The following is a 230686-nucleotide window of genomic DNA, read 5'->3' as shown; positions in this document are numbered from 1 at the left end:
GCAAACGTTACATGTTTTGATGCAATTTTTTGTCCCGTTGTTGCAGGAACTTCGAGTACAATGGCTAAGACCTCAGGAAGCTGGGGTCTTTTGCTCTCAAAAGGATATAGAATGACAACGACAGCGCTTATAAAAACGAAAACGTTCGCTAAACCAGTTCAACTTCTCAGTCTGATGACCCTCTGCATTGCTATCTCTACGTCACCAATGGCATCAGGTGGTGTTGACCTTAAAAAGAACATGCAAGCGATGAAACTCGCGTTTAAACAGGCTGCAGAAGCACAGTCTGTGGAAGCGATGCAAACCCCGATTGCTGAACTTGATCAATTGATTGCAGATTCTAAACAAGGCGATTACCCACCAGAAAAAGCAGATCTTTACTTAGAGGGGTTCAAAAAGCTTTCGCTAGCAATTGATAATGTTGATGCGGAGCTTAAAAAGGGCAATCTAGAAGCCGCAAAGCAATCTTTGCGCGAAGTCGATAGTCTCCGTCTTGAATATCATGACAAGCGCAATCCGAGTATTTGGAAGAAGCTGTTTGGTTAATTGAGTGAGACTGACACAAACTTAAAAGGAGCACCGAGGTGCTCCTTTTTTACGTCTAGTTAAGTAATGTTGGACCGACGATTAAGCTTGCGCAAACTTGTAGGTGCGGTAGCCACCAATCAAGTTTCGAGCTTTGAAACCATTGTTGACAAGCTGACGATACGCAACGTTGCCACGAAGTCCTACTTGACAGTAGATCACGATCTCTTTGTCTTTTGGTAGCTCATTCATGCGTCCACGTAGTTGGTCAACAGGGATGTTAATAGCACCTTCAATAAACCCAACGTTTTCCAGTTCGCCTGGGTTGCGAACGTCCAACAGGATCTGATCTTCCGTTAGGTTATCAATCTCATTGAAATGGATTGGCGTTGCATCACCTTTAAGGATGTTATTCGCCACAAACGCAGCCTGGTTAATGACATCTTTAGCACTTCCGTATGGAGGCGCATAGGTAAGTTCCAGGTGTTGAAGCTGCTCAACCGTCATGCCTGCGCGCTGCGCGACTGCCAGTACGTCAATACGCTTATCTACACCGTCTTTACCCGCGGCTTGCGCCCCTAAGATTTTGCCGGTTTCAGGGCTAAACAACATTTTTAGAGATACAATCTCTGCGCCAGGATAGTAGCCGGCGTGACTAGCTGTGTGCACGTAGACCTTTTCGTAAGCGATACCTTCACGTTTCAGTACCTTCTCGTTCTTACCTACTGAAGCTACTGCGAGATCGAAGATCTTAACTATCGACGTACCTTGAGTGCCTTGATAGGTTTCAGAACGGCCAAGCATGTTGTCCGCAGCCATGCGGCCTTGACGGTTGGCAGGTCCCGCTAGTGGAACAAACCCTGATTTGCCCGTGACAAAATCTGTATCTTCAATAGCATCGCCTACAGCAAAGATAGCAGGGTCACTGGTTTGCATGCTGCTATCAGTGTAGATGCCGCCAAGTTCACCTAACTGTAAGCCCGCCTCTTGTGCTAGCTTCGTTTCTGGGCGAACGCCGATCGACATGATGAGCAGCTCAGTACTCAATGTGTCGCCATTATTGAGGGTAAGCGCAAGCTTGCCAGTATTGTCTTCTTCCGGAATAAACTCAACTGACTCCAGAGCAACGCCCAAACGGAGGTCAATACCGCGCTGTTTGATCTCTGCATGTGCAAAACCCGCCATTTCTTTGTCTACTGGCGTCATAACTTGATCGGCCATTTCGATAAGAGTGGTTTCAATACCAAGCTGGTGGAACGCCTCCATCATTTCTAAACCGATAAATCCTCCGCCCACAACCGTTGCGTGCTTTGGTTTGTTGGTTTGGATGGTTTGAATGATGCGATCCATATCTGGGATATTGCGCAGCGAGTAGGTTAGAGGGTTATCAATACCGGCGATCGCTGGAATGAATGGCGCAGCACCTGGGCTTAGTAGCAAAAAGTCATAAGACTCATTGTATTCGCTGGCATCAATTAGGTTTTTAATGGTGACAGTCTTGTCGGCACGGTTGATTGATACGACTTCATTCATCACGCGCACATCAACATTAAAACGCGCTAGAAAGCTCTCTGGAGTTTGCAAAAGTAGCTTAGAGCGGTCTTTAATATCACCACCAATGTGGTAAGGAAGACCACAGTTCGCGAACGACACAAAAGGACCGCGCTCTAACATGATAATTTCAGCGTCTTCGCTTAAACGTCGCGCACGAGCAGCAGCAGAAGCACCACCAGCAACACCACCTACAATTACGATCTTAGTCATACCTTACCTCATTACTTGTCTTGGATGCTTATCCAAAATGCATGTTAATCGTGAATGAGAGCCACTATAACGACTAAAATTAGCTTTGTCTAATGTATTTTAATCTAAATATAGAAATACTAATTAAGCATTGACTAAATAAATGAGTGTGTAGATAATGACGACATCATATCAACACACAGAGGTAACAAAGTGGACTTACTGCAAATGAAAGAACGCGCAGTGGACGTAGCGGAAGTACTCAAGACGCTCGCTCATCCAGATCGCTTGTTTGTGTTGTGCCAATTAGTTGAAGGTGAACAGGGAGCTGGGCAACTACAAGCCAATTCGAATTTAAGCCAATCTGCATTCTCACAGCATTTATCGGTGTTAAAGAAGGCCGATTTGGTGACATCTCGCAAAGAATCGCAACACGTTTATTATGCGCTTAAAGATGAACGTGTGGTGGGACTGATTCAGCAGCTTCATAATCTTTACTGCCACTAAGCCTCGTACTTAATTTTCTATCTGTAGCTGGTTTAACTTGCAAAATTTTTCGGATGAATTTTGCAACTTAAATCAATTTTAAGTTTGAAATTCAAGAGGTAAGTATGGAGTTTACATTTCCTTGGGCATCTTTGCTCGGCGGCATGCTTTTAGGCGTATCGGCCACGTTATTGCTGTTGTTCAATGGCAAAATTGCGGGTATCAGCGGTATTGTTGGTCGTATCTATAAAGGCCGTAAGGGTGATACAAGCTGGCGTATATTGTTCGTACTTGGAATGATTTTAGGTGGCGTTGTTTCAGCTAAAGCGCTAAACATAGCACCAGTGGCTATGGTGGTTTCTACCCCGCTAGTACTGGTGGCAGGCTTACTTGTCGGTATTGGCACTAAGCTTGGTAACGGTTGTACCAGTGGTCATGGTATTTGTGGTATGGGGCGTCTCTCTAAACGTTCAATCGCTGCGACTATGACTTTCATGGCGGTCGCGATGGCAACCACTACCATTATGCTGCACGTATTATAGGAGATGACCATGTTTCGATTGATTGCATTGATTAGTGGTTTTTTGTTTGGCGCGGGTATGATTGTTTCTGGCATGAGCGATCCTGCCAATGTGATGGCATTTCTAGATATTTTCGGACAATGGTCGCCAGACCTAGCTTTTGTTATGGGTGGAGCGCTATTGGTGTTTGCGCCTAGCTATTGGCTTGTTATTCGTCGTAAAGCTGAGCCAGTTTGTACTGATCAGTTTTGCCTGTCTGAGAACAAAAAACTTGATGTTCAACTACTAAGCGGGTCAGCGCTATTTGGGTTGGGTTGGGGCATAGCAGGTATTTGTCCTGGCCCCGCCATTTCCTCTATCGCTAATGGCAATCTGGGGATTGTTGGTTTTGTTTTTGCCATGTTGGTAGGAATGTTCATTGGTGATGTATTGTTAGGTAAGAACAAGCAAGTCAATATGGCCAAACAGTCATAGCCTTTCATTAGGCGTCTAGTTAACTTTCTGATATTAAGATTAGAATTTGAAAGCTCGGTTGAAAAACCGGGCTTTTTTATTGCCTATAATTCAACCAGTCACATAAGAAGTCATCATCAGTACTTTAATTTAGCAAAATCTAAACAAAAGAATTAGACATTGCTAATGAATGTGTTTATATTAGATTTAACTAATTAATGATAATGAGGTAAATATGAAAGTCAGCTTTCTAAAGTGGGCAGTGATTGCTAGCGCAGTATTCAGCGCAACAGCAAGCGCTTATGACACCACCATTATTGAAGTAAACAACATTGATTCCGTTGTTGAGTTAGACGCAACAGTAGAAGCCGTGAATCGCGGTACGCTCTCGGCACAAACATCCGGAAGAATAGTGGCGGTGAATGCTGATGTGAATGACATCGTCAATCAAGGCGATGTGTTACTGGAAATCAGCGCAGAGCAACAATCTGCGTCACTGGATGCGGCGTTGGCTCAGCTTAACAGCGCCAATGCGCAAAACATCAAAGCAACGGCTCAAGTGAAGCGCTACCGCGACCTGTTTCCCAAGGGCGCAATTTCGCGCGAGCGTTTAGATGCAGCAGAAGCTGAAGCGCGCTCTTCCGTTGCCGAAGTCAAGCAAGCGAAAGCGGCTGTCGCGCAGGCCAAAGAATCATTGGGCTACACCAGCATACGCGCTCCGTATACCGGTGTTGTCACTCAACGTCATGTCGAACTTGGTGAAACCGTCGCACCAGGTAGCCAATTGATGACTGGCTTTTCATTGTCTCCGCTTCGAGTGGTAACAGAAATCCCTCAGCGCTATCGCGAAAAGGTAGAGGATGCCAGTCAGTTTTCTATAACCACTCTAAATGGAGAGATCCTTGAGCCTTATGAGGCGAAACTGTTCAATTACGCTCATGAAAAATCTCGTGCTTTCCGCCTTCGTCTTGAGCTTCTTGAGCAGCCACAAAATTTACTGCCAGGCGAGTGGGTGAAGGTCGCCTTTACTTATGATGATAGACCGTCGATTGAAATTCCAGAATCAGCCGTCATTCGCCGTGGCGAGTTGAGTGTTGTTTATCGTTTGGAAGGTGAAAAAGTCACAATGAATCCTGTGCGTGTTGGTCAATCGCGTAACGGTCAACTTGAAGTACTTAGTGGTCTAGAAGTGGGTGATGAGATCGTCACCGATGTAGTCAGCTTCTTGGCTGAGAAGTAGGGGGCAGTATGAGTCACGATACAGAAAACGATAAGATGGGGATTTCGGGGCGCATCGCGGCCGCATTCCAGTCATCGGCAATGACGCCTTTATTGGCTTTAGTTGCATTGTTGCTCGGTTTGATGGCGATTGCTGTTACGCCCAAAGAAGAAGAGCCGCAAATTGATGTCACTTTTGCTGATGTTTATATTCCGTTTCCAGGTGCCTCACCTAGAGAAGTCGAGAGTTTAGTCACCAATCCGGCTGAGCAAATTATCTCGGAGATCAACGGCATCGACAAAATATACTCGTTCTCTCAACCTGGCGGCGCAATGATTGTTGCGATATTCGAAGTCGGGATTCCAAGAAACGAAGCCGTCGTTAAGATATACAATAAGCTCTATTCCAACAATGATTGGATGCCAGCGAACATGGGCGTCGGACAGCCTATTATCAAGCCTCGTGGTATCGAAGATGTGCCTATTGTAAACGTGACCTTATCACCTAAATCGGACTCGGCAACGCTACAAGAGATCACCAGTGTTGCGCACGGGCTTGAAACCGAGCTAAAGCGCATTCCAGGTACGCGAGATATCTACACGGTTGGTCGTCAGCCAACGATTGTTGATGTTAGGCTCGACCCAGCGAAAATGTCAGGTTACGGCGTCACTATTGATTCGCTTAATCAGATGTTGCCAGATGCTAATTCTGCATCACCTATGCTGAGCTTGACGCAAGACAACCAATCCATACCTCTACAAATCGGCGAGTTCCTTACTAACGTCGATGAAGTGAAACAGTTAGTGGTTGGTTTGCATGATGGTCAGCCTGTTTATTTGGCAGACATTGCCGAGATAAATTTAGGGACAGATACGCCAACGCAAGTTGTTTGGACAAGTGACAAGAGCGACATTAAACCAGCCGTGACTATTGCAATTGCGAAGAAAAGCGGTGAGAACGCAGTAGATGTCGCCAAAGCGGTTGATGAACGCATAGGTCAGTTAGAAAGCACTTTAATTCCGGATACCATCCAAGTAGATGTCACCCGCGACTACGGCCAGACCGCGGCAGATAAAGCCAATACGCTGATTGGTAAACTTGCTTTTGCTACGGGCGCGGTAGTTCTGTTGGTTCTCGTGACCATGGGCGTACGCGAAGCGGTCGTTGTTGGTGTCGCAGTTATTATCACTTTGTTGCTGACGCTGTTTGCGTCATGGGCTTGGGGCTTCACTCTCAATCGTGTCTCTCTGTTCGCGCTTATTTTCTCTATCGGTATTTTGGTCGATGACGCCATTGTGGTGGTGGAAAATATTCACCGTCATATGGTGAAAGGTAAACAGAAACTGGCAGAGCTGATTCCGGGCGCCGTTGATGAGGTAGGTGGTCCTACTATATTGGCGACATTAACCGTTATCGCAGCTTTGTTACCGATGGCCTTTGTATCGGGGTTAATGGGGCCGTATATGAGCCCAATCCCGATCAATGCCTCGATGGGGATGTTGATCTCGCTGATTATCGCGTTTGTGTTAACACCTTGGTTAGCGCGCATTCTGCTTAAAGAGGGCAATGCCCACGAAGAAGCAGTCAGCAGTAAACAATCGGTTTTCTTTAAAAAGGTGATGTCACCGTTTGTCGTGAGTCGAGTACAAAAACGCAATCGCATGTTGTTAGGTGTGGGCGTATTGGTGGCGATTGCCGTGTCAATGTGGCTGCCGGTTCAGCAACTCGTGGTCATGAAAATGCTGCCGTTTGACAATAAATCTGAGTTCCAAGTGATATTGGATATGCCTGAAGGCAACTCACTAGAGCGCACGCAGCGCGTGTTGTTTGAGCTTAGTAATGCTTTGAATGACGTCGAAGAAGTCAGTGACTACCAGATCTATGCAGGTACTGCGGCGCCGATTAACTTTAATGGCTTAGTGCGTCACTACTTCATGCGCCAAGCACCAGAAAAAGGGGATATCCAAGTTAACTTGGTGGATAAGTCAGAGCGTGATCGTTCGAGCCATGAGATCGCTGTCGCAGTGAGACCAAAGCTTGTAGAGATCGCACAGAAATTTGGCGGCAAAGTTAAGGTAGTTGAAGTGCCACCTGGCTCACCAGTTTGGTCGCCAATTCTGGCAGAGGTGTACGGGCCGACTCAGGAAGTTCGTGAACAAGCCGCGTTGAAACTTAGAGAGATTTTCCGTGAGACGGATGACATTGTGGATGTCGATCTCTACTTACCAGAAGCACATCAAAAATGGCAGGTAGTGATTGATCGCAGTAAAGCCTCTCGCTTGGGCGTGGCTTACTCATCGATAGTCGATTCACTCGCGACGGCGGTAGGTGGTAAGCCGGTGAGCTATTTGCATAGTGAGCAGAGCAAATATCCGATCCCAATCCAAATCCAGGCCAAAGAGAGTGCCAAGGTGCGTTTGGATCAGGTGATGAATATGAAGATAAACTCTGCTTCGGGTACGCAGTATATTCTTGCGGATTTGATTAAGGTAAGAGAGCAAGCGATGGATAATTACATCGTTCATAAAAACCTTGTTCCAATGATCATGGTTGTCGGTGATATGACTGGCGATTTAGATAGTCCTCTTTATGGCATGGCCGATATTTCATCGAGCCTAGCGGACAATGGACTGAATGCCGAGCAGTACTTTGTTGACCAACCATCGGGGCTTAAAGGAATCGAGATCTTCTGGGATGGTGAATGGACGATTACTTACGAGACATTTCGCGACATGGGTATTGCCTATGCAGTTGGCATGATACTGATATATCTGTTAGTGGTCGCGCAGTTCAAATCGTACTTAGTGCCACTCATTATCATGGCACCGATTCCATTGACCATCATTGGGGTTATGCCGGGTCATGCGCTATTGGGAGCTCAGTTCACAGCGACATCGATGATAGGCATGATAGCGCTCGCCGGTATTATCGTTCGAAACTCGATACTGTTGGTTGATTTTATTAATCATCAGTTAAGAGATGGAATGGAATTGGGCGAGGCAGTGATTGAATCGGCTATCGTCCGTGCCAAACCAATTATGCTTACCGCACTGGCTGCGATGATTGGCGCTGTCTTTATCCTAGATGACCCTATCTTCAATGGACTCGCGATCAGTTTGATATTCGGTATCTTCGTATCGACAGTATTGACGCTATTGGTTATCCCAATTTTATATTACGTAGCGCTAAAGCGTGGGATTGTGACAGCAACGGTCTAAAACACTCCCTTCACTAGAAGGCCCCGCTTTGGGTGCGGGGCTTTATTTTTAAATGTTACATTAGATATGGCTTATTAAGGAGTTGATTATGAAAGTGGAAAATGGTATCCGAATTCTCGCAGGAACAATGATTTTGATTTCGCTATTTCTTACCATCTACGTCAGTCACTATTTTGTCTGGTTTACGGTGTTCATCGGTTTCAACCTGATTCAAAGTGGTTTCACAGGTTTTTGCCCACCACGAAGATGGTTGTTAAAGCTTGGTCTAAAGGAATAATCCTATTTAAGCGATGAGGCATCGACAACAATGATTACAAAGTCAGATAATTCTTGTGCTTCTAAGCTTAGCCATCTTTACTGATGTCTATTTATTTATACAGTATCAATGAAATAGGGCAATGATCGCTCATCTGGTAGTTGAGAACACTTTTGGTCGGCATGACGTCTTGTCTGGCCGGACTGCTGCGTAAGTTGGGACTGACGACAATATGGTCGATTAACGACCGAAACTGATGGGTCTTGTTGGGGGTGCGATTAGAACGTACTTTACATTCGGCTTTGGTTGACTTCGTTGTAAGCCTAGGCACAGTATTGAGGTCTTTGGTGAGTATTGTCCAGAGCCAGTCGCCCGAATAAGCGAGGTTGTGGTTGAAGTCACCAAGTAATACATACGATTCGTCACTAGATTCTAGCTGCTTAAGCCAACTGTTAAGAACTCTGCCTTGTTGCTTGAGTGTCTTGCACGAGTGATGAGATGTGTATTTACCACTGCATCCGGCTTTAAGGTGAACAGAAAGAAGCTTAACCGTAGCCCCATCTTCTAACGTTAATTCAATAGCAGAGGCAAATCGAAGTCGTCCTCCTTTACTTAGGGGAAAGTCAGCGACGTCTTTTACGGTATGTCCATGACGAACGGCAAAGCCTGTATATTGATTTATTCCAGAGAACTGATGCCGCTTATTGTTAGGTAATGACCGGTCTGAGAGGTAGATTTCGTAATCGGATCCCACAACCCGAGAAATGGCCTCTACGCTGTCCACTTCTTGAAAGGCGAGAATATCAGGGCTGAACCCCATGAACTGTGTCTTCAGCGCGGAAAAGTCGTCTTCGGAACGATAACTCGTTGGAAATTTTTTAGATGGAGTTGAAGTTAACCACTCAAGATTCCAAGTCATCAAAGTTAGAGATTCGTCTTTCGCAATACTTAATGTAGGAAAAAGAGATATTCCAACAAATAAGGTTGTAACTAAGTATTCATAACTGTTTGTTCTTATCATTGTCCTTGCCATTTATAAAACTTCTTTCAGGCAATGTGCCGTAAGCCTTGGCAGAAATGCAACTGTTTTTGACCAAAAATTCGTGTCTTATTTTGAAATTACACGGTATGAGATCCAGTTCATTTAGATCGAATTCTTCTTGTTCACTACCCAGTTTTTATTGATCTAAATCAATACTTTCAGTTGGTGCTTCTCGTTAAATACACCACAATATATTGTGTCAGAAGAAAAAGTAACAACCCTATATAGTGTGTTTGTGGATAAGTCTGTGAGTATGCTAGGGGTAAGGAGAAAGGGTGAAAACAATCGTAATCAAGAGAGATGGCTCTCGTGCTCCGTTTACAAAGGATCGTATTGAAGCTGCTGTGGTAAGTGCGGCGGAACATGCAGATAAGGAACTCGAAATCTATGCTAAAAATGTAGCGTTAGCGGTCGAGCTCAAGCTGCAGGATTGCGAACATGTGGATATTCAGGAAATCCAAACTCTCGTAGAGAACGAGTTGATGCAAGGTCCATACAAAGGGCTAGCACGTTCTTACATCGAGTATCGTCATGACCGTGATATTTCACGCGAAAAGAAAAGCGCTCTGACTAAAGAGATCGAAGGCCTTATTGAAGAGAGCAATGCCGATCTTCTTAATGAGAACGCTAACAAAGACGGTAAAGTGATTCCAACCCAACGTGACCTGCTGGCTGGCATCGTTGCTAAGCACTATGCGAAAACTCGCATCTTGCCACGCGATGTGGTTCAGGCACACGATGAGGGTGATATTCACTATCACGATCTAGATTACGCACCTTTCTTCCCTATGTTTAACTGTATGCTTATCGATTTAAAAGGCATGCTGACGCATGGCTTTAAGATGGGTAATGCAGAAATTGATACACCGAAATCAATTTCAACTGCGACAGCGGTAACGGCACAAATCATTGCGCAGGTAGCCAGCCATATTTATGGTGGTACTACGATCAACCGCATTGATGAAGTACTCGCGCCTTATGTAAAAGCAAGCTACGACAAACATTTTGAAATCGCGAAAGACTGGGATATTCATCAACCAGAAGCGTTCGCTCAATCACGTACTGAGAAAGAGTGTTATGACGCATTCCAATCTCTTGAGTACGAAGTAAACACACTTCATACCGCGAATGGTCAAACTCCTTTTGTTACCTTTGGCTTTGGTCTAGGTACGAGCTGGGAATCGAAGTTGATCCAAACTTCGATCCTTAAGAACCGTATCGCTGGCCTTGGTAAAAACGCAAAAACAGCGGTGTTCCCGAAACTGGTATTCGCAATTAAAGATGGATTGAACCACAAGTCAGAGGATCCAAACTACGATGTTAAGCAGTTGGCTTTGGAGTGTGCATCTAAGCGAATGTATCCAGACATCTTAAACTACGACAAAGTGGTTGAAGTAACAGGCTCGTTCAAAACTCCGATGGGTTGCCGCAGCTTCCTGAATACTTACGAAGAGAATGGCGAACTGCAACATGAAGGTCGTAACAACCTAGGTGTTGTGAGCTTGAACTTGCCACGTATCGCAATCAAAGCGAAGGGCAGCGTTGATAAGTTCTATGAGCTATTGAATGACCGTTTGTTACTGGCTCGTAAGGCACTAGAAACACGCATTAGTCGTCTAGAAAAAGTTAAAGCGCGCGTTGCACCTATTCTATATATGGAAGGTGCTTGTGGCGTTCGATTGAAAGCGGATGATTCCATTGCACCAATCTTCAAAAATGGTCGTGCGTCTATCTCTCTAGGTTACATTGGTATCCACGAGACGATGACTGCACTTTTTGGTACAGAAACTCACATGTACGATGATAATCAAATGCGCGATATGGCGCTGGATATCATCAAACATATGAAAGAAGTTGTGAACAAGTGGGCTGAAGAAACAGGTTACGCATTTAGCCTATACGGCACACCTAGTGAAAACCTATGTAGCCGCTTCTGCCAAATTGATACTAAAGAATTTGGTGTGATTGAAGGCGTAACAGACAAAGGTTACTACACCAACAGCTTCCACCTAGATGTGCAGAAAAAGGTAAACCCGTACGACAAGATCGATTTCGAGATGCCGTATCCAGAAATTTCGTCAGGTGGCTTTATCTGCTATGGCGAGTTCCCGAATATGCAGCGTAACATCGAAGCGCTAGAGAACGTGTGGGATTACAGTTACAGCCGAGTGCCATATTACGGTACAAACACACCAATTGATGAGTGTTATGAATGTGGCTACATGGGTGAGTTTGACTGTACAAGTAAGGGCTTTACGTGTCCTAAATGTGGTAACCATGACTCTACCCGCGTGTCAGTAACACGCCGTGTGTGTGGCTATCTAGGTAGCCCGGATGCTCGTCCTTTTAACTTCGGTAAACAAGAAGAAGTTAAACGCCGCGTTAAGCACCTGTAATCGTTAAACAAAGAAGTCAGTAAAGAGAGTCACAACCCATGAATTATCACCAGTATCATCCAATCGACGTGGTCAATGGACCTGGTACGCGTTGTACTCTCTTTGTTTCTGGTTGTGTGCATCAATGCCGTGGTTGTTATAATCAGTCGACTCTGTCATTGCATTCTGGTCATTTGTTTACCCAAGAGCTTGAAGACCAAATCATAGCGGACTTAAACGACAGTCGAATTAGAAAGCGCGGTCTGTCGTTATCTGGGGGAGATCCACTTCATCCTGCGAATGTGAGCGCTGTACTTAAACTGGTGGAGCGTGTACGAGCAGAGTGTGAAGGAAAGGATATTTGGCTTTGGACTGGGTATGTGCTTACAGACCTGAGTACAGAACAAAAGCAAGTGGTTGATCTTATTGATGTGCTGGTGGACGGCAAATTCGAGAAAGATCTCGCCGATCCAGAGTTAGAATGGCGCGGAAGTGCAAACCAGGTTATACACCGATTTACAAATGTGTAACATTGATTATGCAAAAAAAAGGAGCTTCGGCTCCTTTTTTAATGCCGCAGAGCACTTAATTTCATTGGAACTGATGATCTTTTATGCAACATATGGAGAGGAGTTAATCTGGTTTACAGTTAGGTTTACAGAATGAATCGCCCTCACCAATAACAAAACTATTTCAATATTTTTAATCTAATGATAACGTGAAGGCCATTGCTTGAATTTCAAAGGGTTGTGACTTTCATGTTCTCTCAGTTACCCGAGCCAGTGCTCGATCCTATTCTTTCTCTTTCCGTAGCTTACCGAAATGATCCTCGTACCGACAAAGTCGATCTTGGCATTGGTGTATATAGAAATAGCGACGGTCAAACTCCAATCATGAAGGCTATTGCCGAAGCTCAGCGCATTGTGACTTCAGAGCAACAGACTAAAGCCTACGTTGGGCTTGCCGGATGTGAAGAATTTAACCAAAGCATCGCGAAAGTGGTTTTTGGTGAAACACCTATTTACGACCGTATGTCGGTCATTCAAACCCCTGGTGCAAGTGGTGGCTTGCGTATGCTGGGTGACCTAATGAATGTAGCTGCCCCAGGTACAACAGTATGGTTATCAAACCCAAGCTATGTAAACCATAAGCCTGTTATGGAAGCTGCTGGCTTGCAGGTTAAGTTTTATCGCTACTTCGATGTAGTAACAAAGCAAGTGGATCGAGATGCGATGCTGACCGATCTTAGTCAAGCAGGTCAGGGCGATGTAGTATTGCTGCATGGTTGTTGCCATAATCCAACAGGCGCGGACATTGCGCTAGACGACTGGAAAGCGATCACCGAGCTTAGCGTTAAAAACGGTTTTGTTCCTTTTGTCGATGTTGCTTACCAAGGTTTTGGTGATGGGCTAGAGCAAGATGCATTGGGTCTTCGTCACATGGCAGAAAATGTGGAAGAGATGCTGTTGACTACGTCTTGTTCCAAAAACTTTGGCTTGTACCGTGAGCGTACAGGTGCAGCGATTGTCATTGGAAAAACGCAGCTGAAGCGAATAATGCTAAAGGTAAGCTGCTAACGCTTGCGCGTTCAACATACACCATGCCACCTGACCACGGTGCGGCGCTGGTTAAAACGATTCTAAAAGATGACCATTTAACTACTATGTGGACAACAGAGCTTTCTGAGATGCAACAACGACTTGTATCTTTGCGTGATGGCTTATGTAAAGCAGTGAAGCAAACTGGCTCATCGACTGATTTTGACTTCATCATGTCTCACAAAGGCATGTTTACTGTGCTAGGATTTACAGCAGAGCAAATGCAACGATTGCGCACGGACTATGCTATTTATGGTGTTGACGATGGACGTATTAACATCGCTGGACTTTCTGAGTCTCAATTGCCATATGTTGCCGATGCATTAGCCGCTGTTAGTCAAAAATAAAGACGATAATAGAAACTACTAAAAATAATAAAGGTGAATGAATGAAACCTTGGAAAGCGATATTGCCATTAATGTTATCTGGTGGCTTGGTTGCGTGTTCGACAACACCGACACAAACTCCGCCACCGGTTGAGCCACCGGCAGCAGAAGCGACGCCAGAAGCACCAAAAGCTGAACCGGTTGAGCCAGAAGTAAAACCGGAAGAGAAGGTGACTGAAGCGAAACCGGAAAAGCCGGAGGAGCCAGTAAAAGAAACCAAACCAGCGGAGAAGCCAAAGCCAGCTCCAGTTAAGAGTGACGACGGCAAGTTAATCCTAGGTGAGCAAGAATATGTTCGCCTTATGGATATGAAAGTGACGACAAAGGCACGTGTCGATACTGGTGCGACAACCTCTTCGCTTAGCGCCATTGATATTGTCCCATTTGAGCGTGATGGTAAAGATTGGGTTAAATTTAAAGTGAAGCACGATGGTGTGGAATCTAAAGAAGTATCGATGCCAGTTGACCGTTGGGTAAAAGTAAAGCAGTCAAGCTCAGAAGAGAGTGATAAGCGCCCAGTCATCGTTTCGGTGATTAAAATTGGTGACATGACTAGCAAGACGGAATTTACTCTTGCTGATAGAACCCACCTAAAATACCCAGTATTATTAGGTAGAAGTTTCTTTAGAGATGTGGCAATTGTAGACGTAAGCCGTAAATACGTTCAGCCAAAACCAACCAAATAAAACAAAAGGGCTTTCCATATTTGGAAAGCCCTTTTTAATTCTTCGCAGCGTGGTGAATAGATAATACAGTAGAGTTTAGAAGCCAAACTCTACGGACATCTGTACTTGAGGACCGTAAATACCGCTATCTTTGATGTCTGCACCTAGTGATAGTGCGTCAGTAGAGTGGAAACGCGCGCCCACACTCCAAATAAACACGGTATCATCACGGCGATTTAGCATACCGACTTGACCTACACCTTCAACATTCTGAAGAAGCCAAACGCGTGAACCGATATTGAACTCAGACATAAATTCGCTATCAAATTTTTCGTCGTCCTTGGTTTTCACATTGTGCACCAAAAGTTGACCGAAAACATCGGCGAATTGACCAATGGGGCCGTTAAAGCCTAAACCACCGGCAACATCCCAGTCACCTTCAAAGCGACTGTCTGCACGAGCAATAATATGCGTATTTTCCGTAAAGAAGGTCGTAAACTCAGCTCCTACTGTACCTGGGTTAGCACCTAAGCGGACTTCGAAAGAGTTATAGTTAAAATTGTTCGCTTGAACCAGCGTAGGGGCGGCAACTGCCAATGTTAACAGCGCAGCTCGACTTGCTTTACCTAGCATGAGGACTCCATGATAAAAAGATATCGATATAATCTCGAATTTTGAATTGACTAAGTATATAAAAAAACTAATTGCAAAATACAGACCATTTTAACGATATCGAGAGCTTGTAGGCATAATTGACGAAGCTTTAGTCAATTGGGTGTCGAATAATTCGTTAAGTTTCAATGTGAAGCGTTGGTCGTGATGAGTAAAAAAGGTAAACTAATCGGACTATTGATTAAGGAAATTTGCACGATATGCGCCGCACTTCACAAGCACTTATGGTTCAAGGCACGACATCCGATGCGGGTAAAAGTGTATTAGTGGCAGGGTTATGCCGCGTTCTAGCACGCCAAGGGATAATGGTTGCCCCATTTAAACCACAAAATATGGCATTAAACAGTGCAGTTACTGAAGATGGCGGTGAAATTGGACGCGCTCAGGCGGTTCAAGCCCAAGCTGCGAATGTAGTGGCTACCGTTGATATGAATCCGGTGTTGATTAAGCCAAATTCTGATACCGGCGCGCAAATAATTATCCAAGGCAAAGCCCATGCGAATATGGACGCAGTGGGTTTTCATGATTACAAACGCTTTGCTATGCCTTATGTGCTTGACTCGTTTGAGAAGCTTAGTAGCCGTTTTGATTCCGTGGTTATTGAAGGCGCAGGTAGCCCAGCAGAGATTAACCTCAGAGCGAATGACATCGCCAATATGGGGTTCGCAGAAGAAGCAGATATCCCTGTTATTATCGTCGCAGACATAGACCGAGGTGGTGTTTTCGCCCATCTTTACGGCACCCTGGCCTTATTATCGGAATCTGAGCAGCAGCGCGTGAAGGGTTTTGTCATCAATCGTTTTCGTGGTGATATATCATTACTAGAACCCGGTTTAGATTGGCTAGAGGAAAAAACGGGTAAGCCCGTTATCGGTGTATTACCTTTTTTGCATGGCCTAAATATCGAAGCAGAAGACGCCATAGATGCCTCACATGATATTAAGTCCAGTACAAAGCTCAGTGTCGCAGTCCCTGTATTAACACGTATCAGCAATCACACCGACTTTGATGCACTTCGTCTGCATCCTGATATCGATTTTAGATATGTAGGTAAAGGTGAACGTTTAGATAACGCTGATTTGATTGTATTGCCTGGGACTAAATCTGTGCGCGATGATCTTGCTTATCTTCGAGAGCAGGGGTGGGATAAAGATATCTACAAGCATCTGCGTTTTGGCGGCAAAGTGATGGGGATATGCGGAGGTTATCAAATGCTTGGCAATACTATTGCAGATCCTAAAGGAATAGAAGGCTCCGCTGGAAGTAGTGATGGCTTGAACCTGCTTCAACTCGACACTGTATTGGAAAGTGAGAAGCAGCTTACCAACGTTAATGGAACCCTTACTCTTGAAAATCGCTCTGCACCATTCTCTGGCTATGAAATTCATGCAGGCCGATCAACTGTTGGCGACAAGCAGCCGGTTAGCTTTGATGATAAGCAGTTTGATGGAGCGGTCAGCAGTGACAATCAAGTGTTTGGCACCTACGTACATGGTTTCTTTGATTCTCCGGAAGTGACTCAGTTGGTCTGCCGCTGGGTGAACGGAGCGGATATTGAGTCGTTTGCGATCAACGATGAGAAAGAGTCGGCCATCGATAGAATCGCGGATGCGATTGAACAGCATCTAGACCTTGTAAAACTGTGGCCTGATCTTGAATTATCAGGGAAAAAAGATAAAGAGTTCTGAAGAGGAAACGCCGTTAATGCGAACTGTAATTACTCTCCTTTTAGTTACGCTGTCACATATTGCAATGGTTCAACCTGCAATGGCTAAACCACTCACCGTATTTGCTGCAAGCTCTATGACCAATGCAGTCAATGAACTCGCTCAAACGTTTGAACATAAGTATGGCATTGAAGTAAGGGCAGTGTACGCGGGCTCATCTTCATTGGCGAGACAGATTCAAAGAGAGGCGCCCGCGGATGTGTTCATTTCTGCCAACGCGCGCTGGGTTGATTATCTCGTCTCCCAAAAGGTGATCAGCTCAGATGATATTCAACATATCGCCAGAAATAAGTTGGTTCTAATCACTAGCAAATCAAAGGGTGAAGTAAGGTCATTTGATATTTCAAACCAAAGTGATTGGCAGCGGTACCTTAATGATGACCGAATAGCAATCGGACAAGTTAACGCAGTACCAGCGGGTATTTACGCGAAACAGGCATTGGAATCGTTAAAGCTGTGGTCAACTGTGCGTAGTCAATTAGCGCCGGTGAACAATGTAAGGCAGGTTCTGGCACTCGTGGATAGGAAAGAGGCACCTTTAGGTATCGTATACAGTTCGGATTTAATGGCTAGTGACGGTGTCACTAAACTGGCTGAATTTCCGGCTTCGAGTCACGATGCTATCGACTATCCTTTAGTGACACTCAACCATGACATGCAGACCAAGCAGTTTGCTGAGTTTGTCGCTTCAGAACAAGGGCAAACCATATTAAGACAACATGGATTTATCACAGATAAGGAAGCAAAACTTTAATATGCTGACTGACTATGAAGTTGAAGCGATACAGCTCAGTGTGAAGGTGGCCGGTGTCGCCATTCTCTGGTTGATTCCAATTGGCGTATTTTTCGCGTGGCTACTAAGCAAAAAGCAGTTCATTGGTAAAAGTGTTTTAGACAGCGTGATTCATTTGCCCTTAGTTCTGCCGCCGGTTGTCGTGGGTTATTTGCTTTTGGTTTCCATGGGAAAGCAAGGGGTCATAGGCCAGTTTATTTATCAGCTAACTGGCGTTAGTTTTAGTTTTAGCTGGCGAGGTGCAGTATTAGCCTGCATTATCGTTGCGCTGCCCTTGATGGTTCGTTCCATTCGCTTGTCGATGGATAGTGTCGATCACAAGCTAGAACAGGCCGCTAGAACGCTAGGCGCATCGCCGAGAAAGGTGTTTTTCACCATCACGCTACCGCTTGTTATTCCGGGTATTATTAGCGGTACCATGCTGTCGTTCGCTCGAAGCCTTGGTGAGTTTGGCGCAACGATCAGTTTTGTATCGAATATTCCCGGTGAAACCCAAACGATCCCTTTAGCCATGTACAGTTTTTTAGAAACCCCGGGCGCTGAAGACGCAGCGATGAGACTGTGTATCATCTCTATTGTGATATCGCTAGCGTCACTCTATTTCTCTGAATCGCTTAACCGGTGGGTGGCACGCCGCTTAGGAGTGACACAATGACAAGGTTAGATATCGATGTAACCAAAAAATTTGGTGAGCAAGCATTCCATCTAAAAGCTTCATTGCCTTCGAGTGGTATCAGTGCCATCTTTGGGCGCTCTGGCGCGGGTAAGACCACGTTAATAAACCTTATTAGTGGGTTAGTCCAACCAGATTCAGGGCATATTCACTTTAATGGTCGAACGATATTTGATTCCAGCCAGGGGATTGATCTCGCGATAGAAAAGCGAGAAATAGGCTATGTATTCCAAGACGCACGTTTATTTCCTCATTTGTCTGTAGAGCGCAATTTGCGTTACGGGGTCACTAAAAATGATGCAGGGCATTTTAATGAAATTGTAGAGCTGCTTGCTATTGAGCCGCTTTTGAATCGCTATCCAAGTTCGTTGTCTGGAGGGGAGAAACAGCGAGTTGCTATCGGACGCGCACTACTGAGCAAGCCTAAGGTATTGCTCATGGATGAACCATTAGCGTCACTTGATAATCCGAGAAAACGCGAGTTAATGCCTTTTCTAGAAGCATTGTCGAGTCGTGTTGATATCCCGATTCTATACGTGACACATAGCCTTAATGAGATTTTGCGACTGGCACAGCACCTGGTTATTATTGATGAGGGTTGCATTGTCGAATCCGGTTTGATTGAGCATGTGTGGGGTACGAAAATCATGCAATCGTGGCAATCGTTTTCTGACAAAAGCGCACTATTTAAAGGTGAGGTGGTCGCTCAAAATGATACGTATGGCCTGACGAAAGTGGCGTTAACGAACGATCACTACTTATGGGTGCAGCGAACGGAAGCGGCCGTCGGTGAAACAGTGCGATTGCGAGTTAGAGCTAACGACGTTTCAATTGCACTAAGCCGAGCGATAAATACGTCCATTCGAAATATTTTACCTTGTACCATTAAAACAATTGCTCAGGGCGGAAAAGGAACCCCAAGACAAAGTGTTGAAGTGGTATTGTCTTTAGGAGGTCGCTGTGAACTTGTTGCGACGGTTACCCAGTGGGCAGTGGATGACCTGCAATTGAACGTAGGCCAATCGGTGTACGCTCAAATTAAAGGTGTGAGTGTCGCGCAAAAAGACGTCGCGCTTGAACCCCACCTATAAAAAAAGCCACGTGACAATGTGGCTTTTTGATCTTCTATAGCGATTACTTCACGAATACTTCTTTGAAGTCACGCTTTAGAATCGCGTCACGACGCGCTTTCTTGATTTGCTTAACCATGTCTTTGATGCAGTTTTGCAGTACTTTATCAAGAAGCTCAGCTTTGTAAGATTCTTTATCTTCGTCGCTCATATCTGCTGGAAGTTCCATTGTTGTAAACTCTTCAAGAGCGCTTACACCAGCGAAAGCTTGGCTAACCGAGATCAACGCGTGGAACTGTTCAAAGTTGTCTAGGATGTTTTGAGCACTGGCTGGCAGTGAATCCCATGCTTCACGAACTGCTTCTTCAGTCACTTCGTGAATCGATACTACCATGTTGTAAAGCTCTTCTGGCACCTCGTCAAATAGGATAACCTGCTTTAGCTCAGCGGATATCGTTTCTAGGTCTACGATTGGGGTTTCAGTATTTTGTGTGTCAGACATGCAGCTTTCTCTGTATAACGTTTATCGATAATCCTGCGATTACCTTCCTAAAAGACAATAATAATCCAACTCATTAGATAATGCCCAGCCAAAACTTCGTTTTCGGCCTAAACAAGCTGTTATTATTGCGATTTTTGTGGGACTGTTTGAATATTGTCCTAATATGTGGTTTATATTAACAATACATCGGCGTAATACAAAGACAAGGATGCTTATGATGTCCATAGAATCTTCGATGAAAATACTCCTCGTTGATGACGCTCAGTTGGAAAGAATGCAGTTGCAGATACGCCTCAAACAACTGGGGCATGAGGTTGAGGTTGCAGCGAGTGGGCGAGAGGCTCTCGCGCTTTATCCGACGTTTGACCCTGAGTTGGTGCTCCTAGATATCTCAATGCCTGAAATGGACGGGTTTGAAGTCGCCTCAGAGATACGTCTACGCTACAAAGCCGATTGGATCCCTATCATTTTCCTAAGTAGTCACGATGAGCCGGAAATGATCGCTAAAGCGATCGATGCGGGTGGTGACGATTATCTTGTAAAACCCGTCAACAAGATTGTGTTGCAATCAAAATTGATTGCTATGCAGCGTATTGCTCACATGAGACGTGAGTTAAAACAAGCCAGTTCTCAGTTGGAAGAAGCGAACCGAGCGCTTCAGCATCAAGCAAATGAAGATGGCCTAACCAAACTGTTTAATCGCCGTTATATGGATCAAAAATTGACCGAGCTGATCCAGTGGCACGGCCGACATCAAATGCCGCTTTCTGTGATTCTAATGGATGTCGATCATTTCAAAGCGTTCAACGATAACTACGGACATACCGAAGGCGACCAGTGTTTAATTAACATTGCTCAGTTTTTAGACGTCATGTTCATCCGTTCTGGTGAGTATGTAGGGCGTTATGGTGGGGAGGAGTTCGTTATATTGCTCAGTCGAAGTGATATAGCCGAAGCAGAAGAAAATGCAGCACGAGTAAAAGACGGGATAGTATCGTTGAACATTCCACACGAGTACTCTCAAACTGCAGATAGAGTGACGCTGTCACTTGGTGTTTATAGTGCTATCCCAACAGGGACTGAATCCATTAATGAGCTGTATGAAAGAGCCGACAAGCTGCTCTATCAAGCGAAACGAAGTGGTCGTAATCGCTACGTATTGCAGCTAGAGAGCGATATCATTAGTACGACTTCATAATATCTCTTATCCTATCAATGGTTGTTAAAACAACGACTAAGCACTTATTCAAAGTGATTGGTTAAGACGAATTTTAGCTACCGTCATGACAAAGCGTTACTTTATCGGGTGATGCTTTTGCTATTCTTAGCCTTAGGCTCGATTCAAGTAAGTAAATTAATAAGCCAGTTAGTCAGGTTTTTAGTGGTTCATTTATGAGGTTGTTTTGTTAAAAGTCTCTCAAAGCTTTGTGGCTGCAGCGATAATTTGTCACTTTTCAGCTCAGGCTGACCCGGAGTTTAGGGACATCTTCGAAGAGGACTTTGCTGCCGCAATTATTCTTACGGACAGTGAAGCTTTGACGCTCGGGTTTAAAGACTTTGATCCCAATACCGTATTTAATATCGACAACGAAAATATTGGTTCCCAAGACGCACTCGACAAGCGCAAGAATATTGCTGTATCAGCATTGCCTCTTACTTTCGATCTTTCCGATGATAAGATGTTCCAACAACGTGCTGTCATACGCTTTTCTGCGCTTAGGATTGAAGATCAAATTATAGATGGGCCAGATAGCCACAGAAAATATGTCCTCGGTGTCTTTAGTGGTTATGAGCAAGAAATCAACTTTACACCAAACTGGACATTTGAAACTGGCGTCGGTATCCATCTTCAATACCTCAATAGTAATTACGATTTTCAATCCCCATTTTCCAAGTTGTTTCAGCCTTTTATTGATGGAAAGCTTGTGAATACAACGGCTTGGTCGACATCGATTCAACCAAAAGTCGGATTCAATTACACCAAAGATAAAGACTGGGGTGAGGTGAAATTTAGATCTAACTTTAACTACTTTTCTGGTTATGGTTGGGGACAAGCAAATGATGGAGATGTTGGCACGCCGGAAGGATGGTATTGGTCAAATGAAGCGAAGCTCTTTTATGATGTGACTGACTGGGGTCGCTCGATTCAAACGGTTTATACCAGTATACGAAGAGTCGATATCGGCGGTGACACAATAGGGATATTAGGCTCGAGTCATTACTATGAAGGGACGGTGGGTTGGTTGCTAACGCCGCCATTTCACATTCCGATGGTCGACAATGTTGGAATTGGACTCAGCGTCAATTACGGTAGTGACTTGAAAGGGGGCAGTATAGTACTGTTCTTTAACCAGGAGTAACGTCTTTGATTGAGAACAATGTGGTTATCGCGCGCACTGTACTTGGTTTCGGCCTTTCTCTTTAGCGCTGTAAAGCGCTTTATCCGCCTTTTTAAGCACGTCTTCAGGTTTGCGAGTCGTCTTGCTGTCGGCTGCACCAATACTAACAGTGACACTCACCGTTGACTGATCATTTTTAGTTCCGCGCTTTTTCACGCCTTGTTTTGTATTGGCAGGGCGCTTGGTCTCGTCTCGAATAACCATCTGATAGTCTTGAATTTGCTCACGCAGTTCATCCAAGTAGGGTTTACTATCTTTTGCAGTTTTACCTTTGAACAAGATAGTGAACTCCTCACCACCATAACGGTATACTTTTGCATTACCACCAACACCAGTCATGCGTGATGCGACCAGTTTAAGTACGTCATCACCAGTATCGTGGCCGTAAGTATCATTGAATGATTTAAAGTGATCAACATCGAGCATAGCGATGGTGAACTTTCTTCCCAAATGCTTCATGTCCATTTCGAGTGCGCGTCGGCCTGGTATGTTTGTCAATCGATCGTTGAACGCCATTTGATGACTAGCGGAAATGACGTAAATAATGATCAATACACCTGATAACGAAAATAGCGTGCTCGAAATGTAAGGGATATGAAAGAAGATGAACGTGCCGCCTGCCATAAATATTGAGGCAAAGACTGCAGCGTCAATAGGGCGGTTGTAGTTAAGCAGAAATATACCAGTCGCCCCGACTATCGCTACAGTAAAAAGCACTAAAACCAATGGTAGCCGTGAGATTTGAGGAAACGCCATCAGCAAGTCACTTTCAAACCCTAGAAATCCACCGCCAGCAAAATGAGACAGTATTAGTGCGGTCCAGCCAACGAAGCTCATAATCGTAACACCAAAGATCGCCATGCCGCGGCTAATTACACCAGTGTCAGAAAACAGATAAACGAGACAGCAAGAAACTGGGAGCAACAAACTCAACAATGACAACTCGAGTAATGTAGTGCCAGAACTTAGTGGACTTTGCAGACGAACTTGCACGACTAAGTAAGCAAGTAGCATTGATAGAGCCACCATTGCCATTCGAGACTGCTTAAAAGTGTGGCTAAGCGCGATTGCCGTAGCAAACAAGATATAAGGGAGGTTGGTGACGAAGCCGGAGTTAGCTTGAGTAGCGTCAATGATGTGATTTACACCAGCCAATACACCAATCATCATCAACACGGGCATGAAGAGACGAAATAGGTTTGAACTGGTAAAAGAGGTCGCCATTAAATAAGAACTCAGGTACTTCAATAGAGATTATTATACAGTGCTTTAGCATACGGTAATTTAATGTTTTGCCAAGTATTTTGTCATTTAGAAGTCCAAAACCTGATCCTTTCCCGCAATGTTTATAAAAATACGGTTTGCAATTAAATGTTTAGAAATTTCATGTCATTAGAAACCATAGAATCGCTGCGGGAATAATCAATTCAATTCGGCATTAGCTCGACAACTTTGCGAGATTCAAGTTGACCCTAAAATGGAAAATAGCGAACATGAGCTTTTATAAGATAACTTGCCGTTAAGGAAAGCCTGTGGGACTGTTTTCAAAATTGTTTGGTGGCGGTAAATCGCCAGAGCCAAAGCAAGTCGAACCTGTTGAGTACAAAGGGTTCCTCATTTACCAAGAAGCCATTGCAGAAAATGGCCAATATCGTATTGCTGGTCGAATCACTAAGACATTTGACGACGAAGTCAAAGAACACAGATTCATTCGCTCTGATGTACTCGGAACCGAGGGTGACGCCAATGAACTCATGCTTAAGAAAGCGCAAATGTTCATAGACCAAATGGGTGAGAAGATTTTCTAACCCTATTTTTGATGCATTTTTGTTCTGGAAAGACCAGTTTCAGTTGATTGATTTAATTGACGTTGGTCATCTGTTTGCAGCAAATATTGTCATAATATGACCTACTTACACGAAAATTTCCCAAGTATAGGTAATATTGCACTGGTATGACCTCTAATATGGGGTTTTCGTGTGGTTTTTTTACTAGATTGGTTTGTTTAAAAGTCATTACTTTCCGTTATATGTAATGAAATTATGTCTTTTAGTTACAAATAGCTTGATGTTACGAACCCAGTTGGTTAAAAAAGAACAATACTTCTGCCAATAGTTAAGGAATGGCTATGCAAATTGGCGTGCCAAAATGCTCCAAGCACCCCTTTGACTTCTGTTTGGTAAGAAAAGTATTCACAAGTTGATACACAAGGAGTCAGTTTTGTTGATAGGTGTGCCAAGAGAAACCCTCGCGGGAGAAACGCGAGTCGCTGCAACGCCGAAATCGGTCGAGCAGCTGTTAAAGCTGGGATTTGATGTCTCAGTGGAATCGCAAGCGGGTGTGCTTGCAAGCTTCGACGACGCAGCTTATGAAGCTGCTGGAGCAACGATTATCTCATCACAAGAAGTTTGGCAGTCAGACTTAGTTCTGAAAGTAAATGCGCCAAATGATGAAGAGATTGAATCACTTAAAGAAGGCGCGAGCCTGATTAGTTTTGTTTGGCCAGCACAAAATCCAGAGTTAATGGAAAAGCTCTCTAGCAAAAACATTAACGTTATGGCTATGGATGCGGTACCGCGTATTTCTCGTGCTCAAGCTCTTGATGCACTAAGTTCTATGGCGAACATTGCAGGTTATCGTGCCGTTGTTGAAGCAGCACACGAGTTTGGCCGATTCTTCACAGGTCAAATTACTGCGGCAGGCAAAGTACCACCTGCTAAAGTCTTCGTAGCCGGTGCCGGTGTGGCGGGTCTTGCAGCAATCGGTGCTGCAGGTAGCTTAGGTGCGATTGTTCGCTCGTTTGACGTTCGACCAGAAGTAAAAGAGCAAGTTGAGTCAATGGGCGCTGAGTTCCTAGAAGTTGACTACCAAGAAAATACGGGCTCTGGCGATGGTTACGCCAAAGAGATGTCTGATGACTTCAATAAAAAAGCTGCCGAGCTTTATATGGAGCAAGCTAAAGACGTCGATATCATCATCACAACGGCACTTATTCCTGGCCGTCCAGCTCCAAAACTTGTCACTAAAGAAATGGTTGACGCCATGAAGCCGGGTAGCGTTATCGTTGACCTCGCTGCAGCCAACGGCGGTAACTGTGAATACACGGTCGCAGATCAAGTGATTACTACTGACAACGGTGTAAAAGTGATCGGTTACACCGACATGGTTGGTCGTCTACCTACTCAGTCTTCTCAGCTTTACGCGACAAACCTTGTTAACCTTCTAAAACTGCTCTGCAAAGAAAAAGATGGCAACATCGACATCAACTTTGAAGATGTCGTTCTTCGTGGTGTTACTGTCGTGAAAGAAGGCGAGGTCACATGGCCTGCGCCACCTATTCAAGTTTCAGCACAACCTGAAGCGCCAAAAGCGCAAGCACCAAAACCAGCTGAAAAAGTAGAAGAGCCGACTTCTCCAGTTAAAAAACTGGCTGGACTTGTGGCGGCACTAGGTGTATTTGGTTGGATTGCATCCGTTGCACCTGCAGCATTCCTATCTCACTTTACGGTATTTGTACTGGCTTGTGTTGTCGGTTACTACGTTGTATGGAACGTAACTCACGCTCTACATACACCGCTGATGTCAGTTACAAATGCGATCTCGGGCATTATCGTAGTTGGTGCACTGCTACAGATAGGTCAAGGCAATGGCGTTGTCTCTTTCTTGGCGTTCATCGCTGTATTGATTGCCAGTATCAACATTTTCGGTGGTTTCACCGTCACCAAGCGCATGCTTGAAATGTTCCGTAAAGATAAATAAGGAGTCACAATGTCTGCAGGATTAGTACAAGCAGCCTACATTGTAGCTGCACTATTTTTTATCATGAGTTTGGCGGGACTGTCTAAGCAAGAGTCAGCTCGCAACGGTAACTACTACGGTATCGCGGGTATGACGATCGCACTGATTGCGACGATCTTTAGCCCAGATGCGCAAGGCTTCGCATGGATCATTGTTGCAATGGTTATCGGTGCTGCGATTGGTATTTTCTACGCTAAGAAAGTAGAAATGACTGAAATGCCAGAACTGGTTGCGATTCTTCACAGCTTTGTGGGTTTGGCAGCAGTGCTTGTTGGTTACAACAGCTATATCGATCCACCTGCAATTCCAAATGTAGAAACATTGGCAGCAGCTGAAGTTCACGCTCACCACGTTATTCACCTAGTAGAAGTGTTCTTAGGTGTGTTCATCGGTGCAGTGACCTTTACTGGTTCTATTGTTGCTTTCGGAAAACTACGCGGTGTAATTTCATCGTCGCCACTGAATATCCCTCATAAGCACAAGTGGAATCTCGCAGCTGTCGTTGTTTCAACACTGCTAATGATCTACTTCGTGAAAGCTGATGGCAGCATGTTCGCGTTATTAGTGATGACGGCGATTGCTCTTGTGTTTGGTTACCACTTGGTTGCGTCTATCGGTGGTGCTGATATGCCAGTTGTGGTTTCAATGCTGAACTCATACTCTGGTTGGGCGGCGGCGGCGGCAGGTTTCATGTTGTCGAACGACCTTCTAATTGTAACAGGTGCATTGGTAGGCTCATCAGGTGCCATTCTTTCTTACATCATGTGTAAAGCGATGAACCGCTCATTCGTCAGTGTTATTGCTGGCGGCTTTGGTCAAGAAATCGTCATTTCTAGTGATGAAGAGCAAGGCGAACACCGCGAGACAACAGCTGAAGAAGTGGCAGAGATGCTGAAAAACAGTAAGTCTGTCATCATTACCCCTGGATACGGCATGGCGGTTGCGCAAGCTCAGTACCCAGTCCATGAGATTACTGAAAAGCTTCGTGCACAAGGTATTGAAGTTCGCTTCGGTATTCACCCAGTAGCGGGTCGTCTACCAGGTCACATGAACGTACTACTAGCAGAAGCAAAAGTACCTTATGACATCGTGCTTGAAATGGACGAGCTCAATGATGACTTTGGCGAAACTGATACTGTTCTTGTTATCGGTGCGAACGATACGGTCAACCCGGCGGCACTTGAGGATCCAAACAGCCCAATTGCTGGTATGCCAGTACTTGAAGTTTGGAACGCGCAAAACGTTATTGTATTTAAACGTTCGATGAACACCGGTTATGCAGGCGTTCAAAACCCACTGTTCTTCAAAGAAAACACGTCGATGCTATTTGGCGATGCGAAAGACAGTGTCGATGCGATTTCAAAAGCGCTTTAAGACGATATAAGTCAATTCAAGCTCTTAACTCTCAAAAGCCAGCGATTGCTGGCTTTTTTTGTACACATTTACATCAACAAACAGTGAATTAACAAAATAATTGCGTGCACTTAGCTTTCTTCTTGCCGATAATGTGTAAAAATCCATGCCAACAAACGATCTACAAGACGCGTCTTTTGAAGAACTTACTTTACACCTTATTGCTGTCACTGCCTCTGAGTTATTCCCATACGGTAATGGCTGAGTCTTTGCCTGAACGAATCGATAAGTTCGTAGAGTTTTTCGATTATGAACAAGCGACCGCTTCATACGATGTTCGAGTCATTCAAGCTGATTACCCGACGCAGCTACTTACGCCGGTGTCTATGTTACCGCAAACGACGAAGTATCCTCTGAAAGAAATACAGCAGTTATATCGTTTAGCAGAAAACTGTAGCGGCACTTTGCCACTAAGCCCATTGATTACGGAGCCTTTAGTATACACTCGGGCTATGTGTGGCGGACGTCAGCTTTCGACTAAATGGTTTGCTCGAAGTGGTTTGATTCACCCCGGGGGAGGTACTTATGCGGCGCGGTATATCATCAAGTATCCGGATAAAAAAGACGTGCTGCAAAAGTACATGCATATTAAGGAGCGTGAACTTGCACCGCCAGGCTCTCTGTTAGGGCGCTTACAAATTATGGATGAAGCAACGGTGATCTCTCTAATTCGTGGCTCATCTATGTTTGTCGAGAACTCAGAACTTTGGCTAAGGCGAGGGGATAGTTACTATTTGTTTGACTCGGCAATGTGGCGCGAGAATGCCAAGCAAGCTGGATTGAACTTTAAATTAGCTTCACAGACAAATACTTGTTTTGTACAACGAGGCAACTTGTGTTGGGAAGTAGAAGATCATTCTGATGTACTAAGAATCAGTATGATCGTACTGATCATTGCCAATATCTTGCTGGTCATCGGTTGGTCGATATATCGTTGGAACTCTAAACGACAAGAGATGAAAAGTCGTATGTTGGTTCTGCAAATATTGACTCATGAGTTACGTACTCCAATCGCGAGTCTATCTTTAACTGTTGAAGGTTTTCGTCGAGAATTTGAGCACTTACCAGAAACTGTATATGATGAGTTTCGACGTCTTTGTGAAGATACTCGCCGACTGCGACAATTGGCGGAGGCCAGTAAAGACTATTTGCAGTCCGATAATAAGCCGTTAGCGACTGAATGGCTGCCTTCTGTACAGGATTGGCTAAGCTATAAAGCAGAAGAAGAGTTTGAAGCTGACGTAAAATTGACTATTAATCAAGATGTAGCCGCTAAGATTAACATCTATTGGCTTGGAACCTGCATCGATAACTTGATTCGCAACGCAATTAAATATGGTGTTGCACCTGTGAGCGTCAATGTCGTGACGTCATCGAACTCACTCAAAATTGAAGTGATAGACAACGGACAGTTAACAGCTAAGGACTGGCGAGAGCTTCGTAAGCCATTTGTAAGTAAGGCCGGATTAGGGCTAGGACTTACAATAGTAGAATCCATGGTTGGCCGAATGGGCGGTAAAATGTCCCTAGTTGGCCCACCAACAACTTTTATATTGGAGATACCTTGTGAAACAGACACTGCTACTTGTTGAAGACGACAAGAATCTAGCTGATGGCCTATTGGTAAGTTTGGAACTAGCGGGTTACAACGTCCTGCACGCCGAGCTTATTTCTCAGGTCGAACAGTATTGGGAACAAGCAGACTTGGTAATTCTCGACAGACAGCTTCCTGATGGTGATTCGGTACAGCACCTAGCTGGTTGGAAGCAAACCAAAGATGTTCCAGTTATTTTGCTCACTGCATTAGTGACCGTGAAAGATAAAGTAACCGGTCTTGATGCGGGTGCAAACGACTACCTCACAAAACCATTCGCTGAAGCAGAGCTTTTTGCACGTATTCGTGCTCAGCTTCGTGCTCCAGAAGCGGATGCTGAAGATGCCTCTAAAGTAGTGACAGATAGCCTTGTTATCGACAAAGCTACTCGTGAAGTAAATTACAAAGGTGATCTTATTACGCTGACCCGTACTGAGTTCGATTTGCTGTTGTTCTTAGCTAGCAACTTAGGTCGTGTGTTTACTCGTGATGAACTGCTTGATCACGTATGGGGTTACAATCACTTCCCAACGACTCGTACTGTTGATACACACGTACTTCAGCTTCGTCAAAAACTTCCAGGATTGGAAATTGAAACACTTCGCGGTGTTGGCTACAAAATGAAGGGCTAATGGTTAACGCACGTAAACTTGCAATCATAGCGTTACTGTCGGCATCAACATCTGTTGGTGCCGATTGGTTTGAGGGAACCTCAACCATTTCTCAAGCGCATAAGCATTTGCTCAATAATGATCTGGAATCTATGTTTCAATCGTTAGTTGAAGAGTGGCAACAGCAGCCAAGTAAAAGCATAAGATCGCATATCAATAAGCTGTTTCTGCAATCACTCAGTGTAGATTGCGGTAAAGGCTATTCATCGCAGCCATTACCTGATTGGGTTGAAAATGTTGTAGTGAAGCAGCAAACAATTCAAAGTCCAGGTCGGGATACTTATTTATCAACGATTGAACTGGACTCAAATAAAGTAGTTTCGGAAATCAGCCTTAAGCGTTGGGTTGATAAACGAGTATCTAACGACAGTGAGTTCTATGTTACTGGAAGTAGTGACGGCGTCACCGATGAGACCACTTACGGTATTCGCTATAACTTAGCATCGCCACTAGAAGTCGGTTTATATCGTCTAGATGTTTCACTAGTTAACGGTGAGAGTTGGAGCCAATGGCTAATATTGACTAATCAAGCGTTAAAACAAACGGTTAGATGGGCATCAAAAGACAAGTGGCAGGTAGAAAAGAACGCGCTTCTCAACCCATATTGCCCGTTGCCAAAACTTGAAGTCGGACTATTTGATTACATCGATGGCAAATATACTCAGGTCTGGGGACAGGAATACGAATCAGATTATCCAACCACACTTGATACGAAAGGTATTGCACCAGATCGATATGTGTTAGCAGTTTCTATGAAGCAAAGTCGCTGGCAAGGCCCAATTCGATTTGAACGCGCGCAGATCATAAACAAGACATTTGATGTATCTGCTGACGAGTAACACATTTTCACTAATTTCCTAGCATACACGCTAAAGAATTTATAATTGACGCCGTTAATACCTACACAAAGGATTAACGGCGTTATTTTTTATATGAAGACCAAACTAAAAACCCTCGCTTTTCTCGTTACTACAGCAACGGCATCAAACCAACTCGTAGCGTCGACACTTTCGATCGATGCCAGAGGAGATGCAATGGGGGGCACTGGCGTTGTGTCGGCTTCATATTTAACCGCTCCTTTCTACAATCCAGCTCTAACGGCCATTTACCGCCGTAATGACGACGCAGGTATGTTGGTACCAAGTTTAGGGATCAGCTACGATGATCAAGACCAATTACTCGACAAAGTCGATGATGCATTCAGTGCTGCGGATCGAAATGACGCGGCAGCAACGCAAGCAGCGTTACAAGCGTTAGATGGTACGCAAGCTAAAGTTGATTTTGGAGGGGCTGTTGCATTTGGTCTTCCAAATCGATTTATTGCAGCGAATATATTTGGAAAAGCTTACATCGAAAATGTGGCAACGCCGGATATTGCACCAGATTTGGGTGACCCTGTAACACAGGCGCAGAATACTGCGATTAAAACTGCATCTGTTGCGGTAACAGAAGTTGGGTTATCGTTAGCTAAATACCAAACCTTGTTTGGCCAACACTTCTCATTTGGTATCTCACCAAAACTGCAACGGATCTACACCTACACTAGTGTGAATTCACTACAAGATTTTAAGTTTGACAATATTCGTGAGGATTCTACGGGTGAAACTGCGTTTAACTTAGATGCAGGTGCTCTGTGGTTTCATGGCCCTTTTAGAGCGGGCATATCAGGGAGAAACCTGTTTTCAAGAAATATAGACACTAAAAGTGGTTTCGTTACTGTAGGTGGACGCGATGTTGCCTATGGCTATCAATATCAATTACAGCCGCTCTACACAGTAGGCGCTGGCTTTATTGCAGACTATTTCCAGCTATCTATCGACTACGATCTGAACAAAGAAAAAAAATTCACCCAATTTGATGACGACGTGCAAATGTTCCGTGCTGGTATTGAGGTCGATTTAGTTCGTCAAATACAGTTAAGGGGAGGGTATCACAAAAACCTCGCCCGAGATTCTGAAGGAACATTAACCGCGGGTATCGGACTAAGTCCACTTAACCTATTTGAACTTTCCGTTGCGGCAAGCTATACATCTCCAAAAGCGATGGGTGCATCGGTCAACTTCCTAGCAACCTACTAATCTAAATGACTTGCGCTTAACCTGAATTCGTCTATAGTCCTCCAATCACAAATGTCCGTTGTAACTGGAGGACTATATGTTTGATGACTTACCAACCTTAAGCCATGAACAACAACAAGCGGCTGTCGAAAAAATTCAAGAGCTCATGAAGCAGGGCATTAGTACTGCCCAAGCTATCAAGATAGTAGCGGAAGAAATTCGTGAAGATATGAGCAATAAAGAAGACAAATAGTCGCGATTAGCATAATCAGCCCACCAAAAGGTGGGTTTTTTTGTGCCCGGAATCCACCTATATAAAAATCCAATAAGTCATCTTTCGCGGCGACGCAACATTGTTTCTAACATATAAATTCCATACACACCCCGTTAAAACAATAACTTACTATAGCATAAAACACTATCGTGACAATCTTGGGATTGCAGTTGTGTAATTTAATTACAGGCCGATTTTCTTTAGTGTAAACCACTAGAGTTTTATGCTGCTTTTAACGCGGGACTTTCAGAGACAGTAGGTGTTTACAAACTTACTAGCTTTGAATGCGCACTTTCTTTTAGATCCGTTGGGCAACTATTGATTTTCTTGCCAGCACAAGGGCATATTGAATTAAAGCTCTTTGGTTACGCTGTAACTAATCTAATTGATGTCGCGTTGTTCGGTTTTTATTTCAGAGTCGATCAAGTGTTTTAGTTACGAAGGGTACGAAAATTCTAATCTGGAGTAGATTGAGTGATTACGTCATGCGCACTGATAGGTTCCACCATAACGCACTATAACTAATTATTTCTTGATGCTAACTATTGCTACGGCCACATATTGCTTTACTTGAGTTTTCTAAATTACATAACATCTAAGGTAAAGAACTAAACCCAATGAACTACTAGTAGCAGTTACGTTGTAACTATATTTTCTTTCGCGGACTTGCTACAAAAGCTGTATGTACGAATATCAAAATAAACGACAGATTTTCAGCTCACTGTTGAACCATGAGTGATAGGAACTAAAGGAATGATTGTTAATGACCAACAACAGTAGGTTTTGAACGGATAATTTGATAGCGGCAAAGATTTCGCCCATTAGTCACCGAATATGGCAAAGGAGGAATGTCGTGATACCAGTTGTAGGATGATTCATTAGTGGCATTATGATACGAAAGCGATCATCATTACGGCGGTTTCATGGATGGCCTGAGTTGCATGAACCTAGCTTTGAAGACCTTAAGTTGCCAGGTGATTTATTAGGGTTCTGACATGTTGAGTAGAGATATGCAAAATATCAGCAGCGTCGATTTGTCTTAAATGTTTTTCTCGCAAATCCGTCAGGACTTTGAATCGACTTATCTCGTGATCACTCATAGCAATTAGCATCAGTTAAGGGCCTCATAAGCCAACTATGATTAAAGCTTAGGAGGACATTTTAACTTTGGTAAATAGTGACATTACGACTTTGCGCCCACAACCTTAGTGCGTATTATGTATATTATGTTAAATAAAGTGTGAGGGAGCTTGATTTGTTTACCTTTCTCGCTCCTCTATCCCTCAAACATGTTCAATTTAACCATAACAGCGATTTACCATAAAATACCTAATAACCACATTATCTTAATCTGCGATTTAGATAATGTGGTTCTAGATACAGAAAAGCCAGCACCTGAATTATGCTGGCTTTTGCTTTATTCTGGTTTGATTAACCGCCAGCTAACTTTACTGTGTAGCCTTTCTTTTCAAGAGCGGCTTTAATCTTATCTCGGGCATCGCCTTGGATTTCGATAGCGCCATCTTTTACTGAGCCGCCACAGCCACAAACTTTTTTAAGTTCTGCTGCAAGTAATTTGAGCGGCGCATCATCTAGGTCTAAACCAGTGATGATCGAAACTCCTTTTCCTTTGCGGCCTTTAGTCTGTTTTTGGATTCGAACAATGCCATCGCCTTTGGGACGCTCTGGCTTTTGTTTTTCTTCTTTGATACGGCCTGTTTCCGTTGAGTATACGAGAGTCATATTATTTCTTTGCTAGTTCGGCTTTTTTCTTTGCAATTAGGTACGCTTCGATATGTCTTTGTATAGCAAGCTTACCACCTTTGATAAGTTTACCATTAAACATACAGTACCAGGCGTTGTTTTCACCCGTATCATTACGAATAGTAAACCCGTTGAAGTTTTCTTGAGCACCTTTCGCTGGGGCTTTTTCGGAACTTGCGGCTAATGTCGCTGGGTCAATGATCGACGCGGTGTCGCACCACCAGTCAATGCTCTTTTTTACAGCAGCAAGGTTACCCTGTAATTCGCGGTTTTTAATAGTGACTTTCCATGTTTGATTGGAAGAGCCGATAGATTTAAGGGTAAACCCTCGATAACTCGCTAGAGCCATAAAGACTTTTCTCTTGTATCGTTGTAGTAACACTGTCCACCTGACATGTTATCAGGTATTGTAAGTCAATCAATTAAGTTATAGTGCATTAGTATGAAAAAAGACATCCCACAAATAACAGAACCTGACGAAGCTAACAGATTTAAAGGATTGTTACGTTCTTCGATCAGCTATCAAGAGTTCGCTGACATGACTGCTAATTGTTACTCACGTAGTACAAATCTGGCTATGTCTAAAGATTGGCGCACTTTCAATGAGTTTTGTAACTTACATAGTCATCCTTCATTGCCAGCCTCCGAAGCAACCTTACTTGAATTTATCGAGTATACGAGACAAGAAAAAAAGTACAGTAGCGTCAGGCGTTACATTGTCACCATATCCGTCGTTCACTATCTGTTTGATTATAAAGACCCTACTCGTTCACGGCAGGTAGGATTGGTGATGAATCAATTGAAAATTGCTAGCTACACTAAAGTCAAACAAACCACCCCTTTTACTGCTGACCATTTGGCAAAGCTACATAGCCTCTTATCTTACAGTGATGAAAAGAAAGACATTCGTGATTTGGCTATCTACTTTCTATTGTACGAATGTGCACTAAAGCGCCGGGATCTAAAGTCCTTAGCAGCCGAGGATATCGCACAAGACGAAGATGGTTACACTGTAACATTTGATGACAGACAATATAGATTAAGTGAGTATGGGGGTGAGAGTATTCAGCGTTGGTTAGACTATGTTCCCTACTCTGTTCTGTTCAGAGCTATCGATAGACACGGTAATATCAGCGATTCGCCGCTCGATGACTCTTCAATACATCGGGTACTGAAGCGTGCAAGTCAGTTACTTGGTTTGGATGAAGCACTCAGTTTTTCTTCTCAATCAGGACGCGTTGGCGCGGTTCAGGCGTTGTCTCGCGAAGGTCTGAAAATCAGAGAAATACAAGAGTTTGGTCGATGGGCAAGTCCAGCGATGCCACTGCAATACAGTGGCAAAACGTCGCTGTCAGAAGAGCAAAAATCACTCTTCAAGACTAAGAAAGATCACGATTAATTAAAAGCAGATTCGATACAATCAGTTAAAAACTCAGAAAAAGGCACACCTGAATGCTCTACCATTTTTGGGAACATGGAAATCGGTGTCATTCCTGGAAATGTATTGACTTCATTTAGATAGATTTTGTTGTCTTCTGTAAGGAAAAAATCTATGCGTGACAAGTGCTTAAGCTTCATTCGAGTGAACACTTTGTGAGCCGACTCATGAATAATGACGCGTTGCTCGTCTGTTAAGTTGGTCGCTTCTACGGTAGTCGTCGAGTGGCTATCTGCACTGTACTTTTCATCATAGCTATAAAACGCACCATCTGGAGCTGTCACTTCGCCAGGCTGAGTAATAACCAGTTTGCCTTGATATTCATAGGCCGCTACTTCAAGTTCACGTGGTTTCACCGCTTGCTCTACGACAACTTGGTCTGAGTAACCGAATGCTGCGTCAATGGCATCGTTTAGCGCAGACTTCTCAGTTACACTGTAACAACCCACTGAAGACCCTTGCTTGGCCGCTTTAACGAACACTTTACCCCATTTATCAAACGCTTGGTTTGCTGCCTGGTGAGACTTTTCGTCATTTTCAGTGAGGAAAAGGTATGGTGTGTTAGGAATATCTAGGGTGTCGTACCATAACTTAGAAGTGATTTTATTGAAGCTGTTACTGCTTGCCTCTGGTCCACAACCTAGATACGGGATACCCGCCATTTCAAACAGTGATTGAATGTCACCTGTTTCTCCTGGGAATCCATGAATACAAGGAACGACATAGTCGATATTAAGTTTAAGATGTTCTCCCACCAATGCCTTTTGGTTGAGATCCAAAACAACGAGGTGACCATCGCTACACTTCCAACCTTCTTTGGTGATTTCAACTCTGGTGACATTGAACTTCGTGTTCAATTTGAGTTGGCTTTCTAGATAGTTCGCAGAGACGAGAGAGACTTCATGTTCAGCAGAGCCGCCGCCACATAGAAGCAGGATATTCAGTTTTGACATCTTAAGCTTGTCCTTAGATTGCTTTCAAAGAATCATAAACGATTGAACAGCAAGATTCAGTTCTAAATCTGTTAAATTTGCCATTTATTCACTCGGATGAGCAGTTTGCATACAAAAATGCCCAGTGCATCTAAGCGCTGGGCATCTTGGTAATTCATTTTACTAATTAAGCTTGCTCAATGTAGGGTAATCGGACTTTTTGATCTTGTCGATGCTGCGAACGAAAGGTTTTAAGTCTTGGAATTCCTGGGGTAAAGTTTTGATAGCTTGCTGCGCTTTCGCTTTAGACGCAAAATCTCCGTATAATAACGCATACCACTTGGTGCCATTTACCACTTTGTAGTTTTGCCATACCGGTTGGCTACTGTTCGGTAGCTTATTTGCAAAGCGAGTTACTTTATCTTGGCTACCTACGGCAACAACTTGAATCGTATACCCAAAGCGAACGTTTTGCTCTGCTTGCTTTTTAGACGGCGGGACAATCTTAACAACTTTGTTGTCCTGAACAGGCTGTGCTTTTGTTGGAGCTGCTTTTTGTTTAGTCGCAGTAGATGCTGTTTGAGCCGACGCTGCTTGAGCTTTTGCAGGCTGACGTTCTACTGTTTCACTCTTCGCTACTTTTTCTGACTCAGCATTTGCAACTGCTGTTGTCGCGACAGCAACAGGCGCAGCGGTTGTTGCTACCGGTTGATAGTCCTCACGATAACTTTCAGATTTCACTTCTGCTGTGAACTCACCAGACGAACAAGCTGCCAACATGGTAGCTAAGCTCACTATTACCACTTTCTTCATCGTATCACTGCCTGAATTAACTATTGTCTATCCTTTATCAGACAGGAATATCATCTAACGATGATTCCAAAACCCTGTCTTAACTACCTGTGACATGTTACACAATAATTGAGGCACAGCAATACGTTATATCTAAATTTAAGAGCAAACCAACTTTAATCGATTCAAAGCTAGTCTAGTATTGTTGAATAATGCATCTTATACCCATCACTCCATCGCTCAGGGAGACGCTATGTCGTTGGATACGCTTTTCAAACCCAGCTCTATCGCCGTAATCGGAGCTTCTCGTAAACCGAATCGTGCAGGTAGCGTCGTCATCAAGAATCTTCTCATGGGCGGATATCAAGGCACCATCTTACCGGTTCACCCTAAATACAAATCTGTTAATGGGATTCTATGTTATCGCTCTGTGAGTGAATTACCACTGGTTCCGGACATTGCAATCCTTTGTACCCGAGGTGATAGAAATGTTGATTTGATAAACGATTTAGCGGTCGCTGGGGTTAAAGTTGCGATCATAATGGCCTCGGACATGTCCGTGCCTTATGACAATGACAATACGATAGAACAAACATGTTTGCGCATCGCTCAGCAAGCAGGAATGAAAATCGTCGGTCCAAACAGTCTTGGGGTATTGCTGCCTTGGCAAAATTTCAACGCCTCTTTTTCACCAGTTGACTGTTTACCCGGGAAGTTGGCATTCATTTCCCAGTCTTCAGCCGTCTGCACAACGATTTTGGATTGGGCTAACGACAAGAATATCGGTTTTTCGGCATTCATCTCCATCGGCAATGGTAGCGATGTCGATTTCGATGACATTCTTGATTATTTGTCTCGTGACAGTAAAACGGAAGCTATCTTGCTCTACGTGGACTCCATTCGAGATGCAAGACGCTTTCTCTCTGCAGCACGTGCTGCTTCTCGTAATCGTCGTATTTTGGTACTAAAAGCCGGTCGACACACAACAGGTAGTTTGACTCAACCTCATCAGAGTTCACGCTCTTTCGATATTGTGTATGACTCCGCGATTCAAAGAGCAGGTATGTTGCGAGTAAATAACACTCATGAACTGTTTGCTGCGGTAGAAACACTTACCCACTCTGTTCCACTCAGAGGGGAGCGTTTAGCCATTATTACCAATGGTATGGGGCCTGCGTTAATGGCGCTCGATACGCTCGCGGATAAAGGGGGGAGTTTAGCCCAACTATCAGCGAACACTATTGACGAGTTTGATAAAGTACTGCCTACAAACTGGCCTAAATCGAATCCTGTCGATTTGGGCGGTGATGCGACATCCGCGCGATACTGCCAAGCGATACGGTGTATACTCGACAGTGAAGACATTGACGCACTGCTTATCATGCACAGCCCATCAGCAACAGCCGAGCCTTCACAAACTGCGCATGAAGTTATAGAAACCATCCAAGCACACCCTAAAGCAAAACGCTTTAATATCCTTACGAACTGGTCCGGTGAAGCGACAGCGAAAGAAGCACGTCTTCTGTTCACCCGTCAAGGTATACCGACCTATCGAACGCCTGAGAGTGCGGTGACTGCTTTCATGCACCTTGTCGAGTACCGACGAAATCAATGGCAGCTCATGGAAACGCCGACCACGACGGATTCCTATTCAACGGAGCAACTCGACAAAGCACACGAATGGCTGGCAGGACAAATCTCCACATTGCCAGAAGCGAACGGATCTTCATCGCTCGAATCTCATGTCTGTGAACAGCTATTTGGTCTTCTCAATTTACCGACACTCCCCACATGGTTGGCCCACGATCCAAGCGAAGCTATACACTTAGCCGATAATATTGGCTATCCCGTTGCTGTAAAACTTCGCTCTCCGGATATCGCCCACAAATCTGATATTCACGGGGTAATGCTTAATCTTAAAGATGCGCAAGAAGTGTCGAATGCTGCCCAGTCCATTCTTGATCGCACCCGACTCTCTTACCCTGATGCGCGTATCGAGGGTCTTACGGTACAACAGATGGCGAAAGTAGCCGGCGGTCAAGAAATTCGTGTCAAAGTGCTTAGCGACCCAACATTTGGCCCGGCTATTTTTATAGGACAAGGTGGCTCAGAATGGAATATTGAGCGTGAGGCCGTCACCGCGTTGCCACCTTTAAACATGGCACTCGCCCGCTATTTGATTATTAACGCGATTAATAAAGGGACACTTAAGTTCCAACAATCGCCCAATGCGGTCAATCTCGCCAAGCTTGCTGGCTTCTTAGTAAAGATCTCTCAGATTGTGGTGGCCTGCCCTGAAATCCACGAACTGGATATTCATCCACTACTTCTTAATGGCGATGACATTACCATTCTCGATGCTTCCGTCGTGATTAAACGCTATGAAGGAGAGCCGCAATCCAGGCTGGCGATTAGACCTTATCCAACTGAAATGGAACAAACATTAACGCTGCGTGATGAGACTCAAGTACTCCTGCGCCCCATTCGACCTGAAGATGAGCCCTACCATGCGGACTTCATCAATAACGTCACCAAAGAAGATCTCTACAAGCGATTCTTTTCCGATGTGGGAGAGTTCAATCATGAAGCTTTAGCGAACTTCACTCAAATTGACTATGACCGAGAGATGGCGTTTGTTGCTGTTGATATGGGCCAGCAAACGCCACATATCATTGGGGTATCTCGAGTGCTCGTCACGCCGGATAACAGCGATGCTGAGTTTGCTATCTTGATCCGCTCAGATCTTAAAGGTAATGGACTTGGTCGTATCTTGATGAACAAGGTCATCGATTACTGCAAGAGCAAGCAAACCAAGCAAATCTCAGGCATGACGATGCCCACTAATCGCGGCATGCTTACCCTCGCTCAAAAGCTTGGCTTTGAACTCGATGTGCAGTTTGAGGATGGCGTTGCCGATATGGTGTTGAGACTTGATTAAATGAAATGATAAAGGGGCGAAAGCCCCTTATTTTAAATCCCACGTTTTAGTGAGATGTCGAATACACCAAGATTTTGCTTCACCAATGTGATTACGTTTCCATGCCAAAACTACATCGATACTGCTCACTTCAGTATCTTTAATAACTTTGAGCTTTCCTTCTGCTATCAGTCTATCCGCGACTTGTGTTGGCAATGTTCCAACTCCTAACCCAGAGACCAAAGCCTCAACTTTCGCGTCTAAATTAGACACCGTTAATCGTGGCTGTTTCTCTAAAATATTGACGCTTAATGCAGGCTGTTCACGAGCAGTATCAGCAATGGCAATCACTCGGTATTTACTGCGTGCTTCGCTATCAAACTCACCATTACGTTTATGTACATAGTGATCCGTTGCGGCAACCCATGTCATCGACATTTCACCAAGACGCTGTGCTTTAACTCCCTGTGGCAAAACATCTGGCTGTGGACAAACAAGCAAGTCACAACGCCCTTCACTCAACGCCTCCCAGCATCCAGCAAGGACTTCTTCTTCTAATTTGACTCGTGTTTTGCTGACATTGCCTAGCTTATCAACAAGGTCAAAAAAGTTAGCAACTGGAATAATGCTGTCGTAAGCAATGGTTAGATCGAGTTCCCAACCATTAGCGAGCAATCTTGCTTCATTAATCATGCTCTCCGTTGCCTGAAGAATGACTCTACCCCTTTCTAGAATCAGTTTCCCTGCTTCGGTCAGTGTCGCTTTATGGCCAGAGCGATCGAAAATCATGATATCCAAATCTTGCTCAAGCTTTTGCATTTGATAACTGAGCGATGAAGTCGCACGGTCGAACTCAGCCGCAGCGGCGGCAAAGGAGCCTCTTCTTTCAATGGCATCCAATATGGTTAACGCTTCCAATGTAATCGACACCGACATTTCTATTCCTTATCACCGACAATTTGGTGGGTATTGTCTAACTGTCTGTCAGTGATAGCAAAACTTATCGAGTTATACAAGATGAACAATTTTTGCTCGCTCGATCAATTCATTTAACGATAATAATAGTAATTATCATTTTGATCTGTATTATCACCCAAGCATCCTCTAAAGGCATTACTCACATTTTTATTTATGGATTAAATTGATGTACCAGTTTCCCTTCAAAAGACAGCTCATCGCTACTTCAGTATTGCTGGCCTTCGCGCCACAACTACACGCAGAAATAGACGCCAAGTCCTATGACGACGTGGTAGTCGTTTCTGGCACAAAAACACCTCAAGCCTACTCTGATGTTTCAACTTCCATTAGCAAGATCTCAAGTGATGAATTTGAGAAAAATATGGCGAGCGATATTAAACAAGCAGTGAAGTATCTACCCGGCGTTGAAGCAGAAGGCAGTGGCCGGTTTGGGCTTTCTGGTTTCAACATTCGCGGTATGAACGGGTCGCGAGTCAAAATCATGGTTGATGGAGTTCAACAGCCTGTAGGCTATAACCCAGGTGCGGGAGAGCAGCGTAAATATCCCAACGCCATTGAAGTCGACACGCTGGCAACGATCGAAGTCAATAAGGGTGCGTCTTCGTCCCTGTTTGGCTCAGATGCGGTCGCGGGTGCTGTTGTGATGAGAACCAAAAATCCAGATGACGTACTAATCACAGATGGTAATGAGCACCGTTTTGGTATCAAAACGGGTTACAGCTCAGCAGACGAAAACTTCAAGACCACAGCAACCTGGGCAATGCGCCAAGACAAATTAGAAACATTGCTGATGCTAACGTATGCAGATGGCTCTGAAACAAAAACACATGGCAGTGGTGCCAATGTGATTGGCGATCAACGAGGCGCCGCCAACCCTGCGAGTAAGAATCTAGGAAATGTTTTAGCGAAAGCGTACTACCAAGTCAATGACCAACATCGTATTGGGCTTACGGGTGAGTACTACAATTATTCACATAAAGAGGATGAACTCTCCTACTACGGTATTAGCATTCCGATGGGCCCGATGGACTTCATCTACAACTCTAGAAATACATCAGATGAGAACAAACGATTCCGACTAGGATTCGAGCACCAATGGCAAATCAATAGCGGAATCGCTGATGATTTGGAGTGGTCGGTCAATTATCAAGATAGTCGCAGCCTAAATAAAAACTTTGACAATACTAATCTATACGGCGATCGACTAAGACAACGCGATGCCCAAGACAGCTCTTGGCAATTTGATGCGAAACTTAACAAGCAATTGGATTTCGACAGCCATTATCACCTTCTTACCTATGGTACTAGCTACAAAGACAACCGTTTTCAACTGAATAACGATGACTACAAGCAAACTGGTAGTACTGTAGGGTCTACCGGTGTGCCCGATGCGACCACCACAAACTTTGGTTTGTTTATTGACGATCAGATCTTCTTGCTGAATGAACAATTGGTCTTGAATGCGGGTTTACGTTACGACAGCTTTAAAACTGATCCAAAACAAAGCGACGGATATAGCAATGAAGTCAGCGCCTACCAAGATGATGACTTTTCTGCAAAACTGGGCGCAGTTTATCACCTGAACCAACAGTACAGTGTATTTGGTCAGGTAAGCCAAGGCTTTAAGGCGCCAACTGTTCACGATCTGTACTACACCTATAATCAGGGCGCGATTATCGAGGCTAACCCGAATCTAACATCGGAACGCAGCACATCTTATGAGCTAGGTTTTAGAAGCCAATCTCAAAATGCCACTTATGAATTGGTTGGTTTCTACAATCAATATACCGATTTTATCTCTCAAAAATATCTCGGAACGGATCCTGACAGCGGTAAAGAAGTGTACACAATGGTTAACTTAGACAACGTAGATATTCGAGGCGTTGAGTTTTCAACCAATGTGGCTCTTGATGAATGGCTAGGCGCACCTCAAGGTATGTACTCTCGTTTTTCATTGACCTACACCGACGGTGAAGATAGGAAAACTGGCGAGCAACTAGATACTGTTACACCTGTGCGCTCGGTGTTTGCGCTCGGATATGACAACGTAGCTAACAATTGGGGATTATTGAGCTCGTTAACCATGGCAAGCCGAAAAACTGATTGGCAGGATAATGACGCGGAAGCGGACAAAAAGAACGTCGATGCACCTGGTTATGCCGTCGTCGATCTTACCGCCTACTACCGTCCAATGCAGGACCTTACCTTACGTGCAGGTCTGTTTAACGCATTTGACACTAAGTATTGGCTACATGATGACTTGAGGTCGAAGACAGTAGTACCAGGTTCAATGTCCCCAAAGAACTACGACCTTCATACCCAACCGGGTCGAAACTGGTCAGTTACTTTAGAATACTTGTTCTAGTGAGTTAAAGGTGGCGGCGTATCAGTGCCGCCACATCTCTCAATTTTAATGTCAGCCTATATTCGTTAATGATTCGTTGCTCAATTTATTGTATCCCCCTGCATAGAGCTCGATTAAGTCATAGCCAACTGCTTCATGAAAACGGATAGCCTAAAGTTAACAAGTAACACTCGAAAAGGAAAAAGCGCCGATTCATCCATGTGAATCGGCGCTTTTCTATGTTTAGGTAACATACCTTATGAGGCAGCTATGCTACGTGCGCTTTTAGTCCTTTAGGCGCTGGCGTAATGCTATCGCGGTAGCTGAACCACAAATAGCTCACTGCAATGATGTAGAACAAATAAGACAGCGCAAATACGATTGGTGAGGTGATCAAATCATTCGAAATACTTAACCCTACCCCCACCACGGTGACTGTCAGCTTCGCGATCGTTCCTAGGAGTAAAAGACCCATAGCGAATTGCGGGAAACGTGTACTCGCAAATGCGATCATGTAGCAAGCTCCAACCGCTAAAGAAGCAATAGACAAACCAAGTAGATAAGAGTGAATGTGGTCAGCAGCTGCGTAGCCTGCTCCAAGAGAGACACCGAGCAACATTAGAATTTTGGTCATGAACATACGTCACCTCAACAAATAATCAAAAACGTGTTTGAAATGTCCATTTTCAATTTTGAAATCTCATTTTGCCTGTATTGTGATTCCTAATTGATGATATTTCAAGCTTACTTTTTGAACGTTTTTAGTGCAAATTTCACCCATTCATTTCCCGTTACATTTAGACAACAATCGAAAATATAGATCGCCTTGGGTAACAGTATGTTACGTATTTTACCAATCAACAAAGTTCCATTGTAACAATGTATTTACAACTCAGTTTTTTTTAATACTTGCTAAATTTGTGATCCGACGAACCACGCCAATAATTCACACGTCAAATTAATATCAAATTTACACCTTTGTTACATCAATAAGTTAATTGAATTAATTCGGAAAAATCGATTCCAATTGTAGGAATATTGGTTATAATCCGCGCTCCTTTGCGTCATCTGTTGATAAACGCAAACTAATTTTGAGTGTTTAACCCCCCGAACGTTGTTCGACATATCAGAGAACAAAAATGAGCAAGATTGATAAAGCTATGCGAATCCTAATTGCAGGATTCTGTATCAACCTTTGTCTTGGCATCCTGTATGCTTGGAGTGTATTTAACAAAGCCCTAGTAAGTGAATGGGGTTGGAGTGCAGCTGACGCGTCATCTCCTTACGCTATCGCGACCATCACTTTTTCTATCTGTCTTCTTGTGGCTGGCGTACTTCAAGACCGTATGGGTCCACGTAACATCCTTATCTTGGGTGCAACGCTAACTGGCCTTGGCATGATTGCTTCAAGCTTTGTTCAATCAGTTATGATGCTTAATATCACTTTCGGCATGATCACTGGTGCGGGTATTGGTTTCGGTTACGCATGTCTATCTCCTTCAGCAATGAAATGGTTCCACCCTTCAAAGAAAGGCATGGTTAATGGCCTTATCGCAGCTGGTTTTGGTCTAGCAGCAGTATACCTAGCTCCCCTAACCTCTTCTCTGATTGGTTCTATGGGTATTAGCTCTACATTTATGGTGCTAGGTGTTGGCGTCCTTATCGTTGCTGTACCACTTGCGGCAACAATCAATAACCCACCAGCGGGTTATCAGCCACAAGAGCCAAAAGTAAAAGCAGGTCAAGCACCGGTACAAGTTAAGAAAGCGGCTGACATGAGCTGGAAAGCAATGCTAAAAACGCCTCAGTTCTACTCTCTATGGGTTATGTATGCGTTTGCAGCTGCTGCTGGTCTAATGATCATTGGTAACATCACAAACATTGCTAGCGTGCAAGCTAACCTACCGAACGCGGTTTACTTAGCTTCTCTACTTGCTATCTTTAACTCTGGCGGTCGTATTGCAGCAGGCATCCTGTCTGATAAGATCGGCGGCGTACGTACACTGATGCTAGCGTTCATCCTACAGGGTGTGAATATGGTACTGTTTTCAACGTTTACTTCTGAGTTCATGTTGATCATCGGTACAGCCGTTGCTGCAGTTGGCTACGGTACACTGCTAGCGGTATTCCCATCACTAACCGCTGAGTACTACGGCCTTAAGAACTACGGTACTAACTACGGCGTACTTTACACATCTTGGGGTATTGGCGGCGCAATCGGTGCGGCTATTGTAGGTTACTCAATGACTCATGGTGGTGGTTACAACCTAGCGTACACAATTTCTGCGGTTATGATGGGCGTATGTATCGTACTTTCGCTTGTGACTAAACCGATTTCTGAAGAGAAAGCAGCTGAGCTAAAAACAGCGTAATTCTCTTACTTTAAAAGTACCATCGCATCGAAGCCTGACGATAAATCGTCAGGCTTTTTTTGTTTCTTCAGAACATTATAAATCCGCTGATTTGGATATATAGTTGGAAAATTATCGAGTTATCAATGAAAATTACCTTTATGCAAAAGGAATCACTCGCACTATGCGATGCATTGAGAACACAATATGACAATAAAACGATTTTCACTCACCCTGCTTATCCTGATTTTTTCCGGATGTGCCACTTACGCAGGGCTCAACTATGACCAGCTATTTGGCAAACCTGAAGTAAGAGAACGTACCGTTCCCGTCTCTTCCCCCGAATCAGACTTCTTCCTCTCTGAGGTTAAACCTATCATCGACAATCGCTGTGTCGTTTGTCACGCATGCTACGATGCCCCTTGTCAGCTCAAACTCTCTTCTGTTGATGGTATTGACCGTGGCTCAAGCAAAGAACTTGTCTATCAAGGCACCCGTTTGACTGCTTCGCAGCCAACTCGTCTATTTGAAGACGCTCAGTCCACCGCCGAGTGGAGAAAGTTAGGTTTTTTTCCAGTGCTAAATGAGCGCGAACAATCTCTGTCAGGTAACTTAGATGCTGGCTTAGTTGCGAGAATGCTAACACAGAAAGCACGTCACCCTTTGCCAGAAACGGATCAGCTTGAAGGATTTGATTTCTCCATCGATCGTACGCAAGTTTGCCCAACGATCGAAGAATACGATGCGTACGAAGCCGATTACCCTCTTTGGGGTATGCCTTATGGTATGCCAGGCATTACCAACACAGAGTACCAAACGCTCATCTCATGGCTTGGTAATGGCGCAAAAATGAATTCACCACTGCCACTTACTGATGAAGAGCAAAGCCTAGTCAATGAATATGAAAAGCTACTCAATCATGACGACTTAAAAAACCAGCTGACGGCAAGGTATATCTATGAGCACCTCTATCTTGCTCACCTCTATTTCTCAGAAGTGGAAACCGAGCAGCGCTTTTTCACTATAGTTCGTTCCGCCACTCCGCCTGGTAAACCTATAGACAGGATCGTAGCTCGGAGACCTTATGATGCCCCAGGTGTTGACCGCGTCTATTACCGCCTAGTACCGGTAAGAAGCACGATTGTTGATAAAACTCATATGCCTTTTGCGCTTAACATGCCGAGGCTCGAGTCCTGGTACCAATGGTTCATTAAGCCAGACTATGAGGTTAATAGCCTTCCTAGCTATGATATCGCAGTCTCTGCGAACCCAATGACAGCATTTAGAGATCTTCCCGTGAATGCACGTTTCAAGTTTATGCTTGATAACGCTCAGAATACTATCATGGCCTATATCAAAGGGCCAGTGTGTCGCGGTCAGCTCGCTCTCAACGTCATTAATGATCGCTTTTGGGTCTTCTTCCTCGACCCAGACAAAGCAGATTTACCAGAAGTGAATGCATTTTATCAGCAGCAAGCAGACAACCTGAAGCTGCCAAGTGAGCTTGAAAGCAATACAGTCCCAATTACTAACTGGGTTAAATATGCAAATCAACAAACTCGCTACCTTGAAGCAAAATCGGAGTTCATGAACAAATGGTTTGAAGGCGGCAAACACCTGACTACCGACGTACTTTGGACCGGTAATGGCGAGAACCCAAACGCAGCTCTGACCGTTTTCCGCCATTTCGATAGTGCATCTGTAGTTCAGGGGATGGTGGGCACGCCACCTAAAACGGCGTGGATCCTTGATTACGCCCTTCTAGAACGTATCCATTATTTGCTGGTGGCCGGTTTTGACGTCTATGGTAACTTTGGCCATCAATTGATCACTCGTATGTTCATGGACTTCTTGCGAATGGAAGGTGAAAGTAACTTCTTAGCCCTATTGCCAAATACGGTACGTCACCAAGAGTTCAGTAGCTGGTATCAAGAGCAAAGCCCACAATTTAGTGAGTTTTTACAACGCAACATCAAGCCCTTTAGCCAACCAACTCAAGAGCTCTATTTAACCGAGAACTATAAGCAAGAGTTGTATGGCAAGTTACAGAGCAAACTCGAGCCAGTAATTCACGATCGATTCAAAATCGTGAACACGGGTTTGTCTGAGAAAAACGAAGCATTGCTTCGCAGTATCGATGACATTAGAGGAGAAGGACTTCAAACCGTACCTCAAATTGTCATGGTGATGATTGAAGCGGACAATGGGAATCAACAACTGTTTACTCTGCTTCACAATAATGCACACATCAACATCTCAAGCTTGTTCTCTGAACAGAAGAATCGCGATTATAAGAACGATGACCTTACCTTTGTTCGAGGTGTGATCGGGAGTTATCCCAGCGCGTATCTAAGTTTCAAAGAGTCAGAGATCGAAAATTTTGTCGTTGCACTTCGTAATATCAACGGCGAAGAGGACTATGTAAAACTGCTCGACAATTATGCAGTTAGACGTAGCTCTCCTGATTTTTGGCAATTTAGCGACCAAGTTCATGAGTTTTACCAGCGCACTCAACCTATCGAATTCGGGCTGTTGGACTATAATCGGTTTGAGAATAGATAGAATCGACTTAAGAACAGATAGGTGCTCGCGGGAACTCTTAGGAGGTGTAAGATGAGCATTAGAGATAGCATTGAAGCCATCGAGCAACAGATTTATGTTGCCTGTTCAGACGGTGACTACGAGACCGTTAACATGTTGGAACACCAACTCGAACACTTGAGAGGACTCTCTAACAAAGGGATTGATGAAGATCCCTATGCAGTTGAACACCGAACCTATCTTGATGATGATTGGTAAGGTCATACCCAACTGTATAACGAAAAAGGGCTCAATGTGAGCCCTTTTTCTGGTTTGGATTTTTAGTGACTAAAAAGCTTTTCTAATGGTCAAAAAAGTAGCGAAAAGCCACTAACTGTATATTTATACAGTATCAGTTGTTTAGCAGACCTTGTAAACGATTAACGGACTGTTGCCTTGACAGAATTAAAAGCTCTAGGACTGACAGCAATCGACCAATATGATCATCGGCCGTTTCGATAGCAAGGCAGATTTCAAATAGTTGCGTTAAGCCTAGTGCAGCCGCGCTACCTTTGAGTTTGTGAGCTAATGCTTTAACTTCATGCCCATCATCCGTTTGTGCCGCACTTTCTAGCTCTTCAATGATCTGCTGACTCGACTCAACAAACACATCAACAATTTTTTTTACTCTGTCATGACCTAATATCGACAAGTCATCACGCAGTACTTTTTCATCAATAATCATCGATTCTTCCAACGTGTCCAACTCAGTTTGAGAGGGTTGCGCTTCCGAAGCCAAGTAGGTCGTCACCTTATTGGCAAGATGCTGCTGTATTGTGTCTCGCAGTTCTTCTCTGTCGACGGGTTTTGGAAGATAGCCGTCAAAGCCTGCTTCTAAGTATGACTCGACTTCTTCGTTAAATACGTGAGCTGATACCGCAATCATTGGTGTCTTTTCGTTCGCAGCTTTGTTTTTTTCTATTTGTCTGAATGCTTTCAATAAATCAACACCACTACAGTCTGGTAGGTTAATGTCAACGAGTGCAATATCAAAATCATGCTCGGAAAACATAATTTTGGCATCCTCTCCTGTTTCCGCTGCAATCACATGATGCCCCATATTGACCAGAAAACCTTCTGCAACCATGAGATTCACCGCGTTATCTTCTATCAACAGCACGCGACCGTTTACTGTTTCAGTGCCACCAATAGGCGTTTGTATTTCTTGCCCTTCAAGTGCACATTGCTCCAAAGGAATGACAAACCAGAAACGACTTCCTTCCCCAAGATAGGAATCAACGTAGATCTCGCCATTCATCGCATGTACAAGCCTTTGGCTTATTGCTAGACCGAGCCCAGTACCACCAATGGTACTGTGACCATTTTCCGCCTGAGTAAAGGCTTCAAACAAGCGCAATTGGTCATCAGGGCTAATCCCAACACCAGTATCAGAGACCTCGATCATCACACAAGTTTCATCATCAGGGTCTAGAGATACGTAGATATCAACCTGACCGGACGAGGTAAACTTAATCGCATTACCAACCAAGTTGTTAAGCACTTGGCTTAGGCGGGTAACGTCACCGCAATAAACATCAGATACATCACTCTCGATATGAAAACGAAAATCTAGGTTCTTCTCCAGAGCCTTGCCGAGCATTAGCTGATAACAATCTTGCACCATTCGATAAAGATCAAACGGTTTGTTTCGGATCTCAAGGTGGCCAGCCTCTATTTTCGAGTAGTCCAAAATATCATTGAGAATCGCAAGCAAATTCTGCCCACTACGATTAATCACTTGCAAGTAATTACGTTGCTGAGAGTTCAGCGAGGTATCTTCCATTAAGGCTGCGGTGCCAAGTACCCCGTTCATCGGAGTCCGGATCTCATGACTCATGGTCGCTAGAAATGCAGACTTAGCGCGGCTCGCTTGTTCAGCCGCATTGCGTGCTTTGGCGTGATTTAATACTTCCTGGTTGAGTTTTTCATTACTGGTTTGCAACTGGAGTGTCCGCTCGGTAACGATTTGTTCTAACTGATTTCTATGATTCTCGAGCTCTTTCTTGGCTTTGATTTCAGCTTCAGCGACAACTTTAAGAGCCTGTGCCGTATTACGAGCAGTGATAATGGCTTGACCCATATGGGCGAGTTCATCATTACCCTTTACACTGACATCAACATTGAGCTGCCCTTTCGCTATAGATAGCAGCGCGCCAGAGTATTCTGCCAGTCGTTTTACTACCGACACATAAACCACGCGCCAGACAATCAATACAACCACAACAAAGCCGATAATAGACAGTATACCCAACGTCCACTGCGCGTATTTTAATGTCGCAGATAAGTCGGCCACAGCGGCCGTTGTCGCTGCATTAGATTGGTCGACAAGCTTTGAAATGGTTTCATTGAGCTTGGTAAACAATTCGAGCGTTTCGTGCATTAAGCTTTTAGACCGCTGCCTCTCGTTGTATTTTTGCTTGAGTAAGGTAAAAATCGTTTTCCCAGACGACAGTTCATCTAAAAGCGAAGCCATCTGCTCTGAGCGAGTAGGATCCTCAACGCCGGGTACCCGTCTTTGCATGATATTAATGTTGGTCTGATACTGACGCTGTAGTTCATCGATACGCCCAGGATCAGAAACCGTTCTCGCCTCCTCAATCTGATTGAGTGTTTTAAAGGCAAGAAGGTGCAACTCGTGCAATCGTTCGGACAGATCAAGGTCGACTTCAACTAGACTGTCCAAGGCACTGAGTGCTTCTGCTTTCTTTTCCTTTTCAAGCAAACCGTAAATATGAGTCACATTGGCAACAGCAATCGTACTGGTATTGAGAACTTGGGTGCGCGTTAGTTGCTCTAGCTCTTCCGCTTGCACTCGTAGCTGAGTCGTCAGTTGTAAAATTGATTGATCGAGCGTGATGGTTTGTTCCACAGAGCTGCCCAGCTCTGCAAGACTATCAATGATAGATTGAACGGTTTGTTCAAGGCTATCGAGCAATTTGGAATCGAACGAATCTGAGCCAAGACTTTTTATGTGCAGGAGCAAAGATTCGAGACGCGAAAACAACACACGCCCAGCCTCTTGATGCTGTGGTTTGGTTTTTGCGTTCGAGAGCACTTGTACTGATGCAATGATGCGCGAACTTAACTCAGAGACTTCACGAGCTTCAAGCATTGAAGGAATGGCTGTATCAACCACATTGCGCTCTGTCTTAGCAACAAATGAGAATCCAGACACGCCAATCGCCGTCGACAGCAATACGAGTAATGCCATCACTAAAAAGGAAAATAATAACTTACGGCCAATACTGGCTTTAGAGAGCAACATACCCACTCCATTGACTTTACTTCGATTCCATCCAGGATTGCCATTCCAATATCGATCGGAACCTGAAAGAAGCACGCAAACTACTAAAATTACGCCCACTCATCGACACTTAGCGCTTGCCGACGCTCATTGGACTGTATTACGCTATATTTTGCAGTGTAGCAGAGCTAGATACCACTAAACGTTGACGATATGCCTAATAAAACTCACTTTTTTTCGACAATTTGTGCGCTAATGATTGCCACCAGTGTTCCACTGAGCAGTAATGCAGCAAATGCCACTACTGTTAAGAACGCACCGGAGTCAGAAAAAGTGTGCGCCATTTACCCACACCTTAAAGACTCATACTGGCTATCCGTAAACTATGGGATGGTGACAGAGGCAGAGAAGCAGAATATTACCCTCAAGGTCTTGGAGTCTGGGGGTTATCCGAATATAGACAAACAGCGTGCGCAACTTATCGCCTGCCGCGACTGGGGCGCCGATGCGATCATTCTTGGTACCGTCTCTCCCACCGCATTTAGCCAGGATTTAAGTCGCTACACACAAGACACGCCTGTATTTGCGACAGTAAATCATCTCATTGTCGATAAAGCGCAACGTCAACACGTAAAAGGTGTTGTCGGCGTTGATTGGTACTGGATGGGTCATCGAGTCGGTAAACACTTGGCAGAGCAGCACCCTAAAGGCAGTGGTGTCGTCGATGTGGCTTTTCTTCCTGGCCCAGAATCAAGTGGTGGGACAAAGCCTGTCATTCTTGGATTTCTAGAAGCAGTCAAACACAGTGATGTAAACATTGTTGAAACCCTATGGGCAGACAATGACAAGGAGTTACAACGTAACCTAGTTCAAGAGGTCATTGAAAACTACCCGAACCTCGATTATGTCGTTGGCAGCGCAGTTGCTATTGAAGCTGCTATTAGTGAGCTACGTGCACAGCCGCACCACTCTGATATCAAGCTTCTATCGATTTACCTGAGTCACGGGGTATATCGCGGCTTACTTCGCAACAAAGTAGAGTTTGCACCGACAGACAAAATGGTAGAGCAAGGTCAATTGTCTATCCGTCAAGCCGTACATTATTTACGAGATGAGCCCTACGAAACAGATCTTGCACCTAAAATTGAAGTGCTAACACCTGATTCACTTGATGAACAAATCATCGGGGAATCCTTGTCTCCCAGTGCATTCAGGCCTATTTTTAGTGTCGAAGAGCATTAATTGTCACAGATACCAAGGAAGCTCATTGCGAGCTTTGGTTGTGATGCGTAGTATGAAGCTTGATTTTAATATCAATAACTTAAATCAAACTAATTCGAATGCACTCACGTCAGCCTATTGTGTGCATTCGAATTAGAACGAGCAGAATTCAAAAATAGATAATTAGGAACAAAAGTACATGCAGAAAACGATTCGCACAATGCCGGCACACAAGCACATCGCACTGGTGGCTCATGATCATTACAAACCTGAGCTTCTGCGCTGGGTTCAAGAGAACAAGGAAAAGTTACAAGGTCACTTTCTGTATGCAACAGGGACAACGGGTAATATGCTTAGTAAGGAAACTGGCCTTGCCATCAAAAGCATGATCAGTGGCTCAATGGGTGGCGACCAACAAATCGGTGCGCTCATTTCTGAAGGGAAACTGGATATGTTGATCTTCTTCTGGGATCCTCTTAACGCAGTACCACACGACCCTGATGTAAAAGCCCTGCTACGTATTGCCAGCGTATGGAACATCCCTGTCGCAACCAACCGCGCTACCGCGAACTTTTTGTTTGAATCTAATCTACTCTCGCAAGAAGTGGATATTGAAATTCCAGACTATGATGCTTACTTGGCTGAACGCATCTAGTGTCACACATTATTTGGTGTACCAAAGGGGGCATCGTCCCCTTTCACTATTCAAGGGAGGACTTGAGGCCCACTAAATTGCTCCGCCAAGTAATCAATGATCGCTTCAGGCTCAGTGATGGTCTGTTTATCCTCCAGAATCAGTACGGGTAGCCATTGATGCTCTGATCCTAATGCAGCTACTAATACGTCACGAGGTTTCGCAAAAGGGATACGACACACCTCAACATTCGGCTCGCAGAGCACCATACCCCGAAGGTTCAGATCGGTTCACGACCAGAACCGCCAGCCCCTCCGCTCAAGCGGGAATTTTTCTTTTTAAGCGAATACCAATTCCCTATCTGGCTCGCCGTCTAGTGTCTTACTGCCACTGCTCTGCCTAACTTCACCTTAATTCATCACGACGTGATGAATTCATTTTGCTATAATGAATTACAATGAAAAGTACACCGAGTCATACAACTATGAGTAAGCCCAGTTACATTCCTTATTCTGACCCATGGTTTTATCATCGCCCAGTATTAGCACAGCACATAACAAATATGTGTAAAGACACGCTATTTTCTCGAATGGTGTACTTAGGTACGCGCAGGATTGGCAAGACATCGTTCTTCTTAAGTGATTTAAGCCCCGAGCTTATCAACAACGGTCTGTTGCCTATCTATATCAACATGTGGGGCAACAAGAGTGCACCTCATACCGAATTCGCTGAACAGTTAGCAAGAGCGCTTGATGAAATAAAGCAAGAAGGCGCGCTGAAGCGGCTCCTCAATACAGAAATAAAAAAACTCGCGATTGGCAATCAAATTGCCAAAGTTGAACTCGAGTTTAAACCAAGGTCTGCCAGCGACGCAGATATACTCAACATTAAGAGTCATCTTAAATCCGTGATAGAGGCTGCTGGCGGTTCTAAGGTAGTCTTCATATTGGATGAATTCCAACACCTTTCTACATCTAGTGCTTTTGACAACTTTCTCTACACCCTGAGAACTCTGTTCGACTCTTACGGCTCTAGAATTACCGTGATCTTTACTGGCTCAAGCAGGACAGGCATGAAAGCGGCTTTTGAAGACGACAAAGTGCCCTTCTATCAGTCTGCACAAGTGAACGAATTTCCTGTGATTGATGACGGTTTCATTGAGCATTGCACCAACCGGCTCAAGGATTCTTATAACATTCATATTAACCGCTTGGAGCTGCTCGACTTCTGGAACGAAATTGATCACTCACCACACTGGATAATTAACCTGATGCGTGAATTGGTCGCCAATCAACGAACGCTTAACCAAGGTGTTAATTTTATCAGAGAGGCGATTCGTGCCGAGGAAGGACATAAGGACATCATTAAGAACTTAACGCAAACAGACAAAGCGGTCTTGCTATTGCTCCATGCGCAGCGTGGGATTTACAGTGAAGCTTCTCAGGCGTTTGTAAAGAAAATCGGCGGTAAAGCAACCCGAAGCGCGGTACAAGCCGCAGAGCGAAAACTAGAGTCAAAAATGATAATTAGCTCACTCCCCAATAAGAAAGTTATTGTCGAACTGTATGGGCTCATTGATGCAGTTTGGCAAGACATTGACATCCCTGAAAAGCGATTTGATTAACTCTAACGCTGAAGGAAAAAGCCTCTAACAAGAGGCTTTTATAAAGTCTTTATTCCACACTTTCACCCGCCTGCTGTACGACGAACGAGGTAGTTGGCTTAACAGTGTTGATGAGTGATTCAACTTGTAAAATCGCCTCTAATGAGGTGCTGTTTTTACGGTAACTTATGTACAAAGGCCGAGCCCATTCATCGGCTCCCTCGACTCTAAATAGCTGCTCAGACTCTATGAAAGGCTCCACAAGCGACGCAGGAAGATAGGCACAGCCTCCCTTCTCCAAAACAAAATCCAACGCAATACGCCCCGTTGACGTACGCAGGTAAGGAGCTGGAATATTAGGGTGTCGATCGGCATGTTCAAACGCGAACTGCGTTCCCCAATCTACATAAACATATTTACTGTTGAACGCAGATTCAATGTTATTTGGTTCTGTTGATACTAACACCAAAGACAGTTCGGCAATTTGGTGACTCTTGAACTCTTCCACCTTAAATGGATCGAAAGAAAATGCGACATCCAACGTGCGCTCAAGCAACTTGCGGTTTAGCTGCTCGCGACCTAACGACTCTGCGACAAAGCCATAACCAGTCAAAGAGTCTGTCACCACACTCAAACCATTTTGCAAATATGCGTCCCAGATATTGGGTGTGCCGCCTAGAGTTAATTGCAGCGCCTTATTACTCTCAAGAGATAAATCAAAGGTTGCCTGCTTAAGCGTCGAAACCATCACCTCTGCGTACCCCACCAACCTTTGACCCGCTGAGGTCAATTGAATATTGTTGCGATGTCGGGTAAACAACCGCGTATCAAAGTATTCTTCGAGCTGTTTGATACGTGCACTCACCGCGGCCTGCGTGATGTAGAGGTTTTCGGATGCGCGACCAAAGTGTTTCTCCTTAGCGACTTCAAGGAAGGTTTGGAATACTTTTACGTCCATAATGTGACTCTTAAGATATTTCTAATAGATTGAGCTAACGTTCTGGTTAGCCACGTATTCTTACACAATTAAGCTTAGTTAAGCATAAAGAAATTTTGTGCATTCGACAAAAACAATTCGTTTTCTTTCTTGTTCATTTCCAACTATTTTCAGCATCGAACCAGCACGGGATTCTAAGGCTTCTCGGCGTCTTTGGATGGCAAAAAGTCCCTTGAATTACCTTGCTTTACTACCTATTTGCTTTGAGGTCTCTATGACTGAAACTCAATTTCGCCACGGCAAGAAACGTTTTTATGATGCAGTAAAGTTCCCACGCGGATTCGCGAAATCGGGTGACTTTACACTGATTGAAGAAGACATCTTGGTAACTTACGGAGAAACCATGTTAGCGCTTGAACGCGGTGACATTACCCCAGAAAACGCCGAAGAAAAACACTTCACAAAAGTGATTGTTAACCCTAGCAAAGCGAAATCCAAACTGGAACACACCTGGCTTAAATACGTTCGCTTGGCGCGCGGAAGACGAGCTTTCCATACGTTGAATAGTAAATCTAAGTTTCATGAAGCCGCGAAAGACTATGATTACGACATGGAAAACGACGACGTTTTAGAGCCAGCATAAGTTGTGATCTTTCCTCCTAAACGCAAAAGTAGAGCCTAGCGCTCTGCTTTTTTTTGTCGCCACTTTCTCACTCCCCCCTCTTTCTCCATTTCTCAATACCACATTCTAACGGCAGAAACTGTCGGTTGTTCTCGTTCCCAATATACGAGCAAAACAAAGCCGCCCAAAGGCGGCTAGGAAAGCTGGTTAGTCAGACTGATTAATCAATCAGAAACGCTCTGCTTGGATCCACGTATACTTTGTCGATCATAGCTTCACGCCCCAACAGCATCATATAAGACATGTCTTGGCGATTGCTTAGCGTGATCTCAATGGGCCACTCTCTGTCACCAAGTTTGAACAAGGTTTGGATAACGCAGCGCTGTTCTGAATCACCGTTGGATGATTTGATACGTCTTGAGTCGTAAATTAACGATTCACAATGTACGATCTCATCTAAATGATAGATGTCTGGATGCAAGTCATATTGGACGTATAAACGACCATCTCGTTTCACACGCTGTAAGTTGTCAACGTGAAGCGAAGAGGTTTTTGCACCTGTATCAATGCGTACTTCTAAATCAAAAATACCCAACTCAGGAAGGCTACAAACTTCCAAGTTGCCAATGATCATTCTGTCGTTATATGTGTTTGGCATAGTGTTACATGCTCGGTTCTACTGGAACAATCGACTCTTGCATGATTTCGATGTGTTCAAATACCTCTTCTGCGTTATCTCCAAAATACGCAATGTGATACATAGCTTCCCCTTCTTGAACCAGAGGAATGTTTTGCTTGCCGATAATGATACCAGTGCGGTTTGACGTAACCTGACCAATATTGTTACCCAGCGGGCCGTTAATGTCGGCTAGGATCTCGCCTTTCTCGACCATAGAGCCCAAATGAACGTATTCTTTAACAAATCCACTCGCATCTGCACGCGTCCAGTCACTACGGTTGGCAATAAAGGGATCCGTTTTTGCCTTTGATACACGTTTGCGAGTCATACCTAGCGCTTTAAGTACGCGAAGTACGCCTTTGACACCGGTCTGAATAGATAGCTCATCAAATCGTAGCGCCTCGCCTGCTTCATACAGAAGTACGCGAGCGCCGTGGTTAACAGCGGCTTCACGTAATGAGCCATCTCGAATGTTGGCATTAAGCAAAACCGGCACAGCAAAGGCCTCTGCAAGACGCTTTGTTTCTTCGTCTTCTAAGTTTGCTCGAATTTGCGGCAAGTTAGAACGATGAATAGCGCCTGTGTGTAGGTCGATACCATAGTCACAATGCGAAACAATACTCTCTAGGAAAGTATGCGCTAGACGTCCAGCCAGCGATCCTTTCTTTGAGCCAGGAAAACAACGGTTTAGATCTCGGCGGTCTGGCATATAGCGGCTCTGGTTTAGAACACCATATACGTTGACCATAGGTACATAAATTAACGTGCCGCACTGCAGTTTTAAGTTTTCTGCAATTAGGCGACTAATAATCTCTATGCCATTTAACTCATCCCCGTGGACAGCGGCGCTCACAAACACCACTGGTCCTTCTTTCTTTGCTCGTATTACTTGGACTGGGATACTTACTTCTGCGTCCGTGTATAATTTCGCAACTGGGATATCGATTTCTTTACGCTCACCAGGGCGTATTTCTACGCCCGCTATGACAAGCTCTTTAGCCATTTTTAACCACGTCCTTTCGTTTTATTGTTGTTTGGCTTGGCATTTTTCTCGATAAATTCGTAAATAAGGCCCGCCACGTCTTTACTTGTCGCGCTCTCAATTCCCTCTAGGCCTGGTGATGAGTTTACTTCCATAACCACTGGACCATTTTTCGACTGAAGGATATCAACCCCGCACAAGTTCAACCCCATCGCCTTGGCAGCCGCTATCGCTGTCGCACGCTCTTCTTTAGTGAGCTTGATTAGCTGTGCAGTACCACCACGATGTAGATTTGAACGGAATTCACCTTCGGCAGCTTGTCGCTTCATTGCAGCAATCACTTTTCCACCGACAACAAAACAACGAATATCAGCACCGTTAGCTTCTTCGATAAACTCTTGAACCAAAATGTTGGCTTTTAGACCCATGAAAGCTTCGATAACACTTTCTGCAGCTTTTTGTGTCTCTGCGAGCACCACACCAATGCCCTGAGTACCTTCAAGAAGCTTGATAACAAGTGGCGCGCCACCAACATTTTTAATCAAATCTGGAATGTCGTCTGGCTTGCTTGCAAAACCAGTGCGAGGTAGACCAATGCCTTTACGTGATAGCAACTGCAGGGAACGCAGTTTGTCACGTGAACGGCTAATCGCTACCGACTCGTTAACACAGAAAGTACCCATCATTTCAAACTGACGAACCACAGCGGTTCCGTAGAAAGTAATAGATGAACCAATTCGTGGAATCACCGCATCGTATTGAGGCAACTCCTCACCCATATAACGGACTTTAGAGTTACTACTAGTAATATCCATATAGCAATGCAGGGTATCTATGATATCCACTTGATGTCCCCTCGCTTCCCCTGCTTCTTTTAGGCGACGAGTTGAGTACAAGTTTTCGTTGCGAGATAGAATCGCAATGCGCATGGCAGTATCCTCTTTTAGGTATATTGTTTTATGAGTGTGAAACGCCGGTTACGAACGACCGGAAAGAGCGTGCACCTTAAGAGTTTAGCAATTAAAAATAAAACGATTGTTTTTAGTCGTGACGACAAAGAAAAGTTGTTGTTGAATACGCAGATTTCACGCATAAAAAAACCGACTTTCGTCGGTTTTTGTTAATACTTTCATTCAGTTAAAAGATTTGTAAATAAAATGTATGAATGAAGACTATTTTGCAGCCATTTCTTTTTTAACCATTACAACCGCAGCTACAACGAAAGCAATGATGAGTGCTAACTCCATGGAGTCTCCTTGTGGTTCAAGACTAATTTTACTGGTTAAATTAAGTACTGAAACCATTTTAGCAAATATTCAACAATATGATATTTTTTATTCAATAAATAAGGCGACTTGGATCAAAAAAAGGCGCTTTTAGCGCCTTTTGTTAAGTTTATGCGACAAACCACCAGATTACTCTGGATAACCAGTCGGATTCTGCGACTGCCAGCGCCATCCATCTGCTGTCATATCGGATAAGGTACGTGTCGCCTTCCAGCCAAGCTCTTTGTTAGCTTTGCTAGGATCTGCCCAGCATTCAGCGATATCACCTGGGCGACGTTCCACAACTTTGTAAGGAACTGGCTTACCAGAGGCTTCTTCAAACGCTTTAACCATTTGCAGTACGCTGCTTCCGTTACCTGTTCCTAGGTTGTATATAGAGAGCGCTTCTTTGCCATTTAACGTTTTCAGAGCGGCGATGTGACCATCTGCCAGATCCATTACGTGAATATAATCACGAACGCCCGTACCATCGGGTGTTGGATAGTCGTCACCAAAGACCGATAGACATTCACGTCGACCCACAGCAACTTGAGATACAAATGGCATTAGGTTGTTTGGGATCCCCTGAGGATCTTCACCCATTTCACCGGAAGGATGAGAACCTACTGGGTTGAAGTAACGAAGCAAGGTAATGGTCCAATCTGGATTGGCTTTGTGGAAATCAGTCAGACATTCTTCAACCATGAGTTTACTGCGACCATAAGGGTTAGTGGCACTGGTTGGGAATGATTCAGTAATTGGCACTGATGCAGGATCGCCGTAAACCGTTGCTGATGAACTGAACACAATGTGCTTCACGCCCGCTTCACGCATCGCATCCGCGAGAACCAAAGTACCATTGACGTTGTTATCATAATATTCAAGCGGCTTTTCAACAGACTCTCCCACCGCCTTTAAGCCGGCAAAGTGAATCACTGCATCAATGTTATGATTCGTCATCACGTCTACCAGGGCTTGCTTATCGCGCACGTCACCTTTTACAAACACCGGACGATTTTTTGTGATTTTCTCAATACGACCAATCACAGCCGATTTTGCATTGTAAAGATTATCAAAGATAATTGGTGTCATACCCGCTTCAATAAGCTGCACACATGTGTGACTTCCGATGTAGCCTGCGCCACCTGTTACTAGTACGTTCATCATAAATTCCTTGTATTTCTCTACAGCGATTATATGCAATCGGAGCAGATTTGCGACCCTTTATTTTGCCTTGTCTTTATAAACCAATGGATTAGCGTATATTTAGTAGGCTACAGCTAAAGATTCTGGGTAACCTCGATCGCGTGCTATTTGCTTTGCTACTAATTCAACATCTAAAGGCTTTAACGCAAGAGTCGTGCTCACGTTGAACGGCTGATTAACAAACCAACGACTCATTATCTTTTTTGCAGCAATTAAAGCGGATGAAGCTTTAACAATCTCTAGGCGAGCATAACGTTCACCATCAAAACTAACATCAGCAGAACGAAGACTTGGCTCCAACCCTGGTATTTGCTGTGCGCCATACAAAGGCTTTCCTGCTGGTTCAGCTGATACAAATTCAGGAACATACTGAGCAAGATGTTGGATAGCGCTTTGCGAACGCGAGGTTTGTACCTGCTCTGGCCAACCATTATCAATTTTATCGACTAAGTGCTGTGGAAGCTGTGGCTGTGACGTGTTACCACCTGACTGCACCAAGCCATTCTCAAACAAGGTGATCGATTTGGTCATGCCGTGAAGTTGAAAATAGCCACCAGGATAAGGCGTTAATTGCGCCATACCCTGCGGAGTACCGCGCTGACCGTGAAAAATCACTTCTGGCCATTTTTCATGCTGGTGTTTTACCCATTTGGTGACGTAAGCGGCTTTAAACTCTACTAACCTTTGACGAGGTTTCTCTAACTTATCGTCAATAGTGCCGGTACGAAATCCACAAGCATTGATAACAAAATCGAATGACTCTGTTTGCCCTGCCGCTAGCTCTAACTCATATCTATCTTCTAACTCACGAATCTGTTCTATATTGGCACCAGTGCGGATATGCAGGTTAGCTATTTGCTGAGACCATAGTTCAACAGACGAGGCGACACGGAACAAGCTGAGTCCATATTCTTGAACAACATAGACTGGGAATTTAAGCTTATCTAGATCGGTATGTTTAGCAAAGGGGATAAGCCACTCTTCGAGTGTTTGCGGCGCTTCTGGCGGCTGTCTCTTTGACAGCTCATTCAAAGTTTGACGGTCGAATTCGTGGAAGTAGTCATCCGGTTTACCCAGTACTTGGTTGTCAGCGTCCAACTCAACTAACTTTTTGTATGCATCGCGAAGTACATTTAAACGAGGAAGCAAGGCCTCTGGCTTACCCTCATCCCCTCGTGGTACCGCAATGACGGTTGGGCGAACATTAACGACCGACGGAAAGAAGCGTACAAATTCTATCGATTGCCTAAGTAGCTCAAGACAATGTTGCTCAGAGATTTCACGATACAAATTACCACCAGCATGGAGGTGACAAATCGGTGGTCCACTAACAAGGCGCTGATTTTTTTCATAAACGGTCACATCAATACCTTGTTTTGCAAGGTACAAAGCAACCGTAGATCCTGCGACGCCCCCACCTATGATGGCCACTCGTTGACGACTCTGCATCTCTGGGAATTCTTGACTCATTTCTTATTGATTGAAGTGATGAAGATGCGACATTTTAGCCGCATCTAGAGGGAAAAAAAATCCTATTTTTTGTGATGTTTTTTCTTGACAGTTAATCGGTGAATAAGTTTTTTGACAGCAACATGACAATCAGATTACCCGCCATCACCGACCAATCAAAGGCTAACGATTTTTATCACTAAGGATACGATTGAGTTATCCAAAACCTTATCCACCGTTTTTGTGGATAACTTAACAAAAACGGTGGTTAAGCATTATGCAAACTGCTTTTGCGAGGTTGTAAGCATCTGTCTTATCAATGAAAAAAGAACCAAGGCTAACGTCGCGAAAGCGATTGCGGGAACCATAATCCACGTGGATAAATGCCAACTCCACGGCAAATCAAACCCAATAGTCATGATCGAACCAACGACTAACTCAGCACCAAATGTCGCAACAATACCCGCCGTAATCGCCATGATCCCGTATTCAGCCCAAATCGTTCGAACGATCCGTTTACGGCTCGCTCCTAAGGTTCGATAAAGACGAATTTCAGCTTGACGCTGAGAGAGACTCAACCTGAGTAAAGTAAAGATAAGCAATACACCTGAAAGTACTCCCAATGCTGCTAATACCGTTATCGACCACACTATCTGACTGAGCAGCCCTTGTATCTTCTCTCCCATCAAGCGTATGTCCATCAAACTAACCGTTGGGTGGTTGCGTGACAAGGTGGCTATCAAATCATTGTCTTTATCGTGAAGCCTAAAGCTCACTAACCATGCACTCGGTATATTCGCCAACACATCTGGAGTAAAGATAAAGTAAAAGTTAGGCTTCATGTCTCTCCATTCAACAAATCGAATTGAGTTGATGACAGCCCTAACCTCTTGGCCGTTAATGGTAAAGCCAAGCTCATCTCCTATCTTAAGACCAAGATTTTCGGCCACCTCTTTTTCCACTGAGACACCACCTGTCTGCGTCCATTCACCAGAAAGAACATCATTGTAGCCAGGAAGAGTGTCTGCATAGGTAAAATTGAGCTCTCGACTTAACGCATCTTCCTCATCAACACCCGTTTTTTGTCTGGTTTGTGCATCTTCGCCATTGATGAGCGTCAATCGTCCACGAGAGATCGGAAACGCTTGAGAGCGATCAATGTTGTTACCATCTAGAGCACTCAGATAAGCATCTTTCTCATAATCAGCGATATTAAGAGCAAACGCGTTGGGCGCATCAGCTGGAAGTGTTCTCTGCCAGTCACTGAGTAGGTCATTTCTAACCAGCCAAATTGTTGTAAGCAGCATCAGCGAAAGCCCTAATGCCCCGTATTGCAATCCTGTATGACGTTTACTGCGATTAATACGGCTAACCGCAAGTTTCATCGAAATCGGCAAAGACAGGCGGCTCAAGAGCAGCGTGAAAAGAACACTAATGGCAGCCAGAACGACAAACAGACCAATAATACCAGCCAGTACAATCCACACGAGATTATTGTCGCGATACGCAACGAGTAGTGGAATAACCGGGACTAAGACCAACAAATAGATCCAGCCCCCACGCTTCTCGTCAGCACTTTGCAAAACTTCTACAGATGATACAGAAATCAACTTATAGAGCGGGATACCCAAAGCCGGAACGCCTATGAGTAAGCTCGATACAATCGCAATAACGGCTGGTTTAAATCCATAGGTAGGAAGAGGATCTGGCAGTAGATCGGTAAGAGGCACGCGAAGAAGCGTTTCTAAGCCCATCCCTAGTAATAATCCCGCGACAACCGATATACTCACAAGCAGCAAGGTTTGAATTGAAAGCCAACGTACTAACCAATGTTTACTTGCGCCGAGGCTTTTAAGCATGGCGACCGTTTGTCTGCGACTTTGCACGTAATTCTGACAGGTCAAAACAAGTGTCGTCGCTGCCATAATAATGATGATTGCAACAGTGAGAGATAGATATTGCGTTGTCCTGTCGAAAATATCATTGGTTCGGCTACCGGATGATTGGTCACGCCATCGGTCACTTGGCGTGAGTTCTATTTGCTGCTTGAGTGCGTCAATATTTCCCTCATCACCGACTAAATATGCGCGAAACTGAACTCGACTACCAAGCTGCACTGCACCGGTTTCATCCACAGAGCTTTGGTGTATATAAGCGGTTGGCATCTGCTGAAACGGATTAAAGCTGATACCAGGCTCTTCTAATATCACCCCACTCACAGCAAGCTCAGCATCGCCAATAGTGACAACGTCACCAGGGGAAGCGTTCAATTGCTCCGCTATCCTGCTATCAAGCCATAGTTCACCTTCTTTGACCTGGTTTTGTGTACCTTGTTCGGATCCTAAGGTTAGCGTACCGCGAAGTGGAAACTTTGAGTCCACGGCTTTCACCGTTATCAACTGCATACCGCTGTCACTGAACGACATAGTCGCGAAGCGCGTATACCACGACGTTTCAAGTCCTGAGCCTTTGATAAACTCAGTGTTTTTCTCGGTGATCGGATTTGCTGAAATGTATATAGAGTCAGCAGTTAGCGCATCTTTTCCTTGTTTGACAATCACCTGCTCCATTCGCTCAGCGAGTGCCGCTAGACCGAAAATACAGGCGATAATTAGCGTCAAGGAAATAGCAATAGGCCAAAGCTGCCCCTGCCTAATCTCGTCAAAGCTCCACGTCACGAGGCGACTGTTTAGATTCGCACTCGTGTTTTTGTGTTTGGAACTGATTTTAGTAGAACTGGTTTGCTGTTGTGACATCCGCTACTCCTGCTCAAGCCGACCCGCATTCATATGGAAAATGCGATCGCAACGTTTAGCTAGCGACAAATCATGAGTAACGAGCACGAGCGTCGTACCATGCTGCTGGTTAAGATCAAACAATAGCTCGACAATTTTGTGCGCTGTATTCTGATCTAAGTTGCCCGTTGGTTCGTCTGCAAAGAGTATCTTAGGGCTGGTCATAAATGCACGAGCAATGGCGACGCGCTGCTGCTCGCCGCCAGAAAGCTGTGATGGCAAATGATCAATACGGTGTCCAAGCCCTACTGACTCAAGGAGTTGACGAGCTTTCGCTTCGTCCTCTTGCTCACCTTTTAAAAGGCAGGGCAACGTCACATTTCCAAGTGCGGACAAACTTGGGATTAATAGAAAACTCTGAAACACAAAACCGAGGTGCTCACTACGAATGCTGGCTCTAGCTTCATCACTCATCTGAGAAATGGGATTAGAAAGTAATTGGATATTGCCCGTGCTAGGGACATCTAAACCAGCTAGTAACGTCATTAGCGTAGATTTTCCTGCCCCTGACGTTCCAACGATAGCAATGGACTCTCCTTCTTGAATCGACAGATTCACATCCTCGAGGATTGTTAAATGTTCCGTTTTCGTAGACACTACTTTGGACACTGATTCAGCTTTGATTATGGAAGAACTCATGATTCGGCAACTTTCCTCTTTGATTATTATTTTTGTTTCCTTGGCCTCTTTTCACGCAAAGGCGGCGTCTATTCTAATTCTCGGCGACAGTCTGAGTGCTGGCTACAACATGTCGGCAGACCTCAGTTGGCCGACAATGCTCTCTAAACACCTATCTGACGATGATACCGAGTACAACATCATCAATGGCAGCGTATCAGGCGATACCACAGGCAACGGTCTTGCAAAACTGCCAGGCTTGTTGAGTGAACACAAACCCGACTATGTACTTATTGAGCTCGGCGCAAATGACGGACTACGTGGCTTTCAGCCGCCTATCATTGAGCGCAACCTATCGACATTAATCACCCAAAGCCAAGAGGCTGGTGCTATCGTATTTTTGATGCAAATTCGTGTACCGCCCAACTACGGTAAACGCTACAGCACCATGTTCGAGAACATCTACCCGACGTTGGCTTCAGAGCACGACATTCCACTCATACCTTTCTTCCTTGAAGAAGTTATCATCAAGCCAGAATGGATGATGCAAGACGGTTTGCACCCAAAACCTGATGCTCAACCCTTCATCGCACAATTTGTAGCTGAAGCACTAAAGCCGCACCTTTAAATTGATAATTGGCGATTTTAGCAACATTGTTGCAGAGTAAATACGCTCAGAATCGCCAAATTGATGCCCTAGCTCAATATAATTTACAACACTTTACGCTATCTTGAGTTTTTATCATCGTCTTAGATAGGTTGTATACAGTGATAGTTGAACCAGTTATCAGCGGTGTTGTCGCAAAGACCTCTCATCCACAAGGGTGCAAAAAGGCCGTCGATGACCAAATCGCGTACGTGAAATCGGCCAGTCCGATCAAAAATGGCCCCAAACGCGTGCTTATTTTGGGCGCGTCATCAGGGTTTGGCTTAGCGGCCCGCATTGCCCTAACCTTTGGTGGTGCAGACGCCGATACCATTGGTGTTTCTTTTGAACGTAGCCCTTCTGAGAAAGGATTGGGAACTGCTGGTTGGTACAACAACATCTACTTCAAACAACGTGCCCAGCAAGCCGGCCGACGAGCTATCAATATCGTTGGCGATGCGTTCTCTCATGATGTCCGAGAGCAAGTTATTGAAGCCATAGAAACTTACTTTGAAGGCGAAGTTGACCTCGTTATCTACAGTCTCGCTACGGGCGTTAGACCGAAAGCAAACGGTGAATTCTGGCGTTCAGCTATCAAACCGATTGGTGAAGCCGTTTCAGGTTCACTCATTAACCTTGAAACACAAGAGTGGGAAGATACGCTACTCGAACCCGCTTCAGACGAAGAAATTGAAGGCACTCTAAAAGTCATGGGCGGTGAAGATTGGGAAAGCTGGATTGACACCCTGGTCAACTCTGATTCCGTCGCCAACGGATTTAAAACCGTCGCATTCTCTTATGTTGGGACAGAGATCACTCACCCAATTTATTTGGATGGTACGTTAGGTCGTGCCAAAGTCGACTTACATCAAACGAGTCATGCGCTCAATCTTGAACTGTCTAACTTTGATGGCAACGCCTATGCTGCGGTCTGTAAAGCACTCGTCACTAAAGCCAGTGTGTTTATCCCGGGCTTATCTCCATACCTACTTGCGCTGTACAAAACCATGAAAGAGCAAGGTACTCACGAAGAGTGTATTGAGCAAATGCAACGTTTGTTTGCAACCAAGGTCTACGGACAAGGCAAGGTTCCTCTTGATGGTGAACGTTTAATTCGCATGGACGACTGGGAGCTGAATCCCGAAGTTCAAGATAAGGTTAAGCATTGTCTATCTGAAATGAATCAAGACAACTTCAAGCAAATTGGCGATTTTGAAGGCTTCCAACGCTCATTCTTAAATCTGAATGGTTTTGGATTTGATGACATTGATTACAGCCAACCGCAAGATGTCCAAGCATTAAAACGGTTAAAGCCATAGCAATCATTGCGGCAGAAGCTCCTTCGGACTTCTGCCGTTTTCCTTTAATACGACTGCCTTTCCCTCTCAACTTTGAGACTGTTGCCATTCTTAGTGCTATTCACCTGTCTCAATTCATAATTTCCCAACCGTCTAGTATTCAACACTTATACTGTAGAGACTGAATCTTTTGCTTTGTTAGTGTTAACGAAGCGTTTCCACAGGATGTGGTCAACATTGATGAAAAGAGATAATCGCTCAGTATTACGCAGGCTGAGCCCAAGTGAGCGACAAAGGATCTTTGAACTCGTTGAGTCATCAAAGTCCCCATCTAATGTAAAGTCCGTTTGGGGCTGGTGTGCGATTGAAGGCAATCAATTAGAACTGCTTTATATCAACAACTATGCAGTTCCTAAAACAAACACAGTGTCGTTCAACGATATGTCTGAGCGTTCACTAAAGGAAGCACTAGCAAAGCTCCTTTCTCCCGTTAAGGCCTCTTACTTGCGCTGTTTGTATCTATCTTCAATATCGAAACAACCTACAGGCTTAGCCTTTGTCCTTTCGGTAAGATCAAGCGATGGCGAGCAGCAGTTAAACAGTTTAAGTTATGAGATTTCGTCTTGGATGACTCGTCAAGGAATGGCTGATTCCATAAAACGCGTGCGACAGCAGTACCAACAAAAACTACGAAAAAGCCGAATCGACATTGACTCATTAACTTACAATAACCACCAACTCGAAAAGCGCATGCTTTACCACTTAAGTCATGATTCAGCGACAGGCATGCTAAACCGGAACGGTCTAGAAAGTGCGCTTATCACCTCATTAAACAGTGTTCCAATTGTTAACGGGGACGCTTTTATTAGTGTCATATTCGTTCAGTTCACCAACGGTGAGCGAGTTCAGGCTAGAATCGGTTGTGACGGCCTCGACGACCTTCTTAAGGGTTTTGAGAAAAAAGTAAATGAAGTGACAGAGCAGATACAGCACATAGCAAGAATATCGACGACTGAACTTGCGCTTACTACTGTTGTTCCTGCTATGAATGAACAGTATCTCCCTACTTTGTGTAAAAAGATCGCTACCATTGCCAAGCAAGGTTTTGTATTTAAAGACAGCGAAGTTCATCTTCATTCCTATATGGGTGTTGCGAACTCTTTCCACACTCAGAATGAAAATCAGCTAATCAACAATGCCTTCCACGCCGCCCTCGCATGTAAGGAGTCCGGTGAGTTAATCACCTTTTTCACCCAAGCCGATCAACAAGACCAAAAAGCATTCAATCAACTTGAACACTATTTACTACAAGCAGTCCGAAACGACGACCTAATTTTGTACTTTCAACCCAAGGTTGATATTAAAACGCAGAAATGGATTGGCGCAGAAGTCCTTTTGCGGTGGAAACACCCTGTCCTTGGAGAAATGTCTAATGAAGCACTAATACACATGGCGGAACAAAATGGTCTAATTATTGAAGTGGGTTATTTTGTGCTGAGCAACGCTATGGATCGCGCCTCGGAGTGGATAGAATTTGCGCCAGACTTTTGCCTCTCGATTAATGTTTCTGCAAAGCAGATATGCCTTCCTGCGTTTGCCAACAAAGTCATGGCACTATTAGATCAATATGAACTGCCAGCACACAACCTTGAGTTAGAGCTGACTGAAAGCTGTTTAGTTTCTAATTTTGATATCGCCAAAGCGAACATTAACACCCTAGAAACAATAGGCGTTAAGTTTGCGCTGGATGATTTTGGAACTGGCTATGCTTCTTTCAACTATCTGAAGAAACTTCCATTTAGCGCACTGAAGATTGACAAAGAATTTCTATCTAACATTGTTGACAACTCGCAAGACAAATCTATATTTCGTTCTATCACGAGCATCGCGAAAAAACTAAACAAGCAAGTCGTAGTAGAAGGCGTTGAGACGCAGGCGCAACACCTGTTTATCACCAAAGAGCACTGTGATGTAGGACAAGGCTTCTACTACGCGAAACCAATGTCTCGCGATATTTTTGAAAGCGAGCTTCAAAAGCAATACCCGCTCCCGGACAAGTTCATCATTCGGTGACACTAGTTGCTGTAATATCGATAAACCATCATGGAAGTACGATTATTCAAGCAAACCCTTTACCCGCGATGGATCGCCTCCTATAATCGCGCACCAACCTTTTGAAATTCGAGACATTCGACATGGATCTACTCATAGCCAAACTTAAAAAGATCGAAAAGCAAAATTATCGTGCTTACCAGCAAATTAAAGGTAGCTTCGATTTCACTGATTTTGAGTTTCACATCGATCACGTACAGTCTGATCCATACGCAGCGGCCTCACGAGTGCGTGCTTTTCGTCGCTGGGCACCAACAGGCCTAGAATGGCTAAAAGAGCAATCTCCAGCCTACCAGATTGCTGCTCGTGATTATCTTGCTAGGCAGTTTGCTTTATTTGCTAAACAAGAAAATAGTGTCTCGATTTCAACAACAGGCCAAACCGTACTTGACTCGACCGCTGTCGTGTTTACTGACGAAGGTATTGAACTTCGCTTCCGCATTAATCTACCGGCCGAAGGTCGCAGTATTTTGGCGAAAAAAGCGATCAACATCATGACTTTCCATTTGCCTAAATACATTCGTAAAGCCACGATTGATCGCGAACTGGATATCACGGCTCTGAAACATCACTGCGAAGTGATTGAAGACCAAGTCATGCTGCGCGAACAGCTTAAAGCCAAAGGTCTAGTGGCTTTTGTTGCTAATGGCAGTGTTCTCCCTCGTCTAGCCGGCAACTGTGACCTACCTATGAAAGATGCTGTGCCATTCCGCTCGCCTGCATCTCTAGAGGTGACATTGTCACGCCCTAACCAAGGTGAAATACAAGGTATGGGCGTTCCAGCAGGTGTTACCCTGATTGTTGGTGGTGGCTTCCATGGCAAATCCACACTTCTTAACGCACTAGAGAAAGCGATTTACGATCATATCCCGGGTGATGGTCGCGAAGGTGTGGTGACTCTCAATGATGCTTGTAAAATCAAGGCAGAAGATGGTCGCTCAATCCACAACCTCAACTTAAGTAACTACATCAACCACCTACCATTTGGTAAACAGACTAGTGACTTTAGCACTCAAGATGCTTCAGGCTCTACTTCACAAGCGGCTTGGCTTCAAGAGTCTATTGAGTCTGGCGCGACAGCTATCATGATTGATGAGGACACCTCAGCAACAAACTTCATGATTCGTGATGAACGTATGCAGGCATTGGTATCAAAAGGCGATGAGCCTATCACCCCATTTGTCGATCGAGTCGGTCAACTTCGTGAGGAACTTGATATCTCAACCATCATAGTTATGGGCGGTTCAGGCGATTATTTGGATGTGGCTGACACTGTGATTCAAATGCACGACTACCAAGCGATTGATGTAACTGATAAAGCACGTGAAGTCATCAAGCTTCACCCAACCGAGCGCCAAAACGAATGTGAGAAGCCGATTGAACTGATCCCGCCACGTCATGTGGATTGTGCTCACCTCCAGAAACTACTTATCGACGGTAAGTATCGCGTTTCTGGCAAAGGTGGCAACAATCTAAGATTTGGCAAAGAGCACATTGATGTTCAGGCACTTGAGCAATTGGAATCGAACTCTGAACTCAATGCAATTGGCTGGACGTTGTTTCAGTTTGCGCAAAATCCAGACTGGTCAATGCATCCGCCAAAAGATATTGCGACACTGCTAGAGGGGAATTGGAGTGCGACAATGCCAAACTCGGGCGATCTTGCTAAGCCACGCGTTGTTGATGTGCTCGCAACCTTAAACCGTCTGCGAGCTGGAAAAATGAGACAGCCTCGCTAAACAGCACTCTCTCATTAAACAGCACTCTTTAATTAAACAAAATAGTTAAGCACCGCGTGGTCACTACTCTTTAAGCAATGACCACGCTTCACAATAAATCCGAAACTTTTCTGTATCCCCACCCGATCGATCTGGATGCCATTTCAAGGCTAACCTACGCCAAGCATGGCGTATCTCCTTTTGTGTTGCTGATTCATCTAGCTCAAAACAAGCCAAAGCCTGTTTTTGTGACATTGTCACCTCTCCAACGCCAACATACTGCTTGTATCGAGTCCAAAACTCTTCGAGTAGCCGTTTTACTTCTCGGTTATCAGCTTCGTAATGTGACCAATCAAGATAGTAATCACGCAATGGGTCTTCATTGGTAACGTTATGTTTGGAAGGATTGTATGGCATTAAACGAATGTCCATCGCTTCGACTTGTAGCCATTTTTCAGGCAACAATATCGCCTGAAGTTGATAGAGCGCGTTCATTAGCAAGAAGTTTCGTTTGAATAGATCTTTCTCTGCGCTGTCATCGAGAATTGGGATAAGTTCTTTTTCAGCGAGTACAGCAAACAGTTTGTGGATTTGAAGGCTGTCGGTCTGCCGCTCTACAACGTTCAGTACAGACCATAGCAATGGGTTCTCGGCCTGACGCTGAACGTGTATTTGATGAGATGTAAATTCCGTCAAGCCGCACTCCCTGTCTAAACGGCGATACTTCTATCTCTCTATGGTAGCACTACATCGTAAAGAACAGGAAATGGCAAAACACGCAAAGTGCTATGCCGATTCCGAAAATCCGTGTTAACTGAACAGCCAGTTAGCTTTTCAGTTGCATCGCGTTGTAAGTCTCGCTTTTCACACCGGATTGGTGCTTCTTCATTAGTACTTCAATCGATCTCGCACTATTAGTGACCTTGTAACGAATAGTTTGATTTAAGTAGGTGTCATTTTTACGACCTTCTCTCGCCTCAAGCTTCATTGTTTTACTGCTGCGACTAACCTCACAACGGTATTCCCAATCACCATCAAAGTCTTTTAATGACAGCAATACACGCTTTCCCGAACCCGCTTGTGTCTTGATCCCACGTGGTTTTTTGTCCAGGGCTAATGACAGTCCTGCAGTACAGATCTGTTCGTTACTCATATTCGCCGCCATAGTCGGAGTCGATGCTACCAACGCCAAGCCAAGTAACATCCAATTATTAACTTTCATTTGCTTCTCCCCTATACAGTATGCTGCACATTAAAGCATGACGTACGGTAAATAACAAATAAAAAAGCCTTCACCAAGGTAAAGGCTTCAAATAAAAGGGGTTTACTTACGCTTTACGACGCGCTTCAACAGCATCCGCTAGTTCACGTAGAACTTGCTCAGTATCTTCCCAACCGATACAAGCATCTGTGATTGATTGGCCGTAAGTTGGTGCAACACCATCAACCAAGTCTTGACGACCTTCAACTAGGTGCGACTCGATCATGACACCAAAAATAGCGTCTTCACCGTTCGCCATTTGCTCAGCAACATCTGTCGACACGACTTTTTGACGTTGGAACTGTTTAGAGCTGTTAGCGTGACTGAAGTCGATCATAACTTTCGCCGGCAGACCGTTAGCAGTTAGCTCATCTTTAATCGTTTTAACATGTGCTGCACTGTAGTTTGGCTCTTTACCACCACGCAAAATGAGGTGGCAATCTGGATTACCTGCGGTTTCAATAATCGCAGAGTGACCATATTTAGTTACTGACAAGAAGTGGTGAGAAGCGCTTGCAGAGCGAATTGCGTCTGATGCAATTTTGATGTTGCCATCTGTACCATTCTTGAAGCCAACTGGGCATGAAATACCAGACGCTAGCTCACGGTGAACCTGAGATTCCGTAGTACGTGCACCAATTGCGCCCCAACTAATAAGATCTGCAACGTATTGTGGCGTGATCATATCTAGGAACTCACTGGCTGTCGGCATGCCCATATCGGTGAGATCAAGCAGAAGTTTACGACCCATGCGAAGACCATCGTTGATCTTGAACGTATCGTTTAGGTACGGGTCGTTAATGAGACCTTTCCAACCAACCGTAGTACGCGGCTTTTCAAAGTAAACTCGCATCACGATTTCTAGACGATCACCAAGCTCATCACGAAGTACTTTCAAACGCTTGCCATATTCAACCGCAGCTTCAGCATCATGGATTGAACAAGGGCCAACGATAACCAGTAGTCGGTCATCTTCGCCTTCTAGAATGTTATGAATCGCTTTGCGCGCGTTAAACGTGGTAGAAGAAGCAACTTCAGTCGCTGGAAACTTCTCTAACACAGCAACCGGTGGTAAAAGTTCTTTTACTTTATTAATTCTTACGTCATCAGTTTGGAACATCGCTTACTTCTTCCTATTCTTTTGAATCTACATCTTATGAGCGCGACCACCACAATCCATTCTGTGATTTGTATCGCGCTCTTTCCTGTAACTTATCCGCTTAGAACAAGAAGTGCAATCACTAATTTTAAAAAAACGCAAATTACTTAGCCGTTTTTGTAAATTAACACCATGTAAACTTTTAAATACAGTTAATTTTTTACCCTTAAGGATTGATTAGCAAAGAAAACTTGCTGGAATTTCGACCAAACTCCTGTTTGACCATACGATCAAGATCACTCAAAGTTACGCTCTCTGCCACCGATTCGTAGTTATAAAGTGCCTCAATGCCATAACCCAATAGCCAATAACGGAACAGCATAAAGCTCATATTTTCTGGATTATCTGCCCAAGGGGAGAGATCGCTTTTTAGCTGGGCAACCACTTTGTCACGCTCTTGCGCTTCGAAGCCTTTGATCACGCCTTTGGTGACATCGTTAAACAAAGTCATGGCCTTCGCTTCGTCTTCCGGCTCTACATGTGCATAGAACGACCAACCAACTAAGCCATTTCCTTCCTGTACAAAACCATAAGCTTCTGGGCTGTAGTCTAGAGAATTATCCACTCGAACCAATTGCATTACTCGCTCATTGAGTAGCCTTTGTAATAAATCTTCTGCAAACACATCTTTTGCTGTTCTAGGTTCATTTCGTTCGGCAACAGTCACCATATACACTTTAGATTTACCGTCGTCAGAAGGATAGTTGTCGACGGTCGTCATATTTCCTTCCCCTAACAATTTCAGCGAGGCGGTAGGCCACGGGTATGCTGCTTCACCAGTAAATTCTATGTTCGCAATGTACTGCTCTATTATCGGTTGAACCTCAGTTACCGGTTTAGTTCCTACTAGAACCATTTTATATCCACGGTTTATTCGGAATAGTTTATTGTAAGCCTCAAGTACGTCCTCTTTATTCACCATCGCAATCTCTGCTTCTGTCCTAGGTTGCAAGTGACTATTGGCATCCAAACCGAGTTTAAACGCATCATTAAACGTTTTGAATTCAGGACTTTGATTTAAGCGATTGATTTCATTGGTAAGCATTGTCTTGGCTTTATCCACTGCCGAACTATCTACATCGGTCAAAGACATAGCATGATGCATTACTGACATGACATCTGCGATACCCTTTTCATTGGTACCAAACACCACCCCGTGTTTAACGTCGTGAATGAACGGTTCCATGTAACTATTGGTTCGACGGAATGCTCGCTCTATTTGCTCTGGAGTCAAGGGGCCAATATTACTGTTCAGTGCAACTAGCGGGAAAAGTTGCCCGGAGGCCATTAACTCGTTGTCGAGTGCCGCAGAACCACCAAGGGAGCCGAACCAACCGTAGAACTTATCGGCTGCTTTATCATGTTGCGCATATAAAACTTCAATCCCATTAGTTAACGTCAACAGAACCAAATCATGGCCTTGCTTCTCCAATGAGACAACGCTTCCTTTGGTGTTTGGAACAATAAGTGCCTTAGAGACGACCATCTCAAGTGGCTTGTCTGTTTTTTGCTTAAGTCCAGCAGTAATGTCTCCAACATCAACAGACTCAAGTTTAGTATTCACCGCAATAATCGGGGATTGTGAAAGCAGCTTCTTGATGGCTCTATTGGCGTCTTTTAAAGTCATCTTATCGACCAAACGACGATGAACAGCAACATATTGATTTGGATCTTGAGCAATACTCTGAGCTTGCAGCATACCGAACTTATAGTCGACTAGCTCGTTAGGCGTCCAAGTCTGAATATCATTGAGCAATTGGTCATTAAACGATAACCAACTTTGTTTTACCGTATCTAGCTCCTCTTCACTGACTCCATGCTGAGTTAAAGATGCAATAGCAGCGGTCACCGCTTGCTGGACTTGATCCCGCTCTGACTCTTCAAATCCCGCACCAATCACAAACAAACGGTTGCCATTCAAATCCAATGTATGAGAATTGTTCCACTGTAGGGTAAACTCTGGAGACCGGCTTAGTTCAGACAGTCTGTTTGAAATCAAATCACCAATAAAATAGGTACCTAGTTGAACGAGTTGATCAGCTTCGGTATTCACTATCGGGTTTGGCATTTGATAAGCGAGATCCAAAGCCGCATGCTCCTGTGACAAAGCCGTCGCGACTAAAGGTTCATCATTAAATTCGATAGGCTTAATGAGGGTTCGCCTTGGCTGTTCGCCCTTTTCTATTGAACCAAAATAGCGACTTATACTAGCCACCACGTCGCTTTGTCCCCAGTCACCTACGATCATGAGATCCATGTTCTGCGGTTGATACCATTGCTGATAAAATCGCTTAAGTTCCTCCAAGTCCAAATTTTCAATTGAAGATTTGCTACCGAGGATGTCATGAAATTCTAGTTCCGTTCCCTTCAGCAAATGCAGATACGCTTTGTCGACGTAGGGTTGAGGTTCTGGTCTTCTTTGTCTCATCTCGCCAATGACCACTCCTTTTTCTTGCTCGATCATCTTCTCGGTAATGGTCATCCCACCTGCGACATAAGCTAGCCAAGATAGAGCCGCGTTTAGTGACTCTACATCATCTATAGAGAGTTCATAAGCCGTGTATTGGTTGAATGTAAACGCATTAAGATCAGCACCAAAACTTACCCCTGATTTAAACAGTACTTCTTTCGCAGCGTTCTGTTCAGGCACATCCTCCACTCGGAAAAATAAGTGCTCTAGAAAATGTGCATAACCCGATTGTTTTGGTGTTTCTTGAAGGCTTCCTCCATGAACAACGAGCCTGAGCGCAATCGGCGCACCCGTCTTTTGGTATTGGCTTACTATAAGACCATTTTCCAACTCAGTCGAAACCCAACCCGTGTCTGGTTTAATGGGCACATCGCTTTCTGGCGAACAGCCAAACACAAACAGTAATACCCAAGATACACACCATAATTGCAGTTTTTTCATACCAATACCTAGCTTGCGACTCATACCGGTAAACGCTACGATGTTTCATAAACCATTGAAATACTGTTCAATGGTTTGCATCTAGTTTTACGACTCAATGCGAGTCAATTCATAAAACCAACCTGTAGGTTATGTCGTGAGTAATCCTTCCCCTATCATCCTCGAGCCTAAATACTATCTGAGTAACTTCATAACGTTGCTTCGCAGCGTAGGGGGCTGTATGGTGATCTATTGGCTGCATCGGAGCGAAACTGGTTAGATCGCTTTTACTCTCTGGAGGAAGATGAACAATGTCTATTGATCCGTATGATGACTCGCAAAGGAGAATGGTTTCGAAGCGATAAACTGGTATACCCAGAACTTGCGACTACAGAACTGTTACTCAGTAAACTCGAACTCGCAGGCTTCATCGATCTCACTCTACCAAGCTCGCCGAATGTATTGGCCGACAAACTCCTTACCAAACCTGAGCTTTTATCCCTATACCCTGAGCTACCAAAGACACTTCGCAAGCCAAAACTCATTGAACTGTTGCCTGAACAGTTTGAAAGCTCGACTGTATCATTGCCATTTACGCCAATTAAACTTGTCGACAACGATAAACTGCCACTGTTTTGTTTGCTGTTTTTTGGGAATCGGCATCAAGAGTTCGCTCAGTTTGTACTCGAGAACTTAGGGATCCATACTTTCGAACAGTACGAAGTTTCTACTAAGACACGTATATTTCATTCTCGAGAAGAAGTAGTCTCATCACTGGCGATAGGCGAACTCGCTGCCTCCTATGAAGAGATAGATCGTAAGTCACAACCGGAATTGCGAGATTTTTCTAAATACATACCAGAGCCACATGGAAAACACGCTTCTCGCACATACAATAAACTGGTTAATTTGGTTGCACGAGATCTTGAGCGAGTCGGTGCATTTGATGACGCATTGGCTCTATTTAGCCAAACAGTCACTCCCCCCTCTAGGGAGCGTCAAGCACGCATACTGAAAGCTCAGGGCAAGCCGGAAAGTGCAAAAAACATCGTAGATACAATGCTCGAAACTCCACTTAGCATTGATGAATTCGAGGTAGCGCAACGTTTGTCAGCGCCTCTTTGCAAAGCGCTGGGTCATCCAAAAGCAAAAATAGAAAAACTGTCTCCCCCAGAAGTACATCGTAAACTCGATCTTAGCGCGAACCGTGTCGAACTTGCCGTTGTAGAAGCGCTAAACAAAGAAGGTTGGCAGGCTTTTTACCTAGAGAATCAGTTTCTAAATACCTTGTTTGGGCTCGCTTTCTGGGACATTTTATTTGCTCCTGTTGAGGGTGCTTTTGTAAACCCCTATCAACGCCAGCCTCTGGATTTATATCGCAAGGAGTTCGTTGAAAGCCGCAAACAGTTAGTCGAGCGCAGACTTAATGACATCCGCCAGCAAGGCATAGCCTATTTGGTTGACCGCCACAAAAACAAAAACGGCCTTCAAAATCCGTTTATTGTTTGGGAATTATTAGATGACTCATGGCTGACTCTTGCTATGGAAAGCATTCTCAACGACCAGCTTGTCGGTCTATTTGAAGTGATACTCTCAGACATTCGCGCATATCGAGCCGGTCAGCCGGACGTTGTCGCTTTTAAAGATGGTGATTGGATGTGGTATGAAGTAAAAGGTCCTGGAGACAAATTGCAGCACAACCAAATACGATGGATGAAACAGTTCGAGAGACTCAATATCCGCTACCAAGTGTACTACGTGAATCATAGATAACTAATCACGCATTAAACAATTATTGGTAAAAACCAAGATACCAACCACAAAAAAGCCCAGCGTTAAAACCGGGCTTTAGCAATTCAGTATCTAGATTTAGAAATGCAGGTGAATAACCGATGTTGCAATGCATGCTGGGCGGCGTACACCTTCGATCTCAACTCGAATTTCACGTTCAATTTCTAAACCTTTACGAATAGGTGTTACCTTAACCAAGGTACTCTTAGCGCGCAGGTTACTGCCTACTTTCACAGGATAGGGGAATCGAACCTGATTAAGGCCGATATTCACCATCATTTTCGCTGTAGGGAACAGTGGTTTGTCTGGATCAACACTGTCCGTCAGGGCTGGCAACAATGACAGAGTAAGAAAGCCGTGCGCAATCGTCGTTTTAAACGGTGACTCTTGTTCAGCACGTTCAGGGTCTGTGTGTATCCACTGATTATCTTCTGTAATCGAACCGAATTGATTGATACGCTCCTGACCCACATGAATCCAGCTACCTTCGTGAATAACTGTACCTATTTGGTCTTGCAATTCATCAAATAACACTTGAGCTGCGGGCTTGAGCACAATTTCTGGTTCGACCTGTGTAACTTCTGGTTCATTCACCGCTGGCTTGTGATAGTCTCGAACCCACGCTAGGAAATTACTGTGGTTCGTTTTATCAACAAACTCAGTCCAATACTCTCTAATCGCCGGCGACATCCATTGCATAAGCTCAGACTGATGCTTAATAGAATCAGCTCTTTGTTTAAACAATTTAACAACTTTCATCTTGACCTCAAATCACAGTTCGTGAGAACTAACCGTAATATTTTGAAGCAACATACGCGAACACGCAAACATTTTTGAGCGAACATGCGTATTCTGAATGGTGTTTTATTCCAATAAAACAATATCTTAGCAATAAAAAACAAAGTTTTATTTTGTGCACTCCATCAGCTTCGATCCGCTACGGAATCGTTTGCTGCTAAGGCACTCGTTTCTAAAACACATACATTGCGTAACGTTTCACCAGATTGGCCAGATTTAAAGCAAACAGTCAAAAAGCATGAATTTTTCGCTTTACAGTTACCTCCCCCCCCTCTATTATTAGCGCCAACACGGAGAGATGGCTGAGTGGTCGAAAGCACCGGTCTTGAAAACCGGCAACCGTTAATAGCGGTTCTAGGGTTCAAATCCCTATCTCTCCGCCACATTCTAAAAAGCCGCTGATAATTCAGCGGCTTTTTTTCGTTCTAGCTCATAAAACTTATCAATTGCTAGCACGCTACTAGACTCACAAAATCTACCTACCCCCTGCCTATCTCCACCGTTAAAGATTCGGTTCTAAGTTGTGAAACCATACACGAATCCAGTTAACGCGACTCTGCCCTTCTATGTCGTAAAGAAGCTAACTTCTTAGTAGTTACTCGTATGTGTAGTGATTTGACTCATGTGAGCATGACTTGCCCTACGTAAACACAGACAATATTAGCCATGGCTACTATTTCCACTCTCTACAAGTTTGGGGCACAACGATTTCTAGCTCTACGTCTATGCTCAGTGATGACATTGAATTAAAGCAAGCTGATCACCTCAGCGATTTACTACGCGATCAGCCAGGCGTTGATGTGGGTGGCACTCACTCTATGAACCAAAGCATCAATATCCGTGGTTTAAGTGAACTTGACCTAAACATCACTATCGATGGTGCCAGCCAAACAAACAACGTTTTTCACCACGTCGGTAACCTTCTGATTAACCCAGATATTTTAAAAGCTGTTGATCTTAGAGTTGGTAATAATTCTGTGCTCAATAGCGGTCTTGGTGGCGGCGTTGCATTCGAAACAAAAGACGCGAAAGATTTGTTGCGTCCAGGTGAGAAAGCAGGCGCTCGTTTGTTTGGCGGGATAGCGACAAACGACTATCATCACTACTCTGGGACATTGTTTTCTCAGCTTTCGGACAATGTCGATGGCCTTTTCTATTACAACGCTATTGACCGTAAAAACCCTAACGATGGTGAAGGCAACACCATGACTGGTGAAGAGGGTAAAACCGAAAACTACATCGCCAAGCTAGGTTGGGATATCAATGATTCTAACCGTATCAAACTTTCTTATGACTACTACAAAGATGCAGGTGACTACAGCGTTAAGTCGAACATGGGAGATAGCTATCCAGACCATAAAAAGCTAATCCGACCAACCAAATACGTTCGCGATACTGTAACACTCAACCATGAGCTCTCTTTGGGCATGACAGAGGTAAGATCGAGTTTGTACTGGAACCAGATGAACTACTCGAACCTGAACCCACAAACAAGCATTGTCTCTGAAGGTAATACACAAGTGTTTGGCTTAAACAGCCTTGCTGAGTCATCTCTATTCATTGGCGACACGAGTAACCTGGTTCGCTATGGATTGGACGCAAAGAAAGAAGAAGCTAAGAGAATAGATGCAGGAACCTCATCGGGTGAAGAGTCAGCAGATACCTTCGCAATTTATGCCGAAGATGAGATTGCTATTTCCGACAGTTGGACCGTGATACCAGGCGTTCGCTACAACTACTACAAGTTGGATATGAAGGCTTCGGACAACTCATTTTCCACACCGACTTTCGGTTTAGCAACAACGTATGATATTACCAATGAATGGCGGGTAAGAGCTAGCGCTACCGAACTCTTTAAGGGGCCAGGTCTGACAGGTTCTTACTTAGAATCAGGGTCGAGCTACAACCCAAACTTAAAAGCTGAAACTGGCGTCAACTATGAAGCTGGCCTAGCCTACCAGACTATTGGCATGCTTGGGCTCGATCAGTTCGGTTTCTCGTTCACTGCTTTCCAAACAGACATCAATGACTATATTGATGACGTTTGGACTGGTAAATCTCAGTTCATAGACAACGAAGGTGACGTAGAAATCCAAGGCTTCGAGTCTGTGGTTAATATGACTTATTCAGATTTTTCAGGTCGTGTAACCTACGCGAAATCAGACTCTGAGTTCACTTCTGTTAAGCCTGGCGGCCGTTATGTAGTGGGGCAATCTCTTGATGATGAAGTCGGTGATAGCATTTCTGTTAACCTAGGTTACGCTTTTCCTGAGCTAGGGTTAGACATGAATTGGAACAGCCAAATTGTGTTCGACCTCGATAAAAAAGTCGAAGAAGACACGGCAAAAGAAGGTTATAACACGCATAAATTTGATGTGCGTTGGGTACCGACGACGCTACGAGATCTAACAGTAACCGCATCTATTGAGAACATATTTAACGAGCAGTATGTGTCACATGCGTCTCATGACCTTGGGTATGCGGACTATGAACCAGGTCGTAACTTTAAACTCTCAGCTGCATACGTATTTTAAACGTTTTCCAGCCTAGAGAGGTATACATAAGAACGCCCTTCCCCTTCCCATCAAAAAAGCTCGCATAGCGAGCTATTTTTAATCACGTTAGTTTTTCACTGACTCGATATATTGATTTCGAACCCATATGAAAGCAGGATCTTGGTGATATCGCTTGTGCCAATACAAGTAAACATCTCTAGAAGGATGCTGCAGTTCTTTTGGAACTTCTCGACAAACGATGTCATGGCAACTCTCAGCTCTCTCTGCATATGACGTTGGTAGATGAAAAATGATGTCTGTAGACGCTGCAATGGGGATTGCAGACGAAAAATTATTCAGCCGAACTGGCGTAGAAATCTGACCATTATGACCCAGTAAACCTAAAGCTTGAAAACGTGGTTCTATGGATAACCTCTTATCTCCTTGGAGTGCGATTTGTCCAAAATGACAGTGCTGTAATAATTCCGGCGTCAACTTAGCTTGCGCAAGTGGGTGAGCTGCGGACATCACTAGTCGAAAATCTCTTTGTATCAAACGATGCCTGTACAACTCTTGATCACTAAAAGGTGGTTCGTGATGAGAAATAGTAAAGTGATGCTCTCCGGACAATAAACCTTCAAAATGTGGTTTCGAGACGGTATCGAGTTCAAACGTCATTTGTGGCGCAATACAGCGCATTCGCGCCAAAAAGTCTGGAAACATTAAGTCCATATGTGGGGATAAGCCAAAAAACTTTATTGTTTTTTCACTCACTTCCGGGTCGAACTCTTCCCCATCTATTAGCTCTTCTAAGTTAGCAAGGACAGAGTTTAGTTGGAGCTTAATTCGTTCTGCTTTGGGTGTGAGGTCATATCCGTTAGAACTACGAACCAAAAGAGGATCGTCGAACAGCTTTCGCAATTTGTTAAGTGCTCGGCTAACCGTCGGTTGACTCAAATTCATAAAGAGTGCGGTATTACTAACGTGTTTCTCTTGGAGTAAGTGTTTCAATACCACTAACTGATTAAGATCTATTTGACTAAAGTTCATCGAGTACTGCTGATGTAAATTGGAATCGTTATCAATAAAGTGTAACAAAAGTTGCATCCAGAAAGAACCATAGAAACACGATGACATCTACTAACCGCAAAGAGTCCACTATGAGGAGTCAACTATACTGATAGACATAACTTCTAACGGAGTGAGAAACGAATATGAAGATAATCCGTTATCTTGCCTTACTACTGTATTTCCCTATGATCAGTCTTGCCGCCGACACTCACAGCATGAGAGTAAAAGCGAGTGCCTATACCTCAGCAATCGGCGAAACCGACTCTACGCCTAACATTGGCGCCTGGGGAGATAAACTGACACCAGGAATGAAAGCTATCGCCGTCTCTCGTGATCTCATTGAGCTTGGTTTGACACACAACCAGCGCGTTACAATTAAAGGGTTCGAAGGTACCTATTTCGTTTTAGACAAGATGAATAAGCGTTGGACTAAAAAAATCGATATCTATATGGGAAACGATGTTGAGAAGGCAAAGCAATGGGGAGTAAGAAACGTCACTATTTACTGGACTAACGAAGAAAAATAGGTGAAACACTCAATAAAAACGAACGGCCGCCTCTCAGCCAGCCGTCCTTTTTTTATTGAATAGAACTAGGCATACCCCATTAGGCTCGGCAGCCAAAGTACTATTCCAGGCATGACCAGTAGCACCGCTATAGTGATGACATCCGCAACAAAAAATGGCAAACAGCCACGGAAGACATCTTGTACCGAACATTCAGGACGGACACCCGCGACCACGAAACAGTTTAGACCAATAGGCGGCGTAATTAGACACAACTCGGCCATTTTCACCACGATGATACCAAACCAAATCGCGCATCCTACTCCTGACACCCCAAAAGCAGAATCTACAGCAGCCACATCCGCGCCACCATTTAGTGCAATCACGGCGGGATACACTACAGGCAGTGTGAGCAGTAACATCCCAATCGCATCCATAAACATTCCAAGCACAGCATAGGCGCAAAGGATGAGTAGAAGCGTCAACATTGGGCTTTGTTCAAGACTCACTATCCAATCGGAGAAAGCCGTTGGTAAATCGGCAAAACCCAGAAAGCGGACGTATATCAGCACGCCCCAGATAATCGCAAATATCATCGCAGACAGCTTTGCTGTTTCCATCAAAGAGCTTTTGATTTCTTTCCAGCGACTACCATGAAAAATAGCCAGCGCCAGAATAAGCGAAGCACCAAGCGCACCAGCCTCGGTTGGTGTGCCAACACCACCATAGATACAAACAACAATAATGCCCACTACAGCAAAGATTGGCATTGCGCCCGGCAGCGCTTCAAATCTTTCTTTCCAAGTAAAGCCTCTCACCGGTGGGCCAAAGTTCTTTTTGGTTAGCGCTAAAAATACGACTAGTCCACCGTAGATCAACGCCGATACCGCTCCAGGTAAGAACCCCGCCATGAGCAATGCACCAACATCTTGTTCAACAATAATGGCGTAGATCACCAATATGGCAGACGGGGGAATAAGCGATGCCAGCGTGCCACCAGCCGCCACGACGCCCGCTGCAAATCGCTTGTCGTAACCGAGCTTTAGCATTTCTGGTACAGCTATACGCGCAAAAACAGCAGAGGTGGCGACAGAGGCACCCGACACAGCAGCAAAGCCGGCTGTTGAAAATACCGTTGCCACACCCATACCACCCGGTAGCCAGCCCACCCAACGTTTGGCAGCTTCGAACAGAGAGCGAGTTAAACCTGCATGGTAGGCGAGAAAACCAATAAGGATAAAGGTTGGAATGAGCGATAGTGCCAGTGATGACACTTTAGAATGCGGGATCGTCCCTGCCATTTTGATGGCAACCAGTAGACCACGCTCAAAACCTAGCTTGGCGGAGAAGATCCAGACCAGTCCAAAGAAGCCCGCGATTGCCGCAGCAAACGCAACGCGAACCCCGATGACCACCAAGAGCAACATAAAACCAGAGACCCAGAGCCCTATTTCAATCGAATCCATAGAGCCCATTGCGTCAAACAGAGACATCATTTCTGCCCCTCCTTGCCATCATCAGCACTTACCGTTTCGGCTTCTTTGGCAGCAACTTCCGCGGCAGATTCAATCATTGGTACCGCTACGGGCTTGTCATCTCCTCGTTTAAACGCTCTAAGGTACGCCCACAGTTGTAAGACGAGCCTAAGCGCTAATATTGACAAAGCAAAGGGTACGACAAGTTTAGCTGGCCAAGTTGGTAGATTAATATCTACCGAAGAGTCGCCAATGGAGTATGCGCGCCAAAAATGCAGATAAGAGCCGTATATCAACAATGATGTAACCACCAGCATCAGCAGTGTCGAGATAAACTCGGTCAGCCACAGCCAACGCCCCTTGAAACGACCAACAAGAATATCCATACGAATATGACCGCCCATCCGCTGAGTGTAAGCAATACCCAGAAAGGCAATGAACGCCATGGCTTGCTCGACCCAATCGATGTAGCCACTAATCGGCATCGAAAACAACCAGCGGCCCAATATATTGGTGGTCGCTAATGCCACCAGTGCAACGATCACGCACCCCGCGGCGAGATTGAGTAATGACTCAAGTTTAAAGAATACCCTATCGACCCGACTTACCGCCGAGCTGTCCTCTAATACAGACGCAGACATACTCGAAATCCTTTTGGTATTTACAAATAAAAACGAGCGCTAGTGTTACCTAGCGCTAAAACAACTAAATAGAAATAGTGAAGTTAGTTTTTCTGTTTGAACAGAGCGTCGGTATAATCGAATAGCGCCTTAGCGTCGAACTGCCCTTGGTATTTTTTCACCCAATCTTCACGCACTGAGGCTGCGAGTTCATTCAGCTGCGCTGTTTGTTCTGGGGTAAATGTCACTTGTTTCACCGACTCATCCGCAATGGCTTTGTCAAACTTAGCGGTGGTATTTTGCTCATAGTTTGAAACATAGTAATCAAGTGCTTCTGGTACCGAGCTTAATAAGGCTTCGCGGTGTTCCGGTTTTAGCATTTCCAGTGCTTCTGTATTAACAACAACTGGGCAGTTTGCAGAACCGAGGTTGAGGTTAGTCGTCACCCAATTAGCCACTTTATAGGTATTGGTCGCTAGGTGAGCATGAGGCGCAAACGAAGCCGCATCGATGACCCCAGAGTCCATAGATTGACGTACTTCAGAGAAAGGTACCGTTGTTTTGACTGCACCAATCTTACCCAACACACTCATGATTCCGCCGGGATCACGTACTCTAAGCCCTTTAAAGTCTTCCAAAGACTCAAGGTCATCACTCTTACTGGCAATATTGTACTGAGGAAGTGGCGTTGGCATTAACAAGGTTGCGTTCCATCTCGCCAAATCTTTTTTTACCTCTGGGTGATTAAACACCTCGGTATAAATCTCCCCGACTCGCGCTAAAGACACATCCTGTGAGAATGGAAGTTCAGTCACCGTGATTGTAGGGTTTTTGTCGGTATGATAGAAAGAACAAAACTGCGCCATTTCAAACGCACCAAATGAGATACCATCTAGGTTTTCACGCGCCTTCGACAAGCCGCCATAGGAAAGCACTAATTTGAAATCGCCGTTGGTTTTTTGCTCTACCAACTCAGCTAGCTTTTCAACATTCTCGGTAAACGCTCGACGTTTACCCCATAAAGATACATTCCACTCAGTAGCAGCATGAACTTCTGCCGCCACGAATCCTGTCAAAATAAGTGATACTGTTAATGCCGTTTTTGTTGCTTTCATCGACAACTTCTCCTAATCCTTTTTCATTTCTTTAGCGCGCGTTGACCACGACACTACTAGCCCAGAATCCACTGTTTACCTGGGTCTTAAGCTAACTCAATGATAAGAATAGAGTATTGTTAACATTTCGCTCAAAATGTTAACGTTTTTGCAGTGCAGGGCACGTTATCGTTGTTCAAACGCACTTGAACTGGTCATTCATCACGACAGTCAATTCAAAACCCATTCATTTCCAAGGGTTATGATGATTGACCCTCTCCTGCAGATACACTAGCATCGCCCTGATTTTACTCGACGCCTGTTTTATTGAGTCTTTTATGAAGCACATTCTTTCTTTGGCTATTCCTCTTATTGTCTCTCAACTTATCTCAATGGCGCTGGTATTGACCGATGTCTGGATGATGGCCAGACTCAGCGTAGAAGATCTTGCTGGCGGCGGATTGGGAGCGTCTGTGTATACATTCGTTTTCCTGGTTTCAGGAAGCATCGTCGGCTGTGTAGCTAACCTCATTGCAATAGCGTACGGGCAAAGCGTTGCGAGGCCGTCCTTTGGCAGACAACAAATACGCTTTGCCGTTAAGGGCGCTCTTATTCTCTCTGTCGTAATAACCGCAATTGCTAGCCTTGCTCTTAACCTTACAGATGAGTTACTGGCAGTGGCGAAACAACCCGTTGACGCCATTCCAATCGCTACCAACTATCTTGATGCGCTTAAATGGGCCATGTTACCTACCCTGTTGTTACTGATCCTACGCGGTCTAACTAGCACGTTTGGCGATGCAAAGTCGGTAATGTGGATGTCACTTGCCACCGTCGTTCTCAACGTACCGCTAAGTTATTGGTTTGCTTTTACCCTTAAAGGTGGAATTGCTGGGCTTGGTTGGGGAACAACTCTCGCAGCAACATTAATTCTGTTTGCATACGGTGCGTGGGTGTTTCGCCAAGAAAAATATTATCGATTCGCGCCATGGAAAAGGGGTTCAGAGTATTCATGGCGCTTAACACTCCCACTGTTATCACTCGGTTTACCTATTGCTGTTGCTAGCGCGCTAGAACTGAGCCTAATTTATGGTAGTACCATACTCGCAGGTATGCTTGGTGTGACAGCACTGGCACTACACCAAGTACTTCTTCAGTGTTTAAATTTTAGTTTCAACATAAACTTTGGCTTCTCCCAAGCCGCTGCAATTTTGACAGGCAAAGACTTTGGTCAAGAGCGCTTTCAAAACATTAAAGTGATTGCACTGCGAAGTTTCATTCTAGTCACATTGATTAGCGCCTTGCTTGCGATAACATTTAGCACCTGGCCGCACGTCATTGCTGGTATGTTTGATTTTGATAGCTCGAACCAAAACCTTAGTAATGAGCTAGCGTCAATTATTTGGGTTGTTGCGCTTTGCTTCGTGGTGGATGGTTGGCAACTTCTGACAATGAACCTTTTACGCGGTATGAAAATCGTCAATATGCCAATGCTACTTACCGCAATTGGTTACTGGGTCTTTGGCCTTAGTAGTGCGTGGGGGCTAATGGCACACTTCCAGTTAGTTGGCGTGTGGGGAGGGGTGGCTATTGGACTTGCGGCGACGGGCATACTGTTAATAGGATTGCTAACCATCAGCTTTAAGCGTTCAATCAAGCCTCCAACCGTAACTCAAAAGTCCCAGAAACACTGTTACTAATCGTACATATTTTCTTAGCGTCTTTTAGTAACTTTTCTGCGAGCTCTCGCTCTGAATATATGCCTTTACTTAACTGGATGTCATAGTGGGTAAAATGGGCCGGCAGAAACTCGCCTTTGTGCCCAGTAATTTGGATATGAAATGACTGTATTTCGATTTTTCTTCGAAGCGCTAGCTTTTGCAAAGAGATGGCCATACAAGAACCAATTGAATACAGAAAAGTCTCTGCTGGATTATCTAAAACGGGAGCAACTGAAAGCTCACTAAGCACACGGCCATACCTTAAACCTCCATGCTCATCGAACGAAACCAATATAGGGCCTTCACTCGATGGCTTCACTCTGAACGTCATTTCCTTCTCCGCTTGCATCTGCCTAATCAAACACTACTGGAACTTTTTGTTGTTGTACATTTCCGTCAGCGGTGCCTAAAAGCACTATAAACGACAGTGTTCCTAATACAAGTCTCTATAAAACCAAACAAGCACTCCATCAGGAAACCAAAAAAGCACTCCATCAGGAGTGCTTCATTTATTGTGCGTTCTATTCAACGGAGTGTGAACAACCTAAAGCTCAATTGTTACCGCTTCACCATCCACAGTTAACTCAAGAATATCGCCGACTAGTTTATAAGACACTTCCACTTGCTGACCTTCGTTCTTATTAGGAACAAGCAACGTCAGAATGTTATGCTCTTTCGCTGCACCGAACTCAACTTCCACGTGACGGTGGATTTCAAGATCTTGGTACTCGTATGGGTCAACCTCACCAAACCCTTCAACGTTCTTCACAGACAGGATGTTGTCTTGAGATTCATTGATAAAGTTTACGTCTAGGTGGGCTACTTCGCCTTGAATTGTGAATGACTTTTCAGCCACTTCGTTAGCGAATGTGGTGTGCATCAACCAAGTCATGTCTTTCTCTTCAGATAGAGAAGCCTTGTCTTGCATAACAAACACTTTACCCTTCACAAACCAGATCTTGCGTTTGTAAGATTCAATTTCAGGGACAAAGTATTGGTATGATGCCGTAGCGTCACCTTCTACCATCTTCACATCAGACTCTGTGTCGTAATCAGTGATCTGACCGCCAGCTTCAATACAGAAGCGATCTTGGTGACCTTCGTAGCCCGTGTTTTTGTTCTCACCGTACTGACCTTTGCCACCAAATAGAGGTAGGTTTTTAGAGAACGTTTGACGGCGCCACTTAGTATGCATGTCCACACCGAAACCACCGTAGTAGCCAGTGATCGCTGCTAGCGTCTCACCGAATGCATGTAGAGTGAACGCATTCTGGTCACCGTGAGAGTGAGAGATAGAACCAAATGGAGAACACTTAAATACCATATGGATATGGTTATCACGCTCAGTCATCTTGTTATGGAAAGCTGCCCAGCCAGTGATTGGGAACACCTTCAATAGTGGATCATTTGATGGTGCTTGCTCTTCTGGTGCATCCCAAAGAATGTTGAAGCGGAGATCGTCGTAGCCGAAGTCCCACCAACCGAAGTTGTAGAATTTCGTGTGTGCTTCAGTATCACGCCCCTTAAGCTGGTTATAGTACCAAACGTACTCAGGCTTTTGGTTAACACCTGCGTAGTGCTTGATGTTGTAAGCCAGTTTAAGACCAGGGAAATCACCGATTGAAGACTGGTCACAGAAGCTCGCGCGCTTAGAGTGAACAGGCATACAATACAGCGGGAAATCACCTGTGCTTTCGTAGAATGTCTTATTGAACATATCTACACCACAGTAAGCTTTCAATAGATCGAATGCTTCGCCTAGGAATGCAGTTTGCGTATTCCAGTAGTCAGGGCCTTCAGCCCAACCGCCATCTTCACCGCCCCATGGTGGGTAGTGTACTGCGTAGTATTCCAATGCATATGCAATGTACTCACCTGCTTTCGGGTGATCATGGTATAGCGCGATACATGTCGGGATGATAGCAGAAGAGATAGAACGAACACCGTGGCTGTTCAGTGGGTTGTTCAGTAGATCAACCGTTACTTTTAGGTGGTGCATGATTTCGTCTAGACGCTCAATCAGCGCATCTTGAACTTGCTGACGCTCTTCGTCGGTGAAGTGAGCGTGTAGCCAGTCATAACCCCAAGCCATTGCCGCGACAACACGGAACGCCGCTTCGTCATTGTAACCGCGAGACGTCACACCTTCAGGATCATAAGTAGACAGTTTTAACGTCCAAGCTTTTGCTTTGGCAATTAACTCTTCATCTTCTTTGACGATACCAGCGATAGCTAGATTACGAGTGGCATTAAGAGCCATTTGGCAATCAACATACATTTGACGCCAGTATGGACGCCATAGAGACGCCTTGCCAACTGTCTCCTCAGGATATGGCTTCGGCTCTTCATAAGGCGCTGTATCCAAAAACTTAACAGTTGAGTTGTTGTAGAAATCATCGAACATGCAGTGAGATTCGTCTGCACGCACAGCCGCTTTGAATGCTTCCAAATCAGCAGATTGGACAAGAAGACGCGGACGCGCTTCGCTCAAGTTATCTAGGAAAGACAAATCAAAGTCGCGTTTTTGGACTTCGATTGGGAGTAGGTCTACAAGGTTACCTGCTGAAGTGTCATTTTCCAGCTTCATCTTCCTGATGGCATCAAGAGATTTTTGGTTGCTCATGCTAACTCTCTTATTTCAAATTGAGTGAAATGGTATGAGACCCAATATACATCTTATTGTAATACAATTACATCAATTTCGATGAGTATTCGCTATTTTTAAGGAAAATCGTGACCTAGATTAAGTATTTTCCTCGTCCACATTTTAAGCAGTCTAGTCGCCACGTGGACATAAAAAAATAGCCGCTAATTTTAGCGGCTATTTGCTCAGTTAACGTGTTGAATACGTTATTACTTTGCATCTACACTTAGTTTGCAATTGCTTTCTGTGGTGCTCGCGCTGCGTTCACCAATAGAACACCAACTGAAAGCACGATTGAGCCACACAAGATGAATAATAAGCGACCTGTTGGTTCATTTGGAATCAGTGCCATCGCTAGGATACCGAAGCCAGCTACGCTGATTAGTTTACCCAACATACCACGCTGTTTCGTGTCTAGGTTTTGCTGTTCTTCCGAGTCGGCTACGACAGGTGTGTTCCAGTTCTCAAACAGTTTTTCAACTTCAGCTTCACGCTCTGGCGTACGGCCTTTGTACACTAGCGTTGTTGCTAGGAAGAAGCCACCGGTAAGCACTACGTGAGCTGCCAAGCTAAGTGCAACTTTCAAATCACCCCACTCGCGGCCAGTAAGAGCTTGCTCTAGACCAAACCAGTTTTGGATGTCTTCTGCCGTCAATGCGATACCAAAGATGTAAGAAACAAAGCCACCTACAACGAGTGTTGTCCAACCTGCCCAATCTGGCGTCTTGCGTACCCACATACCTAGAAGTACAGGGATTAGCATTGGGAAGCCGATCAACGCACCAACGTTTAGTACGATGTCGAACAAGCTCAAGTGACGTAGTGAGTTAATGAACAGACCAATACCAATGATAATGAAGCCCATGATAATCGTTGTAACCTTACTTACAACCACTAGCTCTTTTTGGGTCGCATTCGGACGAACAATCGGGCTGTAGAAGTTCATAACAAAGATACCAGCGTTACGGTTCAAACCAGAGTCCATTGAAGACATGGTTGCCGCGAACATTGCAGACATCAGTAGACCAACCATACCTGCTGGCATGACGTTTTGTACGAAAGCAAGGTAAGCTGCATCACCACCTACTGAACCGTACTGGTCAGCGAAGTCAGGCATAAATGCACTTACGTACCATGGTGGTAGGAACCAGATGATTGGACCAACAATCATAAGAACACATGCTAGACCTGCCGCTTTACGCGCATTTTCACTATCTTTAGCACATAGGTAACGGTATGCGTTGATGCTGTTGTTCATAACACCAAACTGCTTGATGAAGATGAACACTACCCAAAGGATAAAGATACTCACGTAGTTTAGGTTGTTACCAACGAAGAACTCACCGTCGAAGTTGCTAACAATATTGCCGATGCCACCACCGTGGAAGTATGCTGCAATCGCACAGGTAATCGTCACGGCCATGATAACAAGCATTTGCATGAAATCTGATGCGACAACCGCCCAAGAACCACCAGTTACTGCCATTAGCATCAACACCAAACCAGTCACAACGATTGTTGCTTCCATTGGGATGTTGAATACCGCTGCGACAAAGATAGCCAAACCATTAAGCCAAATACCAGCAGAAATCAAGCTGTCAGGCATACCAGCCCAAGTGAAGAACTGCTCTGAAGTTTTACCAAATCTTTGGCGAATCGCTTCAATCGCTGTTACTACGCGCAACTGTCGAAACTTTGGAGCGAAGTACAAATAGTTCATTAGGTAGCCAAAAGCATTGGCCAAGAATAGGATTACAACAACGAAACCGTCGCTGAACGCGCGTCCTGCGGCACCTGTAAACGTCCATGCTGAAAATTGCGTCATGAAGGCGGTTGCACCAACCATCCACCACAACATCTTACCGCCCCCACGAAAGTAGTCACTGGTTGATGTTGTGAACTTGCGGAACATCCAACCAATCGCTACTAAAAAGAAGAAGTAGGCAAGAACAACGAGAGTATCAATAGTCATTTTTTCAGCCTTAATTAAGGTTATCAATTTACTGCAGTTAGATTACTCTTTTGCCAACCTTATTTGTACTACAATATACCCAAGATGTGATCTAAAACAAAGGTTTCCGTCTTTCTAAAACGACCTTAAAGCCTCACCACAACTTATTACAACTGATGTAAGCACACAAATACAGAGCCACTACAAAAAAAATCTTAAATCATACAATACCAAATAAAAATTGTAAGTAAGTGCTGCTTAATCCTAGTTGCTAAAGAGGCCAAAACCAAAAAAGCGAGCTATCAAAGCTCGCTTTCCCTTATAGAACTTAATTCGCTTAGTTCACGTGCTCTACTGCCGCTTTCACCAAGGCACCTAGTTCGTCCCACTTACCTTCATCCATCAGCTTGGTTGGAACCATCCAAGTACCACCACACGCTAGAACTGATGAAATAGATAGGTAGTCGTCAACATTGTTCAAGCTAACGCCACCCGTTGGCATGAAGTTTACTGGGTAAACAGCTGACAACGCTTTAAGCATGCCAACACCGCCCGAAGGCTCCGCAGGGAAGAATTTCAATGTACGAAGACCCATTTCCATCGCCTGCTCAACCAGACTAGGGTTGTTCACACCAGGGACGATCGCCACACCTTTATCAATACAGTATTGAACAGTGCGAGGGTTGAAGCCTGGGCTTACGATAAAATCTACACCAGCTTCAATTGACGCATCAACCTGCTCATTAGTGAGTACCGTGCCAGAACCGATCAGCATTTCTGGAAACGCTTCGCGCATCGCTTTGATTGCATCAATTGCACATTCAGTACGTAGCGTGATCTCCGCACATGGCATGCCATTTTCTACTAATGCACGGCCAAGTGGAATGGCGTGCTCAACGTTATTGATAGCGATTACTGGAATAACTTTTAGCTTTGCTAGCTGTTCGTTTAAGGTTGTCATAATTTTCAAACTCATGTTCTAGAAAAGCCCGCAGTAACGCGAGCCTTTGGGATTTATAGGGATAGTTCTGGCATTTCAGTCAGAGGAATGATCGCGCCTTTGTGCTGAATTACTTGTCCTGCCATGCAGTGCCCGCTAAAAGCAGACTCTTGCGCAGTACCGCCTGTTAGGCGTTTCGCGAGGAAACCAGCACTGAATGAATCGCCAGCAGCAGTGGTATCGATAACATTCGACACTGGGTTAGGTGCTACAAACTCACGATTGTCACCTTCAACAACCAAACACGCTTCCGCACCACGTTTGATGATAATCTCTTTCACGCCAAGCCCTGAAGTACGATTAATACAGTCATCTAACTCTTTATCACCGTATAATGCTTGTTCGTCATCAAACGTCAGCATCGCGATGTCGGTCATTGATAGAACTTGCTCATACCAGTTAATCGCTTCTTGCTCATCACTCCAGAGCTTCGGACGGTAGTTGTTATCAAAGAAGACTTTACCACCGCGTTCTTTGAATTGCTTTAGAGTCTCAATCAGCTTTTCACGACCAGCTGGTGTAAGAATTGCCAACGTGATGCCGCTTAGATACAGCGAATCGTAGCCAAGTAGTTTCTCAACAAGAGCCGATGACTCTGGTTGTTCAAAGATGAATTTTGCCGCAGCCTCGTTTCTCCAATAGTGGAAGTAACGCTCACCTGTTTCATCTGTCTCAATGTAGTAGATGCCTGGGTTTTTGTCTTTGATTTGAAGGACATTAGAGGTATCGATACCCTCTTTTTGCCAAGTGCTGAGCATTTCACCACTGAACTCGTCGTGACCTAATGCCGTTACATAACTGACGTTGACATCATGCGCTCTCGTTAGCCTAGATAGGTATAGAGCGGTATTTAGAGTATCACCGCCGAATGTTTGCTGTAGCTGGCCATTTTTCTTCTGGAGCTCAACCATACACTCGCCAAGAACTGCAATATTAGTATTTTTCATGGGTGTTACCTTTGCAACAGTGATTGCTTAATTGATTATTTCAAAAAGTCTTCGCGAGCAGGGTTAAAGATGTCTAGAAGAATACTATCCTGCTCTAACGCTACGGCACCGTGCATCGCTAGCTTGCGAGCAAAGTAAGCATCGCCTTCTTTAAGCACTTGCTTTTCGCCATCAATTTCCGCTTCGAAACTACCACGTACAACGTAGCCAATTTGATCATGAATTTCGTGAGTGTGAGGATAACCAATCGCTCCTTTATCAAAGCACAGGTGAACAGCCATCAAGTCATCAGTGTACGCTACGATCTTGCGCTTTATACCATCGCCTAGATCGTCCCATGCGTGCTCGTCATTTATAAAGAAAGGATTCATGTTGATTCTCCACTTAAGGTTCACTCTAAGTTCTAACTAGTATGTACTATAAATCAAAAACGCTTTTGTAATACAATATACCCATAAAACTGTGATCTAGCTCAATATTAGCTTAACAAGAAAAAGTTAATCGTTTGCAATACACATCAACAAATACAGCTAAACATTCAAATATAATCATTAATAAACAGTGTTTTACAAATTACATAGTGACTTCAATCATCATTCTATCGACTCTAACTAGGCTTTAAGATGCTATTGTATTACCATTGTATGCAGAGACCAATTTAGTGAGCAAGACTCAACAGCGCAAGCGATAGAGTTTCGCTCCAAGCAATCAACCGGGTTAGTTCCAACGGGTAAGTTGTATACTAATCCACCGAGGAGAAACAATAATGAGCTATCAACCTCTTTTAATGAACTTTGAAGAAGCCGCTGAGCTTCGTAAAGCTTTAGGCACGGATAGCCTTATGGGAAAAGCACTGGCGCGCGACATTAAGCAGACAGATGCGTACATGACACAAGTAGGTATTGAGGTTCCTGGTCATGGTGAAGGTGGTGGTTACGAACACAACCGCCACAAACAAAACTACATCCATATCGACTTAGCGGGACGCTTGTTCTTGATTACGGAAGAGCAGAAATACCGCGATTACATCGTTGAAATGCTGACGGCTTATGCCAAGGTGTATCCAACTCTAGAAAGCAACACCAGTAAAGATACCAACCCTCCAGGCAAAATCTTCCATCAGACTCTTAATGAAAACATGTGGATGCTGTACGCCTCATGTGCGTATTCTTGTATTTATCACACGCTAGATGAAGAGCAAAAAGCCCTTATCGAAAATGACCTGTTTAAGCAAATGATCGATCTTTTCGTTGTAACCTATGGTCACGACTTCGATATCGTTCACAACCATGGTCTTTGGGCAGTTGCAGCTGTAGGTATCTGTGGTTACGCGATCAACGATCAAGAGTCTGTTAATAAAGCGCTCTATGGATTGAAACTCGACAAAGTGAGTGGTGGCTTTCTTGCTCAATTAGATCAGCTATTCTCGCCAGATGGTTACTACATGGAAGGGCCGTACTATCATCGTTTCTCATTGCGACCAATCTACCTGTTTGCAGAAGCCATTGAACGTCGCCAACCTGAGTTAGCTATCTACCAGTTTAACGACTCGGTTATCAAGACTACCTCTTACGCGGTATTCAAAACGGCATTTCCTGATGGCTCCCTACCCGCTTGTAACGACTCATCGAAGACCATCTCGATCAACGATGAAGGCGTCGTTATGGCAACGAGTGTCTGCTTCCATCGCTATGAAAAAGCAGAAACTTTGCTTGCTATGGCAAACCACCAGCAAAATGTTTGGGTACATTCGTCTGGCCTAACTCTATCGAATGCTGTGGAAGCAGCGGACGAGATCAAGCCATTCAACTGGGGTAGCTTATACCTAACAGATGGGTCTCAAGGTGAAAAAGGTGGTTTAGGTATTCTTCGTCACCGTGATAACCAAGACGACGATACCATGGCACTGATTTGGTTCGGCCAGCACGGTTCAGATCACCAGTATCATTCAGCACTCGATCATGGTCACTATGATGGTCTTCACTTGAGTATATTCAACCGTGGCCACGAAGTACTTCACGATTATGGCTATGGACGCTGGGTCAACGTAGAGCCTAAATTTGGTGGACGCTACATCCCAGAAAACAAGTCATACTGTAAGCAAACTGTCGCTCACAACACGGTCACTGTAAATCAGAAGACGCAGAATAACTTCAACACCGCACTTGCTGAATCTAAATTTGGTGAGAAGCATTTCTTTGACATCTCAAACGACAAGCTTCAAGGCATGAGCGGCCGAATTTCTGGCTACTACGACGGCGTACATATGCAGCGCAGCATCCTGCTTGCTGAATTGCCAGAGTTTGAAAAACCACTGGTTGTCGACGTATACCGAATCCAGTCAGAGGCAGAACATCAGTATGATCTTCCTGTTCATTATTCAGGCCAAATCATTCGTACCGATTTCGAGTATCAAACCGAAGCAACATTAAAGCCACTTGGCGAATCTGACGGTTATCAGCACCTTTGGAACCTAGGTTCTGGCAGCGTTGAAGACAGCTCGCTTGTGAGCTGGTTGGTTAATAACAGCTACTATTCACTTGTGACAAGTGCCAATAAAGACAGCGAAGTAATCTTTGCTCGACTAGGTGCAAATGACCCTGACTTCAACCTACGTAGTGAGCCTGCAATGATCATGCGCCAAACGGGTAAAGATCATGTATTCGCATCAGTACTAGAGACTCACGGTTACTTCAATGAAGAGTTTGAGCAATCTGTCAATGCTCGTGGCTTAGTAGAATCAGTGGGTGTTGTAGGTAACAATGACATCGCTACAGTCATTCAAATCAACATGACGACAGGTAAAACCTATTGCTTTGCTATCAGCAATCTCTCGGAAGATGAACAACAAGGTCAACACAGCGTTGAATTTGCCGGTCAAACGTTCTCATGGGAAGGCTCATTCGGCTTGGTTTAATGGGCATGGTTTAGTTGGATACCGATAAAACATAGGCGTCCAGTTTGCTGCACTAAATAACGCAATAGGCCTCAACAACGTTGAGGCCTATTTTTTTAATCGAATTATTCAAACCACTGAGTGAAATTAGGTTAAATCAATCGCGTGGGACATTGGTTAGCCATTGGCAACCTTCGACAACCTCTGGTTCTCGTCATTCAACAAGTACATCGATGCGTTTCGAGCATCGTCTGCCCTGCCCGACATAATCGCTTCGTATATTGCTCTATGTTCGTTTAGACAGAAGCGTCCACCCTCTGCGGATTCACCCAGAAACTGCTTAAAGATAGTTTCCAGTATATTGCCAAATGGTACGTAGAATTGATTTCCGGTAGCAAAAAAGATGGTTTGATGGAATAGATGGTCGTTGATGGTCCACTCTTGTTGATCGTTCGCTTCCGCGGCAAGTGTCATCTTTTGAAAAATTAGAGAAAGAGATTTGCGCTGCTCCGCTGTTGCGTATTTCGCGCATAATGCACAGGCTTCGGGCTCTATCGCTTTTCGTAAGCCAAGAAATTGAGACAGAAACAGTTTGGTATCTTCAAGGTCTTGAATCCAATGAAGCAATTGAGGATCGAGAAAATGCCACTCTGTCCTGGGTAGAACGGCCGTGCCTATCTTAGGACGTGATGCTATCAACCCCTTTGCCGAAAGTAACTTTGTAGACTCCCTCAAAGCGGTACGACTGACACCGAATGATTCACACAGTGACACCTCGTTCGGTAGTTTTTCACCTTCACTCAACTTTCCAGACAATATTTGTCTAGCAATCTGCCTGGCAACGTGAACATGAATCTTACGACTTGCATCTTCTACAAGTGAAAAAGTAGCCATATACTGCTCCGGATAAAAATTAAGATTTAGAAACCATTTTAAATAATACAATATTATCAAATCTATTGCTTTAAGACTTGATAAACTCTTCGCAGTTTCTGCCATTTCATTTGTATTGTGAGCTATACCATTCGACATTACGCGAAGAAACAACCACAAAGTTGACAACGGGAACCGTCACAAACGGCGCCTATATGGCTCCAGAAACAATAAAGGCTCTCATTGATGAGAGCCTTCGATAAAGACCAAGGTTAGCCTTTATGTTTCGCTTAGAAGCTGTACGTCAAACCGATACGGCTACGTAACTCACGCTTATCGCTAGTAGAACTCACGTTTACATCACCAAATTCAACAGATGGTGTCCACTGACCCAACTTCTTAGCGACTGTTGCATTTAGCTCATAGTTGGTGTTTTTGTTGTTGTATAGGTTGTAACCTTCTGCTTTGTAATAGTTACCTTCAAAGCCAAAACGCCAGTCATCTAGAGCGTAGTTGATGTTTGCTGTAATACGGTGACGACGCTCATCTTTGCTTGCGTTTACAACTTGATCATAGCCACCCTGGTCGTTCTCTTCGTACGACGTAGACTCATTAGTGTGTTTAATATCGTAGCGGTAACGAGCACTCAGGCTTAAGCCATCAATACTGTCAACTTGATAAGTCGCACGAAGCTGAGGCTTGTACGTCATGCCCGCACTACGACCTTCAATAGGCATACCGTATGTTAGAGTCCAATTGTCGTTCAAAACATGACGATAGTTCAAGCCAAGTTCCCAACCGTTGTTTTGCAGGTCTTCCATAAACTTGCCGTTTTGACCTTTGAACTTAGCTTCAATATCGACAAGGAAGTTGCCGATGTTATCCGCAAGCTTTACACGTGAAGCGTGCTGCTTAGTTTCGTTCTTATACTCATGACGTACGTTAAAAGAAGCTGCAGAAACGGCGGTTGTCGCAAGTAGAGTCGTAACTGCGATGGTTACTTTAGACAGGTTGTTCATATTCAAACCCTAATAGTGCTTGTGTTAATGTATGACAAATATATTAAGGGGTTTGAGAGAATTTATCTGTGATCTACATCACCAGGACTATGTGAACTAGCAGCTTGGTTCGTGCTTGAAACCACTAAATCAATCCGTTAATCACTGATAAATAGCGATATTTTAGTAGTTCCACCTACAAACCAACAATAATCAAGCTGATTTCAATTCTGTGATGCAATACATATTATGCCCTCTGCTTTACTTTTATTTGTAATATTTTATATCTAAGATAGCACTATTGTCATTTACAAAATCATTAAAAAACACACAATCAACCAACAAGCAACAGCTTTTGTAAGAAAGCCCGGTGGATACTGTTCACCGGGCTTTTTTCCTCACGAGTACAACAATATTCAACTAGGCTTAAGCTTTGAATGTGTCGACGAAAGGACAGGGGTTAACTGATGAGTCAGAAACTGAACAATGCGACCAATTTATACATGGAAGGAATCCGTGATGGGCATGCTCGGCAAGCCGTGACCAAATATACGGGTGCCCGTTATACCCAACACAGTACAGGCGTTAGAAGCGGCATAGAGGGCTTTGTTGAGTTTTTTGAGCCATTTATTGAACGGTGCCACGACCGCGACATACGCGTTGTTCGCTCGCTTGTCGATGGTCAATATGTGTTTGTGCAAGCGTATCAAAACATCAACAACGGCGAAGCATACTGGATAACCACCGATTTATTTGATACCGACAATAATGACAAGATAATAGAGCATTGGGATGTCATTTCCGCCTATGTAGAAAATGCAGACACCCAACGAGATCAAATAAGCGGCCCTACTGAACCCGGTGATATCGATAAGACCGAAGACAACAAAGAGTTAGTTAGAGACTTTTTGTGCGATGTGATGGTATTAGGTCGAAAAGAGAGCGCTAGCAGCTACGTCGATTTCACGAACCTTCCTATGCACGCTGCTTTAGATGTTGATCCGGCCGAGAAATATGTTGGGAGCTACGATCAGGTATTTAAAATTGTCGGCCAAGGTAACATGATTGTCGCCTATAGCCGTTTGCTTTATGAAAACACAGAAATAGCTCGCTTCGATATATTTCGCATAGAGAGCAAACAAATCGTCGAATGGTGGGTTAATCAGGAGCCCGTCCCTCCCAAAAGCGAATGGGTTAACGGTGGGAAGTTTTAACGCCCAATAACACCTTCAATAGCTGAGTGTCTGAATACAGTTACTTAAATGAAACTAGGCACACTACCCTTTCAAAAACTCAAGTTATATTGCAAACAAAACAAAACCCCCACTGATAGCATCAGCGGGGGTTTTATTTATTCGTTTCTTAGTGCGACATATAGCTCACACTAAGCAGCAACGATTACTTCTTTAGGTTAGTGAAGTAGTCGAAGATCACTGGAACATCATTTTGACCTAGGCCTGCATCAACAGCTGCTTGTAGGCTTGTAGAAGTACCTTGAGCGATTAGAGACTCAGTACCTAGCTCTTCACATAGAGCAAGGAAGTAGCCAAGGTCTTTGTTTGCGTTAGCAACAGAGAAACCTAGTTTTTCTTCACCGTCTACTGCGTAGAACTTACAGAACTGCATGAATGGAGAGTTAGATGGACCAGCTGACATAATGTCAAACAGTTGCTGGCCGTCAACGCCAGCTAGCTTAGCTACAGCGAAAGCTTGAGACATAGTTGCAACTGTCGTCATACCCATGAAGTTGTTAACTAGCTTAGTCACGTGACCTGAACCTAGTGCACCTAGGTGGAATACGTTTTCACCTTGCTCGTCAAGAACTGGCTTAACTTTGTTGAACGTTTCGATGTCGCCAGCAGCCATGATGTTTAGAAGACCATCTTTAGCGTGAGCTGGAGTTCGGCCTAGAGGCGCATCGATCATGCCAGCGCCTTTTTCTGCAAGAGCAGCACCGATTTTCTTAGTTGAAGCTGGGATAGAAGTACCGAAGTCGATTAGCGTTTTGCCTTCAGTCATACCCGCTAGGATACCAGCTTCGCCGTATACTACTTTTTCTACAACTTCAGACGTTGTTAGACATAGCATTACGATGTCACTTTTCTCTGCCAACTCTTTACCAGAAGTTGCTTCAGATGCATTACCACGAGCTAGAACAGCTGCAACGGCATCTTTGTTCAGATCCATAACGTTAACTTCGTAACCACGGTTTTGAAGGTTCTCAACCATGTTGCCGCCCATAAGACCCAGACCGATGAAGCCGATGACAGGTTTAGTCATGTTTAATTCCTCTTTACGTACTATTGTATTATTAATTAATGTAAAGCATATAGATAAGTGCGATTTAAATCAATCAAAAAACAACTTGAGAAAGAGTTTAAATAAGTAATGTGATATTGATTAGCTTAGCGAGTGGACAAACACTAATCAAAACTGTTGTGGCTACTGTTAATAGACAACTGAGAGGTAGATAGTTTGAGGGTAGATCGAAGTCAAATGTCGTCTTCACAAAGGATAGACAAGGTAATAACTGATTAGCGTACAGTCGTGGTGTTCTCAGTGAAAGTGTCGTCCATATGAACGACACTTTACCTAAATCACACTATTCCCAATCGAGAATAACTTTACCAGACTGACCGCTACGCATAACATCGAAGCCTTCTTGGAAGTCATCAACCTTGTAGTGGTGAGTGATGATTGGTGTTAGATCTAGACCTGATTGAATCAAGCTCGCCATCTTATACCAAGTTTCGAACATTTCAAGCTCAATCACCTGTTTTCCATTATTATTCAAAAGCCTATGAATTTGATCTTTTTCTTTGGGGCTAAATTGGGGCCATTTTCTGGTGCTATTTCAGTTGTAAGATCCTTTATCGTTTGTCTGATAAACGAATTTTGTCCCCTATCCCATCCCATTTAAGCTAGTCAACTACAATCTCACTGTTATCCTTATCCAAGGCTATGTCAATCGACGCAGAGCCCGCTCTAATGTTGAATGTGTGATTTAAATTTGGACTCCCAGGATTACAGGCGATTGCTAAACCGATGTAATGGGAGCCACTTCCATATGCAGCATCGATATCAATTGACCACTTAAGCTCCTGCTCATTGATCAACGCTTGTCGATTCGTCGGGTTCCAAGCTAGCTGATCCAGATAGTGTTTCGACAGCGACGTTAACCTCGTGGATGACTTATTACTGTTAATGAGTGACCCTCTACTTGTATATATAAAACTTGTAGCGCTCAAACGAAGGCTATCCCAATTCTTTACAGACTGCACCATTCGATAGTTAGGGTTAGTAGTAGAATCTATACTCATATCATGCAATCTCACCGTAATTACACCTTTGCGCTTAAAATCTGCATAAGGGATTCGGAGGTTGAACACTTTATAGTATTTAAAACGGTTATGCTCACCTCTTCGAAACGAGAAAATTATACCGTTAATGAAAGTGGTTCTTCTTGAGGTCAGGCCTACTGCACCTATCAGCTTTCCGACTTTTACCGTTCCTTCAAATGTACCAGTAACGCCGTAAATTTCTCCACCTATTATCCTTGGTGAGCGAATTTCGGTTCCTGCAACAATGTGATCCCCTCGAATAGTGCCGATTGCTATCAAGTCACCGTCAACTATGAGTTTTGGCTCAACCCATCTTCTACCATCAAACATCCTAGAAGAGGCTCTTGTTACAATAGATTCCTCCATCGCATAGACCGTTAATACATCGTCTCTGACTGGATCACGAAGAACATGAGAACGAAAAAGAGAACTCGCTAAACCATATGAAGGAAAGACACCTGTAGAAGTTTCAATACGATATATACCAGCACCGTCTATACCAAGACCATCATCTCCCTTGAATTTCGACCACAGATAATTGCTAGGAATTCTTGAAGGGTTATTGCTCGTTTTATTGTACGCAAAGCCTATATAGGATTTACCGAGTGGAAGAGCGGACATTCCATTTCCTTTGGCATCATCAGCATACCTTATCCAAGTATATCTCTCACGGGCATCTCTTCCTCTGATACCTTTCAAATCAGACACGCCACCCCAAGCTGAAGCCATCCCATTCGTGACCGTTCTGCTTTTCATAAAACGATCTCCTGGACGTGTTGGAAAATGCCAATTCCTACGGTCGGGACTAAACTGGAATTCGGTGTGAATAGTGTCTCCATCTTGTCCACGTTGTCCTTTAATGTCACTTAGACTAGAGACGCTATGGCCGTCAAGCAATTGGATCTGTCCCTTCACGACCAACGTTCGTAAATTGTTGTCCCAATATAAGTTTCGCTGCAGCGTGTGTGGGTCAGAGAAAGACACGTGGTCAGCCAAAAAGTCGACCGCACTGGCTGCACTTTCTGCAGTCACGGTCATTCCACTCACACGTCCTTCGTTGTTCACCACCAGTGCTGCTCTGTCTTCTAATAAAACAACACTAGCCTCATTGTACTCAACCAGTTCTTTTAACTCTTTTGCCCAATCAAGCTTCGGAATTTCCGACCCTATCAAATCTAAGATATCACTGGGCTGTAACTTAGTTTTGACTGACTTGGCAAATAGGCGACTCCTGCCCACAGCATTAACAGCCTCTACCCCATACCAATACGTAGTATCAGGTTTTCTTCCTTGGTGGTTTAAGATGTAGTTACGTCCGAGGTAATGGGTTCGCATGAGAACTTCCGTTCTATTTCTCCCAAAGTACCAGTCGTAGTTAGTACCTAACGTTTGAAAACCATTGAGTAGAGGTCTCGCCGTCACTGTATAATTCGTGGTCTCAAATTCGATCTGACTTGGAGTGAGTGGCGCAGCGATGGAAAAACTCGCCATACTCTCAGCTCCAAGTTGGTCGCCTCGATTTCTAGCGCGAACAAACAGATTGTAATTTCCCATAGGAAGAGCCCGAAAATGATGCTCGGTGTCGTTCGTCTCTGTGTTTAGATAGATCTTGTTATCTCGCACCAGTTTTAGAAGAAATGTTAACTTCTCCGGCGCCTGAGGCGTGTCCCACGTTACTCTCACCTGGAACAAATCATCATATTGCTCAGCCTCCACTTGCAAACGTTCCACTGGCGGGAGTGTAGTGCCATACTTCGTTGGCCTACTCGCTTCGAACTTTATTCCTTGTTCAATAATCGCTTGTTTCTCAGGGACGTGTTGCAACGCAGTGATGTTATACCCAGATTCGGTTTCAGTAATATCGATACATCGCCAAAGGGTAGGTTTCAACGACTGCGTAGACAGTGTCCAGGCTAACCAATCCTCAAGTCCTTCAGGTACATCGACTAAGACTAAAGTGTCCGGCTTTGGTTGAGAGGCGACTGCCACACGTTTCGCTTGCCCTTCACCATCGATATAACCAAGCCACGCCGATAGACCTTCCGTTTCAACTGGCCTATCTAAAGTTATCGTATTCCCTTCAATACTAAGCACACGTCCACCAATATTAGCGCCAGCACGTTCGTTATCCGCCACCTCTATGACATCCCCTGGTAAATGTCTAAGTCCCTCTCTACCAGTTGAAAATGTGACCGTGTAACGCTCAAGCTTCTCTGTGATTAATAACCATTTCCCCGCTCTAACCGCTTGTCCACGTGAGGTGCAACCAAAAGGCTTGATCGTTTTAGTATTCAGACCATATCGTATTATGGACTCATCATCACTGACATACTCCGTTTGTTCACTCCATCCATTATTAGGATCTTGCCACTTCACATGTACAGCGGTATGACGGGCCTTCTTAGCACTTGCTTGATAAACGAACTTTCCATCGACTACATTCGCATTGTTGTATCGATATACTGGATCGTTTGGTAAATCTGCCGAGGCGGACAAAACCATCCCATTCCAGATTGGCATAGCCCTAAAGATCGCAAACAAGTTGCTAAGCACCGAATGAGCAGAGTTAGGCTTGTCCAAATAAACATTGCAGGTCATTCGAGGTTCTCTACCACCAAACCCATCGTCGACCAACTCATCGCAATATTGAGCAATCTTGTAAAGTGCCCACTTATCCATCCCGTCTCTTCCTAGACGTTTGCCAAGACCAAAGCGTTCATTCGTCGCTAGTTCCAACGCAACCCAAGCTGGATTATTGGTCCAAGCTGTCTTAAATGACCCATCCCAGAAACCATTGTAAGCTCGAGTGCTTGGCGTGTAGTTACGTGGTACTCGAATCCTTATTCCACGACCAAGCACATTGATACGAGGTACACCAGAAAACTGCTGACTGTCCAACGTTAGTCCCAACACTGACGTGTTGGGATAGCACAGTTTCGAGTCTATAATCTCTGTATAGCTCGACCATAGAGTGTCATTATTGAGCTTTTGAGAGTTTGAATCCGGTGTCAACCGCGTCACTGTAATTTGAAACGGCACTTGCGGTAGGGAATCGAATACTACTGACTTCACATACTGAGAGGTTGTCTTGCCTTTAATGACAACTGTTTTTTGTTCGCCGCCACTTAAAGCGACTTCTAGCTGTACAGTCGTACCAAAAGTATCACCTCGATCATTGACGCTTCTAAGTGCTGTCACACCCAACGTGACTCTAATCCGATCTACTAATGGGTTGGTGACCGTTCTGACAATTGGATTCGCCTTTTTTACCTTTGTACCAACGACGAGTTCCGATTCAAGCTCTGAAAACTCTGAGAGAGGTGCTTGTGATTGGGTTCCGGCTGTCCATTGCGCATTGACCCCTCTAAAGTTCAAGGAACCGTCATCGTTCATGATCGGCGTATCGTTTAAGTAGAGAGATCGAAGACCTCGTACTGGCCCTTCGACCTCGCCCTCACTCAGCAAATGAATAACTGACAGGATTTGCTTTGACTTCAGATTATCCGGCTTCTCAGAGGGTACGTGTTGACGGCCACCGCCACCTTTACCCATGCTACTCCGTCCTCAAACCTTGACTAAGTATCTTTCCGCCAATCATACACTCCCCTATTAGAACCGGTACGCAGCCACCCTGAGCAACCTGATTTTGTAGTGATGTAAAGTACTGGTTCGTTTGCCCATTGTTCACGGTGTCTCGGTCTGAGAGATCTGGTACATCAGTCAGCATCGTGGCAACACCTGACAACACCATTGACGCACCTGCCGCTGCCATACCGGTTGAGAGAGCTCCCCATGCAGCCAATGACGCCCCACCAGTATAGAACGCAGCTACAATCAACACAGCTCCAGCAACCACTTGCCAAACCCCTCCTTTTTGTGCCGCCGTCACAACTGGCAACACGTGAATCACATCTTTCTGGCCTATCGGTTTGAGTACCTCGTCAAACATTGAGTCAGCCATTACATCATGCCGTTTAATTCTCACTCTATATTGGCCTTTAGCCATGTGCCCTTGTAAATCAGGAATTTGCACCAGCAGTGCCCTTAAAGCTTCGCTCGTCGTACTAACTTCTAACTTGAACCTGCGACCAAATCGTTGTAAATCCCCATAAAATCTGACGATTGCCATCGTTCATATCTCCAAATCGAATGTAAATGGTAGTACCAATAACCACCAAAAGACTGGCGGTTTGAAAGCCGGTTTGGGCAGTGATGAAGGAGTTCGTTATCGCCCAAATAGACGGCACAGTGATTTGCCTTATCGCTAGCTAACTGGATCATCAGAACATCACCAGGCTCTGGATTTTTAACTTGGTAGAAGCCATGCTTGGGCAAGTTGTCGATATATAGGTTCTGTCCTTTCTGCCACCAATCTTCCTCATAGCGAAAATCAGGCAACGTATGCCCAGCTAACGCGTAGGCGTCTTTCATTAAGGTGTAGCAATCAAGTTGTCCAAAATCGAACTGGCGCCCGAGAAGATGAGGAACACAAGGAAACTCAACGAGGCCACGACTTGAGACTAACCACCAGGGTAGACTAGTCTGTTGCTGTGCTTGTCTATCAAGAGGACTTAATACCGCTGCCCCATCAGGGTGAGAATGAACTAAGGCAACGACATCTCCAAGGTCCTCAGCATCTATCCAAGCCTTTGGATCGAACACCGCATGTTCTTTAGGATTTTTGCCATGTTCTTAACGGGAAAGAACATTTGTTTGCCATTCACAAGCAGTACAAAGCCACACATTTCGGCCGGTGCCAACTGTGCTGCGTAGTTGAGTATTTGTTGTTTCATCGGATAGTAGTGGGAAATCCGCCAAAAGGTAGCGGACTATTAGCACCAAATCGAAGCTTGCAACTACCAAGCCTTTTGCCGCATTTGTCTTTGTTTAGATCTGTTGTAGGTCTATCGTCTTCATCTGCTACCGCTCCACCAGAATAGCCACAGTCATTATCTCGATATTGCCAAGAGCAAACATCCGTGGTGATCATCCGTGCTGGTATGATTGCTTTGTCTGTTTCACATGGCAGTGCCATTTCAAAAGAAGCTGACATCGCATCGATATTAACGAGGCGCTCTACGACAAAGCGAGAGACGACCTCCTGAGTCTCGTCGGCGTCAGAGTTCCCTTCCGGAAAGTTGACCGAATCAAGATGATGCAAATACATCTGGCGTCTTGTTACGATGGCGCCGACAAGCTCTTCAAATTCTAGAGTTAAGCCGGTAAGCAATCCATTGATATTAGCTAACGTTAACTTGGGGCGTGAAGACGTTCCCCTGCCTTTCAAGTCAAAACCAGAGCCTTTAACTGGATAAGGGCGATAGCTCTTTCCCCGCCAGACTAGAGTCTCCCGTTTGGCGTTTGTTCCATTGTGAAAACGAAAGACCTCTCCGCCTAACTGCGTGATATCAACGTCGTATAGCTCCAACAAAGGCGCTTGTTGTAGTTTAACGGACTCAGATAACATTTTTTGTGGTAGCACGTGAATACCTCTATTGAGAATTGAGAGCACGAGGCCTATTTAGCGACTGTAAATGGAGTTGACTTTGACAATTTTGAAAAGCGTAGATTAGTATCCGGATTGAGGCGTCGAAACCTCTTACAAAAGACGGACTATACCAACCCCGTAAGTGTTGGCTTTAGCCTGTTAAATGGTCATGCTCCCTAGCCTAATCCTATCAATTGAATTATGTCGGGAGGGCGACGAATAAAACACCCTCCGGGGAAATAAGTCCGCGGTATCTTTTGGCCGTTTCGAACCTCCTGACACTTATCATTCGCGATGAGTGCTTTTTCGAAAAAGCAAAAGGAGTTAACAATGCCAAAATTAACCATCCTCTCAAACCGAATTATTCGATCTAAAGAGGACTATTACTCCCTAGATGATATCCATCTTGCCAGTGGTGGCAGTAAACGGTACAAGCCAGAACTCTTCCTTGAAACCAAACAAACACTGCAACTGATAAAGGAAATCGAGCAATGTGAGAGTTCTAACTTGGTTGCCAAAACGCAGGGTGGCGGTAAACACACCGGAACTTGGGTTAGAAAAGAACTAGTCTATGCCTATGCTATATGGATAAGCCCTAAATTTCATCTTCTTGTAATTCGCGCTTTTGACGACCAACTCATTACAAGTCGTAAGCCTTACTCCCAAACCAAAACGATTGAGCTTCCGGACGTCTTCCACCAACGTATTCTACTTACCGTAACGGAAGGTAAAATTACTGAACGAAGACTGCTAAGCGGAGAAGAGCAAGTGATGAACAGAAAAGCGTTTATCAACTATTTCAAGGAACCGGATGTTGCATTTAATGATATTGACCAGTTGACTGAGTTGTCACGAATAGTCAATGAGAGGATTTGTATTGCGATAACGAGATAAATTAGCATGCGGGACAAGCAGTCCCGCTAATCTTACAATTCTCGAATTTCTGTGTTTTCAAAACTAGTTAAATCAAAGTTAATATAACCCATTGCTGAGTGAACCACCAAACGTAGTGATAGCCACCATGCATAAATAGAAGAACTAGAGGAGGAAGAGTTATCACATAGTAACCCGTGTGCTGCTTCATTCCTCAAGTTAGGACCAAGGGCACTTGTAAACAGTAATTTGATTTCAAGCCAAAGATCCTGACCTAAAATACTACGAGACTGGTCTAAATCAATTAACGTACTTAGCCCATTCTCATTTTCAATTCCGTCTCGATCTAGGTTGGTTGTTTTAACACCAGCATTCTTCAGCAAAGTTCTAACTATATGTTCTATTTGTGGGGATAAAATATGTATAGCACTTCCAAACTCGAGCTCAAACCCCAACCATAAACCTAATCCCATTAGTCGAGACCGCTCATCTGATATCAACGGTGATGCTTGACAAAGTTGAATCAGGAACTCTTTTGAAACTGTATGCTCTAAAAGAATTATGTTGAGCGCCGGCTTTATAGTCGCATAAACAACAAACTCAGTTTCGAAATCGAATATCTTTTGCATTTCTCTATACAAAACAGCTTTATTGACTGGGTTGTCCTCTCCTAAGTCAAATGTCAAAGGTGGTGTTTTTGCAATAACTCGACCGTCTTGACTCATATGAGTCGAGCCCATCATTGCACCCAGTGGATTGTCACGCATGCTCTGCTTTGTCAGTTCTAATGTTTTATCATAATTACTTACTCTGGCTAAACCAGAGAAATACACAATCGCTTCAGATAATTCAGCCTTTTTACTAACATGTTCAGTTGCTCTTTTGACATCGTCAGATATATCTAGACCAGGGCTCGTTATTACAGCCATCTCTTCAAGTGAATCTTTCCCAGAGATGGTCATTTTCTTACGAATCGCTTCTATTCTTTCTTCTACATTGTGTCCACTTCGAAGTTTTTTGGGAATTCGACGATATGCTTGAACTGCACTCTCATAAAACGAATTAGCTACCATATTACTATCTGTAATACGAGAATCCGCTTCTTTTTCATAACAATCCGCTATATAAACAAGCGAATTAAGATAGTCTTCTTCCCGTTCACAATGCTCATATTTAGTACTTGATAGCTTAAAATAAGACTCTGACGACAAAAAATCGTTCTTCTCGAACAATGCTAGCCCTTCATCAAATAATAGATCTGCCACCTCATCGATAAAATCCGAATCTAAATGAAGCCTACTCATTAGGTCAGCAACCCAGAGCTTCATGAATTTATGACTAGGGTATTCTCTATTCAAACAGGCGAATAGTTTACTCTTTACGTGCTTCACAAGAGCTTCGTCTCTAAGTTGAAGACTTAAACGAGCCGCGCGCTCCCAGCATAGTTTAGCATCTCGGTGCCAAAAATCTGGCTCTGCTGGGATCAATATATAGCTCGATATTGCCGCATGAGCGAACTGGCGTTTCCTTGGTTTTTTCGCAAACCATAATATTTCCGCCAGTCTGGATTGAAGCCAAGGCTCGGTACCATGTTCAACTACCTTTTCGAAAAACTCTAACTCGTATTCTGTAAAGTCCTCAATCGAAGTAGTGCGCCCTGATCCATCGACTGCTACGTAATAAGGTTTTAGTGGAGCATTCTTGCTCTCAGCCTCCAACTTCATACCCATTGCAGCGGCCATTAATTTTAAAATGCGACTTTGAACAATCAATTTGTTATCTAGTTTTTGTTTGGATAGTTTTTCCAAAGAGCTTGCAACGGACGAAAACCCGTGATGAGAATTGGCGCAAAAATCATACGACCAACGACAGTTCAAAAAATCCTTCAGTTCATACTGAACGGATGGATTATGTATAACAGCAAAAGCGTTCAGCTTGAGTTTTGACCAAGCTAACATTTTTTTCGCACGTCGCCTTTTAGTATCTCTGCGAGCTTTTACATTACTGTTAATTTTTCCAAGTCTCATACTCGTAGACACTCCATGCACTTACTATCGCCATTTATCACATATAGAGCATTGTTCCGACTGTTTATTTACAACTCAAAACTCTCTAATAATGAGCTGTAGTCATCTGAAATATAAAACTCAACTCAAATAAGCATTTTTGCACATAGTAGCATATCTAAACTTGATGTAGTATTTGCAGCTCATTAACCAATCACCTCTTCAAATATACCTGTAAGTTCTCCCTTAACTCCTGTTTCAATAACTCTCCAACGCTTACAAACGACCGTCCGTTCCACAAACTCACCAAACGGTACAAACAAGAACGCCTCTACCGCTCCTCTGTCGAACAGAAAATCATCAACACCCTTAATAATCTCAGAATTGTCTCTAAACGTTGCGGAGTAAGTTCTTAACTTGTAGTTTATTCCATTCGGCGAACGCTGCTGATAGCCATCACCAAACTGCACCAATTTGATTTTTGGTTCGCATATACGGCTAAAGCCAGCAACTGGTACCCAGTTAAATCGTTGCATTAAGTAGGCCTCCCGGTCTCAAATTGTCCACTAATTCCTCTTTCACTACGGTTCGAAATTGGCGTGCAAGATGGTGGATCGATTCTGTATCGAGATTCTGTTCTGCTGACATTGTCACATTAAGGTTGATGTCCCTCACTGAACTGGCACCAGGCCTCACCGATTGGAGGATGTCATACATTTTGTCCAACTTTTCAGCGGCTTGATTGGTGTAAACGCGCTCGCCCTTTTCAAGCAACCATGTTCCTTCTTTGGGGACCGCACTGATCCCTTCATGAGCCATCCCTGCCAACCCACTCGCCGCTGCAGCGGTGGCTGCAGCGGCTAAAGGTTCTGTGAAAGCCATCGACGCACTCGCGGCTGCTGGAGCCATAGCTGGCCCTGAATAAGGAATCGCTGCCGTGGATTTGTAGGCATTGATAGCAGCCACTTTGGAGGCTGATTCAGCCTCTGCCGCAACCTTCACCACTTGGTTCGACACGCCTTTAGTAAACATGGCCTTTTCTATTGCCCACAACACCATTCGTTGGGCAATGATTTTGCCAATAGCGGCTATCATCGACTGAGCCATTCCTCTGGCCATACTGGCGAACGCATCGCCTACTGATTCACTTTGCATGACAGCCGACGCAAAGGCGCTACCAAAGTTTGTGGTGAAGTTGTCGAAGGTCTTGCTCCAGAGCTCATCGGTATTGTATGCCGACTCTTGCATAGTCGTAGCATAACGATCCCAAAAATGTTGGTTCTCTTCTTCCAATGCTTGCTGTTGGCGTTTGGCAAGCTCAAGACGCTCATTGCCGTAGTGTTGTTGAATATCTTTAAGTGCAGTCTGATAGTTTTCTTCTGAAACCAGCCCATCACGTTTCACTTTGGCCAAACGCATGGCTTCATCCATATATTTGGCATTAAGTAACTCACTTTCTGCCATTGTTCTACGAGAGAGATCTTGCAGCCAGTCCTCCGTCGTTTGTTGGTTACGCGATCGTTCTCGCTGTGCCGTTGCTTTGTCTCTTTCCTCCTGAGCTTTCACTCTCGCTGCAACTCGTGCGGCCTTCTCCTCAGCAGCTTTTTCCTCCGTTGCTCTCTTTTCTCGCTCGCGTTCTTTTTCACGTTCGGCGGCGGATTTTTGCATCGCGCCCTGCGCCGCCTGCTCCTCTTTGAGACGTTTATCACGCTTGGCTTTAAGTTCATCCAAACGTGTGCTGATTTCCGTTAACCTGCGTTGGTCATTAAACCAATCACTTTTGGTGTAACCGAACAAGCTGCTTAATTTGTTCTTACCACCCGCCTTTGCCACCTCTGCGTTCATTTCAGACAAAACTTTGGCTCGTTCAGACATTAAATCCAGTGCTTCATCTGTCGTTGTCGGTGCAAAGAAATCTCGCACGACAAGAAGCCCTTCATTAAGCTCATCAACTACATCCTGAACGACTGGTTTTATTCCAGACCATTTGGTAAACGCTTCAAATACTTCATCTACATATTGGCTAAATAAGTCCATAGAGCCGATTAGCCCTTGCGACTCAGCGCCACCAGCCCCAGCACCTTTGCCTAGTTGCTTTTCCAGCTCTGCGAGGATAAATTGTTGCGCTGAGGCGACGTCTCCCGCGTCTTCCATTGACTTCACCATGTCTTTTTGAGCCAGAGTAAAAGAGAGACCAGCCCGCCTTAAAGCAGTCATGCCTTCTGAGGGCATCTCCAACGCTTTACCCAGTTGTTTCGACGCACTGACTATGTCTGTATTGAGCACGCTGGCCATACTTTGGGCCAAATAAATACTTCGTTCAAACGTCTTATTTTGATCGTTCATTACGGAACGAAAGGTCAGCATAACTCCAATGGCTTTACTTGCCTGCTCAGTATTAGTGAGTGTCGCTTCTGCTACTTTTCGAGCCAACATATCAAGCTGCTCTACCGTATAGCCACTAGCATTCCCGGTAGCCCTCAATAACTGCTCTTGTTGCAACATTCTTCGCTCAGATTCTGCTAAAACAGGCAGACCCGCTGCGATGGAACCTATAAACGCCGTTGCCGCTAATCCAACCGCACCGTAAACCACGCCTAGTTGTGAAACGGAACCGACGAGAGTGTCAACCTGACCAACTGCATTACCCAGAGGTCCTGGTAACGAAGAAGCCGAATTGGCTGCCTTGCTGAAACTACTACTAAGTTTCTTATTGCTCCTTTCAGCCCCCTTCGCTTTGCTTCCATAGTCTTTGACCGCTTTGCCACTGCGATTAACCTTACGATCAAGATTGGCAGTGTCGGCATCTAAGGTTGCGATTAGGTCGATGAAACTCTGTGCCATAACCATTCCCAATAAAAAAGCCACGCTCTCAATGCGTGGCCTGTCGACTATAAATTGTCCTACTTAGTCTTTGTAGTAGACTCCACGGCTGGTTTCTATCCAGAAAATCCTTAAGTTGGGCCTCTTTTTAGGATAAATATACCCTTCTAGCTTACCGCTTGAGGTCACTTTACAATTACTCTTCCGCATCGCACTTTTTGTGCTGAAACCCTCTTTCTCATGAAGCGTTTTGAAGCGATAGCCCAACTCACCACATCTACTATCGGAATATGGTATTGTGTAATAACCATCAAAGTTATTATTTGAAATTACAAAGTCTTTTTTTGAGTCAGGAGCAAGAGCACCAATGATATACAGGGTGACCATCGCAAGCGTCACTAGCAATAACATGTACTTGATTATGTTCCAGAGTATTCTCATCGCTTAGTTCCCGTCATTACAGTTAACTAATCTTAAACTTTATTCATTTTCAAACCCAATTGATATGGACGCCCTCTCCTTCAAGACCTGATTGACCACACTTTGTTGCATAATGTGACGGTTATTTGATTTGGTTTCCCGCCATTCGAAGTCGTTGGCGGTTACTGGGGTTGGTAACCTCCCGCTGGCATTGAGGACACCCGCATTCAATTGCTGCAGCAACCTTTCTTGGTTTCGATGCGTTAGGCCATTTTTACTCAGGTACGAGAGCCACCGGCGATATTGGGAGAGGGATATCTCACTCAGTAATCGCTCTACGTCGATTCGTTTTAGCTCCAGGGCCAGATCGTGCGCAAACGTCCAAGCCGCCTCCAACGCTTTCCCAGCTTCACATCCCCTGTATCCTCGTCAGGTACCTCTTCCCCTTTATTCAGCTCTGTGAGCATGTCATAAGCGACTGTCAATGCGCGATGTGGCCACTCCGTTTTCACCAAGGTTTCTAACGACACTACGCTTTCCTTACAGGTATGATGTAATGACAACGCCAAGCTATGAGCCATATTGTCTAATGTCATTCGTTCAAGCTTGACGAGATACTGCTGCTTCTCTTCTGTCGTCGCCTCCCCCTCCATGGGCTCGGTTTGATGACGTACGGCGTGTTCGAGATCGTGAATTCTATCGAGGGCCGTAAACTCGCTCAGGGTGTAGGAGCGCTCCCCAACTTTCAAGCAAGCGGTCTTTAAGAAGGTCATGAAGAGGAGCTCGATTGAGAGGTGGAGCGAGTGGGTTGAGTCAGAGCGGAACGAAGAAAGTCTTCAGCCAGTTTAGGACGACCTTCAACTGCCACCGTAATATCACGCTTCATATCCGCAGAATTTTCGATGGAACTTGGCGCACCTAAACTGCTCATTGGTCCAAAGTACATATTTACCACGTATTGGTTTGGGTCTTCGGTTGGAGACTTCACGCGATACCAGTTTTTTTCCACTTCACCATTCGAGACATCGTAGATATCGACCAATCGCTGCTGAACGGCTAACCCTGGTGCGTAACCAATCTGAAAGGACAAGTCGCCCGCGTCTTTACCTCCAGTCGATTTGGTCGTATACCCGTCAGGATTATCCAAATAGATTTCCGCGTTCACCTCTTTGGTCATAGTGACTGGTGTAATACCCGCCAAGTAACCAATGTGGTCCCAGTTCGCATCGTTAGCCTCTCCTGCAGAAAGCGCGGTTTCTATCGACACATTTTTCTTTAACACACTCACGATATTGCCTTTCCCCGCGACGGGGATCATGCCGTAATTACTCATTGTTCACTCCAATCGGTAAATATGGTTAAGGTGCAAGGCTCGATAAACCCCATCCTCGCTCCGTTCGTATCGGAAACCACGTCGATAAAGCGTGGCCAGCCCCTCGATGCGATGAGCAACAGGCATAGCCAACTTGATTTGCTCACCCATTTCATCCAACAACGCATCCGTGGTACCCGTCCCTAAATAAATGGAAACCTGTAAGACACCTGAGTATTTCTCACCGCTTTCCATATACTGGCTGTCCAACTCGCCGTCCTCCAGATAGACCATCAATAATGGGGTTTCCTCAACCGAGACTATTCGCCAGTCGTCCAATGACGTTTTGAATAGATTGCCTGGCAAGTTCTCAGTGAGATGCGCCAATACGCCACTTCGCAATGCCTTGTTTTGTTCCATGGTTATCGCCTTTTCATTTTCTCGACTTCTCGAATCAGGTGCGTCGCCAATTCTCGTGGAAAGATCTGGTTATAGGCTCTGCGCACATTGCTTCGATAGGTGTTGAGAGTTGAATGTTGTATGTTGAGTTTGACCGCCTCCAGTGGATAGCGACCTTTCCCTTTGCGCTGAAGAACCAAGGTTCGATCCAAGGTCGTCGTTTGATACGGCTTTTTACCTAATTGCCGCGCTCCCTTTTTGATATATCGTCCATACCCTTTACTGCCATCGGCAACGAAAGCACCGCGAAAACGATGTCGGCCAACACTCACCCCCTTCCTCGTCTGACGCACTTTGCCTAATCGGCTCGCCATCAGCGGCGCCAATCTCACTTTGGTCTTACGCGACGGCGAACGAGCCTTCGCTTTCTTGATGGGCTGGATACGTGGTCGAATCGCTTTTTGGGGCACCTTCTCTGCTTTTGCGATGCCTTTGATGGTATGACGCTCTGACACCCTCCCGACCGCATTGATGCTCCGATAAACCGCGTTCGGTACCGCTGTTTTTGAGAGTTGTGCGAGTGTTTTGGTCGCCGCATCGATTTGAGCTGAGAGGGGCGCTCGTTGATGAAATTTCGCCATCGGCATGCCTATCAATTAGGGATGGGCTCGTATTGCACGACCACTTTGTAGTTCGCTCGAAATGACGGCACCACACATGCCGCAATGTTCCCGCTTTCCAAAAAAGTAATCACCTCGTTGGGGCTGGCTTGTACACCAGAGTTCGCTTTGAAAATCAGGTAATAGCTCGATGCCTGCATCGCCTCTAGTGAGATGGCGTTTTCTTCTCGGAGGGCCAAGTAAGGGCCTCTTTGTCCTATCATCACGCGCTCTCCATGCGTTTCCCAAATCACGTCTTGAGTCCTAGCGACAATATCATCAACATTCATGGTGGCCCCTAAGCCAACAGCGTCCTTTCAGTAATAAGAGACGCCAAGGTTAGTTAGAAGAGTGAACTTCACAGATAAGCTGTGGGTTTCGTACAATAGGGAGGTAGATAGCGCGAGAGCGGATTTCTAATCCCTCATCGTGCTTTTTCGGTTCGGTGGTGATGTAACATTCACGATTTTTGGTACCGCCGCTCAACACATCGGCGGGTGCTCGTAGCATTGAGAACAACCCCGACTGGACATTCGGATAGCTGGCGCCCTTCTCCACCACTTCTTCCACTTCATCTGCAATGAAATCAACCCCACAAATCTTGATTCGATTTGGGTCATCCGCCCATTTCACCAGTAGCCTTGGGTGAAGCTCCGCGCCATAAAACTCGACCACGGACTGATGCGTGAGCACTTTGTAGATCATGTCTGAGCCAATGCGAACGGTGGTTCCGCTTTGAAGCATGTGACCGTAGTCTTTGCAAAGCTCTCGATTTTTCTTAGCAAGATCTTGCAACAGCTTAGGGATATCTGTCGTTGCCGTCCCTAACTTCAGATCCAGTCGACGCTGGGTCGTGCCCATCACACGATGAAGATTAACAAGCACGTCGCCTTTCTTGTTTTTAATGATGCCTTTCAGCGCAGAATACGCCGTAAAGGCGGCGGTATAACGGTGGTTAGCCCGATGTTTTCCCATGTGCGACTTAGTCAGAGTGGCCAAATCTTGGGCCTGAACCTTTTTGTTTTTCAGGGATTTGATGCGACTGAGATCATCAGGAACGATGGCACTATCAAACGGGTAACGGATCAGTACGACAGGCACCGCTTCTTCCGGGTTATGCGTATCGATATTTGGGTGTTGTCCAATTTCACCAGGCATCAATACTTGGAGGTAGTGACCCGATTTCACCAACATGACCGTGCGGTGTTCTACGGGATCAGTAATGAACATATCGAGTACATCTGACTCAATCGGTGTTGAGTAGTTGTACGCGGTGGTTAAGTTATGAAGCTGGAACGCTTCATGGTCAAAAATCTGGTCCATAACGCAGGTTACCTTTTCGAAATGAGTGTAGGAACGCGACGCGTTCCAAGTGAGTTATCGTTACGCTTGCTTAATGAAGAGGAACTGGCTTTCAAGATGATCAATCACATCCTGTTTGTCTCCGTCACTCATGCCCGTCGGCCAATGCAGGTACAGATCGTTAAAGACCGAGTTCGCCCAGTACACCTGACCTTTTTGCATGTGGATACCATACGCTTGACTGGCATCCCATGACGCCGTGGTCGGGTCTATCTTTGCTCCGTGTTTGTCCACCAGAGTCCCCATCGGCCACTGGGCAGCCGCAGAGATAGTTTTGTTGCACATCTCCCCTCGTTCATGCGTCCAGAGCAAGATGAGCGAGTGTGAGACGGGTTTAACGATGGAATTAATCATGAGTTAGGCTTCCTTTATCAGTTGGGTCATGTCGAAGGTGTTGTCTTGATCTTCTAGGTTTGAACTCAGCGATAACGTTTCATCTCGCTTAGCGGCTTCGGTTTTAATTTTCTCCTTAGCGGTGACTAAATCGGCCCCTTGAACCACCAGCTCAGCGGCGATATCGCGCACACCGGCTGACTCGGCAAGCTGATCGACTTGTTTAAGAAGGCGGAGTTGGTTGTCTCCTAACGCTTTCGCATCGGCCTGGATTTGTTCTATCTGTTGGGAGAGCTGTTGGTTGGTATGGTGAAGCGCCTGCATGTCTTGCTCATGCTCGGCGTGAAGCTCAGCGACGATCCGCTGATGCTTGGCGGTGGACATCATCATTTTGATTTCCTCTTCGGTTTTGATGCCATCAATCAGCCCTAGCTCGAGCATTTTGTCGGCGCTGAAGATATTGGCTTGAAGGGCTTCGACGTCCTCAGGTTTGAGGTGTCGCGCGTCTGCCACACGCTCAAAGAACGTATGAGCGGTCTCGGTAATCAACGTTTGCCAGCGCTTAAGCTCTGACTCGGTCATGGACAGGTAAGGCTGACCGTCCGCTTTGGCCTCACCCGAGGTGATATAGTGAACTTTGGTCTCGCTCTCACAGCGCTCTTCCCGGCAATAAATGGCCCCGATGGAGCCACCTACACTGTGGGGTGTCATATAGAGCTCGGTGCACTGACTCGCGATGGCGTAATTGGCAGAAAAAGAAGCGCCGTTGATAAAGCCAATGATGGGTTTGGACTGTTTTACTTCGCTCATGTAATCGAGTAGATCAAACAAGCCGCTTCCTTCCCCTCCCGGTCCGTCAAACTCAATCAGGATGTGTGTGATCGCCTCATCGGCCACCGCCTCGGCAAGATCAGCCCGAATGTCCCGGTAGCAGCGAATCACGTCACAATTGGCATCCACACCTCGAAACCGATGGGTCGTGGGACCAAAAACGGCCAAATGACAGAGGGAATCGTCTCTTGAACGCGCCCCCACAGCGCCTTCCGCTAGGAACTGTGTGGGGTGTTTGTAGTAGTCGAGAAGGGCGTGGTAGTAAGACTGATGGGCATCAGTCGTCATCATCATCACTTGGCTCGTCAGTAACTGCAATAGGTGTCTCATTGGGAATAATTCCTCTCTCTTCGACAGCCTGTTTGCTGCGCTGGACGCTGTCTAGGTGTTGCTCCAACGTGCTGCCACGTTGGTTGGCGATTTTCTCCATCGAAATAATGTCCAACTGCAATTCTTGGGCAAGCGCCTTCGCCGCCTTAAGTGGGTCGATTTCTTCCCACTCCGGCCACACCCATTGCGGGGTAATATAGGGATAAGGGTTATCAAAAAAGGCCGTGAGTTCAGGCTCTGGCGTAAGGTGATACCCTTCACAGAACCACCGAATCACTTTATTGAAGGCAGGCTCAAGGTAGATGGTTCGAAACTGAGCGATAAACCGGCGGTGGTTGATCATCCCTGCTCTTATCGACGAGTAATTGACCTGCGTTAAGTCACCCGTGAGCATTTCAAAAGGGATCCCAAATAACCCCGAAATCATTCTCAGCACTTGGTTGTTGTGCTCTTGGTAATTTCCGGTGATTTCAGGTGGCGATGCGGTTTTTATGTCTTTAACGCCATTCAAGACCGTCAGATCCCCTGCTCTGACGATGAGTTTTTCCTTCTCCGTCTGTTGGCCAGGTGCATGTCCATGCGGTTGTGGCTCCGCCTCTTTCAAGGCATAGACTTGTTGCCCTTGGCGCTTCATACGGGATTTAATTTCGACGGTTTGGTTATCCTTGTATTGCTTCGCAAAATCGGCGCCTGCCGTGATCCATGGCTGTGCACCCGACTGCCCTGGATGAAAGACATCGCGTATATCAATCACATCCTCGACAGGCAGCCAGTTCACGTCCGTGTCTGAAAAATCGGGGTGGTCTTTAGGGAGTTTGAAGAAAGCGTAGCGCTTCGCTTTCCCATTCTTCGCGTAGTGGATACCCCCTCGTATGTAACCATTGCGCCCAGGTTCTTCGAGTTCGCTCGCCATACCGGTTGGACTCACCACTTCGAGCTGCAAGGGAATGAAATTGGTGGTTCGGCGCCGCACGATAAAAGCGCGACCTTCCACGATGGCCGTCATAATTGCGAGGGCTTGAACCCCGGCAAAGTTTGCGTACCCAGAGAAATCACAATAATGCGTCCAGTGTTTAAACGCCGTAACGAAGGCGTCGGGGTACACACTAGGGTCAAACACTGGCGTCGCCCCATTGCCAATACAGCTGGCCCGAAAACGCGTCGCCCCAATACGTACGACGGGGTTGTTTCTCAACAAGTGATGGCTAGCCTTGATCTCTTTGACAAGCGCGGTTTCACTGCGAGTGTTGTCGTGCGATTGCGCATCAGAAAACAACGGAGACTCTGCGGTCGTGGAATAACTCAAAACTTGATCTCCACTTCAATGCTGTCCATCAGTGGCAACGGGTTCAGCGACTCTTGCATCGCTCGCTCGATGTGTCGTAGTTCGGTTAGATTGACTTGCGCATACTCGAACGCATTTTTAAATCCATCACTGGTGACGTATTCAACTTTGACTTGACGCTTCCCTTCAATCAGTTCGGTAATGGCCTGTTGAACCTTGTCGAGGTTGGCTTGGCTGGCGTAGATGGTCATCAGTAATTCTCATAGTCAGAGAGCTCATAGCCATCGTGATACGACTCGAGCTCGTCAGATTGGGCTTGCTCTGCATGAAGGTGACGCAACCCGAGCGGCCTATCAGGACTGGCAAGACGAATGGTGGGTCGCAAGTATTCATACAGCCAGAGAAAGTACACCAGTAGATCCCAGGGCTCGTTGCGCTTGTGCCCGGGTTTGATGTCCCATTTCACATTGCTCCCACTGCCAATCAGGTGCTCCGCCGTTAGCATTTGGAAGTAATCAAGGTTGAACGACTCAGTATTGGGATAGTGGACGTAATTCTTGCCAAACTTAGTAAGGTTTAATCGTTCAGCGGCTTTGTTTTTCAGTTGGTGAACATTGATGGTTCGATACTCACACCCCACCTCTTTGTGCACGCTATAAGACAACGTGAGGTCGGTTTTAAATTTGTTTTTGCCATAGGCATCGCCTCGAATGGCGTAGAGCCACCCTTGATAAGGCGCCACAAACTCAAGCATGGCCTTCCAGGCATGGCCATTACAGTCCATCACGACCGCATAGGCGACCAGCTGCCGACCATCCACCTGCGAAAAGGGTTGGGTCAGCTTTTCTATCAGGTGGGTTTGTGTCTCCTCCTCTTCAGGATCGCCATGGACGGCACCGTAATCCAAGGCCCACGTTTCCCCATTTTCCCCTACGGCCCAAAGGTGATATTCAAATCGGTACTTTTGCGTATCAACCGACCCAAGAATGCATCGAGTCGCCTTGGGTAACTGACTCTCGGGATTAAAGAGCTCCCTTCGGATGTAGAGTTGTTCAAAACCTTTCAGCTTGTAGTGTTCACCCGCATCCGAATACGGAACGCCGCACCTGGTATTCATGAACGTCTGCATTTTCGCGCTGTCTTTCTTGGCCTTCTCGTATTCAGCGGCGATCGAAGCGAGGGATGTGTTTGGGTTGTCATTGTAAGCCGACCAAATGTGCCAGCTGGCGTTAACCTTATCTCGTTCGTTTTTGTCTCCGGGCTTGCCACAAATAGCACAGAGGGCCGTGCCTGTATGGTCCCATGTTTCGGGTACCTGATGCGTGTCGCAACAGGTGAATTCACGTGTTGCTCTCCACTCGCCTTGATTCAGGATGCCGTGCTTATGGTGTTCATAAATCCCTTCTCCACACGCCTCACAGACGAAATGAGCAGACTTAAAGTCATTGGCATCGTAGCGAAAATTGTCGAGTTTCAGTCTCTGCTTATGTTGGCAGTGAGGACAAGGCACATAGAAATATCTCTGATCACCGAGTTTGAATTCCCGGCTGATCTTGCAGGTGCCTTTCTCTTTGGGGGTAGAGCCCATGACGATTTTTCGTTGTGCTTCGGTTTCAGTTCGTACCATCGCCAAGTCAATAGGGTCACCTTCCCCATCGACGTTATCCGGATACCCAGACACCTCATCAAGAAACAGATAGCGAATGGTTGCCATTCGAAATGAGTTAGCCGAGGTGGCCCAAACAATACCGAGTTCTCCACCAAGGAAACTCTTCTCTTTCGCGGTGTTTTTGCCGAAAAGTTGCTGACGAACGGCTGAACAATGGTTAAGCACCTTCCCGACTTCATTGGCCGAGAACTTATCAGCATCGTTCTCTGTGTTCTGAGCAATCATGATATTGCCGGGATCGTTACAAATGATCCAACCCACGGAGGAGTTCATAAAGATAGCGTAACCAACACGCGCACTTTTCTGAAGAACACTGGTTTCGATGTAGGGATGTTCGAGGGCTTCTAACCACGCCCGTTGAAAGACTTTAGGTCGATAGATCTGCGCATGAGGATTCTCGTTCTCAATCGTCCAATCCACTATCCTCTTCTTCTTCAACGGCACAATAATAGTGCGAATAGCGCTCGAGTATTGTCTCGATAACTTCTTGAAGTTCATCAGCGCCCTTTTCCCCTAAGCGTTCAAGCGCTTCCCGCACGACTTCCTCTATCTCCTTGAGCAGCTCTGGCTCCACTTCCGTTCGACGCTGAATTTCAGAGGGTAGTCCCATCAACTTGTTTCTGCAGAATGACAACGGGCCGTTGTAAAGCTCAATCATGGCTTCAGCGGGTACAAGTTCACCAACCGCTTGCTGGTTTGCGAGTTTGAGTTTAATGGCGTGCTGTTTGTCCTTTTCGGCTTTCCAATCGACACCTTCCGTTGACGAGTGAATATCACTGTGACTGTTTCCGGTCTTTCCGGATCTTTTTTGCGCGCTAAGATCCCTTATTTGGTTCGATTGAAAACGTACATACACGCGAATTGACGCTTTTACATCTACTTTGCCATCGCCCGTCATTTCAGGCTTGAAGCCTTTTTGCTTCGCGTTGTAGACCGTTTTATTGGAAACGCCCAACGCCATCGCCAATGCTGCTTCAGTCATAGTGAACAACCCCGAAAAACCGGAACCGGTAAGAGCAAAAAAAATTAAAAAAAGTTGTCTGAGCCCGGGCGTTTCCCCCCCGTAGAAATTGCCCCCTAGGCGAGAAGTACCTTAAGCCTCAAGCCGCTCTATAAGCCTCTGTTATTGAAGCATTTAAATGAAGACCTCACCTTCAATGCTGCTAGTGGCGTCAACCTAGGAGACGCATGGCGCTAACAATGAAGGTGAAGATAATATCGACGTGTTTATTATCGCCTTACCTCACTACTCTTCCGCTTGCTTCTTCTCGACCCACTTTCGTGTCTCATCAATTTGGTTAATACATTTGTACATAGACGCTCGCCAGATGAGATCTCGGTTTCGGATCTCTCCTAGATTTCGGTTGTTAATCACCTTGGGTAAGGGCTCTTTGATTGGCATCACTGGGACGAGGAGCAAGGCCGGAGGTGGAAACATCAGCACTTCGTTGCTCCGGTAGATCAGACGTTCTTGAGGTGTCGCGGTAAAACTGCTGCATCCGGTCATACTCAGCGTCGCTAAAGCTAAGCTGACACGCATTGGTAACGGGTTTGTCACGGGTAAGGTTCTCCAATTCAGAAATCGTTTGTTGAAGTTCTCTATCAATGCTGGCGTTGTACTGGCGTAATTGTTGCGCCAACTGTTGATGTTCGATGAGCTGATGTTTTAGGGTCGTGATGGTTTGGTCTAGAGAGCGATTGGTGGCGGTGATTGTGTCGAGTTCTGTTTGCTTGAGTGCGATTAGGCTGGTTTGCGTTTCGAGTTTGAGGGTCATGTCTTCAACCTCCCCCCTTGCCAACCACAAGAACAATCCGAGAAGTATTGAGACGAGTAATGGACCCGTCGTCATCAGTTTGGTTAGAAAGAGCACGTGAGGTCACCTACTGCATCTAGCTTTTCTTGGTTGTGCTTCGCGACGAACATTTTAGATTCAAGCTCGGGAAGGTTGTAATAGTCCACTCGACTTTGACTATCTCGAGCTGGGGAAAACTTTTCCCTAGCTTTGTCATCACCGAACATTAAACGAATTTTCTCGCTTATCTCCTTTTTTTCATAGTTCAATAATATTGAAACGAGTAATGGACCCGTCGTCATCAGTTTGGTAGAAAGAGCACGTGAGTTCACCTACTGCATCCAGCTTTTGTAGCTACTTGATACGATGCCTTCTGAATATAGGCGTTCCGCCACCCACATTTCAGCAGCAGGAGTGAACAGAGCCTGAGAATACCCCAGCTCAGTCTGTTTCAGCTCTCCAAGTTTTTGTTGGATAAACGATTGAGTGAAAACGCGGCCACGTTTGACCCTACCGTCGTATACCCCACCAATCTCTTCTAGAAACCGGTTCAGTTTGACGGCCGATATGTTGTGCTTTTGTGCGACTTGAGTAGCGGTCATTAAGGCATGGCGTTCTACCAAATTGTCGTAGAACTCGACTTTTGGTTTTTGTTCTATTAGCTGTTGCTCGGCGACTTGTTTTTGTTCCACTTCATCAGCCCAGGCTCGCGCGGCTTCTGCTGGATTAGTAAAGTTTGGCAACGTAACGCTTTGTTTATTTTCTAGCTCAAGCCAACGCTTCGTTATGGCGTGCCTCATTTTTACGTCATAGCCGGAGATCAACGTAATGGTTAGTTCTTTGTTCAAAAGAGCAACCTTGCGAGTGTTATTGTTACCATATATCTGCGTTCCCCAAATTTGGGGAGCGTCGATGTCCAACGTTACCAGCATATTTGAGATATCACGAATAACGTGATCATGTCTCTTTCCCGTTATTTCAGAAATTTCCAGACTACTCATTGTCAGTTCATTTTCATGTACGATAGGTTTCATCACGTCCATTCCTCTTAAAGTACAATGTATACAACAAAGCCCTTAGGCCGAACTCAGAGCTTTACTCTTTCTGTTGCTTTATCTACTCAGGCAAAGTTCCGTTTCTTTCTGCCTACGAATAACTAGACCTTTCAATTTGACACCGCCCCCATAGATCCAACGATTAAGCTGGTGGCAGGCCGCGATATACTTTCCTTTCAACACGTACTGATAAATCTGAGTCTTTGTCCCATTGCGATTGTGTTTGAATCGAGTGCAACCTGTATTGAAGATAAAAGAAGTAAAAGCATCGTACTGTCCCTGAGTCACGCGCGTATTAGGAAGCGCCTGCTGTAAACAACGTTGAGCATCTTCTATATTCTTTGCCCAGTCCTTGGTTGCTTTTTTAAGCGTGATCGTTTCGTTTGAGACCTCATGCGTATTCCCTATCCCATTCGTTATATGGCCTGCTGGACATGTATAAGGCGTTAAGCGGCACTGCTCAGCATTTCCAATCAATTCAAGCCCCTTTTTCGACACGATGACCTCATTCGGCACAATACCAGTCAACAATAACGCGATAGCGGCACCCACAGAGCACACGATTGTCTTAGTATGTTTCATTCGCTTTCTCCTTAAGATGTTTCTCTTGGAGTGCTAACAGCTTCTTTCTGTAAACCAGGTTCGTTACCACGGTAGCGACCGAGGTAGTGACCGTACAAAATATACCAATCACCACGGACCAATTACTTAAGCCAAACGCGCCTAAGGTGGCGGTCACGCTTCCAAACACAGCCGTTATCCTGTCACCTTTGGTGGCGATAATGACCATCATAGTGGTCAGGAATACTGCACAGACGACTTTCACCTTGTGGCGCTTCACTGCAGCGCTAAGATGCTCAAACATAAACGCCTCATCAAAAGAAAACCCACCTGCAAAAGCGAGGTGGGTTGTGAAATAGCCCGACGACTACGAATAAGACTCTGGGCATAAAAAAAGCCGCTCAATGTGACCTGAGCGACTTTCATGTGTATTTATCCATACTAGGAATTCATACAGTAATCTGCCATCATTTTTTATTCAAGTGCTTTTCGAAGCTTTTTTGAGCAGCGTTGTCATAGCGAACGACAATACCTCGAATCATCTCAATATGTGCTTGCCATCTTTTCCAATTATTTTGGTAATAGCGCTTACGCTTTTTCTTGTAGCCTTCACTGAAAACACTCTTCACCTTACATTCGAACTCCACGAGGAGAGCAATGAACGTTGAACGAGAGAGATTCGAGACATACCTCACTTCACCACTCTTAACTTCGGTCTTGGCACCGCTCGACAGTTCAATAGCTAACCCACCAGCAATATAGGGAATGAGAGAGGCCATTTTATCGTAAGTTCTTTTCTGGATGAGAACGCCTTTCGCTAAATTATCGAACACCCAGTCAGCAGCGATACTGTCAACTAAGCGCACTCGGTTTCCATGATTACTCCAACCAGGAGAGGCGTAAGCGAAATAACTCCAATCCGTTAAATGTTCATGCATTGCATCAACGGCTCTCAGTACTTTGGCGCCATCAAGCCTTATACCAATTTCGAGATCCACCGCATCGAAACCACCTCCTCGCATTTCAAGGGCATTTCTGGTGTTTAATCCTTTCGTAGCTAAGCTGATTGCGGCTGACATTGGCCAGCGTTCGAGAGCGATGACGAAACCCATTGATCCATTCCTTGATTACTCAAACACTGTATAAATATACACAACTTTAAAAAAGCGGCCAAGGCCGCTTAGAGGTGACTGGATTTCAATCAAAGAAAACCAAGTTACACGACTTCTCTTCTAAGATTGACAAGGTGCACTTCTGAGACCTAGTCATTAAGCTTAAGTTGGTCTGGATGGGATGCTCAATCTCATCTTTACTGGGCAGTTCGACATAGAGAAATCCTTTTAACCTAGCTTGTTAGGTATTTTTTTACCGCAGTGATTACACTTTTTGGGTTTAGACCATAAAGTCTTAGAATAAGCGAGTTTTCGGCAACTCGGACAAAAAGACGAGTTAAAACACGTTATCACGACACCAATTAACAGCCCCATAATGATAAATGCCTGCAGCTCAGTGGTAAAATCTCCACTTCCGAAGTGTTGATTGAAATAATAAAATGTAAAGTAAGCTAGGATCCCAGTAGTAACGTTCAAGAAGTGATAGATATTTCTTTGCTTTTTTGGAGCCGATATCTTTATCAAATTGTACGATATCAATATCGTCAAAGTGAGACTTATTAGATTTAAACTAACCACCAGGTATAACATTGTTAGCGCCCTCCTCAAGGTGTATTAACCTCACCATCAACAACCTTACCTACATCAAACGACACTGTGTATGATGATCCATTTACTATTTTACCCAGGACATTCGTATCATAAAAAAGCAAGCAATCAAACTTAGCTCCCTGAGTTTCATCTGGACAAAGCGTTGAATCAAAGCAATACTGTATGTATGTACAGATATTTTATTCCTATATGTTTTACTCTATACAGGTCAATGATGCGTATCGAATCGATCGAATCAACGTGCATGGACCCATTGGAAACAACAAAAGAAACGACGGCACTGTGGCAGCTTTACTGAGAAATGGAGATACATTTAAAGCGCCGTTCGGAGGCTTCATTGAAGGTAATACTATGGTCGGTCTCAGAAAAGTGAAGCTTTTGCACGTCAGATTCTTGTGTGAAGACGAAAACGCAATGAAGCCGATATACCAAATACCTAAAGATCATTACTTAGTGGGGGTTTATCTGGAAAGGAAGCTTTTCGTTCTCCTAATGAACGGTGAACCTCAACATCATTTTTACAAAGATAGTGACGAAGAGTCTAAGAACAATGTTTGTCGGTTATTCTGAGGGCATAGACCCTAGTTCAGATACATTCATCTTCTAGGCACGAAAAAGGTGTTGATTATCAATCACCTTTAAGATGTTAACAAGAAAATGTTCTGCTAAACGAATCTCCTATTGTTTACTTAATCTAGCTTTTTACTAGAACAATACGGACATCGTGTCTGTCGTTTCAACACGCTCGTACTATAAGAAAACATCATACAGTCTCGGCATAAACTGGTTCTTCTAACAACATCAATCGTTGCAAACGCGGAAAGAACTAGCCAAAGCGCCGAGACATTGAGCAAGTGAAGGACAACAAATACGCTCACACCTGCAAAAACTAGCAAGCCTTTTACTGCCGCAAGTCTCGTTTTGTGAGCAAGCTTTCTCCCAACCTTTGAAGTCAAGCAAAAGAACACAATGAGTTCGAATGGCAGTAAGAAAAATAGGAAAATAGGAAAATAGGAAAATAGGAAAATTATAGGGTCCATTAAGCCTCCCAGAACACTCTACTATCTCCCACCCCAACTCATTCCTACTTCCCGCTTCAGCCCTAGGTGTCCCAATTTAAAATTGGAAACCCGTTCCTTTTATAGAAGGATCATCGATACCCACTACTCTGATTACACCTACGTTCAGCGATGAAGTAGTATTGAACTCATTAATTGATCATCATTCAATAACTCAAAAGCCTGAGCTGGGTTATTGTAGTCTGCGACCAGTGGATTTCTGATTCCCAATTTCTCAGCGACCCAGTCGTTGTACTTTAACTCCCAAATGTTGGGTGGATCTAACTTCGCCCAGTTTCGATACACATTCAGGTGCTCCCCATACAATTCAGAGATCCCATAGACCAAACACATATATAGGATGGACCGAGCTAAATCCCCTTGTGTTCTTATCGGGATAACCCATTCCTTTTCATTGTCTAAGCCAAAGTCAGAGTAGATCCCCTTCATGTCGATCTGGTAGCTTCTTACTATGCGATCATCTTCCACATCGAAAGGCCAGTTCCAACGCGCGGAATTAATATTTCTGTGTGCCGCAGCAAAGTTAAGCGGGTTGGTTGTAGAGCCCTTAATCACGGTCTCTTCAGCCCCTATTTTACCCAAATAGGTTTTGAGGAATGATTTGGGGATAATGTGCTCGATACTGTACATGCGTTTTCGCTTGAGCAAATCCACCGGTACGCCCGCATACACCGAATGAATGTAGTCATCTGTCGTATCATCAAAGAAACTCCAAAAGTTCTCAGACTTCTGAGTACCACTCCATTGTGTGTAGTATTTAGTGTTTTCATACACACCACCAGCGAGATCGATAAAATTATTTCTATTCATTTTGCCTCCGACGTTATTTTGTTGTCAGCCTAAGCTTAGGTTGCAGTGAAGCTTTTGAAGTGATTTCTCATGCTTGAAATCACAACCTTGAAAGAAAATGTACAACAACATCTCATTTCTAATCCTGGCTACACAGGTAAGCGACTCCGATGCTTTTTTATCCCTATGACCAAACGATTCCCAATGCGTGTTACTTAGGGAAGTATCTCAGTAATAACTTAAACATATCGGCAGAATGGAGAAGTGGTTGATACCGCGGTATGTACTTAACGCGTCGACTTTGGGCGCATTTTTGTAACGCCCAAGGATAACTCACTTGAAGTGTTGTCTGATTCTCAAAAAAACGTTTCGCTTTGGTGTAGTCGTAGGTGATGAGCTTACTGAGGTTATGGGAAAAGGGGGTTGGCATCAGGATATCCCGCCCTATCAATGAAACATCCACTTTACGAATAAACTCATCCGCCACTTTTTGATAAGGAAACTCAAAGTCTGTCGAAGCACTGCTAGGTGAGCGGTCCCCTCGACGACTCATATAGTTCAACATTCCTATGTCATATCCGTTTAATGCCTGCTCAAACGCCAGCGTTAGTCGCTCACTGGGAGTCATACAATGAGGAAAACCAAGGATTTGTTTTACATCGTCCAAAATGAGCTTCGATGTATTACTTTGAGTACTGCCTCCAATATCACCGTGCACACCATTGACGATATAGCCTTCAAACCTTGTCATTGAGTTCAGATAAATGTCTGCAGCACCAAAGCCCGCCCTGCCCTCATCTCGCGACTTATACAAATGCAAATGTTTTACAAATTTCGGCGTTTGATAGGATTTATTCAGAAAGGGACCAGGAACAGGGTCAAGAAGGACAACGGTGAAATCAATATTTAGCCCGGGATGCTCTAGCTCAAGTTCTTGCAACGCTTGAGCGATAGCCACCGCTCCTCTGCTAAATCCACAGATTTTTATGCCTAGAAGCTCCGCTACTGGTCGAGGGACCTCCTTAAGAACATACTCCTTTATTTCATCAACCATGTAGCGCAAACCATAACCAGTGATCGCGTCTTTTGACATCCTTAGCGCATATTCCACAAGACCCATTCCTCCACTGCCCCCGTCGAAATAATAGGGTTCAGATAGAAGGTTGTCGTAGTAGGTGCCCATTTTTATCGTTCGGCCGGTACTCCCAATACCATCTATGTATTTGTAGTATTTACAATGCTCTCTAGCGAGCTTATCAAGCTCAGTCACATTACAGATAGAAGCTCTATCTTCACACGTTCCTTGGACAAGAATCACCGGTTCATACATAGTCAACTATTTCCTTATATACCATATAAATCAGAATGCATAATAGAAGAGAAGGCCGTGACTTCCAGAATTATGGGCAAGTTTGTTCCTGTTTTGTGCTTCTACGCTTTACTTGAGGTGTTTTTTTGAGAGATTTGATACGACTACGTTTTTATGGAAAGTCAAATTAATGCAGTGTGTATGTCTTAGGCTCGAGTTGATAACTGTTGCCGAGTTCGACTATCAACCTTACCATTTCTTCAATATGACTGGGGCGGTACTGAACCGAAATATCTGTGTCGTGAAGCAGTAATAATAGAAGAATATCTTCATCGCTCAGTCCGTTCATCAGGTGCCAGTCGATCTCTTCTGAACTTACGCGTTGGACCGCATTTTTCATTAACTTGAACGTCCCTTCAAGGTGATGGTCAGTGACCTCGTTGGTATGGTGAAGGATGACTAATAGTATTGATTTTGTGTCCATGCCGCCAATTTACACGATTTCAGCTTGGCGTATGCCTTAGAAAAGTACGAGAGAGTTCATCATACCTCTTAAAAATGGCGCTTAACCTGTGTCGTCAACCAATATAGTCACTTAAGCATCGTCCCAGTCCGCGCTTTAAGCTGTCATTTTGAACAGACCAAAATAAGCCATAGGAATGACTAACCAGCCCCATCGTACTGAGATGGTTCTTAAACCAAAAATACACTGACTTACTCCTCCCTTCTTGAGATTTCGATGTTTTTTGGAAACCCAAAAGATTTTGAAGCCAATCGTTCTCAGCAATATGCGAACAATCAACATAATCATTGGTTTTTAGGTAGTAGTTCAAGACCAGCGATTGCCAAACATAATTGGGACAATTCCAATGATAATTGTGTCTTTCTTGAGCAGAACGTATTTGACCTGGTTCCATATTCAATTTGCGCGCTATATTGGAGAATTTGGAATAGTCCGGTGACGCCTGAAAGGAGGTCACAAAGTTTTGTAGACTTTCACGCTTGGAATCTGCAGTGCGCTCTGCATTCTTCTTAAGTCTTTCTTGCCATAAGTGCAGATTTCTCCATCCTAAATGCGCTAACTCAACGTCATGGAGTGTACTCTCGTAGGTGTAAACCAGATGTACTTTGTCACTTAAACCATAAGTAGACTGACCGCTGGGTAGGAAGAATACTTCCGTCTTTGTTTTATTGTTAATAGTAACGAGCCGCTTCCAAACCGCTTCTCGATCAGTGTTCTCTATCGCAGAATTCACATTAGTCACCCTCAATGGAGGGGTGTAAATTTCTCGTCGTCCATCTATCGTTACTTCATGAGCAATCTCAGGTAGAAAGCCTCTGTGGTGCCTTCTCAACACCCACTCATCAGCCAAAGTCATGAGTTTACGAACTCTGTCGTCCATCGTCTCATCAGATTTTCGCTTCAAATTAGCATTGCTCATAGAGATCAAGTTTTCTTTCTCTGAGCTATAGAGCCAAATACGCGGCGCACTGTCGAGTACCGCATCTTTGAGTTTCTCGGGTGCCGTGTTTGGTTCCAGTTCACTAATGTCTATCTCGATAGCGTTAAGCTTTTGCGCCGAAAACTTAGTTTTATCTGTTTCCGATTTTTGGTGGGTGTAGAATATTTCGACCGCCCATTGCTCGGAGCCGTGATTAACTAATACGTCGACCACTAGGTTATTTTTTCTGACCTCAGTCTCTGCCGTATATCCGTTAATATGCTTCTGCTTAGTTGCAATATTGTGCTCCAACGAGGCTCCCAGGGAGTCTACAAACCTAGAAGTTCCTTCTAGACTAGGTAAGGTAAGACCTTCGTCAGCATAATCGACCACAATTTGTTTGGCTGCTGCGTGAAGCGCGGACTCACCAACACATTCTGTGTATGCCTTATGTGCAAAATGCTTTAGCCTATCTAACTTACCTCCATTTTTCGCAACTAATGGCTCCTCACAGTCGACACAACTGCAGTGACACGCGAGTCCATTCTCAACGTGAGAAATATGGACCATACGCCCCGAAATATGCTTTGCCCAGCTTATCGATGCTTTGCCATGCTTCCCTGTATTTTTAATGTTCACTGTTTGAAACCTTAATCAAGCTTTGGTGAATTTTTTCCGTGTTTCTATTCTTCCATTGCTCAACTTACATTTATAGCGCGAGATCAATAAATTAAGACAAAAGCAGAGGTCAGCCCCTTTAAAGTTCAACTTCTCAACATCAAGCATCACTCTGACGGCTCAAAAAACAGAAGTCTCAATATTGTTTATCCTCCAAAACATCGAATGGTGATTTTAGTTTAGCAACCACCCGCGCCGACTGGCCATCACCTATCAGACTTATCTGCTCAACCATGTATTCTTGACCGTTATGTCGGTACAAACGTTCTCGTTCATGACAAATACACAAAGCATTCACTGCTGGGCTGTTTGGTAAGAGTCGAATAATCATGGCGCCATCCACAATTTTGTTTTGAAACCTGTCGCTTCACTTCTGTCACAGTGAATGAGGACACCCTCGCTCCGAGCTTTCTGGATGAGCTTTGCCAAATCGCAAGGGGTGATCCCAAGTTTTTGGCTTAGACTCTCTGGTGTCCAAAGGCGATTAGAGCCTTCAAGCACATAAACAAGATCTTTTATGTCCATTTATCACCTCCCTTAAAACCTGACGCTTCGCCCCTGTGAATGCAAATACCGCCGAAATTCTTCAGAGGGACTTAGAGCGTTTGAGGTAGTTTGAAAACTGAGCACTTTTCTTTGCTCTTTGCTAAGCCAGCTCTCTATGAACCGAGACACGCCTGCTTTGGTCTTTCGACTTTTAGGATTGTTGAGACACCAGAGAGCCATCATTCTGAGTTGATGGTGGATATCGACACCTGGGTAGAGGCTCTCTAGCTGCGGGATATGTGACTTCATAACGGGGTGCATCTTGCCTCCCTTGAGCATCAACGAATACGCCAGTCTGTCGTTAGCGATTTGATTTAGCTTGTTCGGCGCAAGATCTTTTATTGGTGGATCTATTGATGGATCTAATGATGGTTTATAGCCAGATTTCGGCCTACCTCGAGCCAGATTCTGGCTGTTGAAAACGCCCCGTTCTGACTGTTCGAAATTCGAATGTTCAGATTTTGAATGTTCAGATTTCGGCTGTTCTAAATCAGAACCTTCCAAACTCGGCGGTTCAAAATTCAAACCTTCACTTTCGATACCCAGGTCGTCCGACGACGTTTTTAACGCACTAAGGGAGAGTTGATACTGATTGCTGTCGCGCACTACTCTTCCAGAATTCGACGTCTTAAATCGGTTTCGTTTTGTTAGCCACCCTGCTCCTTCGAGTTTTTTCAATGTCGACTTCACCGTCGATACCGATATACCCGACTTTCGTGCCATGGTTTCTATCGATGGCCAGCACATTCCATTGTCATCTGCATGGTCAGCTAAACAGAGCATCAATAATTTGTCTGAGCCTTTTAGTGTCGATACATCCCAAACCCAGCTCATCACTTTGATGGACATCACACACCTCCCTAGTTCCCCTTTCCACTCGCAATCCACTCACTATTTGGCCATACCCAACAACCATTAGCTGGTGGTAACGACATGCACCAAAAGGTCCTTCTCAGTAAGACTCTTTTCATCGCGATTTTTCCTCGCGAGAGATTTCACAACCAGGCTTTGGATAGTTATCACTATCTGAAGCCTTTTCTAATTCCGTTAATGCCGATGTACATTTGTTACTGATGGCTCTTAAGGCAGCCCGTTGAAGCAAACCTTTCTGCGCTTTATTCGGCTCTGCATCAATTGAGCAACGGTACATTGCAGTCAACTGCTCGACAGTAATCAGTGCGTGTTCAAAGATCATAGCGATATCCCCAAAGCGAGTTGCCAGAGAGGATGCAGATCAGGCTTACCGGACCAACCTTTCTGAACGCTTCTCATCGGATTGTTCAAGGCTTTTGGCCCCAACGCTTGTTCTATTGTCATCCCTTTACTCATTCGGTAGTAAATAGTTCCTTCGTTTACATCAAACGCTCGGGCTATATTGGGAATCCCCTTGATTCCTTTGTACTCATACGCAACTTTCTGTAGCGTTTTTTTAGCCAGAATTTTCTCAATCGCATGCTCCAGCTCATCGCCCCTGGCGATACGAGATTTCAGCGTATTAGGTGATACCCCTAAAGCTTTAGCAATATTGGGGAGCCCCTTGTGTCCCTTGTATTCGAACTGTCTTCGTTTCATAACATCACTCCACTGTTGTTATGTCCGAAAACATCAATGCAGTACTGATGCCTCCGAACCTTGCTTCTGCCACGTGGTATTGGCCATCGCAGCTGTTATCAAGGACTGAACCGTCTCTACAATCTTGGTGACTCTGTTAAGCGACACCATCGACATAATTAAATATTCTGTCACCTCCCCTAGTGCGTTAGTCGCCCCCAAAGCTCAGTGTTCATCTTGGCGCTCTCGGATGGGTAGAGCCGACCTACTTGAAAAGTCCACCAGCTCTCAACTTAATGGTGAATTTTAGCAATGAGTTTCTATACTTAAACAACTTAATCCGTTGGTATAAATGGCAATATTGTCCCTTGTCTCGTTGCGGGTCATATCGATAACTTTCTACTCTTCCTACAGTTACGTTATGCTTTGTTTCCACGCTGGAGTCTTCATTAGAAAATGAAACTCATAAACACGACTTTCAGGGACGAATTCTCCCCACTGGCTTACAGCGGAGTGCGTAGTAAATACAGCATCAGCTACTTTCTGTTTTGATCCGAAGAACGCAACAACGTCAGTCGTTCTTAACGGCGGTAAATGTCGTTCCATAGCTCACACTGAATGTTAGTTTTCTAATATTTATGCACATAAGAAAACTAAGATCAAGTAGATGTAAGATAACTAACATGAATATTGAAACGATTGGCGGCAGAATTCGCCGTAAAAGAAAAGAGCTCGGGCTTACTCAAGTACAAGTGGCCAAATCTGTTGGTGTTTCACCAACCTCAATTGTCTTCTGGGAAAGAGATGAAACTGTCCCTACAGGGAAGAACCTTTTAGGTCTTTGCAAAAAGCTCCATGTAGAGCCCGACTGGTTACTAACGGGCAAACAGCCTAAATCAAGCTCCGCTGTCGGTAGTGGTAATGCTGAGTTACTGGGAAACATGCAAGCTTGGGATAACAAAACACCATTAGGTGAAGATGAAGTAGCGATACCCTTATTATCCACAGAAGAGCTATCAGCGAGTAACTACCGCATCTGTGAACCTGAGCAAGCTCAAGAGGTTCGTTTAAGGTTTGCAAAATCTATTCTACGTAGCTACAACGTATCTCCTAGCGAAGTCGCTTGCGTCACAGTTCGGGGCGATAGTATGGAACCAGTTCTTCCAGGTGGCAGTACTGTAGGTATTAATTTTGGAGATAAAGAATTATCTGACGGTAAGATCTACGCTATAGACCATAATGGTGAACTTTATATCAAAAAACTATATCGACTGCCCGGTGGGGGTATGAGGATTTACAGTTTTAACGAGAGTGAGTACCCCGCCAGAGAATATTCCGAATCTCAGATAAACGAGCAGCGTATCACAATTGTAGGTCGCATATTTTGGTACTCTGTACTTCTTTAAACGATTGATATAAAGGTTTTTTGTGTTTAAACATTCACTCGCAATCTTATCCATTGCTTTACTTAGCGCGTGCGGGGAAAGTAGCTCAAACACGAAGCCTTCAGCAACTGTGAATGCCACCGAAGAATTTATTGCAAGTGCTGAATCACTTGGAATTAGTATATCGACGATAGATAAGATGTGTACCGATAAGGGTGATTTTACTGTTGAATGTAAGATGTTTGATGGTTTTTCCCTTTCCGGAAACGTTGGGGCTACATATACCACTATTAGTTATCAACGAAACAGCCACGATATCAATGCCAATACGCACACATCGATTCTTGTGAATTTAGACTTGGGCATGCTTGAAGTTTATCACTCAGATCTAGAAGTTCCAGATTCAAATCTGCAGAACTCTGTTAATTTAAACAGTTCATCCAACAAACAAATGCTCAATAATTCAATGAACTATCAAAATGTTAGTAATTGGTGTTCCGTAGAATTTGAGTACACAGACAGTAACTCTAACCCATTTACTTCCTTTCTCCCATGTACAGATGAAATCAATATCTATCCACTACTTCATGATGGATGGGTTATAACTTGGTAGGTCGATAACAGCATAAAACCGCCCTTCAGAGGTCCACTCACATGTTTGCACGTTAGGATCCCGTGTTGTGGTCCAATCTTAGTAATCTTAGATAAAATACTTGCACTATCTATATTAGTTTTCTAATATTTTAGTTAGTTTAGTTATTAAACTTAATTTAAGACCTGTTCTTTAATGGCTAGGCCCGGATTAAATGCCAACTACGGTAAGGAGAACTACCATGTCTTTATCCGTCGATACCCGCTACGGAAAAGTTATCGTCAGTACCCCCTACTACAGCTTCATACTTTGGGGGGAGGTCGTTTCTGTCACACTCTTCAAACCCGAAAACTGTCCCAACGGTTACGGTGTTTGCAAAGAGTTTGTAGCCTCTCGAAAAAAGAAAATCCATACACGCCGCTTCCTAGAAGAATTCGCAAAGCAAGCAGCTGCGATATTTTAAGGGTCACTATGTTTATCTTTCCAGTCAACATTAAACCTGATAAATACGGACATTGCACACGTAAGACCTTGCCTACCCTCGACGCTTATCAATTTTGCACCAATCGATTACTGCCCGTTGAGTTTCTAAGATGAGTAGGACTTAATATGATGTCATTACAGTCGAAAATTTCTATTATCACACTAAAGAAAGCTGCTGACGAAATCGGCCTCTGTACGAAGACATTACGGGAGAAAGCGAACGACGGCGTCTACCCGTCAACTGTAATGAGAAAGGTAAACGGAACATGGATGCTTGATATAGAGGAATGGAATCGATGGCACAGGACGAACAGCTAGGGAAACTTCCACAAGGTGTTGAAGTTCATGGAAACTACATCAGATTGGTATTCTATTATCGAGGACGTCGCTACAGGGAATCGTTGAGGCTCCCCATTACCAAACAGAATATTCAATTCGCGAGACTCAAACGCGAAACTATTCTGTATGAAATTAAAATAGGCATCTTTAACTACGCTTCACACTTCCCAGATTCTAAACATGCAATGGGCCGCCCTAAAGACCGAACGATTGGTGAACTAACTAAGTTATTCCTTAATTCGAAACAGCATGACGTTAGACGGTCAACGTATGAGCGATATGGTTGGGTCCTTAGGGATTTCTGCGAGCTCTATGGCTCTAACAGAAGCTGTAGTACCTTGTCAGCCCGATCTCTGGAAACCTTCAAACATGACCTCGTCAAGGGCAAAAGTGCTCGCACTATCAATAGAAACTTAGTGACAATTAACGGCTTTCTAAGCTGGATCCACACAATGGAGTATGTCGAAAAAGACTTATCCAAACAACTCAAACGAGTAAAGGAATTGCCAACCGATATTGAGCCTTTCTCAATGGAGGAAATAGAGACAGCTTTATCACATTGTAAGCAAGAGCAACATAGAAACATGATCACCGTGCTGGTATATACCGGAATTCGTAGTGGCGAACTTTGTGCTCTAGCATGGGAAGACGTGGATTTCGAAAATAAAACTATACATGTCCGTCGCTCCACTTATGATAAACGTGGTTTAAAGACCACCAAAACAGATACTGAGAGACATGTTGATCTCCTTCCACCAGCGTTTGAGGCACTTAGAGCCCAGCGCCACTTAACCTACTTATACCCTTGTAAACTTCATGATGTTGAGCTGCCGGGTAATACTTTTCGTAAAGAAAATCTGCGATTTGTTTTCAACCCAAAGGTGGTTAGACAGCAAAAGAACAGCGACTATGATTACTATGGTAAACGAGCGCTAGGAAGGCTTTGGCTGGAACTTTGTAAGAAAGCTAATATCTGTTACCGAAATCAATACCAATTACGACACACGTATGCCAGTTGGATGATTACGCATGCCAACGTAAACGTTAGCTATTTGGCCAAGCAAATGGGACATGCTGATATACGGATGGTCGCCAAAGTTTATGGAAAGTGGTTAGCCGAATCGAATAAAAAGGAATCTGATAGGGTTTGGTTAGAATTGAGTAAAGTCCTTCGTAACATGAGCTAAATTGTGCAGGTTTTATTCAGACCTATTGGCTATAAGATTTTCGAGGAGACTATTAGGATTCGAATAATGGACATCTCTGCCGCGTCGACAAGGCGATTGAAATTCGGCATCTTTATTTTCAGCCGCCTCATTACTATTAGCTCATCGGATTCAGTTTTCAATACCTAGTCTCCTGTCGCTTGATTAAAAACGGTTTGAACCCTATCAATCTTCGAGCCGGCGAGCGCCATCTAATCTCCGACTCTTTATTCCCAAGCCTTAGAAAAATCGCGATCCTTAAAGGCCTCTGCTAACCCAGTAATCTGTTGCATTCTGAGTACTTCGTCTTTATCCATCCCTAGTTCCCTACCGATTTTTTCGTCTGTCCAGTCCATTTCCTTCAGTTTAATCACTAAGCTGGCGGTCAACTCTACCTGATGTTCCCCCCTCGCCATGTTATGGCGAATCGATGAAGACATACGCTCCTCAAAGGTTTTTTTCAAAACGACAACTGGAACGTAGTTGGCCAAGGACGCATTAATGTCCGGTTCCGTTTTAATGAGTCGGGTCCGATGAGCCCCATCAATAACGACATACCGTCCATCATCGGAGTGCTTACCCACCACTACCGGCATGGTTACTCCATCACTTCTGATCGAATGTTTGAGTAAGCGGTATTCTGGAGGAGCCACGGTATTAGGGTTGTAGTCATTGTCCTGAACCAAGTGACTCTCCACCAGTCTTACGTTAAGCGCCGGATGCGTAAACTCCAATATTTTGCTCGACAGATCTGACAGTAAATTGAAAATCACCACCCGCTCCTTTATCGTTAATTCATCTAACTCATCGAAAGAGGTGGCAATTTCATACACTAAATTTGAGACTGCTCGTAAGGTTTTCGTATTCATAATTTATTTTTCTTCCTGAAATACTCATCATACAAATCGACATAATGTTCTGTCAGACGCTTATTTTGACCAAAAGAAAGCTCCCGACACCAATAATCATTTTTAATCAGAACTTTACAGATACGTCGCCAACTCGGGACTTTCTTTTTAGCTTCCAATTTCTTCTCGGCAAAATCCGGTATCGAACTAATTCCATATCGCTTTCCGTTTTTTCTCCACCAATTGAGAAACTTAAACAGTCGCTCACGATAATGGCTGGCAAGATGTGGCGGCATGCTATTGAGTAAATATTTACTGTAAGAGCGATAGGTATAGCCTTTTGGTAATTCAAATTTATAATACCCGAGTATTCGACCTTGCCGTTTGCAATATCTTGCTCCAAAATTGCACCCCTCCACCCGCTGCACCAATTTTTGCCAAGTCCGGGGTTCTAAAATGTGGTACAACCAAAGTCCTTTTCGTTGATCATCTCCGAATGGCTGACAAAGCCGCTGCTGGGCAAGGGTTAGACCCGCTTGATACATCAGATCATAGACACGGTTGTATGGCCAACCATAGCGACCATTAGCGACCCAAACATCAATCACATGCCAATCGTAAATGGGATAAGCCTTGTAGAAGCGCTCACTCGCTCTTGTTGTCCACCCGTAAGGCTCCAGCTTGCTTTTCTTTCGGTTTTTGATTGTGTTGTAGCGATGAAGAGATTCATCCGCACGAATCGCCACAAGACAAACGCCACGGCTCTTCTTCCATTCACAATACCACTCGCCAAACCCAGCAACGAACTCTTCGAACTCCATGGCATAACGATAAAAAGGAAAGTAATCCATCTCATCAATCACCGACGTATGGGTTGGCTTTCGCCTTACCCATATGTCCTCTTTATCCGGCTCCCAACACACCCATTTCGGTCGAAACTGCGAGACTGAATTTCTCAAACTTAACGGTAAACACACCCAAAACGCATTCACCTCCTCTTTGTCTACCATCGTCTCTATAAACCGAATGGTTTGCTGGTACTGGGCTTCTAAGTCAACAATCAAGACATCAACAGGCAGTCTTTTCCGTTTTTTCGCTTCTTCGATGACGAGGTTCAGCAGAACTCCTGAGTCTTTCCCCCCAGAAAAGGACACATAGAGGTGGTCAAACTCATCAAATAATATTCGAATCCTATCCCGAGCCGCTTCATCTACATCCTTGTTTAATCTACGCTTCATGGTATTTCACCTAAAGTAAAAAGGACCTACTCCACTCCTGGACGGGGAGGCACGGATAATCTAAATGGAGTAGGTCAAAATAACGTTATTTGTCCCTAAGTTATGACGAGCACACGTCGCATTCAAACTGCTTAGGTTCGTCTGAGCACCGCTTCAAGCTGCCACCCCCTGAGGTCTTGCATTCATTGCTCCCCTTCAAGAGACAAATCCCTGATCTCCTCCTCATAAAATGCCACAGTATTGGCGCTATTATTTCCACACCCGATCAGGAACAAGACAAAGATGACCACCAATACCAAATTAACTACACCAAAACACCCAGCAACTTTGCAGAACAACGACCACCATGAGAGCATTTGTGACCATCTCGTTTTATGCTGTTCCATTCTCATTCAGTCTTAGAACTTTGGTAATAAGTCAAACAAACCCAATAGCATCGTTAAAATGAGCAACATGCTGTACGCCAATATCAACCAAGGCGTGAACTCACCACCTAATGTGACGTAACCATTACTTGCCTCTTCCTTCTGACGAGTGTTTTTTCGACTCACCAACGCCATCAATGCCGGATAGACCCCAGCCCAAATAGCCCCAGCTAAACCAGCAAACCCTATCGCCATTAAGAAACCATATGGGAAAGTCAGAGACAGTGTTAGTGGCAGCAGTAAAACCACCACCTTCGCGTAACGCGTAGACAACTTATAGTGATTTGAAAGCACATCCATTAGGTAATCTAAGAGTCCCTTTGCAACCCCAATAAACGATGTCAACACGGCCATTTGTACAAAAAAGAACATGAGCGATTTAATGTCGTCACTTTGACTGATGGTCTCTACCACATTTTCGATATTGTCCTTCCCTTCACTCACCGACAAAATCATAGTCTCACGAGGTTGATTCCCCATAATTACCAATAACCACACCAAGTAGATAAGGGACACAAACCCAACCCCAAAAGCCACACTCCTAATCACTCGACGAGGTTTATCGTTATAGAGTCGCCTAAGCATAGGAATGACTTGCTGATACCCCATTGCTGCCATAAAAAATGGAAGGGTCATAAGCACGAATGGCAACAGGCTCAAGGAGTAATGATGTTCAACCGCCGGTTCAACGATATTGTTGAGAGCGACGCTAAAGCTAAGCTCATAAACGATGTAAACGAATGACAAGCTCATCAAGAGCATAAAGGCACTCAAAAAACGGCTAATGGTTATAGGGATCGTATAGAATATGGCACCAAAAACTCCCGCAAAAAGCACTCCAGCCAAATACCAATTTAATTCGTAGCCACCATATTCACGAAGGTAAAACTGCACCGCTTCAGTGCCCACAGTAATGTAGGCGTATAACAATATAAACCCGTTAAATATCATCATGAAATCACAGATAAGAGCGTGCTTACACCCCAATAAATCACGAACCATACTGTGTATTCCTGTTCCAATCGGGTACTTCATGTTCACTTCCAACAACAGTGAACCTGTTGCAATAACGTAAAACGCGGTGACAGTCAGAACAACAAGACTGAGAAAAAACCACATTCCCAAGCTAACGAGAGGCAGGCTCATCATGCCAACACCGATAGCGGTACTTGCGACCACTGCCGCGCCGTAAGCAAGCGGGACACGTTGCTTTAAGATGGAAAGAGAGCTGTCCATAGTAAATAGTCCTTTTCAGTTGAATAAGTAATGGCTGCCTCATCGTTCAGATAAGGCAGCGAATCAGCAAAATTGGTCGCTTAAACCGCAGGCACGAACTGCGCTAGAAAATGTCGAAGCACTAGAGGTTCATAGGTAAAACGATATCCAGATATCTTGCGTCGATTTTTCTTCAACCTAATCAGGCTTTCAGCAACATAATCTAGGTGTTCATTGGTGTAGGTTCGCCTTGGAATTGCAAGCCTTAAGAGTTCCGTAGGAGACGGTTTTTGGATACCCGTCTGAAGATCGCGTCCAAGCAGTAAGGAGCCGATTTCAGCAGAGCGTATTCCTCCTTCTAAATACAATGCGTTCGCCAACGCGTGTCCCGGAAATTCATCGGCGCCGATATGAGGTAAAAAAGCCTTAGCATCAATAAATACTGCATGACCTCCGGTGGGATTTTGCACGGGGATCCCCGCTTCAGTCAGTTTCTGAGCCAGTCTATTTACTTGATGAATACGGGCTGAAAGATAGCCATAGTCCATCGCCTCATATAACCCCACAGCCAACGCCTCCAAGTCACGACCAGCCATACCACCATAGGTTGCGAAACCTTCCATTGGAATGCAGAGCGCTTGAGACGAGCGGTACAGTTCTTCATTATCTTTAAAGCAACACAACCCACCAATATTGACCATAGCGTCTTTCTTAGCCGACATCGTAAACATGTTCGCATACTGGAACATTTCTTTTACGATCTCAGCGATACGCCAATCTGCGTATTTCTCTTCTCTATGTTTAATGAAATAGGCATTTTCTGCGAAACGTGCAGCATCCATGACCACCGGAATGTTATATTCTTGTGCAATATTGTGTACTGCTTTTATGTTCTCTATAGAGACAGGCTGCCCCCCCATGCTGTTACAGGTCACAGTAATAATAATCGCCGCTACATTTTCTGGACCGTTCAGTTCAATGTGTCCAATCAACTGATCCAAATCAATATTTCCCTTCCAATCGAATGGATCCGAGATTGAATAGGCCTCTTCAACGACGACATTTACCGCCTTCGCACCATTTAACTCGACGTGCGCTGCCGTGGTATCAAAATGATAGTTGGAAATAAAGACAGGTTTCGTCCCGCCGCGCTCCATTTTCATTTTCTCTATCAACACGGGAAATAAGATTTGTTCGGCTCCTCTTCCCTGATGCACAGGGATCGTATATTGATACTGGAATATGTCACTCACGGCTTCTTCCAATTTACAAAAACTGGTACTGCCAGCGTAGGATTCATCCCCCAGCATCATCGCCGCCCACTGATTCTGGCTCATCGCACCTGTTCCCGAATCAGTCAACAAGTCAATGTACACTTCTTCACTTTTTAACAAAAACGGATTAAACCCTACTCGCTCAAGCGCGGAGAGACGTTCTTTTTTGGGGAGTAAGTTAATCGGCTCGACGGCCTTAATTTTGTATGGTTGAGGTAAGTTACTCATTGTAAATTCCCTTTAATCTTAAAAGTTAAGGTTTCTTTATTATTTTCATTCGACAATAATTGACTGACACTAGGATCAATGTACCTTATCAAAAGCAACACTAAACTAATGATGTCAATATATAATTAAGACATTAACCAACAGTATTAAAGGGGAATTAGCCTTGAAGGTGTTTTAATGGTTGGATCAGCAGTATACCAGCGAAACCAAGATGTCGGAGAGGCAATATAGACACATGGAACAGAGCCAAAAATATTCATCACCATCTCCTTTTGTATTAATCTCATTAATCACTGTAGACAACAATAGTCTTAACATGAAAAAACATCAACCGGTAAAATGGTCTAGATTAATAATATTAAGTTATTGTTTAGTCTACAAAAACTCACATATTGATAATTTTCAGCGAGTTATATATAACAAGCATTTACTCTTTCCCAAATAATAAAGCACCTAATTTAAAAAAATGAGTAAGGAATCACATATTAAACTGCCCTGCTAGTAGATCAAAATTTTCCTGAGCAAAATATTAAGACAGTGATTTTTGAATGTGGAGCACAGCCGGTAAATACCGATATTTTGTGTTCAACACGATGGAGTCCACGGAGCAGGCAAGTATTTGCTCAACTTTGCCTATAAAGTAAATATTTGTCGATGTCGATATTGCTCCAATCCTAGACGAGGGGTGAAGCACTACTTAAAAGCGTCTGTAAATTTATTCTGTTGTTCACTTGGTAAAATTCTTTCATTTCAACCATCTTTATAAGAATATTACACTATAGTAAATAAACAAAAATAAGTATCGATCAAAATTATAAGCTAGCATTTATTATTAGAGCTATAGCTTTGTTGCATTCATAAAAAATGTCCTTTTTATTCACTAACTTCCATTGATAAAATCGTCAAAATAAATTATCGCTTGTGGACAGAGTTCTGATAATTGTGAAGGTCATCTCAAATCTAGCTCGAAAGTGCCCAAAATCATTTTGAGTTGCACCTTCACATGCATCGACGCCTCAAAGTTTCCCTTAGTCTGTTTAATGTTATGAAATAGTGGTTTGTAGGTCATCATGAGGGAGAATCCAGTCATTCGTTATGTGGCATTGCGCTTCAAAGTGCAAATGCAGTAAGCTAATCTCTCTGCTTGTCTGGACTACAGGTAAAAATATGATCGACCACGTTACAATCTCTGTCAGTGATTTAGAGCAAAGCCGAAAGTTCTATGAACAGGCTTTTCGCCCATTAGGCTATAAACTCGCGTTTGGAGAACAGGGTGAATTTTGTGCTTTTGACTTAGGAAAAGGTTTTTTATTTGAGATATGTAGCTCTAAAACAAAAGGTGCTTTAACTAGCTTTCATATTGCTTTTCGAGCTCCTAGCCAACAGAAGGTACACGAATTTTACGACGCAGCCCTACTTGCTGGTGCTAAAGACAATGGATCTCCTGGACCTCGGCCACAATACACAGAGAATTATTACGCTTGCTTTGTACACGACCCAGATGGTCATAATATTGAGGTGATGTTTGATAAGTGGGGCTCCTAATAAAATTTTCCATTTGGCGCGCTAGAAGCGTCTCTAGCACGAAACTGTCCAAGGGCGTGTTGACACAGAAGCGACAAACACGTCTTTGCCCCAAGATGTGTTTAGAGCGCAAGAAACCATCATGAGATTTGTTTGTGAAACAAGCTGTTTCCCAATTGTCCAACAGGTTGTTGGACAAACTCTAGTAACCAATTATGTAAGAGGGTCTTGCACAATTGCGAAACAGGTTGTTTCGTAAATCACCTCTGCTCCAACCCGGCTCTGATCTCGTCGCTTCGGCAATAGAACTAACTAATGTGCAAAATATGCACATTGCTTATCAAGCAACTATCGAGGATTCCTCGGTAGTTGAACTGTCGCAATTTTTGCAACAGTTGCCCGAGTAACGAAACAGCTCAGTGATTGCAGATTCTGCAACAACTCATATCTGTCCCATTATCAGTTTTACCTTTGTAGGGAGCGTCATTCCATAAATGAAATTTCCCCGAAAAAAAACTTATGGTAAAGGTAAATGGTATCACCAGACCAATGCGGACATAAATGGAGCAACGTTGTGTGTTGTAAGCCGACATGTAGTGTACGATAGGCAAAAAAAAGCACCATAAGTATAGATTTGGTGCTTGATACACGACAACAAGGAACTTAAAGTTACGTCCAACAGACTAGTATGGGAACTTTGATTTTCAAGTTATTTACACTGACTATTTCTGAATGTCATAGTAGGGTGAAATCAATTCAACTAAATACATAACCAGACTTGCCATGGCTAACACATAAATGGCAACTTCATTCTGAAGGAGTATCAAAGTAAAAGACTCTACCCAGCAAAATTGCTTCAATGATATCTTTGTGCTGTTCAACTATTGAGGCTGATATCTCAGCATTTACCGCAAATTCTAACATCGATTGATTGCCACAAAGATAGTTAGCTTTTTCGGCGACATTTAATGACTGAACGTAGCTGCAAGCCTTGGCGAAAGTTTGTTGCTTCGACACGATTAATGAATGCGACATTATAGTAGAATCAATCCGTATTACTCTGATTATATGAGCAGTATTCTTAAATTTTATATCAAACAAATATGTCGATGTTTGAGTCGGGTCTCCCGTATGGGTTGTCAACTATGTCATAAGGTGTTTTATTGCATTGTGGCAACACGTCCCCCTTATAACATTCGAACTCCACCTCTGTTGAAACATAAAAACACCCATCAATTTCAATTGTCTCTTGTATATAAGGCACCTTCATTTTTTCCATAGTCGCTCCAATGATTTCCTCTAGCGGCATAAAAAACCACACGCTTGTTTTTGGTTATGGCTTTCTCGACTATGCCATCTGACCAAAAAGCGTAAACGAGTGCGCATGACGACAAATGAACCGTTTGTATTGCGATAATGTGTCGCATGCTGCTCCTCACACATTGACTGCCATTCTTAGTTTAAGTAAAGGTCATTCTGAATATCAATCAAGACTAATTTTTAGGAAAAATCATATTGTAAAAAGCGATTGATTATCTAACCTACAAAATACTCAATATTATTCATGAGGTTATTATACGGGGATGACTATTTTTTCTAATGAAGAATGGTTTAGCATCGTAGAGGACGGTGAGTTTTGGGATATACATGGAGACGAATGTTGAGTGTCAGATGGAAAGAGATGATGGTTCTGAATACCAATCGGCCATTAAAGTGTATGTTCTGTAGGAGTCGTTGATGTATGGACAAACCAGAGTGTGTGGAGTTACATCTATGTATTAAAACAAGCAAAGGTGGATTTATCTTAGCCTCCAGCAACACCTCAAGAGCAGAGAGCATCACCTATTGGCTCATGACTCCCAGAGAGAAGCGTGAAGTTGAGTACTATGTGGTTCTAGTTCGGGATGAACAAGCAGTAGACTTTAAGTTCATTTCGAAAGAGTGGGCTGACTTTTTGCTAGAAAAAGTGGAGATAGTACTTCTTTGTAAATGTTCTGCGTGATAAGGAGGCAGAAGCTGATTAGGATCGACCTCGGTAGCGCAATATGGTGATCACTTCAAGGGATGGGGAGTTTCTTTTGTTATGAAGACAGTAAAGACATTACATTAATTTATACTAATATAATATTAGTTCTATGTTGCTAAGTCCAGCGTTACATGTGTTGCTAACTAGAGTTTGGTAGGAGACCATTATGAAAAAGATGATCGTGTTATGCTTGCTCTTTCTCTCTATGGATGGAGAAACGTCTGAAAAGCAACTGGTTTATCTTGTTTCAGATTTGAGAATACCCTTTTGGGAAATTATGAGTAGAGGAGTTACTTCGAAAGCAAACGTCTATGATTACGACGTGCTTGTCCTCTCTGCCAACAATGATGCTAAACAAGAATTAGAAAATCTTGTAGTGGCCATCGATATGAAGGCTGATGCCATTATCATGTCTCCTACGAATTCTTCTGCCGCGGTGACCTTGCTTAATTTGGCAAAACAAGCCCAGATCCCTGTTGTCATTGCCGATATTGGAGCAGAGAGTGGCGACTACTTGTCCTACATAAAATCAAACAATCTCCAAGGAGCCTATGATTTAGGAAAAATGCTTGCAGCTAAGATGGAGCGTAGCTCAAGTGTTGACGGCACCGTAGGTATTATCGCTATTCCCCAGATGAGAGTGAATGGTCAACAGAGAACACAAGGTTTCATTGCTGCTCTTGATGAAAGTGGTATAGACGTTAATGGCCTTTATCAGCAAGTGGATTTTAGTTATCAGGAAACATTTGATTATACAATCGAAATCTTAACAAAAAATCCTAGAACGCGTGCTATTTGGCTACAAGGTTCGAACAGGTATCAAGCTGCTCTTGATGGTATCGCGAAAATGGGTAAAGGGAAGGAGGTTTTGTTGATTTGTTTTGATGCAGAGCCAGAGTTTCTGGAGTTGCTCAGAACGGATGTTATTGTTGGAGCTGCGATGCAACAACCTTTTAAAATAGGAGAGCGTTCAGTCGAGACTGTTTATGAGTTTTGGCAAGGGGCGAAGATTGAATCAACACAAGAGCTTAAGGTGCTTGCTGTGGACAAAAATACCCTTGATAGCCAAGAAGAAGAAATTAAAAGAAATGTCCTCGGTTTGGATTAGAAAGGAACCTGATGGGGAAAATGAACGCTTCTTCCAAGTCCGTCGCTCTCATAAGAGTGACCATGCTAGTTATCATGCTCAGCATCAGTCTCGTGATAGCTATCTATACAACGATTACTCTTTCAATTGAAAAACAAGTACTCTCAAAACACATCAATAAACAAGTTGAAATGAGCTTAATTACACTGAGTAATAATATTGCTCCTTTGATGCAAGCGTATGCTATTAATGAATATAAAAAAATCATCTTAAATGAAGCAAGAGAAAGAAATTACCAAGCTATTGTGGTTTATGACAATCAGTTCGCCAAAATTCTTAATCGAGATAACTATGTTTCGGGTGTAACAAAAGTCAATGGTGAAATTTCAGAGTATGACGAGGAAAAGGGCTATTTGTTTGGTGATGAGTTTGTCATAACAAGCATGCCAATTGAATCACCAAACGGTGAGGAGATTGGCAAAGTAAAGATCAGTGTTTCTGATAGCATTATTACGGATAAGATGTATGAGTCGCTTTTTCATGCCGTACTCTCGGGTTTAATACTTAACGCTGTTATCTTATCGATATTATATTTTCTTTTACAACGGTTTGTATCGAAACCCTTAGCGAGTTTAAAGCTTCAGTTAGAAGTTGATGAAGTCAATGCCATTCCCAATCAGGAGTTGAAGCTCAGTGGGTATAATGAAATTGATGGTTTTATTCGGGTTGTAAACCAGATGTTTTCAACAATCAAAGCAACGCGAATGAAGCTGCTGGAAGAACAGAGAGATTTGAATAGTGTTATTGCAGCAACCAAAATTGGCACTTGGTACTGGAATATAAAGTCGGGTGAAGTTAAATTTAATGAAAGATGGGCAGAGATGCTCGGCTATCGCTTAGCAGAGCTCGAACCACTCACTTTCAAGACTTGGGAAAAGCTCTGTCATCCAGAAGATTTTGTTCAATCAGAAGAACAATTAAAGCGCCACTTTGAAGGTTCTCTTGAAGTTTATGAATGTCAATGTCGTGTTCAACATAAATCTGGACAATGGCTTTGGATACTCGCTCGAGGACAGGTGGTGAAATGGGAAAAGACTGGTGAACCGATAGAGATGTTTGGGACACATCTTGACGTAACGGAAAAGAGCCATGCAGAAGAAGAATTGAGAATGTCAGCGAGTGTTTTTGACAACACGAGAGAAGGTATTTTAATTCTTGATAATTTGGGGTTAGTTCGAAGAGTTAATGAAGCGTTTATTTCAGCTAATGACTACAGTAGAGAAGAACTATTGGGTCACTCTTTAGAGTCAATTTTAGATGAAAGTGAATCTCAGGTTCGCTATGCCGAACTGAAACAAAAAGTGTTAAGTAATGGGTTTTGGCGTGGTGAATTATGGCTCGTAAGAAAAGATGGTCAAGTTTATCCTGAACTTGTCAGCATAACGGCAGTTAGGGACTCTCAAAATAGGCTATCTAATGTTGTTGCTCTGTTTACAGATATATCACGCCTTAAAGAGCAAGAGAAGCAACTAGAGTTACTTGCACTCTATGACCCTCTCACGAAACTGCCTAATCGTAACTTATTGGTGACCAAAGTCAGTGAGTTACTAAAATTCAATGAATTCGGTCGATATATGGCAGTTCTTTTTATTGACCTCGATGAGTTTAAAAAGATTAATGATTCTTTTGGACATGAAGTTGGCGATGAGGCACTAAAGTTACTCGCTTCTACCTTGAGTAAAAACATTCCTTCAAACGATATTCTAGTAAGGTGGGGGGGAGATGAATTTATTATTGTCCTTAATAATGTTCGTAGTGAAGCTAAAGTAAAATCGTACGCTTCAAAGCTACTCAATATAATTTCTACGATGAGATTTAAAACAGATCTGATTCACCCACAGTCCTTCTCTGCGAGTATTGGTGTGACTATGACGGAGGCGGATAGTGTCACAGATATAGAGCAACTTATTCGACAAGCTGACCTAGCTATGTATGAATCGAAACTGCAGGGGGGGAATAGTATGGCATTCTTTAACCCTGAGCATGATAGAAGTAAGCGAAAACGACATGCTAAAAAGCGACAGTTGGAACAAGCCGTTTCTGAAAATGAACTGGAACTATACTTTCAGCCAAAAATGAACCTGAGAAGCAATGAGGTGATAGGAGCAGAAGCCCTTCTTCGTTGGAATCATCCCGATAAGGGAGTGCTAACTCCCGAGCAATTTTTGTTTGATATAGAGACACCCGCGCAACAATGTGAGATTGGTGACTGGGTAATGACTCAAGCCGTTCATCAAGTGTCCGAGTGGATGAAATGTGGCATGGATATACAATTGTCTATTAACGTATCTAGCTATCAATTGGATGATATCAATTTTACCAGTCGCCTAAGAGCGCTATTGTATCAATATAAGGTTCCTCCAAGCTATGTGCAGATAGAAATTCTTGAATCGAGTGCTCTAGAACTGGTAGAAAGAGCTCAGGCGGTGATTGAGCGTTGTCAGTCGTTTGGGGTGAGTGTGGCAATTGATGATTTCGGAACTGGCTATTCAACCCTCTCTTATTTAAGAGATCTTCCCGCTGACGTGTTGAAAGTCGATAAGAGCTTTATTATTGGTTTGCAAAAAGATAGTAAGAATTGGGGGCTTTTGAAGGCTGTGATGAGTTTGGCCTCAACCTTCGACAAAACGGTTGTGGCAGAAGGTTTAGAAGATTGGGACGCAAAGGAGTTGTTATTGGAAGTAGGATGTGAAATTGCCCAAGGTTATGCGATAGCGCGGCCAATGAAGATAGAGCAATTTAACCGTTGGTATCGACAAGAACAGGTAGCGGTATGAGAAAGAAGAGCCATTGTTACGTATGACTAAATGGAGAAATGATTTCGAGTTGCCTTTCTGCACCCTATTTCGCAATTTTCCTTACTTTAGATATTTTGAAAATATCCATTTTGATTTGGTGCTCTAACTGGCTTCTGTCCAAAAGTGAGTTGAGAGATGCTTGTAGATTGTTGACGGCTATCCTTGGGGCTATATTGGGGCTTTTTTTCCAGTAAAATACCGTCAAATCTTCCACTCTACTGTTTGTACATACAGCAGAGTAGAAACAAAAAAGCACCCCATCAAGGAGTGCTCTCTTCTTATTCCCAGTCGAGAATAACTTTCCCAGACTGCCCGCTACGCATGACGTCGAAGCCTTCTTGGAAATCATCAATCTTGTAATGGTGAGTGATAATTGGCGTCAGATCTAAGCCAGATTGAATCAAGCTTGCCATCTTGTACCATGTTTCGAACATCTCTCGACCGTAGATACCTTTGATCACAAGGCCTTTGAAGATAACTTGGTTCCAGTCGATACCCATATCTGATGGTGGAATACCTAAAAGTGCAATACGACCGCCGTGGTTCATGGTTTCTAGCATTGAGCTGAATGCGGCTTGTACGCCAGACATTTCTAGACCTACATCGAAGCCTTCCGTCATGCCTAGTTCAGCCATCACGTCTTTTAGGTTTTCATTCGCTACGTTAACTGCGCGCGTTACGCCCATCTTCTTAGCAAGGTCTAGACGGTATTCGTTCACATCAGTGATAACCACGTGACGAGCACCAACGTGTTTTGCAACCGCTGCTGCCATAATACCGATTGGACCCGCACCAGTGATAAGTACGTCTTCGCCTACTAGGTCGAAAGAAAGCGCTGTGTGTACCGCGTTACCAAACGGGTCAAAGATAGACGCTAGGTCATCAGAGATACCTTCTGGGATCTTAAACGCGTTAAACGCAGGGATAACAAGGTACTCAGAGAATGCACCCGTGCGGTTAACACCTACACCCACTGTGTTGCGACATAGGTGAGTACGACCGCCACGACAGTTACGGCAGTGACCACAAGTGATGTGGCCTTCACCAGATACACGATCGCCAATTTCAAAGCCGCGAACTTCTTGACCGATACCAACGACTTCACCCACATATTCGTGTCCTACGACCATAGGTACAGGAATCGTGTTTTGTGACCATTCATCCCAGTTGTAGATATGGACATCAGTACCACAAATAGCGGTCTTTTTGATGCGGATTAGGATGTCGTTGTGACCAAGCTCAGGCTTGTCTACTTCGGTCACCCAGATGCCTTGTTCTGGCTTAAGCTTTGAAAGTGCTTTGATTTTCATAATATTTACCAAACTGCGCCCCGAGCCAAAGCTCAGGGCAAAAAATCAATGAGAGAGCGATTACTTGATAAGACCCATGTCTTTACCCACTTCGATGAACGCATCGATAGCACGGTCTAGTTGCTCACGTGAGTGTGCTGCTGACATTTGAGTACGGATACGTGCTTGACCCTTAGGTACCACTGGGAAAGAGAAGCCAATGACATAGATGCCTTTCTCTAGCGCACGCTCAGCAAACTCAGCTGCAACTTTCGCATCGCCTAGCATGATTGGAATGATCGCGTGGTCTGCACCACCCATAGTAAAGCCCGCGCCTTCCATACGAGTACGGAAGTGTGCCGCGTTTTCCCAAAGGTGGTCACGAAGGTCGCCACTCTCTTGTAGCAGGTCTAGAACGCGGATAGATGCGTTAACAATTGCCGGTGCTACTGAGTTAGAGAATAGGTATGGGCGAGAACGCTGACGCAACCAATCAATCACTTCTTTCTTACCAGAAGTATAGCCGCCTGACGCGCCGCCCATTGCTTTACCTAGCGTACCAGTGATGATGTCGATACGGTCAACCACGTCGTGGAACTCGTGAGTACCTGCGCCGTTTTTGCCCATAAAACCTACAGCGTGCGAATCATCAACCATAACCAGTGCGCCGTACTTGTCAGCAAGATCACAGATAGCTGGAAGGTTTGCGACTACGCCGTCCATTGAAAAAACGCCGTCAGTCACGATAAGCTTGTGGCGAGCACCTGCTTCAGTTGCAGCGATAAGTTGCTCTTCAAGCTCAGCCATGTTGTTATTCGCGTAGCGGTAACGCATCGCTTTACATAGACGAACACCATCGATGATAGATGCATGGTTTAGTGCGTCAGAAATGATTGCATCTTCTTTTCCTAGAATAGTTTCGAACAGACCAGTGTTTGCATCGAAACAAGACGTGTAAAGAATCGTGTCTTCTTTACCTAGGAATGTAGACAGCTTCTGCTCAAGCTCTTTGTGAATGTCTTGAGTGCCACAGATAAAGCGTACCGACGCCATACCGAAACCATTTTTATCCATGCCCGCCTTACCCGCTTCGATAAGTGCTGGGTGGTTCGCAAGGCCAAGATAGTTGTTCGCACAGAAGTTAAGAACTTCTTCACCAGTTGAGATTTCAACAGCGGCTTGTTGTTGAGACGTGATGATACGCTCAGACTTGTACAAACCTTCCGCTTTTACTTCTTCAATCTGATCTTGGATTTGCTTATAAAACGAAGCAGACATAGTAGATTCCTTTTTCAATCCTATTTATCAATAGGTTATGTAGGGGATGAGACAGCCAAATTCTATTGATTGGGTGTATTTCACGAATGCCATCATTTTAGTTCATTGTGCTGCAAACGATTATCCCTTAACATGGAAAACCATTAGTGAATCTGAGGCACGAATAATGTTTAGCCAGAAGCTTATTGCTCTGCTGCCCGACTTAGCATCGTATATTTTGGTGGTCAACGAAGGCAGTTTTACCGCTGCAGCCAAGAAGTTAGGTGTCACACCCTCAGCACTCTCCAAGACAATCACTCGACTTGAAAACGCCCTATCAGTAAAGCTGTTTGAGCGAACCACTCGAAAGCTGGTCATTACTCAAGCTGGAAGAAAGGTTTATGATCAAAGCGTACTCATGGTTAACGCCGCTCAGCAAGCCATTGAAGTCTCTCAATCGGATCATGCTGAACCAAGTGGCTCTCTCACCATCGCGGCACCAGAAGCCTTTCTAAACTCTGTACTGCAGCCATTTATCGCCCCATTTTTGCAGCAATATCCAGAGATCCAGCTCAAGGTGCGTGCTATTGATGGCAACTATGACTTGCTCAATTTAGGTATCGATGTTGCGTTCAAACTCACAGACAAGCCCGACGAGAACCTAGTGATGAAAGAGTTGGGTCCAACAAACTTGGTGCTATGTGCCAGTCCAGATTACATCACTGCCAATGGCCTGCCTACTTCACCTAGCGAACTCGAACATCACGACTGCCTCTATTTGGCTGAAGTAGATAGAGACAATGTATGGGATTTTCTCAAAGATGATGACTTTCACACGGTCACTGTGTCCGGTCGCTACGCCATTAACCACTCTCAAATGCGTCTTAGTGGTGTGAAACAGGGTCTGGGTATCGGTATTTTTCATGACTTCGTGATAAAAGAATCACTTGATGATGGAAGCGTAGTCCCCGTACTTCCTGATTGGACTATAAAAAGTAACTACCATGGGGCGATTGCAATGCAGTATGCCCAGACCAAGTACATGCCGGCAAGACTGCGCGTCTTCATAGACTATGTAGCCCGCGAGCTGCCCTCTAAACTTATCAAACACAACTAGGATCCGACTATGCTCAAAGGAACACATCACATCGCCATCATTTGTTCTGATTACCCAAGGTCGAAGCATTTCTATACCGAAGTTTTGGGGTTAAGCGTATTGGCAGAGAACTTCCGCGAGGCACGTGATTCTTATAAACTCGATCTCGAATTACCAGATGGAACACAGATAGAATTGTTCTCTTTTCCTAGCTCGCCGCCACGCCCAAGCTTTCCTGAAGCACAAGGGTTAAGGCACCTTGCCTTTGTAGTTGATGATATTGACCAAGCTGTGAGCAAGCTGGTCAGTCACGGGGTTGCTGTTGAGCCTATTCGAATCGATGAATATACAGGTAAGCGCTACACCTTCTTCCAAGATCCAGACGGACTGCCTTTAGAGCTCTGCGAAGAAGTGACATTGTAACCGCCCTTCTGTCATCAAACGATAAAGAGGCCAACTACATTGGCCTTTTTTGCCCAAACCTAGATCACTTTATTCGTTTTTCTCCAAGTTCTCATTCAGTATCATATTTCAGTTCGAAAGATTTCATCCTTTAAAAACCAGAATATTAAACTAACAATAAGTCACATGTTGGCATTTAACACCTAAAGATCAGTCCTGTAAGGTTTTATTTACTAAAAATCCATTTCTCTTTTGAAGCAAAATTTAACAATTTGTTTACACTTATAGTATCCAAGCGTTTGAAACATTGCGTATAAACACGTACTGGTTTCAGCCTTATCGACATCACTCTTATCCAGAGTATGTGAAAAGGAGTTCGAGATGAACGTACAAGCATTACCCATGCATCGTTTTATCGACTACCAAGGACACTTAGTTAGCTCTCTACCCGATTGGGCTGACGAAGCAACCCTAAAGAAGCTGTACCGCGACATGGTAGTCGCAAGAACGTACGATGCTAAAGCCGTTGCCCTTCAACGCACCGGCAAACTCGGTACCTACCCTTCGCACCTTGGTGCCGAGGCAATAGGTATCGCCATTGGCCACGCCCTTTCTCACCGAGATGTTTTCATCCCCTACTATCGCGACATGCCTGCCATGTGGCTTCGCGGCATTCCCATGGAAAAAAACCTTCAATATTGGGGCGGTGACGAACGCGGTAGCGATTTTGAGTTCACCAATAGTGATAACCCATGTACCGACCTCCCTTTTTGTATCCCAATAGCCACGCAATGTACTCACGCCGTCGGTGTTGCTGCTGCGTTAAAGATTAAAGGCAATCACGATGTTGCGTTGGTGACGTGCGGCGATGGCGCCACTTCAAAAGGTGACTTTTTAGAATCCATTAATTGCGCAGGGGCTTGGAACATCCCTTTGGTGTTTGTAGTGAACAACAACCAATGGGCAATCTCAGTCCCGAGGGCACTGCAATGCGGAGCGGAATTTCTCGCAGACAAGGCACAAGGTGCGGGTATTCCCGGGCTTAAAGTCGATGGTAACGATGTCATCGCCATGTTAGATGCTATCAGCATCGCCATTTCCAATGCACGTAAAGGCAAAGGTGCAACACTTATTGAAGCTATAAGCTATCGACTCAGCGATCACACCACCGCCGATGACGCCACTCGTTACAGAACAGATAACGAACTTGATACCGCTTGGGAATATGAGCCCATCCAACGACTGAAAACCTTCTTAGAATCCCAAGGATGGTGGCAAGATTCAGACGAAGCTCTGCTTATCACGGAAAGCAAAAAACAGGTTGAGGAAGCCGTCGCTCGCTATCTCAATACCCCACCCCAAGCACCAGAAACCGCCTTTGATTATCTCTACGAGCAACCAACCAAAGAACTTCGCCCGCAACGCGATGAGCTCATCAACAAATCGATGCGCATGCAAGGAGGACAACATGGCTGATCAACTGCATATTGTGCCCCTAGCAAGCCCTATCGCCTCAGTGGAGTCCACACTGGTCGATGCGGTGAACTTAGCTCTCCATCATGAAATGGGCAGAGACAAACGCGTAGTACTGCTTGGAGAGGATGTTGGCGATAACGGCGGCGTATTCAGAGCTACAGTTGGCCTTAAAGAACGCTTTGGGCTGAAACGCGTTATCGATACACCGCTCGCCGAAGCGCTCATCGGCGGCGTTGCTGTGGGCATGGCGACTCAAGGCCTTCGACCTATTGCTGAATTCCAGTTTCAAGGGTTCGTGTTTCCTGCGATGGAACACATCATTTGTCATGCTGCCCGAATGCGTAATCGCACCCGCGGGCGTCTGTCTTGCCCAATTGTGTTTCGCGCGCCATTTGGTGGTGGCATACATGCGCCAGAGCATCACTCCGAAAGTGTCGAAGCTCTGTTTGCCCATATTCCTGGGCTGAGGGTCGTTATCCCGTCATCACCACAACGCGCCTATGGCTTGCTATTGTCGGCGATACGCTGCAACGATCCCGTTATGTTCTTTGAGCCCAAACGTATCTATCGCACCGTTAAATCGAATGTGGTTGATAATGGCGAAGCCCTGCCTCTTGATACTTGCTACACCCTTCGAAAAGGACGGGATTTAACGCTCGTGACTTGGGGAGCCTGTGTTGTTGAGTCACTTCAGGCAGCAGATACACTGTCTAAAGCAGGTATCGAGGTGGAAGTTATTGATCTAGCTAGCATCAAACCCATTGATATGGAGACGATACTAAAGTCACTTGAGAAAACAGGTCGATTGCTTGTAGTTCATGAAGCAAGCAGAAGCTGCGGCGTAGGCGCTGAAATCATTACTCGCACTTCAGAGCAAGCCATGTGTATGCTCAAAGCGCCGCCTAAACGAGTAACAGGCCTTGATACCGTGATGCCTTACTACAAAAACGAAGACTACTTTTTGATCCAAGAGGCCGACATCGTACAAGCAGCAAGAGAGCTAGTGGAGGGTTGGAAATGAAGTCATTTTTATTGCCAGACTTAGGGGAAGGACTTGCCGAATCTGAGATTGTCGAATGGCATGTGAACGTCGGCGACGATGTCGATTTAGACCAAGTCATCCTTACCGTTGAGACCGCTAAAGCCGTTGTCGAAGTCCCCGCGCCGTACAGCGGAAAAATCGTCAAACGTTATGGCGAAGAAGGTGATGTCATCAGTATTGGCAGCCTATTGATTGAAATCGAAGAGGCGGTCACGGAAGGCGCTAGCCTCAATGAATCATCAAACACCAACGATGCTGCAACTGTGGTTGGCAATGTCTCCAGCCATACTCATCACGTCGAAGTCGATGACTTTTGGGTCGGCGCAGCGCACCATAACGCCGAAGAGAACTCGATCACAGCCATGCCCTCTGCTCGGCTTCTAGCCAAAAAGCTCGGAATTGATCTACTGCGCGTCAAAGGCAGTGGCCAAGATGGCGTGATCACAGACAATGACATTTACGATCAAATAGACAAACAAGCCCCCGGCACGGAAGTTCTCAAAGGCGCACGTCGAACCATGGTTGGTACCATGGCGCAGTCGCACCACTCCGTTGCTTCTGTCACTATCACCGAAGAAGCCATGCTAGACAACTGGCAAAATGACGAAGACATCTCAGGAAGACTCATCAAAGCCGTGGTGCATGCATGCCAAACAGAGCCAGCACTGAATGCGTGGTTCGATGCAGAAACCATGACCCGATGCGTCCATTCCAACGTGAACATTGGTATTGCCGTAGACAGTAGCCATGGGCTCTATGTCCCAGTGCTCAGAAACGCCAACGAATACGATCAAGCAGGCATCCGCCAATGGTTAAACGAAACCGTGCAAGGCATCAGAGCCAGACGAATTGGACGAGAGCAGTTGCAACACGCCACCATCACCCTGTCTAACTTTGGTGCTATCGCAGGGATATTCGCGACACCCGTGGTGACACCACCTCAGGTCGCGATCGTGGGTGCGGGTCGAATTATTGAGAAAGTAATAATGCGGGATGGACAAGCGGTTGGAGTTAAAGCCTTACCGCTTTCGATAACTTTTGACCATAGAGCGTGCACAGGTGGTGAAGCTGCTCGCTTTGTTAAGGTGTTGGTGGAGCACTTACAGCAAGGTTAGTAATGACAAAGGACACTGTGGAAAGTGTCCGTCATTCCCTTGCAAAAGGGAATCTGGTACAGCGTGATTAGGAGGTTGTTTACGTGAACTAGTCTGCATACTTTGGTAAGTCAAGCGCTTTGGGAGATCTTCACTTACGTGAAGATGACAAGTCTAAATTATAAGTGGCTTCCTAGAGTAACTCCATCACTCCACAACAATCCCTAACTCCACTCTCTTTCGCTTACTAAGCCCCATAGACACAATTTTGTATGACTCGCTGATGTAATAACGAAGCTCCTCATCTAAATGACCGCTGGTATCTGTCTGCTGAATCCACTTCATTCCACGATTAGCAAAGTAAGGAGCCGGTCTGTATCCTTCGTGATCGGAAAGAAAATCGAAGTTGAGAACCGAAGTTTTGAAGATATAAGCCTCACTCCCCTCCTTACTCCAGCCACCAATCGCAAACACCTTTCCACCCACTTTCCAAACGTGCGCACCCCCCCACTGAATCACATGGGAGGTTGCGGTAAAGGAACTACAATACTCATTAAACTCATCGTATTTCATTGAATGCCCTTTTCATTGACTCGTCTCTTGTAGCATAGACAGAATACCGTCTGGGTAAACGGGAATAGACCCACTGATAACGTCCTCTTCCGGAACCCATCTTACGGTAAACTCGACTCCATTCGTTTCAATACCCTTAAAATGTTCTCTCTGATAAAGATCGGAACTTTCAAGGATACCTTCGAAGACAAAGACCACTTCATGTCCGGGAACGCCATCGAACGTGAACCTGTTCTCACTCACGCCAAGCAAATTTAGGTCTGAGACATCCGCACCTATCTCTTCGCGAACTTCACGAACCGCGGCTTGTTTAGCAAGCTCCCCAAACTCAACCCCGCCACCAATCGGCATCAAATAGTGCTCATTTTTCGTCGGATCATAACCTTCCGCCAGCAGTATTTTTCTATCATATCGGCAAAGACAGACTGCTTTTACTCGAATAGGCTTACTCACTTAGGAACTCCTCAAGCGCAGCAAGCGCCTCATCTGCTTTGGAAGACTGGACAAAGATATGGTCATGATAATAGGCTGCTACCACGTTAGCGCTAATATCCCGCTCCGCAAGTTTTTTGGATACCGCTGCCGTTAAACCGACCGCCTCGAGGCTGGAGTGAACGTTCAAGGTGATCATTCTAAACAACCCTTCAAAGTCGAGTTCAGCTTGCTCTGCCTGAAGCTTTGGAAGTATTAGAGTCAAGCCTTCCTGTTCTTTAAACGAACCTAAGATATCGAGCATAAGGTATTCAGCCAGTGATCCTTTAACGGTACAAAACACAAATTCCCCATCGACTAAACTTGGCTCCATTGATGCGAGTAGCTGTTCTAAATCGGTAATTCCTGACATCGTTTGCCCTTAGCGTTTCCATACATTTTCAACATGTTGCGCTTCACTAACGACTACGGCAAGCAACAACACCTCAAAGTATTTGCACCATCACGAAACCGCCGTCGTCCGTATGATATAGTCGCAACCTTCGAATAAATTGGAACACTGGCTCCAATTCAATACTAGTAATCTAGGTAGGAACCCATTCGTTTGAATAGAGAATCAAAGCTACTCGTTGTCGCAATCGCTATTGCTGTGCTCAACATAGTGTCACATCTTTTGTTGTCAAAGTTCTTTGCTGAGTATTCGTGGGTCGAAATGTCTTTGGCTTCGATACCCTTTATTATGATGTTGATGTGTGTTTTTGCGGTTCGCTACGCGGCCAAAACATTAAAGGAAAGCGACAAAGAAGAAGGCTAAGGTCGCTTGCAACAAACCTTAGCCCTTTCAGCTAGTATGTTTGAACAACGAAAGATAGGCTAAGGCACCTTATCAATCAGCTCCGGCATGATTTCGAATAAGTCTCCAACTAACCCATAGTCTGCCACCTCAAAGATCGCTGCATCCGGGTCACTATTAATTGCCACGATAACCTTAGAGTCCTTCATTCCCGCCATGTGCTGAATAGCTCCGGAGATACCAATAGCAATATATAGCTCAGGAGCGACAATTTTGCCCGTCTGACCTACTTGCAGGTCGTTAGAAACAAAACCGGCGTCGACCGCAGCTCTTGATGCGCCAATGGCACCACCCAGTTTGTCGGCCAAGCGCTCAACGAGAGCAAAGTTTTCTTTACTGCCTAGACCTCGACCTCCTGATATAACGACTTTTGCTGACGACAAGTCGGGGCGCTCTGATACCGTCTGTTGAGAATCAATAAAGCTAGCCAGGGTTTGTTGAGAAGTCTTTGACACAAGCGCTTCAACTGATGCATTTTCTTGGCTATCCGTACTCGCTGAATCAAACGCTGAGCCACGAATCGTCATCACCAACTTGGAATCGTTGGACTTTACTCTCGCTAGCGCGTTGCCGGCATAAATCGGGCGAATAACAGTATCGGGTGATTCGATTTGAATAACGTCTGACAACTGCCCAACATCCAGCAGCGCTGCCACTGTCGGCATAAGGTTTTTGCCAAATGTTGTTGCTGGTGCAAGAAAATGAGTAAACACCTCGCTCAACTCAACAATAATAGGAGCGACATCTTCAGCGGTGGGATGTTTGAATTGCTCGGCATCGACACGGATTACCTGCGTTACTCCCTTCACTTTTGATAAGCTTTCCGCTATTGCTGTAACCTTGTTGCCTACCACAAGAACAGCAATATCACCGCCTATCTGGCTTGCAGCATGTAGCGTTTTCAGCGTATCTGCGGCGATATTGCTATTATCATGCTCAGCAATGACCAATGTTTTACTATCCATGATTTACCCTCCCCCTTAGTCAAAGCACTTTGGCTTCATTACGGAGCTTATCCACCAGCTCGTCGACACTCGCTACCGATTGACCCGGTGCGCGTGATTTCGGAGCCATCACTTCTAACACCTCTTGACGCGACTCAATATCAACCGCTAATGATTCAATGGGAACGACATCTAGCGGCTTCTTTTTCGCTTTCATTATGTTGGGCAAAGAGGCATACCTTGGTTCATTGAGGCGTAAATCAGTGCTGATAATCGCTGGTAACTGCAAACTCAATGTTTCCAATCCGCCATCCACTTCTCTTGTCACTAATGCAGCATCTCCTTCGATAACAAGTTTCGATGCGAATGTACCTTGTGGACGATCAGTCAGAGCGGCGAGCATCTGAGCAACTTGGTTGTTGTCAGTATCAATAGATTGTTTGCCCACTAACACCAATTGAGGCGATTCTTGTGACATAACTTGCTTAAGCACTTTTGCCACGGCTAAAGGCTCTAACATTGACTCGGTTTCAACATGAATGGCGCGATCAGCCCCTAAGGCAAGTGCATTACGAAGTGTCTCTTGAACCGCACTATCACCGATGCTGACCACTACAATTTCTGTCGCTACTCCTGCCTCTCGCAGCCGAATTGCCTCTTCAACTGCAATCTCGCAAAAGGGGTTCATCGACATTTTCATATTGTTGGTTTCAACCCCAGACCCATCGTCATTTACTCGGATTTTTGCATAGGGATCGATGACACGTTTAACCGCCACTAATACCTTCATACACCCTCCTGTTTTGAACACAAACGCCATAAAGTGGTTATAAAATGAGCTTAGCTAAGTTTACGTTTACGTCAACTGCACTATAGTTATACGTAACATCTTTAAGATCCGATGGATGGCAACCAAGGTGTACAACATGCAAAGAGAATCAATGGAATTTGACGTGGTGATTGTAGGCGCGGGCCCCGCTGGGCTCTCGGCTGCCATTCGACTAGCTCAATTGCAGCAGCAAGAAAAGCCACTTTCAATCTGCGTGATAGAAAAAGGGGCTGAAGTCGGTGCGCATATACTCTCCGGTGCCGTTTTTGAAACTCGTGCATTAGATGAGCTTTGCCCCGATTGGACAAGCCTCGGCGCTCCAGTTAAAAACCCCGTCACCAATGATGAATGTTTGTATCTCACCACTCACCTCAATCATGTCGTAGTACCTGAATTTCTGACCCCGAACAGTTTAAAAAACAGCTCAGACAACCATGTCATAAGCCTTGGTAATTTATGTCGATGGTTAGCTGATCAAGCAGAGCAGTTAGGAGTCGAAGTCTTTCCTGGTTTCGCAGCGAGTAAGGTCTTATATGATTCAGCGAACACCGTGGTTGGTGTGCAAACCGCTGACATGGGTCTCGACAAAAACGGAGAGAAAAAATCTAACTTCGAGCCCGGTATTGATCTCCTATCTCAATACACCATTTTTGCGGAAGGAGCTCGCGGTCATCTAGGTAAATCACTCATCGACAAGTATTCTCTCGACCATGACATGCAGCCCCAACACTATGCGCTTGGCTTTAAAGAGCTGTGGCAACTGCCAAAAGACCATCCGCATTATAAACAAGGACACGTTGTCCACGGTGTAGGTTGGCCACTCAGTGAAACGAGTACCACTGGTGGTAGCTTTTTATACCACTTACCCAATAACCAGGTTGCGGTTGGTCTGATTACCGACCTCAATTACCGCAACCCTCATCTCAATCCTTTTGAAGAATTCCAACGCTTTAAACATCATCGAGCTATTGCCAAATATTTGTCCGATGGCGAGCGTTTATGTTTTGGAGCAAGAGCCATTGCCAAGGGGGGATTGCGTTCACTACCGAAACAACAGTTTCCCGGTGGCCTGCTCATTGGCTGTGACGCTGGTACGCTCAATATGGGGAAAATTAAAGGCAGCCACACGGCTATGAAATCAGGTATGTTGGCGGGAGAAGCAGTATTTAAGTCTCTAGTGGCACCGCAACCAGAGCGTGAGCCTGACTATCAAAGTGAATTTGAATCTTCATGGCTTTATGATGAGCTGGCAAGCACCCAAAATTTTGGTGCTAACCTTCATCGGTTTGGTGAGCCCATTGGCGGGCTAGTCAATGTAGTCGAACAAAACTGGTGGCCAAAGCTATTCAAAAGATCTGCACCATGGAAAGTGCAGGATCTTACGGAAGACCATGCCTGCCTAGATCGAGTCAAACAGTCCAAGCCCATCGACTACCCTAAGCCAGACGGCAAACTAAGCTTTGATAAACCTTCCTCTCTGTTTCTCTCTGGTACGCAGCATGAAGAAAACCAGCCGTGTCATCTTCTTCTGCATGATCCAGATCTGGTTATCGAGACCCACCTACCCCAATACAACGAACCGAGTCAGCGCTACTGCCCAGCAGGTGTCTATGAAATTATCAATTCCGACGGACAACCACAGTTGCATATCAACGCGACCAACTGCCTTCACTGTAAGACCTGCGACATAAAAGACCCATCGGCAAACATTAACTGGACATCACCTGAAGGCGGTGGAGGACCAAGCTATCGTGGAATGTGATCAGCAAGAAAATGGCTTTATCATCACGACTGTTTTTTTAGCCAGATTTGAATATCCTCAATCACCAGACTAAGAGCATCATCTCCCGTAGAGCGCTTCAATCCGTGGTTAAGATCACCGTATAACTTGAACTCTATATTGGGATTGCTACTCGCGATATCTTCGGCCATCTCGATAGCCGAATCGACCGAGACGCTCTCATCCTGACCAGCTTGAATGAGTAAAACAGGTGTATTGATTTGCTTTATGACCTCAACTTGGTCGACTGAGAATACACCTCGCCACCATTTATAACCGTGATTACTCATATCCAGCTCAAAGGGTTCACTGTCTAATAGGTGATTGTAAAAACCCATAAAGCCTTGACTTTCTTGTTCAAATACCTCTTCAGAAGAAGCGTCAACACGAATACTGTGGATTACATCATCAATAAACTTTCTACCACCGCTATTAATGGAAACAGTATAAGAAATACGATCAGAGTTCGCTGTTAGCATATTGGCAATCAGCCCGCCTTCACTCCCTCCAACAATCATGACTCTATCGTAATGCTGGCCTGCCTCCACATGAGCCAACACTTGCAAATAATCACTGACACGTTGCTCAGGTGAATCATTGTCAATATACGCCTTAGGACAGTCCGCTCTCTCAATCTCCTCACTCAAACGCAAGCTTGCATCGATACCATACTTTTCGACAGTCAATACATCGGCGTTGGGGAGTATCTTTGGTAACTCTTGATTAATTCGGGCGTTTTGAGTAACGCTATTACAGTCTGAGCCTTGAACTAGAATGAGTAAGTCATCATGGTTTGGGGTATTCTTTTTTAAATAATATTGAAGCTTTGAACCATCTTCCCTTATTAGCCCAAGGGCTTCTAGAGCGAAGGTATGGTTTGAATACGACAGCAGCACCAAAAACAAAACAGAACTTACTTTGTAAACAATACTCATTGCGCTTTACCCTATATCCGTCTAAGAATTAAACATCAAAACATTATGCTGACCATGAGGCAATCCTTCGTTAAAAACGTGCGAACAGTTTCACGTTGATAGTCTGTAGTGTGACAGTTGCATAAGAAACTCATTCTCAAGCTGGCTACAATCATACTCCCCCGTAGTAAAAAGAAATGGATACACCATGAAAGAGTTAATTTATCAAACGCTTGTTAGCCTCTCCAACAAAATGCCAGAAGAGCACGCTGAAATCAGACAAAACCTTTATGAACAGTTAGATCTACCTTTCAATAAACAGGCAGATCTGTTTGCTAGCGTTCTTAGCCCTGCTGGTTCAGGTAAGTTTGAAGATGATCAGGCAATGAGTGCGGCTGTAGAAAGTGCCATTCGTTTGTTAGAGACGCCTGAGCACTAATCAGATTTCGGAAGGGATACAACCCTAGAATTGGGTTGTATCAATAATATAATCACCTTAAGAGTGCGTGTCGAATACAAGTTCCTACATTCTCAATAATACGCGGAGTTAAGCCTGTTAAACTAATTCTTCCGTTATCAAGTAAATATATAGCATCCCTAGTTCGCAATGCGCGTATATCCGATAGTGCGAGTGGCAACTGAAAAAACACCCCGTAAACTGTGTGTGTAGGTATTGCTTTATCATTATTAATGGATGTTAATAGAGCGTGTTTACGCTGTTTTAGTAAGCTCCGAACGTCCATCAATTCCTTCTCCCATGTCATACGCAACGAATCGTCGCCTAGTATTTCAGTCACAATAGATGCACCAAACTGTGAAGGAGAAGAATAGTTACTGCGAATAATGCCATTCATTGCCTCCTGAACCGCACGTGTATACCTTTCACATTCGACTTTTATTGTTAGTGCGCCCACTTGTTCGTGATACAAAGTGAAATTTTTAGAAAACGAAGTGGCAACAATGAGGTTTGGGCATATCGACGAAATAACACGAATGGCTTCACTATCCTCTTCCACTCCACGTCCAAGCCCTTGGCTGGCATTGTCGATGATAGGGATAAGTTGTTTACGACGACATACCTGTGCGATTTGCTGCCACTCTTCACTCGAATACACACTACCAGAAGGGTTGTGCGCGCCCGATTGTAAAATGAGCGCATCATTGGGCTTGGTATCAACAAGCTGCTGTTCAAATACTTCAACTTGGCTAGTGTGCTCAAAAAATTGTGTGGCAAGTCCGGCAGCTTTGGCGACATTTTGATAATTAGACCAGCATGGTGTACCAATCCAAATTCGCTCGCCTTTAAGTTGCTGAGCGAAAAAATCAAACGCTAGCCTCAACGCCCCCGTTCCTCCAGGCGCTTGTACTGAGGCTAGTTGTTGCGCGTTTTTCTGACAGAAATCAGCTCCAAATACCAAATGCTCTACGCCGGAAATAAACCGCCTGGTTGAAAATGGTACTCTGCCCCAGTTTTGAACAACACGTTTCTGGCTTTCTAACACAGTGGGCAACACCATAGCGTCACCATTATCATCACACAAAATACCGCTGACTAAATCGTACTTTGCCGTTCGGGTATCCTGTTGAATGAGTTTGGCAACGCGCCTCACATCATCCAGCTCAGCTGGTTTTACATTTTCAACAATTCGCATCGGGATCATTTGGAGCCTAACTTAATCAGATTTCGCTTTTACTGCCGTTTTATTGTACCAATGAACAACGATCAGTTCGGCAGCAGTTTACGGAGAATATTCTCGCATTGAGCTGGCGTCATATAACGCGGCACCGGATAAGTACCGTGTGCTTCTTTCAACGCTCGCTTAGAAATTTCAGCAAAATCTTCCGCTTTTAACTGATTAATAGTTTTAGGGATGTTCAGCGTATCGTTCATCTGTTCAACCGCCTCAATAAACTCAAGACCAGTGTTAAGGCCTACCATCTTCGCCATACTTTCAAACTTTTGCTCACAAGCAGACAAATTAAAGCGCAAGATGTGTGGTAGTAGCACTGCATTAGCAAGACCATGAGGAACATGATACAGAGCTCCTAATTGGTGAGCGATAGCATGTACGTAGCCGACAAATGCCCGAGTGAACGAACAACCCGCTTGATATGATGCAACGGCCATCCACTCACGAGCCACCATATTCTCACCATCGGTATAGGCAAGTGGCAAGTTCTTAAAGATAGACTTAATCGCATCTTCGGCATATTTGTCCGTCAATGTCGTGCTGTAGCCACCTAAGTACGCCTCAATAGCATGCGTCAATGCATCCATACCTGTTGCTGCGGTAATAGAAGCAGGAAGTGCAGCCATCAGAGCAGGATCCAAAATAGCGTCCTTTGGAACCAAGGACGGATCAATAACAGCAAATTTTGCGTTGTTTTCTTTGTCCGAAATAACAGCAGCTAAGGTTGCTTCTGAACCAGTACCCGCAGTTGTAGGAATGGCGATAAGATGCGGCAGTTTCTTACGGATTTTAAGCTGACCAGCCATTTGACGTACATCGATGTTGCGCACAGCTTTAGCACCGATGATCTTGGCACAATCCATTGGCGAGCCACCCCCCAATGCGATAATACAATCACAATGGTTGTCTTGATAAATCTTGAAGCCCCACTCGACAGAGGCCACACAAGGATCTGGCTCTACACCATCAAAAACCGCACATTCCAAGCCACTTTCGTTCAACGAGGCAATAACTTTGTCGGCGATCCCCAACGAAACCAGCGTTTTATCAGTCACAATGAGAGGCTTTTTCATACCTTTCTTCGCCAGAATTTGACCTACTGAATCGACAGCTCCAAAGCCCTGATGAACATCTGGAAACGGTATATTAATTAATTTATTGATCTGCTTGCTGATAGCGATAACAGCTTTGTATTGAAACATTGCAATCTTTCCTAAACTAAAAGCGGGCCGGGCCCATTAGGGCCCGTAATCTAAATAAGTAGCCGTTATTTAGGCCTTTTCGATTTGAAACATGTTGACTACTGCTTCTTCGAAGTACTTAGCAAAGATTTCGCAATCGCCCTTCGTAGTTTGTGGTGATACAAGCCACATGTTTAGACCGAAAGGAATGATCATCACGCCACGGTTAAATAGGTATAGGAAGATGTAATCAATAAAGTGTCCTACGATACCGATGCCTTTCACGCAATCTTCAATTTCTACTGGTGTTTCTTTACAGAAGTGTAGCCAAGTACGCGCACCAACTTGCTCAGTACTTAGTGGTACATCATATTTAGCAATCACTTCGTTCAGCTTCTCAGTAAGATAGCTGTTAGTCTCGATCATTCCACGGAAGTTTTCTTCAGTAACGTTATGCTCAAGGTTCAAGCGCAGCGCTCGTAGAGAAAGCGCATTACCAGTCATGGTCGTTTGTTGCCCCAAAAGACCAGCCATATGCCAAGGTCCCTTGCCAACTGTTTCTTGGAATAGGTTTGCAACATCCTCAGAGAAACCATACACACCACATGGAACGCCACCAGCAATACACTTACCCGCTACCCAAATGTCCGGTTTTAGACCCCACTCACCTGTTGCACCATGGTGAGCTGTTGTTTGCATATGAGTTTCATCAATCAGTAGCAGCGTGCCGTATTTAGTACATAGCTCGCGTAGACCATCATGGAAACCTGGCTTAGGTAGCGTCAGACCAGAGTTCGACAATGCAGGTTCAGTTAGTACAACCGCTACATCACCGTGCTTAAGCTGCTCTTCAACCGATGCCAAGTCGTTAAACGTCGCTACGCGAGTAAACTGTGATGGATCTTGACCTGGGTAGATCTCAGGAACGCGGTACTCAACCATGCCTTCTTCTGGCATCCAAGCGTTAGTTTCATCAACAGTGCCGTGATAAGCCATGTTGAATTGAAGTACCTTACCGCGGCCCGTTGCAAGCTTAGCCAGTTTAATAGCAAAACGGTTTGCATCAGATGCAGATAGAGCGGTAAACCAGTAAGGCATACCAAAGCGCTCACGCAGCAATTCAGAAGCGATAACAGCATCTTCACTGGTTGCTAGTGTGTTGATACCGCTGTTTTGAAGAAGCTCAATGATACCTTCCGTCACTTTATTCTTTGGAGAGTGACCGTAGAAGTCCGGTGTATCTCCAAGGTTAAAGTCGACATACTCGTTGCCATCTACATCGAATGCGCGGTTATCTTTGCTACGTTCAATGTAAAATGGATGCGGTACGTGCCATACACTTTGCCATGAGTTAGTCACGCCGTTTGGCATCGACTTTGCCGCACGCTCGTGCATTTCTTTACTTTTCTTCATACGAGAAACGTAAAGCGCTTCTTCTTGTTGATACAGATTCTCTAGGTTTTCTACGTCTACATGTGTACCCGCAATTTCTGGCATCCAAAGTTCAGGGTTACGATAAAATTGATCAGACATGATAATTTCCTTACTACTAGATTTAAGTTTGTATTTAGAGATAACTAGCTATCTCTTTAAATTTCTTGAGATTGAGGCACATTGGTGCCTCAATAGCTAGATAATTCGGTTGCCACCTTGAGCCATCGCGAAACGACGAACTCGAGTGAAGTCTTTTGACGTCGTAATACCTTCGCCAGTTGGACCGGCAATAGTGAAGGATGTGGTCCCTGCTCCGCCGTATCCTAAACCAGCCAAGGTTGGGCCATTTTGAGTGAATACTGTGGTACCAATACGCTTGGCAAACTTGGTTACATTGTTAATGTTGTTTGAGTAAATACAGGCCGAGTGTCGATTGCCATGTTCTGCTTCGACAGCCATCCCTAAGGCTGAATCAAAGTCTTTACATCGCACGATTGGCAGTACTGGCATCATTTGCTCAAGTTGAACGAATGGGTTGTTAAACTCTGTTTCGAAGATCAGTAGCTCAACTTGTGACTCTGTCTCGACGCCGATAGCCGCCAAGATTTTGCTGGCATCTTGTCCTACCCACTCTTTGCGTAGGTGATATTCGCGATCCATGCCGTAACTACAAGGTTTAGCTGTCTCTTGCGTCTCATCTGCAGTCAGTACGAGCTCTGTTACTTTTGCTGCTTGTTCTGAATTGAGTAAGTAAGCGCCATTCGCTTGCATAGACTCAATCAAAGCATCTGCTTTAGATTCGGTGACAAACACCTCTTTTTCACCAATGCACAGCAAGTTGTTATCAAAAGAAGCGCCAGCCACGATGAATGGACCTGCTACTTCTACATCTGCGCTGTCATCAACAATCACAGGAGGGTTACCAGCACCAGCACCAATTGCCTTTTTGCCAGAGCGCAATAGAGCGTTAACCAGTCCAGGACCGCCAGTACCAACAAGCATTTTCACTTCTGGTGCTTTTGCAATTTCTTGCAATGTTTCTAACGTCGGTTCTTGAACCATAGTGATAAGGTCTGCAGGACCATTTGCCGCAATAATCGCTTTGTTCAGCTCATCGATGATGAATGCCGAGGTATTTTTTGCAGATGGGTGTACATTGAATACCACTGCATTTCCGCCAGAAAGCATCGAAATTGCGTTATTCACGATTGTTGGTACTTCATTGGTCACTGGCGTTACCGCACCAATAAGTCCCACAGGCGCACGTTCTTCAATAGTCAGCCCGGCATCGCTAGATACGGCTTCTGTTCGTAGTGAGTCTGGACCTGGTGTTGCCATCGCTGCGAGTTGGTTTTTGGCCACTTTATGAGGAATACGCCCCAGTTTTGTTTCCTCTACTGCCATCTGACCTAATACTTCAGATAGCTCCATCACCTTGTCTCGGATTGCTGTTATTAGGCGTGTTCGGTCCTCTATACCAAACGCTTGCTGATAGCGAGTTTGCGCAGCTGCACCACACTTCACCGCTTCCTCTACTGTGCTATACACACCTAATTGATTGCTCACTTGACCTTTTGAATTATCAGTTGTCATTGTTCAGTTCCCGTATTGTTTCGATTGGACTAAGCTGTCGTTTTTACATTTTCGCTGTAATGCTTCGGAGTAAGGTTTTGTCTGCAAACGCGGTAAACACCCGCAGCCAATGCTTCCAATTCCATCTCACCTGGATACACCGCAATGTCTGCTAAATAGCCAACACGCTTTGATAGCTCGGAGACCACATACTTGCTATAAGCAATGCCGCCAGTCAGAATCACGCCATCAATTCTTCCGTTGACCACTGGTGCCATTGCGCCAATTTCTTTTGCTACTTGATAAACCAATACATCAACGATCTTGCGGGCTTTTTCATCTCCGCGCTCTGCAGCTTGCTCTACTTCAAGCATGTCCGCGGTGCCAAGGTAGCTATACACGCCACCCTCACCCTGAAGCTTCTTCTTCATTTCACCGTGGCTATACTTTCCGGAGTAACAAAGATCGACTAGGTCGCGAGAAGGAAGGCGTCCGCTACGTTCTGGGGTCATAGGGCCCTCTGCAATGGCATCCGTGACGTCAACCGCGCGGCCTTGCTGGTGCATACTGATTGTGATACCGCCACCCATGTGACAAACAATCACATTCAACTCTTTGTAATCACGCTGATTTTCTTGAGCAAAAACCTGTGCCACCGCCTTTGCGTTTAGTGCATGGAATCGACCATGACGTTTGATGTCGCTCAGGCCACTGTATGAAGCAAGATCACTGAGTTCGTAGGTAACAGGAGAGTCTGTGAAATATGCTTCGATGCCATACTCTTTAGCTAATTCATGTCCAATAAGTGATGCCAAACTTGAAGGGTGTTGGATCTTGCTCTCAGCTTGGTCTTTACATACCGCTTCATCGACAAGATACGTACCACCAGGAATAGGTTTCGAAGCCCCGCCTCGGCAGCCAATCGCCTCGATTTGAGACATATCGACACCATTTTCGACTAGTGCATCAACAATCAATTGCTTACGAAAGTCGTACTGAGCAGTGACGTTTTCGAATTGCGCCAACTCCTCACTAGAATGGCGAATAACGTGCTCAAACTGCTTATCTAAATCTTGGAATAAGCCAATTTTTGTCGATGTTGAACCTGGGTTAATAACAAGAATTTTCATTACGCATTCTCCAACTCTGCTTTGTCAGAACTTACTTTTTCTTGTGCGTCAACATTGCACATGCACGCCATAGCGATAGAGAGGAGCTTTTCTTGCTCACTGTCGGCTCGGGAAACCACTACAACCGGAACTTTTGCGCCAAGGACGACACCCGCGTAGATGTAGTCGCCCATGTACTTCAAGGCTTTCCCAAATACGTTGCCGACTTCGATGGATGGGGCGATAAAAATATCTGCATTGCCAGCAACAGGATCGGTACAACCTTTCATTTCCGCTGCTTGCTTTGATAACGCTAAATCAAGTTGTATTGGACCGCTTACGGTGCAACCTTTGATTTGACCAATTTGATTTAAGCGTTGTAGTTCAGTGGCATCGAGAGTGGCTGGCATTTTGTCATACGACTTTTCTTTTGCGCACAGCATCGCTACATTCGGATGGCTATTTCCCAATGCGTGAGCCATAGTGACGGCGTTATTAATTATTTTTTCTTTCTGCTCCAAAGAAGGCGAAATATTCATTCCAGCATCTGTCAGTAGATAATATTTTTCACTACCTTCAGACATAAGTAATGCTGTATGGCTAAGTAAACTATCGGTACGTAGTCCAAATTCTCTTTTTAGTAGTTGTATTAACAGCGTCGATGTTTCAATCAGGCCTTTCATTAAAATATGGCCTTTGCCATCAGCAATAAGTCTTACTGACATTTCTGCAATCGCATCATCACCCTCGGCAATTACTACTTCGAAGCTTGCCAACGAAGTACCAGCCAATTCGACAGCTTGAGTGATTTTGTCAAACTCTCCAACCAAGGTGATCTCAACGTCGAGCTCTACTCGTGCTAGATCGACAGCTAGAATAGTCGCCTTATCATGGGCTGCTGCGACAACAATACGTTTAGCTCGATGTTGCTGCTCTCGAACCTGATTCAGAAAACGGTTAACATTGTTCATTTATTTCTTCCTATCAATCCTACAGATACCAGCGCATATTCATGCTTAGGTAGCTTTGTTGAACGCAGGAAAGTGTAAAGCTAAGAACGAATAAGGTATGAATTGAACATGTTCGATAAAACTTACAACAGAACTCGGTCTAGTAGCAATTAAAAGTCAACATTGAGACAAGCAAAACTTAAGCGTTCATAATCTCGAATCAGTGTGGAGTTATTAAACCATTGTTAACATTGGGATTTCCATAAAGAGCTAAAAACAAAAACACAATTAAACGGTGTAGGTTCGACACAACCTTTCGTATGACAACATGCATTAAATTACTAATATAAAGATAAAATCCGATTAAATTAGTAGAGATTGATCGAAGCAATAGAACAAAAAAAGCCCTGCTCAAAAGCAGGGCTATCGTCAAAATTTATTGCGCTCTAATTAAATGTATACTTTGCACCGACGCGGATATTTATCTCACGGGAATTCCTGTCAGCCCAAGAAAGACCTACTGTAGGATGAAGATCACCGAAAATAGGAATATCGAACAAATAGAAGCCAGCATCAAATGTATTTTCAATCGCTATGGATGTCTTCGAGGAGTCTAGCGCTTCATATTGAACCGTTAAGTCCATCATCCACCTTGGCGCAACGATGGCTGAAATACCTGTTTTTATGTAGGCTGCAGACTCTGATTTACCATAAATTGAGTCTTCTTTGTCAGTTGATGAGTCATAGTTTATGACACCTGCAGTAATAGGGATTGAAACGCTTCCACTACTAAAAGGGATAAATCCAGCACCCAATTTCCACATACCAACGCCCTTGGACACTTTAGTGACAAAATCCCCTTCTGCCTCAATCAAGAATCGCTCTTGAACATTGATATTAAAACCGGCATACATACCCATCATGTGCTCGGATTCATCGTGAGTGTAATTATTATTAAAATAAGGATTTAACGAATTCTGTGTGAAATGACGTTGCTGTATACCAACAGCAATATGGGTCGGATTTAGTGCTAGTTGGGCATGCGCTACAGAATGATATCCTAGAGCAGTCGCGAAACATAGCGTAACCTTGATTGATTGTTTCTTCACCACTTACTTCCCTAATAATGGCTAATGGACACTTTTTAGTACATGCTGAGTAATGAAATCAAACACGTACTATTCTTCTCTAAATGCACTCTAGATAAAAGTGCGGTGGAAATAGAGTCTAAAAGCGTACGGAGTGAAACCACAAATTGAACTTATAAGACGAAACTTATTAGTATTCTTGAGCTTATATCCATTCCTCCACAGCATTGAGAGTCAGATCCAAAAAGTGAGCCCAAAAAACTGTTATTTACACCCACAGAAAGGTTGTAAATAGTTATACGTAATATGAATAATTAAACAATATATCAGGGAAGCGCTATTCCAGAGATGGCTAACCCTGGTTTAGGGCTTGAAAACTTATTAATCAACCATGCAGCATTCTTATCAATAGGACGGTGTTTTTGCCATACCATTTGAAGTGGCCACCAAAGCGGGCTTTCTCCCCTTGCTTTCAATTGCACCAGTTGACCCGACTTTAAATAAGGTTCAACGCAATAGTAAGGAAGCTCCGCCCAACCAATGCCTTTTTGAAGCAGAGCTAACGTCATTTCTATACTGTTCATTAGCCAATAGTTTTCAGAAAACTTCGATATTTGATCAATACCAAAACCCAAATAGCTTTGCGGTAATAATTGTAAGTGAGAGCCTATATCGTCTGTATTGAAAGTAGATTGGATATCCGCTAACGGATGGTTCGGTGATACAACCGTCACAATCTCCGCATAGCCAATTAAACGTGAAGATACCCTCGTGTAAACACTTCCATGGAAAAACACAACACCAAAATCCACAATACCATTTTCAATACCCTGCAACGTTTTTGTTGTAGACAAGTATTGAATATCCAAACTCAAATCCGAATTTAGCCTATTTAACTGCCACAACGCTTCGTTAAATGGCGTTATTGGCAAAACATCAAGCATTGCTATGTTGAGCTTTTTGTTCTCAGCAACACCACTTTCCGTTATTTTTTTATCAATTTCTGATAAATGCGTTAGTGTATCGTTGGCATGACGGGCGATGATCTCCCCATCAATCGTAAGCTGTGCTTTGTATCCTTCACGATTAATAAGTTCCAGGCCTAGGTCTGCCTCTAACATGCTTAACCAAACACCGACTTGTGAGGGACTTTTTCCCATTGATTTAGCGACACTATTAATGGACCCCTCCTTTTGGATCGCTACCAGTGCTCTTAAAGCATCAACTTGCATTCTTAACCTCCGTATTGAGTTCTCTGTTCATCTTTGCCACCAACCAAGCTGTTGCGGTACCAACATCTACAGGTGAACCCAATAGAAACTGTTGATAAAATTGCTGTTTATTTTCGAGAAGCTGATAATCGCTGCCCTGCTTGTAAAGGGCTAATAGATGTTCTGGCACCCAACTCCAGCCCATATCATTCAATATGAGCTGTAATACAACCTGCGGATTACTAGCGGTCAAGCTTGCGTGATCATACGGGGTAATAGGTGCCCAAGGCGTACCAATAAAGCTCTCCTGTCTATGCGCATAACTACTAGTTATTGGGACAAATTTACACGTCGATAAACGATGCCATTCCCAATCCGCAAAGTTTGGATTCACCTTAACCTCATCCGAGGAAACGATAATGATGTCCGCATTAAGTGCTCGCCGCTGGGCCAAGATTTGTGTATGGGGAAAGCGCAAATGAAATTGCTCTAGCACCTCACAAAGTGAATCTCTAGGAAAACACTCATCAATATAGATTTTGATCTCTGTTTCGATTTTGGCGTGTAGACTTTTCGCTATATTAGTTAGGTGCCTCAAAGCATCAGATCGACGCTGACAAAGGGTATAAAGCGTACGTCCAGCCGTATTCAGTGTCACCTTCTTACCGCTACGCTCAAAGACTTGAAAACCCAATTCCGTTTCTAGCCGCGACATTAACAACGAAACTGAAGCTTGAGTTCGCCTTAATGACCTAGCGGCAGCGCTAAATGAGCCATGTTCAACAACAGTTTCAAATACCCGTAGCTGCTCTACGCTGTACATCCTGCACCTCTTTTAGATCGAATTTTCATACCATTGATTAATTTGTTTAATTGAGAAGGCTTAGTCACTCACCGTATGTAGGTAAACATCTTGCTGCGGAAATGGAATAGAGATCCCTTCTTGATCAAACCTTAGTTTGACTTGCTTGGTTATATCCCAATACACATCCCAATAGTCTTCTGTATCAACCCATGGCCTTACGATAAAATCGACAGAAGAAGTATTAAGAGTGTGGACTTTAACCATTGGCTCCGGGGTTAGATGTACCGATGGGTGAGAACGAACAATGTCATTGAGCACTTTTTCTGCATGATGCAAGTCATCCCCGTAGCCAATGCCGAAAACCATATCGACGCGACGGGTCTTTTCATGGGTCACGTTTTTAATCACATCCCCCCAGATTTTACCGTTTGGCACAATAATCACCTGATTATCAAATGTACGAATGGTGGTACTGACTAAGCTCATGTGGCTGACCTTGCCATCAACGCCACCGGCAAAAACAAAGTCTCCAACATCAAAAGGTCGATAGATAAGCAGCATCATGCCAGCTGCAAAATTAGACAATGTATCTTGCAAAGCAAAACCGACAATAACACCTGCTACACCAAAGCCTGTCAGGATAGGTGCTAAATTGAGCCCTACTTGGGACAGTCCAACCAGAATACCGACAACCCAGACCGCATTTCCCGAAACGGAAATAAAGAAATGCTGCATTAAGTGAGACAAATTAAGGTTTTGGCTTTTCACCGCCTTTGCTACTACCCTACGAACAACCTTAACTGCTGAGCGAGTAATCAGTAAGACAATGAAAAATACAACGAGCTTGAACAATTGTTGTGGGGCTTGTTCTACCAACCACTCCAATGCTTGTTCTGACCAATGTACCAGTATTTCTAGTAACACTTGGCCTTCGAATATCTCGTGTGTGATGTTCCCTGACACCTCAAATAGCTGTTTCTTATAGACTGCAGTTTCAATATCCAAACGATCTGCAATGGTCACAAGGTAACGCAATCCTTCTGACTCAATCGATAGCCTTTTATCAATGATAATATCGTGTAATTGCTGTTTCGCTTGTTTGGAATCCTGCTCATTAATCAATTGGAAAGAAGCGTTAGAAATTTGATTGCTGTAATAATCGGTTGCAGACGATGTAAGTCTTAACTGCTTTTCAATAGTGTCACGTAAGCGCAACTCACCCACTTCGTCTTTCACATTTAACTGTTCAAGCCAATTGAAGTTGGTCAATCTTGCTTCATATATCCAGCCAAGATGATCTTGCGCCTCTTTGTAATCTTTTAACACCAGCAATTTTGATTCATCCTCGGCAGAATCAAAATATTTATTAAGCTCAGAAAGGCGCTCTATCAAGTACTGTTCCGCATCTAAGGTGTACAGTTGCTGCTGCCTTACCAGAGCAATTAATTCTTGTTCTGATAATGACCGTTTCTTCATTGTACGCGCCAGAACAGCCCGTAATTCTTTATTTTTATTGAAGATACTAAACTGAGTAACGTCTAGTTGCTCACCTTCAAGACCTTGCAAAGATTGTGATAGCTCTGAGATTTCCGAGCTAATCGCTTCTATTTGGTTACTATTACTACTAGTTTCTTTTGCAACAATTACACTCGACCACAAAACCGCAAGCAAATAGCTAATAATCAACATTAATTTTAAGTTGATAACCTTTTTTTTTTCAAACAACATTACATACACCTGATACTAATCTATTTTTTTCGCTCTCAGCTTTGAGGCGAATTCGATTTCCGCACCACATCCATATAAATATTGTTTTCCCTAACGAACGGATAACCTGCAGTGTTCCACCTCGACCACTTGGTTGGCTCTTGAAAAAGTCACCGAATGGCGTGGTAACTGCCTTACCTCTTGCGCACAGCCACTGACTGCACAAACCATCGAAAGAAAACTAATCCACTTCATGTCTTAACGAATGCTCTACACTCCACAGTAAACGTCTAGCCTCGATTTCTTGGATCATTGCACGTCTGGCGTCTCCGCATTCTCTATCAGTAACGGACTGCCCTCTTCTTTCTAATTCTTGAATCACTGCTTCATTGTAGCCATAGGCGAGAGACTGACAGAGCTCATATGTATCTTGATGTTCAATTGAAATGCTAGCGCATCCAACCATCAACGTGGTACAAGACCACAAAACTAGCCTTGGTTTCATCATCGTTTCCTAAAAACGCGCAAGCCTAGGAGGATTGCGCGTTACTACCCTATTCAGATTTACTCGTCGAATTTGGAATTACTTCTCAATACATACTCGTTGGAAATCATTCCAATCACCCACACCTGGAGCCACGTCCATACAGCCCTCTTTGGCATCCATTACCGCTGTCAGTGTGGAGATGAAATCAGAACCATAGGCTGCATGCTGTGCGATTGGCTTAGTATTCAAAACATATTTAGCAGCATCGACATTGCCCTCGGGTGTGTTGTCGATGAACTGCTGTGCAAACTCTGCGCGCCACTCGGTGTATGCTGTCGCAACCGTGCGTTGTACGCTTTTCTCACCTAGACCAACAGACTCTGCGAAGGCTTGCATCACACCTGGACGCTCTGAGTGGTTGGCGTGGCCAACACCAGCAGGACGTTTGATCACATAGTTCTCACCATCAAGCATTTCAACGCCAACGGTATTACCGTTACTATCCGCAAAGTTAAAGTGAGAAGCGACCACTGTGCGGTATTGGTCTAGGATCTTTTCGGCATCATCAACATTCTTAGCATTTCGCACGAGATAGTTTTGAAGTGCACCTAGCTCAATCGCACTGTCTGCTTCAAGCCCAACACCTTTAGAGTCAGTGCCTTGGAAGTTAATCACAACACCAATATCTTTGCCGAGCGTCTGACCTGAGCCATAGAAGCCAGATGCCATCACTTGTACATAATCATCCGCTTGCAATACCCAATAGTTACCCCCAGAAAGTGATGGCGTGTCGTTTACCTGACCAACCACACCCGTACCAGCGAAACTTACTGTTGTACATCCACTTAGCGAAGACTGAGCTGCCGACGCCAACGCTGCATCTAATTGCGATAGAGTGAACATGGTTTCCAGTGAAATGCCACCCACTTTGGCCAGCGCTTCAACGATTTCAAAGTACTCAGGATTTAACTTTCGTGAATTTTCTAGTACCTTCATTGAGCTTTTCTCAAACTCGACAACATCAATCCCTGCTAGTTTATAGACGTACTGCGCTTCCTTAATACCACGTCGAACTTCTTCTCCTACCTGCTTTTCAAACAGCTCAGCGTACTCCGCTGGTTTTACGCCACGAATGTCCACAATTGGTAGGCTTTCTTGCTGCACATACGCCTGAGGCGCATAGTACGGCTGATTCACGTCCAGTCCTGGTGCTGGTTCAAGAGAAATCGCCTGAGCTGCGCCAGAGAGTGCAAGTGCGGTAGCAAGGATTGCGCGTTTAGTCGTTAGCATGGTGTTTACCCTTATGTATTTAGTTAATCAGTTGAGACGGCTCATGTCTCTGTGTCTGACTATTAAATTATCATTTCAAATTTCCGAAATTCAGATACCATTAAAAGACTGATTCCAGAAAAACGGACAAAGGCGATGGCAGAAATAGAAACCGAAGGATTCGAGTTTTTTGGTGTTGAAGAGACGGTATTTCGAAAAATGGTCATAGAACGAATCGAAGCGCTCATGGTTCAAGAAGGCCTATCTAAAAACTCGCTGGCAAAAAAGGCGGACATTGGCCGTTCAGCCCTGTATGAGAAGATGGATAGAGAAGCGAAGAGTCATTTCACCATTTTGGACTTTTTCCGAATTGCCAAAGCACTTGATGTTAGCTTACTGCAATTGTTCCCCATGACTCAGTTAGAGCGCGTACATGGTGGTCAACTGCCGCTTTCGGCAAGTACGCTAAAGTTTCTCGATCTCATGCTAGCGGCACCTAAAGAGGACATCGAGTTTCTCTCTAACTTCTACGCTTCTTTACAAAAGCGCGATGGTAACAACGAAGACTAATACCCAAAAGTCACATCCATAATTCATACAATTTACTCCGTTACTTTCCGAATAATGGAAAGGCACTCTAGTAATCTAAGCCCCAGTCGCACACAACGTGCTTACTTTGAGCCCGAGATTACTGGAGGCAACCATGAAAGCCATTCATAAAGTTTTTCTAACCCCTTTACTAACACTTGCCATGTGCTCGACTACATTGGCTGCTAAGTCACCAGAACCGACGTCTAGATCAAACCAAACCGAGCAATATGCGATGGTTATCGCGTCGGGGAAAATGCTCAGCCTTACCCAATGGAAAGTAGAAGTAGATTTCGGTCAAGCGCTCAAAATCGGCATCAAAAATAAAGACCTACTTAGAGATGAGGAAGGTAAAACCCTTTCCTTTAACTCTCCAATGGATGCGCTCAATTATATGAACAGCCAAGGCTGGGTATTAGTGTCCGCCAATTCCACTGACAATCGATTTACTGCAGTCATCAAACGCAAGGTGATTGAAAGTGATGCTGAATAACACCGGGTTAGTTGCCACTCAAATTTGTTATTACTGAATTAAGCAATATAAGGCGGTCTTCACGTGGAAAATAGACGAATTATACCGAGCATTTTTATTTCGATAGCACATAGCAGTTTGTTGCAAGAACCTTTAGAAAACAAAGTGAGCATTCCTGATCTATGTGCTCTATCGGCATCAAGTTATTCATCGCAAATTAGGCCAGTTCATTTACTAGATCATAATCAAGTAGCTGGCTTGTCATCAGAGAGACGCACGCTACTCGAGTCAGATACAAACCGACTAAGAATCAGAGCATTAAGCTGCTTGATTTTGAAACATCAACAGGAGTTTGAAGCCTTAAAGCTGCCTCTGCTATCCGCACTCAAAGGCGACAAACTCGAAGTTGAACCGTCATGGGAGCTTGATCAAAGCCGACGACTATCTCTAATCCAGATATTGCACCTACTCAGCAATATGGTTAGCCGAAGAGAGTATCTAAGTAGCTCTTTAATTAGCACCGGTTTTACCGCTGCACTTAGTATTTTTGAATCATTAGATTTAGAAAAAACATCATTACACAACAATCGTTAGGAAATTGTATATGAAACTTAAGAATAAACTTGTATTACTATCAACATCACTATTTGCATTGCCAACGCTCGCACAAGGTTTGTATGCCGGAGCAAGTATTGGTTATGGAAACCAACAAAGTATCGTTAATGATGCAAGCACCGGTACTGGATATTTAATGGCTGGTTATCGATTTAACGACAATATTGGCGCGGAATATCGTTTTGGCGGTGTTGATAGCCATGATAGCTATATCAATGACCTTAGATCTTACAGCAGCCTATATGTGCGCGGCAGCTACGAAATCGATCCAGGATTTGAAGTTTATGGCCTTGCTGGCTTTACCAATGCTAAAGGTGGAGACGTTTTTTCAAACGGTAGTAGAAACATCAGCAGCCCTAGCTTTGGTCTCGGCGCACGTTACGAAATAGCAGATGATTTAGGATTAAACGCCGAATACGTGTCCGTCATTTCAAAGCACGAATATTCATTGTCTGCGGTTTACTTTGGTATCGATTACCGCTTCTAATACCTCAATGACTAAGTGCACGGATGCACTTGCTCAATCCAACCGAACAATCAACCGGTTCTTTAAAAGAAAAGCAGCCCCCCATAAATCATCCAAGGGACTGTACTCATCTTACAGTTAACATCTCGCTTTAAATAACCAACCCACCATCAACTTCAATCACTCGGCCATTAACGTACTCATTTTCCAAAATGAAACGTACGGTATGAGCAATCTCTGTTGGATCCGCCATTCGACGTACTGGTACCATATTTTCCAGACGTTCACGCGCTTCTGGTTTCATCGAGGCTGTCATCGAAGTCTCCACAACGCCAGGTGCAATAGCAACAGAACGGATGCCGTAGCGAGCAAGTTCTTTACCCCATACGGATGACATCGTCGCGACTGCTGCTTTGGAAGCCGCGTAGTTGGTTTGCCCCATGTTGCCTGCTCTCGACACGCTGGAAATATTAATAATGACACCACGTGAATCGGACTCAATCATCTGCACCGCTGCTTCACGACCGCACAAAAACGTGCCGGTCAGATTCACGTTGATCACTGCATTGAAATCACCTAGAGACATTTTACTGATTTCGCCATCTCTCGATTTAACCAACATACCATCTCGCAGGATACCAGCATTATTGACTAAACCATTCAAAGAGCCAAATTCCGTGACAATGTCACGAAATACAGTTTCAACTTGCTCTTCATTGGTGACATCGACCTGATAAGTTTGCGCTTTTACCCCAAATGCCTCACAAAGTTCTTTTGTCTCTGTTAAGGCGTCTTGATTGACATCGAGCAGTGCTAAGCTCGCTCCTTGCTGAGCTAAGCTAGTCGCCATAGTTTGACCTAATCCTTGTCCTGCACCAGTAATAGCGATAACGCTCTGTTCAAGCTCCATTTACTTCTCCCTTCTACTGCTTATTGCGAAAAAACTCAAAAAGACTCGAGAAATCCAATTCCGCATTTCCGTTTCGGTTATGGAGTGCGTAGAGACTATGAGCTAACGCTCCCATAGGCACCGAAGACTGGCTCATTTTTGCCGCTTCTAGCCCAAGCCCCAAATCTTTTGACATCAACTTACACATAAAACCGGGAGTATATTGGGCACTCGCTGGCGCGTGCTCAATCACCCCCGGACAAGGGTTATATAGTTCTAAAACCCAGTTTCTGCCAGAGCTTTGCAAAATAATATTCGATAACACCTCAGGATTGAGACCGTTATCCACACCAAGACTAAGGGATTCACAAGTCGCTGTCATGACAGAGCCGAGGATCAGATTGTTGCAAATTTTGGCCATTTGCCCATCACCCGCTTTGCCCGCATGAAACACATTTTTACCCATGAAAGACAACAGGTTATTCGCTTTGGCAAACCCTTCATCGCTGCCACCAACGATAAACGTAAGCGTTCCTGCAGCAGCACCAGCAACGCCACCGGACACAGGGGCATCGACAAACTCCAACCCTTTGTTTTGAGCTTCTCTTGAAACTAGGCGCGCAGAGTCAGGATCAATGGTTGAACAGTCAATAAGAAAAACATCGCTCGAGGCTAGTTCAATCATGCCTTTCTCATCATCGCAGCCCAGATAAACCGCTTTGACATGCTCACTAGCCGGGAGCATGGTGACAACGACGTTCGCCGAATCGAGCACCTGCTCCAAGCTATGACAAACGTGAGCACCCTTCTCCCCAAGAGGTTGCGATAATGCGGACACTCGGTCGTAAACTTGCACGCTAAAGCCCGCTTTGAGCAAGTTATTTGCCATTGGACTGCCCATGTTTCCTAGTCCAATAAATGCAACCTTCGTGTCTGTTGGCTGACTCATCACAACCTCCTTGGCTGTTTCAATTCATCGTTGGTTTAAACGAGATGCACTATTTGTCTGCGCGAGTTAATGATGCCCTAGCATCGCAAGAGGATGCTCTTGCTCACGCCACAGTGAAGTGAACAAATTGTCGATCACTGACTTTGGCACTTGACTGATGTGCGCATATGTCCAGTTGGGCAAACCGTCCTTGTCCACTAAGCGTGCGCGCACCCCTTCCTGAAATTCACCAAACTCGACGCTGCGGAGCCCCAAAATCAGCTCAAGCCTAAAACAATCGGCAAGGGACAACTGGTGATACTGTTTTAACTGGCGAAAACAAATATGCGCGGTAATTGGACTGCCATCCATCAAATTTCGCTGAGCCGCTTGCATCCATTTTTCGTTACAAGGTAGTGCCTGAATGTTATCAAACACCTCCTCAAGGGTATCAGACGCACAAGCGCGTTGAATGTCGGGAATAAGAGGCAGAAGATGAGTAGCAGGTTTAGCTATGTTGGCATTGTCTGCAAGCTCTGAGAGTACTTCTGTTAAGTAGTCATAGCTGTCTTCGATGCTGTTCCAATCCGTTTGCTGCAATTGATGCAATAGCTTTTGTTTATCCGCAGGCGCGTTCATATGATCGGCAAGTCTAACGTCGAGAGCGTCGGTGCCGTTCATCATTACGCCCGTGAGTCCAAGGAACAAACCAATGTCATCGTCGAGACGGTTCAAAAAATAGGTCGCGCCGACATCGGGAAACAAACCGATATGAATCTCTGGCATGGCAAGTCGCGAATCTGGCGTCACCACTTTGTGAGACGCGCCCATAAAGAGCCCCATTCCACCCCCCATTACGATGCCTTCGCCCCATGCAATAATAGGTTTGGTGTAAGTGTGGATGAGATAATCGCATTGATATTCAGTGCCAAAAAACGCTTCTGCATAGGCTTTGGCATCTTCTATTGGCGCGTGCTTCATCTTGTCATGCAAAGTACGCACATCACCACCGGCACAGAAGGCTTTCTCTCCTTCACCGTTCAGTATTACGCATAGTACCGCGTCATCGTCGTGCCACTTATCAAGTTGGTCATTAAGCAATACCAACATGTTCTGAGTTAGGGCGTTGAGAGCTTTGGGATTACATAAGGTCGCAACGGCAATTTTGCTCTGTTGGTCACTACAAACGATTTCTTGAAATCGAACTGTGTCCTGAGTCGCTAGCGACGAATTTGACGTTGAACTGGTTGTAGACATGACGCCTCCTAACGATTTTTCCATTGTGGTGCGCGTTTTTCTAAAAAGGCGTTAACGCCTTCTCGTTGATCTTCGGTATCAAACAGCTGAATGAACAACTCGCGCTCTTTGACCAGCCCATGACCGATAAAATGCTGGCGATTATTTTGAATTAGAGTTTTACAAGCAGTGACTGAAGACGGTGATTGATGGGCAACTTGATTAGCAAGATTAGTGGCGGCGGTTAACACCTCTCCCGAATTCACCACCTCCTCTACCAGTTTGATTTGGAGGGCTTTTGACGCATCAATCTTCTCGCCGCACAAGATGATCCGCTTCGCCCAGCCTTCTCCCACTAAAGCGGTTAAGTTCTGGGTGCCGCCTGCACACGGCAGTAGGCCAACCTTGGCTTCAGGCAGCGCCATCACTGCGTGCTCCTCAGCAATTCGAATATCACAAGCTAAAGCAACTTCAAGTCCGCCTCCCATGGCATACCCATTAATCGCTGCAATTGAGACACCACGAAAGTTAGACAGTGCTTCAAACGCTTCCCCAAAAACGCGAGACATGCGGCACGCACTCTCCTTGTCGCCAGCAGCAAACACATTCAAATCCGCACCTGCGGAGAAGAACTTGTTGCCTTGTCCGGTAATCAGCAATGCATAGACTTCTCGGTTTCGATTAAGCTCACCGACAAGCTGCTTAAGTGCCACTAAACTCTCCACCGTCCAAGTATTGGCTGGCGGGTTGTCGATAGTAATCGTTGCAACATGCCCTTCAATGGTATGTGGAATGAGTGTCGCTTCTGACATAACCATTCTCCTTTGGTTTACTTAGCCGCTATAGTATCGAGTCATCATCTCTTAAAACGCGTCTAGCGATGATCAGCCGCATGATTTCGTTAGTACCTTCTAAGATTTGGTGGACACGAACGTCGCGAAAATGCCGCTCTAACGAATACTCTTTGATATAACCGTAGCCACCAAATAGCTGCAATACACCATCACACACCTTAAAGCCCACATCGGTAGCAAAACGTTTTGCCATCGCACAATACGTGGTGGCATCCTCATGTCCGTGGTCAAGCTTAAACGCAGCCAATCGAACCATTTGCCGCGCTGCCACCAGCTCTGTAACTAAGTCTGCAACATTGAATTGCAACGCTTGAAAGCTTGCAAGCGGTTTACCGAACTGCTTACGCTCTCGCAAATATTGAATAGCGAGGTTTAGGGCGTGCTGCGCAGTACCTACCGAGCACGTGGCGATATTAATTCGCCCGCCATCCAGTCCCTTCATCGCAAAGGTAAAACCCTCACCCTCTTGGCCTAGAATTTGTCTGGCTGGAACGACAACATTGTCAAACGTGATCGCTCTTGTGGGCTGACTGTTCCAGCCCATTTTGGGCTCTTTGCGCCCATAGCTAATGCCTTCGCCTGTTGCATCTAGCACAAAAGCGGAAATACCTTTAGCACCTGAGTCACCGGTTCGCGCCATGACCACCAGCGCCTCAGTATCACCAGCGCCAGAAATAAAGGCTTTAGAACCATTTAAAATATAGTTGTCACCTTGTTTCACTGCTGTAGTTTTTAGCGACGCAGCATCAGAACCCGCTTCAGGCTCAGTTAAGCAATAGGATCCAAGCCACTCACCAGTCAGCAGTTTGGGTACGAACTGCTCGCGAGTTTCATCATTGGCAAAACTGGCCACCATCCAAGTCACCATGTTGTGAATCGTCATAAAGGCGGTCGTCGACGTGCAGCCCATGGCTAACTGTTCAAAAATGATCGATGAGTCAAGACGGCTCAAACCCAACCCGCCTTGCTCCTCACGGGTATAGAGACTCAGAAATCCCAGCTCGCCCGCCTGTTTAAGGATCTCTTTAGGAAAGTGGCAGTCGGCATCCCAACGACTGGCATTTGGAAGGAGATTATCCATCGCAAACTGCTGAGCCGTATCTGCAAAAGCCCTTTGATCTTCGTTGAGTTCAAAATCCATACCTTGCTCCTTATTCCTAGTTACTTGAAAAAGCTCGAGCTTAGCGAAGCTGAATGGTTAAGTTTGGTCCATCCGGAATATCGTCATCGAACCAACGCGCGGTGACAGTTTTAGTCTCGGTATAAAATCGCACGGCTTGCTTTCCGTAAGCGTGCAAATCTCCATAAAAACTGCCGCGCCAACCTGTGAACGAGAAGAAGGGTAAAGGCACGGGTATCGGTACATTTATACCCACTTGCCCGACTAAGATCTGATGCTGATACTTTCTGGCCGCCGCGCCGCTCGCAGTGAAAATTGACGTCCCGTTGCCGTAAGGGTTGGCATTCACTAGTGCAATAGCATCATCCAAAGAGCCCACTTCAATACACACCAATACTGGCCCGAAAATCTCTTGCTGGTAGATCTCCATATCGGTGTTAACCCCGCTAAACAAGGTGGGGCCTAGCCAGTTTCCTTGCGGAGCACCTTCAACCATGCAGTCTGAACCGTCAAGTAAGCAGTAAGCACCTTGTTTCTTGCCTGATTCGATCAAATTGACCACTCGCAGTTTTGCTTGCTGGCTTATTAACGGTCCATAGGCGACCTCGGGATCATCCCATAGTCCCGGCTTTATTTTCGCCATTTCCGCAGCAAGCTCTACAATCCACTCCTTGGCGCTGCCGACAAACACGGCTACAGATATCGCCATACAGCGTTGCCCGGCAGCACCAACAGAAGAACCAACCAAGTTGTTTATGACCTGCGCTTTATTGGCATCTGGCATCACAACCATATGATTTTTCGCCCCGGCAAACGCTTGTACTCGCTTGTGATTGGCCGTTGCCGTTTGATATATGTATTGAGCAGTTGGGACTGAACCAACAAATGAGACCGCTTGAATCGCCTGGTGGGAGAGTAAGAAGTCGACTTGTACTTTGCCGCCATGCACCACCTGAAGAAGGCTTGGCGGCGCGCCCGCTTCATGGAATAACTCAGCTAAACGGACGGCAGTCAGCGGAACTTGTTCAGAAGGTTTGAGAATAAATGCATTACCCGCTGCAATAGCGATGGGAAACATCCATAAGGGGATCATCGCGGGAAAATTGAATGGAGTGATGCCGCAGCATACGCCAAGAGGTTGAATGAGCGAGTAGCTATCAATGTCAGTAGCGACGTTTTCTACCGTTTCTCCCATCATATTGCTGGCGACATTGGCGGCTTGCTCTACGACCTCGATTCCACGCCATACATCACCTTTAGCATCGGCTAAGGTTTTTCCCGTTTCTTTCGACAGTAAGGTGGCTATTTCGTCGTGCCGCTCTTTAAGCAGATGCTGGTACCGGAGCATCAATCGCGCCCGCTCTGATATCGCGACTTCTTTCCAGTGCATTTGAGCACTTAGCGCCTGTTCGATCGCACCTTGTATTTCATCTGTTGGCGTCATCGGTACCATGCCAAGCAAGTCGTTGGTAGCGGGATTGGTTACATCTATCCATTCACTCGCTCGTGATACAACAGCATTACCATCGATAAAGTTGGCTATTTTATTCATCATTCACCCCCTTTTTTGAGTGCCCACTCCGACTGGCGAAACTTCTATCGCGATAGCGGTCGCCTCACCTCCGCCAATGCATAACGTAGCGATTCCTTTAAAAGGATCACCACTAGCTCTCTTCGCTGCACGTGATTGCAATGCATGTATCAAGGTCACTACTATTCGTGCGCCGCTGGCTCCTATCGGGTGACCTAATGCACAAGCACCACCGTTCACGTTGACCTTTGCTTCATCTAAGCCTAGCGTATCAATCGCAATCTGAGTCACCACCGCGAAAGCCTCATTGATTTCCCATAAATCGACATCGCCGCTTTGCCATTGAAGCTTATCGAGCAGCTTTCGAACTGCATCGACAGGTGCCAAGGTGAACTCCGAAGGCTGGCGAGCCGTGGTTGTGAACCCTTTGATCACAGCCACCGGTGCCATACCCAACTCTAGTGCCTTATTTTCACTCATCAACACAAGTGCTGCTGCGCCATCTGAGATCGCACTGGAATTCGCCGCCGTGATGGAACCATTGACTTTAAAAGCAGGTTTAAGCGCAGGAATTTTCTCTAGTTTGATGGTATTGGGCAGTTCATCTTCATCAATGAAATGGCCATCTCTCGAGGTAAGGTTACAAATTTCAGATTGGAAAAGATGATTCCCGACGGCATCCTTAGCTCGACTCGCAGAGCGTGTTGCCCAACTGTCCATCTGCTGGCGACTGTAACCGAGCTTGTCCGCGGTTCTCTGTCCAAACACGCCCATAAGTTCACCCTCATAGGCGTCTTGCAAACCATCGGTAAACATATGGTCATGGGTTTGATGGTGACCGATGCGCAGCCCTGAGCGAGCTCCATTTAGCAGGTACGGCGCATTACTCATGCTTTCCATTCCGCCTGCTACCACACAATCAGCTTCACCCGCCTGTATTTGAGTACTCGCAAGCATCACAGCTTTCATCCCAGAACCGCATACTTTGTTTACTGTTGTACAAGGCGTATGGGTTTCGAAGCCGGCTCCTATCGCTGCTTGCCGCGCGGGCGCCTGCCCCAAACCTGCGCTGAGCACACAGCCCATTAATACCTCATCCACTAAACTGGGTGTCATACCAACGGCGTCAATCGCATCCGCAATCGCAACACTGCCTAGCTCAGTAGCACTTATATGTGAAAGCGCCCCCTGAAACTTGCCCATCGGTGTGCGCTTAGCTGCGACAATGCATACGTTGTTTTGACCTTTTGTCTGTTGCTGCGCTCGTTCCATCTTTGCCCTCCTCTTTGGAACTCGATGTACTGGAGTTCTCAACGATTAGCTTGACGTTTTAGTAAGCATAGCACTAACATTTACGTAAACGTAAAGAAACAAATTTAGAACCTGACTCAATAATCACAGCGATTGTGAACAACAGTGGTTGAGCATGTGTGGATTAAGACCCCAGACCCTAGAACCTAGCCCCCGGAGAGTTGTAACGTGGACACCTATAAGATCAGTGAACTGGCAAAAGAATTTGATATCACCACAAGAAGTATCCGTTTTTACGAAGATGAGGGGCTGATCCAACCGGACCGAAAAGGCACCATGCGCGTCTATCAACGTCGCGACAAAATACGTTTAAAGCTAATTCTGCGCGGGAAACGCCTCGGCTTTTCTCTTGCGGAGATCAGGGAACTGTTCGAGCTGTACGACACCCATCAAGAAGATGACCAGCTAACCAAAATGCTGAAAATCATTGATGAGAAGGAAGCGGTACTCAAACGCCAGCTCGACGACATCAATACATTACTGGAAGACTTAACAACGGCGCGCGAACGCTGTGAGGCAGCACTCGCTAAAGCGAAGTAACTCCGTAAGTACCCAAAGTTAAGTCCATGTCCAGTATGAGGAGGAACCATGTTCACTCATTATCGCGCCATGGACTTTGGCTTGGACGAATCCATCAATTTACTTCGTGATCATGTAAGCGGGTTTGCTCGCGAATGCATCGCTCCAATTGCGAGCGACATTGACCACGACAACGCCTTTCCCAACCCACTGTGGCCGAAACTCGGCGATATGGGTCTCCTTGGCGTAACAGTGAGCGAACAATATGGTGGCGCAGATATGGGCTATTTGGCTCATGTAGTGGCTCTGGAGGAAATTAGCCGCGCATCCGCTTCCATCGCTCTCTCCTATGGCGCTCATTCCAACCTCTGTGTGAATCAAATTTTCCGAAACGGAAGTCAGGCTCAAAAGGATAAATATCTGCCTAAGCTGGTTGAAGGTTCCCACGTCGGTGCACTTGCCATGAGTGAAGCCAACGCTGGTTCAGATGTCATCAGCATGCAGCTTAGAGCCGAACGCTACGACGACCACTTCATTCTGAATGGCAGTAAAATGTGGATCACCAATGGTCCCGATGCTGATGTGTTGGTTGTCTACGCGAAAACCGACCCTAACGCGGCTCAACATGGTATTACCGCCTTCATTATCGAGAAACAGTTTGATGGATTTAGCCACGCTCAAAAAATGGATAAGCTCGGCATGCGCGGCTCAAACACCTGTGAATTGGTATTCCAGGACTGCAAAGTCCCTATTGAGAACGTGTTAGGGGACGTCAATCGTGGCGTTGAAGTATTGATGAGTGGCCTCGATTACGAGCGTGTTGTACTCGCGGCTGGCCCACTCGGGATCATGCAGGCTTGCTTAGATTTAGTGGTTCCTTATGTTCATGAACGTAAGCAGTTTGGCAAGGCCATTGGCGAGTTTCAATTAGTACAAGCCAAACTCGCTGATATGTATACACGCTGTAATGCGGCGCGTGCTTACCTTTATGCTGTTGCTAGTGCCTGCGATAGAGGCGATGTTACTCGCAAGGACTCGGCTGGCGTTATTCTCTACACCGCAGAACTCGCTACCCAAATGGCGCTCGATGCGATTCAACTGCTTGGCGGAAACGGCTACATCAATGACTACCCTGCAGGTCGTCTACTTAGAGATGCTAAGCTCTACGAGATTGGTGCGGGCACTTCAGAAATACGTCGCATGCTCATTGGCCGTGAACTGTTTGACGAATCGATATAAGGAGCACTTATGCCACAGATAGTCACTAAGATTAAACGCGACTCTGAACTCTATCATGACAATATGGGGGCAATGAACACGCTTGTCGAAGAGATGGAAACGAGAGTTGCACAAATCAAACAGGGCGGCGGAGAAAAGGCCATCGAACACCAAAGAAAAAAAGGTAAGCTTCCCGTGCGTGAACGTATTACCTCCCTACTCGACCATGATTCAGAGTTTCTCGAAGTCGGCCAATTTGCCGCTTGGGAAGTGTACGATGAGGCGATTCATTGCGCTGGCGTTGTCGCTGGGATTGGCAAAGTCAGCGGTATACTCTGCATGGTGATCGCTAACGATCCTTCCGTAAAAGGCGGTACCTATTATCCGCTGACGGTTAAAAAGCACCTCAGAGCCCAAGAGATAGCCGCTAAATGCCAACTGCCCTGCGTCTATTTGGTAGACTCTGGCGGAGCTAATCTCCCGCATCAAGCTGAAGTCTTTCCTGATAAGGAGCACTTTGGGCGTATCTTCTTTAATCAAGCACGTATGTCCGCCAAAGGTATTCCCCAAATCGCCGTTGTGCTCGGACTTTGCACTGCTGGCGGCGCTTATGTTCCTGCTATGGCTGATGTCGCCATTATGGTCAAACAGCAAAGTACTATCTTCCTAGCTGGCCCCCCATTGGTAAAGGCTGCGACAGGCGAACAAGTGTCAGAAGAAGCCCTTGGTGGTGCCGATGTACACTGTAAGAAATCCGGTGTTGCCGATTACTATGCTGATAATGAGCACCAAGCTTTAGAGATCGCGAGACAAGCCATCTCGAATACCGGTCAGCTGTTTCCATCACAAGAGTCACACCAAGCGACTTTACCGAAATACGATACTGAAGAACTGTATGGCATCGTCAACCGTGATTTGCGTCTTTCGTTTGATGTTCGCGAGGTAATCGCACGACTTGTTGATGACTCAGATTTTGATGAATTTAAGGCACTGTTTGGTACCACGCTTGTTTGCGGGTTTGCGCGAATTGACGGGAGGCTTATTGGTATTGTTGCCAACAACGGTATTTTGTTTTCTGAGTCAGCACAAAAAGGCGCGCACTTTGTTGAGCTGTGTGCGAAACGAAAGATCCCGCTGGTGTTTCTACAAAACATCACTGGATTTATGGTGGGCAAACAAGCTGAAGAAGGTGGCATTGCCAAGCATGGAGCGAAGCTTGTTATGGCAGTATCCTGCGCAGATGTTCCCAAGTTCACCGTGATTATTGGTGGCTCCTATGGTGCTGGCAACTATGGCATGTGCGGCCGAGCTTACGATCCCACTATGATGTGGATCTGGCCGAATGCTCGCATCTCGGTAATGGGTGGTATGCAAGCGGCTAACGTGTTGGCTCAAGTGAAGCACGATGTTAAGCAGCGCCAAGGGATCGAATGGGATCTCGCTCAAGAGCAGGCATTCAAACGGAACATCGTTGACAATTATGAGCGCGAAGGTAGTCCCTACTATGCCAGCGCAAGACTTTGGGATGATGGCATTATTGACCCAAAACAGACGCGACATGTTCTCAGCCAAGCGCTAAACGCCGCGTTGAACGCACCAATACCTGACAGCGAGTTTGGTATCTTCAGAATGTGAGGCAACACGATGAGCGAACAGCTAATAGTGAACGTTACTGACTTGGGCGTAGCCTCAATAACGCTCAATCGCCCAGAAAAGGGCAACGCGTTTTCTTCGGAGACCATCCAAGCGCTGATCGGAGCATTGCATTCGATTCAAGAAAACCCGTCTGTACGCTGCCTAGTACTAAGAGGCAAAGGCAAACACTTCTCTGCAGGTGCGGATCTCAATTGGATGAAATCAATGGCCAAGTGCAGCTATAAGGACAACCTTGCCGATGCCGAGCAGCTTGCCTTATTGATGTCTACGCTCGATGAACTGCCGATTCCAACCATTGCAGCGGTACAAGGGTGCGCTTTTGGCGGTGCATTAGGTCTTATCTGCTGTTGCGATATTGTTATTGCCGAGCCTTTAAGTATCGCCTGTTTTAGTGAAGTAAAACTTGGCTTAGTGCCAGCGACCATCGCGCCTTACGCTATCCGCGCGATTGGCGCGCGAGCTGCTCGTCGCTATATGTTAAGCGCAGAAAAGATATCGGCTCAAACCTCACTAGAGTTAGGGCTTTACCACCAAATCTGTGACATCAATGAGCAAAAGCAAGTACTAGTTCAGCTCATCAACAGTGTACTTGCTAACAGCCCGAATGCCATTCGTGACACTAAGGCGCTAATCCGGCAATGTACTACTGCGATTGATCCGTCGCTTATTCACCAAACAGCGGCGGTGATAGCCAATGCGCGAGTCTCAGTCCAGGGTCAACATGGTCTCAATGCCTTTTTTGACAAAGTACCGCCTGATTGGAGTGCTACGGTAGATGAGCCATGAAAAAGGTAGATGAACCATGAAAATGACGCTGCCAGAGTCCGTTAACATTGTCGAAGTTGGCGCAAGAGACGGCCTTCAAAATGAACCCAAAGTCTCGCTAGAGGCTAAGGTCTCCCTTATTGATTCGCTATCACAATCAGGCCTTCGCTATATCGAGGCTGGTGCCTTTGTTTCGCCCAAACGTGTTCCGCAAATGGCCGATTCAGATAGAGTGTTCTCAAACATTCAACGTCGGCCCGGTATCATCTATTCTGCTCTCACTCCCAATGTTAGAGGGCTAGAAGCAGCATTAGAAGCAAGGGCGGACGAAATTGCAGTATTTGCCTCTGCCTCAGAGTCCTTTAGCCAAAACAACATTCATTGCTCTATCGCCGAAAGCTTGGCACGTTTTGAACCTGTTATCGCGTTAGCTCAACAGCACAATATCAAAGTGCGTGGCTACCTATCTTGTGTAGCCGATTGTCCTTATGAAGGCGCAACCTCCCCAAACATGGTTGCAGATATAGCCAAAGCCATGTACGACTTGGGCTGCTACCAAATATCGCTGGGTGACACCATCGGTTCAGGTACACCGCTGCGTATCGCGAACATGATAGAAGCCGTTTCTGCTCGTGTCTCTCTATCTGATCTCGCCGTTCATTTTCACGATACTTATGGCCAAGCCCTTGCTAATATCTATCAGGCGCTGACTATGGGGATTGACACCATTGATAGTAGCATTGCTGGTTTGGGAGGTTGCCCCTATGCACCGGGTGCTAGTGGTAATATCGCGACAGAAGATGTGATATACCTCTGCCATGGATTAGGCATTGATACTAGTGTTGATTTAAATACACTTGTTCAGGCATCAAGCGCTATATGTAAAGCACTCAACAGAGTGCCTCAATCAAAAATCACACTGGCTCAAATTCTTCATCAGTGATTACTTCATAGAAACGCTTTACGTTCCCCGTCACTCGTCCCCAATCAGAGTCAGCAACGCGGGCTTGGTGATGCTCAAATGCGGCTTTGTCTACGAACTCTTCGTAAACACTGAATCGAGTTGGTTGTTTAACATCCTGCTCTACCGTAAACACTAAACAGCCAGGTTCAGCATAGGTCAGCGCTCTGTGTTTGTGCAGCACTTCTATCACGACCGAAAGCTCATCTTCCGGCACCTCGATATGACCTTTAAGGATCGTTTTTGACATGGTACTCCCTTACATCGTCATTTTGTTACGCTGCTATTTTGTACCACCACCTCTCTCAACACGCCAATATTTGTTTAATATTGAACTCCTTACCGGATAGTAGTCCCCACTCTTTACTCCGACATTCCGGGCAAATGGAATGATTTTTCAATACAGCAAAAACCTGCCCACAATCCCTGCAGCGCGCATTCGCTTCAATGATCTCAATGTCTAATTTGGTCTGTTCCAGCTCGGTGCCGTCCACGGCGACGGGATAACACGCCTCCACGTACTTGGGAATCATCGATGATAGCTCACCAATTTGCAGCACTATGGTATCTACGGTAGTAACCTGATGCTGCTTAGCAAAGCGCTGCACCGTTTTCACTACTTCAATGACGACACCTAGTTCATGCATAACAACTCCTTATTAGCTGGCAACCTCTCGACTGCCAGCAAAATTAACTTAGCTAGACTACCCAATCGGCATCAATGATTTGATTCTTTTGATTGGCTTATACATAGTCACTTTCACTTTGCGCTTGATGGCGTACTTGATAATTTGCTTACGTGCATCTCGCAGTTCGCTTCCCTCAGCATCATAAGCTCTCACCAAAGAGATAGCGCCAAACTTACACTTGGTTGTACAAGAGCCGCAGCCTACACACATGAAATCATCCGCAGTCACTACACCACAGCCTAAACAACGCTCTGCCTCTTTTTGCACCTGTTCAGGCGTCAGGTTGCCACGCAAATCACGGAACGTATTTCGAGACTGAGCACCGTCGACATGGTGCAAAGTTTGACGAGGCGCCATGTCATAGCCAGCCAATTGAACATTCGACTTATCAAATGGGGTGTAAGCTCGCTCTAACCTGCCAAGACGAAGACTTTGACCAGGTTGAACATAACGATGAATGGAGATCGCTCCCTCTTTCCCTTGTGCAATCGCATCAATGGCAAACCTTGGGCCCGTTAACGCATCACCACCGACAAAAATATCTGGCTGTGCCGTTTGGTAGGTCACCTCATCAGCCAGCACTTGTTGATTTGGCGCAACTGAAACATCACTACCGTTCAATAACTCGCCCCAGTCAATGGCCTGTCCGACGGAAATCAAAACACGATCCGCTTTCACATAGCGAACTTCGCTATCGTCAAACACAGGGGTAAATCGCCCTTCAGCATCCATCACCGACAAACAGCGTTTGAATACCACGCCAGTGACCTTACCTTCTTCGCTCACAATACGTGACGGCCCCCAACCGTTGTTGATTGTGATGCCTTCGTCCAGTGCGTCAGTGATTTCCTCTCCATGAGCGGGCATTGTTACTCGACTTTCCAAGCAGTACATCGCAACGTCTTCGACTTCTGTTCTCACTGCCGTTCGCGCAACATCAATTGCGACATTCCCGCCGCCAATAACCACAACTTTGCCTGCAATTGTCGAAGGATGACCAAGATTGATATCTCGCAGAAACTCGACGCCCGTCATCACGCCTTTCGCATTGGCTCCATCAATTGGCAACGCTTTGCCTTTTTGGGCACCAATCGCTAAATAGAACGCGCGATAGCCTTGCTGACGCAACTGTTCCAGCGTGACCGAGTGCCCAATGTCGACACCAGTGCGAAACTCTACGCCTAGCTCCCTGAGTACATCGATTTCCGCCTCAATCACATTCTTCTCTAAGCGATAAGAAGGGATCCCAAGCGTTAGCATGCCACCCAAGACAGGCTGCTTCTCAAATACGGTCACACTATAGCCTTCAACCGCTAGGAAATACGCACATGACAAACCAGCAGGGCCGCTGCCTACTACGGCGATTTTCTTATCGGTGTAGTTATGGCGCTTAGTTGGGATATAACGAGTGTCTGAGTCTAAGTCTTGCTGCGCGATAAATTTTTTAATATCGTCGATGGCAACGGGATCATCAATATCTCCGCGAGTACATTCAGACTCACAATTGCGTGGGCAAATACGGCCACACACCGCTGGCAGGGGGTTTTCTTGCTTGATCAGCTCGAGAGCTTCAATATATCTGCCTTGCGACGCTAATTTAATGTAGCCCTGTATACCGATATGAGCTGGACAACCCGCTTTACACGGCGCAGAGCCATCGTCATTGGCGACCTGACGATTCACACGATAGTCGGGATTAAACTTATCGTCTCCCCACTCATTGGTGTATGGAAGTTCTCGGTCTTTCCTAATTTTTGGCTGCGTGGCACAAAGCTTCTGCCCCAGTCTAAGCGCGTTAGTTGGGCAGGTCTCGACACACTCTCCGCACGCCACACATTTGGTCTCATCAATCTTCACCACATAGTTAGAGCGGATCATGTCGGGGTTTTGCCACTGCTCTGCCAACCGCAAAGCAAAACAGCCACATCCACAACAGTTGCAGATGGCGTGGGTTTCTCCGGAGCCGTCAAAGTTTGGGATTTGGTGCATCAAGCCATTGTCTTCGGCTTTACGCAGTACCGCCTTGGCTTCATCTCGGGAGATTTCTTTGCCTCTGCCAGTGCGAATGTAGTACTCGGCGGCATGCCCCATCTGGATACAAATGTCGTCTTTGATATGCCCGCAACCCTCACCTTGAGCTTCACGTGATGCTCGACATGCACAATCTGACAGCGAGAACACGTGGTTGTCATCTAGGTATTTCGACACCTCTTCATAAGAAGCGCTCCTAGTATCTCCGTCAATCGCGGTTTCGATGGGAATAACCCGCATCGGCCCTTTACCAATCGGAACATTACCTGCGGCCATAGGACCGCGCTTCTTACCAAAGTCATCAAACGCTTTGCCAAGCTGTGGATGTTGCTCAATAAGAGCTTTGTTATTGACCACCATCTCCATATGGCCCGGTACCCACACATCATGCCAGTACTTATCTACGCCATCGATGTTATTGACAAATGCAGCGCCTATAACCGCCAGATCCCAAAGTAGAATCTCCGTTTCTTCGACAGACTTTCCACATTTGTTGGCAACTTCTTCCGCGCTCAATGGCTGTTTTAACTCCAGTGCCAGTCCCACCTCAGCCATCGCCTCACTCATTATGGGTTCAAAAATTCGGTACTCAGGATCCGATGCTGTCACAGCGCGTTTCGAGCCATCTTTGACCATACTGATCTTATTCGCGTATGAGATTACCTTCTGCTTTACTACCTGTTCCATCGCCTCGCCCCTTAGTTAGCATTCCAATCACTCACTTGCTGACGTAACCACCCTGTCCAATCCGCTATCCCTGCGCCAGTTTTAGCAGAAATAGCAAAGATTTCAATCTCAGGATTAAGTGCTTTAGCGCGCTCTATGACAGCGTCTAAATCGAAGTCAAAGTACTCTAAAGTATCGATTTTATTGATCAGAAACACATCACAGATAGAGAACATCAGCGGGTATTTAAGAGGCTTATCGTCTCCTTCTGGTACGCTCAAAATCATCGCGTTTTTTACTGCCCCAGTGTCAAACTCAGCGGGACAAACTAGGTTGCCTACATTCTCTAGTATGACCAAGTCGAGTTCATTGGCTTGTAGTCCCTCCAACCCCTGTGCGGTCATATCAGCGTCTAAGTGACACATGCCGCCAGTATGAAGCTGGATTACTTTGACGCCTTGCTTAGCAATAGTTTGAGCATCAACATCCGAGTCGATATCCGCTTCCATTACGCCAACACGAATGTTGTGTTTGATATGCTCTAACGTACGAACTAAGGTCGTGGTTTTACCGGAGCCTGGGGACGACATTAGGTTGAGAAGAAACAGCTTGCGTTCTTTTAGAGAGTCTCTTAACAAATCGGCTTGACGATCATTGTTGTCAAACACACTCTCTTTAATTTCCATGACTTTGAAATCTGACATCACCCTTCCCCTCTAGCCAATAACGCCGAACAATACACCACAACTCACTATGACCGCTGCCAATTTTTGTGACGACACCAACTTCACCAATTGACTACCTAGTCCCATGATGACAGCCGATCCCATCAACATCCCAATGGCAAATGTAGCTAGAGACGCATGACCCACTTCAACGCCGTGTGCCCAACCATGAATCGATACCGCGAACAATGACGCAGTCACTAGTGCTTTCGCCAGCCAAGAGCCCGAGTTAAGCATCCAGACAGCAAACCCTGCGACGAAAACGGAGCTTAATATCAAGGTTTCCATCAGACTGCTGGCCTCCCACCATAGTCCAAATACGAAGCCAGCACCCATCATGCAAAGAGCTGCAATAATAAAAGACCCGCCTTTTAACTTATCAAAACAAGACATTTGGCTAGCAACGCCCATAGCAAGCAAGATCAATAGATGATCCAGCCCAAGGAAAGGGTGGAAAAAACCACTCAATAGCGAGACTGATAGCCCGTCATGAATGCCGTGAGCGTGTGCTATTGGCGACACCAGGATCACTGCCCCGCTAAGTAACTTCATTGCCTTTTTCATTGCTGTTTCCTTCCATAATAAAATTTAATTAGAGCAATTGCTCTATTTTGTAAAAACAATAATATGGACAGCCGAGGCTTGCTGTGATTGCTCTCTCAATTACAAGTTGAGGAAATGATTACAGAAAAAACTTGTTCAAATTTGCTACAGAGATCGACTTTGTTCACTAAATCAATGTGAAGCTAATAGTCAGGAATATAAAAAACCCGAATCAAACTGCTTCGGGTAGATTCTTGACTAATGCGAATAACAAGTGAGTCAAGAAAATGGATAGTGTATTTAACGCGCCCTATGAAGTTAAAAGTAGCTTTTCCATAATCTCAAGCTTTTCCATAATCTCAAGATAGGTGGCTCACAGTGTTTTTCAACCAAAACTCAAGTTTGTCGTTGCTTCTAATGATTCTTAATTATCAGTAGAGTTTATTTATGAACGGCTTCGCCAATTAGAGCAGTATGAGACGCATCTTGAGCTTATCAGAGTGCTACGTGCACTGTACTTAACAGGCAAAGTAACCGCTTAACCGGCATGAAATGCCGGTTATGAGTTGCGACACGTTTCTAAGCGTTAAACGTTAACCACCATGCTACCATCTTCCATTTGGTAGCGAGACCATATATCAGCCAGAGTCTCTTTGTTGAGTTCGATTTCCTTAGCCTGCAAAAACTCTTCATTGTATAACTTGGAGTATGAGCGCTCAGCAAGATCGCAACTGAAAGTAACGATCGTCTTTCCTTTACCCATTCTTGCTGCTGCATAGAGAGCCCCGGCTACATTCAGTGCTGAGCTGCTTCCCAAGAGAATACCGTCATGATCCGAGACTAAGCGCGATATTGTCACTAAGTCCTGGTCCGGCAGTGTGATAGCGTGATTGATTTTAGCCTGCCTAAAGTTCTCCACTTCCCGCATGATACCAATGCCTTCAGTAAAGGAGCTGCCATTTGACTGATGCTGTCCAGACTTCAGAAAAGAGTAAATACCCGAACCGTCAGGATCGACTAACCAGGTTTTGCAGCTTGGCTTTTGCTGGGATAGATAATGAGAGTTTCCAGCAATGGTTCCCCCCGTTCCAGCAACGGTAACAAGAGCGTCAATCTTACCCTCAGTATGCTGCCAGATTTCTGGGCCGGTATGCAGATAATGAGCTCGGTAGTTGCTTAAGTTTTCAAACTGATTTGCCCACCAATAGTCTTCACGTTCAGCACCAATGCGCTTGGCGGTATGGTAAAAGTGCTCTGGGTTTGAAAAAGGACAAGGGTCGACTAACAACAGTTCTGCACCATGCAGAGCAACCATACGCTCTTTTTCTTGCGCTTGCCCTTTTGGCATAACCACCAACATTTTGTACCCCATCGACTTGGCCACCAATGCCAACCCAATACCGGTATTACCTGCTGTACCCTCGACTATGGTCATGCCTGGTTTGAGTTCGCCGCTATCAATCGCATCTTTCACAAGTTGCAGCGCCGCCCTATCTTTTATCGAGCCTCCAGGGTTTTGATGTTCACATTTAAGAAGAATGTCACTGCCGGATATTTCGGAAAGACTATTGATTCGAACTAGATCGGTATGACCGATGAGTTCACTAACATTGTTTGCGATAGGGGCAAATGACATAACCGCTCCATGTGTTATCAGATTCACTAATCAATCGATTTGTTACTTGAACATCATAAGCTTAGCCGTGCCTTGTGTGGAGTCAAGGCTAGGAGTCAGCTGTGGAATAACGACAGGTTATCGTGCTTATCACCTCCAAAGAAGCTAATTTTTAATAGAGCAAATCACCCATTTTTTGATATGTTACATCAGGGTATCGACACAAATGACCACAAACTCGGCGACAGTTTAGCTTCTCAATAACCAACTTGTTGGGGTAAAAGGGGCAACCAGGGATCAGAAAAATAGTAAGGGAAACAAATATAGATGACACTCAAAACAAAGCACGCTTTGGTGGTTGAAGGCGGCGCAATGCGAGGCATATTTGCTGCCGGGGTTTTGGACGGTTTTATCGACCACAACTATAACCCATTTGATTTTTGCATTGGAGTGTCGGCGGGCGCGACCAATATCGCTTCTTGGCTCTCTAATCAGCGTGGGCGAACCTATACCATCATTTCCGACTACTCTTGTCGGCCTGAGTTTATCAACTTCGGTAAATTTGCCAGAGGTGGCCATTGGCTAGATCTCGACTGGTTATGGGATCATATTGCGTTGCACTACCCCTATGACATGCAAGCTTTTAAACAACAGTCGACCCCTTTCCATATCGTGACCACAGATATCACAACGGGCTCTCCCGTTTATACATTAGGCACTGAGAGTAATTTGGAAAGCATACTCAAAGCATCGTGTTCACTGCCTGTTGCTTACCGAACCCCTATCAGTTTCGAAGGCCGAAAAATGATTGATGGCGGAGTAGCTGACTCTATCCCAGTTGTAGAGGCATACAAAAAAGGCGCGAGAGAGATCACAGTGATCCTGTCTCAAAAGCAAGGCTATATGAAGCGTCCCCCAAATGCACCTTGGGTACTGCGCCAGCTTATGAGAAACACACCACAGCTCGCGGAGACAATGATTAATCGTGCTGAACAATACAACCAAACGATGGCATTTATTAATAATCCTCCAAAGGGTTGCACCATTAATGTAATTACGCCTAACGAGAGCTTCTCTGTAAGAAGGCTCACGACAAACAAAGAAAAACTTGAAGCTGGGTATCAAATGGGATTGCAAGCCGCACGAGATATCGTTCAGCAAGGTTCTTAGCCGCTTCTATCGTCTCTATGGTCTACTTTGCCCTACATCAAACCGATCTAATCATAAACAAAAAAGCGAGCACTAAGCTCGCTTTCAATTTCATCGTTTAATGTCTTTTACAGCAATTCAACCGACTGCTGAGCAATCACAAACTCTTCGTTAGTTGGGATAACCATCGCTACTGCATTTAGCATTTCAGACTTAGCGATAACACCAGCATTACCAAAGCGAGCGTCTTCGTTGCCTTTCACATCTTCTTTAAAACCTAGAAGTTTCAGGTTGTTTAAGATCTCGCGGCGAATTAGCATCGAGTTCTCACCGATACCACCCGTAAAGATGATGCCATCGAATGAATCTAGAGCTGCTAGGTATGATGCAATGTACTTAGATACGCGGTAAGTAAACACTTGGAATGCGAGCGCAGCGCCTTCGTGACCTTGCTCCATGGCTTCTAGAATGCCACGAGCATCGCTCGTAAGACCAGACACACCTAGGAAGCCAGACTCCTTGTTAAGCGCGTTAAAGACTTTGTCTTGTGACCAACCTTTCTTAAGAAGGTACTCAATGATGCCTGGATCTAAGTCACCACAACGGGTGCCCATCATAAGGCCAGAAAGCGGAGTAAAGCCCATTGACGTATCTACAGACTCACCATTGTTAATTGCACATACAGATGCACCATTGCCAAGGTGTACAGAGATAAAGCTAGATTGCTCTACAGGCTTATTGATCATTCTTGCTGCTTCACGGCTTACGAAATAGTGACTTGTACCGTGGAAGCCGTAACGGCGGATACCGTAGTCAGTATATAACTCGTTAGCAATAGCGCCCGTGTAGGCACGTTTCGGCATTGACTGGTGGAATGCAGTGTCGAATACTGCGAATTGTGGCAGTGACGGGAACGCTTCCATCGCAGCGCGAATGCCAATTGCACCCGCTGGGTTATGAAGTGGCGCAAGATCGGCCAGCTTTTCAATTTCAGCGGTTACTTCTTCGTTGATGCGTACAGTTTGTGTGAACTTCTCACCACCGTGAACAATACGGTGACCGACTGCTACAATGCCCTCTTGCAGACCCAGTTCATCAGTAAGACCTACCAGTTTACCGATAGCAATTTTGTGGTGGCTGTCATCGCCCTCGATTGCGATTTCAGTTTTTTCACCGTTGAATTTCCAGCTCATACGAGACTCTGGAAGACCGAAACACTCACCGAGACCAGACAGTACAGCTTCACCAGTTTGGGAATCAATCACTGCAAACTTTAGTGACGAGCTGCCAGAGTTGATGACAAGAACAAACGAATTCGACATTGGGGGGTTATCCTGTTATTGAGCATGGATGGAAGATGACTTCCTAGCATTGATTGATATTATTCAATATTTTTTGAATCATTCAACTTTCTTTTAAGGTTTTGATTGTATCAAAATGATATTTATTGATGATGATCAAACTAGGATTTAATTCATGAGTTGAATTTAATCACCTACACCCCTTGATTGTAGTCGCTTTGCGGACACGTTGCATATTCATCATACAAAAAAGCCGAGCTTACGCTCGGCTTTCAAATATTTTTGAATACTCAAATTTAATTAAGCTTCGTCACGACGGTTACCGCGTGAGAATGAACGCTCTCCACGATGGCTGCCACGGTGGTCACCACCACGGTTGCGGTCAAAACGACGCTCACCGTCACCACGACCACGGCCACCTTCACGATTGCCTTCACGGTTACCACGGTAGCCACCGCCTTCACGGTTACCACCACCTTCACGGTTGCCACGGTAACCGCCACGGTTACCATCTCGGTTACCATCTCGGTTACCATCACGACGGCCACCGCCATCACGACGACCACGAGGCTCACGGAAGTCGTTAAAATCAACCACTACTGCACCCGCTTCTTTTTGACGGATACGTAGTTTCTGTAGCTTACCAGCAACATCTGAAGTCATTGCTTTTGGAAGCTGAACGTAAGTTGATTCACGATCTAGCTTGATAGCACCGATAGAACCTTTAGTTAGGCCTAGTTCGTTTGCTAGTGCACCAACGATGTCTTTAACTTGAACGCCTTGCTCGCGACCCACTTGAAGTTGGTACGTATCCCAATCTTGAGTGTTGAAATTACGGCCACCATCACGACCACCGTCGCGATCACGATTGTCACGACGCTCTTTGCGACGCTGCTTGTCACGCTCGATAGCAGCGATCATTGGGTCTTCACCAATGTAGAACAATGGACGTTTACCCTGCTGGCGCTTAAGAAGAATTGCCGCTAGTGTAGCCGCGTCAATCTCTAGAGTTTCTTGCAGCTTCTCAACAAGCTCAGCAAACTTATCAAGTGACTTGTGCTCAGCTTCTTGAGCAAGTTCTTCACCCAGCTTAACTAGACGAGCTTCTGCAACTTTGTCACGTAGAGGAAGTTGGATTTCTTCCATTGAAGACTTAGTTACGCGCTCGATAGTGCGAAGCATACGGATTTGGTTTGTGCGAACTAGAAGGATCGCTTTACCTTTACGTCCAGCACGACCAGTACGGCCGATACGGTGGATGTAAGACTCAACATCGAATGGGATGTCGTAGTTGAATACGTGTGTAATACGTGGAACGTCTAGGCCACGTGCAACAACATCAGTTGCAACTAGGATGTCAATAACACCTTGTTTGATGTGATCAACAGTGCGCTCACGTTGAGACTGAGGAATGTCACCATGCAGTGCTGCTGCTTTGAAGCCGCGCGCTGATAACCAGTCTGCAAGACGCTCAGTGTCTTGGCGAGTACGTACGAATACGATTGACGCGTCAGTTTCTTCTGTTTCTAGAAGACGAGACATTGCTTCGTCTTTTTCTACGCCTTTAACAACCCAGAATTGCTGCTCTACTTTGTCAACAGTGTGGTTTTTACCAGCAACGTCGATGTACTCTGGCTCACGCAAGAAACGATCAACGATCTTCTTAAGCATTGGAGGCATAGTTGCAGAGAATAGTACGCGTTGTGCAGTTGATGGAGCGTGCTCCATGATCTCTGTTACGTCATCAACAAAGCCCATGTTTAGCATTTCATCTGCTTCATCAAGAACAAACGTGTGTACTTCGTCTAGGTGTAGACGGTCACGGTTGATAAGGTCTTGAACACGACCTGGAGTACCAACAACAATGTGAGCACCAGATTTAAGTGCACGCATTTGATCAACGATAGATGCACCACCGTAGATCTCTAGAACTTTAAGACCAGCAACGTTTTTACCAAGGTTCTTAACTTCGGCAGCAACCTGAATCGCAAGTTCGCGAGTTGGCGCAAGAACGATAGCCTGTGGCTTGCGTTGACCAAGGTCTAGCTTGTTGAGTAGAGGAAGAGAGAAAGCCGCTGTTTTACCAGTACCGGTTTGTGCTTTACCTAGCGCGTCTTTACCTTCTAGAAGGTGAGGAATAGCTGCAGCTTGGATAGGCGTTGGAGAAACAAAACCCATTCCTTCAAGAGCAGAAAGGATTGCGTCGTTCAGCGCTAAATCGCTAAACTGGATAGTAGAATCTGTCATTGGGATCCCATTCTTAGATTAATAACTAGGTCCCACGAGCTCTACCAATTCCAAACTGATCCAGATTGTCTCTAAAAACAATCGATTAAGAGCTGATTCCATTCAGATGCGGACAAGTAACAAATCGCATCAAGCCGCTAGGGACGTAAACAAGGAGGCGGATTATTCCCTAAAAGCACAAAAAAAGCCAGAAAAAATTGAAATACATCACAATTTTCTCCTCTTTGGCAAAAATCTGTATAAACCGTAGTCAAATTGACACATTTATAATCTAAAAACTAAGCGCATCAGGGTTTAAGCTCATCTCAGCTCACTATTGTCCTTTCTATTTGATCACGGATTTACGGCAACTTGTATGTGACGCCATTCCTTTCCAATGATAGAATCCAGCGCAATATTCGCTTCTCTTAAGCAAAGGTTTACAGACACCACATGTTCCAAGACAATCCGTTACTCGCTCAACTTAAGCAGCAAATTCAAGAAAACCTTCCGAAAAAAGAAGGTACTATCAAAGCGACTGAAAAAGGCTTTGGTTTCCTCGAAGTCGACGCAAAGAACAGCTTCTTTATCCCACCTCCATACATGAAGAAATGTATGCACGGTGACAAAGTCGTTGCGATTATTCGTACGGAAAAAGAGCGTGAAGTGGCAGAGCCTCAAGAGCTAGTTGAACAAGCAGTCACGCGCTTTATTGGCCGCGTTAAGCTATTTAAAGGCAAACTGAACGTTACTCCAGATCATCCACAGCTTAAAAAGCTGACGCTAAAGGCGAAAACGATCAAAGGCCTTAAGTCTGATGATTTAAAAGAAGGTGACTGGGTTGTTGCTCAATTGATTCGACACCCTCTCAAAGGTGACAACGGCTTCTTTGCAGAAATCACAGAAAAAATCACAGACGCCGACGACAAGATCGCACCATGGTGGGTAACACTGGCTCAAAATGATCTGCCGAATACCGAGCCAGAAGGTCTTGAACAGTGGGACATTAAAGATGACGAAGCACTTGAGCGCGTTGATCTCACTGAGATGCCGTTTGTCACTATCGATGGTGAGTCGACCAAAGACATGGACGACGCACTCTACGTTAAGAAAAACGATAACGGCCAGTTTGAACTGACCATCGCTATCGCCGACCCAACGGCTTACATCACACCAGAAGATAATATGGATAAAGTAGCGCGCGAGCGTGGCTTTACTATCTATCTTCCGGGTCGCAACATCCCAATGTTGCCACGTGATTTGGCCGACGATCTGTGTTCACTGATTGAAAACGAAGTTCGCCCTGCGATTTGCTGCCAAGTCACCGTAGACGCTGACGGCGTAATTGGCGATGACATTCGCTTCTTCGCAGCCAACATTAAATCACATGCACGCCTTGCTTATGACCATGTGTCTGATTGGCTAGAAACTAGCAGCAGTGACAAATGGCAGCCTTCTGACGAGATTGCTAACGTTGTACGCGAGCTAAGCGAATTTGCACAAGCACGTGCGACTTGGCGCGAAACACACGCGGTTGTATTCCCAGATCATCCAGATTATCGCTTTGAGCTTAGCGAAGATAACGACGTCGTTGCTATCCACGCTGACATGCGCCGCACTGCTAATCGTTTGGTTGAAGAGTCGATGATCACCGCCAACATCTGTGCCGGCCGTGCTCTAAGCAAAGCATTTGGTTACGGGGTATTTAATACTCACCTTGGCTTCAAAGCAGACAAGCTTAAAGATGTGGTTGATCTAGTAAACCAAGATAAAGAAGAAGCAACTTACACAGCAGAATCTCTCTCGACACTAGAAGGTTTCGCGGCGCTGCGTCGTGACTTAGGTGCACTTGAGTCTAGCTACCTAGATAACCGCATTCGCAAGTACCAAGCATACAGCGAAATCAGCAATCAGCCTGATGCTCACTTCGCAATGGGTCTAGACGTTTACGCAACGTGGACATCACCTATTCGTAAGTACGGCGACATGGTCAACCACCGTCTTCTAAAAGCACTTATCCTTGGCAATGAACCAGTACAAAAACCAGATGACGAACTGGGCGAAGAACTGGCTATCCACCGCAAGCATCACAAGATTGCAGAACGTACCGTTGGTGATTGGTTGTATGCTCGTACGCTAGAGAATGATCCAAAAGCAGGCACCGAGTTTACTGCGGAAATCTTCGATATTAACCGTGCAGGTATGCGTGCTCGCCTTCTAGAAAACGGCGCTGGTGTGTTTATTCCAAATCCGCTTATCGTTGCAAATAAAGAGCGCATCGAAAGCAATAACGAAACGGGCACAGTCGCTATCGACAAAGAAGTTGTGTACCGCCTGGGTGACACACTGAAAGTGGTATTGTCAGACGTTAACCAAGAAACGCGTAGCCTTGTTGCTAAACCTGTTGAAGTGTTTGCTGAAACACCTGTCGAAGCAAAATCTGACGCGGAAGAAGCGCAAAAGTAGCTTCTTAAGCGCAAGAACTATAAAGTAAAAATGGGAGCCAAACGCTCCCATTTTTTATGCCGGTTCGGCTAGTTGTCATCGCCTTATCACCAAAAGTAAGCTTTCGGATCTTTCTCAATCTCACGCATTACTGCGGTTAAATCAGAGCTCTTACCAAGAAACGGATAAGGTATCCACGCTTCACCATCTTGCTCATCGGGCACATAAACCAACCATTTATTATCATTGGCATCAAGTTCAACTTTAGCTACCGCACTGGTATAGCTGGAAGATTTTGAGTCGAGTAAGTAGTGCGCTTTAGAAAACAGCACGCCATGTTCAAGCATCTCAAACAGGGACTTACCGAGCTCCACGGGCATACTGCGGTTTCGGTTACTACAAACAATTTCTGCGCACCGCTCTAGGCGGCACTGCGACATTTGAATTAACGTCATACACCCTTCCTCTCGATAGATACCTTTAATATAACTGCTTTTTGACGAGTTTGTTAGCGTTGCATACACCAATTAGATGCAATTGAGAACTCACGCCAAAGCAGACAATGCTAATTCACAAAAGTGTCACACTAACGAAATAAGATGTGGAAAATTCTTACTTTATTTGGAGTTAACTATGCTTCGCATTGCCCTAGCCACCCTACTCTCTATTGCCAGTTTTGCTCATGTTCAAGCAGAAGAAGTCAACGTATCCGGTTCGACCTCTGTCGCTCGTGTGATGGATGTATTAGCAGAGCAATACAACAACCAAAACTCAGATACATTCGTTGCAGTACAAGGGATTGGCTCTACCGCGGGCATCACTTTGTTAGAAAAAGGCGCTACCGATATCGGCATGAGCAGCCGCTTCCTAACCGTGCAAGAAAACAGCGAGTCGCTAGAGGTATTCCCAATTGCTTATGATGGCTTAGCGGTGGTTGTAAACTTGGCTAACCCGGTGCAAAACGTTAGCCGTGAGCAACTGTATGACATCTACAAAGGCGAAATAACCAACTGGAAGCAAATTGGCGGACCTGACCAAAAAATCGCTGTGGTCACTCGTGAAGCATCTTCGGGCACCCGAGCAAGTTTCGAAAGCTTACTTGGCCTGACACGTGTGATTAACGACAGAACTGTTTCAGACATCAATCCAACTAACCTTGTCGTCAATAGCAACAGCATGGTGAAAACCATCGTAAACCACAATCCACACGCGATTGGTTTTATCTCTGAAGGTTCAGTAGATCGCTCAATAAAAGCGATTACCTTTGAAGGAGTAGAGGCTAACACCAAGAACATTTCAGACGGCAAGTACCAATTGGCTCGCCCATTCTTACTGCTTCACAAAAAAGACGACATCGATGACAATGCAGACAAGTTCATTAAGTATGTTCTTTCAAAAGAAGGACAGTTATTGATTGAAGAGTATGGTTATACACCAGTTAAGTAATTGATTTAATTATCTACTCAAGGGGAGCACTGCTCCCCTTTTCTGTTTTTCAGATTGTGACAAAACCTTTGATTTCATTGATAGCGCTTTTCGGTATGCTCGAACTGCTGCTAAGGTGTAACTACTTGTTTAAACATCCTCACACAGGAGCATTCAATGATAGTAACAACGACTCAAACGGTTGAGGGAAAAAGAATTGTCAGCTACAAAGGTGTCATCGCTGGCGAAGCGATCCTTGGAGCAAATGTGTTTAAAGACATGTTTGCAGGACTTCGTGACATTGTGGGTGGCCGCTCTGGTACTTACGAACGTGAGCTTCAACGAGCACGTGAAATTGCTTTAAAAGAACTCGAACAAAAAGCCAGTGATATTGGAGCGAATGCGGTTGTTGGCGTGGATTTAGACTACGAAGTCTTGGGGACTGGAAATGGAATGTTAATGGTATCGGCGAGTGGTACTGCGGTCGTTGTCGACTAACCTTTCTTTATTTTCTCTATTTTAGTGATGAAAAAAAGGCAGCGAATTACCGCTGCCTTTGTTTTTACGATGACATCAAGTTATTGCTGCGTAACAGTAAGTACTGGCGCACTCTTGTCTGCAAAGTTAACTTCAAAGCGATAGTCACCAGCACTCGGGATAGCGATGCCTAAGTTCTTAGTAGCAGGACCAACGCCAAGCGCTAGTGGAGTACCGAACTCAACAGAAACACCTTCCGCTTCTGGCGCGAAGATGGTTGCATCTGACCAACCAGAATCGGCGACTTTCATATTGAAGTTACCTGCACTTAGAGATACTTCAAGCGCATAAACATCGTTAGCTACGTAAGTAAACTTCGCCGAATCAATCGCCGCCCAGCCAGAGTCAGTCACATCACCACGTAGGTAGAGTGCGGTATCACCCCAAGTTGGCGCATCTGGTGCTGCAACAACTGACACAACAGGTTTATCCGCTGTATCGTTTTGCATGTACGACGCATCGACAGTGAACGTATATTTGCCCGCAGTCTCAACAGACAGCTTACAGTTGCCCTCTGTACCAAGGTCGATTGAGTCGTTAGCTTGATCAGCCCAATCACAAGGGATGTTTACATCACCCCAGTTAGCATCTCCAAACTTGAACTCATAATCACCAGCCTCAAGTGGCGCTGTCAGCGTGTACATACCATTGGCAATAAACTGCAGCTTCCAGTCCTCACTCGCTCCCCAGCCGTTCATACCACCACGGACGTAAACATTCGTCTCGCCATACGGTGGAAGATTTGACACATCTTTGTTTGAAAGATCAACCGGAAGACCTTCTCCTCGAGCACCATCTCGTGGTAGCACGAACACAGCTGTAGTTAGCGCAGGGACAGAAAATGTGCTATTTGCAAATGTTGCATCTTGCACAATGATATCTGCTGAGTTCTGTTGTACATCATGCAGAACGAAGCCTTCAGTCCCATCGATAGTAAAGTCTTGTTGCTCTGATGTTGAGTTAGCAACGACAACAATCGCATCAATTTCTTTATCAAGATTGTCACTACCTGCTTTCGTACCATTGTCAATCGACATCACAATTAGACCTTGAACCTGATCTTCGCCAACATTGCGGAAGTCAACACGGTTTTTAACATCTGCTGCTGTCGTTAGGCGGAATAGGTCACTACTGTTACGGATTTTAAGTAACTCAAGGAACTGCTGCTTAGACAGCTCGATATCGTCCGCATCTGGCTTAGCCGTTGAGTCTGCAATGATCTCTTTAATCAGCTTCCAGTTTGCGCCGTCTTTGTCTTCACGAGGTAGACCAACGTTCCAGTTGTTGTCTGAACCGTCAAAGCGAACGCGGTTATACCAGTCACCAGAATCGTAAGAGTCACGTTGCATTGACTTAGAACGAAGTAGCTCTGAGCCCATATGGATAAATGGTATACCTTGCCCCATCATCACAGTAGACAGAGATACCGTTTGCATACGAGCGCGCTCTGCAGACGATGTACCTGACGCAATCTTATAGGCATTGTTATCCCAAAGCGTTTGGTTATCGTGCTTAGACACATAAGAAATGTTTTCTGACGGTTGCTCTGTGTAACCTGCTGGCGCACCATTGTAATCTACGTTTTTGCCCAGAGTTGTGTTGCCTTCTGAATCAAGAAGAACGTAAGTTGCTAGGTTACCTGCCATACCCAAACGTACTAGGTCTTGGTTATGTAGCATCGCCTTAGTTGTTGCGGCAGTGTCTTCAACCTCATCGTTCATGTAAGCCGCATTACCAAAGCCTTGGTTATACTTAAGCGAGCGACGACCATCTTGATCTTCACCACCATCAAACGGGCTACCACCACGAACGGCATCACGCAGACGATCTGAGAAGGTACCGATGCCTGTGCCGGCCATCGCAATCTGTGTTGCTTGTTCAAAACGAGCGTGTTGAGCGACTTCACCAAAGTCCCAACCTTCACCGTAGAAGATGGTGTCTTCGTCAATCGCTTTAACCGCCTCAAGTGCTTCTACCATCAACGCTTTTGGTTGGTGACCCATTAGATCAAAGCGGAAGCCATCAACGTTATAATCCTCAGCCCACACTTTCAGCGAGTCGACCATCAACTTACCCATCATGAGGTTTTCAGTTGCTGTGTTATCACAGCACGTCGACATTTCAACGTCACCGGTGTTGATGTTTAAACGGTGGTAGTATCCAGGGACGATCTTATCTAGTACTGACTTGTCGTTCACACCAGACGCATTGGTATGGTTATACACAACGTCCATTACAAATTTCAGCCCCATATCATGAGTCGCCTGAACCATTTCACGGAACTCTTTAATACGAGCCGAGCCGTCAGCATCACTTGCGTAGCTGCCTTCTGGCACTGTGTAGTGGAACGGGTCGTACCCCCAGTTGAAGCTATCAAGCATGCGAAGATCATTCATCAGAGCTTGAGCATCACCCGTTGAGGTATCGTAATCTTCTAGAACAGACTCGATGGTATCACCCATATTGCCAGTGGCACAAATTGCTGCGTCTGATTTAGCCTCACAGAGATCGCCAACCGTGTCAGTAATATCAACTCGATTAACTTCATCAACCGTTGCAATGTCAAACGCAGGAAGTACGTGTAGCGTTGTCATACCGGCATCTTTAAGTGCTTGTAGGTGTTTCACTGACTCACGTTCTGCTTCTGTGAACGCTAGGTATTTACCGTTGTTTGCGGTCGTACCATTTGCATCACTAAAGCTGAAGTCACGGATGTGGGACTCGTACAATACGTGGTCGATGTCATTCTTTGTTGGGCTTTCAAACTCACCACCCCAGTTTGCTGGCGCTAGAGCAGGATCACTAAGGTCCACAACATGTGAGTAACGAGAATTGGCTGACACGCTTAGTGAATATGGGTCGGTGACGAGACGCTCTTCTACCTTGCCCGTTGTTGGATGGTAAACCGTTACGTGATAGCGATAGAATTTGCCTTCAGCACCAGAGACCGGATCGCTCGACCAAACACCGTTGTCTGTGTTTTCGTCCATGTCGATCGTTTGCTCAAGCTTCTTGTCTTCGTCATAGATTTCAAGCGCGACTTTTTGTGCAGTCGGCGCCCAAAGTTTGAATGTAGCTGAACCGCTTTCCACAACTGCACCGAGCACTTCTGACATCGCATCACCCGCTTCTTCTGAAGCATAGATCGCGTCCAGTGCACCCGCCGATTGAATTTCTGTAGCCGCCATGATTTCATCATTGCTGTTGTATGCAACAATAACCACTTGGCCTTTGAGTAAGTCGTGGATCTCTTCCGCTGTAAAGTTATTCGTAGCCGTTTTTAAGCTTTCAAGATGTTTGAAACGTTTCTTCTGATCATCACTAAGATCACCGCCGATGGAAAGTTCTAGCTTTTCGCCACCAGTGATGTTTTTATCTTCATCAAGTTCGATGCCGCCCGTGCTGCTGTGGTAAAGAGCAAGTTTACTAGCACTTCCCGCCGCTTCCCAAGCTATCGTGTCTGAATCAATCCAGTGTGCAGCACGCCCATCAATTACCACTGGACGCTCTTCTATTGGAGCGTAGTAAAGTTTGCTACTACCGTGGAAACCAAAAAGACCTTTGCTTTCGCTACTTTGAAGATTGCGAAGTTCAACTTTCAGGTTGTTACCACCAAACGCTTTATCATCACCTTTATGTAGAATGAAGTTCATACACTCATGTGGATCTGCAGCATCGGGATCGACCTTTAAGACATAATAAGCACCATAGGTGTCGCTCACACCTGTGTATGGATGCGGATCTGTCCACGCTGTCTCACCTGAAATTCCCATAGCTTCGAGATCAGTACTATTACAACCATCACCATTCCAAAGGTGCAACCCCCACCCCTCGTAGGAGGCACCCGATTGCGCTGCAACATCGCGCTTGTAATAGATAACGACCTCATTTTCAGCTGGGTTGTATAGACCTTCGATATTGCCAGTATTACCGCCCGCATCCGTGCCTGAATCGCTACTTGAGTTACAACCTGCTAAAACCGCTGCTGAGAGCAACGGAATTAGGGTTTTTGCAACCACTGTCATGTTTAGTTTTTTATTGTCCACTTTCTAAACCTTTTGTTATAGAGGGAAAAGAGTCGTCTTACACGTCAAAGACTTCATCTGCCTCTATCGTAAGAAAAGCGGCCATATACAAACTGTGAAAAATGTAATTAAAGTTATTGAAATGGATAAAATAACCATCTCGTTGGAGTCATTTCACACATAGTGCAAAAAAAAGCCAACAAAACGCAACCAAGCGCACAACATTCTGCCCAACCAGTCTCAGGCGTAGTTAAGGGGGTGGAGAACAAAAGGCGTAGAATTCAGCCTGCAATGAGAGAGCAGCATCACTTATATTGCAATACTTATTTTTGTATGCAAATTAATAGCCTTATCGATTGGCTCTCTTGTTAACATTAAGCACTTTATTAGCAAGGTATACTCATTTTCACTGCCAAGATTCGGCTATGCGAGGGGCTTTAAGGTGTTGAAACGACGAAAGCCCCGACCAAAGTCGGGGCTTTCTGAAAAGTGGAGGCGCCTCCCGGAGTCGAACCGAGGTCCACGGATTTGCAATCCGCTGCATAGCCACTCTGCCAAGGCGCCTTTAAATTGTGTGCTAATTGAATAGCAAATGATAGATGGTGCCCCGGGCCGGACTTGAACCGGCACAACGCGAACGTCGAGGGATTTTAAATCCCTTGTGTCTACCAATTCCACCACCAGGGCACACAAATTTCTTTGTGATGCCGTTTAGTCTAAGTAAACACCATCTTTTAACTCTTGTTTCTCTTGGGCTTCCCCGTGAGAACGAGGTGTACTTTAACGGATTGAGATTTTGCGTCAACAGGTATTTTTCACTTTATGAATCAAGTGATTAAATAGCGAACTCTGCGGTATGAAGCACGAACAATTCGCCGATAAATACAGCAAACTACAGGTTGGCAATCTTGCGATCAAGTTGATATTTTTCATCTGTGACGATCTTTTCCAGTACCTCTACTCGCCCTGATAGCCGCTCTACTTTCTCCAATAGCTCACTAGTTGCTCGCTCTGCCTGCGAACTCGCATTGTCTAACTCGATAATACGGATCTTTTCTCTATGCGCAGCAAAAGCTCGGATCATGCCCCGTCCAAAAATAGCGCCAAAAATAATCAGTACCACAAGAACATCCGTCATAATCACCTCCATGCATAACTTATCCAATCAAGACTAAGTAGCCACACTATGAATTGCAATAAATGCACACTTTTAAACGCCACTAACGTGTGCCGAGTCTCAACACCCACTCTTTGCATATCATTGAACTAAATCCTGGCACCTGCGTACCACTGAAAGTACAGAAGGAGAGGTTATGGGAAACATAAATGTAGTTTGGTTTAAGCGTGATCTGAGACTAACAGATCATTCACCGCTGCATGCTGCTCTCACCAGTGGTCGACCGACTCTCTTGCTCTACCTCTTCGAACCTGAACTACTAGCCGATGCGCACTATGATGAACGTCACTGGCGCTTTGTATGGCAGTCGCTCACAGATATAAATCAAACACTATCTGCATTCGACACTCGACTAGCGATTCTGTCGATGTCTGCGCAGGATGTTTTTCACGACATTCATCAGGCGTTTGGAATACATAGCGTCTATTCCCATCAAGAGATCGGTTTAAAAATCACCTTCCAGCGGGATCGACAACTCACACACTGGTTTCTCCAACAAAATATCACTTGGCATGAAAGCCCTATTGGCGCAGTCATACGTGGCGCAAGTGATCGACACGAATGGGATAAACACTGGAGCAAGATAATGCGTGGCCCCATCGTTGATACCGATCTCAGCATGGGCTGTTTTGTTGAGACAAAAGACGTGTTCCAAAACTACGATGAAATACCTGCTTCGTGGCGAACAAAGATGAAAGGCATTCAAACCGGCGGTTCAACACTTGCTTGGCAAACCTTAGAGAGCTTCTTTCAAGAGCGGGGTAGGCAGTACTATTTTCAAATATCAAAACCACTTGAAAGCCGCAGTGCATGCACCCGTTTGTCACCCTATCTTGCTTGGGGCAATATCTCTCTACGCGAGGTCTATCAAGCGCTATTAGCACACTGGAACGTGACAGGCTTTAGGCGAAGTTTAGCGGCACTCTCATCTCGTCTTCATTGGCACTGTCACTTCATCCAAAAATTTGAATCTGAAGCTGACATGGAGTTTCGACCGGTAAATAGAGCATATCTGAACCTACCTTATTCGAATGACGCAAATAAGTTGAAGGCATGGAAGACGGGCTACACCGGGTACCCGCTCGTTGATGCCTGTATGCGTTGTTTGCGGGCTAGCGGCTACATTAACTTTCGCATGAGAGCAATGTTGGTGAGCTTTTTAACCCACCACCTTGATATCGATTGGCAGCATGGCGTCAAGCATCTTGCACGCCTGTTTCTTGATTTTGAACCCGGCATACACTATCCCCAATTTCAAATGCAAGCTGGTGTTACTGGCACTAATACCATTCGTATCTATAATCCAACCAAACAAGCCATCGAACACGATCCAAACGGACACTTTATCCATCAATGGATACCTGAACTTTCAGCTGTACCTCCGCCATTACTGTTTGAACCTTGGAAACTCACGCCACTTGAGGCAAAAATGTATCAACTTGACGAAACCAGCCCCTACTTATCACCCATCATCAATATCGAGGAATCGGGGAAGGCTGCACGAGACAGGCTATGGAGCTTTAAACGGCGGGCAGACGTCAAATTAGAGGCACAGCGAATTCTTGCTCGGCATGTTCGACCCGAGTAGCTTTCTAAACAAATATTTGAGGTTAGCGCTGCCTTGCTGCCAGCGAAAACTTCTGTGGCAATAACGGTAAGGGTATGAGGTCGATGGAAATTCCAAAACCCATAAACGACGAAACCCCGACATAAGTCGAGGTTTCTAAATAATGGAGGCGCCTCCCGGAGTCGAACCGAGGTCCACGGATTTGCAATCCGCTGCATAGCCACTCTGCCAAGGCGCCCTTCTTTTCAACACGTTAGAGAATCTCTCTCGCTGTGTTCGAGGCATACTTTACGGATATGAGAAAATTAGTCAAACAAAAACTAGAAAAAAATGTTTGTTCGCTGACTTTCCGACCAAGATGGACAAGATTACGTCTGCAGTGGCTAAATCTCAATCACAGTCCAATAAGTTTTCAAAACATTCCCAACGAGAAAACTTGATCATAAGACTCCCACCATTCTAAAGTTAACCCTCATACGCCTCAATAAGAACCTTATGTTAGAAAAAGCCAATCAACTCATCGTCCTACACGCGATCCATAGCCACGGCTCCATGAGCAAAGCAGCACAAGCGCTCGATTGTTCCGTCTCTTATGTGAGTAAACATCTCAACAAGCTTGAGTCTCGGCTCGGCGTTCAGTTAGTCCAGCGGACTAGTCGACAAATAACCATCACCGATGCGGGACACGCGGCACTAAAACAAGCAGAAAGAATCGTTGATGCACTCAACCACGTTGACGCAGAGGTACAGAGCTTTTCCAGTGAGGTGGCTGGCGTGGTTCGAATTGCCCTCGCCCAATCATTTGGAACTATGCATATCATTCCGATGATTGCTGAGTTAAAACGAACCTATCCCAAACTGGATGTGGAAGTCTCATTGGTTGATTATCGTATCGACATGCTTAAAGACAATGTCGACCTTTGGATCACCAATGTTGAGCAAATTCCTGAGGGTTATGTCGCGCAGCGAATGGCAGATTGTCAATTTGTCCTAGCCGCTTCGCCGGAGTACCTTATTGAGAATCAAACACCACTCGAGCCGAATGAGTTACTCAATCACAACTGCATTACGTATCAAAGCCGTGATCGTGTTTACAATGATTGGTCGTTTTACAAAGAAGATGAAACGCTAACCGTGTCAGTCAAAGGCAACTATAAGGTTGACTTGGCAGAGGCGGTTCGTGATGCCGTTATCAGTGGTTGGGGTATCGGCTACTTAGCCTCTTACCTTCTTGAAGATGAGTTTCAAAATGGCAAGCTAATACAACTGATGCCTGACTGGAAACTCGGGCAAGTCATGCCCTTTTACGCTGTCTATCCTAAACGTGAACATTTACCTAGAAAGACAAGAGTTATCATCGATTTCATTAAGAATAAGATTGGCCAACCTCCGTTTTGGGACATGCGATTAAACAAACATATCTCTTTGTTGTAAACGGGTATGGGCTCATAAACCGGAGCTTTAGCTCAAAATGTACACCACCAAATAGACAAGTATCTTTTCCCTATGGAAAAGACACTCCTAGAAACTGCCATAAGACACTGATTATAAAGACCATACATAGTCACCACAAAAATCCCATTACACCAGCGTAACAATCCTGTGTTGCATCGAACTTTGTAGTGAATACACTTCGCCACCTAGTTCAATACAGGCTTCCTATTATGACTTCTATACTCGGTATGGTGGTGATTCTCACCACTGCTTATCTTCTTTCAACGAATCGCAAGAACATTCCTTTAAGAACCGTTTCCCTTGCGTTGTCACTACAGATCCTTTTTGCAGTGCTGGTACTTTACGTTCCTGCAGGCAAGCAAGCTCTTTTTGGTGTCTCACAAGTTGTGAGCGGCATCATCGACTACGGACAACAAGGTATTCAGTTTCTGTTCGGAGACCTAGCAACAGGAAGCGCTGGGTTTATCTTCGCCATTAACGTGCTAGGCGTTATTATCTTTTTCTCTGCGGTTATTTCAGCTCTGTATCACCTTGGTATCATGCCACGTATTATTCAGTGGATTGGCGGCGCACTTAGCAAGTTACTAGGCACTGCAAAAGCAGAGTCACTCTCTGCCACCGCAAACATCTTCGTTGGGATGATTGAAGCGCCACTCGTCGTCAAGCCTTACCTTGGTAAAATGACCGACTCTCAGTTCTTCGCGGTGATGACCTGTGGTCTAGCATCAGTTGCTGGCGGCACTCTCGTTGGCTATGCATCGGTTGGTGTTGAACTCAACTACTTGATCGCTGCCGCGTTCATGTCAGCGCCGGCAGGCCTACTTATGGCTAAGATCCTAGTGCCACCAGCGGACACAGACTCGGTCACTCAAGAGCAAGACTCTAATATCGACCTTCCAAAGGCAAACAACGTCGTAGAGGCCATTGCCGACGGCGCTATGTCGGGCGCGCAAATTGCCTTCGCCGTTGGCGTTACACTACTGGCATTTGTTGGTGTGATTGCGCTTCTCAATGGCATGCTTGAACAAGTTGGTTTGTTGTTCGGCGCAGAACTTAGCTTCGAGATCATCCTAGGTTATCTCTTTGCGCCTGTTGCTTGGTTAATTGGTGTTCCTTGGGAAGAAGCTATCGTGGCAGGTTCACTGCTTGGCAATAAGATTGTTGTGAATGAGTTTGTCGCCTTTATTCAGATGATCTCGGTGAAAGATCAGTTATCGGAACACTCGCAAGCCATAGTTACCTTTGCACTGTGTGGATTTGCCAACATCTCTAGCATGGCGATGTTAATTGGCGGTTTAGGCAGCCTTGTACCTGAACGTAAGAAGTTCATCTCAACCTATGGTTTTAGAGCCATCGCAGCTGGTGTGCTCGCCAACCTTATGAGTGCAGCAATCGTTGGTGTAATCCTTACTCTCGGTTAGACCAACAACCCTAGGCTCAAGAACGCACGGATGAGTTCTTTTTGATACAAGGATGTATCACCTTACTATCACTACTACTCTCTCTACCACGTCTTCATTAAACGCCCCACCAAAGTAGGATGATACGACCAACAGTGGTCAAACATACTCATCAGTGACGGGTTACCATATTTTGACAAGTTAATTGCGTGAAAGCGGTTCTTACGCGATTTCAGCTCATCGACTTTGTCTACAAGTTCCTGCGACTGCTCTGGGGCAATGAAATCCGAAATCACCACCATATCGGCGTTTTTATAAGTATCCGATTGCATCAGGTCGATGGATTTCTCTATTACAGGCTCCAGATCGGTGCCACCGTGAAAGGAATAGCTGAGAAAATCTGCCGCTTCACGAAGACCATCCTGTTTAGTGAGTTCATAAGTGATATGGGTGGTTGAGAACAAGATAACGTAACACTCCCTCCCCTCAGCCAAGGCGATTTGCATTAATGCATAAGCCATACCCTTGGCGCACTGCTCTGGGAAACCGGTCATTGAGCCTGATGCGTCAATACAGACGATAAATGGTCCCTTCTCAAGTTCGACCTTACTGTTATCGGGGGCTGTGGTGCGAACTTTCTTGAGTGTTCTCGACTTACCTTGCGTTTTGTAGTTCATCAAACGCTTATCAGCCAAATGTTTGTAGAACACGACTTCCAGCTCTGGGTAGGCGAGGAACATGGTTTCATTTGGGAGCAGTTTATTAAGATCGTCTGATTCGTGGATGCCAACAATGTCATCGGTTGCTTCATCACTTTGCTCCTCGACCATTTCCACATTGTCAGCCTGAGCTTTATTTAACTCGGGATCATCTTGCTCACTCGCCATGCGACCAAGTTGTTCTGCGATTTGCTTTAACGCGCTATTCTTTTTGAGAAACTCCGCGTGACTGTGCATGGTTTTTAGGTCGGTTTTGGTCAGTTTGGCGGCAGCCATATCCCACAGTCGTCCCATAGTTGCTTCATCGCCCTGCTGAGTGACCGTATCCATATCCTTGATGGTTTCCATCCGTTGATATAAATCGGCCAAGAACTTCTCTTTACTGGCTTCAAGCTCTGAGACTTCCGCCTGTTTGATGGCTTCGGCAAGACTCTTGTACCAGAGATCACAGAAGTAACGCGGGAACATGGGGTTATTAACGGATTTGTTTTTGTCCAGAAGTCTTCTGGCTTGGAGATAAAATGCAGAGTGCCATTCTAACTTTTTGACAACGCTAGGAATGCGCTCGAAAAAGGTCGCTTCGTTCCAATGAATCACCTCTTGATACAAGGCAAGCTCTTGCTGAAAGCGTTCAGTTTCACAGACCCGCGTCATGCGTTTTTTCACTGAACCACGCCATTTGAGCAGATGGTTTTTAACGGAGCTACGCATTCCGCGATTTTCACTGACCGCCAGCACTTGTGAGCGCGCCATTAAATCATTCACCGCCGAATCAATAAGCCCTGACTCGGCAACCATCAACGCAAGGTTTAACCCATCTGCTCCCAGCATTACTGCCTCCGTTCGATATATTAACCCTCAAAACTCACCATGGCGCTGTCACGCCTCATTAAGCAAAAAAGGTTTCTAGTCCCTTAATTCGAGCTACTGCTTTTTCAGCTTCCACACTGGTCGACTCGAGTGTTTGTGTCACATTTTGAATACTGACTTCCATTTCCGTTGGAATATCAGGCTGAATAAAGCCGTGTGGTAACGCGCCATGAAACTTAGAACGCACCGAGCGTAGGTGATGCTCAGCGTGTTTAATTTGAACCAGTACCTGTTCAGACTTTGTCACCCATTCTTGAAGCATTGCCTCATCAAGACCATTGGTTGTGACCAAGGTTGCTAAAACAGAGCGGTTGGCGATGTCCTTAATAACCAAATGACTGGAGGCGTTGATATCAAGTCTCAGGCGGCAAAGATGGGTATTTTGGTTAACGTAGCCATAGACTTCACTCCCACCCTCTTTGATCGCGCGGCTGAGCTCATCTTTGGCGATATAGACCCAGCGACTGTCACCTTTCTCACTTTCTGACACCGACATATTGCTTTGAAGTAACACCAACTTCACCAAATCAGTAGCAGCACCAACTTTGTAGGACTTTGCGTTGCTGATGTCATATTGGTAGATATCTTTGCGAAGCAGTCCAGAACCAGCTTCCATAGAAAGTGGCATTGCAAACTCGGCTTCAATTTCATCTTGAATGTCGGCCAGTTGCTCTTTGCCTTCTTCAATTTGTTGGAACACTTCTTGTTGGTCAAAGGCGTGGTTCAGCGCGAATTCTTTAATAACGGTGCGCACTATCTCTAGTGACTCAGGGCTATTCCAGAGACAGTCTTGGAGCAAGAGTAAATCGAGAGGATTTACGCTATCACGACCATTAAAAAAAGCGCTCGCCTTAAGCAGCTTAACGGCTTTTTTCCAGCGTCGGTCGGATACGTAGAGATCTGCCTCGGATAAGGTTGAGCGATGCTCTTCCGCTGCTGCTTCAAGCATGGTTTTGAGTTGGTAGAGCTTTTCAAAGACATCGTCACTAAGCTTGACGTCATTGAGCTCTCGCTGCCACTGATGGTACTCATCGTCGGTTATAGCGAGGCCTTCCGGAATTTTGGCTTCTTCCAATGTACCAACGGTTAGCATGGATTTGAAATTTTGTTTGTTCTGGATACGATTAACAAAAATGCGCACCAGCATACGATCATAAAGCGCCTCGAGTCCGCTATCTTCATCTGGCAGTTCGTTGGAAGCGGATACCAATAGGCGCATCGGTACTTTTTCAATATCGCTACCGTTTTTGAATGTCTTTTCATTCACTACGGTAAGTAGGGTATTCAAAATTGCAGGACCTGCTTTCCAGATCTCATCCAAAAACACCACCTGCGCTGTAGGTAGATAACCCTCAGTGAGTCGTAAATAGCGACCGTTATCTTTCAATTCTTGAATACTCAGCGGACCAAAAACTTCTTCTGGTGTCGAGAAGCGCGTCATTAAGTATTCAAAGTAGCTACTGTTATCAAAGGCTTGGATAAGGCGTTTGGCGATCAAGCTTTTTGCAATACCTGGAGGTCCTAAAAGAAAAACACTCTCTCCAGCCAAGGCGGCTAATAGACAGAGTTTGATGGTCTCTTCACGCTCATATACACCATCAGAAAGTGCTGAGGCGAGTTTGTTAATTCGTTCTGAAAGCAACGCTTTGTCAGCGTGTGAAACTACTGTGGGCTTAATCATGCCAATACCTCAGTGCACAAAATTGGAATGCATAGTAATTTTATACATTTGTTGTCATTTTGTTACAAGATCTTTTGGCGACAGATTTTTAATCGCAATCTTATAACTTATTCTTATCGCATTGATTTTATTTAGATTATGAAAAATACAACGGCAAGTCATGCCGTTGATATTAGCCAAAAGTATGAGAGAAAGCTTGTCTAGCGCGATGAAAACCCACGGTTGGTTTTTTGACAATTTTACCCATAAGACTTGGGTGATAACGCCATTGGCTATCAAACAATGACAGTAACTCAGGGTTACCATATTTTGAAAGACACAAAGAGTGAAAACGGTTGTAGCACCCTTTCAAAACGAGCATGTTCTCAATTGTCTCCTGCTCTTGTTTAGGTGCAATAAAGTCGGAGATCACAAGCAAGTCTGCATTCTTATACTGCTCACCCTGCATGATGTCGACAGCATAATTGAGCACTTTAGTGAGATCGGTCCCCCCCTTGAAGGTATAGGATAGAAAATCGCACGCTTCTTTGAGCCCTTGCGAGCCAGATAAATCATAGGTAATGAAGGTTGATGAGAATAAAATGACATGGCAATCACGCTGTTGCTCTGCCGCCATTTTCATCAAAGCGTAGGCCATCGCCTTCGCAGATTTCTCAGGTGCACCCTGCATTGAGCCTGACACATCAACCGCTATAAGCATCGGCCCTTTCTCTTTGGTCGCTTCTCCATGAGACTGCGTAGGCGCGTGCAATTGTCGGATAGTGCGCTGCTTACCTTCCGCCTTGTAGGTTAATAACCTCTTTTCCACTAAGTGCTGATAGAACACCGTTTCTAGTTCTGGATAGGCTAGGTACATGGTTTCGTTCGGCAACAGTTTATTGATATCGTTGCTGGTGTGAATGCCAACGATATCGTCAGTGGCAAAGTCAGACTTCTCTTGAACAACAACATCATCATGGCTCTCAACTCGGTTGAGCTCTGGCGCATCCACCTCTTCCGCCATTCGACCTAATTTATCAGCAATCGAAGTGAGTTCACTGTGTTTCGCAAGGTAATCTGCCGTCTGTTCAATCGACTTCCAGTCTTGTTTGGTTAGCTCTGCGCCCGCCAAGTCCCACAAACGCCCAAGTTGCGCGTTTTCACCAGACTGCGTGAGGTTTTCCATATCTTTCAGGGTATCGATACGTTGATAGAGCTGCTTTAAGAAACGAGATTTCTGCTGTTCTAGCGTCACTTGCTGCTTGTCTTCCACCGCACCTTTTAAACTCGCATACCAGTGCGTGCAGAACTGACGGGCGAACAAAGAACTAGGGTAAGTATGCTTGGAGGCCAAAAGCTGATTGGCTTTGTCACGGAACAGCGAATCTTGCGGGAGCTTTTCGATAATGTCTTCAACGTTTTGATCAAATTCAGACTCAGTAAGGTACACAGCATATTGATAGAGGTTCAGCTCAGCTTGAATAGAGTCGGTTTGCTGGGTTTTAACGAGCTTGCGTTTGACACTCTGTGTCCATTTCGCCATAGAGGCAGTCAGACTTTGCTTAACGCTGTCTTCGTTGCCAAGCCCCATGAACTCTGTATGCTGCATAATTTCACGGACAGCGGAATCGATCATTCCCGATTCTGCCACCATCAATGCTAAATTTAACCCGTCTGCCCCTAACACGTCGCCTGACCTTTACTAAAACCGCTCGAACACTCTGATATACAGAAAGTTACTGAATCAAAATAGTGGAGCAATCAGAGATTCCATTTTCGATACTGTTCCAAAACCGAAAAATCCTGTCAGTTTGCCCATCGACATTTGATAGTTTGTATGCTCATATTAGGCGTTCAACATCGAAGTCACGGAAGCTTTATGACTCACAAAACCCTTCACCAGTGGAAGTCGATTGCACTCATTGAGGAGCAAGTCACCCTACCCAACCAGCAAACCATTACTCACACCACTATCAAGCACCCAGGGGCTGCAGTAATACTCCCTGTGACCGAGAATGGAGAGCTATTGCTACTCAATCAATACCGTCCATCTTTAAAAAAGTGGCTACTGGAACTGCCCGCGGGCACGATGGAATTAGGTGAAGATCCAACACAATGTGCTCACAGAGAGTTGATTGAAGAAACAGGCCATGCTGCCAAGATAATGATTTCCCTAGGGCAAGTTACGCCGTTGGCCGGCTTTTGTGACGAAATTCAGCATCTGTTTATCGCCAAGGAACTAGCACCGAGCGATCAATACCAGTGTGACGACGATGAAGTCATCGAGCTTGTGACAATGTCACTAGAAAAACTACAACAACATATCATCGACGGTACAATTACCGACGCCAAAACCATAGCGTGCTTAAGCAAAGCCTCGTTATGCGGATACATTTAGGAGATATTCAATGGACTTTCGCTCAGACACTGTCACCAAACCTACCCAAGCAATGCGCGACGCGATGGCCAATGCAGCCGTCGGCGATGATGTGTACGGCGATGACCCAACCGTAAATGAACTCGAAGCCTGGGCTGCGGAGCGTCACGGGTTTGATGCTGCCATGTTTACTACCTCGGGCACTCAAGCAAACCTTCTTGGGTTAATGGCACACTGCCAACGCGGTGACGAATATCTATGTGGTCAGCAGGCACATAACTATAAGTACGAAGCGGGCGGCGCTGCCGTGCTTGGCTCAATTCAACCTCAACCGATTGAAAATAACCCAGATGGCACACTAGATTTTGGCAAGCTTAAGGCTGCTATTAAGCCCGACGACAGTCATTTTGCGCGCACTAAGCTACTCAGCCTTGAAAACACCATCAATGGTAAGGTACTGCCCCTTTCTTATCTTGCTGAGGCGAGAAAATTCGTTGATGAGCACGGCCTAAACCTGCACCTTGATGGCGCTCGTGTCTACAACGCGGCGGTTGCATTGGACGTTGATGTGATTGAAATTGCCAAGCACTTTGACTCTATGACCATCTGTTTATCCAAAGGACTTGGCGCACCAATCGGATCGTTACTACTTGGCTCTAGAGCATTTATCGAACGCGCACGACGACTACGTAAAATGGTTGGCGGTGGCATGCGTCAAGCGGGTATTTTAGCGGCGGCAGGTAAGCTTGCATTAACCGAACAAGTGGCTCAGCTCGCCACAGACCACAGCAATGCCAAAAAACTGGCTGAGGGCTTAAATGACATCCCAGGGTTTAGTGTGAATGCAGAGTTTGTTCAAACCAACATCGTGTTTGCCAAGTTGGCTGAATCCGTAGAGATTGATGCGATCGCTAAAGAGTTAGCACAGCAAGACATTACGATTTCACCAAGCAATCCAGTTCGTTTTGTCACGCACAAAGACATTTCCAGCCAAGATATCGATGTATTGTTAGAGAAGCTTTCAGCTTTGGTCTAACTCAGTTTTGGTTAGTGATAACATTATTTAATACTAGGCCAAGATACTGATCAACTTCGCATTTCTGTCTGAGGTGCTTGAGCTTAACCTCGGGGCAAGGTTTATCTTGTTGCCTAGGTTAAGTCTTTTATGAGCCCTTATGAATACACTTTTCAAGGTCATTACTGGCCTCACATTATCTCTGTCACTTTCGACGGTTCATGCACACGCCTCCCAAGCTGGCACTACTCCGTTTGGTGATGCCAAGCTCGGCGAGATGAAAGCGCCTAGCTGCGTGTTTTGCCATAACCCCAATGGTGCTCCAAGCCAAGCTAGCTATCCTAATCTGAATGGGCAAGATCCTTTGTATTTGTTTAATGCGATGAATGCCTACTTGGACGATGAACGCTCTGGCGCTATGGCAGCCTTAATGAAAGCGCAGTTGCAGAACTTAACTGAGCAAGATTTGCGTGACGTTGCGGCGTTCTACTCTTCAAAATAGCCACGCAGAGCAGAGCGACGTGTGTCCGACATAAGCGATGAATAAGTTGTTAATTTTATTGGCGAGTAATAAGCTATGAGCGTCATTCAGTCATCAATAAATAACAATCAAAGTTCAGATATGTCGCAATTAAAACAAGAAATTACGCTGCTTGGCGGCATAGGACAAATGTCTACGACTTTGTTGGGCACAGGTCTATTTATGGTGCCCTCTATCGCTGCCAGTATAGCGGGAGAGCAAATTCTCTGGGCATGGTGTGCGCTGCTTATCGCCATCTGTCCGATAGCCATTACATTTGCATCGCTCGGCAAGCGTTACCCTAATGCTGGTGGCGCTTCGTTTTTCGTCCGTCAGGCATTTGGCTCTAGGCTGGAAAAAGCTATCGCACTGCTGTTTATTAGCGTTATTCCCGTCGGTGTGCCCGCTGCTATTGCAATTGCAGGCGGTTTTGCTCAGCAATTTTTGCCAAGTTTCCTATCTCACCCTGTTGCCTCACAGCTGTTTGTGGTGGCGCTCCTTATGGTGGTCAACTTTTCTGGCAGCAAGTCCTCCAGTCGTCTTCAGACCGTTATCGCCATCGGTATTATTCTATTGGTGGTTAGCTTCGTAGCCAGTAGCGACATCAATAGCTCAGAGTTTCTGCCGTCGACCACCCCTTCCATCGAAATAGCGCCTATCACTCAAGCTATCGCGGTGATGTTTTGGTGTTTTGTCGGAATCGAAGCCTTTGCTCATATGGGAGAGGAATTTAAACGGCCTGAGCGTGACTACCCCGTCGCCATATTAGTCGGCTGCTTATTGGCTGGCGCGGTTTACTATGCGTTCTCGGTCGTGGTGCTTGAGCATCATGCCTATGGAACACAAGCGCTAAACACCACCTCTGTACCATTTATTGCAGAGCAGCTCTATGGTTCTCAAGCGAAATGGCTCATTAGTCTCGTGGGATTTTTAGCATGTTTTGCCACTATCAACCTTTACACACAAAGTCTGTCACGCATGATTTGGTCACTCGCACGAGAGTATCGCCCTGCAAGCGCCGCCGCGCGCGTCTCCGTCAATGGTGTGCCGACTGTTGCAACGCTTATCGTTGGCGTCACTCTCGCTGTTTCATGCATAACTGGCTATTGGTCTGGGATTGATATCGATATCTTTCTCACCCTAGCCAACGGTATCTTTGTTGTTATTTATCTATTTGCGATGTGGAGTGCCGTTCGATTACTCAATGGTTGGCGTCAAAAGCTCGCTGCTCTATCTCTGGTTTTATGTGTCGTTGTGCTGTTTTCTATTGGACTGGCAATGTTGTATGCCATTGTGATGCTGGCACTGCTATGGGCGTTGTTGGGCAAGTTAAAGCCTTAACTGAGTTCTAAATGGCAAAAAAGAAGGGAAATATGCGACTTTATGACAAGCCACATAATTAAAACGGTAGATGTCGATTTTTTGATTGGTTCGGTTATCCGTGATTCATAAACCCTTGCTTCTCAAGGTAACCCAACACGCTTTTTGAAAAGTTCACATGTGACTCTCGGGTGTATTTGAGTTTTGTGTAGACCTGAGCAAGGTTCTCAACATCGGACTCTTTGATCATCTTCTTAAGATCTGGGTAAGACATATAACGCGCCCAACCGTCTGTCTCACGCTGTTTGTATATGGCCTCTATCGTGGCAACGTCCTGATCTTGGTATACCTCGTGATGCACTAAGCCATCCATTGGAAGACGATCACGGATTTCTGGGTTTTCTGCAGGATAACCCAATGAATAACCAACCACAGGAACAACGCCTTCAGGTAATTCTAGAATTTCACCTATCTGGTCGCAGTTAGCCAGCGTCGAGCCCATAAATAACAAAGACAAACCCTAGGGTTTGCCTTTGTTGCTCTCTTTAGCGCTTCTTACCGCGCCCCGCATGGATTTTCAGTTTAGCTTTCATCTTGCGCTTGTCTGCGCCTCGTCCACGTCGTCGCGGTGCGCGATCGGGTTCGATTTCAGATTCAGGGCTAGGTTCAAATCCCGCTAACCACTCTTGAGGTAAACGCGAATCGAGCAAACGCTCAATGGCTTCCAGTAGATACTGCTCATCTTGGCTCATTAGCGACACCGCAAGTCCCGCTTTTCCTGCGCGACCAGTACGGCCAATACGGTGAATGTAGTCCTCAGCTTTGTACGGCAAGTCGTAGTTTACGACTTGCTCAAGCTGCTGGATATCTAGGCCACGGGCAGCAACATCGGTTGCAATCAACGCTCGGACTGCGCCCGATTTAAAATCGTCTAGGGCTTTTTGGCGGGCACCTTGGCTTTTATCTCCATTGATTGATACCGCTTTAATACCATCAAGTTTCAGCTCTTTCGCCAGGGCATCACTGCCCTGCTTAGTCTTAGTAAAGACCAAAACTTGTTGCCAATTGCGTGAACCAATCAAGTAAGCCAGTAGCTCGTGTTTGCGCTTTTTGTCTACAGGATAGACCATCTGCTTAACGGTATCTGCGGTGGAATTAGCAGGCGTCACTTGCACTTCTACTGGCTGTTCCATAATACGGTGCGCGAGAGCTTTAATGCGTTGCTCGAACGTGGCTGAGAACATCATGTTTTGACGCTGTTTTGGCAGACGCTTCAAGATGCGGTTCAAATCAGGCATAAAGCCCATGTCCAACATACGATCTGCTTCATCCAGTACCAAGTATTCACATTCAGCAAGTGTTAGGTTGCGTGTATGTTGGTGGTCAAGCAAACGACCAGGCGTCGCAACTAAGATATCCGCGCCACCGCGCAGGTTTTTCGTTTGCACACCGATACTAGTTCCGCCGTAAGCCACAACGACTTTAAGCTCGGTCGATTGTGTATATTGAACTAAGCTATCAAACACTTGCTGCGCTAGTTCACGTGTTGGAGTAAGAATAAGGGAGCGAATGACTTTGCTGTCTGCTTCTCTCGGCTTTGGAACATCCAGCAGTTTCTGAATCAGTGGCAAACCAAATGCTGCGGTTTTCCCGGTACCTGTCTGCGCACCTGCAAGAATGTCTTTGCCGTCCAACACAAATGGAATAGCTTTTTCCTGAATCGGTGTCGGCGAGGTATAGTTTAGATCAGCAAGGTTTTGCATCAGCGTGTCGCTAAATGCAAAG

Annotated in this window: 202 protein-coding genes, 4 tRNA genes and 4 pseudogenes (1 of these 210 running past the window's edge); 85 read left to right on the top strand and 125 right to left on the bottom strand. The window is 45.0% G+C overall.

Annotated features, from left to right (window positions below; genetic code table 11):
• The first annotated feature begins 174 nt into the window (after positions 1 to 174).
• Positions 175 to 546 carry a cytochrome b562 gene (locus PG915_RS23285; protein WP_353500201.1) on the top strand — a complete coding sequence of 124 codons (372 nt, stop codon included), beginning with the start codon at positions 175 to 177 and terminating at the stop codon, positions 544 to 546.
• A gap of 81 nt (positions 547 to 627) precedes the next feature.
• Here the strand turns inward: PG915_RS23285 and PG915_RS23280 are convergent, their stop codons facing one another.
• Positions 628 to 2289, bottom strand: a complete 1662-nt coding sequence (locus PG915_RS23280; protein WP_353499338.1) for an FAD-dependent oxidoreductase — start codon at positions 2287 to 2289, stop codon at positions 628 to 630.
• A gap of 207 nt (positions 2290 to 2496) precedes the next feature.
• On the opposite strand from PG915_RS23280, the gene PG915_RS23275 reads away from it, so the two are divergent.
• The 6 genes from PG915_RS23275 to PG915_RS23250 all read left to right on the top strand — a co-directional run bounded on the left by PG915_RS23275 (position 2497) and on the right by PG915_RS23250 (position 8442).
• On the top strand, positions 2497 to 2775 hold the full coding sequence (locus PG915_RS23275) for an ArsR/SmtB family transcription factor (RefSeq protein WP_353500200.1): 279 nt from the start codon (positions 2497 to 2499) through the stop codon (positions 2773 to 2775).
• 104 nt (positions 2776 to 2879) lie between these two features.
• Complete coding sequence (locus tag PG915_RS23270) at positions 2880 to 3296, top strand: YeeE/YedE family protein (protein WP_353499337.1); 417 nt, start codon at positions 2880 to 2882, stop codon at positions 3294 to 3296.
• Between the two features lie 9 nt (positions 3297 to 3305).
• Positions 3306 to 3749, top strand: coding sequence for a YeeE/YedE family protein (locus PG915_RS23265; RefSeq protein ID WP_353499336.1), 444 nt, complete (start codon positions 3306 to 3308; stop codon positions 3747 to 3749).
• A 214-nt stretch (positions 3750 to 3963) separates the two neighbouring features.
• Positions 3964 to 4968, top strand: coding sequence for an efflux RND transporter periplasmic adaptor subunit (locus PG915_RS23260; protein ID WP_353499335.1), 1005 nt, complete (start codon positions 3964 to 3966; stop codon positions 4966 to 4968).
• Between the two features lie 8 nt (positions 4969 to 4976).
• Complete coding sequence (locus PG915_RS23255) at positions 4977 to 8165, top strand: efflux RND transporter permease subunit (protein ID WP_353499334.1); 3189 nt, start codon at positions 4977 to 4979, stop codon at positions 8163 to 8165.
• Between the two features lie 88 nt (positions 8166 to 8253).
• Positions 8254 to 8442 (top strand): YgaP family membrane protein, encoded by a 189-nt coding sequence (locus PG915_RS23250; RefSeq protein ID WP_353499333.1) that lies wholly within the window; start codon positions 8254 to 8256, stop codon positions 8440 to 8442.
• Positions 8443 to 8533: 91 nt separating this feature from the next.
• On the opposite strand, the gene PG915_RS23245 is transcribed toward PG915_RS23250, so the two are convergent.
• Positions 8534 to 9454, bottom strand: a complete 921-nt coding sequence (locus tag PG915_RS23245) for an endonuclease/exonuclease/phosphatase family protein (RefSeq protein ID WP_353499332.1) — start codon at positions 9452 to 9454, stop codon at positions 8534 to 8536.
• Positions 9455 to 9738: 284 nt separating this feature from the next.
• Between PG915_RS23245 and nrdD the strand changes: the two genes are divergently transcribed.
• The 4 genes and pseudogenes from nrdD (at position 9739) to PG915_RS23225 (ending at position 14508) form a co-directional block, all read left to right on the top strand.
• Positions 9739 to 11859, top strand: a complete 2121-nt coding sequence (gene nrdD, locus PG915_RS23240) for an anaerobic ribonucleoside-triphosphate reductase (RefSeq protein WP_353499331.1) — start codon at positions 9739 to 9741, stop codon at positions 11857 to 11859.
• A gap of 38 nt (positions 11860 to 11897) precedes the next feature.
• Positions 11898 to 12368: an anaerobic ribonucleoside-triphosphate reductase-activating protein gene (gene nrdG, locus PG915_RS23235; RefSeq protein ID WP_353499330.1), complete on the top strand. Its 471-nt coding sequence runs from the start codon at positions 11898 to 11900 to the stop codon at positions 12366 to 12368.
• Positions 12369 to 12596: 228 nt separating this feature from the next.
• Positions 12597 to 13783, top strand: a pseudogene (locus tag PG915_RS23230) (aromatic amino acid transaminase).
• A gap of 41 nt (positions 13784 to 13824) precedes the next feature.
• Positions 13825 to 14508: an ATP-dependent zinc protease gene (locus tag PG915_RS23225; RefSeq protein WP_353499329.1), complete on the top strand. Its 684-nt coding sequence runs from the start codon at positions 13825 to 13827 to the stop codon at positions 14506 to 14508.
• Between the two features lie 75 nt (positions 14509 to 14583).
• Here the strand turns inward: PG915_RS23225 and PG915_RS23220 are convergent, their stop codons facing one another.
• Positions 14584 to 15120, bottom strand: coding sequence for a hypothetical protein (locus tag PG915_RS23220; protein WP_353499328.1), 537 nt, complete (start codon positions 15118 to 15120; stop codon positions 14584 to 14586).
• Positions 15121 to 15359: 239 nt separating this feature from the next.
• On the opposite strand from PG915_RS23220, the gene PG915_RS23215 reads away from it, so the two are divergent.
• From PG915_RS23215 to modC, 4 genes are read left to right on the top strand one after another with little or no spacing between them, the layout of a single operon-like run.
• Positions 15360 to 16847 carry a cobyric acid synthase gene (locus PG915_RS23215; protein WP_353499327.1) on the top strand — a complete coding sequence of 496 codons (1488 nt, stop codon included), beginning with the start codon at positions 15360 to 15362 and terminating at the stop codon, positions 16845 to 16847.
• Between the two features lie 16 nt (positions 16848 to 16863).
• Positions 16864 to 17640 (top strand): molybdate ABC transporter substrate-binding protein, encoded by a 777-nt coding sequence (gene modA, locus PG915_RS23210; protein ID WP_353499326.1) that lies wholly within the window; start codon positions 16864 to 16866, stop codon positions 17638 to 17640.
• A 1-nt stretch (position 17641) separates the two neighbouring features.
• Entirely contained in the window at positions 17642 to 18334 is a 693-nt protein-coding gene (modB, locus tag PG915_RS23205) for a molybdate ABC transporter permease subunit (RefSeq protein ID WP_353499325.1), read from the top strand.
• A complete protein-coding gene (gene modC / locus PG915_RS23200; RefSeq protein WP_353499324.1) occupies positions 18331 to 19443 on the top strand; it encodes a molybdenum ABC transporter ATP-binding protein ModC in 1113 nt (370 codons plus the stop codon). The genes modB and modC overlap by 4 nt, the downstream gene beginning before the upstream one ends.
• 43 nt (positions 19444 to 19486) lie before the next feature.
• Here modC and PG915_RS23195 read toward each other — a convergent pair whose 3' ends face one another.
• Positions 19487 to 19924, bottom strand: a complete 438-nt coding sequence (locus PG915_RS23195; protein ID WP_353499323.1) for a DUF3069 domain-containing protein — start codon at positions 19922 to 19924, stop codon at positions 19487 to 19489.
• Between the two features lie 214 nt (positions 19925 to 20138).
• Between PG915_RS23195 and PG915_RS23190 the strand changes: the two genes are divergently transcribed.
• Together PG915_RS23190 and PG915_RS23185 are read left to right on the top strand one after the other, a co-directional pair.
• Positions 20139 to 21122: a GGDEF domain-containing protein gene (locus tag PG915_RS23190; RefSeq protein ID WP_353499322.1), complete on the top strand. Its 984-nt coding sequence runs from the start codon at positions 20139 to 20141 to the stop codon at positions 21120 to 21122.
• A 205-nt stretch (positions 21123 to 21327) separates the two neighbouring features.
• A complete protein-coding gene (locus tag PG915_RS23185; protein WP_353499321.1) occupies positions 21328 to 22284 on the top strand; it encodes a Solitary outer membrane autotransporter beta-barrel domain in 957 nt (318 codons plus the stop codon).
• Positions 22285 to 22308: 24 nt separating this feature from the next.
• Here PG915_RS23185 and PG915_RS23180 read toward each other — a convergent pair whose 3' ends face one another.
• The gene (locus PG915_RS23180; RefSeq protein ID WP_353499320.1) at positions 22309 to 23547 is read right to left on the bottom strand and encodes a GGDEF domain-containing protein; all 1239 of its coding nucleotides are present in this window, start codon (positions 23545 to 23547) and stop codon (positions 22309 to 22311) included.
• 308 nt (positions 23548 to 23855) lie between these two features.
• On the opposite strand from PG915_RS23180, the gene PG915_RS23175 reads away from it, so the two are divergent.
• The 8 genes from PG915_RS23175 to PG915_RS23140 all read left to right on the top strand — a co-directional run bounded on the left by PG915_RS23175 (position 23856) and on the right by PG915_RS23140 (position 32109).
• Positions 23856 to 24131: an HlyU family transcriptional regulator gene (locus PG915_RS23175; protein ID WP_353499319.1), complete on the top strand. Its 276-nt coding sequence runs from the start codon at positions 23856 to 23858 to the stop codon at positions 24129 to 24131.
• A gap of 412 nt (positions 24132 to 24543) precedes the next feature.
• The gene (locus PG915_RS23170) at positions 24544 to 26082 is read left to right on the top strand and encodes a Re/Si-specific NAD(P)(+) transhydrogenase subunit alpha (protein ID WP_353499318.1); all 1539 of its coding nucleotides are present in this window, start codon (positions 24544 to 24546) and stop codon (positions 26080 to 26082) included.
• Positions 26083 to 26091: 9 nt separating this feature from the next.
• Entirely contained in the window at positions 26092 to 27495 is a 1404-nt protein-coding gene (pntB, locus tag PG915_RS23165) for a Re/Si-specific NAD(P)(+) transhydrogenase subunit beta (RefSeq protein ID WP_353499317.1), read from the top strand.
• Between the two features lie 236 nt (positions 27496 to 27731).
• Positions 27732 to 29126, top strand: a complete 1395-nt coding sequence (gene vxrA / locus PG915_RS23160; protein WP_353500199.1) for a sensor histidine kinase VxrA — start codon at positions 27732 to 27734, stop codon at positions 29124 to 29126.
• Positions 29101 to 29760 carry a response regulator transcription factor VxrB gene (gene vxrB / locus PG915_RS23155; RefSeq protein ID WP_353499316.1) on the top strand — a complete coding sequence of 220 codons (660 nt, stop codon included), beginning with the start codon at positions 29101 to 29103 and terminating at the stop codon, positions 29758 to 29760. The genes vxrA and vxrB overlap by 26 nt, the downstream gene beginning before the upstream one ends.
• The gene (locus PG915_RS23150; RefSeq protein WP_353499315.1) at positions 29760 to 30638 is read left to right on the top strand and encodes a DUF2861 family protein; all 879 of its coding nucleotides are present in this window, start codon (positions 29760 to 29762) and stop codon (positions 30636 to 30638) included. Before vxrB ends, PG915_RS23150 begins: the two co-directional genes overlap by 1 nt.
• 93 nt (positions 30639 to 30731) lie before the next feature.
• Entirely contained in the window at positions 30732 to 31877 is a 1146-nt protein-coding gene (locus PG915_RS23145) for a conjugal transfer protein TraF (RefSeq protein WP_353499314.1), read from the top strand.
• Positions 31878 to 31953: 76 nt separating this feature from the next.
• Entirely contained in the window at positions 31954 to 32109 is a 156-nt protein-coding gene (locus tag PG915_RS23140) for a YoaH family protein (protein ID WP_353499313.1), read from the top strand.
• Between the two features lie 1452 nt (positions 32110 to 33561).
• Here PG915_RS23140 and yciH read toward each other — a convergent pair.
• Positions 33562 to 33873, bottom strand: a complete 312-nt coding sequence (yciH, locus tag PG915_RS23135; RefSeq protein ID WP_353499312.1) for a stress response translation initiation inhibitor YciH — start codon at positions 33871 to 33873, stop codon at positions 33562 to 33564.
• A gap of 1 nt (position 33874) precedes the next feature.
• Positions 33875 to 34243, bottom strand: coding sequence for a DUF3319 domain-containing protein (locus PG915_RS23130; RefSeq protein ID WP_042495946.1), 369 nt, complete (start codon positions 34241 to 34243; stop codon positions 33875 to 33877).
• A gap of 441 nt (positions 34244 to 34684) precedes the next feature.
• On the opposite strand from PG915_RS23130, the gene PG915_RS23125 reads away from it, so the two are divergent.
• Positions 34685 to 35293: a tyrosine-type recombinase/integrase gene (locus PG915_RS23125; RefSeq protein ID WP_353499311.1), complete on the top strand. Its 609-nt coding sequence runs from the start codon at positions 34685 to 34687 to the stop codon at positions 35291 to 35293.
• On the opposite strand, the gene PG915_RS23120 is transcribed toward PG915_RS23125, so the two are convergent.
• Both PG915_RS23120 and PG915_RS23115 read right to left on the bottom strand, forming a co-directional pair.
• A complete protein-coding gene (locus PG915_RS23120; protein WP_353499310.1) occupies positions 35290 to 36285 on the bottom strand; it encodes a D-alanine--D-alanine ligase in 996 nt (331 codons plus the stop codon). The two genes, PG915_RS23125 and PG915_RS23120, sit on opposite strands and share 4 nt — an antisense overlap.
• A 162-nt stretch (positions 36286 to 36447) precedes the next feature.
• Positions 36448 to 37077, bottom strand: a complete 630-nt coding sequence (locus PG915_RS23115; RefSeq protein WP_353499309.1) for an SPOR domain-containing protein — start codon at positions 37075 to 37077, stop codon at positions 36448 to 36450.
• A 232-nt stretch (positions 37078 to 37309) separates the two neighbouring features.
• Here PG915_RS23115 and PG915_RS23110 point away from each other — a divergent pair, with 232 nt between their 5' ends.
• Positions 37310 to 39994: a bifunctional acetate--CoA ligase family protein/GNAT family N-acetyltransferase gene (locus tag PG915_RS23110; RefSeq protein ID WP_353499308.1), complete on the top strand. Its 2685-nt coding sequence runs from the start codon at positions 37310 to 37312 to the stop codon at positions 39992 to 39994.
• 27 nt (positions 39995 to 40021) lie between these two features.
• Here the strand turns inward: PG915_RS23110 and PG915_RS23105 are convergent, their stop codons facing one another.
• Positions 40022 to 40909 (bottom strand): LysR substrate-binding domain-containing protein, encoded by an 888-nt coding sequence (locus PG915_RS23105; protein ID WP_353499307.1) that lies wholly within the window; start codon positions 40907 to 40909, stop codon positions 40022 to 40024.
• A gap of 208 nt (positions 40910 to 41117) precedes the next feature.
• On the opposite strand from PG915_RS23105, the gene PG915_RS23100 reads away from it, so the two are divergent.
• Positions 41118 to 43316 carry a TonB-dependent hemoglobin/transferrin/lactoferrin family receptor gene (locus tag PG915_RS23100; protein ID WP_353499306.1) on the top strand — a complete coding sequence of 733 codons (2199 nt, stop codon included), beginning with the start codon at positions 41118 to 41120 and terminating at the stop codon, positions 43314 to 43316.
• Positions 43317 to 43563: 247 nt separating this feature from the next.
• Here PG915_RS23100 and PG915_RS23095 read toward each other — a convergent pair whose 3' ends face one another.
• Positions 43564 to 43929 carry an NADH:ubiquinone oxidoreductase gene (locus PG915_RS23095; RefSeq protein ID WP_353499305.1) on the bottom strand — a complete coding sequence of 122 codons (366 nt, stop codon included), beginning with the start codon at positions 43927 to 43929 and terminating at the stop codon, positions 43564 to 43566.
• Between the two features lie 505 nt (positions 43930 to 44434).
• Here PG915_RS23095 and PG915_RS23090 point away from each other — a divergent pair.
• From PG915_RS23090 to PG915_RS23080, 3 genes are all read left to right on the top strand, one after another.
• Complete coding sequence (locus PG915_RS23090) at positions 44435 to 45667, top strand: L-lactate MFS transporter (RefSeq protein ID WP_353499304.1); 1233 nt, start codon at positions 44435 to 44437, stop codon at positions 45665 to 45667.
• Positions 45668 to 45853: 186 nt separating this feature from the next.
• Positions 45854 to 48208, top strand: a complete 2355-nt coding sequence (locus tag PG915_RS23085) for a fatty acid cis/trans isomerase (protein ID WP_353499303.1) — start codon at positions 45854 to 45856, stop codon at positions 48206 to 48208.
• Positions 48209 to 48259: 51 nt separating this feature from the next.
• Positions 48260 to 48445 (top strand): hypothetical protein, encoded by a 186-nt coding sequence (locus PG915_RS23080; RefSeq protein ID WP_353499302.1) that lies wholly within the window; start codon positions 48260 to 48262, stop codon positions 48443 to 48445.
• A 133-nt stretch (positions 48446 to 48578) separates the two neighbouring features.
• Here the strand turns inward: PG915_RS23080 and torS are convergent, their stop codons facing one another.
• The gene (gene torS / locus PG915_RS23075; RefSeq protein ID WP_353499301.1) at positions 48579 to 51491 is read right to left on the bottom strand and encodes a TMAO reductase system sensor histidine kinase/response regulator TorS; all 2913 of its coding nucleotides are present in this window, start codon (positions 51489 to 51491) and stop codon (positions 48579 to 48581) included.
• A gap of 192 nt (positions 51492 to 51683) precedes the next feature.
• Here torS and torT point away from each other — a divergent pair, with 192 nt between their 5' ends.
• Entirely contained in the window at positions 51684 to 52712 is a 1029-nt protein-coding gene (gene torT / locus PG915_RS23070) for a TMAO reductase system periplasmic protein TorT (RefSeq protein WP_353499300.1), read from the top strand.
• A 178-nt stretch (positions 52713 to 52890) separates the two neighbouring features.
• Positions 52891 to 53346, top strand: a complete 456-nt coding sequence (locus PG915_RS23065; RefSeq protein WP_353499299.1) for a methylglyoxal synthase — start codon at positions 52891 to 52893, stop codon at positions 53344 to 53346.
• Between the two features lie 50 nt (positions 53347 to 53396).
• On the opposite strand, the gene PG915_RS23060 is transcribed toward PG915_RS23065, so the two are convergent.
• Complete coding sequence (locus PG915_RS23060; protein WP_353499298.1) at positions 53397 to 53594, bottom strand: DUF3088 family protein; 198 nt, start codon at positions 53592 to 53594, stop codon at positions 53397 to 53399.
• A 215-nt stretch (positions 53595 to 53809) separates the two neighbouring features.
• Here PG915_RS23060 and PG915_RS23055 point away from each other — a divergent pair, with 215 nt between their 5' ends.
• Positions 53810 to 54949, top strand: a complete 1140-nt coding sequence (locus PG915_RS23055) for a P-loop NTPase fold protein (RefSeq protein ID WP_353499297.1) — start codon at positions 53810 to 53812, stop codon at positions 54947 to 54949.
• A 49-nt stretch (positions 54950 to 54998) separates the two neighbouring features.
• Here PG915_RS23055 and PG915_RS23050 read toward each other — a convergent pair whose 3' ends face one another.
• Positions 54999 to 55886 (bottom strand): LysR family transcriptional regulator, encoded by an 888-nt coding sequence (locus PG915_RS23050; RefSeq protein ID WP_353499296.1) that lies wholly within the window; start codon positions 55884 to 55886, stop codon positions 54999 to 55001.
• A 253-nt stretch (positions 55887 to 56139) separates the two neighbouring features.
• Here PG915_RS23050 and PG915_RS23045 point away from each other — a divergent pair, with 253 nt between their 5' ends.
• Positions 56140 to 56508, top strand: coding sequence for a DUF413 domain-containing protein (locus PG915_RS23045; protein WP_353499295.1), 369 nt, complete (start codon positions 56140 to 56142; stop codon positions 56506 to 56508).
• A 199-nt stretch (positions 56509 to 56707) separates the two neighbouring features.
• On the opposite strand, the gene PG915_RS23040 is transcribed toward PG915_RS23045, so the two are convergent.
• The 3 genes from PG915_RS23040 to rimK are packed head-to-tail and all read right to left on the bottom strand — an operon-like array spanning position 56708 to position 59077.
• A complete protein-coding gene (locus tag PG915_RS23040) occupies positions 56708 to 57145 on the bottom strand; it encodes an ATP-dependent zinc protease (RefSeq protein WP_353499294.1) in 438 nt (145 codons plus the stop codon).
• Positions 57146 to 57149: 4 nt separating this feature from the next.
• Complete coding sequence (locus PG915_RS23035) at positions 57150 to 58169, bottom strand: succinylglutamate desuccinylase/aspartoacylase family protein (protein ID WP_353499293.1); 1020 nt, start codon at positions 58167 to 58169, stop codon at positions 57150 to 57152.
• Positions 58170 to 58171: 2 nt separating this feature from the next.
• The gene (gene rimK, locus PG915_RS23030) at positions 58172 to 59077 is read right to left on the bottom strand and encodes a 30S ribosomal protein S6--L-glutamate ligase (protein ID WP_353499292.1); all 906 of its coding nucleotides are present in this window, start codon (positions 59075 to 59077) and stop codon (positions 58172 to 58174) included.
• 232 nt (positions 59078 to 59309) lie between these two features.
• On the opposite strand from rimK, the gene PG915_RS23025 reads away from it, so the two are divergent.
• Entirely contained in the window at positions 59310 to 59528 is a 219-nt protein-coding gene (locus PG915_RS23025; protein WP_353499291.1) for a hypothetical protein, read from the top strand.
• Between the two features lie 35 nt (positions 59529 to 59563).
• Here PG915_RS23025 and galE read toward each other — a convergent pair whose 3' ends face one another.
• The 4 genes from galE to PG915_RS23005 all read right to left on the bottom strand — a co-directional run bounded on the left by galE (position 59564) and on the right by PG915_RS23005 (position 65502).
• Positions 59564 to 60577, bottom strand: a complete 1014-nt coding sequence (gene galE / locus PG915_RS23020) for a UDP-glucose 4-epimerase GalE (protein WP_353500198.1) — start codon at positions 60575 to 60577, stop codon at positions 59564 to 59566.
• A gap of 102 nt (positions 60578 to 60679) precedes the next feature.
• Positions 60680 to 62089: an FAD-dependent oxidoreductase gene (locus tag PG915_RS23015; protein ID WP_353499290.1), complete on the bottom strand. Its 1410-nt coding sequence runs from the start codon at positions 62087 to 62089 to the stop codon at positions 60680 to 60682.
• Between the two features lie 254 nt (positions 62090 to 62343).
• On the bottom strand, positions 62344 to 64824 hold the full coding sequence (locus tag PG915_RS23010) for an ABC transporter permease (protein WP_353499289.1): 2481 nt from the start codon (positions 64822 to 64824) through the stop codon (positions 62344 to 62346).
• A gap of 3 nt (positions 64825 to 64827) precedes the next feature.
• A complete protein-coding gene (locus PG915_RS23005; RefSeq protein ID WP_353499288.1) occupies positions 64828 to 65502 on the bottom strand; it encodes an ABC transporter ATP-binding protein in 675 nt (224 codons plus the stop codon).
• On the opposite strand from PG915_RS23005, the gene PG915_RS23000 reads away from it, so the two are divergent.
• The 4 genes from PG915_RS23000 to PG915_RS22985 all read left to right on the top strand — a co-directional run bounded on the left by PG915_RS23000 (position 65501) and on the right by PG915_RS22985 (position 71276).
• Positions 65501 to 66109 (top strand): arylesterase, encoded by a 609-nt coding sequence (locus PG915_RS23000; RefSeq protein ID WP_353499287.1) that lies wholly within the window; start codon positions 65501 to 65503, stop codon positions 66107 to 66109. The two genes, PG915_RS23005 and PG915_RS23000, sit on opposite strands and share 2 nt — an antisense overlap.
• A gap of 140 nt (positions 66110 to 66249) precedes the next feature.
• Positions 66250 to 67446, top strand: coding sequence for an enoyl-ACP reductase FabV (gene fabV / locus PG915_RS22995; protein WP_353499286.1), 1197 nt, complete (start codon positions 66250 to 66252; stop codon positions 67444 to 67446).
• Between the two features lie 219 nt (positions 67447 to 67665).
• The gene (locus PG915_RS22990; protein WP_353499285.1) at positions 67666 to 69498 is read left to right on the top strand and encodes an EAL domain-containing protein; all 1833 of its coding nucleotides are present in this window, start codon (positions 67666 to 67668) and stop codon (positions 69496 to 69498) included.
• A 122-nt stretch (positions 69499 to 69620) separates the two neighbouring features.
• Entirely contained in the window at positions 69621 to 71276 is a 1656-nt protein-coding gene (locus PG915_RS22985; RefSeq protein WP_353499284.1) for an ABC-ATPase domain-containing protein, read from the top strand.
• 63 nt (positions 71277 to 71339) lie between these two features.
• On the opposite strand, the gene PG915_RS22980 is transcribed toward PG915_RS22985, so the two are convergent.
• The 4 genes from PG915_RS22980 to PG915_RS22965 form a co-directional block, all read right to left on the bottom strand.
• Positions 71340 to 71951: a DNA-J related domain-containing protein gene (locus tag PG915_RS22980; protein WP_353499283.1), complete on the bottom strand. Its 612-nt coding sequence runs from the start codon at positions 71949 to 71951 to the stop codon at positions 71340 to 71342.
• Between the two features lie 130 nt (positions 71952 to 72081).
• Complete coding sequence (locus tag PG915_RS22975) at positions 72082 to 72477, bottom strand: hypothetical protein (RefSeq protein ID WP_353499282.1); 396 nt, start codon at positions 72475 to 72477, stop codon at positions 72082 to 72084.
• 106 nt (positions 72478 to 72583) lie between these two features.
• Positions 72584 to 73636, bottom strand: coding sequence for a 3-deoxy-7-phosphoheptulonate synthase AroG (gene aroG, locus PG915_RS22970; RefSeq protein ID WP_353499281.1), 1053 nt, complete (start codon positions 73634 to 73636; stop codon positions 72584 to 72586).
• Between the two features lie 205 nt (positions 73637 to 73841).
• The gene (locus tag PG915_RS22965) at positions 73842 to 76586 is read right to left on the bottom strand and encodes a M16 family metallopeptidase (protein WP_353499280.1); all 2745 of its coding nucleotides are present in this window, start codon (positions 76584 to 76586) and stop codon (positions 73842 to 73844) included.
• 216 nt (positions 76587 to 76802) lie between these two features.
• On the opposite strand from PG915_RS22965, the gene PG915_RS22960 reads away from it, so the two are divergent.
• Complete coding sequence (locus PG915_RS22960; RefSeq protein WP_353500197.1) at positions 76803 to 78338, top strand: VRR-NUC domain-containing protein; 1536 nt, start codon at positions 76803 to 76805, stop codon at positions 78336 to 78338.
• Between the two features lie 96 nt (positions 78339 to 78434).
• Here PG915_RS22960 and PG915_RS22955 read toward each other — a convergent pair whose 3' ends face one another.
• Positions 78435 to 79115, bottom strand: coding sequence for a MaoC family dehydratase (locus PG915_RS22955; RefSeq protein WP_353499279.1), 681 nt, complete (start codon positions 79113 to 79115; stop codon positions 78435 to 78437).
• Between the two features lie 331 nt (positions 79116 to 79446).
• Between PG915_RS22955 and PG915_RS22950 the strand changes: the two genes are divergently transcribed.
• A tRNA-Ser gene (locus PG915_RS22950) sits at positions 79447 to 79537 on the top strand.
• Positions 79538 to 79789: 252 nt separating this feature from the next.
• A complete protein-coding gene (locus PG915_RS22945) occupies positions 79790 to 81688 on the top strand; it encodes a TonB-dependent receptor domain-containing protein (protein ID WP_353499278.1) in 1899 nt (632 codons plus the stop codon).
• A gap of 87 nt (positions 81689 to 81775) precedes the next feature.
• On the opposite strand, the gene PG915_RS22940 is transcribed toward PG915_RS22945, so the two are convergent.
• Complete coding sequence (locus tag PG915_RS22940; protein ID WP_353499277.1) at positions 81776 to 82699, bottom strand: LysR family transcriptional regulator; 924 nt, start codon at positions 82697 to 82699, stop codon at positions 81776 to 81778.
• Between the two features lie 164 nt (positions 82700 to 82863).
• On the opposite strand from PG915_RS22940, the gene PG915_RS22935 reads away from it, so the two are divergent.
• Positions 82864 to 83247: a 3D domain-containing protein gene (locus tag PG915_RS22935; protein WP_353499276.1), complete on the top strand. Its 384-nt coding sequence runs from the start codon at positions 82864 to 82866 to the stop codon at positions 83245 to 83247.
• A gap of 65 nt (positions 83248 to 83312) precedes the next feature.
• On the opposite strand, the gene PG915_RS22930 is transcribed toward PG915_RS22935, so the two are convergent.
• The 3 genes from PG915_RS22930 to dctP form a co-directional block, all read right to left on the bottom strand.
• Positions 83313 to 84722: a TRAP transporter large permease gene (locus tag PG915_RS22930; protein ID WP_353499275.1), complete on the bottom strand. Its 1410-nt coding sequence runs from the start codon at positions 84720 to 84722 to the stop codon at positions 83313 to 83315.
• Positions 84719 to 85342 (bottom strand): TRAP transporter small permease subunit, encoded by a 624-nt coding sequence (locus PG915_RS22925; RefSeq protein ID WP_353499274.1) that lies wholly within the window; start codon positions 85340 to 85342, stop codon positions 84719 to 84721. Before PG915_RS22925 ends, PG915_RS22930 begins: the two co-directional genes overlap by 4 nt.
• A gap of 83 nt (positions 85343 to 85425) precedes the next feature.
• Complete coding sequence (gene dctP, locus PG915_RS22920; protein ID WP_353499273.1) at positions 85426 to 86436, bottom strand: TRAP transporter substrate-binding protein DctP; 1011 nt, start codon at positions 86434 to 86436, stop codon at positions 85426 to 85428.
• A 317-nt stretch (positions 86437 to 86753) separates the two neighbouring features.
• Between dctP and PG915_RS22915 the strand changes: the two genes are divergently transcribed.
• Complete coding sequence (locus tag PG915_RS22915) at positions 86754 to 88115, top strand: MATE family efflux transporter (RefSeq protein WP_353499272.1); 1362 nt, start codon at positions 86754 to 86756, stop codon at positions 88113 to 88115.
• Here PG915_RS22915 and PG915_RS22910 read toward each other — a convergent pair.
• From PG915_RS22910 to PG915_RS22885, 6 genes are all read right to left on the bottom strand, one after another.
• On the bottom strand, positions 88069 to 88311 hold the full coding sequence (locus PG915_RS22910) for an OsmC family protein (RefSeq protein WP_353500196.1): 243 nt from the start codon (positions 88309 to 88311) through the stop codon (positions 88069 to 88071). The two genes, PG915_RS22915 and PG915_RS22910, sit on opposite strands and share 47 nt — an antisense overlap.
• 369 nt (positions 88312 to 88680) lie before the next feature.
• Entirely contained in the window at positions 88681 to 90759 is a 2079-nt protein-coding gene (locus PG915_RS22905; RefSeq protein WP_353499271.1) for a DUF4962 domain-containing protein, read from the bottom strand.
• Between the two features lie 247 nt (positions 90760 to 91006).
• The gene (locus PG915_RS22900; RefSeq protein ID WP_353499270.1) at positions 91007 to 92752 is read right to left on the bottom strand and encodes a sodium:solute symporter family transporter; all 1746 of its coding nucleotides are present in this window, start codon (positions 92750 to 92752) and stop codon (positions 91007 to 91009) included.
• A gap of 316 nt (positions 92753 to 93068) precedes the next feature.
• A complete protein-coding gene (locus tag PG915_RS22895) occupies positions 93069 to 93692 on the bottom strand; it encodes a bifunctional 4-hydroxy-2-oxoglutarate aldolase/2-dehydro-3-deoxy-phosphogluconate aldolase (RefSeq protein WP_353499269.1) in 624 nt (207 codons plus the stop codon).
• A 53-nt stretch (positions 93693 to 93745) separates the two neighbouring features.
• A complete protein-coding gene (locus PG915_RS22890) occupies positions 93746 to 94678 on the bottom strand; it encodes a sugar kinase (protein WP_353499268.1) in 933 nt (310 codons plus the stop codon).
• A 35-nt stretch (positions 94679 to 94713) separates the two neighbouring features.
• Positions 94714 to 95049, bottom strand: a complete 336-nt coding sequence (locus tag PG915_RS22885) for a cupin domain-containing protein (RefSeq protein WP_353499267.1) — start codon at positions 95047 to 95049, stop codon at positions 94714 to 94716.
• 395 nt (positions 95050 to 95444) lie between these two features.
• Between PG915_RS22885 and PG915_RS22880 the strand changes: the two genes are divergently transcribed.
• On the top strand, positions 95445 to 97595 hold the full coding sequence (locus tag PG915_RS22880; protein ID WP_353499266.1) for a heparinase II/III domain-containing protein: 2151 nt from the start codon (positions 95445 to 95447) through the stop codon (positions 97593 to 97595).
• A gap of 156 nt (positions 97596 to 97751) precedes the next feature.
• Here PG915_RS22880 and PG915_RS22875 read toward each other — a convergent pair whose 3' ends face one another.
• Together PG915_RS22875 and PG915_RS22870 are read right to left on the bottom strand one after the other, a co-directional pair.
• Positions 97752 to 98468 carry a FadR/GntR family transcriptional regulator gene (locus PG915_RS22875; RefSeq protein ID WP_353499265.1) on the bottom strand — a complete coding sequence of 239 codons (717 nt, stop codon included), beginning with the start codon at positions 98466 to 98468 and terminating at the stop codon, positions 97752 to 97754.
• A 269-nt stretch (positions 98469 to 98737) separates the two neighbouring features.
• Complete coding sequence (locus PG915_RS22870; RefSeq protein WP_353499264.1) at positions 98738 to 99466, bottom strand: oligogalacturonate-specific porin KdgM family protein; 729 nt, start codon at positions 99464 to 99466, stop codon at positions 98738 to 98740.
• Positions 99467 to 99912: 446 nt separating this feature from the next.
• Between PG915_RS22870 and PG915_RS22865 the strand changes: the two genes are divergently transcribed.
• Complete coding sequence (locus PG915_RS22865; protein WP_353499263.1) at positions 99913 to 100659, top strand: nuclear transport factor 2 family protein; 747 nt, start codon at positions 99913 to 99915, stop codon at positions 100657 to 100659.
• Between the two features lie 184 nt (positions 100660 to 100843).
• Here PG915_RS22865 and PG915_RS22860 read toward each other — a convergent pair whose 3' ends face one another.
• The 6 genes and pseudogenes from PG915_RS22860 to PG915_RS22835 form a co-directional block, all read right to left on the bottom strand.
• Positions 100844 to 101725 carry an NAD(P)-dependent oxidoreductase gene (locus PG915_RS22860; RefSeq protein WP_353499262.1) on the bottom strand — a complete coding sequence of 294 codons (882 nt, stop codon included), beginning with the start codon at positions 101723 to 101725 and terminating at the stop codon, positions 100844 to 100846.
• Between the two features lie 322 nt (positions 101726 to 102047).
• Positions 102048 to 102209 (bottom strand): annotated as a pseudogene (gene tdh / locus PG915_RS22855) (L-threonine 3-dehydrogenase); the annotation flags it as partial.
• Positions 102210 to 102366: 157 nt separating this feature from the next.
• Positions 102367 to 106338 carry a host specificity protein J gene (locus PG915_RS22850; protein WP_353499261.1) on the bottom strand — a complete coding sequence of 1324 codons (3972 nt, stop codon included), beginning with the start codon at positions 106336 to 106338 and terminating at the stop codon, positions 102367 to 102369.
• 1 nt (position 106339) lies between these two features.
• The gene (locus PG915_RS22845) at positions 106340 to 106747 is read right to left on the bottom strand and encodes a hypothetical protein (RefSeq protein ID WP_353500214.1); all 408 of its coding nucleotides are present in this window, start codon (positions 106745 to 106747) and stop codon (positions 106340 to 106342) included.
• Positions 106748 to 106857: 110 nt separating this feature from the next.
• Positions 106858 to 107448: an NlpC/P60 family protein gene (locus PG915_RS22840; RefSeq protein WP_353499260.1), complete on the bottom strand. Its 591-nt coding sequence runs from the start codon at positions 107446 to 107448 to the stop codon at positions 106858 to 106860.
• A gap of 127 nt (positions 107449 to 107575) precedes the next feature.
• Positions 107576 to 108268, bottom strand: coding sequence for a phage minor tail protein L (locus PG915_RS22835; protein ID WP_353499259.1), 693 nt, complete (start codon positions 108266 to 108268; stop codon positions 107576 to 107578).
• A gap of 336 nt (positions 108269 to 108604) precedes the next feature.
• Between PG915_RS22835 and PG915_RS22830 the strand changes: the two genes are divergently transcribed.
• Positions 108605 to 109168, top strand: coding sequence for a KilA-N domain-containing protein (locus PG915_RS22830; protein WP_353499258.1), 564 nt, complete (start codon positions 108605 to 108607; stop codon positions 109166 to 109168).
• A 32-nt stretch (positions 109169 to 109200) separates the two neighbouring features.
• On the opposite strand, the gene PG915_RS22825 is transcribed toward PG915_RS22830, so the two are convergent.
• The 31 genes from PG915_RS22825 to PG915_RS22675 form a co-directional block, all read right to left on the bottom strand.
• Positions 109201 to 111174, bottom strand: a complete 1974-nt coding sequence (locus tag PG915_RS22825) for a DUF4209 domain-containing protein (RefSeq protein WP_353499257.1) — start codon at positions 111172 to 111174, stop codon at positions 109201 to 109203.
• Between the two features lie 185 nt (positions 111175 to 111359).
• Complete coding sequence (locus PG915_RS22820) at positions 111360 to 111689, bottom strand: phage tail protein (RefSeq protein ID WP_353499256.1); 330 nt, start codon at positions 111687 to 111689, stop codon at positions 111360 to 111362.
• The gene (locus tag PG915_RS22815) at positions 111676 to 113997 is read right to left on the bottom strand and encodes a phage tail length tape measure family protein (protein ID WP_353499255.1); all 2322 of its coding nucleotides are present in this window, start codon (positions 113995 to 113997) and stop codon (positions 111676 to 111678) included. The genes PG915_RS22820 and PG915_RS22815 overlap by 14 nt, the downstream gene beginning before the upstream one ends.
• Before the next feature lie 749 nt (positions 113998 to 114746).
• Positions 114747 to 115169, bottom strand: a complete 423-nt coding sequence (locus PG915_RS22810) for a phage minor tail protein domain-containing protein (protein WP_353499254.1) — start codon at positions 115167 to 115169, stop codon at positions 114747 to 114749.
• Positions 115166 to 115729 carry a phage tail tube protein gene (locus tag PG915_RS22805; protein ID WP_107307544.1) on the bottom strand — a complete coding sequence of 188 codons (564 nt, stop codon included), beginning with the start codon at positions 115727 to 115729 and terminating at the stop codon, positions 115166 to 115168. Before PG915_RS22805 ends, PG915_RS22810 begins: the two co-directional genes overlap by 4 nt.
• 3 nt (positions 115730 to 115732) lie before the next feature.
• Entirely contained in the window at positions 115733 to 116128 is a 396-nt protein-coding gene (gene gpU / locus PG915_RS22800; protein ID WP_353499253.1) for a phage tail terminator protein, read from the bottom strand.
• Between the two features lie 2 nt (positions 116129 to 116130).
• Complete coding sequence (locus tag PG915_RS22795; protein ID WP_353499252.1) at positions 116131 to 116748, bottom strand: phage tail protein; 618 nt, start codon at positions 116746 to 116748, stop codon at positions 116131 to 116133.
• An 11-nt stretch (positions 116749 to 116759) separates the two neighbouring features.
• On the bottom strand, positions 116760 to 117056 hold the full coding sequence (locus PG915_RS22790) for a hypothetical protein (protein WP_353499251.1): 297 nt from the start codon (positions 117054 to 117056) through the stop codon (positions 116760 to 116762).
• Between the two features lie 49 nt (positions 117057 to 117105).
• Positions 117106 to 118089: a major capsid protein gene (locus PG915_RS22785; protein ID WP_353499250.1), complete on the bottom strand. Its 984-nt coding sequence runs from the start codon at positions 118087 to 118089 to the stop codon at positions 117106 to 117108.
• 60 nt (positions 118090 to 118149) lie between these two features.
• Positions 118150 to 118413: a hypothetical protein gene (locus PG915_RS22780; RefSeq protein WP_353499249.1), complete on the bottom strand. Its 264-nt coding sequence runs from the start codon at positions 118411 to 118413 to the stop codon at positions 118150 to 118152.
• Positions 118414 to 118485: 72 nt separating this feature from the next.
• The gene (locus PG915_RS22775) at positions 118486 to 119622 is read right to left on the bottom strand and encodes a S49 family peptidase (RefSeq protein WP_353499248.1); all 1137 of its coding nucleotides are present in this window, start codon (positions 119620 to 119622) and stop codon (positions 118486 to 118488) included.
• Entirely contained in the window at positions 119570 to 120817 is a 1248-nt protein-coding gene (locus PG915_RS22770) for a phage portal protein (RefSeq protein ID WP_420884638.1), read from the bottom strand. The genes PG915_RS22775 and PG915_RS22770 overlap by 53 nt, the downstream gene beginning before the upstream one ends.
• Before the next feature lie 107 nt (positions 120818 to 120924).
• Complete coding sequence (gene gpW, locus PG915_RS22765; RefSeq protein WP_107307552.1) at positions 120925 to 121158, bottom strand: gpW family head-tail joining protein; 234 nt, start codon at positions 121156 to 121158, stop codon at positions 120925 to 120927.
• Entirely contained in the window at positions 121158 to 122996 is a 1839-nt protein-coding gene (locus PG915_RS22760; RefSeq protein WP_353499247.1) for a terminase gpA endonuclease subunit, read from the bottom strand. Before PG915_RS22760 ends, gpW begins: the two co-directional genes overlap by 1 nt.
• Entirely contained in the window at positions 122980 to 123558 is a 579-nt protein-coding gene (locus PG915_RS22755; RefSeq protein WP_353499246.1) for a hypothetical protein, read from the bottom strand. The genes PG915_RS22760 and PG915_RS22755 overlap by 17 nt, the downstream gene beginning before the upstream one ends.
• 385 nt (positions 123559 to 123943) lie before the next feature.
• The gene (locus PG915_RS22750) at positions 123944 to 124351 is read right to left on the bottom strand and encodes a hypothetical protein (RefSeq protein WP_353499245.1); all 408 of its coding nucleotides are present in this window, start codon (positions 124349 to 124351) and stop codon (positions 123944 to 123946) included.
• An 83-nt stretch (positions 124352 to 124434) separates the two neighbouring features.
• Complete coding sequence (locus tag PG915_RS22745) at positions 124435 to 124701, bottom strand: hypothetical protein (RefSeq protein WP_353499244.1); 267 nt, start codon at positions 124699 to 124701, stop codon at positions 124435 to 124437.
• On the bottom strand, positions 124702 to 125403 hold the full coding sequence (locus PG915_RS22740; RefSeq protein WP_353499243.1) for a phage antirepressor KilAC domain-containing protein: 702 nt from the start codon (positions 125401 to 125403) through the stop codon (positions 124702 to 124704).
• A gap of 78 nt (positions 125404 to 125481) precedes the next feature.
• A complete protein-coding gene (locus tag PG915_RS22735) occupies positions 125482 to 126006 on the bottom strand; it encodes a lysozyme (protein ID WP_353499242.1) in 525 nt (174 codons plus the stop codon).
• Positions 125993 to 126289 carry an HP1 family phage holin gene (locus PG915_RS22730; RefSeq protein WP_088878424.1) on the bottom strand — a complete coding sequence of 99 codons (297 nt, stop codon included), beginning with the start codon at positions 126287 to 126289 and terminating at the stop codon, positions 125993 to 125995. The genes PG915_RS22735 and PG915_RS22730 overlap by 14 nt, the downstream gene beginning before the upstream one ends.
• A 163-nt stretch (positions 126290 to 126452) precedes the next feature.
• Positions 126453 to 127097: a hypothetical protein gene (locus PG915_RS22725; protein WP_353499241.1), complete on the bottom strand. Its 645-nt coding sequence runs from the start codon at positions 127095 to 127097 to the stop codon at positions 126453 to 126455.
• A gap of 1796 nt (positions 127098 to 128893) precedes the next feature.
• Entirely contained in the window at positions 128894 to 129598 is a 705-nt protein-coding gene (locus tag PG915_RS22720; protein ID WP_088878419.1) for an endonuclease, read from the bottom strand.
• A 190-nt stretch (positions 129599 to 129788) separates the two neighbouring features.
• Positions 129789 to 130907: a hypothetical protein gene (locus tag PG915_RS22715; RefSeq protein ID WP_353499240.1), complete on the bottom strand. Its 1119-nt coding sequence runs from the start codon at positions 130905 to 130907 to the stop codon at positions 129789 to 129791.
• Positions 130908 to 131073: 166 nt separating this feature from the next.
• Complete coding sequence (locus PG915_RS22710) at positions 131074 to 131286, bottom strand: hypothetical protein (RefSeq protein WP_353499239.1); 213 nt, start codon at positions 131284 to 131286, stop codon at positions 131074 to 131076.
• A gap of 178 nt (positions 131287 to 131464) precedes the next feature.
• On the bottom strand, positions 131465 to 132967 hold the full coding sequence (locus PG915_RS22705) for a hypothetical protein (protein ID WP_353499238.1): 1503 nt from the start codon (positions 132965 to 132967) through the stop codon (positions 131465 to 131467).
• 175 nt (positions 132968 to 133142) lie between these two features.
• Positions 133143 to 133337, bottom strand: a complete 195-nt coding sequence (locus tag PG915_RS22700; RefSeq protein ID WP_353499237.1) for a hypothetical protein — start codon at positions 133335 to 133337, stop codon at positions 133143 to 133145.
• Positions 133334 to 133531 carry a hypothetical protein gene (locus PG915_RS22695; protein WP_353499236.1) on the bottom strand — a complete coding sequence of 66 codons (198 nt, stop codon included), beginning with the start codon at positions 133529 to 133531 and terminating at the stop codon, positions 133334 to 133336. Before PG915_RS22695 ends, PG915_RS22700 begins: the two co-directional genes overlap by 4 nt.
• A 12-nt stretch (positions 133532 to 133543) precedes the next feature.
• Positions 133544 to 134401: a helix-turn-helix domain-containing protein gene (locus tag PG915_RS22690; protein WP_353499235.1), complete on the bottom strand. Its 858-nt coding sequence runs from the start codon at positions 134399 to 134401 to the stop codon at positions 133544 to 133546.
• Positions 134402 to 134519: 118 nt separating this feature from the next.
• Positions 134520 to 134747 carry a hypothetical protein gene (locus PG915_RS22685; protein ID WP_353499234.1) on the bottom strand — a complete coding sequence of 76 codons (228 nt, stop codon included), beginning with the start codon at positions 134745 to 134747 and terminating at the stop codon, positions 134520 to 134522.
• Positions 134744 to 135124 carry a hypothetical protein gene (locus PG915_RS22680; RefSeq protein WP_088878411.1) on the bottom strand — a complete coding sequence of 127 codons (381 nt, stop codon included), beginning with the start codon at positions 135122 to 135124 and terminating at the stop codon, positions 134744 to 134746. Before PG915_RS22680 ends, PG915_RS22685 begins: the two co-directional genes overlap by 4 nt.
• 393 nt (positions 135125 to 135517) lie before the next feature.
• On the bottom strand, positions 135518 to 135709 hold the full coding sequence (locus tag PG915_RS22675) for a Cro/CI family transcriptional regulator (RefSeq protein WP_088878410.1): 192 nt from the start codon (positions 135707 to 135709) through the stop codon (positions 135518 to 135520).
• A gap of 77 nt (positions 135710 to 135786) precedes the next feature.
• Here PG915_RS22675 and PG915_RS22670 point away from each other — a divergent pair, with 77 nt between their 5' ends.
• From PG915_RS22670 to PG915_RS22650, 5 genes and pseudogenes are all read left to right on the top strand, one after another.
• The gene (locus PG915_RS22670; RefSeq protein ID WP_353499233.1) at positions 135787 to 136509 is read left to right on the top strand and encodes a helix-turn-helix transcriptional regulator; all 723 of its coding nucleotides are present in this window, start codon (positions 135787 to 135789) and stop codon (positions 136507 to 136509) included.
• 22 nt (positions 136510 to 136531) lie between these two features.
• Positions 136532 to 137101, top strand: coding sequence for a hypothetical protein (locus PG915_RS22665; protein WP_353499232.1), 570 nt, complete (start codon positions 136532 to 136534; stop codon positions 137099 to 137101).
• A gap of 220 nt (positions 137102 to 137321) precedes the next feature.
• Positions 137322 to 137543 carry a hypothetical protein gene (locus PG915_RS22660; RefSeq protein ID WP_353499231.1) on the top strand — a complete coding sequence of 74 codons (222 nt, stop codon included), beginning with the start codon at positions 137322 to 137324 and terminating at the stop codon, positions 137541 to 137543.
• A 307-nt stretch (positions 137544 to 137850) separates the two neighbouring features.
• Positions 137851 to 138069, top strand: a pseudogene (locus tag PG915_RS22655) (Arm DNA-binding domain-containing protein); the annotation flags it as partial.
• Positions 138070 to 138354: 285 nt separating this feature from the next.
• Positions 138355 to 139089 carry a site-specific integrase gene (locus PG915_RS22650; protein WP_353500194.1) on the top strand — a complete coding sequence of 245 codons (735 nt, stop codon included), beginning with the start codon at positions 138355 to 138357 and terminating at the stop codon, positions 139087 to 139089.
• A gap of 245 nt (positions 139090 to 139334) precedes the next feature.
• Here the strand turns inward: PG915_RS22650 and PG915_RS22645 are convergent, their stop codons facing one another.
• From PG915_RS22645 to PG915_RS22630, 4 genes are all read right to left on the bottom strand, one after another.
• Positions 139335 to 139976: an IbrB-like domain-containing protein gene (locus PG915_RS22645; RefSeq protein ID WP_353499230.1), complete on the bottom strand. Its 642-nt coding sequence runs from the start codon at positions 139974 to 139976 to the stop codon at positions 139335 to 139337.
• Positions 139973 to 141193 carry a DUF3440 domain-containing protein gene (locus PG915_RS22640; protein WP_353499229.1) on the bottom strand — a complete coding sequence of 407 codons (1221 nt, stop codon included), beginning with the start codon at positions 141191 to 141193 and terminating at the stop codon, positions 139973 to 139975. The genes PG915_RS22645 and PG915_RS22640 overlap by 4 nt, the downstream gene beginning before the upstream one ends.
• 398 nt (positions 141194 to 141591) lie before the next feature.
• The gene (locus tag PG915_RS22635; protein ID WP_353499228.1) at positions 141592 to 142854 is read right to left on the bottom strand and encodes an aromatic amino acid transport family protein; all 1263 of its coding nucleotides are present in this window, start codon (positions 142852 to 142854) and stop codon (positions 141592 to 141594) included.
• 80 nt (positions 142855 to 142934) lie between these two features.
• Positions 142935 to 144335: a tryptophanase gene (locus tag PG915_RS22630; RefSeq protein WP_353499227.1), complete on the bottom strand. Its 1401-nt coding sequence runs from the start codon at positions 144333 to 144335 to the stop codon at positions 142935 to 142937.
• Between the two features lie 1167 nt (positions 144336 to 145502).
• Between PG915_RS22630 and PG915_RS22625 the strand changes: the two genes are divergently transcribed.
• The 4 genes from PG915_RS22625 (at position 145503) to PG915_RS22610 (ending at position 151809) form a co-directional block, all read left to right on the top strand.
• Positions 145503 to 145880: a VOC family protein gene (locus tag PG915_RS22625; RefSeq protein WP_353499226.1), complete on the top strand. Its 378-nt coding sequence runs from the start codon at positions 145503 to 145505 to the stop codon at positions 145878 to 145880.
• A gap of 1720 nt (positions 145881 to 147600) precedes the next feature.
• A complete protein-coding gene (locus PG915_RS22620; protein WP_353499225.1) occupies positions 147601 to 147861 on the top strand; it encodes a hypothetical protein in 261 nt (86 codons plus the stop codon).
• A gap of 190 nt (positions 147862 to 148051) precedes the next feature.
• Positions 148052 to 148993: a substrate-binding domain-containing protein gene (locus PG915_RS22615; RefSeq protein ID WP_353499224.1), complete on the top strand. Its 942-nt coding sequence runs from the start codon at positions 148052 to 148054 to the stop codon at positions 148991 to 148993.
• A 62-nt stretch (positions 148994 to 149055) separates the two neighbouring features.
• Positions 149056 to 151809, top strand: a complete 2754-nt coding sequence (locus PG915_RS22610; RefSeq protein ID WP_353499223.1) for an EAL domain-containing protein — start codon at positions 149056 to 149058, stop codon at positions 151807 to 151809.
• A 299-nt stretch (positions 151810 to 152108) separates the two neighbouring features.
• Here PG915_RS22610 and tdh (PG915_RS22605) read toward each other — a convergent pair whose 3' ends face one another.
• Together tdh (PG915_RS22605) and PG915_RS22600 are read right to left on the bottom strand one after the other, a co-directional pair.
• On the bottom strand, positions 152109 to 153140 hold the full coding sequence (tdh, locus tag PG915_RS22605) for an L-threonine 3-dehydrogenase (protein ID WP_353499222.1): 1032 nt from the start codon (positions 153138 to 153140) through the stop codon (positions 152109 to 152111).
• 60 nt (positions 153141 to 153200) lie between these two features.
• Positions 153201 to 154397, bottom strand: coding sequence for a glycine C-acetyltransferase (locus PG915_RS22600; RefSeq protein WP_353499221.1), 1197 nt, complete (start codon positions 154395 to 154397; stop codon positions 153201 to 153203).
• Positions 154398 to 154563: 166 nt separating this feature from the next.
• On the opposite strand from PG915_RS22600, the gene PG915_RS22595 reads away from it, so the two are divergent.
• The 5 genes from PG915_RS22595 to PG915_RS22575 all read left to right on the top strand — a co-directional run bounded on the left by PG915_RS22595 (position 154564) and on the right by PG915_RS22575 (position 159507).
• Positions 154564 to 155493 (top strand): LysR family transcriptional regulator, encoded by a 930-nt coding sequence (locus tag PG915_RS22595; protein ID WP_353499220.1) that lies wholly within the window; start codon positions 154564 to 154566, stop codon positions 155491 to 155493.
• Between the two features lie 9 nt (positions 155494 to 155502).
• Entirely contained in the window at positions 155503 to 155895 is a 393-nt protein-coding gene (locus PG915_RS22590; RefSeq protein ID WP_353499219.1) for a VOC family protein, read from the top strand.
• A gap of 360 nt (positions 155896 to 156255) precedes the next feature.
• A complete protein-coding gene (gene pdhA / locus PG915_RS22585; protein ID WP_353499218.1) occupies positions 156256 to 157350 on the top strand; it encodes a pyruvate dehydrogenase (acetyl-transferring) E1 component subunit alpha in 1095 nt (364 codons plus the stop codon).
• Entirely contained in the window at positions 157343 to 158371 is a 1029-nt protein-coding gene (locus PG915_RS22580; protein ID WP_353499217.1) for an alpha-ketoacid dehydrogenase subunit beta, read from the top strand. Before pdhA ends, PG915_RS22580 begins: the two co-directional genes overlap by 8 nt.
• Positions 158368 to 159507 (top strand): dihydrolipoamide acetyltransferase family protein, encoded by a 1140-nt coding sequence (locus PG915_RS22575; RefSeq protein WP_353499216.1) that lies wholly within the window; start codon positions 158368 to 158370, stop codon positions 159505 to 159507. Before PG915_RS22580 ends, PG915_RS22575 begins: the two co-directional genes overlap by 4 nt.
• Positions 159508 to 159693: 186 nt before the next feature.
• On the opposite strand, the gene PG915_RS22570 is transcribed toward PG915_RS22575, so the two are convergent.
• From PG915_RS22570 to PG915_RS22560, 3 genes are read right to left on the bottom strand one after another with little or no spacing between them, the layout of a single operon-like run.
• A complete protein-coding gene (locus PG915_RS22570; RefSeq protein WP_353499214.1) occupies positions 159694 to 160059 on the bottom strand; it encodes an MmcQ/YjbR family DNA-binding protein in 366 nt (121 codons plus the stop codon).
• A 12-nt stretch (positions 160060 to 160071) separates the two neighbouring features.
• Entirely contained in the window at positions 160072 to 160512 is a 441-nt protein-coding gene (locus PG915_RS22565) for an NUDIX hydrolase (RefSeq protein ID WP_353499213.1), read from the bottom strand.
• Positions 160505 to 160903, bottom strand: coding sequence for an ACT domain-containing protein (locus PG915_RS22560; RefSeq protein WP_353499212.1), 399 nt, complete (start codon positions 160901 to 160903; stop codon positions 160505 to 160507). The genes PG915_RS22565 and PG915_RS22560 overlap by 8 nt, the downstream gene beginning before the upstream one ends.
• Before the next feature lie 192 nt (positions 160904 to 161095).
• Here PG915_RS22560 and PG915_RS22555 point away from each other — a divergent pair, with 192 nt between their 5' ends.
• Entirely contained in the window at positions 161096 to 161305 is a 210-nt protein-coding gene (locus PG915_RS22555) for a hypothetical protein (RefSeq protein WP_112462747.1), read from the top strand.
• Between the two features lie 59 nt (positions 161306 to 161364).
• Here the strand turns inward: PG915_RS22555 and PG915_RS25140 are convergent, their stop codons facing one another.
• The 3 genes and pseudogenes from PG915_RS25140 to PG915_RS22545 all read right to left on the bottom strand — a co-directional run bounded on the left by PG915_RS25140 (position 161365) and on the right by PG915_RS22545 (position 163078).
• Positions 161365 to 161799 (bottom strand): electron transfer flavoprotein subunit alpha/FixB family protein, encoded by a 435-nt coding sequence (locus PG915_RS25140; protein ID WP_418643008.1) that lies wholly within the window; start codon positions 161797 to 161799, stop codon positions 161365 to 161367.
• Between the two features lie 41 nt (positions 161800 to 161840).
• Positions 161841 to 162309 (bottom strand): annotated as a pseudogene (locus PG915_RS25135) (electron transfer flavoprotein subunit alpha/FixB family protein); the annotation flags it as partial.
• Between the two features lie 19 nt (positions 162310 to 162328).
• A complete protein-coding gene (locus PG915_RS22545) occupies positions 162329 to 163078 on the bottom strand; it encodes an electron transfer flavoprotein subunit beta/FixA family protein (RefSeq protein WP_353499210.1) in 750 nt (249 codons plus the stop codon).
• A gap of 115 nt (positions 163079 to 163193) precedes the next feature.
• Here PG915_RS22545 and PG915_RS22540 point away from each other — a divergent pair, with 115 nt between their 5' ends.
• Positions 163194 to 164879: an electron transfer flavoprotein-ubiquinone oxidoreductase gene (locus PG915_RS22540; protein ID WP_353499209.1), complete on the top strand. Its 1686-nt coding sequence runs from the start codon at positions 163194 to 163196 to the stop codon at positions 164877 to 164879.
• Between the two features lie 23 nt (positions 164880 to 164902).
• Here the strand turns inward: PG915_RS22540 and PG915_RS22535 are convergent, their stop codons facing one another.
• Positions 164903 to 165832, bottom strand: a complete 930-nt coding sequence (locus PG915_RS22535) for an alpha/beta hydrolase family protein (RefSeq protein ID WP_353499208.1) — start codon at positions 165830 to 165832, stop codon at positions 164903 to 164905.
• Between the two features lie 187 nt (positions 165833 to 166019).
• Between PG915_RS22535 and PG915_RS22530 the strand changes: the two genes are divergently transcribed.
• Positions 166020 to 166250: a PAS factor family protein gene (locus PG915_RS22530; RefSeq protein WP_353499207.1), complete on the top strand. Its 231-nt coding sequence runs from the start codon at positions 166020 to 166022 to the stop codon at positions 166248 to 166250.
• 52 nt (positions 166251 to 166302) lie between these two features.
• On the opposite strand, the gene PG915_RS22525 is transcribed toward PG915_RS22530, so the two are convergent.
• From PG915_RS22525 to PG915_RS22475, 11 genes are all read right to left on the bottom strand, one after another.
• Positions 166303 to 167463: an aminotransferase class I/II-fold pyridoxal phosphate-dependent enzyme gene (locus tag PG915_RS22525; protein ID WP_353499206.1), complete on the bottom strand. Its 1161-nt coding sequence runs from the start codon at positions 167461 to 167463 to the stop codon at positions 166303 to 166305.
• Positions 167464 to 167534: 71 nt separating this feature from the next.
• The gene (locus PG915_RS22520; protein ID WP_353499205.1) at positions 167535 to 168704 is read right to left on the bottom strand and encodes an iron-containing alcohol dehydrogenase; all 1170 of its coding nucleotides are present in this window, start codon (positions 168702 to 168704) and stop codon (positions 167535 to 167537) included.
• Positions 168705 to 168773: 69 nt separating this feature from the next.
• On the bottom strand, positions 168774 to 170216 hold the full coding sequence (locus PG915_RS22515) for a transaminase (protein WP_353499204.1): 1443 nt from the start codon (positions 170214 to 170216) through the stop codon (positions 168774 to 168776).
• Between the two features lie 96 nt (positions 170217 to 170312).
• Complete coding sequence (locus tag PG915_RS22510; protein ID WP_353499203.1) at positions 170313 to 171710, bottom strand: aldehyde dehydrogenase; 1398 nt, start codon at positions 171708 to 171710, stop codon at positions 170313 to 170315.
• 29 nt (positions 171711 to 171739) lie between these two features.
• Positions 171740 to 172819 (bottom strand): butyrate kinase, encoded by a 1080-nt coding sequence (gene buk, locus PG915_RS22505; protein ID WP_353499202.1) that lies wholly within the window; start codon positions 172817 to 172819, stop codon positions 171740 to 171742.
• A complete protein-coding gene (locus PG915_RS22500; protein ID WP_353499201.1) occupies positions 172819 to 173769 on the bottom strand; it encodes a phosphate acyltransferase in 951 nt (316 codons plus the stop codon). The genes buk and PG915_RS22500 overlap by 1 nt, the downstream gene beginning before the upstream one ends.
• Before the next feature lie 425 nt (positions 173770 to 174194).
• Positions 174195 to 174857, bottom strand: coding sequence for a hypothetical protein (locus tag PG915_RS22495; protein ID WP_353499200.1), 663 nt, complete (start codon positions 174855 to 174857; stop codon positions 174195 to 174197).
• Positions 174858 to 175162: 305 nt separating this feature from the next.
• Complete coding sequence (locus PG915_RS22490; RefSeq protein ID WP_353499199.1) at positions 175163 to 176068, bottom strand: LysR family transcriptional regulator; 906 nt, start codon at positions 176066 to 176068, stop codon at positions 175163 to 175165.
• Positions 176058 to 176870, bottom strand: coding sequence for a LysR family transcriptional regulator (locus PG915_RS22485; protein WP_353499198.1), 813 nt, complete (start codon positions 176868 to 176870; stop codon positions 176058 to 176060). The genes PG915_RS22490 and PG915_RS22485 overlap by 11 nt, the downstream gene beginning before the upstream one ends.
• Positions 176871 to 176930: 60 nt before the next feature.
• Complete coding sequence (locus tag PG915_RS22480) at positions 176931 to 178580, bottom strand: mechanosensitive ion channel family protein (RefSeq protein ID WP_353499197.1); 1650 nt, start codon at positions 178578 to 178580, stop codon at positions 176931 to 176933.
• 562 nt (positions 178581 to 179142) lie between these two features.
• Positions 179143 to 180336 carry a C45 family autoproteolytic acyltransferase/hydolase gene (locus PG915_RS22475; protein ID WP_353499196.1) on the bottom strand — a complete coding sequence of 398 codons (1194 nt, stop codon included), beginning with the start codon at positions 180334 to 180336 and terminating at the stop codon, positions 179143 to 179145.
• 135 nt (positions 180337 to 180471) lie between these two features.
• Between PG915_RS22475 and PG915_RS22470 the strand changes: the two genes are divergently transcribed.
• From PG915_RS22470 to PG915_RS22455, 4 genes are all read left to right on the top strand, one after another.
• Complete coding sequence (locus PG915_RS22470) at positions 180472 to 180885, top strand: helix-turn-helix domain-containing protein (protein WP_353499195.1); 414 nt, start codon at positions 180472 to 180474, stop codon at positions 180883 to 180885.
• A gap of 133 nt (positions 180886 to 181018) precedes the next feature.
• A complete protein-coding gene (locus PG915_RS22465; protein WP_353499194.1) occupies positions 181019 to 181396 on the top strand; it encodes a hypothetical protein in 378 nt (125 codons plus the stop codon).
• Between the two features lie 63 nt (positions 181397 to 181459).
• Positions 181460 to 181969: a hypothetical protein gene (locus tag PG915_RS22460; RefSeq protein WP_353499193.1), complete on the top strand. Its 510-nt coding sequence runs from the start codon at positions 181460 to 181462 to the stop codon at positions 181967 to 181969.
• A gap of 10 nt (positions 181970 to 181979) precedes the next feature.
• Positions 181980 to 182477, top strand: a complete 498-nt coding sequence (locus PG915_RS22455; protein ID WP_353499192.1) for a porin family protein — start codon at positions 181980 to 181982, stop codon at positions 182475 to 182477.
• Positions 182478 to 182607: 130 nt separating this feature from the next.
• Here the strand turns inward: PG915_RS22455 and PG915_RS22450 are convergent, their stop codons facing one another.
• The 7 genes from PG915_RS22450 to PG915_RS22420 all read right to left on the bottom strand — a co-directional run bounded on the left by PG915_RS22450 (position 182608) and on the right by PG915_RS22420 (position 190286).
• On the bottom strand, positions 182608 to 183366 hold the full coding sequence (locus tag PG915_RS22450) for an SDR family oxidoreductase (protein ID WP_353499191.1): 759 nt from the start codon (positions 183364 to 183366) through the stop codon (positions 182608 to 182610).
• A gap of 13 nt (positions 183367 to 183379) precedes the next feature.
• Positions 183380 to 184294: a 3-hydroxyisobutyrate dehydrogenase gene (mmsB, locus tag PG915_RS22445; protein WP_353499190.1), complete on the bottom strand. Its 915-nt coding sequence runs from the start codon at positions 184292 to 184294 to the stop codon at positions 183380 to 183382.
• 66 nt (positions 184295 to 184360) lie between these two features.
• Positions 184361 to 185530 (bottom strand): enoyl-CoA hydratase/isomerase family protein, encoded by a 1170-nt coding sequence (locus PG915_RS22440; protein ID WP_353499189.1) that lies wholly within the window; start codon positions 185528 to 185530, stop codon positions 184361 to 184363.
• Positions 185531 to 185538: 8 nt separating this feature from the next.
• Complete coding sequence (locus PG915_RS22435) at positions 185539 to 186321, bottom strand: enoyl-CoA hydratase (protein ID WP_418642988.1); 783 nt, start codon at positions 186319 to 186321, stop codon at positions 185539 to 185541.
• A 28-nt stretch (positions 186322 to 186349) separates the two neighbouring features.
• Positions 186350 to 187504, bottom strand: coding sequence for an acyl-CoA dehydrogenase family protein (locus PG915_RS22430; RefSeq protein WP_353499187.1), 1155 nt, complete (start codon positions 187502 to 187504; stop codon positions 186350 to 186352).
• Between the two features lie 40 nt (positions 187505 to 187544).
• A complete protein-coding gene (locus tag PG915_RS22425) occupies positions 187545 to 189038 on the bottom strand; it encodes a CoA-acylating methylmalonate-semialdehyde dehydrogenase (RefSeq protein ID WP_353499186.1) in 1494 nt (497 codons plus the stop codon).
• Positions 189039 to 190286 carry a thiolase family protein gene (locus PG915_RS22420; protein ID WP_353499185.1) on the bottom strand — a complete coding sequence of 416 codons (1248 nt, stop codon included), beginning with the start codon at positions 190284 to 190286 and terminating at the stop codon, positions 189039 to 189041.
• Between the two features lie 207 nt (positions 190287 to 190493).
• Between PG915_RS22420 and PG915_RS22415 the strand changes: the two genes are divergently transcribed.
• The 5 genes from PG915_RS22415 to PG915_RS22395 all read left to right on the top strand — a co-directional run bounded on the left by PG915_RS22415 (position 190494) and on the right by PG915_RS22395 (position 195426).
• A complete protein-coding gene (locus tag PG915_RS22415; protein ID WP_112462770.1) occupies positions 190494 to 190865 on the top strand; it encodes a MerR family transcriptional regulator in 372 nt (123 codons plus the stop codon).
• A 48-nt stretch (positions 190866 to 190913) separates the two neighbouring features.
• The gene (locus PG915_RS22410; RefSeq protein ID WP_353499184.1) at positions 190914 to 192083 is read left to right on the top strand and encodes an isovaleryl-CoA dehydrogenase; all 1170 of its coding nucleotides are present in this window, start codon (positions 190914 to 190916) and stop codon (positions 192081 to 192083) included.
• Positions 192084 to 192146: 63 nt separating this feature from the next.
• Positions 192147 to 193697 (top strand): carboxyl transferase domain-containing protein, encoded by a 1551-nt coding sequence (locus PG915_RS22405; RefSeq protein WP_418643009.1) that lies wholly within the window; start codon positions 192147 to 192149, stop codon positions 193695 to 193697.
• A 9-nt stretch (positions 193698 to 193706) separates the two neighbouring features.
• Complete coding sequence (locus PG915_RS22400) at positions 193707 to 194504, top strand: enoyl-CoA hydratase-related protein (protein WP_353499182.1); 798 nt, start codon at positions 193707 to 193709, stop codon at positions 194502 to 194504.
• Positions 194505 to 194526: 22 nt separating this feature from the next.
• Positions 194527 to 195426 carry a hydroxymethylglutaryl-CoA lyase gene (locus PG915_RS22395; protein WP_353500193.1) on the top strand — a complete coding sequence of 300 codons (900 nt, stop codon included), beginning with the start codon at positions 194527 to 194529 and terminating at the stop codon, positions 195424 to 195426.
• Here PG915_RS22395 and PG915_RS22390 read toward each other — a convergent pair.
• From PG915_RS22390 to PG915_RS22365, 6 genes are all read right to left on the bottom strand, one after another.
• Complete coding sequence (locus PG915_RS22390; RefSeq protein WP_353499181.1) at positions 195398 to 195694, bottom strand: putative quinol monooxygenase; 297 nt, start codon at positions 195692 to 195694, stop codon at positions 195398 to 195400. The two genes, PG915_RS22395 and PG915_RS22390, sit on opposite strands and share 29 nt — an antisense overlap.
• Positions 195695 to 195749: 55 nt before the next feature.
• Positions 195750 to 196091 carry a hydrogenase maturation nickel metallochaperone HypA gene (gene hypA / locus PG915_RS22385; RefSeq protein ID WP_353499180.1) on the bottom strand — a complete coding sequence of 114 codons (342 nt, stop codon included), beginning with the start codon at positions 196089 to 196091 and terminating at the stop codon, positions 195750 to 195752.
• Between the two features lie 57 nt (positions 196092 to 196148).
• Positions 196149 to 198851 (bottom strand): FAD-dependent oxidoreductase, encoded by a 2703-nt coding sequence (locus PG915_RS22380; RefSeq protein ID WP_353499179.1) that lies wholly within the window; start codon positions 198849 to 198851, stop codon positions 196149 to 196151.
• A gap of 11 nt (positions 198852 to 198862) precedes the next feature.
• Complete coding sequence (gene hypB, locus PG915_RS22375) at positions 198863 to 199534, bottom strand: hydrogenase nickel incorporation protein HypB (protein ID WP_353499178.1); 672 nt, start codon at positions 199532 to 199534, stop codon at positions 198863 to 198865.
• Positions 199535 to 199546: 12 nt separating this feature from the next.
• Positions 199547 to 200119 (bottom strand): HupE/UreJ family protein, encoded by a 573-nt coding sequence (locus PG915_RS22370; RefSeq protein ID WP_353499177.1) that lies wholly within the window; start codon positions 200117 to 200119, stop codon positions 199547 to 199549.
• A gap of 565 nt (positions 200120 to 200684) precedes the next feature.
• Positions 200685 to 201734: a cysteine synthase A gene (locus tag PG915_RS22365; protein ID WP_353499176.1), complete on the bottom strand. Its 1050-nt coding sequence runs from the start codon at positions 201732 to 201734 to the stop codon at positions 200685 to 200687.
• A 306-nt stretch (positions 201735 to 202040) separates the two neighbouring features.
• On the opposite strand from PG915_RS22365, the gene PG915_RS22360 reads away from it, so the two are divergent.
• Positions 202041 to 202883 carry a patatin-like phospholipase family protein gene (locus tag PG915_RS22360; RefSeq protein ID WP_353499175.1) on the top strand — a complete coding sequence of 281 codons (843 nt, stop codon included), beginning with the start codon at positions 202041 to 202043 and terminating at the stop codon, positions 202881 to 202883.
• Between the two features lie 107 nt (positions 202884 to 202990).
• Here the strand turns inward: PG915_RS22360 and PG915_RS22355 are convergent, their stop codons facing one another.
• Together PG915_RS22355 and PG915_RS22350 are read right to left on the bottom strand one after the other, a co-directional pair.
• Positions 202991 to 204184, bottom strand: coding sequence for an acetate/propionate family kinase (locus PG915_RS22355; protein WP_353499174.1), 1194 nt, complete (start codon positions 204182 to 204184; stop codon positions 202991 to 202993).
• 279 nt (positions 204185 to 204463) lie between these two features.
• Positions 204464 to 206410, bottom strand: a complete 1947-nt coding sequence (locus PG915_RS22350) for a DEAD/DEAH box helicase (RefSeq protein ID WP_353499173.1) — start codon at positions 206408 to 206410, stop codon at positions 204464 to 204466.
• A 432-nt stretch (positions 206411 to 206842) separates the two neighbouring features.
• On the opposite strand from PG915_RS22350, the gene rnb reads away from it, so the two are divergent.
• Complete coding sequence (gene rnb / locus PG915_RS22345) at positions 206843 to 208855, top strand: exoribonuclease II (RefSeq protein WP_353499172.1); 2013 nt, start codon at positions 206843 to 206845, stop codon at positions 208853 to 208855.
• Positions 208856 to 208941: 86 nt separating this feature from the next.
• Here rnb and PG915_RS22340 read toward each other — a convergent pair whose 3' ends face one another.
• Positions 208942 to 209289: a DUF3024 domain-containing protein gene (locus PG915_RS22340; protein WP_353499171.1), complete on the bottom strand. Its 348-nt coding sequence runs from the start codon at positions 209287 to 209289 to the stop codon at positions 208942 to 208944.
• Positions 209290 to 209467: 178 nt separating this feature from the next.
• Between PG915_RS22340 and PG915_RS22335 the strand changes: the two genes are divergently transcribed.
• Both PG915_RS22335 and PG915_RS22330 read left to right on the top strand, forming a co-directional pair.
• Positions 209468 to 210280, top strand: a complete 813-nt coding sequence (locus tag PG915_RS22335) for a phosphate ABC transporter substrate-binding protein (protein ID WP_353499170.1) — start codon at positions 209468 to 209470, stop codon at positions 210278 to 210280.
• A gap of 156 nt (positions 210281 to 210436) precedes the next feature.
• Complete coding sequence (locus PG915_RS22330; protein WP_112462795.1) at positions 210437 to 210757, top strand: heavy metal-binding domain-containing protein; 321 nt, start codon at positions 210437 to 210439, stop codon at positions 210755 to 210757.
• 80 nt (positions 210758 to 210837) lie between these two features.
• Here PG915_RS22330 and pulA read toward each other — a convergent pair whose 3' ends face one another.
• From pulA to PG915_RS22310, 4 genes are all read right to left on the bottom strand, one after another.
• Positions 210838 to 214842: a pullulanase-type alpha-1,6-glucosidase gene (gene pulA / locus PG915_RS22325; protein WP_353499169.1), complete on the bottom strand. Its 4005-nt coding sequence runs from the start codon at positions 214840 to 214842 to the stop codon at positions 210838 to 210840.
• Positions 214843 to 215311: 469 nt separating this feature from the next.
• Positions 215312 to 215385 (bottom strand) — tRNA-Cys (locus PG915_RS22320).
• 36 nt (positions 215386 to 215421) lie between these two features.
• Positions 215422 to 215508, bottom strand: a tRNA-Leu gene (locus tag PG915_RS22315).
• Between the two features lie 205 nt (positions 215509 to 215713).
• Complete coding sequence (locus PG915_RS22310) at positions 215714 to 215959, bottom strand: nitrite reductase (protein WP_353499168.1); 246 nt, start codon at positions 215957 to 215959, stop codon at positions 215714 to 215716.
• A 175-nt stretch (positions 215960 to 216134) separates the two neighbouring features.
• Here PG915_RS22310 and PG915_RS22305 point away from each other — a divergent pair, with 175 nt between their 5' ends.
• The gene (locus PG915_RS22305) at positions 216135 to 217586 is read left to right on the top strand and encodes a cryptochrome/deoxyribodipyrimidine photo-lyase family protein (protein ID WP_353499167.1); all 1452 of its coding nucleotides are present in this window, start codon (positions 216135 to 216137) and stop codon (positions 217584 to 217586) included.
• A gap of 143 nt (positions 217587 to 217729) precedes the next feature.
• Here PG915_RS22305 and PG915_RS22300 read toward each other — a convergent pair.
• A tRNA-Cys gene (locus PG915_RS22300) sits at positions 217730 to 217803 on the bottom strand.
• Positions 217804 to 218060: 257 nt separating this feature from the next.
• On the opposite strand from PG915_RS22300, the gene PG915_RS22295 reads away from it, so the two are divergent.
• Positions 218061 to 218999 carry a LysR family transcriptional regulator gene (locus PG915_RS22295; protein ID WP_353499166.1) on the top strand — a complete coding sequence of 313 codons (939 nt, stop codon included), beginning with the start codon at positions 218061 to 218063 and terminating at the stop codon, positions 218997 to 218999.
• Positions 219000 to 219229: 230 nt separating this feature from the next.
• Positions 219230 to 220441, top strand: coding sequence for a NupC/NupG family nucleoside CNT transporter (locus PG915_RS22290; protein ID WP_353499165.1), 1212 nt, complete (start codon positions 219230 to 219232; stop codon positions 220439 to 220441).
• 83 nt (positions 220442 to 220524) lie between these two features.
• Here PG915_RS22290 and viaA (PG915_RS22285) read toward each other — a convergent pair whose 3' ends face one another.
• The 3 genes from viaA (PG915_RS22285) to viaA (PG915_RS22275) form a co-directional block, all read right to left on the bottom strand.
• Positions 220525 to 221970, bottom strand: a complete 1446-nt coding sequence (gene viaA / locus PG915_RS22285) for an ATPase RavA stimulator ViaA (RefSeq protein WP_353499164.1) — start codon at positions 221968 to 221970, stop codon at positions 220525 to 220527.
• Positions 221971 to 222028: 58 nt separating this feature from the next.
• Positions 222029 to 223690: an ATPase RavA domain-containing protein gene (locus PG915_RS22280; RefSeq protein WP_353499163.1), complete on the bottom strand. Its 1662-nt coding sequence runs from the start codon at positions 223688 to 223690 to the stop codon at positions 222029 to 222031.
• Between the two features lie 172 nt (positions 223691 to 223862).
• A complete protein-coding gene (gene viaA, locus PG915_RS22275) occupies positions 223863 to 225356 on the bottom strand; it encodes an ATPase RavA stimulator ViaA (protein ID WP_353499162.1) in 1494 nt (497 codons plus the stop codon).
• A 192-nt stretch (positions 225357 to 225548) separates the two neighbouring features.
• On the opposite strand from viaA (PG915_RS22275), the gene PG915_RS22270 reads away from it, so the two are divergent.
• The 4 genes from PG915_RS22270 (at position 225549) to yjeH (ending at position 228922) form a co-directional block, all read left to right on the top strand.
• Complete coding sequence (locus PG915_RS22270; RefSeq protein WP_353499161.1) at positions 225549 to 226067, top strand: NUDIX hydrolase; 519 nt, start codon at positions 225549 to 225551, stop codon at positions 226065 to 226067.
• A 10-nt stretch (positions 226068 to 226077) separates the two neighbouring features.
• Positions 226078 to 227082 (top strand): low-specificity L-threonine aldolase, encoded by a 1005-nt coding sequence (ltaE, locus tag PG915_RS22265; protein WP_353499160.1) that lies wholly within the window; start codon positions 226078 to 226080, stop codon positions 227080 to 227082.
• A gap of 139 nt (positions 227083 to 227221) precedes the next feature.
• Complete coding sequence (locus PG915_RS22260; protein WP_353499159.1) at positions 227222 to 227563, top strand: c-type cytochrome; 342 nt, start codon at positions 227222 to 227224, stop codon at positions 227561 to 227563.
• Between the two features lie 120 nt (positions 227564 to 227683).
• Positions 227684 to 228922, top strand: coding sequence for an L-methionine/branched-chain amino acid transporter (yjeH, locus tag PG915_RS22255; protein WP_353499158.1), 1239 nt, complete (start codon positions 227684 to 227686; stop codon positions 228920 to 228922).
• A 94-nt stretch (positions 228923 to 229016) separates the two neighbouring features.
• Here yjeH and PG915_RS22250 read toward each other — a convergent pair whose 3' ends face one another.
• Both PG915_RS22250 and PG915_RS22245 read right to left on the bottom strand, forming a co-directional pair.
• A complete protein-coding gene (locus tag PG915_RS22250; protein WP_353499157.1) occupies positions 229017 to 229418 on the bottom strand; it encodes a hypothetical protein in 402 nt (133 codons plus the stop codon).
• A gap of 28 nt (positions 229419 to 229446) precedes the next feature.
• On the bottom strand, positions 229447 to 230686 hold the 3' portion of the coding sequence (locus PG915_RS22245) for a DEAD/DEAH box helicase (protein WP_418642319.1). 53 nt of this gene lie beyond the right edge of the window; only the last 1240 of its 1293 coding nucleotides appear in the window; its start codon lies off the right edge, out of view; the stop codon is at positions 229447 to 229449.

Source organism: Vibrio sp. CB1-14 (assembly GCF_040412085.2).
GTDB classification, from domain to species: Bacteria; Pseudomonadota; Gammaproteobacteria; order Enterobacterales; family Vibrionaceae; genus Vibrio; species Vibrio chaetopteri.
Note: the sequence above shows the minus strand (reverse complement) of the source record. Positions and strands in the feature narration are given on the sequence as shown.

What these genes read in the sequence shown, in the direction of transcription:
- PG915_RS22395 (WP_353500193.1), top strand. Translation starts at nt 194,527, where the DNA reads ATGACGCTGCCAGAGTCCGTTAACATTGTCGAAGTTGGCGCAAGAGAC.
- PG915_RS22795 (WP_353499252.1), bottom strand. Translation starts at nt 116,748, where the DNA reads ATGGCGAAATTTCATCAACGAGCGCCCCTCTCAGCTCAAATCGATGCG.
- PG915_RS23285 (WP_353500201.1), top strand. Translation starts at nt 175, where the DNA reads ATGACCCTCTGCATTGCTATCTCTACGTCACCAATGGCATCAGGTGGT.
- PG915_RS22780 (WP_353499249.1), bottom strand. Translation starts at nt 118,413, where the DNA reads ATGTGCAACAAAACTATCTCTGCGGCTGCCCAGTGGCCGATGGGGACT.
- PG915_RS23065 (WP_353499299.1), top strand. Translation starts at nt 52,891, where the DNA reads ATGCAGAAAACGATTCGCACAATGCCGGCACACAAGCACATCGCACTG.
- PG915_RS23260 (WP_353499335.1), top strand. Translation starts at nt 3,964, where the DNA reads ATGAAAGTCAGCTTTCTAAAGTGGGCAGTGATTGCTAGCGCAGTATTC.
- PG915_RS22295 (WP_353499166.1), top strand. Translation starts at nt 218,061, where the DNA reads ATGTTAGAAAAAGCCAATCAACTCATCGTCCTACACGCGATCCATAGC.
- PG915_RS22430 (WP_353499187.1), bottom strand. Translation starts at nt 187,504, where the DNA reads ATGGATTTTGAACTCAACGAAGATCAAAGGGCTTTTGCAGATACGGCT.
- PG915_RS22570 (WP_353499214.1), bottom strand. Translation starts at nt 160,059, where the DNA reads ATGAAATACGATGAGTTTAATGAGTATTGTAGTTCCTTTACCGCAACC.
- PG915_RS22365 (WP_353499176.1), bottom strand. Translation starts at nt 201,734, where the DNA reads ATGTCATTTGCCCCTATCGCAAACAATGTTAGTGAACTCATCGGTCAT.
- PG915_RS22965 (WP_353499280.1), bottom strand. Translation starts at nt 76,586, where the DNA reads ATGAAAAAACTGCAATTATGGTGTGTATCTTGGGTATTACTGTTTGTG.
- PG915_RS22390 (WP_353499181.1), bottom strand. Translation starts at nt 195,694, where the DNA reads ATGTCAAAAACGATCCTTAAAGGTCATATCGAGGTGCCGGAAGATGAG.
- PG915_RS22535 (WP_353499208.1), bottom strand. Translation starts at nt 165,832, where the DNA reads ATGAGTATTGTTTACAAAGTAAGTTCTGTTTTGTTTTTGGTGCTGCTG.
- PG915_RS22675 (WP_088878410.1), bottom strand. Translation starts at nt 135,709, where the DNA reads ATGGAACGACATTTACCGCCGTTAAGAACGACTGACGTTGTTGCGTTC.
- PG915_RS23015 (WP_353499290.1), bottom strand. Translation starts at nt 62,089, where the DNA reads ATGAGTCAAGAATTCCCAGAGATGCAGAGTCGTCAACGAGTGGCCATC.
- PG915_RS22990 (WP_353499285.1), top strand. Translation starts at nt 67,666, where the DNA reads ATGAAAAGAGATAATCGCTCAGTATTACGCAGGCTGAGCCCAAGTGAG.
- PG915_RS22615 (WP_353499224.1), top strand. Translation starts at nt 148,052, where the DNA reads ATGAAAAAGATGATCGTGTTATGCTTGCTCTTTCTCTCTATGGATGGA.
- PG915_RS22650 (WP_353500194.1), top strand. Translation starts at nt 138,355, where the DNA reads ATGGAGTATGTCGAAAAAGACTTATCCAAACAACTCAAACGAGTAAAG.
- PG915_RS22600 (WP_353499221.1), bottom strand. Translation starts at nt 154,397, where the DNA reads ATGTCTGCTTCGTTTTATAAGCAAATCCAAGATCAGATTGAAGAAGTA.
- PG915_RS23080 (WP_353499302.1), top strand. Translation starts at nt 48,260, where the DNA reads ATGAGCATTAGAGATAGCATTGAAGCCATCGAGCAACAGATTTATGTT.
- PG915_RS23125 (WP_353499311.1), top strand. Translation starts at nt 34,685, where the DNA reads ATGAATCAATTGAAAATTGCTAGCTACACTAAAGTCAAACAAACCACC.
- PG915_RS22925 (WP_353499274.1), bottom strand. Translation starts at nt 85,342, where the DNA reads ATGTCTGCGTCTGTATTAGAGGACAGCTCGGCGGTAAGTCGGGTCGAT.
- PG915_RS22465 (WP_353499194.1), top strand. Translation starts at nt 181,019, where the DNA reads ATGAAAGCCATTCATAAAGTTTTTCTAACCCCTTTACTAACACTTGCC.
- PG915_RS23045 (WP_353499295.1), top strand. Translation starts at nt 56,140, where the DNA reads ATGACTGAAACTCAATTTCGCCACGGCAAGAAACGTTTTTATGATGCA.
- PG915_RS22270 (WP_353499161.1), top strand. Translation starts at nt 225,549, where the DNA reads ATGACTCACAAAACCCTTCACCAGTGGAAGTCGATTGCACTCATTGAG.
- PG915_RS22930 (WP_353499275.1), bottom strand. Translation starts at nt 84,722, where the DNA reads ATGATGTCTCTGTTTGACGCAATGGGCTCTATGGATTCGATTGAAATA.
- PG915_RS22805 (WP_107307544.1), bottom strand. Translation starts at nt 115,729, where the DNA reads ATGAGTAATTACGGCATGATCCCCGTCGCGGGGAAAGGCAATATCGTG.
- PG915_RS22280 (WP_353499163.1), bottom strand. Translation starts at nt 223,690, where the DNA reads ATGATTAAGCCCACAGTAGTTTCACACGCTGACAAAGCGTTGCTTTCA.
- PG915_RS23060 (WP_353499298.1), bottom strand. Translation starts at nt 53,594, where the DNA reads ATGGTGCTCTGCGAGCCGAATGTTGAGGTGTGTCGTATCCCTTTTGCG.
- PG915_RS23195 (WP_353499323.1), bottom strand. Translation starts at nt 19,924, where the DNA reads ATGTCTGACACACAAAATACTGAAACCCCAATCGTAGACCTAGAAACG.
- PG915_RS22425 (WP_353499186.1), bottom strand. Translation starts at nt 189,038, where the DNA reads ATGATGAATAAAATAGCCAACTTTATCGATGGTAATGCTGTTGTATCA.
- PG915_RS22490 (WP_353499199.1), bottom strand. Translation starts at nt 176,068, where the DNA reads ATGCAAGTTGATGCTTTAAGAGCACTGGTAGCGATCCAAAAGGAGGGG.
- PG915_RS22895 (WP_353499269.1), bottom strand. Translation starts at nt 93,692, where the DNA reads ATGACAACCTTAAACGAACAGCTAGCAAAGCTAAAAGTTATTCCAGTA.
- PG915_RS22785 (WP_353499250.1), bottom strand. Translation starts at nt 118,089, where the DNA reads ATGGACCAGATTTTTGACCATGAAGCGTTCCAGCTTCATAACTTAACC.
- PG915_RS22790 (WP_353499251.1), bottom strand. Translation starts at nt 117,056, where the DNA reads ATGAATGTTGATGATATTGTCGCTAGGACTCAAGACGTGATTTGGGAA.
- hypA (WP_353499180.1), bottom strand. Translation starts at nt 196,091, where the DNA reads ATGCATGAACTAGGTGTCGTCATTGAAGTAGTGAAAACGGTGCAGCGC.
- nrdG (WP_353499330.1), top strand. Translation starts at nt 11,898, where the DNA reads ATGAATTATCACCAGTATCATCCAATCGACGTGGTCAATGGACCTGGT.
- buk (WP_353499202.1), bottom strand. Translation starts at nt 172,819, where the DNA reads ATGAAAATTCTTGTTATTAACCCAGGTTCAACATCGACAAAAATTGGC.
- PG915_RS22640 (WP_353499229.1), bottom strand. Translation starts at nt 141,193, where the DNA reads ATGAAGCGTAGATTAAACAAGGATGTAGATGAAGCGGCTCGGGATAGG.
- PG915_RS22305 (WP_353499167.1), top strand. Translation starts at nt 216,135, where the DNA reads ATGGGAAACATAAATGTAGTTTGGTTTAAGCGTGATCTGAGACTAACA.
- vxrA (WP_353500199.1), top strand. Translation starts at nt 27,732, where the DNA reads ATGGCTGAGTCTTTGCCTGAACGAATCGATAAGTTCGTAGAGTTTTTC.
- modC (WP_353499324.1), top strand. Translation starts at nt 18,331, where the DNA reads ATGACAAGGTTAGATATCGATGTAACCAAAAAATTTGGTGAGCAAGCA.
- PG915_RS22520 (WP_353499205.1), bottom strand. Translation starts at nt 168,704, where the DNA reads ATGTTTCAATACAAAGCTGTTATCGCTATCAGCAAGCAGATCAATAAA.
- PG915_RS23100 (WP_353499306.1), top strand. Translation starts at nt 41,118, where the DNA reads ATGTACCAGTTTCCCTTCAAAAGACAGCTCATCGCTACTTCAGTATTG.
- gpU (WP_353499253.1), bottom strand. Translation starts at nt 116,128, where the DNA reads ATGGAACAAAACAAGGCATTGCGAAGTGGCGTATTGGCGCATCTCACT.
- PG915_RS22405 (WP_418643009.1), top strand. Translation starts at nt 192,147, where the DNA reads ATGGGGGCAATGAACACGCTTGTCGAAGAGATGGAAACGAGAGTTGCA.
- PG915_RS22715 (WP_353499240.1), bottom strand. Translation starts at nt 130,907, where the DNA reads ATGTATGAACCGGTGATTCTTGTCCAAGGAACGTGTGAAGATAGAGCT.
- PG915_RS22985 (WP_353499284.1), top strand. Translation starts at nt 69,621, where the DNA reads ATGGATCTACTCATAGCCAAACTTAAAAAGATCGAAAAGCAAAATTAT.
- gpW (WP_107307552.1), bottom strand. Translation starts at nt 121,158, where the DNA reads ATGACCATCTACGCCAGCCAAGCCAACCTCGACAAGGTTCAACAGGCC.
- PG915_RS23280 (WP_353499338.1), bottom strand. Translation starts at nt 2,289, where the DNA reads ATGACTAAGATCGTAATTGTAGGTGGTGTTGCTGGTGGTGCTTCTGCT.
- PG915_RS22450 (WP_353499191.1), bottom strand. Translation starts at nt 183,366, where the DNA reads ATGGAGCTTGAACAGAGCGTTATCGCTATTACTGGTGCAGGACAAGGA.
- PG915_RS22410 (WP_353499184.1), top strand. Translation starts at nt 190,914, where the DNA reads ATGTTCACTCATTATCGCGCCATGGACTTTGGCTTGGACGAATCCATC.
- PG915_RS22685 (WP_353499234.1), bottom strand. Translation starts at nt 134,747, where the DNA reads ATGATCTTTGAACACGCACTGATTACTGTCGAGCAGTTGACTGCAATG.
- PG915_RS23255 (WP_353499334.1), top strand. Translation starts at nt 4,977, where the DNA reads ATGAGTCACGATACAGAAAACGATAAGATGGGGATTTCGGGGCGCATC.
- PG915_RS22885 (WP_353499267.1), bottom strand. Translation starts at nt 95,049, where the DNA reads ATGAATCCTTTCTTTATAAATGACGAGCACGCATGGGACGATCTAGGC.
- PG915_RS22865 (WP_353499263.1), top strand. Translation starts at nt 99,913, where the DNA reads ATGAGTCAGAAACTGAACAATGCGACCAATTTATACATGGAAGGAATC.
- PG915_RS22335 (WP_353499170.1), top strand. Translation starts at nt 209,468, where the DNA reads ATGCTTCGCATTGCCCTAGCCACCCTACTCTCTATTGCCAGTTTTGCT.
- PG915_RS22610 (WP_353499223.1), top strand. Translation starts at nt 149,056, where the DNA reads ATGCTAGTTATCATGCTCAGCATCAGTCTCGTGATAGCTATCTATACA.
- PG915_RS22500 (WP_353499201.1), bottom strand. Translation starts at nt 173,769, where the DNA reads ATGAACAATGTTAACCGTTTTCTGAATCAGGTTCGAGAGCAGCAACAT.
- PG915_RS23040 (WP_353499294.1), bottom strand. Translation starts at nt 57,145, where the DNA reads ATGCCAAACACATATAACGACAGAATGATCATTGGCAACTTGGAAGTT.
- PG915_RS22340 (WP_353499171.1), bottom strand. Translation starts at nt 209,289, where the DNA reads ATGACGTTAATTCAAATGTCGCAGTGCCGCCTAGAGCGGTGCGCAGAA.
- PG915_RS23250 (WP_353499333.1), top strand. Translation starts at nt 8,254, where the DNA reads ATGAAAGTGGAAAATGGTATCCGAATTCTCGCAGGAACAATGATTTTG.
- PG915_RS22670 (WP_353499233.1), top strand. Translation starts at nt 135,787, where the DNA reads ATGAATATTGAAACGATTGGCGGCAGAATTCGCCGTAAAAGAAAAGAG.
- PG915_RS22845 (WP_353500214.1), bottom strand. Translation starts at nt 106,747, where the DNA reads ATGGCTGACTCAATGTTTGACGAGGTACTCAAACCGATAGGCCAGAAA.
- yjeH (WP_353499158.1), top strand. Translation starts at nt 227,684, where the DNA reads ATGTCGCAATTAAAACAAGAAATTACGCTGCTTGGCGGCATAGGACAA.
- PG915_RS22525 (WP_353499206.1), bottom strand. Translation starts at nt 167,463, where the DNA reads ATGCGAATTGTTGAAAATGTAAAACCAGCTGAGCTGGATGATGTGAGG.
- PG915_RS23090 (WP_353499304.1), top strand. Translation starts at nt 44,435, where the DNA reads ATGAGCAAGATTGATAAAGCTATGCGAATCCTAATTGCAGGATTCTGT.
- PG915_RS22750 (WP_353499245.1), bottom strand. Translation starts at nt 124,351, where the DNA reads ATGACCCTCAAACTCGAAACGCAAACCAGCCTAATCGCACTCAAGCAA.
- PG915_RS23270 (WP_353499337.1), top strand. Translation starts at nt 2,880, where the DNA reads ATGGAGTTTACATTTCCTTGGGCATCTTTGCTCGGCGGCATGCTTTTA.
- PG915_RS22560 (WP_353499212.1), bottom strand. Translation starts at nt 160,903, where the DNA reads ATGTCAGGAATTACCGATTTAGAACAGCTACTCGCATCAATGGAGCCA.
- PG915_RS22420 (WP_353499185.1), bottom strand. Translation starts at nt 190,286, where the DNA reads ATGGAACGAGCGCAGCAACAGACAAAAGGTCAAAACAACGTATGCATT.
- galE (WP_353500198.1), bottom strand. Translation starts at nt 60,577, where the DNA reads ATGAACGTACTAGTAACAGGTGGCGCAGGCTACATCGGAAGTCACACA.
- torT (WP_353499300.1), top strand. Translation starts at nt 51,684, where the DNA reads ATGCCTAATAAAACTCACTTTTTTTCGACAATTTGTGCGCTAATGATT.
- PG915_RS22515 (WP_353499204.1), bottom strand. Translation starts at nt 170,216, where the DNA reads ATGTCTGATCAATTTTATCGTAACCCTGAACTTTGGATGCCAGAAATT.
- PG915_RS22850 (WP_353499261.1), bottom strand. Translation starts at nt 106,338, where the DNA reads ATGGGTAAAGGTGGCGGTGGCCGTCAACACGTACCCTCTGAGAAGCCG.
- PG915_RS22810 (WP_353499254.1), bottom strand. Translation starts at nt 115,169, where the DNA reads ATGACCTTCTTAAAGACCGCTTGCTTGAAAGTTGGGGAGCGCTCCTAC.
- PG915_RS22775 (WP_353499248.1), bottom strand. Translation starts at nt 119,622, where the DNA reads ATGAGACACCTATTGCAGTTACTGACGAGCCAAGTGATGATGATGACG.
- PG915_RS22825 (WP_353499257.1), bottom strand. Translation starts at nt 111,174, where the DNA reads ATGAGACTTGGAAAAATTAACAGTAATGTAAAAGCTCGCAGAGATACT.
- PG915_RS22820 (WP_353499256.1), bottom strand. Translation starts at nt 111,689, where the DNA reads ATGCAACGATTTAACTGGGTACCAGTTGCTGGCTTTAGCCGTATATGC.
- PG915_RS22380 (WP_353499179.1), bottom strand. Translation starts at nt 198,851, where the DNA reads ATGGAACAGGTAGTAAAGCAGAAGGTAATCTCATACGCGAATAAGATC.
- PG915_RS22360 (WP_353499175.1), top strand. Translation starts at nt 202,041, where the DNA reads ATGACACTCAAAACAAAGCACGCTTTGGTGGTTGAAGGCGGCGCAATG.
- PG915_RS22880 (WP_353499266.1), top strand. Translation starts at nt 95,445, where the DNA reads ATGAGCTATCAACCTCTTTTAATGAACTTTGAAGAAGCCGCTGAGCTT.
- PG915_RS22435 (WP_418642988.1), bottom strand. Translation starts at nt 186,321, where the DNA reads ATGTCAGAAGCGACACTCATTCCACATACCATTGAAGGGCATGTTGCA.
- PG915_RS23005 (WP_353499288.1), bottom strand. Translation starts at nt 65,502, where the DNA reads ATGAGTTCTTCCATAATCAAAGCTGAATCAGTGTCCAAAGTAGTGTCT.
- PG915_RS22940 (WP_353499277.1), bottom strand. Translation starts at nt 82,699, where the DNA reads ATGAACTTTAGTCAAATAGATCTTAATCAGTTAGTGGTATTGAAACAC.
- PG915_RS23000 (WP_353499287.1), top strand. Translation starts at nt 65,501, where the DNA reads ATGATTCGGCAACTTTCCTCTTTGATTATTATTTTTGTTTCCTTGGCC.
- PG915_RS22330 (WP_112462795.1), top strand. Translation starts at nt 210,437, where the DNA reads ATGATAGTAACAACGACTCAAACGGTTGAGGGAAAAAGAATTGTCAGC.
- PG915_RS22700 (WP_353499237.1), bottom strand. Translation starts at nt 133,337, where the DNA reads ATGATTATTCGACTCTTACCAAACAGCCCAGCAGTGAATGCTTTGTGT.
- yciH (WP_353499312.1), bottom strand. Translation starts at nt 33,873, where the DNA reads ATGACTCTCGTATACTCAACGGAAACAGGCCGTATCAAAGAAGAAAAA.
- PG915_RS23215 (WP_353499327.1), top strand. Translation starts at nt 15,360, where the DNA reads ATGCGCCGCACTTCACAAGCACTTATGGTTCAAGGCACGACATCCGAT.
- PG915_RS22635 (WP_353499228.1), bottom strand. Translation starts at nt 142,854, where the DNA reads ATGGACAGCTCTCTTTCCATCTTAAAGCAACGTGTCCCGCTTGCTTAC.
- modA (WP_353499326.1), top strand. Translation starts at nt 16,864, where the DNA reads ATGCGAACTGTAATTACTCTCCTTTTAGTTACGCTGTCACATATTGCA.
- PG915_RS22530 (WP_353499207.1), top strand. Translation starts at nt 166,020, where the DNA reads ATGAAAGAGTTAATTTATCAAACGCTTGTTAGCCTCTCCAACAAAATG.
- PG915_RS22830 (WP_353499258.1), top strand. Translation starts at nt 108,605, where the DNA reads ATGCCAAAATTAACCATCCTCTCAAACCGAATTATTCGATCTAAAGAG.
- rnb (WP_353499172.1), top strand. Translation starts at nt 206,843, where the DNA reads ATGTTCCAAGACAATCCGTTACTCGCTCAACTTAAGCAGCAAATTCAA.
- pntB (WP_353499317.1), top strand. Translation starts at nt 26,092, where the DNA reads ATGTCTGCAGGATTAGTACAAGCAGCCTACATTGTAGCTGCACTATTT.
- PG915_RS23225 (WP_353499329.1), top strand. Translation starts at nt 13,825, where the DNA reads ATGAAACCTTGGAAAGCGATATTGCCATTAATGTTATCTGGTGGCTTG.
- pdhA (WP_353499218.1), top strand. Translation starts at nt 156,256, where the DNA reads ATGAACGTACAAGCATTACCCATGCATCGTTTTATCGACTACCAAGGA.
- PG915_RS23055 (WP_353499297.1), top strand. Translation starts at nt 53,810, where the DNA reads ATGAGTAAGCCCAGTTACATTCCTTATTCTGACCCATGGTTTTATCAT.
- PG915_RS22475 (WP_353499196.1), bottom strand. Translation starts at nt 180,336, where the DNA reads ATGCTAACGACTAAACGCGCAATCCTTGCTACCGCACTTGCACTCTCT.
- PG915_RS22690 (WP_353499235.1), bottom strand. Translation starts at nt 134,401, where the DNA reads ATGTCCATCAAAGTGATGAGCTGGGTTTGGGATGTATCGACACTAAAA.
- PG915_RS22590 (WP_353499219.1), top strand. Translation starts at nt 155,503, where the DNA reads ATGCTCAAAGGAACACATCACATCGCCATCATTTGTTCTGATTACCCA.
- PG915_RS22480 (WP_353499197.1), bottom strand. Translation starts at nt 178,580, where the DNA reads ATGTTGTTTGAAAAAAAAAAGGTTATCAACTTAAAATTAATGTTGATT.
- dctP (WP_353499273.1), bottom strand. Translation starts at nt 86,436, where the DNA reads ATGAAAGCAACAAAAACGGCATTAACAGTATCACTTATTTTGACAGGA.
- PG915_RS22725 (WP_353499241.1), bottom strand. Translation starts at nt 127,097, where the DNA reads ATGGGTTTCGTCATCGCTCTCGAACGCTGGCCAATGTCAGCCGCAATC.
- PG915_RS22720 (WP_088878419.1), bottom strand. Translation starts at nt 129,598, where the DNA reads ATGAATAGAAATAATTTTATCGATCTCGCTGGTGGTGTGTATGAAAAC.
- PG915_RS22875 (WP_353499265.1), bottom strand. Translation starts at nt 98,468, where the DNA reads ATGGCTACTTTTTCACTTGTAGAAGATGCAAGTCGTAAGATTCATGTT.
- PG915_RS23275 (WP_353500200.1), top strand. Translation starts at nt 2,497, where the DNA reads ATGAAAGAACGCGCAGTGGACGTAGCGGAAGTACTCAAGACGCTCGCT.
- PG915_RS22260 (WP_353499159.1), top strand. Translation starts at nt 227,222, where the DNA reads ATGAATACACTTTTCAAGGTCATTACTGGCCTCACATTATCTCTGTCA.
- PG915_RS22540 (WP_353499209.1), top strand. Translation starts at nt 163,194, where the DNA reads ATGGCAACCAAGGTGTACAACATGCAAAGAGAATCAATGGAATTTGAC.
- PG915_RS23110 (WP_353499308.1), top strand. Translation starts at nt 37,310, where the DNA reads ATGTCGTTGGATACGCTTTTCAAACCCAGCTCTATCGCCGTAATCGGA.
- PG915_RS22545 (WP_353499210.1), bottom strand. Translation starts at nt 163,078, where the DNA reads ATGAAGGTATTAGTGGCGGTTAAACGTGTCATCGATCCCTATGCAAAA.
- viaA (WP_353499164.1), bottom strand. Translation starts at nt 221,970, where the DNA reads ATGCTGGGAGCAGATGGGTTAAACCTTGCGTTGATGGTTGCCGAGTCA.
- PG915_RS22910 (WP_353500196.1), bottom strand. Translation starts at nt 88,311, where the DNA reads ATGGCCATCTCTTTGCAAAAGCTAGCGCTTCGAAGAAAAATCGAAATA.
- PG915_RS23115 (WP_353499309.1), bottom strand. Translation starts at nt 37,077, where the DNA reads ATGAAGAAAGTGGTAATAGTGAGCTTAGCTACCATGTTGGCAGCTTGT.
- PG915_RS23140 (WP_353499313.1), top strand. Translation starts at nt 31,954, where the DNA reads ATGTTTGATGACTTACCAACCTTAAGCCATGAACAACAACAAGCGGCT.
- PG915_RS22870 (WP_353499264.1), bottom strand. Translation starts at nt 99,466, where the DNA reads ATGAACAACCTGTCTAAAGTAACCATCGCAGTTACGACTCTACTTGCG.
- PG915_RS22440 (WP_353499189.1), bottom strand. Translation starts at nt 185,530, where the DNA reads ATGTCTACAACCAGTTCAACGTCAAATTCGTCGCTAGCGACTCAGGAC.
- PG915_RS22630 (WP_353499227.1), bottom strand. Translation starts at nt 144,335, where the DNA reads ATGAGTAACTTACCTCAACCATACAAAATTAAGGCCGTCGAGCCGATT.
- PG915_RS22935 (WP_353499276.1), top strand. Translation starts at nt 82,864, where the DNA reads ATGAAGATAATCCGTTATCTTGCCTTACTACTGTATTTCCCTATGATC.
- PG915_RS22625 (WP_353499226.1), top strand. Translation starts at nt 145,503, where the DNA reads ATGATCGACCACGTTACAATCTCTGTCAGTGATTTAGAGCAAAGCCGA.
- PG915_RS23035 (WP_353499293.1), bottom strand. Translation starts at nt 58,169, where the DNA reads ATGGCTAAAGAGCTTGTCATAGCGGGCGTAGAAATACGCCCTGGTGAG.
- PG915_RS22485 (WP_353499198.1), bottom strand. Translation starts at nt 176,870, where the DNA reads ATGTACAGCGTAGAGCAGCTACGGGTATTTGAAACTGTTGTTGAACAT.
- PG915_RS23095 (WP_353499305.1), bottom strand. Translation starts at nt 43,929, where the DNA reads ATGACCAAAATTCTAATGTTGCTCGGTGTCTCTCTTGGAGCAGGCTAC.
- PG915_RS22905 (WP_353499271.1), bottom strand. Translation starts at nt 90,759, where the DNA reads ATGAGCAACCAAAAATCTCTTGATGCCATCAGGAAGATGAAGCTGGAA.
- PG915_RS22915 (WP_353499272.1), top strand. Translation starts at nt 86,754, where the DNA reads ATGAAGCACATTCTTTCTTTGGCTATTCCTCTTATTGTCTCTCAACTT.
- PG915_RS22815 (WP_353499255.1), bottom strand. Translation starts at nt 113,997, where the DNA reads ATGGCACAGAGTTTCATCGACCTAATCGCAACCTTAGATGCCGACACT.
- PG915_RS23130 (WP_042495946.1), bottom strand. Translation starts at nt 34,243, where the DNA reads ATGGCTCTAGCGAGTTATCGAGGGTTTACCCTTAAATCTATCGGCTCT.
- torS (WP_353499301.1), bottom strand. Translation starts at nt 51,491, where the DNA reads ATGTTGCTCTCTAAAGCCAGTATTGGCCGTAAGTTATTATTTTCCTTT.
- PG915_RS22755 (WP_353499246.1), bottom strand. Translation starts at nt 123,558, where the DNA reads ATGACTGAAGCAGCATTGGCGATGGCGTTGGGCGTTTCCAATAAAACG.
- PG915_RS23050 (WP_353499296.1), bottom strand. Translation starts at nt 55,886, where the DNA reads ATGGACGTAAAAGTATTCCAAACCTTCCTTGAAGTCGCTAAGGAGAAA.
- PG915_RS22645 (WP_353499230.1), bottom strand. Translation starts at nt 139,976, where the DNA reads ATGAATACGAAAACCTTACGAGCAGTCTCAAATTTAGTGTATGAAATT.
- hypB (WP_353499178.1), bottom strand. Translation starts at nt 199,534, where the DNA reads ATGTCAGATTTCAAAGTCATGGAAATTAAAGAGAGTGTGTTTGACAAC.
- rimK (WP_353499292.1), bottom strand. Translation starts at nt 59,077, where the DNA reads ATGCGCATTGCGATTCTATCTCGCAACGAAAACTTGTACTCAACTCGT.
- ltaE (WP_353499160.1), top strand. Translation starts at nt 226,078, where the DNA reads ATGGACTTTCGCTCAGACACTGTCACCAAACCTACCCAAGCAATGCGC.
- PG915_RS22660 (WP_353499231.1), top strand. Translation starts at nt 137,322, where the DNA reads ATGTCTTTATCCGTCGATACCCGCTACGGAAAAGTTATCGTCAGTACC.
- PG915_RS22730 (WP_088878424.1), bottom strand. Translation starts at nt 126,289, where the DNA reads ATGTTTGAGCATCTTAGCGCTGCAGTGAAGCGCCACAAGGTGAAAGTC.
- PG915_RS22355 (WP_353499174.1), bottom strand. Translation starts at nt 204,184, where the DNA reads ATGTCGAATTCGTTTGTTCTTGTCATCAACTCTGGCAGCTCGTCACTA.
- PG915_RS22955 (WP_353499279.1), bottom strand. Translation starts at nt 79,115, where the DNA reads ATGAAAGTTGTTAAATTGTTTAAACAAAGAGCTGATTCTATTAAGCAT.
- PG915_RS22510 (WP_353499203.1), bottom strand. Translation starts at nt 171,710, where the DNA reads ATGACAACTGATAATTCAAAAGGTCAAGTGAGCAATCAATTAGGTGTG.
- modB (WP_353499325.1), top strand. Translation starts at nt 17,642, where the DNA reads ATGCTGACTGACTATGAAGTTGAAGCGATACAGCTCAGTGTGAAGGTG.
- PG915_RS22620 (WP_353499225.1), top strand. Translation starts at nt 147,601, where the DNA reads ATGGACAAACCAGAGTGTGTGGAGTTACATCTATGTATTAAAACAAGC.
- PG915_RS22290 (WP_353499165.1), top strand. Translation starts at nt 219,230, where the DNA reads ATGACTTCTATACTCGGTATGGTGGTGATTCTCACCACTGCTTATCTT.
- PG915_RS22740 (WP_353499243.1), bottom strand. Translation starts at nt 125,403, where the DNA reads ATGAAACCTATCGTACATGAAAATGAACTGACAATGAGTAGTCTGGAA.
- PG915_RS22900 (WP_353499270.1), bottom strand. Translation starts at nt 92,752, where the DNA reads ATGACTATTGATACTCTCGTTGTTCTTGCCTACTTCTTCTTTTTAGTA.
- PG915_RS23180 (WP_353499320.1), bottom strand. Translation starts at nt 23,547, where the DNA reads ATGGCGACCTCTTTTACCAGTTCAAACCTATTTCGTCTCTTCATGCCC.
- PG915_RS22735 (WP_353499242.1), bottom strand. Translation starts at nt 126,006, where the DNA reads ATGAAACATACTAAGACAATCGTGTGCTCTGTGGGTGCCGCTATCGCG.
- PG915_RS22310 (WP_353499168.1), bottom strand. Translation starts at nt 215,959, where the DNA reads ATGACGGATGTTCTTGTGGTACTGATTATTTTTGGCGCTATTTTTGGA.
- PG915_RS22710 (WP_353499239.1), bottom strand. Translation starts at nt 131,286, where the DNA reads ATGAAAAATGCGGTCCAACGCGTAAGTTCAGAAGAGATCGACTGGCAC.
- PG915_RS22595 (WP_353499220.1), top strand. Translation starts at nt 154,564, where the DNA reads ATGTTTAGCCAGAAGCTTATTGCTCTGCTGCCCGACTTAGCATCGTAT.
- PG915_RS23220 (WP_353499328.1), bottom strand. Translation starts at nt 15,120, where the DNA reads ATGCTAGGTAAAGCAAGTCGAGCTGCGCTGTTAACATTGGCAGTTGCC.
- PG915_RS22680 (WP_088878411.1), bottom strand. Translation starts at nt 135,124, where the DNA reads ATGAAACGAAGACAGTTCGAATACAAGGGACACAAGGGGCTCCCCAAT.
- PG915_RS23150 (WP_353499315.1), top strand. Translation starts at nt 29,760, where the DNA reads ATGGTTAACGCACGTAAACTTGCAATCATAGCGTTACTGTCGGCATCA.
- tdh (WP_353499222.1), bottom strand. Translation starts at nt 153,140, where the DNA reads ATGAAAATCAAAGCACTTTCAAAGCTTAAGCCAGAACAAGGCATCTGG.
- PG915_RS23105 (WP_353499307.1), bottom strand. Translation starts at nt 40,909, where the DNA reads ATGTCGGTGTCGATTACATTGGAAGCGTTAACCATATTGGATGCCATT.
- PG915_RS22350 (WP_353499173.1), bottom strand. Translation starts at nt 206,410, where the DNA reads ATGACAGATTCTACTATCCAGTTTAGCGATTTAGCGCTGAACGACGCA.
- PG915_RS22370 (WP_353499177.1), bottom strand. Translation starts at nt 200,119, where the DNA reads ATGAAAAAGGCAATGAAGTTACTTAGCGGGGCAGTGATCCTGGTGTCG.
- PG915_RS22860 (WP_353499262.1), bottom strand. Translation starts at nt 101,725, where the DNA reads ATGACTAAACCTGTCATCGGCTTCATCGGTCTGGGTCTTATGGGCGGC.
- PG915_RS22455 (WP_353499192.1), top strand. Translation starts at nt 181,980, where the DNA reads ATGAAACTTAAGAATAAACTTGTATTACTATCAACATCACTATTTGCA.
- PG915_RS23120 (WP_353499310.1), bottom strand. Translation starts at nt 36,285, where the DNA reads ATGTCAAAACTGAATATCCTGCTTCTATGTGGCGGCGGCTCTGCTGAA.
- PG915_RS22695 (WP_353499236.1), bottom strand. Translation starts at nt 133,531, where the DNA reads ATGGACATAAAAGATCTTGTTTATGTGCTTGAAGGCTCTAATCGCCTT.
- PG915_RS23085 (WP_353499303.1), top strand. Translation starts at nt 45,854, where the DNA reads ATGACAATAAAACGATTTTCACTCACCCTGCTTATCCTGATTTTTTCC.
- PG915_RS22580 (WP_353499217.1), top strand. Translation starts at nt 157,343, where the DNA reads ATGGCTGATCAACTGCATATTGTGCCCCTAGCAAGCCCTATCGCCTCA.
- PG915_RS22470 (WP_353499195.1), top strand. Translation starts at nt 180,472, where the DNA reads ATGGCAGAAATAGAAACCGAAGGATTCGAGTTTTTTGGTGTTGAAGAG.
- PG915_RS22890 (WP_353499268.1), bottom strand. Translation starts at nt 94,678, where the DNA reads ATGAAAAATACTAATATTGCAGTTCTTGGCGAGTGTATGGTTGAGCTC.
- PG915_RS23010 (WP_353499289.1), bottom strand. Translation starts at nt 64,824, where the DNA reads ATGTCACAACAGCAAACCAGTTCTACTAAAATCAGTTCCAAACACAAA.
- PG915_RS22400 (WP_353499182.1), top strand. Translation starts at nt 193,707, where the DNA reads ATGAGCGAACAGCTAATAGTGAACGTTACTGACTTGGGCGTAGCCTCA.
- PG915_RS23190 (WP_353499322.1), top strand. Translation starts at nt 20,139, where the DNA reads ATGATGTCCATAGAATCTTCGATGAAAATACTCCTCGTTGATGACGCT.
- PG915_RS23245 (WP_353499332.1), bottom strand. Translation starts at nt 9,454, where the DNA reads ATGGCAAGGACAATGATAAGAACAAACAGTTATGAATACTTAGTTACA.
- PG915_RS23145 (WP_353499314.1), top strand. Translation starts at nt 30,732, where the DNA reads ATGAAGACCAAACTAAAAACCCTCGCTTTTCTCGTTACTACAGCAACG.
- PG915_RS23265 (WP_353499336.1), top strand. Translation starts at nt 3,306, where the DNA reads ATGTTTCGATTGATTGCATTGATTAGTGGTTTTTTGTTTGGCGCGGGT.
- PG915_RS22975 (WP_353499282.1), bottom strand. Translation starts at nt 72,477, where the DNA reads ATGAAAGTTAATAATTGGATGTTACTTGGCTTGGCGTTGGTAGCATCG.
- aroG (WP_353499281.1), bottom strand. Translation starts at nt 73,636, where the DNA reads ATGTTCCAAACTGATGACGTAAGAATTAATAAAGTAAAAGAACTTTTA.
- mmsB (WP_353499190.1), bottom strand. Translation starts at nt 184,294, where the DNA reads ATGAGTCAGCCAACAGACACGAAGGTTGCATTTATTGGACTAGGAAAC.
- PG915_RS23025 (WP_353499291.1), top strand. Translation starts at nt 59,310, where the DNA reads ATGAATGAAGACTATTTTGCAGCCATTTCTTTTTTAACCATTACAACC.
- PG915_RS22575 (WP_353499216.1), top strand. Translation starts at nt 158,368, where the DNA reads ATGAAGTCATTTTTATTGCCAGACTTAGGGGAAGGACTTGCCGAATCT.